We start from the raw sequence: 204,570 nt of genomic DNA, 5'->3' as shown, positions 1-204,570 counted from the left end.
TTTTACCCGTTTAAAGATTCAAGTTTTAAAGACTTTCAATTTCTTTATTCTCTCATTCTCTAAGCGGCTGCAAAACTACAACTTCTTTTTAAACTCACAAGCTTTTTTTGAAAAAAAATTTATTTTTTTAAGCTTCGTTTTAAAGTCAACCAGTCTTGCAATGAACTCCCTTTCCTTTCGGTTTGGGTGGGCAAAGATAAAATCTTTTTCCCTTATCATCCAAGCTTTTTTTTATTTATTTTTTCAGCCTTTTTCAAAGCCTATTCTTTAATAAAATCCGGTCTTTTCAGTCTTGCAATGAACTTCCCAATCCTCTCGGTTTGGGGTGGCAAAGATAACAACCTTTTTCCTTTCCATGCAAACTTTTTTTAAACTTTTTTTTCGATGCTTTCCTCTATTAATACAGCTCCGCCTTTACAGCAAAACTCTTATTATATAAAGGTTTTCTTCTCTTTTTGCTTGTGTCAGTCTGTCAGTGAACTTGTGCTTGATTGCGGGTGCAAAAGTACCACTCTTTTTTACTTTTACAAGCTTTTACATAACCTTTTTTTAATCTTTTTTTTAAGTTTTTATTAACTCACTGTTTAACTGATGTTTGCAAAGAAAAGTTTTTTGAAGGTTTTTTAGGATATTGAAAGGTTGGTGGGTTTTACAGCCAAGCTTTGGCTATTTTTTAATAACAGAATGAGTTTGGAGTGAAGATTTAAGGATCTGGTAAAAGCCTCACTTCCTCCCCCTGCTCAAAGGAGAGAGGAAAGCTACACTCAAATCCTGTAATAAACTAACGTAAAAAAGCTCACAAACACAAAACTACCCCACCCCTTAGCCCCGATTGACGCGACAGCCCCGCAGCACAGCGAAGGGCTACAGCAAAAAGCGGGTACTGACATTATAAAATAGCACTTAAGACGACCGCTACTTATAAAGAAAGTCTGCTTTTATTATTGATCACACCTCCCCTATTCTTAATAAAAGCGGGAAAAACACTTGCTTATCGCTTTTTTGCCATGAAGTTTTTAAGTCATTATATATAAGGTGTACCGGATCTACACCTTTATCTTTAATATAGTGTTGTGTTGCCGACCACGTTTGAAGGTATCCTACAAGTTGCTCTAACGTCCAGGTAAAGCGGTTAAAGAACTTTCTGCTCTCAATTTCCCGAAACGGGAATGGTATTGTAGTATAGTTTTCGTCTACATATTTGCGTTCGGCATCCCAATAGGGCCCGACAATTTCTTTATAAAAGTGCGATAATATAATATCGGTATCCAGATTTGTAGAAAAAACGCCGTATCCCATTACCGCTAAAATCCCATTTGGTTTTAATACCCGTTTAATTTCTCTATAAAAAACATCAAAATCAAACCAATGTATGGCCTGGGCAACAGTGATAAGGTCAAACTGCGAATTATTAAAACCGGTTTCTTCAGCACTCCCCTCCTTATATATAATATTAGGTAGCTGTTTTGCATTTTCTAATTGCTTTGTACTAATATCTGTGGCATATACTTCTTTAAAATAAGGAGCCAATGCCACCGCTACCTGCCCGTTTCCTGTGGCAACATCTAAGGCCATATCAAAATTTTGCACATGAGATAGTATATACTGTATCATCTCTGCCGGGTAGTGTGGACGAAATTGAGAATAAGCAGCGGACTGAGCTGAAAAATTATCTTTCATATTATATAAGTTTAAATGCAATTTTTAAAGGTACGCCCTTTTTTACTGCATCCATAATTTAATACTGCTTTGTTGTGATATTTATGGCAATAAATAGTCTATTTTAATAGGTTTGCTATCTTTGCCCAATTATAATTTATATCATGACCACACTACAAACCATTATAGAAAAAGCATGGGACGACCGCGCCCTGCTACAGGAAGAAACCACAATTAACGCCATTCGCGAAGTTATAGAACTGATAGACAACGGAAAACTGAGGGTTGCCGAGCCTATTGAAGGAGGGTGGCAGGTTAATGAATGGGTTAAAAAAGCCGTGGTGCTTTACTTCCCTATTCAAAAAATGGAAACACTTGAGGCTGGTATTTTTGAATATCATGATAAAATGCTTTTAAAACGCAATTTTGCCGAAAAAGGCATTCGTGTGGTGCCTAATGCTGTAGCACGATATGGTGCTTATATATCATCGGGCGTTATATTAATGCCGAGTTATGTAAACATTGGTGCCTATGTAGATGAAGGAACTATGGTTGACACCTGGGCTACCGTGGGCAGTTGTGCACAGATAGGTAAAAATGTACACCTTAGTGGTGGCGTAGGCATTGGCGGTGTGCTTGAACCGCTACAGGCTGCACCCGTTATTATAGAAGATGGCGCCTTTATTGGATCTCGCTGTATAGTAGTTGAAGGTGTTCGCGTTGAGACCGAAGCTGTTCTTGGAGCTAACGTATGTCTTACAGCCAGTACAAAAATAATTGATGTTACCGGAGACGAGCCTGTAGAAATGAAAGGTGTTGTACCTGCACGCAGTGTAGTTATACCGGGCAGTTATACAAAAAAATTCGCAGCAGGCGAATATCAGGTGCCATGCGCACTTATTATTGGAAAACGCAAACCTTCTACCGATCTTAAAACATCGCTTAACAACGCTTTACGCGAATATGATGTAGCGGTTTAATAAATGGATAAACCTGCCACAAAAATATCTGCCCTTGCCATTGTTTTTAACGAAGAGCATAATATAAGGGAATATCTGCACAACATGTCGTTTGCCGACGAGATCGTTGTTGTAGATTCTTTTAGTACCGATAATACTCCTAAAATTATTAGGGAGGAATTTCCGCATGTGCGTTTTTATCAAAGGGTATTTGACGATTTTTCTTCTCAGCGCAACTATACTATAGACCTGGCTTCTTATGACTGGGTCGTTTTTTTTGATGCCGACGAAAGAGTATCGCAAAAAGGTATTGCAGAGATAAGGAAAAAAATTAACAGCCAGCCGGAAGAGGTAGCTTTTTTAGTAAAGCGAACTTTTTATTATGAAGGCAAACCATTAATAAATAACAGTGTTAATACCGATAAGACCATCCGTATATTCAGGAGGTCAAAGTGCCGTTATTCTAAAAAGCTTGTACACGAAAAACTGGATATTAAAGGAGCGGTAGGTTCGTTACGATATGCAATAGATCACTATTCGTTTAAAAACAAAGAAGATTTTTTAAGCAAAAGGTTAATGTACAGCCGGCTTAAAGCCAAAGAGTTGCTGGACAAGAACATTAAACCTAACTTTTTTCACTATAAACTAAGGCCGTGGTTCAGGTTCTTTAAATATTATGTTTTAAAACTGGGCTTTCTTAACGGAAGGCGCGGTTATGAAATTGCCGATATACTTGCTCAGGACGAATACATGCGTTATGTGTATTTAGTAGAGATGCAACGCGCCGAGCCTGAAAACCTTAAACTTAAAATTTTGGTTATCCAGCAAAAAATGATAGGCGATGTTTTGGTAAGCTCTATTATTTGCAACAACCTTAAGGCAATATATAAACAATCGAGTATTGAATATCTTATCTATCCGTTTACTCAACCTGTAGTAGAAAATAACCCTAATATAGACCGGGTGATTTTGTTCGACAACAAATACCGCCAAAACAAATGGCACTTTTTACAGTTTTTAATTAAAACGCGAAAAGAAAAATATGACATTGTTATAGATGCCTATGGTATATTAGAGAGTAATCTTATAGTGGCATTCTCCGGCTCCAAACAAAAAATAGGGTTCTATAAAAGCTACACCAGTTTTTTATATACCGATACGGTAAAAGAATTAAAAATCCCGGTTAGCAATGCCGGTCTTGCAGTAGACAACCGTTTACAGCTATTAAAAGTTTTACAGCCTGATGCTAAACTTAGCAACCGCCCTATTATATATATGAGCGATGCGGAAATAGCAAACGGAAAACGTATAGTGGCTGAAAAAGGGCTTGATAAAGCCTCTAAACTTTATATGATTGGTGTATTGGGCAGTGGCAAGAATAAAACTTATCCGGCTCCATACATGGCACAACTACTGGATGTTATTGCCAAAGAAGATGTTACATTGGTATTTAATTACATACCTGCACAGGCAGAACAGGCTATCGAAATTTATAATTTATGCAAGCCGGAAACCCGTGAAAAAATAAGGATGGACATTACACCCGGAACTATAAGAGAGTTTTTATCGGTTCTGTATCACTGTGATGCGCTTATCAGCAACGAGGGCGGTGCCGTAAACATGGCAAAAGCTATTAAAATTCCAACCTTTACAATCTTTTCCACATGGATTAACAAATCGGCGTGGAACTCGTTTGATGATGGAAAAACTGTTGTATCAGTCCACCTGCATGATTTTAAACCGGAACTTTATGGCAGTAAAATGCCGAAGGAAATGAAAAAAGAAGCCATGCGATTGTATGAAGAGTTTACACCGCAACTTGTTTTACCTTCGTTAGAAAAATATCTTGAAGTAAATTAACCTGAACTTGGGTTAAATGTTTTTTATCTAAGCCTAAAAGGTTTTAGAACCATAGGTGTTCGGAAGATAATTGATGTATTTTTTTCATTTGTACAGAAAGTAAGTCCCGGAGGGACGGAATGTTTATAGCAAAGAAAAAGAGCGGTTTTTAAGCCCCAGAGAGGCGACATATTATTTTTACATGTCGCTTCTCCGAAGCTCACAGAAATCCCGTTCATTTTTCTATAAACATGTCGCTCCTACCGGAGCTGGACTGCCCCTTATTTCCGAACACCTGTATCTTTAAAAACCTTGCAGATTGGTATCTGTTATTCAATACCTGTATCAGTTCGTACAACTTTATTTTTACGGGTATATTCTCTTATTTCATTATTCTTTTTCCACATTTCAGGGTTTACGTAACCACGGGCATGGTCTAAGTGCACGCAAATAGCACTGTACCTAATTTGTTTAGCCTTTAATCCTTTATTAAAAAGCCTCTCCCCCATTTCGCGATCTTCGCCGCCATACTGCATTTGGCGGTTAAAACCATTTACTTCTATAATGTCTTTTTTTGATGCCGATGCGTTATGCCCATTCCATGTGGCTTTAGTGGGCGTAAAAAAGTTTAGTAATTTAGCTTTTAAACCACTGGCAGTAAGTTTCAAAGTACTACCTTTAAAACCATTTGCCTTTAGCCATTTTGCATCAAAACAGTTTTGTGCAGCAATATCCTCTTTTGTTATGGCTTGTGAAATATCCATCGGCAGCTTAAAATATCCGCCGGATAAAAAATATCCCTGTTGCCTGTGTTGCAAATGTGTAGCTACAAAATCGGCACGCGGAATACAGTCACCATCAGTAAAAATAAGGTAGTCAGATGCAGATGCTACAACAGCTTTATTCAGTATCTGTGTTTTTTGGAAACCGTTGTCTTCCTGCCATACATGAACCAGCGGCATATTAATTTCGGCACGCAGCCTGTCTAACAACTCTTTTGTTTTAGGCCCCGAACCATCATCGGCAATAATAATTTCAAAATCCTGTTCGGTTTGCACGCTAAAGCCCCATATAACTTTTTCAAGCCAGGCTTCGGCATTATAAGTGCTCATAATAACAGATGCTTTCATTGTACTGTCTGTAAATTATGGTTTTTTAAACTTTAATTTCTTTTTCAATGCTCTCTTTCTCCAAAACTTCCTCTGAAATTCGGAGGTCTTATCCCAAAGCGTTTTAAAAATTTCCTGCTCAGGCTTGTTGTAATATTTAGCATATTCATTGCTTATCACAGCAACCATTTCTTCTTTTGGAGTTAATTTTTTCAGGTTTTCCATACGCAGGTCAAAATTCATGTGTTCATGAAAATTCATGCGGTTAAGGTCTACCAAATAAAAATTGTACTGTCCCGGTGCAGTTTTCTTTATGAGCGTGTTGCCAGGAGAATGGTCTGTAAACTCAATCCCTTTTTCGTGCAGTATATAGCAAAAGTGGGTAAACTGCCTCAATATAATATCGTGCTCCGGAAAATCAGGAACCTCAACAAGCTCTCTAAACGTCAGGTCGGCAAATAAATGTTCGCTAATGTAGTAGCTGTCTTTAAGCCCAAAGGCGTCACGGTTTTCAAAATAAGCATAAGGCTGTGGCGTACCTATGCCTTTTTCCTGTAGCTTTATGGCATATTCATATGAACGCCTCGCTTTAGATTTCCTGAAATAGCTATATATAATGCGGTTAAGGGCATTAGGAATTTTAAACGATTTTACAATAACGTTGTTACCTTCTACCTCAAACTCTTTAATAATATTTCGGGTACCTATAACAAAATCCTTACCCTGTTCTTTAAAGTTATCAATAACAGATATGAGGCTTTGCGTTATGTTTTTAAAATCGGGATGAATGCGAAACTGCATAAAAATAATTTGAACAAAAATAAGTATTACAGGGTTGCTAATCTAAATTAATCGATATTTTTACCAAAAAAAAAGCATGAGGTCTGTTTTCCTGGAGTCGCATAACATGAAAAATCGTGCCGGTGGTTTGGGTACATTTAACTACGAACTTATTAAAGCCATAGCAAACCAGCCCACCAGTGATCTTGACATTTACCTGAACCTTAAAGATGTAAAAAAGGCACAGGAGCAGTTTGGCAACACCTTTAAATACCACCAATACAGCAGCCTGCAACGCCATGCATTTTTAAGGATCCGTAAAAAGTTTGATGTGTGGCACAGCCTCAACCAAAACACTAAAGTAGAGCCTTACAGGCAGCCCGGCAAATATATTGTTACCATACACGACGTTAACTTTATGGAAGAGCAAAGTCCTAAAGATGCCGCCCCTAACATTGCTGTGTTGAAAGAAAAGATAAAACGGGCAGATGTTATTACTTACATATCTGAATTTGCAAGACAACAAACCCATCAGTATTTTGACATCCCTAATGTACAGGAAACCGTTATTTATAATGGCAACCCCATATCTGAATTTGTAGATTATAAAAACTACACCCCAAACATACCCTTAGATAAACCTTTTTTTTACAGCATAGGCGATTTTATAGAGCGCAAGAACTTTCTTGCCTTAGTAAAAATGATGGAGGTTATGCCGGGATACAACCTTGTAATTTCGGGAGGAAACGATAAAGCTTACGGGCAGCATATAAAAGACTATATTAAGCTTAAAGGTTTAGAAAACAGTGTTTTTTTAACTGGCAAAGTGAGCGAAGAAGGCAAGCAATATTTTATGGCCAACTGCGAAGCCTTTCTATTTCCGTCGATACGCGAGGGGTTTGGCCTTCCTGCCATTGAGGCAATGAAATTTGAAAAGCCTGTTTTTTTGTCAGATAAAACATCATTACCTGAAGTGGGTGGAGACGCTGCTTTCTACTGGAATGATTTTGACCCTGAATATATGAGTAATGTGGTTACACAAAAATTAGAAGCCTTTAAAAACAACCCGGCTCCTTATCTTGAAAAGATAAAGAGCCGTGCCGATTTTTTTAGCTGGGACAAAGCCGCAGCCGAATATTTAAAACTTTATCGTTAAAAGTATTTTTCAAATTCGTGTTTGCCTCCTTTAAAAAGGTGTTTAAACCATTGCCCAAAATTTTTCTTAAGCAAAAAGGTTTTAGAAATTTCCATTTCTTTAGTTTGCGCAAAATGACGTTTTATGTCTTCCATATTTGTAACGGGCAGGTAGCCTAATTCTTTCCACTGCGTGCCGTTAAGATAAAAAACATCTTTTATCTCCTGATAGTTGTCTTTATTGGCTCTTTTCCATTTCGATAAAAACTCAGGATTAACCTCATCACGGTGCCCCCAGTTGTTTATCTTGTTCTCTAAATCGGCTTCAGAACGCGATAGTGATTCGTGAAACGTAAAAGCATCTGTATAAATAATCCTTTCGCGGGTTTGTCTTGCCTGCTTATAGTTAGGATAGTTAGTAGCAAAAAGTGCCTTGCAGGTGTTTTTTACATAGAGTATGCCTCCATCTACATATTTATAAATGTCTATATGAAAGCCCGATATTTGTACAGGATTTTTTTCAGGGTCATCTAAAAACGAATTTCGTTTTCTCAGTTCTTTTGCAAAACCGACAAAGTCTACAAAATATTCGTCGCTGTCTACCTGCACCAACCAATTACCAATACCCATTTTTAAAGACAGCATGTGTCTTTCGCGCGTGTCGTTTTGTATGGGTGTAAGAGTGGGTATGTAAAAATTATCCCTGTAAAACTCTATCTTATTTTCTGTATCAAACTCCTCTATCCATTCAAAAAAAGAAGGATCGACTTCAAATTTATTACCGGACCATGTTAAATAATTTTCATCCCCGGCTATAAAAATCCTGTCAGCCTCTTTATAAACAGGCGGAATGGAAAGCTTAAGCTTTTCATAATCATACGACAAAAGAAAACCAACATGGATTTTTCTCATAGCATTGTTTTGTTTTATGAGGCAAAGTTACTATAATTAATTTGTACACAAAGCGTTTGTACTATAGGCCTATTTTTTTGAACGCGGAACAAAAAGCAATACTATAGAGATTAGGCTCTTAAGTACTTTCCAGGCAACTTTGTGTTTTTGTATATGTAAAACCTGTTGTACCCTTTTAGAAGTAAGCAACGATATATCTATATAATCTTCTTCAAAAGCCGGAAAATACTTTTTTATACTTTCTTTTTTTTCCTTAGCAAAAACATCTGAAGCCGTTGTTGATATACCTGTAAAATCATAAACACAAATGGTTTGGTCAAGGTATTTATAAGGGATGTTCTTGTGGCAAATGGCATAGGCAAAAAATTCCCAGTCGGAAGCTATTTTAAATTCTTCGTTATAATAAAACAATTCATCAAACAACGAACGCCTTATAAAGGCTGCCTGATGATTAAGAGAACTGGAATAAAAAAACGAAAAACTAAGCTTGGCAGGATAGGTTTTTAATCTTTCTGATGTTGGACTTTTTTTAATATTGTTGCCATAATAAATGTCATAGTCCTGATTAATTTCAGTATCTGTAGCCTGCAACACCGCCTGATTAAAAAAAAGATCGCCTGAATTCATAAATATTACAAAATCACCTTTAGCTGCCTTAATACCTTTATTCATGGCATTGTAAACACCTTTATCTTTTTCGCTTACCCAATATGAAATTTTATCGGTGTACTTTTCTATAATCTCTTTGCTGCCATCATTACTTCCTCCATCAATAATTATAAACTCGAATTCAGTATAGGTTTGAGACACCACACTTTTAATGGTTTTCTCTAACCCTGCTGCATTATTATAATTTATTGTAATTACCGAAAACTTCATTTGATATTATATAAAATTTATCTTGAGAGCCTTACTACTAACCCATAGCAGCACGATAAACCTCATAGGTTTTTATCGCTGTGTCCTGCCAGGTAAACCGTTCTACATGTCTTAATCCTTTTTCTATATACTGATCTCTTACATCTTTGTTGTAAACTACCAAACTTATCTTTTCCCTTAGGTCTGCCTGATTACCTAACTCAAAAAAAATCCCTGCTTCGGCAGCAACTTCAGGAAAAGAACTGTTTTTTGTTAAAACTATTGGGCATCCGCAGGCCATAGCTTCAAGTACCGGTATTCCAAAACCCTCATATTCTGAAGGAAAAACAAAACATTTTGCATTTTTATACAACAAGGCTAACTCGCTGTCGTCTTCAAATCGCTTTTGCATAACACTATTTGTAAGATTCAGTTCTTCAAGCAATGCTAATTCATTTTTCTTAAAACTGCCACCTCCGGCACATATAAGTTTCAGGCTCGCATCAGCCTCGAACAGTTCTTTAACTGAGCGAACCAAAAATTCAAAATTTTTATAATTGTCCCTCACTCCTACAAACAAAATATAGTTTTCAGGAACATCTATACTCTTGTTAACCTGTGGCAATATAGAATTTCCGTGATAAATTACCTCTATCTTGTCCTCTTCAATTTCAGGATAGATTTTTAGGATATCATTTTTAGTGTTATGAGAAATAGCAATAATTCTCGCAGCTCTTTTCATTAGTGTCAGCTTATTTGCTGCGATTTCTGCTGCATCATTAAAATACTGCGGAAAAAGCTCATGTATCATATCATAAACCGTAAGCACAAAAGGTTTGCCTTGCAAATGTTCTAAAAAATACGCATCATAATAAGTTACTGCAAAAACGTCATAATCCTTTTTCTGCAAAGCCTTAATAGTTTTTTTATTATTCCACTTTTTAACCATTTTACGGGTGCTTATACCCAACTTAGAAAAGAGCCCGAACAAAACGTCATAACGCTTATGTTGCTCTTTATAAAGCCTGCTTACTTTTAGGTACTCGTTTTTAGAAACATATACAGGTATATTGATCTCTATTTCAGTATTTTTATCGAGTTCAGAGAACACTTCTGTATAATGGCGCGAAATACCACCATAAACCTGAGCATTGAATATTTGAGGATCTGCCAGTATTTTCATTAAGTACTTAATGTATTTAAAACCTCATCCAAATAAATTTCTGATGTCGGCGTGCAGGCGCGATAAACAATATTATACTGGCAATTTGTACCCACAGAACTAACATGTTTATTATATCTGTGAATTCCATAAACTAATTTGATTTTTTTAACAAACGGTATCCTCATACTTTACTATTTTACGCTCTCCCTACCAAAATTTATAAACGGCAAATATAGAGATTTCTATTTCAGTACCCCTATGTTGTTCTATAAGTCTTAACATTTGTAAAACTCTTTTTGTTTAAGCAGTATTTACTACTTTTATAGCATGATAAAATTTCTCGACCTGCAAAAAATAAACCTGCTTCACCAGCAGGAAATTGAGGAGCGGCTGCTGCAAACCTTTCGCAGCGGATGGTATCTTTTGGGCAATGAAGTAAAAGGTTTTGAGAAAAACCTATCGGCATATATAGGCACTAAAAATGCCATTGGCGTTGCAAACGGGCTTGATGCACTCCGACTGATATTTAAAGCCTATTTAGAGCTAGGAGTTCTACAGGCGGGCGACGAAGTTATTGTACCTGCCAATACTTACATAGCAAGTATTCTGGCTATTACAGACAATAACCTTACCCCTGTTTTTGTTGAGCCTAACATTGACAACTATAACATAGATATCGCACTGATAGAAAAAGCCATTACAATCAAAACAAAAGCGATAATGATCGTGCATTTGTATGGGCAGGCAGTATTTTCTAATCAGCTAAAGGAATTGGCTGAAAAACATAGCCTAAAAATTATTGAAGACAACGCACAGGCCATAGGAGCCGAATGGCAGGGCATTAAAACCGGAAATTTAGGCGATGCAGCAGGTTTCAGCTTTTATCCGGGCAAAAACCTTGGTGCCTTGGGAGATGCCGGAGCGGTAACCACTAACGACCATGTTTTGGCCCAAACCATTCGCGCATTGGCCAATTATGGCAGCCAGGAAAAATATGTAAATAAATATAAAGGCTTAAATTCAAGACTGGACGAAATTCAGGCGGCCGTACTTGACGTTAAGCTGAAATACCTTGACCACGAAAATGAACGCCGCAGGCAAATAGCCCGTTTTTATACAGATGCCATTAACAACCCTGAAATTATACCGTCGCAATGGCCCGATAATGACAAGCAGCACGTGTGGCATTTGTTTGTTATACGTACCAGGAACAGGGAAAAGCTACAGCAATATCTGTCTCAGAACGGTATTCAAACCCTGATACACTACCCCACACCGCCACACAGGCAGGTGGCATATAAAGAATTCAGCCATTTATCGTTCCCTGTAACACAACAAATTCACGAAGAGGTATTGAGCCTGCCCATAAGCCCGGTGCTTACGGATGAGGAAATACAAAAAGTGGTAACAACCTTAAACAATTACAAATGAACACACCCGATATAAATACCGAAGTACACAACGCTTTTGAAGCCATTAAAAACGGTGGCATTATATTGTATCCTACCGATACGGTTTGGGGCATAGGCTGCGATGCCACTAATCCTGAAGCTGTTAAAAAAATATACGCCTTAAAGCAACGCGAAGAAACCAAGAGCATGATAGTGCTCATGAACAGCGACCGCTTACTCTATAATGTTTTTAAAGAAATTCCCGATGTAGCCTTCCAGATAATGGACCTGTCTGAAAAACCTACCACTCTCATACTCGATAATCCGCGCAACGTAGCTCCAAACATTATAGCCCTGGACAAAACACTGGGCATACGTATGGTTAAAGAGCCCTTTTGCTTTAAGCTCATGGAACGCATGAAAAAGCCACTGGTTTCTACATCGGCAAACATTAGCGGGCAGCCCACACCAACTTCGTTTAAAGAAATAGACCACCATATTTTGGATGGCGTAGACTATATTGTAAATTTGCATCACGAAAAAACTGCGGCAAAGCCTTCTACTATAATAAAGATTGGCAACAACCTGCAGGTAAAAGTGATACGACCTTAATGGAAAACAAAACCATATATAAAGAAGCCCTGCAAAACCGCATTTTTGAAATTACAAAGCAGGCTGCCACTCAGTTAAACGTAAACAGCTATGTTATTGGCGGGTTTGTGCGCGATTTTTTATTGCAGCGTGATTTTAAAAAAGATATAGATATTGTAGCTGTAGGCAGCGGTATAGACCTTGCCCAAAAAGTATCGGCATTATTGCCTCATAAGCCTAAAGTTCAGGTTTTTAAAACCTATGGCACTGCCATGCTTCGCTTTGAGGACATCGATATTGAATTTGTAGGTGCCCGAAAAGAATCGTATAACAAAAACAGCCGTAACCCTATTGTAGAGAATGGCACGCTGGAAGACGACCAAAACCGTCGTGATTTTACCATAAATGCCCTGGCTCTGTCGCTATCTGCCGATAATTTTGGTGAACTGCTGGACCCTTTTAACGGGGTCGAAGATCTTAAGAACAAAATAATCCGCACGCCATTGGATCCAGATATTACTTATAGCGACGACCCGTTACGCATGATGCGTGCCATTCGTTTTGCAACCCAACTGGGTTTCACTATAGAAGAAGAATCGCTTAAAGCTATAGAACGTAATAAAGAGCGTATTAAAATTATTACCGGAGAGCGCATTGTAGATGAACTGAATAAAATTCTCTCTACACCTGTGCCATCTGTAGGGTTTAAACTATTGCACCAAACAGGTTTATTACACATAATACTGCCCGAACTTACTGCACTGCAAGGTGTTGAAGAAGTTGAGGGGCAAACGCATAAAGATAACTTTTTCCACACACTGGAAGTAGTAGATAATATTGCTCCTAATACCGACGATGTTTGGCTTCGCTGGGCCGCATTACTGCATGACATTGGAAAAGCACCCACCAAAAAATTCAGTAAAAAAGTGGGGTGGACATTCCACGGACATGAGTTTTTGGGTGGAAAAATGGTTAAAAAATTGTTTGAACGTCTGCACATGCCATTGAACCAAAAAATGAAATTTGTTTCTAAAATGGTCATGTTGAGCTCACGCCCGATTGTGCTTGCGCAGGATATTGTGACTGATTCGGCAGTGCGCCGACTGGTATTTGATGCCGGAGAGGATGTAGAAAGCCTAATGACACTTTGCGAAGCCGACATAACCACCAAAAACCCTAATAAGTTTAAAAAATACCATAACAACTTTAAGATCGTACGTCAAAAAATTGTAGAGGTTGAAGAACGCGACCATGTGCGCAATTTTCAGCCGCCAATTACAGGCGAAGAGATCATGGAAATCTTTAACCTTAAACCGGGCCGTGAAATTGGTGTACTTAAAGAGGCCATTAAAGAAGCCATACTGGAAGGCGAAATACACAACGACCACAAGGCTGCCTACGAATTTATGATGGCAAAAGCCGAAAAAATGGGATTAAAAAAAGCGATTTAAACTTGCCGTATTAACGTGGTGCTTTTTTAGTATCGCTGTTAAAGTCACGATTCTCGACACTTTCTACCTCTTCTTTTTCGTTGGCAGTGCCGCGGCTTTTGCTTACCACTTTGCCGTCATTGCGGGTAGTTTTGTCATCATTGCTGTTTACGGGCGGTGCTTTCTTTTCATCTACATCGCGGGCGCGCTGCTGCACAACCGTTTCTCCATCCTGCTTTTGTTCGAGTTCGGCTTTTAGTTTATCTTTAGATGGATCGTAATTTTTAGGCAAATTATCTCCGCTAAAGCCTTCGTTCTTATTGCTCTGTTTTTCCTGATTGCCTATTTTTTTGGCACCTAGGTCTTTAGGGTCGTCAGTTCCTGGGTTCATAGCTTATATGTTTTTATTATTTATCTGTGTGATAGTATAAAGTCATAATGCGACTGCACCAAAGCATTAACTGTTTTGTTCAGCGATGCGTCCAGCCCATAATATCCTTCCTTAAGCCCACCACTGTTAGTAAAATAATCTGCCAATGCCGATTTTACAGCCACATTGTTATCAGTGTAGATTTGGTTAACTGTAAAAGTAACATCGTAACTGTTTTGGCGGAACACCAATTGCATCGTATAGTCAATATTATGATTATAGGTTTCTCCGAGACTGCGGTAAAAAAAAGCATTGCGCTTGTATCCGGTTACGGTTGCGCTGTTCTCTGTAACGCCGGACACCTCATAACCTTTTCCCCTATCCGGATTGTTATGTACAATTTCCTGTAGCCATGCTTTTGTAAGCTCTGTCAGTTTTTCGTTAGATGTAGTAGGTATGGAGACCACAACAGGCTCAAAACCGCTTTTACTCACTTTCATTTCAGGCAGCTGAGCATTGGCTAAAACAGCAGATAAAAAACAAAGCAGGCAAAATATCTTAGACATGGTTACACATTTTTAAGGGCTTTTTCAAACTCCTCCTGTATCCTGCCATAAGATACTAAAAAGGGCTTTTTATCTATGGTAACGGTAATATCATTACCTTCTATAGCATACGATCCTTCGAAGCTGCCAATGGGAGTACTACCCTCAAAATTACCCAACTGCTCATTGCCGCTTAAACGGCCTTTATTACCAATGGCTCCTTTAATTTTGGCTATCAGTCCGGCCTTATCTCCCGGATAACTTATTGTAAATGTATTGCTCATACGATTATTATTTACTGTATATGTAAATATAATCAATGCAAAAGCTATTAGTGTTTAGCTTTTGTTAAAGGTTCTCCTGGCTTATATCCAGCCTTCTTTTACAGATTTCATTACAAGGTCTACACCGCTGTGCGTAGATGTTTTTTTCATCATATTGCGGCGGTGCGTATCGGTAGTAAATTTACTTATGTTTAAAATACCCGAAATATCGGCACTGCTTTTACCCTCTGCCAAAAGCCTGAGCACCTGTTTTTCACGCTTTGAAAAAAGTTCTTTTGCCGGTGTAAAAATAGCATTGGGCTGCACGTTTGTAAAAGATGGTTCGCCTTCCATGCCAATAAACGAAAGCATAGGAACTCCCTCCGGTTTAAGGTAGCCAATATCAGTATGTATGCCTAACGAGCGGGTAATGTTACCCTCATCATCATGTTGTAAAATAACCAATTGGTGCAACAGCCTTATGTAGTCTCCGTTTGTATTTTTTATCCTGAAATCATAACGCACCTTATATTTTGTATATTTTTCTAAGGGAAGCCCCCTGAAAAAATTGTGCAGTGTATTTTCGAAATTCAAAAAATAAGGTTGGTCTTCCGGATGTATATTGTTTAAAAAATCAATTGCGGTAATGCTTTCGTTATACCCTAATATTTTTTCTATTTCCGGACTTACATATTCAAACTCGGCATTGCCTACGTTGAAAATAAAATAGTAATAATCCCCAACCTGGAAAATACTGAGCAGTTTTTTGTGTATTTCCAATTCAAAATTAAGCACATCGACACGGGCATCCTGTGCAATTCCTTCCCATATCTTTTTAGCCTCTTTAAAAAACTGTATCTTCATTACCGAACCCTCTCAAAATTACAGATGTAACAAATATAACTATTTTTATAATCAACAGTTTATATTATAATACTGTTGTAAACCCAGCAGATTGTTACCTCACAAAAAAACGCTTGTTAACGGCATCAAAACCAATATTCCCATCAGTAAAAAGATCATCAAAAACATTGCTCTCTATTAACTGTTGTGGTGTTCCGGTTTGAACAATTCCCGGCTTCATAACCATCAGTTCATCACTCATTTGCAAGGCAAGGTCAAGATCGTGAGTAGAATACAGTATGCATTTACCTTCATCTGTTGTGAGTTTTTTTAGCAGTTGCAATAAGTTTACCTTATGCTGAAAATCGAGATGCGTAGTAGGTTCGTCTAATATGATCAATGGTGTATCTTGGGCAAGAGCCCTGGCAATAAGTACTTTTTGCAACTGCCCATCGCTAATTTCAAAATGCTTTTTTTCAGACAGATGCAGCGTTTCGGTCAGCGCTAAGGCATTTTCAATCTTAGCATGATCTTCCTGAGAAAGGTTTCCCATTCGGTTGGTATAGGGCTGTCGCCCTAACGCCACAAGTTCATAAACAGTAAGATTGCTTGGGGGCAGGCTTTCGGTTAAAACAATGCTCAGTTTCTCCGACAATTGAGCAGCCGTATAATTTTTTATACTCCTACCATCAAGTAGTACCTCTCCTGCTAACGGTTTTTCAAGTCCGGTCAGGTTTTTTAGCAGCGTACTTTTACCTATGCCGTTCGCCCCAATCAATGCCGTTAACGAGCCTTTATTCAGGCAAAAATTAATATTAGATGCTACAGTCACAGCCACTTTCCTGGCAGTATAGCCAATGCTAAGATCTTTTGCTTCGAGTATAATTTGAGCAGCTTTCATAAACGTTAATTAAAAATACCTTTTCGTTTGCTAAGCAATAATGCTATAACAACCGGAGCACCAATAATAGAGGTTATGGCATTAATGGGCAATATAAAACTGCTGCCAGGCAGTTGTGTAAAAATATCGCAAAAAAGCATCAATACAGCTCCTGTGAGCAGCGTACCTAAAAACAGAATTCCATGCCTGCTGGTTTTAAAGATCAGTTTGGCAATATGCGGCACCACCAGCCCCACAAAGGCAATAGGCCCCGCAAAGGCAGTAATACAGCCTGTAAGGAGGCTTGTTGCCATTATAATTATAAAACGTGTACGCTTAAAATTTATACCCAGGCTTTTTGCATAACGTTCGCCAAGCAGCAAAGCATCAAGGGGTTTAATGGTAAGCAGGGCAAGAGCAAGCCCTATTGCAATAACTACTGCTAACAGTATAATATTATTCCATGGCAGGTTGCCAAGGCTTCCCATAGCCCAAAAAGTATATTTTTGCAACTGTTCGGCGGTACTAAAATAGGTCAGCACCCCAACAATAGCACCGGTAAAACTGCTGAACATGAGCCCGATGATAAGAATTGCCATCGTATCGCGCACGCGTTGCGCCACTGCAAGCACAGCAAGCAATACTATAAAGCTACCTGCTGTGGCTGCCAGCACAATACCGTATGCCGATAGAAATAAACCGACCATTGCTGCGGGCAAAATACCCGAAGCAAGGATAACGAAAGCCACCCCAAGGCTTGCTCCACTGTTTAGGGCCAACACATCGGGGCCAGCAAGAGGGTTACGGAAAAGCGTTTGCATCATTAACCCGCCTATAGACAGCCCCATGCCCGCCAATAATGCCGTAATGGCTTTGGGCAACCTGTAATTTAGTATAATATACTGCCAACTGGTTTTAGATGCTTCGCCACCTGTAAGGCTTTGCGCTACATCGCTAAGTGGAATTTTAACCGCACCCAGGCTTATGTTTGCCATAAAAAGCAACACGAGGGCAATGCCCAAAGCAACAAAAAGCGTTATATGGCGGTTGGTAGTATTCAAATTATTTTAGTTTTTCGAAAAACTGAAGTTCATATCCAGGCAACAACTCCGGGTGTAGTATGCTTATAAGATCTTTTAACACCAGATCGGGGCGATTTGGTGCAAGCTCATAATACAACAGTCCGCCTGTTGCTCCCTTTTTGGTACTGAAAGAATATACCGCTTGGTTTTGAAACGATTTAAAATGCGAATAGTGCGGATTGGCATCGGCCATTTCTTTTAATGATGTAAACTGACTTGGGCCTATCCAAAAATCGGCATCCTGAGCTTTCTCTAACACTGTTTCAAAAGACAGGTTCAGGCTGCCTGTGCCCTCACTGTCAGCCCACAGGTAGTTAGCTCCTGCATCTTTTAAAAACAAGGCTGCCCAACTGCCTCCCTGTGGCATATACCATTGATTTTCATATAATGCGCCTGCCACAACTGTTGGTTTATTGTTTACTTTTTGCGCAAGCTTAAGTGCAGCGTTATAATCGTTCTCAATTTTAGCAAAGAGTTCATTGGCTTTGGCTTCTTTACAATATAAGGCTCCAAAAAATTTTATCCACTCGGCTTTGCCAAGCGGCGATTGCTCTGTCCAGTCGCCATTATAAATAACTTTAAGTCCACTTTGCTCTAAGGCAGTAAGGGTTTTATTGACACTGCTAATGCTAAATGCTACAACAGCATCCGGCGAAAGGTCTATCAGTACTTCAGTATTAAGGCTTTCGTTTTTACCCACCTCTTTTACTTTGCCTCCATCTATACGCTTGCGTGTGTTTACAGATGATATATAATCAAGTCCCGGAAAGCCAGTCAATGTATTTTCTACTCCAAGTATCTCTAAAGATGGTATGTGTGTTGTACTTGTAACTACAACACTTTTTAAAGGCACGGGTATAGTGGTAAATTGTTTAAGGCTATCGGGTATTGAAGCTCCTTCTTGCTGCATTATGTAAGTATAACTCTCTTTAGCACCGGGCCAGGGCTGGGTAATTTTTACCACACTATATCCCTGATAATTATATATTTCGAGTCCTTTGGCATATTTAACCGTATTAGTGCTTTCTTGGGCAATAGCCTTTTGGGACTGCACTTCTTTTTTACATGAAAAAAGTACAGATAACGAAACAAACAGCAGGTAATAAAGCTTCTTCATACATAAAATTAGATAGCTGCAAATGTATAAATTAAAAATTCAATATATCTTTGTGTACACCTAAGGTTGCATTTGTGCCCACAGCGCAAAGCATTAAAAGGGAACCGGGTTTAATGCCCGGGCTGTTCCCGCAACTGTAAGCTTATCTCTCTTTTAGGGAGGCTGTTGTTAACTGCACACCACTGCTCTATGAGCGGGAAGGTAAACAACAGCACGCAAGCCAGGAGACCTGCCTTAAGCCTAAACAATTAAAGAGCCTTCGGGAAAAAAGGTTCCTGCATTTATGACTGTAAAACATATTTCCCTACCGTTATTGCTCCTTACGTTCTGCAAGCTTGCAGCGCAACAGGACAGTATTGTACAACTCAAAGAAGTTGTAATATCCGATACGCAATTGCGTGATTTTTCTGTATCCCAATCGGTACAACACCTCAACGATTCTATCATTAGCCGTAATGCGGCATCGTTAACCTCACTTTTGCAATACAACACTGTTATTTATTTTAAAGAAAATGGTTTGGGCATGGTGTCATCTCCTTCATTCAGGGGAACAACATCACAACAAACAGCAGTTATATGGAACGGAATCAATATAAACTCCCAACTCAACGGGCAAACCGATTTTAATACGATCAATACACGCGATTTTACCACCATATCGGCACGTGCAGGAGGCGGAAGCGTTATGTATGGCAGTAGCGCTATTGGCGGCAGCATACACCTTGACAACGAACTGGCTTTTGGAAATATGTTTTCCAATCAGATAAGAACCGATTATGGCAGCTATAATACCTTTGGACTTAACTATAAGCTCAAGGCAGCAACCGACAGATTTAGCAGCAATGTGAGCGTGAGCCGAAACAGCAGCGACAACGATTATAAATTTCCGGGCTACGATATTTATAACGACAACGGCCAATATTACAACACCAGTATTAATGCAGCATTTGCTTATAGGCTTAACGCTAAAAACATACTGCGTTTTTACACCTATGCTTTTGATGGGCAAAGGCATTTTTCGCGCACGCTGGCAGCACCGTCCAGAAGTATGTATGATGATACAAATACCCGAAACCTACTGGAATGGACTGGCACCTATAACCGCTTTACATCCCGACTTAAAGTGGCCTACTTAAAGGAAAAATACAAATATTTTGAAGTTTATAACAGTAACACACACACTTTCGGCAAAGTAAGAACGTTTATTGGACGCTATGACGCAACATATAATTTTAGCCCGAAATTAAAACTAAACGCAATTGCAGACTATACTCAAAATAATGGCGAAGGTTCGGACATTATAAATAAAAAACGAAATATCGGTTCGGGCAGTTTGCTGTTAAGCCATCAGGCTACCAACAGGCTTCAATATGAACTGGGTTTGCGTCAGGAAGTGAGCGATGTTTATAACAGCCCATTGCTATTCTCGGCAGGTGCCAATATTGCAGTAGCAAAGTTTTATACATTAAAGTTTAACGCATCGCGCAATTTCAGGATACCTACTTTTAATGACCTTTACTGGCAAGGCAGTGGTAACCCCGACCTGAAACCCGAAAGTTCATACCAAGCCGAAGTAGGTAATGTTTTTACCCACAAAGGCGTTACATTGAGCCTTACTGCTTATTACATAAAACTAACCGATATGCTGCGTTGGGTGCCCGACGCCAGTGGTTTGTGGAGGCCGGAAAACGTGGGCAAAGCAAAAACATATGGTATGGAATCGGTATTACGATATGATAAAAAAATAGGCTACAGTCACATAAACCTTAGCGGAACATATGCTTACACCATATCTCGCGAAGACGGCAGCAATAATCAAATGATGTATGTGCCAATACATAAAGCCACCGCATCGGCAGCATACAGCTATAAGAATGTTTCGTTTTATTACCGCCACCTGTTTACCGGTGAGGTATTTTATACTACCGATGCTTCAGGAAACATAAATCCTTACAATGTATCTTCGGCCGGAGCCGAATATACCTTTAAATTCCTGAAAGGGTGCAGCGTTGGTGCACAGGTAAATAATCTTTATAATTCACAATATTTAAGTATGGCATCGCGCCCAATGCCGGGTCGCAATTATAATTTGTATCTTAACCTAAATTTTTAATACATGAAACTTAACAAATTATTATTAACGCTATTTGCAGGATCGCTGTTTTTTGTATCCTGTAGCAGCGATGATGATGCAGCTGTGGCATCAGGAGCTTATCAAACAGGCGTTATCGTTTTAAACCAGGGTAACTTTAACAGTGCCAACGCATCAGTATCTTATTTTTCAAACTCTTTTGCTGTAGAGAACGATATTTTTGCCACACTTGCCGGGCGTCCGTTGGGCGATGTTGGGCAGGATATTGGCCTTGAAGGTGATAAAGCTTATATTGTGGTAAACAACTCGCACAAAGTAGAAATTGTTAACCGTTATACTTTTGCTCCAATAGCTACATTAAACACTGGGCTTACCAACCCACGCTACATTACTTTTGCAAACGGAAAAGGCTACGTTACCTGCTGGGGAGCAGGCAATAGCGCTGCTGACGACTATATTGCGGTAATAGACCTTGCCACCAACTCGCTTACCAGCACAAGAATATCTGTAGCAGAAGGGCCTGAAAAAATTATTGAAGAGAACGGCAAACTGTATGTTACGCACAGGGGCGGCTGGAGCTCCGGCAACAGCGTGAGCGTTATTAACCTTTCAAACAATACTGTAGAGGCTAACATAACCGTGGGCGGTATACCTGATTCTTTAGAAGAAGAGAACGGCACCCTATATGTATTGTGCGAAGGATATTCTATGTATGATCCTGTAGAAACAACAGGTAGCATTACGAGAATTAATACCTCCAATAATGCAATTATTACAGTAACAGAATTTCCGGGTATTACACACCCTAAAAATCTTATTATAGAAGATGGCTCGATATACTACACCATTGGTACAGAAGTATATAAAACAAATCTTGTAAGCACTACATTGCCAACAGCATCTTTATTTAACTCAGGTGCAAATATCTTAGGCTTTGAGGTTGAAGATGATCATATTTATATTGGATCGGGAACATTTACTGCTAACGGCCAGGCTAAAGTGTACTCACTAACAGGCACGTTACAGCAAACTTTAACTATGGGTGTTGCGCCTGTAGGCTTCTATTTTAATGACTAAATCAATATCAAAACGAATAGTTACCAAAAACGCTCCGGAAACGGGGCGTTTTTATTTTTTATCAGGAACACGGTTAATTACATCAAAGACACATCCTCTTTTGGCTCTGTATGCCCACTGATGATTTTTCCATCACTCATAACAAGCTTACGGTCTGCCATATTGGCAAGCTCTTCGTTGTGGGTCACAATAACAAATGTCTGCCCCATTTCATCGCGAAGCTTGAAGAACAGTTTGTGCAGGTTTTCGGCCGATGCCGTATCGAGATTGCCCGATGGTTCATCGGCAAAAATAACGGCTGGTTTGTTTATTAGCGATCTTGCTACCGATACCCTTTGTTGCTCTCCGCCCGAAAGCTCTCCCGGCTTGTGATTGATGCGATGCGACAGCCCTAAATAATCCAATAACCTTTTGGCTTCCTGTTCGATTTCGGTTTTTGGTTTATTGGCAATATATGCAGGTATGCATACATTTTCGAGTGCAGTAAACTCGGGCATTAACTGATGGAACTGAAATATGAAACCCAACTGCTGATTCCTGAAATGCGAGAGTGCCTTGTCTTTTATATGAACAACATCCTGCCCGTTTATTACAAGCGAGGCATCAGCCATTGCATCAGGTTTATCGAGCGTACCCAATATTTGCAGCAGTGTGGTTTTTCCGGCACCTGAGGCCCCTACAACAGATACTATTTCGCCCTTGGCAATATACAGGTCTACCCCTTTTAAAACATGAAGGTCGTCATAATATTTGTGTATGTTTCTGGCTTCTATCATCGGTACGCTTTTGCACAAAGAAACAAACATTTTAAAACATAATAAACGTTTTTTGGCACAATATTTAATGTATAGTATTGTAAAGTTTAGTTAACAAAACAAACTGCTTTACCATAACAATTGATTTTGTGTACCAAATATGAAAAAGATAACCGCAATACTACTGGCCATGTTTGCAATATCGTGCCAGGGTAACGAAAAAGACCCAACGGCCGAAAGCCTGGGCAAAATTTCACAACAAGTTAAAAAAGGAGATTTAAAAATGGACAATACAAAAACAGAGACTGCCATATTTGCCGGTGGGTGCTTTTGGTGCACCGAAGCATTTTTTACCGACCTTAAAGGGGTTGAAAAAGTAGTATCGGGATACATTGGCGGGGCAACCGTAAACCCAAGCTATAAAGATGTCTGCACAGGGCAAACAGGCCATGCCGAAGCCATACAGATTACTTTTAACCCCGCAGAGGTAGCTTATGAAGACCTTTTGGAAATATTTTTTGCCACACACGACCCTACAACCCTAAACAGGCAGGGGGCCGATGTAGGCACACAATACCGCAGTGAGATATTTTACACTAGCGAAGCTCAAAAGGCGGCAGCAGAGAATTTTATTAAACTCCTAACCGACCAGAATATTTTTGAGGGCAAAAAAATCGTGACGGCTGTAACAGCTGCAAGTAAGTTCTATCCTGCCGAAGACTACCATCAGGACTATTATGCACTTAACGGTAACCAGCCTTACTGCCGTGCCGTTATTGCACCTAAAATGGATAAGCTGCAAAAAAACTATAAGTCTAAGCTAAAAGTAAAGCAGTAATTTAGTGGTCTGATCTATACACTTCGCCCCGAAATATTTCGGGGCGATTTTGTTTTTATAAAGTACACAACCTAATTCTTTACAAACACATCCTCGGGCTTTTCTAAATTGTCGAGCTTTTTAATGTATTCTTCGGGCAGCAGGCTCATGCCATATTGGTAGGAGGCATTCATCCATCCAAAGCCGCTACGGGTAATGTAGGCAAAATCAGTACCTACATTGCCATACTCAGCATAAACCTTGTGGGTAGCATTTACCACATCATACTTTTCAGGAATAGTGCCGTTGTAGTCTACTGCATTTTGCGTAATGGTCCACATCCAGCGGTACACCATTTCGCGGGCTTCATCTTCATAGCCATAATCTATAAGACCTTTCCACAACATCATCTGGTGCGGAGCCCATCCGTTAGGATAATCCCACTGTCGCTGCACATCTGCCACTGCATATTTTTCGAGCGACGCCTTGCTGCTGCCCGTAAAACCACCCTGAGCCTTGAGCTCTTTCATTAATATTGCGACCATTTTAGAGGCTTCATCTTTTGTTGCTAACCCTGCCCACAGCGGAAAGAAATTGGTAGCCGACATAAAATCTGACTGAGTGCCCGTTTTTTGGTTGTAATCAAAAAATCCCTGTGCCTTTTCGTTCCACATATATTTATGTATCAATAACTTTCGGGCTTCGGCTTTCTCATGCCAATAGGCCGCAGTGTACACTTTTCCGCTCAGTCCTTTAAAGCCATCTTTAAAATAAGTACCCACTAAAAACTCAAAGTCTTTTTCATACTTGTATAACAGTGAGTTTACATCTACACAGTTCAGGTCGGCAGCCACATTGTCCAGCCTCCAACTGGTGTCATGCCCACTTTCGCGAAGCGTGCGGTCGTGCACAAAATAACGGTCGAGTGTTGTGTCCTGAACAGTCCCGTTTTTATAAGCCTCTTCAAATTCGGCTTCGGTCATGTTGTGTTTATGTGCATAGCTTTGCAGTATCTCTTTAAAATGCCCGGGCTCTGTTTCGGGCGGAATCCCAATACCATCGGCATAATAGCGGTTAAGTCCTGTATTTTCGGTATAGCGTTTACCTCCCATCCATACGGTTTCATATTCTAAAATGGCAATCGCAAGACTTTCGGCAAGCCACTCTTTGTCTTTAGCATGCATGGCATGATATACCTCCCTTATAAAAGAAGACAGGAATGGCGGCTGTGTGCGCGTTAAATAATAAGACCTGTTGGCGTTGAGTATCTTGCCATAGTATTTTATCTGATAGCAAAAATTGTCTACCATGCCTTTAGCGAGATCTATACGTTTATCGAGTAACAGGCCAATACCTTCAAAATAGCTGTCCCAGCCATACATTTCGTTAAACCTGCCACCGGGAACCACGAAGGGCACTCCCTTGCCAGTCTCAATTTTAAGGGCTAATATTCCCGGCTTATCGTTAATCGATTTTACATATTCGCTTGTAATATCTTTCGGTAAAATTGCCACCTCAAGGTTTGGTATACGGGTTTGCACATCTTTAAAATAGGCAATGCCAACACTATCGTTGTAAGGCACATAAATGCGGTGCTGCGTGTCGTGCATTTTATCATCACCCACTATGCGGTGCAGGCCGTCTTCGTCTATCGTACGGGTAAGATCGTCCCAGAACTGGGTGCGAATGCGGCGCGAAATACGTTCGGCCGGAGGTTCCTGTATTTGCCGTAAAGATATAAGCAGATGATCATGGTCTCCGTCGTTTGCAATGGCAAGCTCCTGTAAAAGGTTGCTGATATAGTAGGTATTGCGCAAAATAACTGTGTCGCCCTTAGTGCTGGTCATAAAATAGTCTTTATTGACCGGGGCATCGTCTTTGGTAATACGTTTATCGCCATCAGTATCATAACCTGCAAGCAAATCCTGCATGGTTTTATTGATGGGAAGATCAAACACTATCTGGCTCTCTACAAATTTAGAACTGCAACTCATAACTACACATGCTGCCCCCAGTGCACAAAACACTGTTAAAGGCTTTTTGGGGTTAATGAAAAATGTAAACATGCAACTTATTTACTATTCGAAAAACCTAAATATACAACATTATGATGGTTGGCTTATTCTGTAAAGGAATACTTAACATTACATTAGCATGTTTATTCGGCTTTAAAAGAGAGTCATCAACTCCGTCGTAGTACTGTACTAGAAATTGAAAACAAAAAACCTGCAGGTTTCCCTACAGGTCTGTATATGTTCGTAAAAATATGATTGATGCTGTAAACTATCCAAACACTTCTACATTTTCTCCGTCAAAACTGGCAAACACCATGCTTGGATGCGAATCCTGATGAAATATAGTTCCGTTGGAATCTATGGCAATGGCACCTGCAAAACCGTCATAAGGTTTTAGTTCTTCAAAAGTTTTGGCAAAGGCGTTGGCAATAGGCATACCATCGGTAACACGGGTAACAATTTTTGCAGCAGTGGCGTTGCTTACTATATCTTCGCCCACACCTGTGCAGCTCACACCGCAAAAAGCATTGGCATAGTTTCCTGCCACGGTGGCACTATCGCTTATGCGCCCAACCATTTCAAAGCCTTTACCGCCTGTAGACGTAGCCACTGCAAGTTTCCCGTTTGCATCGAGTGCCACACACCCCACAGTACCTATTCCTGTTGCAGCAAGTTTCTTTTCAAACTCTGCACGCCTTTCAGGGGTTTCGGTACTAAATTCGGCAAAGCCATTTGTATGTGCAAAATGGGTTGCTCCTGCCCCACCTAAAACACGGTCGTCATAAGGCATAAGCTTTTCGGCTACCTGTATAGGGTTTTGCACGTTTTGTATATTAATAACACCGCTTAGTTTTTGCGTGGTTCCGTCCATAAGGGCAGCACTCATGCGTATCTGTCCGTCACTTTGTATTTGCGACCCTATCCCTGCATTAAACAGCGGACTGTCTTCCAGAAGCGTTACGGCATACACTACCGTTTCGGTAGCCGTATGTGTTTTTAGATACTCAAAAGACTGCTTTACAATAGTAGTTAGCGCCTCTTGCTTAGCAAGCTTGGTTTGGGCATCGGTACTGAACTCACTAAAAAAACCACCGTGTATTATTATTTTCATGATTTGTTATTATTGGCCTCACCCCCAACCCCTCTCCAAAGGAGAGGGGAGCCGGGAACGGGTATAGTTCGTATAATTATAGTAATAGTGTTTTCAAGAGTGAAGCTAGTCCCTCTCCTTTGGAGAGGGTTGGGGTGAGGCCTTAATCTATGCTATCTGCCTTTAAAGGCTCATCGGCATCTGTTTCCACCGGTGTATATAGCGGGATAGAATATTGTGAATTATGGATTTCCATAGTATGGGTGTTCAGGTCGTAAGTATCGAACATACTCATTACATGAACCGTAAGGTTGCTTATGCTTATAGGTTTGCCAAGCTCTACCTGGGTTAGGTTAGTATCAGTAATCTGCCTGCCGTCTACCAGTATTACAAGTCCGGATCCTATGGCCTCCATTTTACCGTTGCTTGTAATAAGTAGTCCGGTGTCTTCGCCCAAACCTATTCCAAGCACACGCGGGTTGCCCACAACTGCCTGAAACAAACGCCCAATACGGCCGCGCTGTACAAAATGCGTATCTATAATCACATTTTCTATAAGGCTAAGGCCGCTGGTAATTTTAACCTCGCCTTTTAGCAATGCTTCCTGGCTGCTGCCCTGATAAATCATATTATTAGAAGCCGCAGCAGCACCTGCCGAAGTACCCGCATAAATAAAATCTTCGTTCTTAAATTTATCCAGAATGATGTCGTGTAGTTTTGTACCTCCCAATATAGAAGTAAGCCTTAACTGGTCGCCTCCGGTAAACATAACCACATCTGCCGCCTGTATGCGCTCCAGTATTTCGGTATCTTTAGTTTGCTCACGCTTTTCTATATACATTAGGCCAACGTTCTTAGCATTTAAATATTCAAATGCCTTAACATATTGCGGCCCTACCTGCCTTGGTATAACAGAGGCTGTTGTTATAACTTCTATACGCGAATTTTCGCCATGCTTCGATTCGCTTATGATGCGTTTTAAGATACCTGTTTCAAAAAAATTCAGGTTATTGGCAATATTTTGGTCGTAGGATGTTTCGGTAAAACTTCCTTTGTCTACCGCACCGCCAATTATTATAAGTTTTCCCTGTACATTATTCATGTTTGCAAAAGTAATTAAATACGAAAAAAACGCAATTTACGGTTAATTATTTCTTTCCTAAACGTTACCTAACGAACTATTTATAAAATAATTACCGCAAAGATACTTTTTAATTATTTTTTTAAGTAATTTTCTAACGATGAAATACCAATTAAAAGCATTTTATCACACTTTAACAAAAAACCAAAAACACGGATTTTATTTAGCAATAACTACTAACCTTATTCCCATTTTTGACGATTTATGAAAATAGAGAAGATCCAGGCCCTGCGCGGACCCAATATTTGGAGCGTAAAAAGAAAAAAACTAATACAGATGCGCCTCGATCTTGAGGAAATGGAACAATATCCCACCAATAAAATAGACGGTTTCAGGGAGCGCATAGAGGCTTTAATGCCATCGTTATATTCGCACAGATGCAGTGAAGGTGTTCCGGGCGGATTTTTTTCGCGTATTGAAAGAGGTACGTGGATGGGACATGTTATAGAGCACATAGCCCTCGAGATACAAACTCTTGCCGGAATGGATACCGGCTTTGGCCGCACACGCGAAACCAAAACACCGGGCACTTATAATGTGGTATTTAGCTACCTTGAAGAAAATGTAGGCATTTATGCCGCCGAAGCTTCGGTGCGCATTGCAGAAGCCCTTATTGCCGGTACCGAATATGATCTTGATGCCGACATACAAAATATGCGCAAAATAAGGGAGCGGGACCGCCTTGGCCCAAGCACCGGCAGTATTGTAGAAGAGGCAGTAGCGCGCGATATTCCGTGGATACGTCTTGGCACGAACTCCCTAGTACAATTAGGGTATGGCATTAACCAAATGCGTTTTCAGGCTACCATTACCAATAAAACCAGCCATATAGCGGTAGATATTGCCTGTAATAAAGAACAAACCAAGCGCATGCTCGATGCAGCCTCTATACCTGTGGCAGGTGGCGGCATTTGCAGCGATGAAGACGGCCTAAAAGATATTATTGCTAAGATTGGCTACCCTATTGTGCTTAAACCACTGGATGGCAATCATGGTAAAGGGGCATCTATTAACGTAACAAAATATGAAGATGCAGTTTCTGGGCTTGCATTTGCACAAAAATACAGCAGCCGCGTTATTGTAGAAAAATTCATTACAGGTTTTGATTTCAGGGTTCTTGTTATTGATAATAAGGTTGTGGCTGCTGCCAAAAGGGTGCCTGCACATATAAAAGGCGATGGAGCTTTAAATATACAGCAGCTTATAGACAAGGAAAATGAAGATCCACGCAGGGGATACGGCCACGAAAACGTGCTTACCGAAATTAGCGTAGACCGTGATACTACCGACCTGCTGGACAAGAAAGGCTACACTTTAGAAACGGTTCCTGCCCAAGACGAAATTGTGTATCTAAAATCGACAGCAAACCTTAGTACCGGAGGAACATCGGTAGATGTGACGGATATGATGCACCCTGAGAACATATTTTTGGCAGAACGCATATCGCGTGTAATAGGCCTTGATGTGTGTGGTATTGATATTATGGCAGAGAACCTAACGCAGCCCCTAAAAGAAAATGGTGGGGTTATATTAGAGGTTAACGCTGCACCGGGCTTCCGTATGCACCTTGCCCCAAGCGAAGGGCTGCCGCGCAATGTAGCTGCCCCTGTTATAGATATGTTGTATCCGCCGGGTAAACCAAGCCGCATTCCTATTTTTGCCGTTACAGGTACAAACGGCAAAACCACCACTACCCGATTGCTGGCACACATTGTAAAAAACAATGGCTTTAAAGTCGGCTTTACGACGTCTGACGGAATATATGTGCAAAACCACATGCTTGAAAAAGGCGATACTACAGGGCCATTTAGTGCAGAATATATTTTGAAAGACCCAACAGTTGAATTTGCTGTGCTTGAAACAGCCCGTGGCGGCATCCTGCGCTCAGGTCTTGGGTTTAGCCGTTGCGATATTGGAGTGATTACCAACATACAGGAAGACCATCTTGGCATTAGCGATATTGAAAACCTGGACGACCTTAGTCGTGTAAAAAGGGTAATTCCGCGAAGCGTAAAAAAAGACGGCTGGGCTGTGCTTAACGGCGATGACCCTGAGTGTATAAAAATAGGTAAAGAGCTGGAATGCAACGTGGCCTATTTTAGCATGGATGAAGAAAGCGAATTTATTAAAGCCGAAGCAAAAGCAGGACGTGTTACTGCCGTATATGAAAATGGCTTTATAACCATTAAAAAAGGCGGCTGGAAAATAAGGGTAGAAAAAGCATCGCACATTCCGCTCACATTGGGTGGTAAAGCAAGGTTTATGATTGCCAACGTGCTTGCTGCTACACTAACATCATATCTATGGGGCTTTAAGACCGAAGACATCAGTCTTTCACTGCAAACCTTTATTCCGGGGGCAGCACAAACACCGGGCAGGATGAATATTTTTGAATTTAAAAAGTTTAAGGTATTGATCGACTTTGCCCACAACCCTGCCGGATATCTTGCCGTAGAAGACTACCTGCAAAACGTAGAGGCTACACAAAAAATAGGTATCATATCGGGGGTTGGAGACAGGCGCGACCAGGATATAAGAGACTGTGCAACCATTGCTGCCCGTATGTTTGACCATATCATCATCCGTAACGAAAAACACCTACGCGGTCGTACCGAAGAAGAAATAACAGGACTGCTTATAGAAGGCTTTAATAAAACGGACAGGCAGATTACCTACGAAACAATACCTAAAGAAACCGACGCTATTAAACACGCCATAGACAATGCCGAAGAAGGCAGTTATATTACTGCATTAAGCGATGTAGTGACCAACGCCATAGGAATTGTACAAAGCTACCTTGACAAAGAAAATGAGGAAAGCATCGTGTAACCAAACAACAGAGGGAGCTTTTTGCTCCCTCTTGTTTTATAATACGTTGTTATGTTTTAAGTTTCTTCTTTCTTGCAGCAGGAAACAGTACGTTATTTAAAATTAAACGGTATCCCGGTGAATTTGGATGCAGGTCTAAAACAGTGGGTGCATCGCCCACGCGGTGCTGATAATCTTCGGGGTCATGGCCTCCATAAAAGGTAAACATCCCTTTACCTTTTGTTCCGTGAATGTAACGCGCTTCTCCTGTTTGCTTTTGTTCACCCATTACCAACACATTACTTTTTACCTTATCGGCAGCAAAAGCAGTGGTTTGCCCCATAAAGCCTTTTACAAGCTGTGTATGGTTTTGACACAGCATAGACGGAATGGGATCCCATTTAGCGGAATATTCCATCAATGTAAAATAATCATTGTCGGGCAGGATGTTGCGTTTATTGGTAGTATCGATATCCGAGAATTCATACACCACAGGGTTGCGTTCCAATATAAAATCCTTAAATGCCAAAGATTTATTGTAGTCTATTTTGCTTTGGTAGTTTGGCGAACTTGCATCGCCATCGAACATGGGCTCGCAAATATCCACACCCTCGGCAGAAAGGGCAATGTCAAAACTATCGGTAGCAGAACACATAGCAAACATAAAGCCCCCTCCTACTACAAAGTTGCGTATTTTAAGGGCAACCGCCAGTTTCTCTTCAGACACCTTATTGTAGCCTAATTTTGCAGCTAGAGCCTCAGAATCTTTCTTTTGTTCAATATACCAGGGCGCATTGCGGTAAGCTCCAAAAAATTTACCATACTGACCGCTAAAATCTTCGTGATGCAGGTGCAGCCAGTCATACAACAGTAAACCATCGCTTAATACTTCTTCATCATATATAGCAGTGAACGGAATTTCGGCATAAGTTAAAACCAATGTAACGGCATCATCCCATGGCTTTTTACCGGGTGGCGTGTACACTGCTATCTTAGGTGCTTTTTCGAGCAAAACATTTTCCATGTTTTGCGAGGGGCTGCTAATCTCTTCCAGGATATTATTGGCTTCACTATCGCTCAACACTTCAAAACTGACCCCACGAATCTGGCATTCACGCCTAACATCGTTAGCATCCGGCAGTAAAAAAGAGCCGCCCCTGTAGTTAAGCAGCCAATTAGCTTTTAACCCTTTATCTAAAGCCCAATAAGTAATTCCGTATGCTTTCAGGTGATTTTGCTGGCTGGTGTCGTCCATAGGCAATAACACCATAGATGCTCTGCCCGAAAACGAAAAGACCAACAGCAATAGGAGTATATAGATTTTTTTAAACGTCATTATAAAACAAAGATTTCTTCAAAGATAACGAATAATGGGAGGAAATGGTATCGTAGAATTATAGTTATATCCAAAAATCAAGCTAACTAAAGTATAACAACCAAACTAAAATCACATTCTCAACTTCACCTGTCCGTTGTGCAGCATATACAGTTTCGCGCAGGCGCGCGCATCAGATAATGCTTCGTGGTGATTAAGTTCTATATTGTTGCGATCGCAGCAGGCCTGTAGGTTTGCAGGTTTGTAGCCTTTGGCACGGTAAATTTTAACGGTACACTCCCATCGGTCTGCAATTTCAAGCTCGTCATAATACAGGCCGTAATAACGCATGGTCTTTGCCAGCACATTTCGGTCGAAAGACTCATTGTGGGCTACTATCTTGCGGCCAAACAAACGCTTTTGTATCTCAGGAAACAAAGTATCAAATGTTGGCACATCCAAAGTTTGCACTGGCTTAATGCCATGCACCATAATGTTGCGGTACCAGTATTCGTTGTCGGGTGGTTGAATGAGTGTATGGTATTCTTCTGTAATGACACCATCCTCCACAGTAACAATACCCACCGCACAGGCACTATGGGCATAGCCTGTAGCAGTTTCGAAATCTATTGCTGTGAAGTTCATAATTGAGTATAAAGTTAAAAGTCTTAAAGTATAAAGAACAGGCCGTAATAAAAAATAATCTCCAATCTAATGAAAGGAGACTATTAATTATGAGTAAGTTACTCTCCAGCTCCGGAGAGGATTATTTTATCGAGCTAATAATATCATGTTTAGTGATGATGTGGTATTTTCCATTACCAAGGTCTACAAGTACTGCCTGATTATCTTTATTGATAAGCTTAGATATTTCGTCTACTGCAGTAGTTGCCTTTACAATAGGGTAAGGTTTGCCCATAATACTCTTAATCGGTTTATCGGCAAGGTCTTTATCTTCTACATAGCTACGGAACAGATCAGTCTCATCAAGAGACCCCACAAATCCGTCAACATCTACCACCGGTATCTGCGATATTTTATATTTACGCAGGCGGTCTATAGCGTGGCTCACCAACTCTTCTGTACGCACAGTAACCAGTGGCTTGTCTATATGGTCGTTTATAAGGTCTTCCGCCTTGGTAATGCTGTCGTCAAGGTAGCCGCGTTCGCGCATCCAGTCGTCGTTAAACATTTTACCCACATAGCGGCTGCCACTGTCATGAAACAATACTACAACCACATCTTCCGGTTTAAAATGCTCTTTTAGCTGAAGTACGCCTTTTATAGCCGCCCCAGCCGAGTTACCCACAAAAATACCTTCTTCTAAAGCAAGCTTACGGGTGTAAACGGCAGCATCTTTATCGGTCACTTTTGTAAAACCGTCAATTAAAGAGAAGTCAACATTTTTAGGCAATATGTCCTCGCCAATCCCTTCGGTTACGTACGAGTATATTTCGTTCTCATCAAAAATACCTGTTTCATGATATTTTTTAAATACCGATCCATAAGTATCTATACCCCAAATTTTCACATTAGGGTTACGCTCTTTTAAATATTTAGCCACACCGCTTATAGTTCCTCCGGTACCTACCCCAACAACAAAGTGGGTAATTTTACCTTCGGTCTGTTCCCATATTTCAGGTCCGGTTTGCTCATAATGAGCTGCGGTATTGCTAAGGTTATCATATTGGTTTACATACCACGAATTAGGAGTTTCTTCGGCAAGGCGTTTAGAAACGGAGTAATACGAACGCGGATCTGTAGGCTCTACGTCGGTAGGACAAACCACCACACGTGCACCAACGGCACGCAGTATATCCATCTTTTCCTTACTTTGCTTATCGCTAATAACGCACACAAGCTTGTAGCCTTTAACAATAGCTCCTAATGCAAGCCCCATACCTGTATTGCCCGATGTACCTTCAATGATAGTCCCGCCTGGTTTCAATCTTCCGTCAGCCTCGGCATCTTCTATCATTTTAACAGCCATACGGTCTTTTACCGAATTGCCCGGGTTAAAAGTTTCTACCTTAGCCAATACCAAAGCATCGATCTCTTTAGTAAGCTTGTTTATTTTTACCATTGGAGTGTTGCCTATGGTTTCGAGTATGTTTTTAGCGTAGTTCATTATTATATTTTATTCGCACTACCACAATTTACAACTATTTTGCAAAATGCAGCAGGGGTTTGTATTTAAGTTTTTATGAGAAGAAATTCCAGGTTATGCCAAAGCGAACCATGAAATCGCGGTATGGGTAGTTAGGTGCCGAGTAAAAATCGTAACCCGTAAAGCTGGAATTGAAATGCTCAGCCTTTAAGAATAACTGAAACTCCTGTATCTTCATATTAATAAAAAAGTCTATGAGCGGGAAGCCTCCATATTCCTTTTGATCCTGCACAAAAAATTCATTGATAAGCGGATTATAATCGTTCATATAGTATTTGGTAAAATACTGAAACGTAAACCCTGTTTGTATAAACAATGCCTTTTTAAACCAACGATCTGTAAAATAAAGCGAGTTTCGTGTTACAAGCTGTGGCACATTTAATACATTATCCGGCTGCTGAACGTTTTGATACAAAACCGTATTATCTAAACCAAGTTTCCACCATTTAAATTCTTTAGCCACTTTTACAGATAGGTAATTAATTGTATTGCCATACTGTTTTGGTGTTGTTATAAGCTGGTTGAGTGCTGTTGCAGGTGCATCGTCAGGACGCACATAGTCGTTGCTAAAATAAAGATGATCGTTTAATATGGTGTACTGTAAGGAGGCATCGAGCCATTTTGTTTTTGCAGCAAATTCAAAACTGTTTATTTTTTCGTTGTTTGTGCCCGGATTATACCAATTGTAGGCCCTATAGTCGCTTTGATATAAAACATAATTATGATCGGGCAACTTATTCATTTTTTGGTATCGTGCCGAAACACTGTTTCTTTCGTCAAATGTATAACGAGCCTTAACGTCTATATTCGTCAGAGATTGATCAGTTATAGAGTTCGATATTAGTGCCGTGCCATTCCATTTACCCTTTTGGTAAGTATAGCGTGCACCATAGGTATCTATCCTGTCGTTAATAGAGTTTGGAGTAACAATTTGGTTATCATTACCCAATATAATACTCCGGTAAAAATAGTTGTAGTTAAAATCTTCAATATAAAACTCAACTGTACCAATAGTTTCGTTAGCATAGGCAGCCCCAACCAAATTATACATACGGTTATACCTAACCTTATCGTTTACAGAAGAAGTATAGGCTGCACCAAAACGCTCGCTCACTGCTGGCTGTAAAAACTCGTAATATTTATTTTCGTAGTTAAACTGATGATGCACCACAATGCTATTGGGGTTATCTTTGCTCAACCTAAAAGTATGGTCAACAAAATAGCGGTTCCCTTTCAGTACTGATTTAGCATCGTTAAAATATACTGCAAGTCTTTCACGCTGAGTGTAAGGATCTTCTCCGCTTTCAAATAAAGAAGTATCTGTAATACCTCCATTCTCACCGTTGCTAAAATCCTGACCCGTAAAATGCAATTTTAATATATAGCGTTTATCAGTAGTATTGTAACTTCCTCCTAACCTGAAATTACCGTTACTGGAAAGCGCATTAATATATTTACCTATAGAACGCAAACCTTTATAACCTATAAAAAGATTCAGGTTTTCAGAAGTATTCATGGTTATGGAGGCATCCAGCATTTGCCCCTGCTGCATTACAGAGCGGTACATTAAATCAGTATATGGCGTTGCAACATGATAGTATTTAATATCATCGGGTTCCATATAAGCAAAATGCTTAGCCTTAAATCCTATTTTAGGAAAAGGATTGAAATCGGTCAACCCATAATCAAGTGTATTGTATGTTTGACCTTCGTTATTAAAAGCAAGAAGCCCAAAATTATCTTTGCGCAGGTAATTTACCCTATATTCTTTCTGAATGGTTAAAGATGTATCTACTATGGTTGTATCGCGCTCAAGCGTTACAATTTGATACATATCTATGCTTGCAATAGAGTCCAACACTTCTTCAGAGTCACCCTTTTTCTTATCATTGGCAGAAGCCTCGGTTTTTCCACCACGCCCTTTACCAACGCCACGAAGCTTTACCTGAGCCATAGTAATAGCCGGAATAATTAATAACAAAAACAATATACTTTTTCTCAGCATCCGTTTTAAAAAGTTTTGGGCAAAGGTACTTAATTTTTGGTAACACGTCTACCTACTACAAACAATGTATTTCGTAGTGTTTCATTATATAAGAGAACTATTATAAACTTAAAAAGTTTATAATTAGTATATACAAAAAAGGCTTTACCGTTTTGGTAAAGCCTTAAACTATGAGAATGAAAAGAGTTTATTCTACAATAATCTTTTTAGTCATTGTTTTATTATCGCTACTTATGTTAAGCATATAAATACCTTTAGAGAAGTTAGATGTATTGATGCTAAACTCCTGACCAGATACAGAACCTGATTTAGATTGATACACAATCCTACCAGACATATCTACAAGTGCTAACTGCACGTTGCTAAGCTGTTGACCAAAGTTTACATTAAGTACATCTTTAGCCGGGTTAGGCCACACTGTAACATTACCTAAAACATTTTTGTCAGCACTTAAAGCCAGATTGTTAGAACCCGATAAGATAAGTGAATATTTTTGAGCTCCGTTTACATTTCTAAGGCTACCTTTGTGAGAAACAGTAAGCGTATAATCACCAGGTTCAGCATTAAAAATTTCTATTTTTTCTAAATTATCCACAATGTTATCTCCCGTAATCGCACCTCCGCTAAGATCTGAAAGGCTATATTTCCAAGGATAATAAGTCGTACCATTACGGGTAATCCTTAAATCAAGGTCATTAACAAGAGCAGCCAAAGGGCTGTTAAGTAAACCTTCGCGCGAAGTACCTGCAGGGTCTGTCCAGCAAAGAGTAGCAGTTACAGTACCGGCAGAGGTTACTGAAAAGTTGTATGTGTATGTAGTATTATTTTGAAGAGATGACTCTAATAATAAATTTTGGTTATTAGCATTAGTTATGATGTTAACAGCAGCTTCAGAATTCATCATACCATATCCAAACCTAAAATCAGGACCTGGTGTAGAATTTGCATCTGTAGCAGAGTGGCATATCAAACCTCTTAAGGTAGCCGATCTCATATAACGGATAGCATCATTAGGATGAAGATTAGCATAATGTTGCTGTAAAAGTAAAGCACTACCTGTTATTCCCGGCGCAGCCATTGATGTACCTGAAAGGTTTTCATAGGCACTATCATTTGTGTTGTATGTAGAATATACACTGGTTCCATCAGCGGCAACATCCGGTTTGATCCTTCCGTCATCAGTTGGCCCCTGACTACTACTAACATTTATCATTAATGAAGTAGTTACCCCCGTAACAGGATGCACTGTAGCGTCAGCATTGGCAATAACAATATTATTTTTAGAAGCTGCTTCCGATGTAAGCTTGTCCAAACCAGCACCTAAACCGCCTGTATAGTTAGAAACGCCCTCATTACCTGCTGACTTCACCATAAGATAATATTCATAGGTGAATGCAAATTGGTCTAAAAGTGCAGAGTCATCATTATAACAACCAGGATACCAATTAGGAACCTGCATTGTATTGTCATCTCCAAAAATAGGCACACCATAAGAGTGGTTGGAAATCAGCATCGCATTGTCTCTTGCCTCAACTGTCATTTCAGCTAAATCAGCGCCCCAGTCATAAGAACGCAAAAGAGCAGCAGGAGCCATACCTTTAGCATTTCGCACTAAACCAGTTGCAGCTATTGTACCACCTACGTGTGTAGCATGAAAGTTAGTTCCTTCACCAGTACCACTACCATCAACAGGAGTAATCCTGCTCACACCATTGCTCACAAACTCAACATGTGTTTGTAATACTCGACCACCATCCCATATACCCGCAGTCATACCTGAACCATCTAGACTTAGCCCTAAAGCGCCTCCAGGATTTATTCTATTTGTTCTTATTGCCATCGCCTCAGAAGAGTTATCGGTAGCAATATAAAGTGGCTTATTATCTACCACATCAATCATCCTGAAATTTCTGTTATTTACAGTATATTCAATTTGCTTTTCTGGATGTTGTGACAAATAAAGAGAAACTTTTTGTTTTCTCTCACCATCTCTTTTAGCAATCTTATCGTTAAGCAATTCAACGCTTTTAGCATCCTGAACGCTTTTTATTTTATTTCTGTCCTCAGCATTCTGAGCAGCCACATTAGCCACTACAGTAAGTGCCAATATCTGAAATAGAGTAAGTTTCATTTTTATATTTAATTAACATTGTATTAAGAAAACAAATATATTGATTAAAAGCTATCATTCAAAGAAGCAACAGATTTAAATCAAAATTTAACAACTTAAATAAAAGGTAATAAAAAAACCGCCCATAAAGAGCGGTTTATATTATATAAACTTTTAATTAATTTAAAGTAAAAGTATATATGTCATCTGTTGCAAATGTAGCTGTTCTGTAAATTTCGGTTTCATTACCGTCTTCATCTACAGTATAAAGCCTAACATAGCCTTGGTTGGTACCATCGTTCATACCGTCACCTTCAGAATCATAAACAACTAATGTATACTCACCCGCCGAAAGACAGAAAGACCTTGTATCCTGAACACCAAGAACACCGTTGGTATAAGGACCAACAGGACCATCAATACCATCTACATAACTGAAATTGGAATCATAAAGTTCCCAAGTAGTTTCAGCTCCATAATTATCAGTAACTACTTCAACTCTTAAAGAGTTCTCTGTACAACGGCGTGTAGCAGTAATCTCAAGTCTTTTATCAAGAACCTCAAAAGTCCCTAAATCCTTATTACCTATAGTTCTTTGAGCAATCTCCCAGTTAGTAGAAGGAACAATACCTACTACCAATTTTTTACCATTATAATCTAAATTAACATCGGTAATGGTTACGCTAAAGGTACCTTCTAACGATCCCGCAGGTATAGTTACCGTAGCTGGAACGGTATAGTCATCCTGATCTATTGTTGTAACAGGAACCTGGTCTGTACCGGTTTCAGTATTATAAACCGACTCAGTAATTACACGAAGGCTTACAACCCTGTCTGCATTTGAAGTATGCGAAGCATATACTTTACCTTCGACAGTTGCCGTTTGCCCTTGAGTTATAACAACAGCCTCAACCTTTTCTCCTAAAGAAATATAATCCTTATTAGTAAGATTATCTCCCGCAGAATCGTCTTCACAACCTACCATAACTCCAACAAGCAATGTTAGGACAAAAAAGATCGATCCAAATCTATTTAATTTCATGCTCATGATATTTTTTACTTAATATTAGTTTTGTTCTGTAATAGCTGGGTTATTATTCATCTCAAGCTGAGGAATCTGGAATGAAAGCTCATCTTGGTTATAGCTAAATGTTTGACCTGCACGGAACAAGTGGTTAGTACCTCTAGTAATTGTAGCTCTATTACGTTTAAGCGCTAGGTAAGTTTTACCTTCACCCCAAAACTCAATACGCGTTTGCAGGTAAATAGCATCCTGTAAGGCTTGGCCTGAAAGCGGATTAGCATAGTCCTGAGCCTGAGCTGCAGTAGCATAACGCAGAGATAAAAGTTCTACCAACCTTGCTTTTGCAGCAGCCTCATCACCAGATTTAGCAGCAGCTTCTGCACTTAAAAGATACATTTCATCTACACGCATGTAAATGTAATCTGTACTAATAATATATTGTTGCTGGAATTGCCTTGCCGGATCAAAAAACTTATTAAGTGGCATTAAATAAGTATCACCAGCGGTAGTAGAAAACTGAGATTTCCTGATATCATTAGCAGGTATTTGAGCATAAAGAGCATCATCAATAACTTTGTAGTCACCAGCAGACTGGTAGCTGTAAGTATAATAGTCCATTTGCCCCCACCAGTTAATCAACTGCTGACCCATAGCTTCTGTAATATCATAACCCCACATCCAAGACGCTGTAGCCGCATCGTTAAAGCCAGAGCCTGCACCAGGATAAGCAGATTGAGCTCTAGTAGTTAAAGGAAAACCTCCGGTAGTAATAACAGCATCAGCCATTAGACGCGCATTCTGATAGTCTCCCATTGCAGCATAAGTGTAAGCCAAAAGCCCTTGCGCTACTGATTTGTTTACTTTATGCTTAGCATCACGATTATAACCATCAAGTAAAGTAATCGCAGAGTTAAGATCACCTACAATAGATTCATAAATTCTTGAAGCCGGCACTTTAGACGGTATATTAACATCACCATCAATAAAAGGCAAAATAGGCTGGTTAGCATCATACCCTCTTTGTAATAGCTGAGCTAAATAGAAATACCCATACGCCCTAAGCGCTTTAGCCTGACCTAAGGTGTAGCGGATTGTTTCATCTTCAGGAGATGCATCGTTACCTCCAACAGAAGCAATAACTTCATTGGCTGAACTAATTACCTTATAATAATATTGCCATATAATCCTGTTTTCAAGGCGTGTATAATCTGTAGTAACCAAAAGGTTAGCCGTATTATCATACCAGCCATATCCACTACCTTTTAAAGCCATATCTCCAGACACCATATCGGTCCATATATCTATACCTTTTTGGCCAAATTCAAAATGCTGAGTTGTAATACTCCTGTCATTCATCATATAACTGTAAATACCTTCCAAAGTACCAATAATAAGGTCTGGATTATCAGGAGAAAACTCTGCTATATCACGTGTAGATATTACAGATGTATCTCTTTGTGGATCTAGAAAGTCGTCACTACAACCAACACTAAGAAGAGATGCAGCTACCGTTAAATATATAAAACTTTTTTTCATTTTAATTTTTTTTTAGAATTGAACCTTAGCACCAAAGCTAAATATAGTCATTGGCATATAAATACCCGAGTTAGAGCTGGCAATCATAGTTTGAGGATTCAAACCTTTTCTTGCACTTATCATCATCAGGTTATCACCCGAAAGGTAAAGGTTAATAAGGCTAACATGTAGCTTTTCAGTAAAACGCTCAGGAATTGTATATCCAAGCCTAACGTTATTAAGCGACAGATAATCTGCCTTTGTAAGGAAACGGTTAGAAGCTGAACCAAATGTACCATCCGCACTAGTTGCGTTATTTGCAAGCCTTGGAACATTTGTTATATCTCCTGGCTGTTGCCATCTTTCCCTAATATCAGTATGGAAATTAGTAGAACCGATAAGACTACCAGTGCTCATTAACTCTGCATAACCATTATCCATAACATAACCACCTATACTGTAGCCAAACTGAGCTGTAAAATCGAAGTTTTTGTAACCCGCATTCAAACGGAAAGAACCTCTTATTTTAGGTATAGCAGATTTTCCTGTAAATTTAAGCGTTGCGTCTGAATAATTTTCAGTAGTAGTCCTGCCAACTTTTGCATTCGGATTTGCATTAGTATAAACGTTCATGTTATTAATGCGTACGTCAGCACTATCAAAAACACCGTTACCATTAATATCATCATAATACAGATTCCACATTGCTGCTCCATTAGAAGGATTCACACCTGCCCACTCGCGCAAATAATAGTCATAAATAGAATGTCCCTTAGCCCATCCGTAAGAGCCCTCTACCTGAATATCTTTAGAACCATACTCCGGATGCACAGGAACCTCTACAAGCTTATTCTTAAATATCTCACCATTAACACCTATAGACAAGCTAAGGTCTGCCGGATTAGAAGCCTTAATGATATGACCCTGCACATCAAACTCTAAACCACTGTTACGAAGCTTACCACTATTATAACGCTGAATTGAATAACCTGGATAAAGCGCCAATTGTTGATTAAAGAACAAATCTTTAGTGTCTTTAACATAATAGTCAACATTTACATCAAGACTGTTATTAAAGAATGTACTCTCCAAACCAACCTGAGATACATAAGAAGTCTCCCAAGTCAAATCCGGGTTAGCTAACTCCGCACCAGCACTAAATGAATATTCACCACTATCTGTTTGATTGATCAAAAAGTTCTGATAACCATTCATAATCCACACACCACCCTGAGTTTGTTGATTAGTTTCAGTAATACCACGATCTCCAATAACACCATAACTTGCTTTCAGTTTCAGGAAGTTAACAAATTTAGCATTAGCAAGGAAGTTTTCTTTTGAAAGAATCCAACCCAAACCAACAGAACCAAAAGTACCCCATCTGTCTTTCAGGAAAGTAGATGAACCATCACGCCTTACAGAAGCAGTAAGGTAGTATTTCTGAGCATAGTTATAATTTAACTGCGCAAAATAACTTTCAAGCGTCCATCTTCTTGTATAAGACTGAGCCCTACCAAACGGAGTGGTATACTGATAAAGATCTAAAGTATTAGGCAAAATAGCTTTTTGAGCAGCAGCACTCGAAACCTGATATTTCCAATCTGTAGACTCGTGGGCAACAAAAGCCTCTACGCTATGCTCACCAAACTCTTTTTTGAAACGAAGTAATTGCAAAAAGTTTTGGTTATTAATCTTTTGAGTACTTTTCGACAAGAAACCTTCAGACGAAAAACCACTACCATACCATTGATTTTGTCTTGAAGAATTATCAAAAGACTGATATTGACCATTGTAACGAGCCTCAAAAGTTAACCATTTTGTAAAATTAATATTAAAATTAAAGTTACCTAACAACGTAGTAGCATCATTTTGGTTAAGATCATAATGAGCATCACCAATACCATTGGTACTGTTCCACACCCTTCTAACATAAGGACTGTTACCATAATCATATCGGTTACCACCAAAAATAGGGTCAGCAACCAAGTTACCATTGGTATCACGAAGATACACATCATAAATTGTAGGAGTATTGTTTGTCAAAGCAAATATATTACCTGAACTGCCCGAATCTCCTTCATCACTTGAAGAGTTCTTATACCTACCACCTGTATAAGCTATATTACCACCAACAGTTAACCAATCCTTTGGCTTGTGCTCAAGGTTTATTCTTGTAGTATAGCGTTTGTAACCAGAGTTAACAACATAACCTTCATCATCAAGATAACCAAAAGATGTAGAATATTTAGTAGTTTCATTACCACCACTCATTTGCAGGTTAGCCTCTTTCCTTATACCAGTACCAAAAGCAGCATCTTTCCATGTTGTTGGAGTAAACCTACGGTTAACACCAGCCCTTACCTGCCCGGTTGCAGGATCTATAAGCTGATCGCCCGGAACATCCCAAATATTGTAACCATTATTGATACCAACATTACCACCATATAGGTTAGCACTTGCATAACCAGCAGGGTTAGGATTACCATTTAAAGCAGCCTGAGTTTTTAATTGACTCCACTCAATACCTATATATTCTTCTGGAGAAGTTATAGTGTTATAAGTAGGAAGCATTTGTGTATTTATACTTGTTCTAAAATCAACTGAAATAACTGATTTACCAGCCTTACCTTGCTTTGTAGTAATCAAGATAACACCATTAGCACCCCTTGAACCATAAATAGAAGTAGCAGCAGCATCTTTCAACACTGTTATACTTTCAACATCAGCCTGATTAAGAGCACTAATATCACTACTATATGGAGCACCATCCACAACGTAAAGAGGAGCCTGGTTACCATTAACAGATCCAAAACCACGAATACGGATCGTAGCATCACTACCCGGAGCACCGCTACCAGTAATAACGTTAACACCCGCTACCTCACCTCTAAGAGCCTGAGAAATATTCGTAGCAGCTTTAGCCTCTAAATTTTTAGCTTCAATTTTTGTTGCAGTACCGGTATAACCTTCTTTAGTAGCAGTACCGTAACCCACCACAATAACCTCATCAAGAAGTTTAGAATCATCTGCCAACTGCACACTTACAGTATTAGACGCACCAACTGTTACTTCCTGAGTAGCCATACCTACAAACGAGAAAACGATTTTTTGGCTTTGAGAAGCCTGAATGGCATATTTACCATCAAAATCAGTCTGAACACCACCAGCAGTCTGTCCTTTTATACTAACGGTAACTCCGGGAATTGGCATCCCCTGAGCATCCGTAACCACTCCGGAAACAGTTTTTTGCTGTGCAAAGGCAAACTGAATAAAAAACGCCATAATAAGCGTAAAAATCCAAGTAAACTTTGATTTCATATAAATTAATTTGAGTTAGTTAAGTCGCAAAGCTATTAATTTATTTTTACATAACAAACTTTTAACAATGCAATATCGAATAATCATCTGCTTTTTGCCGGTATATGTAATAAATCCACAACATATTTAATTCAATTGTTAACATATATTCAATTTAATTTAAACATAAATACATTTTGACCTTACGTCCTTTACTACAGGATGTTTGTTTTGTTAAAAGGTTGCGTACACTTTTAAAATTTTTTCAAATTTTAACATTTAACATCAAAACTTAATTTATTTACTGACATTAAAACAACCTCCGACAATTATTTTTACATTTGTAATCCTTAAGTTAAATTATGTTAACGTTAAACCACTCAGGCTTTTTGCTCGAAACCGGAACCGACGAAGCCGGCCGTGGGTGCCTTGCCGGACCTGTTACTGCCGCTGCTGTTATTTTACCCGAAGATTTCGAATTACCACTTTTAAACGACTCTAAACAGCTTTCTGAAAAGATAAGAGAACAACTTCGGCCAATTATACAGCAAAAGGCACTATGCTACCACATAGCCCACATCGAGCCCGAAATTATAGACGAAATAAACATCCTTAATGCCTCTATCAAAGCTATGCAGGATTGCATAGTGCAATTAACCCCCACTCCACAATACATTATTGTAGACGGCAACCGATTTAAGCCTGTAAGTAACATTCCGCACGCGTGCATAATAAAAGGAGACAGCAAATACCTTAGTATCGCTGCCGCATCGGTACTGGCAAAAACATACAGGGATGACTACATGAATAAAATTCATGAAGAATACCCCATGTATAACTGGAAAAAAAATAAAGGATACCCCACAAAAGAACATCGTGAGGCTATAAGAAAATATGGTATTACAAAATACCACAGAAAATCGTTCAGATTATTGCCCGACCAACTCGAAATGCAATTTGAAGCAGACCATTAAAGCACTCCTTTATATATATTGCAAAGCATTATAATCTACATGCACGATCTCTGCCTCAAAAAGCTGCGAAAAATAATATAGTATTTTTTGTTTTATCTCAGCTTCGTCAACAGCCTTACCAAGCTCAGCATGCATAGAAGTTACGGCTTTGCCACGAATACCACATGGTATTATATTATCAAAATATCCCAGATCGGCATTTACATTAAGCGCAAATCCGTGCATAGTAACCCAGCGTGATGCCCTTACACCCATAGCGCATATTTTTCGGGCAAACGGCGTGCCTACATCAAGCCACACTCCTGTTTCGCCATCGCTTCGCTCTCCTTTTAAACCATAATCAGCCATAGTAAGAATTATGGTTTCTTCAAGCAGGCGCAGGTATTTGTGTATATCGGTAAAAAAATTCTCAAGGTCAAGTATTGGATACCCTACAATTTGCCCGGGTCCATGATAGGTAATATCCCCTCCCCTGTTTACCTTATAATAAGACGCTGCTTTATCTTCAAGCTGTTTTTCACTAAGCAGAAGATTAGAAAAATCGCCACTCTTACCAAGTGTGTACACATGAGGGTGTTCTACAAACAAAAGATAATTAGGCGTCTCTTCATTTAAACCTTCCCTTCTATTTGCAATTTTCACATCAACCGTTTGCTGAAAGATCTTTTCCTGATAATCCCACACCTCTTTATAATCCTGCAAACCAAGATCGGTAAATTTAACCTGCCTGTTCATTGCTGTACACTCCTTAAAATTAGTCTACAAATTTACAAAACTTATTGGCAGGATATACATCAGCACGAACAGTCAAAACACAGCCTGAAAATACAACTATTTTTCAAACTCAACTTCCAGGCTCATACTTTTAGGATCGTCAAGATAATCAGTAAACGGATATGCAATGGTTACCTGTTTTTTATCGGAACTTATTTGTGCGTTTTTGTTCGACACTGACTTTACCTTTTTAGGAAATTTGTAATTTACCGTATAAGTAGAACCCTGAAACATAGCCGCAAACATATTAATACTGTCGTTATCGGCATCAGCGGTTTCCTGTGCACGCGAGACCTCCTTTTTAAACTTTTTACTGTTGTAGCTGTAGCTGGTTTTGGTTTTATACTTATCTGTATCGAAGGGCAATTTTTCGGCAGTTTTATTTTTATTCAGGGGGTTTGCACTGTTTAACGACTCCATAAGGTCAGTTACATCTTCTATCTTTTTAAAATCGTTCAGCAACTTAAAATTGAATTCCTTTGTTTGGGCGTCCACTACCATTTTAAGAGTAAAGTTCTCCATCTTTTTTAGACGCTCCTGTTCTTCTTTTGGCAATTTGGCAATACTGTCTTTTTTAGCGGCGAACATTTCTTTAAAAGTAATGATTGTATCCATCCTTTTATCGGTCTCTTTAGCCATTTGCTCACCTGCCAAAGCCATAAGCTGAGAGCCATCTAAATCCATGGTCATGCTGCCGCTTCCATTTTCATTTATGGTAATGTTTTCAGTAAAATTGCAAGAGCTAAGTAAAGCTGCCATAAGGCTTAGCATAAAGAGTAATCCTGTTTTCATAAAAATTGGGTTGGTATTTGTTTTAAGACGACAATATCTCACAATTGTAACAATATACCAAATTGCTTATTTGTTAATTATCATTATCTTTGCTCCCTTAAAATTATAAATAGTCATGCAACTTTCAGAACAAGAAATTATCCGCAGAGAAAAACTGGAATCGCTGAGAAACCTCAGCATTAATCCGTATCCCGCCAACCTTTTTCCGGTAGACCATACCAGCAAGCAGGTAAAGGAAAATTTTTCTGAAGGTAAGAAGGTTGTAGCAGCAGGTCGTTTAATGTCAATCCGCGTTCAGGGCAAGGCTGCCTTTGCCGAGCTTCAGGACAGCGAAGGGCGTGTACAGCTATATATAAACCGTGATGAAATTTGCCCTGGCGAAGACAAAACCCTTTATAACGAAGTATTTAAAAAACTTATAGACCTCGGCGATTTTGTTGGCATTAAAGGCGAACTTTTCACTACCCAGGTAGGCGAAAAATCAGTGCGCGTGCAGGAGCTTACTTTACTTAGCAAAACCCTCCGCCCATTGCCGATGCCTAAAACCGATGCCGAAGGTAATGTGTTCGACAGCTTTAGCGATCCTGAACTGCGTTACCGTCAGCGTTACGTAGACCTTGTGGTAAACCCGCAGGTTAAAGAGGTATTTATAAAAAGAACCAAGCTGTTCAATGCCATGCGCAGCTTTTTTAACAACAAAGGCTATTTTGAGGTAGAAACCCCTATATTACAGTCTATTCCGGGTGGGGCAAGCGCAAGGCCGTTTATTACGCACCACAACAGTTTAGACATTCCGCTATACATGCGTATTGCAAATGAGCTATACCTGAAACGCCTTATTGTAGGTGGTTTTGACGGTGTATATGAATTTTCTAAAAACTTCCGAAATGAGGGTATGGACAGGACGCACAATCCTGAGTTTACCGCTATGGAAATATATGTGTCTTACAAAGACTATAACTGGATGATGGAGTTTACCGAAAACCTTCTGGAGCATTGTGCCGTAGCAGTTAACGGAACACCTGAAGCCACTTTTGGCGAGCATAACGTTAGCTTTAAAGCTCCTTATGCCCGCGTTACAATGACCGATGCTATTAAACAATTTACAGGCTTTGACATTACCGGCAAAACCGAAGAGGAATTGTTTGAAGCTGCCAAAGGCATGGGTATTACCGTAGACGAAACCATGGGTAAAGGCAAGCTTATTGACGAGATATTTGGCGAAAAATGCGAAGGCAACTTTATACAACCTACCTTTATTACCGATTATCCTAAAGAGATGAGCCCACTGTGTAAAGAGCACCGCGATAACCCTGAACTTACGGAGCGTTTTGAACTTATGGTATGTGGCAAAGAGATTGCCAATGCCTACAGCGAGCTAAACGACCCTATAGACCAACGCGAGCGTTTTGAAGCGCAGCTTAAACTAAGCGAGCGTGGCGATGTGGAGGCTGCACAGTTTATTGACAACGACTTTTTACGCGCCCTTGAATATGGTATGCCGCCAACATCCGGTCTTGGTATTGGCATGGACAGGCTTATAATGTTCCTTACCAACAACCCAAGCATACAGGAAGTATTGTTCTTCCCACAAATGAGACCTGAGAAAAAAGGTCCTGAGCTTACAGAAGACGAAAAAGCCGTTGCCGAACTGGTTAAAACAGCAGGTCAGCTTGCCCTTGATACTCTTAAAACACAGGCTGCACTAAGCGGTAAGAAATGGGATGCCGCAATGAAAGGCTTAACTAAACACGGCCTTATAAAAGTTGTGGTTGATGGTGACAGCAAAACTGTAGAATATAAAGGATAAACCACACATAACTAAATAAAGAAACTCCCGGTTAGAATTAAAATGACCGGGAGTTTTTATTTATACTTTGCCTTAAGTTAGAAGAAAAATCCGAACGAGCCTTTTACAGCAAATTTATTGGCTCCCGGCACACCGAGGTAGCTGCCCCTCCATGCAAAATCAATTCTAAACACCTTAAATATATTACCTATTCCGGCATGATATTCCCAATACAGATCTTCAGGAGAGCGATACACAAGGTTAGAGGCATTAAGATCGATGTTTCGTTGCGACACCGTACCATAAATACCCTTAATACCAATAATTTCGCGCAGGTTAAGATCTCTAAGACCCGGTATGCGACTAAACAGCCTGCCGTTAAAATTATGCTCTAAATGCAGCGACACATATTCGTCGGCCACAAATTCATAATAATCCAAAAGGTTGTAGGTATTCTCAATAGAAAAATAGCTCTGGTTACCCGGCACTACCCCCATAAGCCCAAGGGGTACGGCACCAAATATCTTTCCTGCTTCAAAAGTGGTAAACAGCCTACCAAAACCTCCAACAATTACAGGCTGACGGTAATAGAACTGTAGTTTTTGATAATCGAAATCGCTGTCAAACAAACCTTTTACACCTTGTGAGTAGTTAAGAAAAAGACGTGCAAAATTATAGTCGGTATCCGTACGTTCAACACCATAGCCAATTGGCCTGCGCTTTGGCGTATAATCTATAAGGAAACCATATTCATATTGTTTGGTAAAACCGTTAACACCTTTGCTATGATCATTAGGATCAAGCCAGTATTCAAGACTGAAAGCCTGCGGATCGGCAGATTTTAAAGTACGGTAATTAAAACTAGTACGAAGCACAAGGTTTCTTACAGGCTCTATCTCGGCAGAAAAAGTAGTGAAGTTAATAGACGTCAGTCTGTTATTGTTACCGCTCGAAAACAACGACGACGATGCAAAACTGCGCCCCAATACATCATTAGTTGCTGTAAGGCTCACCCCTATTTGCTCAACATCGCGACGGTTACCCGCAGAAAGTATAATACGCCTGCGTTTGTCTACCATCCATTTACCGCTAATGCCATACTTAAACTTATTATCCTTAAATCCATAAGCCGTATATCCTTCTATCCTCCACGGGTCGTTTTGTCCAAAATAGGTGCGCCCCCCGGTGCGGAGCCTTATACCTTCCACATCATTATACCCAAAGGTTGAAAAGATAGGACCATAGTCAAAATGATTCATTTGATAGTAGCCACTACCCAGCGTTGCCACCAGGTCGTACATACGCCTGAATTTGGGCACGGTTTGAAGTGTATCAAGCATTTTGTAAACACCTTTTTCGTCTTTATTCAGTGACTCAAAACGGTTCTCATCCCAAAACGCATCCGACTTTTCGTATATAGACTCGTCGTTAAAATTCACATCGGCTACATAAAAATCGGCAGGTTTCTTTTTGTCAAACTCATAGTCCCTGAACAGCGTTGTACGCTTGCCATATACCCCCTTAGATTCTTCCTTTTTATTAAAGGCAAAATCAGTCATCATGTGGTCACGCTTCAGCAAAAAGACTGAGTCGTTAAGAACATCAAATTCCTGTTCTATATAAATATCCTTTACCCAGTTAATGTTAGCACTCTTACTGGCGCTCATAGCCACTTTTTTAATGGCATAGGTAGTATCGTTTACCCAAAAATTACCTTTAAACGTAAGCTCTCCTTTACGCCTGGGATAAAACACTATATTATAACACCATTTATTGTCTATATAAGAACTGTCTGCCAGCACATAGTTGTACACGTTGATGCCTGTGCGCGAAAGCGGGCTTATAAAATCCTTATCAAAAAATTTAAGGTAGTTGTTATAGATATCATAATCAGCATACAGATCTTTTATAAAGGCCAGTATTTGCTGGTTATTGCTAAATCCTGATGTTTTATTGGCACTTTTAATTTCCTTTTTGCGCTTATCCACATTATCGCCATACACTTTACTTAATGCCTCATTAATAAAAATAGGCAGATATGTCTTTCCGGTAATGTTACTGGTATCTACTTTTTCAAAAATAAACTCCATGCCTTTAAACAGCTTACTGTTTACCATGGCACTGTCTATGGTATTCAGGTCGAACTCTACTTTTTCATACTTGTCATACTCATATTGTTTAAACATGTTAAGACCGTTCTTGCGGCGGCGCTCCCATATTTTACGGAGTATGTCTATGGCAGGGTTATTTTTTTTAGAGGTTTTGCCACTGTACAACACCACCTCTTTAAGCTCGTTAGCCTCTGCCATTGTGACCTTTAAATTGTAGGCTACATTTTTATCAAGATGTACATCTTTGGGAGCAAAGCCCACAAAGGTTACTGTTATATCAGAATAGGTATTTTGAGATTCGAGATAGAATTTACCGTTTTCATCGGTAATTACCCCCTCATTAGTGCCTTTAAAATATACATTTACATAAGGTAATGGTTGGTTGGTATTATCATATACCACACCGCTAACCTTGGTTTGCGCAAAAGTAGTGACCGTAAAAACAAGCAAAGATGCTAACGCAAACAGTATTTTTCTTTTCATAAAGGCTATAAACAAAAAACTTCATCATTTAGTATGATGAAGTTTCAAATATATGGTAATAATTTGAAGATTTAAAGAGGTCTCAATTTGAAAATACAGGTTGTTTCAATATACAAAGATATAGTACAACCGGCATTTTCAAATCTTCAAATTAATATTGTTTATACATAACTTTTTTAACGGCTTTAACCACGTCGCCTGCATTAGGTAACCACTCTTTTAAAAGAGCCGGAGAGTATGGCGCAGGAGTATCGGCAGTTGTTATTCTTTGTATAGGAGCATCAAGGAAATCAAATGCTCTTTCCTGAACAATATAAGTAATTTCAGACGATATACTTCCAAAAGGCCAAGCCTCTTCAAGTATTACAAGCCTGTTTGTTTTTTTAACCGAAGCCAGGATAGTATCATGATCCAACGGACGTACCGTTCTAAGGTCGATAATTTCGCAGCTTATACCGTCTTTAGCAAGCTCTTCGGCAGCAATAAACGCTTCTTTGATAATTTTACCAAAAGATACTATAGTAACATCAGTACCTTCACGCTTAACATCGGCAACACCAAGGGGAATTGTGTATTCTCCTTCAGGCACCTCACCTTTGTCTCCATACATTTGTTCAGACTCCATGAAGATTACAGGGTCGTTATCACGGATAGCCGATTTTAGCAAACCTTTACAGTCATAAACGTTAGACGGCACAACAACTTTAAGTCCCGGTATATTAGCATACCAGTTCTCGAAAGCCTGAGAGTGTGTTGCTCCAAGCTGTCCGGCAGAAGCCGTAGGACCACGGAAAACGATAGGGCAGTTAAACTGGCCTGCACTCATCTGGCGGATTTTTGCAGCGTTGTTTATTATTTGGTCTATACCCACAAGGGCAAAGTTAAATGTCATAAATTCTACAATAGGCCTGTTGCCGTTCATGGCACTACCTACAGCTATACCTGCAAAACCAAGCTCGGCAATAGGAGTGTCAATAACCCTTTTCGGACCAAACTCATCAAGCATGCCTTTAGAGGCTTTATAGGCTCCGTTGTATTCTGCAACTTCTTCGCCCATTAAATATATAGCTTCGTCACGGCGCATTTCTTCGCTCATGGCTTCGCACACAGCTTCCCTAAATTGTATTGTTCTCATGTAATTATGTTTCGAAGTATTAAATGAATGGCAAAAATAAAAATTTTAAGTCATTATTAACGCCTTACACGTCAAATAAATCGTCTTTTGTCTCAAAACGCTAAATCATAACAATATTCTCAATTAAATTCATTTAAAGCAATTATTATTGCTGTAATTTCATTTCAACACCTAAATCACTGAAATATATACATTTTTAAATCCCCCGAACACCATTCTTCAAATACAGCACTATTAATTATCTTATTTTAGTGCAAATTCTTTCACGAAAAAAAACCAAATAAACACTACATAAACTACTAATTGTTACACAATGTTAATACGCTTACTTCTAATATTAGCTTTAATACCAAATCTCTCTTTTGCACAAACTACTACCAAAAAGACACTTGACGAAATAGTAGCCCAAAATAAAGGTAAAGTTGTTGTTTTAGATTACTGGGCAAGCTGGTGTAAACCATGCCTGAAAGAAATGCCAGCAATGCACTCATTAATGAAAAAGTATCAAAACTCGGAAATCACTTTTGTATTTATCTCTTTAGATATAGATATTGAAAAATGGAAAAAAGCTTCAGATAAAGAAGGCATTGAAAACTCTACGTATTCCTATATGTCTTCAGATATAATAAAAACAGACCTGTCAAGGTCACTATATTTATCATCTATACCACGATATGTAATTTTTGACAAGAACGGTAACCTTGCCAATGCCAATGCCCCGCGCCCCAGCACAAAAGAACTGGAGGTTGAAATCGATAAATATCTCCAAACAGAGCCTGAAAATAAAAATTAGATCTTCTTTTTCTCAAAAATGCCAAATCACAATAATATTCTCAATTAAACTCATTTAAAGCAATTATTATTACCGTAATTTTATTTTAACGATTAAAATTTTCAAAAAAGCGCATTTAATATGCATGCATAGTTTTTTATTCGGATAAATTCGTTAACTTCGCTATATCGATATCAAACCTTATATAAACTTATAATAATGAAAATATTAGTCTGCATAAGCCATGTACCGGATACTACGGCTAAAATTAACTTTACCAACGGCGATACAGAGTTCGACACCAATGGAGTACAGTTTGTAATTAACCCCAACGACGAGTTTGGCCTTACACGTGCCATTTGGTTTAAAGAGCAGGCCGGAGCAACGGTAACCGTTGTTAACGTGGGCGGCCCAGATGCGGAAGCTACCCTGCGCAAAGCCCTTGCCATTGGTGCCGATGAGGCAATTAGAGTAAACGCCACCCCTACCGATGGCTTTTTTGTTGCAAAACAACTTGCCGAAGTAGTTAAAACCGGAGGCTATGACCTTGTGATTGCCGGAAAAGAATCGTTAGACTACAACGGAGGAATGGTTCCCGGCATGCTTGCCGGACTTGCCGGATATGATTTTGTAAACGGATGTATTAAAATCGATGTAAATGGCAGCGATGTTACTGCAGTTCGCGAGATAGACGGCGGTAAAGAAACCCTTAGCACTAAATTGCCACTGGTTATTGCCGGACAAAAAGGCCTTGTGGAAGAAAAAGACCTAAGAATACCTAACATGCGCGGCATTATGCAGGCACGCACAAAAGCACTTACCATTTTAGAGCCCGTAGCTGCAAATGCAACCACTAAAGCTGTAAAGTTTGAAAAACCTGCTCCTAAGCAAGCAGTAAAACTTATTAGCCACGACAACCTTGATGAGCTTGTAAGTTTATTACATAATGAGGCTAAAGTAATTTAAAGAGTCGATTTGGTTATTTGATCATTCGGTTATCTGACCGCAACAACTTTCAAATTAACAAATCAACAAATTAACAAATTAACAAAAATCTGAAAAAATGTCAATCCTAATATACGCTGAATCAGCAGAAGGTAAATTTAAAAAAACAGCGTTTGAGCTTGCTTCATACGCAAAGAAAATAGCAGCTGAGACTGGTACAACTGTTACCGCCGTAACCATTAACGTGAGTGATACCTCAGCCCTTGCGGCTTATGGTGTAGATAAATCACTTAACGTTAATATCGATAAACTAAAATCGTTCAACGCAAAGGCTTATGCCGATGTTATTAAACAGGCAGCCGCTAAAGAATCGGCTAAGTTTGTATTGTTTTCATCGAATACAGACAGCCTTTACATTGCCCCGCTTGTAGCCGTTGGCCTTGAGGCAGGTTTCGCAAGCAATGTGGTTGGACTGCCGCAAAGCATTTCTCCGCTACAGGTAAAAAGGCATGCATTTTCTAACAAAGCGTTTACTGTAACCGAAATTACCACCGATGTTAAAGTGCTTGCCATTGGTAAAAACTCATTTGGCTTGATCGAGTCGGCTTCAAACCTTGCGCAGGAAGATTTTACACCGTCTTTAAACGACAGCGACTTTACGATTAAAGTAGAATCATCAGAAAAAGTAACCGGGAAAGTAACCATTGCCGATGCTGAAATTGTAGTATCTGGCGGTCGCGGACTTAAAGGCCCTGAAAACTGGGGAATACTGGAAGACCTTGCCGCTGCCCTTGGCGCAGCAACAGCCTGTTCTAAACCCGTATCAGACCTTGGCTGGAGGCCTCACAGTGAACACGTGGGACAAACCGGTAAACCTGTAGCCTCAAATCTTTATGTCGCCATAGGTATATCGGGAGCTATACAGCACATTGCAGGTATAAACAGCAGCAAGGTAAAACTGGTTATAAACTCTGATGCCGACGCACCTTTCTTTAAAGTAGCCGACTATGGTGTTGTGGGCGATGCATTTGAGATAGTACCGAAACTAACCGAAAAAATAAAAGCCTTTAAGGCACAGAACTCATAATTTATTTTTAAATTGTGCCCATAAAAGGGCTATCGGCTAAAGGATAGTTATATCTTTGCCCGATAGCCTTTTTTTGTATTCAGTAAACACCAACATGAGCTTAGTAAAACTAAATATTAAGGGAATTTCGTACAGCCAGACACAAAACGGAGCGTATGCCCTTATACTTAATGAAGTAGATGGCGAACGAAAATTACCTATCGTTATAGGAGCCTTTGAAGCCCAATCTATTGCCATTGCATTAGAAAAAGAAATAAAACCGCCAAGGCCACTTACCCACGACCTTTTTAAAAATTTTGCCGACCGTTTTGATATTGTTGTAAAACAGGTAATTATTCATAAACTGGTAGACGGTGTGTTTTTTTCGAGCATTATCTGCGAGCGCGACCGTATTGAAGAAATTATAGATGCCCGCACCAGCGATGCCATTGCACTTGCACTGCGTTTTAATGCTCCTATTTTTACTTACAAAAACATACTTGACAAAGCAGGTATTTACCTAAAGATTAATCCTGAACAGGGCGAAGAAGGTATTGGCAGCGATGACGATGTACTTTCTGCACCGCAAACCTTTGGTGCCGAAGCGTCAGTATCGGGCGAAGGATATTCGCAATATAACCTACAGGAGTTGCACGAACAATTGGAAAATGCTGTACAGAACGAAGACTACGAAAAGGCCGCTAAAATTAGAGACGAAATATCTAAGAGGGAGAGTTAACAAATGAAATTTCCGATATTAGCCACTATCCTGCTGGCTATTTCACTTTTTACAGGCTGCTCTAAAAAACTGGCTCCGGATGTTGCCTATGCAATGCTCAAAAAGCGTGAAATTGTCAATCAGTCACAACTTGCCGAATTGGATCCTTCTGATATTATTATACCAGGAATAGAAAAAAAGTACAAACTTTCACTAACAGATTCAGTTTCGGTATTTGGAGGAAGCCTTAATATACTCTCTAATTTCAGATTGTTTTATTTAGATACAAGGCCAAACACTACCTACAGAATAACCGTCAAAGGTTATTGCAATTGTTTTGGTTTCACTAAACAAATTTTTCAGCCGGTTATACAAATATTCAACGGTTCTGAACCGTTAAGATGGGAGCCGAACAAAGGTAGCTACGACGCAACAGACAGACTGGTATTTTTTGAATCATACATCTTTAAAAATCAAGGCGACAATACCAGATTGGTTGTGTTTTCCAATAATCAGGATATTAACAAAATCGCATATACATTTGACATATTTTTCATTAAGACACACGTAAGAAATACAACAGGTGGAGATTTCAGTGTTTTGCTCGAAGAAGTAAAATAATATTTTATTGTCAATAACTTAAGTATAAAAACAGAACGCGTTTTGTTTATAATGCTTCGTTATTTTTTACCTTGCAAATACTTTTATTCATCCGGCTTTACCGGATTGTAAAGTGTATTTTCCAATCTTCAAATTACCCAATTTTCAAATTAAATGAAACAATACTTAGATCTTGTAAAGCATGTTTTAGAAACGGGAGCGCAAAAAGGCGACCGTACAGGCACGGGTACAAAAAGCGTTTTTGGCTACCAGATGCGTTTTGACCTGAGCGAGGGTTTCCCGCTGGTTACCACAAAAAAACTGCATTTAAAATCTATTATATATGAACTGTTGTGGTTTTTAAACGGCGACACCAACATTAAATACCTTAACGACAACGGTGTAAAAATATGGGATGAGTGGGCCGATGAAAACGGCAACCTTGGCCCTGTATATGGCGCACAATGGCGCAACTGGGACAACCGCGAAATTGACCAGATAACCGAGCTGATAGACACTCTTAAAAACAACCCTAACAGCCGCCGCATGCTGGTTAGCGCATGGAATCCGCGTGTGCTGCCGGATACATCACAGTCGTTTGCCGATAATGTGGCCGATGGTAAAGTAGCACTCCCTCCCTGCCATGCCTTTTTCCAGTTTTATGTGAGCGATGGCAAATTATCGTGCCAGTTATACCAGCGCAGTGCCGATATATTTTTAGGGGTTCCGTTTAACATAGCCTCTTATGCTCTGCTAACTATGATGATAGCGCAGGTGTGCGGCTATGCACCCGGCGATTTTATACACACCTTTGGCGATGCGCACATATACAACAACCACATGGAGCAGTTGGAACTGCAACTAAGCCGCGAGCCTAAGCCTCTGCCAAAAATGATACTGAACCCCGAGGTTAAAAGCATTTTTGACTTTAAATTTGAAGATTTTACCTTGGTAGACTACGACCCGCACCCGCATATTAAAGGGGCTGTGGCGGTTTAATTCTTTTACATACAAAATACCAAATGAAAAAAATATTTTGCTATCTGTTATTGTTAACAGGCGTATGCATGCATTCGCAAAACGTAAGCTATCTGCCTGAGTGTAAAAATGCTGAATTTCAAAAAAAATGCACACGTGATAAACTTGAAACCGAAATTCGCGGATTAATTACCGAAGACATGTTTGAGAGCATGAAAACTGCTGGCAAGCAGCATTTTGTTGTACAAACAATATTTATTGTTGACGGGAATGGTAAAGTTATCCCTACTGAAACCCGTTTTTTAAGCGATATTGAAGCATTAAAAGAGCTTGTTATAAAATATATCAATGATCTTCCTTCATTCATACCCAAAGATAAATCAGAAGAAGAACCACGCGATATTCATTTCGTTACCCTTGATTTTATTCTTGACGAAAATGAGCAGGGTTATCACATTGCAGAAAAAGGCGAATTACACAAAAAGCATATAAAGCCAAATTATATAAAGTATGACGAGTATCCGGTATATCCGGGTTGCGAGGGCTTGTATGACAGTGAGCAAAAATGCATGACCACTAATATGTATAAAAAAATAATCGACAAATTCCGTATCCCCCGAAATGCGCCATACGGACAGGTAAAAATGTTAGTTGAGTTTATAATAACTAAAAACGGAGAAATAGGGATTGGAAAAATTGCAGGCGGATCAGAAGATTTCCACAAAGAAATTAAACGTGTTTTCGGAAAATTACCAAAATTAAGCCCTGCTAAAATAAGTGGCATTCCATTAGATATATACTTTAATTTACCTGTAACCGTAAACGTAAATTAATTTATTTTCGCTATCTTTAATCCTCCAAATTAAGGATATGGAAAAAAATCAACACGAATTATTTGAATATGCACGTAAAAGGGTAAAGCAAAAAAAGCGCGTTTACCTGCATTTTATATTGTTTTTTGTGAGCAGTGTTTTCCTTTTTATCATTAATAAGATTTTAAAGATAGACGAGACCGACGACTGGTATCTTTGGGCTATAACTGCCTGGGGCTTTATATTTGTACTTCATTTTATAAAAGTGTTTGTTACCGAAAGTTTTATTAATAAAACCTGGGAGCGCGAACAGATAGAAAAACTGGTTGCACGCCAGGAACGCCGCATAGACCAACTCGAAAAGAAACTGCAAAAAGAAAATTCTGCATTATAAATGACCATTACCCTTATAGCTGCCGCAGCAGAGAACAATGCCCTTGGTAAAGACAACCAAATGATTTGGCACCTGCCCGACGATTTTAAACGCTTTAAGCAACTTACCACCGGCCACTACATTATTATGGGCCGCAAAACGCTGGAAAGCATGAACGGCCCACTGCCCAACCGCACCAATGTGGTTATTACGCGTCAGCAAGATTATACTTATGAGGGCTGTATAATTGTAAACAGCCTTGACAAAGCCCTTGCTACCTGCCCTCAAAACGAAGAAGTTTTTATTATAGGCGGTGGTGAAATATACAAACAAAGCATTGATAAAGCCAATAAGATTGAACTGACCCGCGTGCTTGGCATATCACCTGAAGCTGATGCTTACTTTCCTGAAATTGACCCTGCCGAATGGAAACTCACCGAAAGTGTTTTTCATGGCAAGGATGAAAAGCATAGTTTAGAGTTTGTGTTTGAGACGTGGGTGAGGAAGAGTTAAGTATGAGCACAGACCTACACAGCATCGAAGTAAAAGACAGAAAAAGTTTTGCTCGCTTTTTAGAACTTTTACACGAAGACCTAACGAAAAACCCTACCGAGTGGGAGAATATAAAACTTACCGATTTTCTTGAAGCAATGACGCGATATACAGAAGACATTCAGGGATATTATGACAATACCAATCAGGAAATTAACGCTGATGAAGCTTCATGGAAGGTTTTTGCAGACATTTTGATGGGATCAACGATTTATGAGTAAACTTTTGACAGCAAGAGATAACTATTATAACTCCCCATTAACAAAACTATTTTTATCTTTGCTGCGTAAATTACAGTAATGTCGCAAAACGTAACTCCCTATAAAGATTCTGCGCTGGGCAAAAAAGAGCAGGTAGCCCAAATGTTTGATACCATTAGCGGTAATTATGACGGCGTAAACCGCATAATGACCTTTGGCATCGATGTTAAGTGGCGCAAAAAAGTGCTTAAACTTGTTTCAGATAAAAATCCTGATACCATTCTTGATATTGCAACAGGCACGGGCGACCTTGCCATATTAATGTCGGCCACCAATGCAAAAGAGATCATCGGTGCCGATATAAGCGAGGGCATGATGGAAGTGGGTCGGAAAAAAGTGACCGAAAAAAACCTGAACAACCGCGTTAAGCTGGTGTATGGCGACAGCGAGAAACTTCCGTTTGAAGACAATTATTTCGATGCCATCACCGTAGCCTTTGGCATCCGCAATTTTGAAACGCTTGAAAAAGGCCTTGCCGAAATTTTGCGCGTACTAAAACCGGGCGGCATTTTTGTAATACTGGAAACATCAGTACCAACAAAATTCCCATTCAAGCAGGGCTATAAGCTGCACAGCTACCTGTTGCCTATCATCGGAAAACTGTTCAGTAAAGACAGTAGTGCCTATTCTTACCTAAGCGAATCGGCCTCAGTTTTTCCTTTTGGCGAGGCATTGAACAATATTTTGCGCAAAGTTGGGTTTATAGAGGTTAAAGATATGCCGCAAACCTTTGGTGCAGCCACCATATATTCGGCATCAAAACAATAAAATGAAGAAATTTCTTATTTACATACTTTTGCTTTCCGGCCTGTGCGCCCATGCACAGTTTGGAACTAACGTTTTTGGCAGGGATCCTATTACCAATCTCGAAAACTTTGACAAACAGCGTGTTCACTGGGGCTATTTTTTAGGCTTTAACAGCTACGATTTTAAAATAGACTATAAAACCAACCCGGATGTAGACATTCATGTAAAAAGTACTACCGGCTTTAATGTAGGACTCGTGGGCAACCTGCGCCTGTTTGAATATTTAGACCTTCGTTTTGAACCGGGACTGTATTACACCCAGCGCGACCTTACCTTTACAGGCCCTGGCCTTGTAGAGCTTTCAGACAGGTTTAGGGAAGTAAGATCTACTTACATACATTTCCCGTTGCTGCTAAAATTTTCGTCTAAAAGAACGGGCAACATACGCCCATATCTTGTAGGAGGTTTGTCGCGCACGTTAAACTTTGACAGTAACGAAAAAGTAACAGACGATAATATAACCGCTCAGGTGTTCAGGATGAAAACCTGGACCAATAACTGGGAAATTGGTGCGGGTATTGATATTTACTTCGAATACTTTAAATTCTCTCCATCAATACGTGGTGTTTTTGGCCTTGATGACGAACTTATTCGCGATAATGACCCTAACAGTTCTTACACAGGCAACGTAGCTGCCATGAAAACAAGGGGTGTTTTTGTAAATTTTACATTCCACTAAATACCTGTCACTTAAAAAAAGTATATTTTGTCTCGCAAAGACGCAGAGGCGCAAAGTTGTGTTGCGGACAAAAGGTTCTACAAGCGACGTAAGTCGCAAAGCTTTGCGACTTACGTCGCTTAAAACCTTCCAATTATATTTTCCCGCTTTGCGCCTCTGCGCCTTTGCGTGAAAAAACATTTGTTAGTTTTTAAGCATTACGCCTAAACTCGCTTAAAATAATCGCTGCTGCCGTAGCCACATTCAGGCTTTCGGTTTGCTGCAGGTCTCCAAAACGCGGTATAGCAATGCGCTGTGTTGAAAGCTTTTCAATTTCTGCCGAAATTCCGTTGGCCTCATTGCCCATAACTATAATTCCGCTTTCAGGCAGAATTTCTTTATAGATATTTTTACCATCCATAAAAGTGCCAAATACAGGCAGTGAAGTCTGGCTTAAATATTCCGCAAGGTCTGTATATACCACATTTACACGGGTCAGGGAACCCATAGTAGCCTGAACCACTTTTGGGTTATATACATCTACACACTGCACAGAACACACCAAATGGCTAATACCAAACCAGTCGCACAGCCTGATTATAGTCCCCAGGTTTCCCGGATCGCGAACATCGTCCAGGGCAACAATAAGTCCGCTGGCAGGCACAGGTTTTTCGTCGGGTATAGAAAATAACGCAAGGCAGGTTTGTGGTGTGGTAAGCGCGCTTATTTTTTTTAATTCATCGGCACTAATATGGGTAACTTTACCGGATGGTACATTTTTAAAAACATCTTCGGTAGTAAACAAATGTTCTAATTCAAGGCTCGAAGAAAGCAGCTCCCCTACTACTTTTATACCCTCGGCAAAAAACATTTTGTGCTCTTTCCTGTATTTTTTTTGCTGTAAGCCCGTTATTGTTTTTATTTGGTTTTTGCTAACCATAAAAAATGTATTTTTGAATTTATATTTGGCAGTACCGTTTTGAGAAATAAAACAACAAAAATAGTATTATTTATACTATCGTTCCTGGTTTTATATTCCTGTTCTCTTGTAAAAAGGGTTCCGGATGGTAAATACCTTTTAGAGAAAAACGAAATTACCGTAAACGGGAAAGAAAAAAACGACGACGATCTTAAGGCACAAATGTACCAATTGCCCAATACCGATATTTTGGGTTACCACCTGCGCCTGCACATGTACAACCTTGCCAAACCCAATGCCGACTCTTCTTATCTTGACTGGTTAGACCGCAAACCCGGCAGGCACGAGTTCTTAACCGGGCTGTTGTCCGAAAAACAGGTGCGTCGTCTTGGCAATTCATTTTTAGTATCGGGGCTTAGCAATTTTTATAAAAAAACAGGAGAACCACCTGTTTTAGTAGACGTTAACCGTATAAAAAAATCGAGTGCACGTTTGTATGCCTACCATTATAAAAAAGGATATTTTAGGGTAAAAACCGATTACAGTATAGACACCCTGCCCGATAAACGTGCTGTGGTAAACTATAAAATAGACACCGATAAACCCTATATTGTAGATTCTATTACCCCCTACATAGAAACGCCTGTACTTGACAGCCTTTATAAAACCACGACTAAAGAAGCGGTAATAAAAAGAGGAAAGCAGTATGACGAAGCCGACTTTACTGCCGAAAGAGAACGCATTACAGCATCGTTCAGAGATCATGGTGCGTATTATTTTCAGCAAAACAATATAAGCTATGTTTTAGACACTGTTAATACAGGCTATAAAGCCAATGTAGACCTTAATATTGAAAACGAAACGGTTCGTCGTGGCGATTCAACCTTTACACGCCCGTTTAAGCTCTACAAAATAAGCCGTGTAAATATCTTTACCAAGAACCCAAGCAGTGATAGCCAGGCCATAGACAGTACTACTTATAAAGATTTCCATGTATACAGCACGGGCGAGCTAAACTACAGGCCCAAAGCCATTACCGATGCTATTTTTATTGCCCCGGGAAGCACCTATGCCGATTTCAGGCGTGTGCTAACATCCCGATACCTTAGTAACTTAAAAGTTTTTAACTACCCCACCATACAGTATGTAGAAGATACTACCGATGTTACACGCTCATCGCTCATTACAAACATTTACCTTAATCCACGCAAAAAATTCCACTTTTTTGTTACGGCCGACTTTAACCATTCCAACATTCAGGACTTTGGTATACAAGGCAGTATGGGTTTATCAATACGAAATATTTTTAGGGGTGCCGAGATACTTGAGCTTTCTACAAGGGGCAATATAGGCTCCAGCCGTGACCTTAATATACAGGACCGCACCTTTTTCAACATCCTTGAATATGGTGCCGATGTAAAGCTTAACATACCCAGGATATGGTTCCCGTTCAGGACAGAGAGTATAATCCCTAAGCGGATGATCCCGTCGACCATAGTAAGTTTTGGTATCGCCAGCCAAAAGAACATTGGACTCGACAAAGAGAATTTTACAGGTATCCTGAGCTATAACTGGACGCCCAGACGAAACAAGACCGCAAAGCTCGATCTGTTCAACATCCAATACATCCGAAATGTAAATGCCGGTGCATATTTTAATGTATATAAATCATCTTACAGGGCACTTAACAATATTGCAAGATCGTATCCTGACTTGCCATTAGGATATTTTGACGAATCTGGCAATCTGCCAGTAAATTCGGTCTTCCCTTTTGTAGACGATGTACTTAACAACCGTACCGGAGTAGACATTTCTGAAACTGATTATAATAATGTTCGCAGGCTCGAAGAACGTAGGGTAAGGCTAACAGAGAACAACCTTATTTTTGCCTCTAACTTTACCTATACCACCAGCACACGGGAAAACATAAACGACAACGGATTTTTTATTTTTAAGACCAAAGTAGAAAGTGCCGGTAATGTATTGTCATTATTATCAGGCCTCTTAAATGAAAACGACGGTGTACCAACAGGCGAAAAAACCATTTTCGATGTTAAGTATGCCCAATACATAAAAGGCGAGCTTGATTTTATTAAACACTTTGACCTTAGGCGTGGCAAAGTATTGGCTATGCGTGCCTTTTTTGGACTTGCCGTGCCTTATGGAAATGCAAGTTCTATTCCCTTTACAAGAAGCTACTTTGGTGGAGGAAGTAACGATAACCGTGGATGGCAGTCTTACCGTTTAGGACCAGGGCGCAGCGGCGGATTGAACGACTTTAACGAAGCCAACTTAAAAATGTCCTACAGCGCCGAGCTGCGTTTTAATATGTTTGGAAAATTAAACGGTGCCCTTTTTGCCGATGTGGGTAATATCTGGAACGTTTTTGACGACGAAGATGATAAAGACCTTACCTTTAACGGCCTTAAATCTTTTGAAGACCTTGCTTTGGGCACGGGTGTGGGCTTTAGGTATGACTTTAACTTTTTTGTAATACGCTTAGACGTTGGTTTTAAAACCTATAACCCGGGTCTGCCTGAAGGTACAAGATGGTTTAGGGAATACAATTTTGCCAACTCGGTTTTAAATGTTGGTATAAATTATCCGTTCTAAAATTAAAAATAGTATTTTTGTGAATAAATCTTTAAAAACAATAACTAATGGCTCACAATATTAAACCCGGTGTAGCTACCGGAGACCAGGTACAGGAAATATTTAAATATGCCAAAGAAAAAGGCTTTGCCCTTCCGGCAGTAAACGTTACCGGCAGCAACACTATAAATGGTGTTCTTGAAACTGCTGCTAAACTTAAAGCTCCGGTAATCATACAGTTCTCTAACGGAGGCGCAATATTTAATGCAGGTAAAGCCCTTAGCAATGAGGGTCAGCAAGCTGCCATACTTGGTGCAATTGCAGGAGCAAAACACATACATACACTTGCAGAAGCTTATGGAGCTACTGTAATATTACATACAGACCACTGTGCTAAAAACCTTTTACCTTGGGTAGACGGCCTTCTTGATGCCAGCGAAAAGCACTTTGCCGAAACAGGTAAATCGTTATTCAGCTCTCACATGCTTGACCTTAGCGAAGAGCCTCTTGAAGAGAACATCGAGATCTCTAAAAAATACCTTGAAAGGATGAGCAAAATGGGCATGACCCTTGAAATTGAGCTTGGTATTACAGGTGGTGAGGAAGACGGTGTTGATAACAGCCACGTAGACAGCTCTAAACTTTATACTCAGCCGGAAGAAGTAGGCCATGTATATGAAGAGCTTAGTAAAATATCTGATAAATTTACTGTAGCTGCTGCATTTGGTAACGTGCACGGCGTGTATAAACCGGGTAATGTAAAACTAACTCCAAAGATACTTAAAAACTCTCAGGAGTATGTAGAGCAAAAATTCGGTACAGGCCCTAACCCTGTTGATTTTGTTTTCCACGGCGGTTCTGGTTCTACACTTGAAGAAATAAGGGAAGCTATTTCTTATGGTGTTATCAAAATGAACATTGATACCGATTTGCAATTTGCATTTACAGAAGGTATTCGTGATTATATGACAAGCAAAATAGACTATCTTAAAACACAGATAGGCAACCCTGAAGGTCCGGAATCTCCAAACAAAAAACACTATGACCCACGCAAATGGGTTCGCGAAGGAGAAGTTACCTTTAACAAAAGGCTTGAGCAGGCATTTGCCGATCTTAATAACGTAAATACATTATAGTTTTCTGTTGTCGGTTGTTCGTTGTTGGTTTTTCCGACAACCAACAACCGATAACTATTTTTAATCTGAATATATATGGCCTGGTTTAAAAGAACAGAAAAAGGAATACAAACACCAACCGAAGATAAAAGAGATGTACCAAAAGGTTTATGGTACAAATCGCCAACCGGTAAAATTGTAGATGCAGAGGAACTTGCCAGAAATTTTTATGTAAGCCCCGAAGACGGATATCATGTAAGGATAGGCAGCAAAGAATATTTTAATATTCTTTTTGACGACAATGAGTTTACAGAATTAAACCCTAACATTACCAGTAAAGACAGCCTTAAGTTTGTTGATACCAAAAAATATGGCGACCGCCTTAAGGACGCCATGGAAAAAACAAAACTTAAAGATGCTGTTCGCACGGCTGTCGGTAAATCTAAAGGTAAAGATCTTGTAGTTGCCTGTATGGATTTTGCCTTTATTGGAGGATCTATGGGTGCTGTGGTGGGCGAAAAAATTGCCCGTGCCATAGACCACTCTATCAAAAACAATATTCCATTCCTGATGATCTCTAAATCAGGTGGCGCCAGGATGATGGAGGCTGCTTACTCGCTTATGCAGCTTGCCAAAACATCGGCTAAACTTGCGCAGCTTGCCGAGGCAGGAATACCATACATTTCGTTGAGCACCGACCCTACAACGGGCGGTACAACAGCATCTTATGCAATGCTAGGCGACGTAAATATCTCTGAACCGGGAGCTTTGATAGGTTTTGCAGGCCCAAGGGTTGTAAAAGACACTACAGGAAAAGACCTTCCGGAAGGTTTCCAAACTGCTGAGTTCTTATTAGAGCATGGTTTCCTTGACTTCATTACACCGCGTAAAGAACTTAAAGACAAAGTAAACCTTTATTTGGATTTGATATTAAATCAACCTATACGATAAAATAAAAATCCCGACCTTTTGTAAGTGTCGGGATTTTTTATTGACCAAAAACCCTATGACATCTTGGTGCTAAAATCATATAACGTCAAAGTAAGATTATTTTTTATCAGTCTAATATTTATTTGCAGATATTCATGTAAACAGGAAGATAATAATTCCACACCCGAGACAGTGTTAACTAAAAAATTAGACCCAAATACTGAAATAAAAAATAATCTGGAAAGTTTGAGAAATGGTATGATTGAGTACATAAAATTTAGCTCAGCAAAATACACTCAGAAAGATGTCGAAAAATGCATCATCTTAATTGAAAATTTCTTAGATAATATAGCTAAATCAGAAAACAAAAAGAAGGGTATGGAACTGGTTAAAACTCTTATCATACAACTGAATGACCTTAATCAGAAATGTGAAGGGACTCTGATTGAAACCGAACAGAGGGAAGAAATCAGTACAATTATTATTTTAGCCGGACATCTTAAAGGTTACAATTCGAAAGATGAAGATATAACTTACAAAATGAGAAAATGGTAAGTTTGAAATTCAGCTACTTTTTTAAAACAAAAAAACTGGAGTTCCAACAATTTAAAGATAAAGTAAACCTTTATCTGGATCTGATACTAAATCAGCCTATACGATAATTTAATATCTCCTGATATTATTACAAAAGCAGCCCCAATCCGGCTGCTTTTTTTTATGAATTGCCTGGTTGAATCCTCATATTGAATATCAAGACCCTATAAAAACAAAATCCCCACGCGCTGCGTGGGGATTTAAGTTTTGGGTGCTTGTTTAAAGCAACCGGGGGATTAGAAAATTATGCGTTTGCTGACTTTTCCTTTTACAGTGTCAACCTCTACAATAAGCACCTGCTGTTCTACCTGTAGGCTACTTACAACTGTCTCTGTTGCATTGATGCCTGACCTGGTATATAGCTGACGCCCACGTATGTCGTAGATCGTTACACTCTTCATTGTAGCTGAGCCTGTGTTGATGGCTATGCCATTGCCTTGCTTGAATACCATAACACTGTTGGCATTTAAGCTATGGTCGTCATCTCCCAATGATGGGCTGGCTGCATATACCACCTCAAACCTGCCGTTAAACGTACCGGCCTCGCTGGTAAAGGTGTAAGCCTCTTCAAGGCTGGTTACTGTACCCAGAAGGTTGTCTTTTAGGTAGATCTCCTGGCCTTCGTCAAACAGGCCGTCTTTGCGGTCTATAGCAATAGTGTACTGGCCTGCTGCCAAGGCTGTAAAGCCCATAGGAACAACATCGGTTGCTGTAAACGAACTCCTTGCCTGTATGCTAAGGTTCGTAGCTTCAGCTACAGAGTATAAGGCTACCCTGCCGCCATCGTTCAGCATCTTACCGTCATAACCATAGTCTAAGCCCATAGTGGTGTTTTCGCTGTAGGCAACAAGTGCCTGGCTAAAGCCTCCCTGGGTATCGGTAAGGTTTAACCAGTAGCGTGACATGACAGGGGCTCCGGTCCTGAAGAATGACTGCTGACCATTGGTTGGTGCTGACCTCCTCATGCTGTTGGTAAAGGTAATATGCGTAGCTGTTGGCGCTGATTTGGTTTGAACAAAGAAGCCCTGACCCTGCGATATGATCCAGCCTAAGTTATAATCCTGGCCACTGTTAGGATAGAAGCCTGACTGTCCCTGTCCTCCTGTACCGTCTGCCGACTGGCTTTGGTTGGCTGTAAAGCCTGTAAGGTTCAATGAGGCATAAGACGAAGTAGCCGAGTTGTTCTTCTTCCTCCAGAAGTATAGCGATGAGGTAGCGTCTATAACACCACTGTTGCCGTTAAAGAAGTCTACAACGCTTATTGGCGATGGGTAAGGATTACCTACTGCGGTGTAGCGGTCGCCTGCCGTAGAGGCAAGGATGCTTACATTACCGTTGTTCGGTGTACCCACAAAGCTTCCTATGTAGCTGTATGAGGTGCTGCCTGCATTATAACCCGGAACCGAAAGGTTGCCGTTTGGCATACGGATAAGGTAGCCCTTAGCCGCTGTAAAGGTAGTGGTTGGAGGAACGATCAGATATTGCTCCACTCCTGCATCAATACCATACTCATAGAAACGGCCTACCGTGGTTTGTGGTGAGAACTCTCCAAGGGTTTGTGTGCCGCTTACAGGTGAAGACCACAAAATATAGTCTAACCTGAATAATGGGTTGCTGTTTTTAACTACAATAATTTCACCGTTATTATTATTTACAGTAGCAGAGGCTCCCTGTATAAGTGCCCCGTTATTTTGAACCGTTACAGCACCATTAGTTATTAAAATATTATCTACGCTGAGCGTAGCACCGGAGTTAACAGTTAAAGAAGCTCCAGTACTAACTGTAAGATTGTGTACTGTTGCTATTGTACCTGCTGCAATAACAGGAGCATTGGCAACGTTGGCAATAGTTACATTGCTTGTAGCTGTTGGTACTAAACCGCCACACCAGTTGCCTGGGGTAGCCCAGGCTGTACTTGTAGCACCTGTCCAGGTATAGCACGGAGCTAAAACGGTAAATGTATAATCTTCAGTTTCGCCTGTTTCGGCAACACCACATGCAGATGGGTTTTGCTCCCAGTAATTAGAGCGTAACCTAAGCCTATGGTTACCCACAGCTGCCGTTGCCGGAACCGTAAAACTTCCTGTTGGACTCGACACATATCCGGCAGATGCATAAACCCTTTCTGAATCAGAGAAAAAGTAATCATCATTCCAGTCTATCCAGATATTTACACCATAAGTATTTGCCGTATTGAAGGTAGTAACAGCAAAATTAGTTACTGCACCCTGATAATTACTGGCACTTTGAGCTGTAAAGTTTCCATATCCTCCGGCAGAATAGCCGTTACCTGTATTGGTTATATTTGCAACACCTCCCGTAGTAGAAAAAGCAGTAATGCGATAGGCATTGCCACCTGTTGAAGAAGCCGCACAATACCCCGTATAGAACGATGCCTGCGCCCATGCACTGAAATCGCCACTACCGCAATCTGTCCTTACGTATAGGTAATAATTGGTATTTAATGCAACTGTAGATACAAACGAAGTTGTTGCAGTAGATGTTCCGCTACCCGTAGGTGTACCTGCCGTTGTGCTGAGCACATATTCGTAGCCTGCAGGTGTGGTGCCCTGTGCAGGTGCCGTCCAGCTAAAAGTACCCGTAGTACCCGAGAATAATGCACTCAGTGCAGTAGGAGCATAACAGGTAGGCTCGCTAACTACTGCAAAAGTATAATCCTCACCTTCGCCAAACATATCCCCAAAGTCATTGTAAATAGAACACGAATTCGGTATAGCTTCAAGATAATCTGCCAGTATCCTCATTCTGTAATTACCTATTGGTGTTCCGACCGGTACGTTTATTATTCCGCTAAAAGAACTTTCATAATCGTCTGATATAAATATTTGCTCTCCTGCGTCATTAAAATCATAATCGTTGTTCCAGTCTATCCAAACGCCAAAACCAAAAGTATCAGAAGCCGAAGCACCAAACGAAGTTGTAAAATTGACTGCACCACCCGCAGCCTGACTTATTACCTGAGAGGTATAGTTACCATATCCATTAACAGAATAAGCAGTTGCATTTGCAACGTTAGTTAAGCCTCCTGTAGTTGTAAAATTAGCAATGTAATAATCAGCATCGTTAGATGACGGTGTGCAGTAGCCCGTGTAAAAAGAAGCCGATGCCCATGTACTGTAATCTCCGCTACCACAATTAGAACGCACATATAAATAATATGTAGTATTAAGGGTAACCGTATCAGAGAAGGATGTAGTGCTTACAGCTGTGCCACTGCCTGTAGGAGTAGCATCTGTAGTACTTAAAACATATTCATAACCTACAGGCGCTGTTCCAAGCGATGGGGCAGCCCAGCTAAAAGCCCCGGTAGTACCAGAGAAAGACGCCGCCAATGCAGTAGGTACATAGCACGAAGGAGGTGTAACCACAGCAATGGTATAGTCTTCGGCCTCACCCCAAAGATCGCCAAAATCGTTATAAAAGCTACAGGCACTGTCTGGCGAGCCATCCCAATAATCTGCAAGTACGCGCACCCTATAGTTTCCAAGAGGCGTTCCGGCAGGAATAGTTATTGCTCCACTAAAGGCAGTGCCATAGGTTGACGAAACAAAAACCTGTTCGCCCGAATCGTTAAAATCAAGGTCGTTATTCCAGTCAACCCAAATTGCAAAACCAAGGGTTTCACCAGACGGCCCGAAAGATGCCGAATAGTTTACACTATCACCCGCAACCTGACTGATTACCTGAGAGGTATAATTGCCATAGCCCCCTGCCGAAGCCGTCGTAGTGTTTGCAACGTTTGTTATGCCACCTGTTGTAGTAAAATTAGCAATATAAGCAGATGTATCATTAGCTGAAGGGATACAGTATCCGTTGTAAAAAGAATAAGCAGCCCATTCGCTGTAACCATCTGTAACGCCGCAATTAGTCCTAACCCACACATAATAAGTCTGGTTAGGCGCAAGCCCGGTTACAGAAGCACTTAAAGACGTTGTTGTGTTCGTAGTAGCACCCGACACATCATTTGTTGTAGAATATGCATATTGGTAGGACACAGCCGATGAACTTGCAGAAGCTGTCCACGAAATCGTAGCCGAAGTAGCAGAGTTAGATGTTACTGTGAGCCCTGTTGGCACAAAACATGTTGGCGGAGGCGTTACATTTACAGTATAATCTTCATAACTACCATAAGTACCTACATAGCAAGGTACCAATGCACCATATTCAGGGTCGTCATGAGAGCCTATCCTTAGCCTGTGATTGCCTAAAGATGCAGTAAGCGGAACTGTAAAAGTCCCTGATAAAGTTGAAGGAACAGCCTCAGTAGATATACCGCTAAATACTTCTTCCCCTGCATCATTAAAATCATAGTCGTTATTCCAGTCTATCCATATTTTAGTATTGTAATCCAATCCATCAGTAGAAAAAGTCAGGCTAAAAGGCTGTGCAACCCCCTGACCTATATTAACTACCTGAGCGCTGTAATCGCCATAGTTGCCTGTTTCGGCTCCGGTAGTATTGTTTATTGTTCCAATGGTAACATTGGTCAATCCTGAGCCATCTACGCTTGCAGGGGCAGGTGTGCAGTAGCCCGCATAAAAAGAATAACTCGTCCATGAACTGTACGTTCCTGAACAATCAGATCGTACCCACACATAGTTTGTAGCATTTGGTGTTATTGTAACCCCCGATACAGATGTAGCCGTTACAACAGTGCCCGACGACGGAGCCGTAGACGATGTTGTTACCGCATACTGATAGCCCGTTGGAGAACCTACGGTTGGTGCAGACCAACTGATGTTTGCTGATGTTGACGATGTTATTGCCGCTGTTGTGCCAATGACAGGCCCACAAGACGGAATAGGCTCATAAGAAACAATTAACCTATAACTATTATTAACAACAAAAGCATAAGTACTATTGCAGCTATTCGCATTGCCACCCCAGGTGCGCCATGATCTTAGTTGTATATCTACGTTTCCGGTAGCATAATTAGCGAAGGTTATATTCCTCTCATAATTATATGTACCAGGTGCATCTCCTACACCTTGCGTTACGGTAGATTCTCCGGCAGATAAAGTGGGAGAATACAGTAGTGAACGCTGCTCCTCTACATAAGCATTTTGGGCATTTACCGATGTCATGCTGTAGTAAGCCTTGATACCTGATATCCAGTATCCGGCGGGTACGTTGGCCGTTAATGTTACTGGGCATAATGTTGCTGTAGATGCTGTTGGCTCTGTAGCCGTATAAAGAGTACCCGCGTTACCACCGGAGTAAGTAAGCAATTGCCCATTAGCTCCTGTAACACAAACAGTACCCGTCATATTATTAGAACCGCTGTTATTGGTTCTCATGAGCCTTAAATAATAAGTTGTAGAAGGCAATACTGCCGTTACTAATGTTGCATTTGCAGTGCCCGGTATTGTACATGCTACAGATGTGCCGCTGCAGCTACCGCTATAAATAGCCAACCCCAATACACGATTACTTGTAGCAGTAATGGTTACAATATTTTGTGTTGCCGATGTTGTAAATTTATACCATCCGTCTCTGTATGATGTACCTGTACATGTGGGTGCAGGGCCACTATCTGTAAATGTCGAAGTAACATTATAATTAGTAGTTGTACAACTGGTACCTACGGTGAGGGTTGGAGCACTTGCACAGGAATCTGTTTGGGCAAATGCACTGTTAAAGAGCGTAATGAATAACACTGCCATAAAATATGGCTGTTTAGCAAATTTAAAAAACGGGTTGGGCGGCAGATTTTTAGCATAGCCATAACACCGCAAGTGCCTTATTGTGGATAAGGCCAGAAGATAATTATCTGTCATAGCAAAGTGGTTTTATGTTTTTAAAGTTAAAAATTTTAATATACTATTAAATCAATGTTAATTTAATTAGCATATTATCATAAACACCATTTTACAAATTGTTATTTATCAATACAATTTAACATAAATATGTGTTTTTTAACAAACTGCTCAAAAAACCACCTTATATGCACGCATTGTTTTTTAACTTTTATACATAAAATCTCGTTAAAAAAAAGTTAAAAAAGTCAATTTCATCGACAATAAGTTTAAAATAATCGACAAAACACCTTTTTAAATGTTAAATAAAAGAATTTGATATTTTGTTTTAAGAAAATAATTAGGGATAGTATAGATATTAAGACAAGGAATTTTTACATTCCGCTCCTTATAGCCTCTACCGGATCGAGCTTTGCCGCAGAAATGGCAGGAAGTATACCCGATAGTAATCCAATTATTGCCGAAAGACCTGTACCAAGCAAAACATTGGCCGGGCTTAGTATAAATTCAAAATCGAGTATGCCGGAGGCAATAGTAGCACAGCCCCACACCATAATAAGCCCCACTACCCCACCAACCAGCGAAAGCAGTACAGCCTCAAACAGAAACTGCATGAGAATAAAACGGTTCTTTGCCCCTAACGATTTTTGAATTCCTATAATATTGGTACGTTCTTTTACCGAAACAAACATAATGTTGGCAATACCGAAGCCCCCCACCAGTAAAGAGAAACCGCTGATTACCCATCCAGCCACATTCATTACTCCCACAATATTATCTATAACCTCTGTAAAAGACGATAATATATCGATCATAAAATTACTTATCTCTCCCTGCTTTATCCCTCTGTAGGCACGGAGCTTTTGAGTAATCTGGGCTTTAGCCTCTTCGGGGTCGGCACCGCTAAGAGGTTTTATAATTATAATAGGAGTCATAAAACTGTTATGATCGCCATACATGCGGCGCAAAAAGTTTACAGGAAGCATTACCGATGTATCGTTACTGGGCATGCCCATAGAGGCCGACCCCTGTTTTTTAAGCACACCAATAACCGTAAATCGCTGCCCGTATATGCGCACCTTTTTTTCGAGGGCATTAGTACTGCCAAAAAGCGTTTGTGCAATTTCATAACCAAGCACCACAACGGCACTGCCCGAGTTCGATTCTGATTCATTATAAAAACGACCGTACTCTATATCTACCGACTGAATATCTAAAAATTCAAAAGATACCGGAATTACATTTACGCCCGTTGCCGATTTGTCTTCATACCTAATGATCTCGGATTTCGTGAACATCTGGAAAGCCATGGTTTGCACTGTAGGCACCGAACTTTTCAGGTATTGATATTCGTCGTAAGTAACGTTAGGGAATTGTTGCACTTTCCATCGCGGAACATCGGTCGGGCCAAACGAAAACCTTTTAAGATACATGGTGTTTTTATCTACCTTATTAAGATCCTGTTTAATTTTATGATCGAGAGAATCTACCGCTGCAAGCACTGCTATAATCGAAAAAATACCAATAGTAACCCCAAGCAGCGACAAAAACGTTCGCAGCTTGTTATTGGTAAGGGCATTCATGGCAAAAGCAAAGCTTTCTTTTAGCAGTCGAAGGTAAAGCAGCATGGCAAAAAATGTATTGACTCCTGTAAAATTGAGCATTTTTTTAAAACCCTGAAAACCATACGGCAAAAATTTTTCATTTTAATAAAATTTAGCACCTGCGGCTTTGAATGTTAACTGTACAATAACTACTTTTGCACCCTTATTAAAACACACAACAAATGAGCACTGCAAAAACCATTTCATCTGCCTTAATATCGGTATTCAGTAAAGACGGCCTTGAGCCCATTGTACAAAAATTACACGAGCATGGCGTAACCCTATATTCTACCGGAGGTACAGAGACTTTTATCAAAGATCTTGGCATTCCTGTAGTACCTGTAGAAGATGTAACTTCATACCCGTCTATACTTGGCGGCAGGGTTAAAACACTTCACCCTAAAGTATTTGGAGGCATCCTTAACCGCCAGGACCACGAGGGAGACGTACAGCAAATGACCGAGTACAACATACCGCAGATAGACCTGGTTATTGTAGACCTATATCCTTTTGAAAAAACGGTTGCATCGGGTGCTTCTGAAGCTGATATTATAGAGAAAATAGACATAGGCGGTATATCACTAATTCGTGCTGCTGCCAAAAATTTTAAAGACACAGTAATTGTAGCCTCTGTAGATGATTACGCACTGTTCCTGGAAACCATTACCAACAACAATTGCGCTACAACATTAGAAGAGCGCAGGCTGTTTGCTACTAAAGCGTTCCACACATCGTCTCACTACGATACTGCAATTTTTAACTACTTCAATACTAACGAAACTTACTATAAAGAAAGCGTTGCAAACGGACAGGTATTGCGCTATGGCGAAAACCCACATCAAAAAGGCTTTTTCTTTGGCGAGTTCGATAAAATGTTCTCTAAACTTCATGGCAAAGAGCTTTCTTACAACAACCTGCTTGATGTAGACGCTGCCGTTAACCTTATTGCCGAGTTTAAAAACGACGCCCCAACATTTGCCATACTTAAGCACAACAATGCCTGTGGTATAGCTACAAGAGAAACAGTTAAAGAAGCCTATCTTGACGCTCTTGCAGGCGACCCAACATCTGCTTTTGGCGGAGTACTTATTACCAACACTAAAATTGACAGGGCTGCTGCCGAAGAGATCACTAAACTATTCTGCGAAGTGGTTATTGCTCCTGCCTATGACGATGATGCTGTGGCAATTTTAGAAGAAAAAAAGAACCGAATTATACTTGTACAACATGACGTTGCATTGCCTGAAAAACAGGTTCGTACATGCCTTAACGGACTTCTTGTACAGGATAGAGACAATATTACCGACAATAAAGAGCACTTTAAGACCGTTACAATTACTGCCCCTACAGAGCAGGAAGTTGAAGATCTTGTATTTGCCTCTAAGGTTTGCAAGCACACAAAATCGAACACTATCGTGTTTGCAAAGAACAAGCAACTGTTAGCATCGGGCACAGGCGAAACATCGCGCGTAGATGCATTAAGGCATGCCGTAGAAAAAGCAGGTTCTTTTAACTTTAGCCTTGAAGGCGCCGTTATGGCCAGCGATGCATTTTTCCCTTTCCCGGATTGTGTTGAGCTTGCCAAAAATGCCGGAATAACTGCTGTTGTACAGCCGGGCGGATCGATAAAAGATGAGCTGAGTATTAATTATTGTAATGAAAACGGAGTGTCTATGGTATTTACAGGTACCCGTCATTTCAAACATTAATTTTATTACTTTTGTAGGCTCCTAAACAAATTATAAATAAATACATAAACCCTGATAGCCGTATGGGATTTTTTGATTTCATGACCGAGGATATTGCGATAGACCTTGGAACCGCAAATACCCTCATTATACATAATGACAAAGTTGTTATAGACAGCCCGTCTATAGTGGCGCGCGACAGAGCTTCCGGCCGTATAATTGCCGTAGGTAAAGAAGCAAACATGATGCAGGGCAAAACGCATGAAAACATAAAGACCATACGCCCGCTTAAGGACGGTGTTATTGCCGATTTTGACGCATCTGAAAAGATGATAAGCCTTTTTATTAAGAGCATACCTGCCCTTAAAAAGAAGTTGTTTACCCCTGCCCTTCGCATGGTAGTTTGTATTCCAAGCGGTATTACAGAGGTAGAGATGCGTGCTGTAAAAGAATCGTGTGAGCGCGTTAATGGCAAAGAGGTTTACCTTATACATGAGCCAATGGCCGCGGCTATAGGTATTGGCATAGACATCATGCAGCCAAAAGGTAACATGATCGTTGATATAGGTGGCGGTACTACCGAAATTGCAGTTATTGCCCTTGGCGGTATTGTTTGTGATAAATCGGTTAAAATTGCGGGAGACGTATTTACAAACGACATTGTCTATTACATGCGCACCCAGCACAACCTTTTTGTGGGTGAGGGTACTGCCGAAAAAATTAAAATTTCTATTGGTGCCGCCCTTGAAGACCTTGAAACTCCTCCTGAGGATTTATCAGTACAGGGTCGTGACCTTTTAACAGGTAAGCCAAAACAGGTAGATGTATCGTACAGGGAAATTGCAAAAGCACTCGACAAATCGATACAGCGAATAGAAGATGCGGTTATGGAAACACTATCGCAAACACCACCGGAACTTGCTGCCGATATTTACAATACAGGTATTTATCTGGCCGGCGGAGGATCGATGCTAAGGGGTCTTGATAAAAGGATTTCCCAAAAAACAGACCTCCCGGTTTATATAGCCGAAGACCCGCTAAGGGCGGTAGTAAGAGGAACGGGAATGGCCTTAAAAAACATACCAAAATACAGGAGCATACTTATAAAATAACGCTTAGTAAATGCAGCAAATAGTAAACTTTTTATTTAAAAACAGTATGTTATTACTGTTTTTGCTGCTTTTGGGCATATCGTTATCATTTACCATACAGTCGCACTCATATCACCGCAGCCGTGCCATAACATCGGCAAATGCGGTTACCGGCTATACGTATGAACAAATAAACAAGGTAGAGCAATACTTTGCCCTGAGCAAAGAGAACGAAAAGCTCGCCATGGAAAATGCGCTGCTCAAAAGTATGCTGTATAATAAAAAAGATACTGTGCTAACCGCAGTACCACCAAGCCTTGGCATGTATAAAGTTGTACAAAGCAAGGTTATTGCCAACTCTTACAGCAGGCAGGAAAACTACATTACCATTAATAATGGTGCCAACAGCGGCATTAAAGAAGATATGGGTGTAGTTAGCAGCCTTGGCGTTATTGGCTATATCGAAAAAACATCGGCAGGATATGCCACAGTAATCACCGTGCTTAACCGAAAGTTTAAGCTTGGAGCAAAAATCAAGAAAAACAATCACTTTGGCACCCTTACCTGGAACGGTAAAAGTACCGGTTTTGCCCAGCTTATAGACGTACCAAGACTTGCAACGGTAGTAAAGGGAGACACCATTGTTACAGGCAGCGAATCGACCATTTTTCCGGAAAACATTCCTATAGGAACGATCGAAAAAGTATATATAGACAAGAAAACAAATTATTACACACTCGACATCAGGCTGTTTAACGATATGACCAGTCTTGGCAATGTGTATATTATAGAAAATAAAGACCGTACCGAAATAGAGCAACTACAACAGGCTACAGTACCTACAAATGAATAGTACAGTTTTAATAAATATAGCGCGGTTTATTTTACTGCTTACCATACAGGTGGTGTTAAACAAACTCAACCTGTTTGGGTTTCTTAACCCCTACCTATATATTTTATTTATACTGCTTTATCCTGTAAATGGCAATAAAGCGGTACTGCTTGTATCATCTTTTTTTATGGGGCTGCTCATAGATATGTTTCTTGATACTGGTGGGCCTCATGCCACCGCAAGTGTAGTACTGGCCTATTTAAGACCATCGTTCTTTAAATTTGCTTTTGGTGTAAGCTACGAGTATCAAACCATAAAAATAAACGACAGGCTAACGCCAGAGCGTTTTACATTTATCCTTATATCGGTAGTAACCCACCACCTCATCTTGTTTTTGTTAGAGGTATTCAGGTTCAGCCTTATACTTACCACCTTGCTTCATACGTTATATACCACTATCTTTACACTAATAGTGTGCATAATAGCAATATATTTGGTAAAGCCGGCTAAACAATGAGAAAAATACTATTGCCCGTTATTATAGTTTCTGCAACATTGCTAATAATAGCAAGGCTTTTTTATTTGCAGATACTCGACGATTCCTACATTAAAAAGGCCGATAACAACGCCATTAAAATAAAATACGACTACCCCGAGCGTGGGTACATTTACGACCGTCATGGCAAGCTAATGGTGGCTAACCAACCGTCTTATGACATTATGGTTACCCCGCGCGAAATGAAAGACCTCGACACAGTGGCACTGTGCAACCTGCTGCACATAGACAGGGCATATTTTGAAAAGAGACTCGAAAAGGCAAACGTTTACAGTCCGCGCCTACCCTCAATATTTTTACCGCAGCTCAGTAAAAAAGAGTTTGCTGCCTTTCAGGAAAAAATACGCCGCTTTAAAGGTTTTGATATTGTTAAGCGCTCACTACGCGACTATCAGATAAATGCCGGAGCTAACGTTTTTGGCTATATACAGCAGGTAAACGATGCTATTATAAAAAGAGACCATTACTATAAAAGTGGCGACCTTATTGGCCGCCAGGGTGTAGAAGAGGTTTATGAAGATATACTTCGTGGTACTAAAGGCGTAAAATATGTACAGAAAGATCGCTTTAACCGTGAAATAGGTTCGTTTAAAGAGGGTATATATGATACTATTGCCGTTCAGGGTAAAGATATTACACTTACCATAGATGCCGAACTTCAAAAATATGGCGAAGCCCTTATGTTCGAAAAGCGCGGAGGTATCGTAGCACTTGAGCCCGAAACAGGAGAAATACTGGCATTGGTTACAGCACCCTCATATGACCCTGCGCTGCTTGTAGGCCGCGAACGCTCTAAAAATTATACGGCACTTTATAACGACTCTCTATCTAAACCGCTTTTTGACCGTGGGCTATTGGCAGAATATGCTCCGGGTTCTCCGTTCAAAATACTTACCGGGCTTATCGGGCTTCAGGAAGAAGTTATAGACGAAAACAGCACCTTTGTATGCCATCACGGATTTAGCTACGGGCGTGGGGCTTTTATGCGCTGCCACGACTCAGGAGCAAACAGGCTTCATGAAGGGATTTATAAATCGTGCAACACTTATTTTGGCAGTGCCTTTAAACTTATTATAGATAAGTATCCAAAAGCAGAATATGGCGTTAATGCATGGAGCAGCCACCTTAAAAGCTTTGGCCTTGGCGACTTTTTAGGATACGACCTGCCACCGGGTCGTAAAGGGCTTGTGCCAACTTCTAAATTTTACAAACGTTTTTACCCCAACGGAGGCTGGAGCGGCTCTACCATTATTTCTAACTCTATTGGCCAGGGCGAGGTACTCATGACGCCTATACAGCTTGCAAACATGATAGCCACAGTAGCTAACCGCGGTTACTACTACACCCCTCACGTAATTAAAAAGATAAAAGGGCAGAATATTGACAAAAAGTTTACCACTAAACACGTTACAACTATAGACAGGCAGTATTATGAGCCCGTTGTTAACGGCCTGTTTGATGTTTACAACATGGGTACAGCAAGCCGCCTGCGCGTAGAAGGCATAGAAATATGTGGTAAAACGGGTACTGCCGAGAATTTTGCCAAGATTGGCGGTGTGCGCAAACAGTTAGATGACCACTCCATATTTGTGGCATTTGCACCACGTGAAAACCCCAAAATTGCCATTGCTGTTTTTGTAGAGAACGGTTACTGGGGCGCCCGTTGGGCAGGTCCAATTGCCAGCCTTATGATAGAAAAATATCTTAAGGGCGAGGCTAAAACCCAAAAGGCCCGCGAAGAATACATAATGAAAAACGGCCTTAAAGCTACTTATGATAAATACCTTAGCGGAGAACCTTTCCTTATAAACCAGGGTCGATGAAAAACCAGAAAGTAACCAATAATATAGACTGGATAATCATATTGTTGTACACAATACTGGTTATAATGGGGTGGATGAACATCTACTCTGCATCGTTACCTAATGAGGAAACTTCTATTTTCGACCTGAGCCAGGTCTATGGAAAGCAAATATTGTTCATACTTTCCAGTATACCGCTCATCATAGTAGTACTCTCTGTAGATGCCAAGATATACGATAAATATTCGTTTATCTTTTATGGCATAGGCCTTATACTGCTTGCCGGATTGTTCGTATTGGGTTCTACCCGAAAGGGGCAAACCAATTGGTATGCCTTTGGCGGATTTAGTATGCAGCCCTCGGAGTTTGTCAAAATAGCCACATCGCTTATGCTTGCTAAGTTTTTAAGCGACGTACAGATAAACCTTAAAAATACCCAGCACCAGCTTATAGCATTTGCAATACTCGGCGTTCCCATTATACTCATCATGCTGCAGCCCGATGCCGGTAGTGCCATGATATTTTTAGCACTAACACTTGTTTTGTATCGCGAGGGGCTGCCCGGGTGGTATTTAGGCACGGGTGCAATAGCAATAATTTTGTTTATACTCGCGCTGCTCATAAAACCCGTAATATTGGTTGGGTTTGCGTTGCTTTTTATACTGGGTCAGTATTTTGTTACCCGCAGGGCTTTTCGAAATCCTATACTCTCTGCCATGGCATTGGTTGCGGTTGCAGCCTTTGTGTTCTCTGTAGACTATGTTTTTGAGAATGTTTTGGAACCCCACCAAAAAGACCGTATCAACGTGCTCTTTGGAAAAGATGTAAACATGCAGGCTGAGGGTTATAACCTAAACCAGTCGCTTATTGCCATTGGATCCGGCGGATGGCTGGGTAAAGGCTACCTTGAAGGTACACAGACCAAAGGCGGCTTTGTACCTGAGCAGCACACCGACTATATTTTTACCACCGTTGGCGAAGAATGGGGATTTGCAGGAGCCGTAACTGTAATTATTGTTTTTATTTCTTTACTGCTGCGCATTGTATATTTGGCAGAACGGCAAAAATCTAAGTTTAGCCGAACGTATGGCTACTGCGTGGCCTCTATACTCTTTATGCACTTTTTTGTGAATATAACCATGCTAATAAGGCTTTTCCCTACTGTGGGTGTACCTCTGCCCTTTTTTAGCTATGGCGGTTCGAGTTTATGGGCATTCACCATATTGCTGTTTATTTTTATAAAAATGGACGCCAATAAGGTTAATGAATGGTAATTTAAGTAGGTATTAGACTTAAGATAATAGACTTTCAATATTTCAAAGAACATATAAGTATTACAGACCTAATACGCTTTAATCACGCATTACATACGGTCCTGCCCTTGTACGATTGCTAATAAATAATCCAAAGCAGTCCCCACCCACTGTGGCTTTGAACTGCTCAGTATAAACAGTATTCATAAGAACTTCCCTAGCAACCGGCAATAAAAAATCACTGGGCAATGCAGCTATTGTCCCACAAAGCCTGTGCATATTTTTATGCAAAAATCCCTGCCTCTTTTTAGCCACAGAATTATTTACCGGTGCTTTTACATGCATAGACGAAGCTTTTACCTCAACGGGTGCAGGAGTTTCTTCTATTATAACAGACTCTGGTTCCTGCGGCAAAACAACAAGTGGCTTTGTATTGGGTTTTCCGCCAATGTAAAAACCATATTTTATACGGAGCTGTAAGTCGGTGAGTTTTTTTGGAGCAGTTGGTTTAGGTTGTGGCTTTGGCTTAAAATGATGGAACATTTTAAAAAGTATAAGAGCAAATATTGACCTTTAAACCGCAAAGATACAATTGACAAACTTGCTTTTACTGAAACAGATATTTCAGCAAACGGCTAAAAAACAAAGAGGCTGTCCAAATTATTTTGAACAGCCTCTCCGATATAATAAGAAAAATGGAGTCTTTATTTACGATTTAATATCGTCTTCTATTACCCTGTTTGCCTGAACAAATGTACGTGAGTGATATGCTTCGTTCATAGAAGATACCATAACACCACGGCTGGTAGAAGAATGTATAAATTTAATTTCGCCTTCAGGGGTAACTTCAGTTACAATACCTACGTGGTTAATCCTTCTGCGTGCCGGATTATTATCAAAAAACAAAAGGTCGCCTTTTTTAACCTCATCAAGTTTTACTTCCCTGCCATATTCGCTGGCCATAGAAGCAGAGCTGCGGGGCAGTGTAACATCAAATATCTGGAAGGTGGCATATACCATACCCGAGCAATCCATTCCGGCAGTGGTTGTACCGCCACCACGATAAGGCACACCTTCAAACTGCATAGCGTTGTTTACAATTTGCTGTGCAAAATAGTTTTCATAAGGCGTAGGCTCAAAGTCTGGGCTTGTAGGTTCGTCAACTACAACAAGTGCTTTCTTTTTTGTCTTTGGTGCTTCGGTTTTTTTAGGGCCTCCTTTAGCCTTAGCTTTTGGTTTAACAACAGGCTGACTATTGTCTACCACTACCACATCGTTGTCTAAAAAAACAACTTCTTCTTTAGCCTGCGTGGCAGAAGCTTTTTGTAAAGCCTGTGCTTTTGCAAGGGTTTCGGCCTGGCTGTTTGCCTGTTTGCCATTGTATGCGTATAGTCCCTTTTTTTGAGCTTCTTTTTTAAAAGTTACTATTTGGGCTGTCGCACTAAACGACGTTGCCAACATTAAAAACAGGGAAAGGTTCAGGAGGTTTTTCAAAACTTTTATCTTATCAAATTCTACTTCGCTTTTTACAAATATAGAGAAGATAAATTAATATTTAATTAAGATACTATGTTAAATGTTTGAATATGAGGTTCGCAGTCTTGGCGCTTGCCCCTCCACCACCAAGCTTTTCTTCCAGTAAATCGTACTGTTTCAGGAGGTTTTGCCTATAGTCGGGTGTTAATAACTTTAACAACTCCGTTGATATGTTTTTTGTGTTAAGCTCGTCCTGAATAAGCTCTTTTACCACCTCTTTGTCCATGATAAGGTTAACCAGCGAGATGTATTTCAGCGTAATTATCCGTTTAGCTATCTGGTAGGATATCCAACTTCCTTTATAGCATACAACCTCCGGAACTTTAAACAGTGCGGTCTCTAAAGTTGCCGTGCCCGATGTTACCAAAGCGGCATGGGCTATACTTAACAGATCGTAAGTTTTATTGCTAATAAAATGCACGCTGCTGTTAGTAAGAAACTGCTGGTAAAACTCATATTCCTGAGACGGTGCACCTGCAATTACAAACTGATAATCGGGAAAATCATTTACTACTGATAACATTACCGACAGCATTTTTGCAATTTCCTGCTTACGGCTACCAGGCAATAATGCTATAACCGGGCGGTTATCAAGGTTGTGGTCTTTTCTGAACTTTTCTTTATCAGCAGGAATACGGTTGTGTATCGCATCAATCAACGGATGCCCTACAAACTCAACGGCAAAGTTGTGCTTTTGCTCATAGAATTCCTTTTCAAACGGAAGAATAATGTACATTTTATCTACATCACGTTTAATGGCCTTAATGCGGTTTTCTTTCCATGCCCATATTTGCGGCGAAATGTAGTAATGCGTTTTAAAGCCTAATGGTTTAGCCCATTTGGCTATGCGCATATTAAACCCCGGATAGTCTATAAACACAATAACATCCGGCTTAAAAGCCAATATATCCTGCTTGCATAGTTTTATATTGTTAAGTATAGTCTTTAGGTTGGCTGCCACTTCGGCAAAGCCCATAAAGGCAAGGTCTCGGTAGTGCTTTACCTGCGCCCCCCCCACAGACTGCATTAGGTCGCCACCCCAAAAACGAATCTCCGCCTGCGGGTCGGCCTTATACAATTCTTTCATAAGGTTACTTCCGTGGAGGTCTCCGCTCGCCTCTCCGGCAATGATGTAGTATTTCATCTAAAAAATTGCTTTAAGGCGTAAAAATACGGTTTTTTTAGTTGGGCAGGGCTCAAATAAAAATGCCGCTACTTTCGCAGCGGCATATAATTTAATAGTTATATCCAAATTACTGTTTTGTAAAAACAACACTTCCTCCATATAAATTTGTAGTAAGCCTGTTGCCTACTTTTGTAAAAGGAGTATAAAAAACATCAGATGTTAATGTAACAATATGCTCCGATTCGGCAAAAGGTGCATACTCCGTTTCAGCTTCTCCACATTCTACAGTGTAAGTGCCATTATTTTGTTGGCGTATATCTACGGTCTGCATATTCACTATTGCTGTGGCAACATTATCTGTAAATACTATTGTAGAATTGTTTAAACACCCTGTCTCTGTCATAACATCAGTAGAAGCTGTCCCGTCGTTATTAAAATCAACGGCTTCGGGCAATGTTGCCGAAGTAAGTTTCCATGTTCCCGTAAGCGAAACATTGTCATTATCATCATCTCCGGAACATGATAATGTCACAACAACCGCAATAGTTAGTGCTGCAATTTTTTTCATAATGCTTTTTAGTGATTGGTTTTATTGTATTTGTATATTTTTCGCTTATTTATCCATCTCCCAACTGTTGAGCGTTTGCATGGCATGATGCGCAGTAAGGTCAAACTGAACAGGCACTACCGATACATACCCGTTTGCCAGTGCCCATTCATCGGTATCTTCGCCATTATCAAGGTTTATAAATTTTCCCGTAAGCCAGTAATAATCGCGCCCCATTGGCGTGGTGCGTTTATCAAACTTTTCCTGCCACATGGCTTTGGCCTGGCGGCAAACTTTTATTCCTTTAATTTCCTTTTCAGGCAGTTTTGGTATATTCACATTTAATATTACACCTTCAGGCAGGCCATGGTCTATAACCTGCTGCGTGATTTTTTTAATGTAGGCTTTGGCAGGTTCAAAATCGGCATTCCAATTATAATCCAGTAAAGAAAAGCCAATGGCAGGTATTCCTTCAATTCCGGCTTCTACCGCAGCACTCATGGTTCCGCTGTAAATAACATTTATAGATGAGTTAGAACCGTGGTTTACACCACTAACGCACAGGTCAGGCTTGCGGTGCAGTATTTCGTTCACAGCAAACTTAACACAGTCTACCGGGGTACCGCTGCAACTGTACTCCGTTTCGATATCCGGGTCAATATCGATCTTATTAATATATAATGTATTGTTAATGGTAATAGCATGGCCTGTGGCACTCTGTGGGCTGTCCGGAGCTACAACCACCACATCGCCAAGCTGTTTCATTACTTCGATCAAAGCGCGTATTCCCGGGGCGGTAACGCCGTCGTCGTTAGTTACCAGTATAAGGGGTTTTTTCTTAGTCATTGCAGTAAAATAAAAAATAAGTATTGTATATTTACGTTTGCTAAAATACGCATTTTAGATGTGCCTTAACAAAAGATGATGGTTTGATGAACTTTGGCACGCTTTTTTATGTGTAAAACTTATTAATACAACCAAATGAATGCCTTTATAAGTTATATGAAAAGAAATTATAAAATTCTTGCGATCGTTGTCCTGTTGGCCGGCGCGCTGTTTAGCTTTACCCTGTTACCAAAAAAGGAGAGCGACCCGGAGAAAGATAAAGTGCTGATGGAACTGCTAACTTATGTAATTCAGCGGGCTCATTACAGTGCACACCCTATAGACGATGAATTTAGCAAAGGAGTTTATAAAGACTATCTTGAAGCTTTAGACCCGTCTAAACGCTTTTTTACGCAAGCCGACATTAATGAGTTTGCCAAATATGAAACCCAACTGGACGACCAGATAAACAGGCGCGACCTCAGCTTTTTTGACCTTACCTACAACAGGTTGCAGGAGCGCATGAAAGAAAGCGAAGGCTTTTATAAAGACATCCTTTCTAAACCTTTTGATTTTACAAAAGATGAAACTTTTAATGTAGATTATGAAAAGCAGCCGTATGTAAAAGACGATGCCGAACTTAGAACACGTTGGGAAAAACAGCTTAAACTATCGGTACTTTCTTCTATTACAGACAAGCAAAAACTACAGGAAGCCCCCCCTACAGATAAGGTAAAAGCAAAAGAAGGCAGTAATGAAGTACAAACAGAATCTATTGCCAAGGTAAGCGATAAAAAAACCGATGAGACGAAAAAATCGTTCACTGAGCTTGAAAAAGAGTCGCGCGAAAGCAACCTCAAATCGCTTAACGAGTATTTTGATTTTGTAGACGATCTTAAACGCGAGGAGTGGTTTACCATTTACCTTAACGCTATTTGCGAGCGTTTTGACCCGCATACGTTCTACTTTGCCCCTGACGATAAGGAGAAATTCGACACCAGCATGAGAGGATCTCTTGAGGGTATTGGCGCAAGGCTGCAAAAAAAGAATGACCTTGTAGAAATATCCGAACTTATTCCGGGTGGTCCGGCATGGAGAGGCAAAGACCTTGAACAGGGCGACCTTATCATGAAAGTGGGCCAAGGCAAAGAAGAGCCGGTAGACATTGCAGGTATGAGGCTTGACGATGTGGTTAAAAAAATTAAAGGCCCTAAAGGAACTGAGGTGCGCCTTACCGTTAAAAAAGTAGACGGAAGCACTAAGGTTATAGCTATTGTTCGTGAGGTTGTAGAGATCGAGGAAACCTATGCCAAATCGAGTATTGTTAATAAGAATGGCAAACTGTATGGCGTTATTAACCTGCCAAAATTCTACATAGATTTTGAAAATCAGGACAATCGCGATGCTGCCAAAGACGTTGCTGCCGAAGTTCAAAAACTCAAAGAACAGGGCGTTCAGGGTATTATTATGGACTTAAGAGATAACGGTGGAGGATCGCTTAAAACCGTGGTAGACATCAGTGGTTTATTTATTACCAAAGGCCCTGTGGTACAGGTACGTTCTTATGCTGAGGAGGGCGGACAGAAAAAAGAGGTTATAGAACAGCTTTCTGACAACGACCCTAAAGTGCAGTGGGATGGCCCGCTTGTAGTGCTTATAAACAACTTCTCGGCTTCGGCTTCAGAAATCTTTGCAGCAGCTATTCAGGACTATAACCGTGGCGTAATTATGGGCAGTAAGCAAAGTTATGGTAAAGGTACTGTTCAAAACATTATAGACCTTAACCGCTTTGTAAGAAACAACAGCTTTGGCGACCTTGGTGCCGTTAAAACTACAACGCAGAAATTTTACCGTATAAACGGTGGTTCTACTCAGCGTGCAGGGGTAGCCAGTGATATTGTGATGCCTGATAAATATTCTTATATAGAAATTGGCGAACGCGATGCTGATAATGCATTGCCTTATGATAAAATTCCATCGGCTCCATACAAGCCGCTAAAAAATAATTTTACCGATGTTATTGCAAAAAGTAAAGCGAGGATGGCAGCCAACACCGAGTTCAAGCTTCTTGATGAAAGCGCAAAATGGATAAGTGCTAAAAAAGATGAAAACACTTATAGCCTTAACTTAGAAAAGTTTAAAGCTGAACTTGCCAAAAGCGAGGCAATGGCTAAAAAGTTCAAAGTACTTAATGACTATAAGAACACGCTTAAATTTGATGCGTTGCCACACGAAAAGGAGATCTTTAAGAAAGACCCTGCTTTGGCCGAGAAAAAACAACGCTGGTATGAAAATCTTAGCAAGGACGTATATGTAGAAGAAGCCCTTAATGTGCTGGACGACATGCAGCCTAAAGGAGCCAAAGCAGCAGCTACGGTTACCAAAAGAGATAAAATGATAAAAACACGATAAGCGCACACATGGATAAAACCGGAAAATCGCTTACGGGCTTGGCGCTCCAAAAGTTTAAAAAAAACTTTTGGGGCGTTTTAAGTTTAGGCTTTATCGCACTACTGCTTTTTGTAGCCATATTTGCCTATGTGCTTGCGCCAGATAAAACACAAAATGCCAATTGGGGCGATCTTGCTATACATTCCAAACCTCCCGGCTTTACAGTTACCATGTTGCATTTTCCGGCAGAAGGTAAAGAATCGTCAGGCATTAGCAAATATTTTGTGGGCGACGCCAATCCGCAGCAAAAAGTACCCGTACTTAAATACCGGTTCGCAAAAGACAGCCTTACCTATTTTGAATATACTGATGAACCATCGCTGGCAGTAAGCAAAACCATTCCGCTTTCTGTCTTTAAGACTACTGACAAGACCACTATCGAAAAGGACTACATATCCCAGCAAAAGTTTATACTGGGCACCGACAGTCAGGGACGCGATCTATTGAGCAGGCTTATAATAGGCTCACGTGTAAGTATAGCTATTGGTTTTGTTGCTGTATTTATCTCGCTGGTGGTAGGTATATTCTTTGGAGCTATTGCAGGCTATTATGGTGGCAAGGTAGATGCATTTGTAATGTGGCTGGTAAACATTATCTGGAGCATCCCCACCCTACTGCTGGTTATAGCCATTACACTCGCATTAGGAAAAGGCTTTTGGCAGGTATTTGTAGCTGTAGGACTAACCATGTGGGTAGAAGTTGCCCGTGTGGTGCGCGGCCAGGTAATGAGCATTAAACAAATGCAGTTTGTAACAGCGGCAAGAGCATTGGGCTATAATAACCGACGTATAATTTTTAACCATATACTGCCAAACAGTATGGCTCCGGTTATTGTAATATCGGCAGCAAACTTTGCATCGGCCATACTTGTAGAGAGCGGCCTTAGCTTTCTTGGCCTTGGTGCGCAGCCACCGGTGCCCAGTTGGGGCGGCATGATAAAAGACCACTATAATTACATTATTTTAGGTAAACCTTACCTTGCCTTGGCACCCGGCATTGCCATGCTGCTGCTCGTTTTAGCCTTTATGATGGTAGGCAATGCACTGAGGGATGCGCTGGATGTGAAGAGTGAGTAAAGGAAAAAGAGCAATTGTTTTTAAATAAACATCTGTAAGTAAAGTACTGCTTTTATTAACACCACCTTAACCACCTGCAAATATTTCTATACGGAATGGTTTTTGTATATTTAATGACCGAAGAAAGAAAACCATGCAAACAGAGATAAATAAAGTGGAGCTGCGCAATTTGCGCATTGAAGATTATAAAGAACTGCGCCTTACCATGCAGCATGCCTACAAAGAGGTAGACATGGACATGGATGAGCCCTATTGGGGCGAGCAGGATATAAAAAGGCTGCTTAAAATTTTTCCGGAAGGACAATTGGTAGTACTGGTAGACGGCAAAGTGGTGGGCTCTGCCCTATCGCTCATTGTAGATTACAAAAAGGCTACCGCAAACCATACTTACGAAAAAATCACAGGCAACTATACTTTTAGTACACACGATTATGATGCCGAAGTATTGTATGGCATTGATGTTTTTATAGACCCGGCCTACCGTGGGCTTCGCCTTGGACGCCGCTTATATGACGCACGTAAAGAATTGTGCGAACAGCTTAATCTTAAGAGCATAATATTTGCAGGCCGAATGCCTAATTATAACGAACACTCTGAAGATACTACCCCAAAAGAATATATTGAAAAAGTAAGGTTGAAAGAAATTCATGACCCCGTTATGGCCTTTCAGCTAAGCAACGATTTTCACGTTATAAAGGTAATGCGCAATTATCTGGAGGGCGATAAAGACTCTCAGGACTATGCCGTGCTCATGGAGTGGAACAATATTTATTACGACAAAAGTCCGTCGCTTATTAATACCCGTAAAAGCATTATACGCCTTGGGCTGGTACAGTGGCAAATGCGCCCTCTGGCAAATGTGGAGGCGTTATTTGAACAGGCCGAATTTTTTATAGATGCGGTTTCGGGTTACGGGAGCGATTTCGCTTTGTTCCCTGAGCTGTTCGTAGCACCGCTAATGGCCGATTTCAATCACCTCAGCGAGGCCGATGCCATACGCGAAATTGCACGCTATTGCGAACCTATACGCAAGCGTTTTCAGGAAATGGCCATTTCATACAACATAAATATTATTACAGGCAGCATGCCCATGGTAGAAGACGGCAACCTCTATAATGTGGGCTTTTTGTGCAAACGCGACGGTACGTTTGAAATGTACACCAAAATACACATTACACCAAATGAAGTGAGCTATTGGGGTATGGTTGGCGGCAGCGAAATAAAAACATTTGACACTGACTGCGGCAAAATTGGGATCATGATATGCTATGATGTTGAGTTTCCGGAACTGTCGCGCATTATGGCGGATGAAGGTATGGAAATACTGTTCGTTCCTTTCCTTACAGACACACAAAACGGCTATACCCGTGTAAAACACTGTGCACAGGCACGCGCCATAGAAAACGAATGTTATGTTGCCATTGCGGGTTGTGTGGGTAACCTGCCCGGTGTGAACAACATGGATATACAGTATGCTCAAACGGCAGTGTTTACACCAAGCGATTTTTCGTTTCCGAGCAATGGTATTAAGGCAGAGGCTACACCAAATACAGAAATGACCATTATTGTAGACGTAGACCTTGACCTGCTTAAAGAACTACACGAATTTGGCAGTGTGCGTATTCTAAAAGACCGCCGCCAGGACCTTTATCGTATAAAAAGACTGCCCGGAGCAGCTAAGGGCGAACCAAAAAGCGAAAGCCTTGACCAGATAAATATGGAAAATGTGGAGGAACCCAAGATTACAAAATCAGCTCCTGCGCGTACCAAGCGCAATACGGCCACGCCACGCACTGCTACACCAAGGTCAGGTACACAATCACGCACACCTGCTGCTGCCAAAACAGGCACTGAAATTAAAACGGTAAAAAAACAGGTTAAGGGATAATTAAGTATCAATATGCAAATCTCAATTTTGGGTTGCGGATGGCTTGGACTGCCATTGGCAAAAGCATTTATTACTCAGGGGGTATCCGTAAAAGGATCGATAACATCTCCAGAGAAACTATCCACTCTTAAACAGGTGGGTATTGAACCATATTTAATTAACCTTAGTCCCGAAGCACCTGCAAACCTCAACGATTTTTTGAGCGGTAGCGGCGTACTTATCATCAGCATACCTCCTAAACTTCGTTCGGGTCACGGAGAAAGTTATACAGATAAAATAGAGGGCATTATTCCGCAAATAGAAAAAAGCAGCATTGGCAAGGTACTCTTTGTAAGTTCAACCTCAGTATATGCAGATGATAACACTGTAGTGACTGAGGATACACTTCCAAACCCGGAAACAGAAAGTGGCAGGCAAATACTTGAAGCGGAACAAATATTGTCGGGCAATACCGGATTCAAAACAACTGTATTGCGCTTTGCCGGATTGATAGGTCCTGACAGACACCCTATAAAACAACTTGCAGGAAAACAAAACCTTGCAAACCCCTTAGCCCCGGTAAACCTAATTCATCAGGATGACTGTATTGGCATCATCCTAAAAATTATTGAGAAAAATATTTGGGGAGAGAACTTTAATGCGGCATATCCCCTGCATCCTGTAAGAGAGTTGTACTACACACAAAAAGCAGTAGAATTTGGACTACCTGCCCCTACATTTAATTCTGAAAATGCTTCTGTTGGAAAAACAATACTGTCAGATAAGCTAATAAAAGCTTTGAATTATAAATTTTCGACAGGTATTTAGTATGCCTAAATATAACCCTGCGCTCTTGCCTCTTCTATAAGCTCCTGATCGTTTCCTTCAACCCCAAGCACGTTTTTTATATTATTCTTGCGGCTTTCGATCTCTTTATAGGTTAAAGGTATATAACTTGTAATATTCCTGTCTTCGACACCACGGGCAAGAAAACGCATAATTTTTACATCAACCTCTTCCAGCACCATGCCTTTCTGAATCATGTTGCTGTATTTTGTAATTAAGCTGCTGTAAAAAGTTTCTCCTTTCAGCACGTTAGCAAAAGCCTGCATGAGCTCATCAGTATCGCAATCGCTTTTATTAATAAATCCTTGGGGCTTAACAGTATTTATTATGCTGAATACAATATCGAGTTCCCTGTGCATTGTCATCATAATAATCTTGCAGCCAGGCATATTTTCTCTTATAAGTAATGCAATATCTTTTCCCGAAAATAATTTTTCCTCGGGCAATGCGGGTATACTGTAATCTATAATTGCGAGATCAAAATGTTCATTAGAGTGCTGCTGTACAGCAAGCTGTGCAGAGCGGCAGTCGACAGCCTTGACAAAATCAAGGCGTTCATGCTGGGATTCCAAATTGCGGAACATAAAATTATAACCTTCCAAAACAATAGGATGGTCATCTATCCCCAGCACTTTAAGGGGTTTGGTAAGCATGTGATATTTTTGGGAATTACAAATTTATATCTTAATTATTTATTTAGGATATAAATTTGTAATTTGTTTATAAAAAATATTGCTTTTAAACAAAAACTCCCAGCCATACAACGGTATAGCCGGGAGTTTTATGAAATAATAATCAGTTTATTACCAAATTTTAACACGGTCATCTGGCGCAACATACAATGCATCGCCCGGCTTGATCCCGAAAGCCTGATAAAAGGCATCTACATTTTGAAGCGGTACATAAGCCCTGTAAATACCCGGCGAGTGCGGATCGGTTTTTACCTGGTTCTTGATTGCCTCATCGCGGGTTTTTGTACGCCAAATGGTACCCCACGATATAAAGAAACGCTGCTCCGGTGTATAGCCGTCTATAAGCCCGGGATTGCCTTTTTCTTTAAGATAAAGCTGTAAACCGTCATAAGCTGCATTTACGCCACCAAGGTCGCCAATATTTTCACCCAGCGTAAACTTACCATCTACATAAATGCCCGGCAGTGGCTGCAAAGCACTGTACTGATTGGCAAGTGCATCGCCAAGGCCTGTAAACTGCTCAAGGTCTTTATCGCCCCACCAGTTAACAAGATTACCCTCAGCATTATATCGTGCACCGGAATCGTCAAAGCCATGCGATATTTCATGCCCTATAACAGCACCAATACCACCATAGTTAACAGCCTCATCGGCCTTGTAATCATAAAACGGTGGTTGCAATATACCAGCGGGGAATACAATTTCGTTATACGACGGGTTAAAATAGGCATTTACAATTTGTGGCGCCATGCCCCACTCGGTTTTGTCTACCGGTTTACCAAGCTTTTCGATGTCTTTTTTGTGGCTCCAACGCGCAATTTCCTGCATGTTAGAGAAAAAGCTTCCACCCTGCGCAGGATTTTTAACTGTAAGGGCACTATAGTCTTCCCATTTATCAGGGTAGCCAATTTTTACACTAAGCTTATTAAGTTTATCAACAGCACTTTGTTTGGTGCTTTTAGCCATCCATGGTAGGTTGTTGATACGGTTTTCGTAAGCACGCATTACATTTTTGATCATACTTTCGGCCTTAGCTTTTGCTTCTGCAGGGAATTTTTTCTCTACATAAAGTTTACCAAGAGTTTCGCCAATAGTACCGTTAACGGTTTGCAATGCATTTTTGTCGCGTTTCTCTTCCTTAAGGGCACCACGCAGTGTTTTACTGTAAAACTCCCAGTTAGCTGTTTCAAGGTTTGTAGAAAGCATAGAAGACGACCTCCTTAGAAGCGACCATTTAAGGTAAGCTTTCCAACTGTTAACATCGTTCTTTTTAAAGATATCCTGTAATGCCGTAAAATATTTTGGCTGTGTTACAATTACCTGTGCAGGGTTTTTAATACCAATGCCGTTAAAGTAAGCACTCCAGTTAATGGCCGGAGTTATTTTTTGCAACTCGGCAACCGTCATTGGGTTGTAGCTTTTACGGTCGTCTCGGCTTTCTACACGATCCATCATTGGCTGTGCAAAAGCTGTTTCAAGGGCAAGTATTTTTTTAGCTGTCTCAGTAGCATTTTTACCTTCATAACCTATAAAGCCAAGCATTTTAGCTACATGCGCTACATATTTATCGCGTTTCTCTTTAGAGTCGGCATCTTCAGATATATAATAATCCCTGTCCGGCAGGCCAAGGCGCGCCACAGTTAGGTAAACAGAGTTCTTGTTGCTGTCTTTAGCATCGGCACCAATATAAGTACCAAAAAAGCCTAAACCTCCAAGCGGCTCCATTTCTATAATAAGGGCTTCAAGCTCTTTTACATTTTTAACCGCATCGATCTTTTTAAGCAGAGGCTTTAAAGGGGCAATACCGGCTTTGTTACGTGCCACTGTATCCATAATGGTGTTGTAAAGGCTGGCAGCTTTTCCCTGGTCTGTAGCAGGAGATAAACTTTTATTTGCCGCTGCCTCTTTTAGTATGGCAAGTGCATCGTTATTGGTACGCTCGCGAAGTTCATCAAAACTTCCCCAACGGGTCTTATCGCCCGGAATTTCGGTATTGTCTAACCATTTACCGTTTACATACCTAAAGAAATCCTGTCCCGGGGTAACAGACTTATCCATATAGTCGGTATTAATACCGTGCTTTTCCTGTTTTGCAGGTGTGGTTTGTGCATTTATAACACCGCTTAGCAAAAGAGCTGCTGCGGCATATTTTGCGCTGTTGTTTACTTTCATTGTTTCGGTTTAAAACTTAAAAATACAAATATACTGTTAGGAATTACAATTATAATTCCAAAAGCTGTTAAATATAGATATAAAGCAGTTTTTACCTGATAAAAACGCAACACAAGCCCCTATTATAAGTTGTTGTTTTGTAGTTTTGTAAAAAAATATCCGATGTCGTTTTTTAAAAGATACAGGCTTTTTATTATTGTATTTGCTACTCTTTCTGTCATAATACTTGCATTATTTTATACTGCGCTGACACCTCAAAAAACCTTAAAGATATACAGCCCCACAGATGTAAACCCAGAACTGGCCGACAGCACCGTGCAGGCCATAGCACACCATCATAAAATTGCGCCTTTTGCATTTACTAACCAAAACGGAAAGATCATTACTCGAAAAGACTATGAAGGTAAAATTTATGTAGCCGATTTCTTTTTTACAACCTGCCAGACCATTTGTCCTAAAATGACAAAAAACATGGCATGGCTGCAGGAGCAGGTAAAGAACATGCCTAATGTAATGCTGCTTTCACATTCTGTTACCCCGGATATTGACACTGTACCTGTATTAAGGGCTTATGCCGATGAACAGGGAGCCATAGATGGCAAGTGGAATTTGGTTACAGGAAATAAAAAAGATATTTATTACATAGCCCGAAAATCATACCTGGCGGTTAAGACAACAGAATCATCTGAATTATATGATATGGTTCATACTGAGAATTTTATCCTGGTTGACACTAAAGGCCGCATTCGTGGTTTTTATGACGGCACAAACCTTAACAAAGAAACCGACCCCGGCGTTAAAAACGTACAACAACTGCTTGAAGACATTAAGTGGCTTAGCGAAAACGAATAATTTTTGCTGCATTTTTTCTTTTCCCAATTGTTTCCAGATTCAGGCAATAATCTTGTATTATAATTTTAAAACAGGATATTATGAAAACTACAATTGGATACACTAAAACTTTTGTTTTAGCTACAGCATCGCTTTTATGCTTTGCCTGCAATGCACAAAAACGCAACATTACTTTAGCCGAACTGCCTGCCACCGCACAAGCTTTTATTAAAGCTAATTTCCCTAATCAGGCCACGAGCTATATTATAGAAGAAAAAGAAATTACACACACCGAATATAAAGTACTTTTTACCGGAGGCACAGAAGCAGAATTTGACGGTAAGGGCAACTGGGAAGAACTTGATGCCAATAAAGGCACATTGCCTGCATCGGTACTGCCAAAGGCAATTGCGGCTTATGTAACCCAAAACTACAAAGGCTTATCTGTAGAAAAACTTGAAAAAGAGCGTTGGGGCTATAAGCTTGAGTTTACAAACGACCTTGAACTGGAATTTGACACGAATGGCAAATTTTTAAGGATAGATGATTAAATTAAAAACAGTTCTCAGTCACAGTTTTCAGCTCAGTAAACTGTGACTGTAAACTATTTTCTTCTGCTGCGTCGCCAGTCCCATGGTGGGGTGGGCTCTTTATCTGCCCAAAGGCCTACGTGCTTTGTGCGCGCGGTTTCTTCATAAGCCGTAAACTCATCTCGGTGAGAATAGCTTTTATAATGCCATGCCAAACCAGCCTTTACAAGAGCCTCGTTTACGTTAAGACCGTTTTCTGTAACTACAGTACCTATAAGCCTCCCATAACGGTCGCGCTTTTTATCGCAGCTCACAGTAACGGTTTGCCCAAAACACAGGTCTGAGGCATATTGCTTGGCGTTATTACCAAACGGCTGCGATTTCTCGGGACAGTCAATATCTGCCAAACGTACTTTTTCAGCCTGACCATCACACAGTATCTCAAAAGTATCTCCGTCTTTTATACCCACTACTTTGCCCGTAAACTCAGTAACATCACGCAGCTCTTTAGTGCGCTTAGAGCTTTTAGATTTAGCCTTTTCGGCAGGAGCTTCAACAGGATATTTACGTGGTGGCGGAGCAGTATCTTTTACATTATAATTGTAAAAAACGGTAAGGGCAAGAGCAACAATAAGGGTAACAATGCCATATTTAGGCTTGCTGTTTTTTTGCCTTGCCATTAATTATTTCTTAATTTTTCGGTTTGCTGATATATCTCGGCCAATATTGCCTCGTCTTCCGGAGTAAACGCTACATTGCGGCGCGACATCATTACACGGGCGGTTTCAAAAGCTTTTTTAACATCATAGGTTACCATACCTGCTGCACCACCCCATGAAAAACTCGGCACAAAATTGCGGGGAAAACCACTGCCAAAAATATTGGCACAAACCCCCACCACAGTACCTGTATTAAACATGGTATTGATGCCACTTTTACTGTGATCTCCCATCATCAGGCCACAAAATTGCAGGCCTGTTTTCACGAAACTCCCTTTTTCGTAGTCCCAAAGCTTAACCTCATCATAGTTGTTCTTAAGGTTAGAGTTGTTGGTATCGGCACCAAGGTTGCACCATTCACCCAAAACCGAATTACCTAAAAACCCGTCGTGCCCTTTATTAGAATAGCCAAACAATACAGAATTGCTTACTTCTCCGCCTATCCTGCACTCAGGCCCCACGGTAGTGGCTCCATATACCTTGGCTGCCATTTTTACAACGGCACCTTCACACAACGCAAAAGGTCCACGAATAATAGAACCCTCCATGATCTCGGTGTTCTTACCTATATATATAGGGCCGGTCGAAGCGTTAAGGGTAACAAACTCCAGTTTAGCACCTTCTTCAATAAAAATATTCTCAGGAGCAATGGTGTTTACACTGGCAGGTATGCGCTGCGAGGTACGCCCTTCAGTAATCAGGTCAAAATCTTCGCGCAGGGCAGCATCATTCTTTTTAAAAATGTCCCAAACACGCTCAATTTTAAGACCTTCTTCTGTATATTCTATAATATCATATTCATCAAAATCTACTTCTTCCTGAGTATCGGTGGTATAAAAAGCAACCACCTCTTCTCCGCTAAAAATGGCCTGGTTGGGTTCTAATGCGCTAACCATTTCAGCAAGCACCTCGTTGGGTAAATAAGCAGCGTTTATCATTACATTCTCTTCCATTTCTACCATCGGAAATTTATCCATAAGATACTCCTCTGTAATAGTTGTAGTGGTATAGCCCAAGTATTTTTCCCATTTTTCGCGAATGGTAAGTATTCCAATACGGATATCGGCAACAGGGCGGGTAAAGGTAAACGGCAGCAGGGCATTGCGCACCGGGCCATCAAAAAGAATGTAGTTCATTTTTTTATGAGTTACAAAGTTACAAAGTGCCAAAGTTAGTAAAAAGGGGCTTAGTTTCTGAGGGGCTTAGAAACTTAGAGAACAAATACTTTATAATCCTGGAAAACTAAGTATCTAAGAAACTAAGCCCCTCAAAAACTAAGCATAAAAAAAGCCCTCCGTTTCCGGAAGGCTTTGTATGGTAATAAAAACAACAAATATTATTTGTTGAATTTAGCATATTTAGTTTTGAACTTGTCGATACGACCAGCAGTATCGATAAGTTTAGATTTACCAGTATAGAAAGGGTGAGAAGTTCTTGAGATCTCCATTTTCACTACCGGATATTCAACTCCTTCGTGTACAATTGTTTCTCTAGTGTCAGCAGTAGATTTAGTGATAAAAACCTCGTCGTTAGACATGTCTTTAAAAGCAACTAATCTGTAATTTTCAGGGTGAATACCTTTTTTCATTTTGATAAATTTTTATTGTTTGGCTGCAATCCCGTTTTGCGGCTTCCGATAGCGGAAGGTATAAACGCCTCACAGCTTTTTGTTTATAAACTTTTAATTCAGGGTGCAAAAGTACACATATTTTTTAAATATCAAACACTTAAACACTGTTTTTTAAATACAATTGCACGTAACACTTTTTTAATAACAGGTAACAACTGATTTTAGTATATTTGTAGATTAAAAATCATCCTTAATGAAAGAAAGTGTTTCCCCTGTAAAATCGGCCCTTACATACGGGGGCGTGTTTGGCTTTATCATGATTTTACAGCTTGTGGTGCTGTACTCTGTACAAATAGATCCATTAAAATATGGCTGGGTGGGCATAATCATCAACTTTTGTAACTTTATAGTTTTCCCGTTTGCCTTTATCATCCTTGGATGCCTGGCCTATAGAAGGCTTAATGGCGGATATTTATCTGTATCGCAATGTTTAAAGAACGGACTAATAATAACCCTTACCGGGGCAATACTGTACAGCATATTCTATACTGTATTTGTTAACGCTGTTCCCGGATATATAGAAAATGCCATAGCACAAACCCGCGCAGTAAAACTGCAAAATGAACCTGGCATTGCCCCAAAAAAACTGGCTTCTTTTTTAAACGACAGCCGTAGCGGAATGCAACCCGGCATTACGGTTCCTATGGTTATGATCGTGTACACATTTATAGGAATGATAGGGTCTTTTATTGTAGGCTCATTTTTAAGAAGAGAAAAACCCGCCGCTGCCTAATATGAATTTATCGATAGTTATACCGCTTCTTAACGAAGAAGAATCGCTTACCGAACTGCACAGCTGGATCGAAAAGGTTATGCTGCAAAATAACTTTAGCTATGAGGTTATTTTTATAGATGATGGAAGCACCGATACATCGTGGGATATTATTGAGCGTCTTGCTACTCAAAACCCTAATGTAAAGGGCATACGCTTTTTAAAAAACTACGGCAAATCTCAGGCATTGCACGCAGGTTTTGCGCGTGCCGAGGGCGATGTGATCATTACTATGGACGCCGACCTGCAGGACAGCCCCGAAGAAATACCGGATCTTTATGCTATGGTTACAACAGGTGGTTTTGATATGGTTTCGGGCTGGAAGAAAAAACGTTACGACTCGGTAGTATTTAAAAACCTGCCGTCTAAACTGTTTAACTGGGCCGCAAGAAAAACATCGGGCGTTTATCTGCACGATTTTAACTGCGGGCTTAAATCATACAAAAAAGAAGTTGTAAAAACAGTAGAAGTTTCGGGCGAAATGCACCGCTACATACCTGTGCTGGCCAAGAACGCAGGTTTTAATAAAATTGGCGAAAAGGTAGTACAGCACCAGGCACGCAAATATGGCAGCACTAAATTTGGCATAGAGCGTTTTATAAACGGATTTCTAGATCTTATAACCATTTGGTTCCTGTCACGCTTTGGCAAAAGACCTATGCATTTTTTTGGTGCACTGGGTGTGCTCATGTTTTTTATTGGAGTACTCTCTGCCGGATATATAGGCATTAACAAACTATATAAACTGGCAATGCACGAAAAGGCAATTCTAGTAACCGATAACCCTTGGTTTTACATTGCCCTCACAACAATGATAATAGGTTCTCAACTATTTTTAGCCGGATTTTTGGGCGAAATAATTCTGCGCACAAAAAACAACGAAGAACGTTATAAAATCAGTAAATCTTTATAATTTTAACACCAATCACACATTATAAAATAAAGTATGGAAATCGAAAAGACAATACTGGACAAAGTAAACGTATGGCTTAGTCCCGTTTTTGATGCCGAAACGCAAACTGCCATTAAAGACATGATAGCTTCGTCTCCAAAAGAACTGGAAGACAGCTTTTATAAAAACCTTGAATTTGGCACAGGCGGAATGAGAGGCATTATGGGCCCGGGCACAAACCGCATCAATAAATACACACTGGGCAAAGCCACACAGGGTCTTTCTGATTATTTAAAAGAGCAGTTTCCCGGAGAAGAAATTAAAATAGCTATTGCTTATGACTGCCGTAACAACAGCGACACGCTTGCAAAAGTGGTTGCCGATGTTTTCTCTGCTAACGGAATTAAAGCATATGTTTTCTCTGAATTACGTCCAACACCTGAGCTTTCTTTTGCGGTTAAATACCTAAAATGTCAGGCAGGTATTGTTCTTACAGCATCTCATAACCCACCTGAGTACAACGGCTATAAAGTGTACTGGCAGGATGGCGGTCAGTTAGTGCCACCACATGACAAAGCTGTTATAAAAGTTATTGAGGCTTTAGAATATGACCATGTAAAATTTGAGGCTAACGACAGTCTTATAGAATATATTGGTGCAGAAATTGATGCCGAGTTTATAAAATCGTCATTGATAAATGCGTCGTTCAACACACCATCTGAAGCTAAGGAAAAACTTAAAGTGGTGTACACACCGCTTCACGGAACATCGGTTAAGCTAATACCGGACCTTTTGGAAGATGCAGGCTACAGTAATGTAAACATTGTTGCAGAGCAGGCTGTGCCAAACGGAAACTTCCCTACGGTAAAATCACCAAACCCTGAAGAACCGGAAGCTTTGACCATGGCTATTGCATTAGCAGACCAAACCGATGCTGATATTGTTATTGGTACCGACCCTGATGCTGACAGGCTTGGCGTGGCTGTGCGCAATGGCAATGGCATTATGACGCTACTTAACGGCAACCAGACAATGGTGCTTATGACCGAGTTTTTGCTTAACGAATGGAAAAAACAAGGTAAAATAGACGGCAAACAGTTTATTGGCTCTACCATTGTTTCTACCCCAATGATGCAGGAACTAGCCACTGCCTATGGCATTGAGTGCAAAGTAGGCCTAACGGGCTTTAAGTGGATCGCTAAAATGATAGTTGATTTCCCGGAGCAGGAATTTATTGGTGGTGGCGAAGAAAGCTTTGGCTACATGGTAGGCAGTGCCGTGCGCGATAAAGACGCTGTAACTTCGGCATTATTATTGTGTGAAATTGCTGCACAGGCAAAAGCTAATGCAAGCTCATTATATCAGGAACTTTTAAAGCTGTATGTAAAATACGGTTTCTATAAAGAGCACCTTATTTCTTTAACCAAAAAAGGTAAAGACGGTGCAGCCGAGATAAAGCAAATGATGATAGACCTTCGCGAAAACCCTCTTAAAGAAATTAATGGTCAGCGCGTGGTTATGGTAGAAGATTACCAATCGTCTGTTGCTACAAACCTGCTAACTGAAGAGAAAGAAGAAATAGACATGCCAAAATCTGACGTGTTGATCTACTACCTTGAAGACGGCAGCAAAATATGTGCACGCCCAAGCGGCACTGAGCCTAAAATTAAGTTTTACTTTAGTGTAAACGAACCACTGGACGATGTTGCCAACTTTAAAACGGTTGAAGCGGCACTCGACCAAAAAATTAAGAATATTATTGCCGAAATGGCGCTTAACTAATGGATGAGAATTTAAAAAAGTTAATTCCATACACTACAAAATACAAAACCAATATCATTTGGAACGTAACGTTTAACGTGCTTTATGCGTTGTTCGGAACGTTAGGGATGGTATTGGTTTTCCCTGTTTTAGACGTGCTTTTTGGAGATGGCGAAAAAGTTTCACAACTGCCAACCTACCACGGAATTACAGAAATTGGCAACTATGCCAAACAAACACTGTTTTATTATGTTACCAAGCTAAACGGTACTAAAGGCGCAAGCTACTCGCTTATGCTAACCATATCGCTGGTAATTATTACGTTTTTATTTAAAAACCTGTTTAACTTCCTGGGGCTTCAACACCTCATGAAATTAAAAACAGGTGTTTTGCGCGACCTTCGCGATAAAATGTACAGCAAGATCGTAGAACTGCCTGTATCTTACTATTCTGAAAAAAGAAAAGGAGATGTAATGGCACGCATGTTGGGCGATGTAAACGAGGTGCAAAACTCGTTTTTTGTAATGCTTGAGCTTATTGTTAAAGAGCCGCTAACCATCATTTTTTCGCTTATAGCAATGTTTAACATTAGCTGGAAATTAACGCTGTTCGTTTTTATATTTATCCCTCTTTCGGGGCTGCTTATTTCTAAAATAGGTAAGTCGCTAAAAGGGCAGTCTATAAGGGCGCAACAGGAAAATGGTTTCCTTATTTCTATTGTGGAAGAAACGCTTAGCGGACTAAAAGTGGTCAAAGCCTTTAACTCTGAAGCTTATTTTAAAAACATCTTTACCGGCTCTACATCGCGCCTGTACACCTTGACCAATAAAATAGGCAAGAAAAACAACCTTGCCTCTCCCCTCTCAGAATTTTTGGGCATTGTGGTTATATCTGTATTATTGTTCTATGGCGGCATCCTTGTACTGGAAGACGGCTCTTTAAAAGGTTCACTGTTTATAGCATACATTGGCTTGGCATACAACATACTTACACCTGCAAAGGCCATATCTAAAGCTGCCTATCAGGTAAAGAACGGTACCGCTGCGGCAGAGCGCGTTTTTGAAGTACTTGAAACCCCTAATGCAATAGCCGACACAAAAACATCTGTGAGCGTTACCGAATTTAAAAATGGTATCTCGGTAAAAAATGTAACTTTTGCTTATGAGGATCAGGAAGTACTTAAAGATTTCTCGCTCGAAATACCTAAAGGGCAAACCATAGCCCTTGTTGGGCAGTCAGGTTCTGGCAAAAGTACTATTGCAAACCTGTTGCTCCGTTTCTATGACATTTCTAAAGGCAGCATTACCATAGACGGCACAGAGCTGAAAGACATAAAACTGCATGACATGCGCGAACTGTTTGGCCTTGTAACGCAGGACAGCATTATGTTTAACGGCACTGTTGCAGACAATATTCGTATTGGTAAAATAAACGCTACTGACGAGGAAATTTATAATGCGCTTAAAATTGCCAATGCGCTTGAGTTTGTAGAAACCCTGCCTCAGGGGATCGAAACCAATATTGGCGACTCGGGCAGCAAGCTGTCGGGCGGACAAAGGCAGCGTCTTAGCATTGCGCGTGCAGTGCTTAAAAACCCTCCGGTTATGATACTGGATGAGGCTACCTCTGCCCTTGACACCGAAAGCGAAAGACTCGTACAGCAGGCATTAGACAACATGATGAAAAACCGCACATCGGTAGTAATTGCACACAGGCTAAGCACCATACAAAAAGCCGATAAAATTGTGGTAATGCAAAAAGGCCGCATTGTAGAGCATGGCACACACGATGAGCTTATTGCCCTTAACGGCACTTATAATAAGTTGGTAATGATGCAGAGCTTTGAATAAGTTTATTTGTCTATTTGATGATTTGGTAATTTGAAAATTCTCAAACCTACTTCTGACATCAGACTTTCGACTTTATAAACTTTTGACTTAAAGAAACTTTAAGACTAAATAATGGTTAAGGATAGCTGCATTTTTTGCAGCTATTTTTTTATACCGTATCTTTAAACTTAAATTTTCTAATACATGCCCATTCAAGCTATTATATACGACCTTGATAACACTATTTTTCCGGTAAGTGCCATTGGCGATAAACTATTTGGCCCGGTGTTTAACCTCATTGCTGAGAGCGGACAACACAACGATAGCCTCGAAGCCATTAAAAAAGCAATTATGCGAACTCCTTTTCGCATTGTGGCAGCACGCAATAATTTTAGCGACGAACTTACTCAAAAAGCTATAGAACTACAGGAAACCCTTACGTTTGATGAAGCCATTGATACATTTGACGATTATCCGGAGATACATACCATTGATGCCGAAAGATTTTTGGTTACTACAGGTTTTCGCAATATGCAGCTAAGCAAGATAAACCAGCTTGGGATTGAACACGACTTTAAAGAAGTGCACGTGGTAAACCCCGTTGAAAGCAGTAAGAAAGAGGTTTTTGCGGGTATATTAGAACGGTATGATTACAAGCCTACAGAGGTGCTTGTAGTAGGCGACGACCCGGAGAGCGAAATAAAAGCAGCTAAAGATCTTGGCATTGCTACAGTATTGTATGACAAGAATAATATAGCCGATGCCCGTGAGGCCGACCATAAAATTGAACATTTTAAAGACCTGAAAACCATTATTAAAAGCTACCGTTAATTATGTATGTACATACTGACGATATAACCATCCCACCGCAGGATACTATTGTATGGAAGTATCTGGACCTGTCTAAGTTTTTAGACCTACTGCTGTGCAGGCAGATGTTCATGTCGCGTTCGGATAAATTTGAAGACCAATATGAGGGCACTTTCAGCGAGCCTACTTTTGAGGAAATTAAGCGTATATCTCAAAACAATCCTGACTTTTTGGATTACTATAAATCACAGCGCAAAAATGTAGTGATAAGCAGCTGGCATATTAACGAATATGAAAGCTATGCCATGTGGCAGATATTTACAAAGAACAATGAGGGCCTTGCCATACAAAGCACTATAGGAAGAATGCAGCAGGCTTTATATCCTGAAAACCGCTACGAACAGCACATTGGTGAAGTTCGTTATATTGACTACAAGAAAGAATATATTCCGTTTGACAATAACTTTTTCCCATTCCTCTTTAAACGCAAAAGCTTTCAGTATGAGCGCGAGGTGCGCATAGTAAGCGACCTTAGTAAGCACAACCTGACTATAAACGAAGGGGTAAAAACCAACGTAGACATTAACCAGCTTATAGAGCGCATTTACATACACCCTAAATCAGAGAACTGGTACAAAAATTTGGTAATACAGCTAATGCAACAGCTTGGCTTTGATTTTCAGATCGAAAAATCAGATTTGGAAAGTGATATTTTGATTTAGGTAGAGACGTTGCAATGCAACGTCTAAAAAGTCCAAAACGTTGCGATGAAAGGTCTAATGACTATTGACTCTGCAAAACTGAGGTGTGTTAGACGTTGCATTACAACGTCTCTACGGGGCTACCGGTTCATAGGTAACGGTCCATTCAGGCTTCATCAAATCGATGTAATGGTAATGCACCTTATCATTTTTATCAAAAGCACCATTTTTATTGATGTCTTCTATCGTTCTAAAATACAGGCGGTTTAAATCGTCAATAACGCTCCAGTCTACGAGTTCCTGTACATCTTCAGACAACTTCCTGAAACCTTTACCGCTAATATCGCTAATATATAACGACTTAATATCATTACTGTCCAGCTTTCCATCCTGATTGGTATCAGCATCGGTAAGTGTATATACAAGAATTTGCTTTTTTGTTTTTTCAAAAACCGTATTGAGATAGGTCGCTGTCTGTATCTGTATTTTTTTATCTGTCAGCGGATAAAGCGCTGTAGAATCTACATGCTGAAATTTAAGATTCTCGAAATAGCCCGTAATTTCAAAACGATTGTAATTAGATATGGCATAGCTTACATTGCCATTAGTGCGGCTGGAGCCATAACTGCGGTTAGTATCATCATATACCCTTATATCGCCCACAGGATGTATAAGATATTTTGTACCCTCCATGTGTACCGGAAGATCGGCCACTTTTATCTGCGAAGAATCCGTCGCTTTAGGCTGAGGCTGTGCAGCTTCACGCGGTTTTTCATAAATTACCTTCGGCTTGGGCTTCTCATCTTTACAGCTCATAAAAAGAACAGTTGTAAAGATCAAGGTTATAATGGAGGCTATTTTCATTGTTGTGTTATGATGACTCTACCAAAAATAAGCAAAAAGTTTCAAATATTTATATTCTTGCCATAAGCTTAAGACTAAACACACGGCTTGTAAGGTAGTTAGGAATACCATACTGGCTTTTTGTATATACATCGCGTACCCATGTATTGGTAATGGAGTTTTGGTTATCGAACAGGTTGAATATCTCTAAACCAAGGCTAAGCTCTTTAAAAGGCTGAAGCCATTTTGCTTTTGGAACAGCAATCTTGGCATCGGCACGGTTAACAAAAACATACGAAAAACCGGCATCGGCACGACGATAATCGTTCAGGCGCGACTGGTATGCATACGGATTTGCATAGGAAGGAGACCCGCCCGGCAAGCCTGTATTATACACCAGATTGAGATACATTTTAAGATTGGGAATGTTAGGCACATAATCCTGAAAAAGTATGGCTGCCTTAAGCCTTTGGTCTGTTGGGCGTGCTATATATCCCCTATCGTTAAGGTTTTCTTCTGTTTTCATGTAACCAATACTTACCCACGATTCAGTTCCGGGAACAAACTCTCCATTCATCCTCAAATCCAAACCATAGGCATAGGCAGTAGCGTCATTATTCGCCCGATAACGAATACGCACATTCTCTAAAGTATAGGTATTTACATTATCCATCTTTTTATAATATGCCTCGCTTATCAGTTTAAACGGCCTGTCCCAAAGTTTAAAGCTGTAATCGTTACCTGCCACTATATGTATAGACTGTTGTGCCTTTACATTAGAGCGCACCATACCTACAGAATCTCTAAGCTCCCTGTAAAACGGCGGTTGGTGGTACATACCTCCCGACAGGCGGAAAAGCATATCCATTTCCCATTTAGGTTTTATAGCAAACTGCACTCGTGGGCTAACAGTTACCTGGCTCTTGCCATTGCCTGCCCTGGTGTCTACCTGCCACTGGTGGGCGCGTGCACCTGCGTTTAAATATACTTCGCTATTACCCCAATTGGTACGGTGGCTCCACTGCACATAGCCCGACAGTCTGTTTATGGTAACAAAATTGGTTTGCCTCACATTTTGATAAGGCACCAACTCTCCTGTAAAAGGATTATAAGGCTGGTCGTTTCTAATATCTACCACAGGAGGGCGGATAGAAAATCCTGCCGAATCGATAACTTCCCATTCTACAAGACGGTCCCGAATATCCTCTCGGGTATATTTTGCCCCCCACTCTACCTGGCTTTTGCCTAGTTTATGGTAGCCTTTAACCTCTGCATTAGCAATAAGGGCATCGAGGTTGTTACGGGCATGGTTAAGCTGAGAGCCCACTGCACGGGCAAACTGTATATCGCCAAAAGTTTCAGAGCCTATATTTGTGTCTACATCACCAAGGGCATACTGTGCCAGGATATCGAAATATTCCTGCTCCTGAGTATGATACACCGACCCTATAAATTTAAGGCTGAAGGTATCTGAAACAATATATTTAGAAGTAAAAGCACCAAAGAAAGTTTGGTACTCATCTTTTTCCTGTCCGTCATAAATTATCTGCAGGGCAATAGGATTGTCTATGGTACCAAAATTGGTTTGCCTTGTTAATGGCTGGTAATGATATTTGTTTTGAGACACATTACCCAAAAAGCTAAGCTCCCACTTTTTATTAGGATTAAAGTTTATAAGAGCCTGTATATCGGCAAAGGTTGGTTTAAAGTTCGTCTCGGTTTCCTGGCTGTTTACCAACAGGCTGTTATCGCGATAGCGCGCACCCACAATACCGCTCCACCTTTTATCTTTGCTCGCACTTTCTACAGTAAGGCTTCCGCCCAAAAAGCTGGCTTCTAAAGCAGCACCAAATTCTTTTGGGGTGCGGTAGGTAATATCCAGTACAGAAGACATTTTATCGCCATACTTAGCCTGGAAACCTCCGGCAGAGAAATCTACATTCTCCACCATGGCGGTATTGGTAAAGCTCAAACCTTCCTGCTGGCCTGAGCGGATAAGGAATGGGCGGTAAATTTCTATGTCGTTAACATATACAAGGTTTTCATCAAAGTTACCACCACGAACGTTGTATCCTGTGCTGAGCTCATTATTGCTGTTTACACCTGCAAACGATTTTAAGATATTTTCGACACCTGCATTAGGCCCTACCATAGCACGTATAATCTCCGGCTGAACCACAACAATACCTTCTACATTTTTGCGGCCTTTATTATCTATAACTACCTCGGGCATATTAATAACCCCGGGCGTAAAGGCAAAATTAAACTCAAGGCTTTCGCCCGGTGCCATATCGCGCAGGTTTACATACAGCCCCTGAAAGCTAATGTGAGAAAACCATACGGTTACTTCTTCCATAACAGGTACTTCGAGCGCATACACTCCGTTTTTATCGGATGTTGTTTCTTTGCGTCCCTTACTGCTGTCATAATAAACAGAGACGCCTTCCAGTGGCTGGCGTTTTTCGTCGAGGGCCACACCATAAATAAAAGGCAATCTTTGCGCAAAAGCGGTACAGCTTAATAATAAAATGAGTAAGGTTATAAGCTTATTTATTGTTTTCAACAGAGGTTGTATTTTGTGTTCGGAAAAAATGTGTTTCAAAGGTAGTACTATTTCCTACATTATCAGTCACCGTAATTTTTAAATCGTTGCGCCCTTCGCTCACTACTCCGTCGCTAAAGTTGTGGTATATAAGGCGCGTTTTATAGTCATAATGCATTAGTATCCATTTGCCGTTAAGCCAGGCATCATAAGTTGCAATACCGCTAAGGTCGTCGCTAATTTTAAAACTTATCCTGTCGTAAGCTGTTAGCCACTTCCCCTCTGCAAAGCTTGGACTGTATATTTTTGGAGGGGTAACATCCTGTGCAAGCTTATAATTGCCCAACAGCTTTACTTTGGCAGTAAGCCTGCCGTCTTCTATATAGCTGTCGTTATAGTTTATACGCTTATTGGTAAACCCTGCAATAAATGTTTTTTGAAGCTGGTCTTTTGGAATCCCATTTACATCAAACGAAACTGTTACGGCAGTGTGTACCGGAACCGTAGGATTGTGTAGGTGCAGCACAGAATCTTTTACATCAAAATCCATGTAAAAATCTTCGTAAAATGCATTGGCCGGAATAAAGACCGATACATTGTTCTTGCTGTAATTATTGTCGTTTGCCGCCTTTACAAAATAAGGTGTTACATGCTTTGGCGGGTTTACCACCGATGGCTTATCTGAATATTGTATCGTGCCGTTAACAATGGCATTGTTGCCATGAAAATCGTAAATCTCTATCCTGAAATTCTGTAATGTATCGGGCGTCACATTATACTGCCCGTTGCGGCTGTTATGTTTAAGCAGCGAAAGGGGGTATGGCGTTCTTACAAACAGTTTTTGGTAGCGCTGCCCCGTGCTGTAATAACGCTGATAGTCTATAAAATTGTTTATGTAGCGCGATTCATCAAACGCAAAAGAACTAAAGGCATAGCTAAAATGCGGGCTGCCGTTAAAAAATGTCTCGGCCTTATAAATGCCATTGTTGCCCATGCTTCCGGTAGACTTATCGGTTGCGCTAATGCCAAACCCTATTTTACCTTTTGCATAGACCCTATCGGCAATATAAGTACCATCGGGCTGAAGCTTTAGATTAATGATCGTCGGTGTCCTGCTTTCGTTCACTACGGCATCATCGCTTAAAGGATACACCATTATTCCATGAATTGTTGGCGGTTTGGTGTCCTTCATTTTTTTGTTGAGCCCAAACAATAACGGATTAATGATCATCTCGGTCTTGGTATCGCGATATTCAAAATGCAGGTGTGGGCCGCCTGAGCCACCCGAATTACCCGAAAGCGCAATAAGCTCGCCCTGGGTAACCGTAATTTCTCCCGGCTTAGGAAACATTTCTATTTCAAAAGATTTCTTTTCATATTGTTTCGCCCTAACATAAGCTTCTATTTTAGGTGCGTAGGCACTCAGGTGTCCATAAAGTGTGGTAAAACCGTTAGGATGATCTATATATAAAGCCGTACCATAGCCATAGCTCGATACTTTTATGCGCGACACATATCCGGCAGCAGCGGCATATACAGGCAATCCTTCCTTTTGGTTGGTCCTGAAATCCAGCCCTGCATGAAAGTGATTGGTGCGCAGTTCGCCAAAGGTTCCGGAGGGATGAATAGGAATATCCATGGGGCTACGAAAATAGTCCTGCGGATAAGGGTTTTGAGCCCACAGTGTTACACTGAATAAAACGAACAGAATACAAAATCTCATTGGGCTAAAATATAAAAAAGCGCAAAAATAACCGTACGGTTTAGCTTAAACTTATAACTATTTACGCCGCAAATTATTACGCCTTTACGAAAAAAAATGAACATTTTTTCGTGTTGCTCTTGTTTCTCATTAAAGTAATATTAACTTTGTACAATGATGTAATGAATTTAGCTGTGCATGGGCGAAATATCCAAAATAGTTGATTCTATTGATGGTAAGCTTATTAAGCTTGCCCAAAAAATGCAGGGCCTCAAACAGGCTAACGGCAGGCTTGAGGATGAACTGTTGCAAAGGCAATCGCTTATTAGCAGGCAGCAGGAAGAGATAGAGATGCTTAAACAGCAAAACGAATCTTTAAGGATGGCTAATTCATTACTGGGCAGTGACGACAATAAGAGAGAAACGAAACTCAGGATAAATTCATTGATTCGAGATATTGATCATTGCATAGCACAACTTTCTGATTAGGGAGGCAATGGACGAAAAACTGAAAATAAAAATATCAATAGCAGACAGGGTGTACCCTTTAACGGTAAATCCTTCGCAGGAAGAAGGCTTAAGGAGTGCTTCCAAGAAAATTGATGCCATGATAAAGCAGTTTGAAGAAAACTATGCAGTGAGAGATAAGCAGGATGTGCTTGCCATGTGTGCACTACAGTTTGCAGCACAGGTGGAGCAAAAACAACTGGACAAATCGGCTGATGCCGAAGAGACCATAGAAAGACTGCTGGAAATGGATAGTAAACTGGGTGACCTTCTTACATAAAAATACGTTCTTAACATACAAACGATACTGCCTACATTAGTACTTTTTTGATAAACTCAACGCCAATTCTTTAAATGGGTGAATCGCCGCTACTAAAGCAAGCTGCCTCGAGCAGATCCTTGAACAGCGGGTTAGCCTTAAACTTGTCTTTAAAGAGTTTATACAATTATACACTGATGTAGGCTTTTTTTATATATACAAATAACACGATATGGATACAACACTTTTTATATTTATTGGCATTATTGCCGGCCTTGCCATTGGTTTTGGCATTGCAAAGACATTTGAAAAGAAAAAAGCCTCGGGCGTGCTGGAAGATGCAAAAAGGGCACTTGAAGACGCAAAAAAAGAAGCAGGAATTATACTTAAAACTGCCACTACAGAGGGAGAGAACCTTAAAAAAGATAAAGAGCTAAGAGCTAAAGAAAAATTTCTTGAACTTAAAGCCGAGCATGAACAGGTAATATTGGGCAAAGACAAAAAAATTGCCGAGGTAGAAAAACGTACCCGCGATAAAGAGAGCCAGGTGTCTAATGAGCTTGCCAAGACCAAAAAGCTAAACGACGAACTTGAAGCCAAGACTACCGATTATACAACCCGCATAGAGCATTTAGACAAAAAACAGCAGGAAATAGACCGCCTGCACAAAAGCCAGGTAGAGCAGCTTGAGGTTATATCCGGCCTGTCTGCCGATGACGCTAAAAACCAGCTCATAGAAAGCCTTAAGGCTGAGGCCAAAACAAGCGCTATGAGCCACATACAGGAAACTATAGAAGAAGCCAAGCTTACTGCGCAGCAGGAGGCTAAAAAGATAATTATCGGTACTATACAGCGTGTGGGTACAGAGGAAGCGGTAGAAAACTGTGTATCGGTATTCAACATAGAATCTGACGATGTAAAAGGGCGTATAATTGGCCGTGAAGGGCGTAACATCCGAGCAATTGAGGCCGCTACAGGTGTAGAGATCATTGTAGACGACACTCCGGAGGCTATCATCCTTAGCTGTTTTGACCCTGTGCGCAGGGAGGTGGCACGACTGTCGCTACACAAACTGGTTACAGATGGCCGTATTCACCCGGCACGTATTGAAGAGGTGGTTGCAAAAACCACCAAACAAATTGAAGACGAAATTATAGAAGTAGGTAAGCGTACTGTTATAGACCTTGGTATACATGGCCTGCATCCTGAGCTTATAAAAATTGTGGGAAGGATGAAATACCGTTCTTCTTACGGGCAAAACCTGTTGCAGCACAGCCGCGAGGTATCTAAACTTTGTGGTATTATGGCTGCCGAACTTGGCCTTAACGTTAAACTTGCCAAACGTGCCGGACTACTGCACGATATAGGTAAAGTGCCGGATGCAGAGAGCGACCTTCCGCACGCTTTACTTGGTATGCAATGGGCTGAAAAATATGGAGAGAAAGAAGAAGTTTGTAACGCCATTGGTGCTCACCACGACGAAATTGAAATGAAATCGCTGCTATCGCCAATCGTACAGGTGTGTGACGCTATTAGTGGCGCAAGACCGGGTGCAAGGAGACAGGTACTTGATTCTTATATACAGCGTCTTAAAGACCTTGAAGACATTGCCTACGGTTTTCAGGGCGTTAAAAGTGCCTATGCCATACAGGCAGGCCGTGAGCTTCGTGTAATTGTAGAAAGTGAAAAAGTGAGCGACGATATGGCTTCTAACCTTTCGTTTGAAATATCGCACAAAATACAAACCGAAATGACTTACCCGGGACAGGTAAAAATTACCGTTATCAGGGAAACAAGGGCAGTTAATATTGCAAAATAAAGACGCTCAAAGTCTTAGAATATATAGATTATAAAGAGAGCTGCCGTGAGGTGGCTCTTTTTTTGTGGGTGTTATTAATATATTTTTTAAATTAGTTGTAGTTACGTGTCTAAAAAAGGAAGACAATCTCTTTATACTGATCTATTTTATCAAAATTTATAATTTCTAAAATAATTAAGCTGTGAGAAATACATTATATTATTTTTTAAAGACATCTCTAACAATAATCTTTATAATACTTGGGCTGGAATTACTACGAAGACTTTTTTTTGACAATGTAGATATAGGCTATTTTTCAATTCCGTTAGCCGTTATTCTTTTTGTATTTTTCTTGGTGAAATTTTCAAGACGAATAAAGGTCAGAAAATAATTATTCTCTACAAAAATCCTTCCTACCGAATAAATCCATATCTATACAAATTCATCAAGAATGGAATATGACATATAAAAAACCCACTCTTTCGAGTGGGCAAAAAATATTCGGGGGCAAAAATCTTTAACTTTTGGGCATTAAAACAGTGTCGACAACATGTATAACGCCATTACTTTGATTAACATCAGTAATAGTAATCTTGGCTTTACCGCCCTTTTCATCTATCACCCAAACATCTTTACCATCCATTTTAAACCAAAGTTTACCGCCCTGCACTGTAGTAACCTCTGCTTTACCTCCACCCTTTTTAATGGCAGCCATTACATCGGCAGCACTCCATTTTCCGGCCACCACATGATAGGTTAGTATCGTTGTAAGTTTCTTTTTATTCTCGGGCTTAACAAGTGTTTCAACCGTCCCTTTAGGCAGTTTATCAAAGGCTTCATTTGTTGGTGCAAAAACAGTAAAAGGACCTTTACCCTGAAGGGTTTCAACAAGCCCTGCCGCTTTAACAGCAGCAACAAGCGTTGTATGGTCTTTAGAGTTCATGGCGTTCTCTATAATGTTTTTATTAGGATACATGGCTGCACCACCTACCATTTTAGTTTTTTGTGCAAATGAAGCAGATCCTGTTAACATGGTAAAAGCTATAACAGCTACTGATAAAATTTTTGAAGTTTTCATGGTTTGTTCTTTTATGTTTATAAAGACAGATACGCTATAAAACAAATCATGGTTTTTTTAACAGGATATTTTTTAGAAAAGATTAACTTTCTATCTCAGCCAAAAATCAAATCTATAAAAAAACCCACTCTTTCGAGTGGGTTTCGTATTTATTAAGCCTGACCTGCAGGGCCAAAGCTTAGCGGAATTTGCGGTTGCTCCGTATCGGTTATAGTACCGTGAGCACTTTCAAAGCGGTGGATGTTCTCGCCTAATGCCTTAAATAGCCTTTTGGCATGTTGTGGCGTTAGTACAATGCGCGATTTTACCTTTGCTTTGGGTATCCCCGGCATAATGGCTACAAAATCTACAACAAATTCTGATGCTGAATGGTTTATTATAGCGAGGTTGCTATAAGTACCTTCGGCAGTTTTTTCGTCCAGTTCAATGTTTATTTGACCCGGTTGTTGTTTTTGATCGCTCATTACTATTAATAGTTAAATTCCTCTTTCGGAGTTAATAACTCATTATACTCTTCATCTTTAGAACCTACAACAATGTTATCGTAGTCTCTCATACCTGTACCTGCAGGTATTCTGTGACCAACAATTACATTTTCTTTAAGTCCTTCAAGACCGTCTACCTTACCGGCTACTGCTGCCTCATTAAGAACTTTTGTAGTTTCCTGGAACGATGCTGCAGAGATGAACGATTTGGTTTGAAGCGAAGCTCTTGTAATACCCTGTAGTACCGGAGTCGCCGTAGCCGGAACCACGTCTCTTGCCGATACCTGAGTTTTGTCGTTACGCTTAAGCAGAGAGTTTTCGTCTCTTAGCTCGCGCGGTGTAACGATCTGACCCGGTTTAAGGTTATCAGAATCTCCTGCATCTTCTACCACTTTCATTCCGTAAAGCTTGTCGTTCTCATAGATAAAGTCAGACGTGTGTATCAGTTGATCTTCAAGGAACAGGGTATCACCCGGATCCTGAACCTGTACTTTACGCATCATCTGGCGTACAACAACTTCAAAGTGTTTATCGTTGATTTTCACACCCTGAAGACGGTAAACCTCCTGGATCTCGTTTACAAGATACTGCTGTACTGCAGATGGCCCCTGTATCCTAAGGATATCTTCCGGAGTTATAGCACCGTCAGATAGTGGCATACCCGCTTTAACGTAGTCGTTTTCCTGAACAAGGATCTGGTTAGAAAGTTTCACAAGATACTTTTTAATCTCACCAAATTTAGATTCGATCACGATCTCACGGTTACCCCTCTTGATCTTACCGAACGATACCACACCGTCTATTTCAGATACTACAGCCGGGTTACTTGGGTTACGTGCTTCAAGAAGCTCAGTAATCCTTGGTAAACCTCCGGTAATATCACCAGCTTTAGACGAGCGCCTTGGTATTTTCACAAGGATCTTACCAGCTTTAATTTTCTCACCGTTATCTACCATAAGGTGGGCACCCACAGGTAGGTTGTAAGAACGTATCAACTCACCATCCTTACCATAGATAAGTAGTGTTGGAATAAGTTTTTTGTTCCTTGCTTCAGAAATTACTTTTTCCTGAAAACCTGTTTGCTCATCGATCTCAACCATGAACGATTGTCCCTGTTCGATATCTTCATAAGCTACTTTACCGGTAAACTCAGAAATAATAACACCATTATAAGGGTCCCATTTACAAATAAGGGCTCCTTTTTCTACAACATCGCCATCTTTTACAAAAATGCTCGAACCATAAGGTATGTTGTGTGTATTTAATACGATACCTGTGTTAGGGTCTACAAGTTTAAGCTCAGTAGAACGCGATACAACAATATCAGTTTCGTTACCTTCAGTATCTTCACCAACTACAGTTTTAAGATCTTCAATTTCAAGACGACCTGCAAAACGTGTAACGATGCTAGATTCTTCAGACATACCACCCGCAACACCACCAACGTGGAATGTACGTAGTGTAAGCTGAGTACCCGGCTCACCAATAGATTGTGCAGCAATTACACCAACAGCTTCACCTTTTTGAGTCATCTGGCCTGTTGCAAGGCTACGTCCGTAACATTTTGCACAGATACCTTTTTTAGCCTCACAGGTTAGCGGAGAGCGCACTTCTACCCTTTCAATAGGAGCAGCGCTTATAGCTCTAACTTCAGCTTCTTTAATTTCGTCACCACCACGAACAAGTACTTCGTTTGTAAGTGGGTTAACAACATCCTGAAGCGCCACACGACCAAGAATCCTTTCGCCAAGCGTTTCAACGATCTCTTCGTTATTTTTAAGTGCCGTAACCTCAATACCACGAAGTGTACCACAGTCTACAGAGTTTACAATAACATCCTGAGATACGTCTACAAGCCTCCTTGTAAGGTAACCGGCATCGGCCGTTTTAAGAGCCGTATCCGCAAGACCTTTACGGGCACCGTGCGTAGAGATAAAGTATTCAAGGATCGAAAGGCCTTCCTTAAAGTTAGAAAGGATTGGGTTTTCGATAATCTCACCACCACCGGCAGTAGATTTTTTAGGCTTGGCCATCAAACCACGCATACCTGTCAACTGACGAATCTGCTCTTTAGAACCCCTCGCCCCAGAGTCAAGCATCATGTACACCGAGTTAAAGCCCTGTTGGTCTTCGCGGATGTTTTTCATGGCAAGCTCAGTAAGCATGGCGTTGGTAGAAGTCCAAACGTCAATTACCTGGTTGTAACGCTCGTTGTTGGTAATAAGACCCATGTTATAGCTCGCAGAGATCTCTTCAACTTTAGAGTTTGCGTCATCTATAAGCTCCTGTTTCCTTGCAGGGATAATAATATCACCTAAGCTGAATGACAAACCACCCCTAAAGGCAAATTTGTAACCCATATCTTTCATATTGTCAAGGAACGCAGCAGTTGTAGGTACATTGGTAACACTTAAAATTTTACCAATAATATCCCTTAACGATTTTTTGGTAAGTACCTCGTTTATATAACCCGCAGCTTCAGGAACTACTTCGTTAAACAATACCCTACCGGCTGTTGTCTGGATAATTTTCCAAACAAGCTCGCCATTTTCATTAAAGTCTTTAGCACGGATCTTAACGCGAGCGTTAAGTTCCAGCCTGCCCTCATTAAGAGCAATATTTACTTCTTCGGCAGAATAGAACACAAGGTCTTGGCCAAGAATTTTTAAAGTATCAGTACTTAAACGCTCTTTGGTCATGTAATACAGACCAAGAACCATGTCCTGAGAAGGTACAGTTACCGGAGCACCGTTGGCAGGGTTAAGGATATTGTGCGATGCAAGCATTAACAGCTGTGCCTCAAGAATAGCCTCTGGCCCTAACGGAAGGTGTACCGCCATCTGGTCACCATCAAAGTCGGCATTAAACGCCGTACATACCAATGGGTGAAGCTGGATTGCTTTACCTTCGATAAGTTTTGGCTGGAATGCCTGTATACCAAGTCTGTGAAGAGTTGGGGCCCTGTTTAAAAGTACCGGGTGTCCTTTAATTACATTTTCAAGGATATCCCAAACTACAGGTTCTTTTTTATCAATTATTTTCTTAGCCGATTTAACCGTTTTTACAATACCACGCTCTATCAGTTTACGGATAACGAATGGTTTGTAAAGTTCTGCAGCCATATCTTTAGGAAGACCACACTCAAACAGTTTCATCTCAGGTCCAACAACAATTACCGAACGTGCAGAATAGTCAACACGTTTACCAAGTAGGTTTTGACGGAAACGTCCCTGTTTACCTTTTAATGAATCAGATAGTGATTTAAGCGGCCTGTTAGATTCTGTTTTAACAGCAGAAGCTTTTCTTGTGTTATCGAAAAGTGAATCTACAGATTCCTGTAGCATACGCTTTTCGTTACGAAGGATCACTTCAGGAGCTTTGATCTCCATTAGCCTTTTCAGACGGTTGTTACGGATGATAACCCTACGGTAAAGGTCGTTAAGGTCAGACGTAGCAAAACGGCCACCGTCAAGCGGCACAAGCGGACGAAGTTCTGGCGGTATAACCGGAATAACTTTAAGGATCATCCACTCTGGGCGGTTTTCCCTGTTAAAGTTAGATTCACGGAAAGACTCTACAACCTGTAGCCTTTTAAGGGCTTCAGTTTTACGTTGTTTAGAAGTTTCGTTGTTGGCACTGTGGCGCAGTTGGTAAGAAAGCTCATCAAGATCTATTCTTGCAAGCAAATCCATAATACACTCCGCACCCATCTTGGCAATAAACTTATTAGGGTCTGTATCGTCAAGATATTGGTTTTCCTGCGGAAGTGAATCCAGTATGTTTAAATATTCTTCTTCGGTTAAAAAGTCTAACCTGTTCAGGCTGTCGCCGTCCGGCCCTTTAGCAATACCCGCCTGTATAACCACATACCTTTCGTAGTATATGATCATATCCAGCTTTTTAGAAGGCAAACCAAGGATATAACCTATTTTATTAGGAAGTGAACGGAAATACCATATATGTGCAATAGGCACCACAAGGTTGATGTGGCCCACCCTATCACGACGCACTTTTTTCTCGGTAACTTCAACACCGCATCGGTCACAAACGATACCTTTATAACGAATCCTTTTATATTTACCACAAGCACATTCAAAATCCTTTACAGGACCAAAAATACGCTCGCAAAAAAGGCCGTCCCTTTCTGGTTTGTGGGTACGATAGTTAATGGTTTCCGGTTTTAAAACCTCACCCCTCGACTCTGCAAGTATAGACTCCGGCGAAGCAAGGCCTATAGATATCTTGTCGAATCTTTTAACGGTATTTTTATCTTTTAATCTTGTCATGATATGTATCTACCAATTATTAAAAAAGTATGTAAAGGGAACGGCAAAAACCGCTCCCTTTTTTTTTGGAAAATTATTCTTCTAATCTGATGTCTAATCCAAGACCTTTAAGTTCATGCATCAATACATTGAACGATTCCGGTAATCCTGGCTCCGGCATGGTTTCACCCTTAACGATAGCTTCGTAAGTTTTAGCCCTGCCTATTACGTCATCCGATTTAACGGTAAGTATCTCCCTAAGCGTGCTCGACGCACCATAAGCCTCAAGAGCCCAAACCTCCATCTCCCCGAAACGCTGACCACCAAACTGTGCTTTACCTCCAAGAGGCTGCTGCGTGATAAGCGAGTACGGACCAATAGAACGCGCGTGCATTTTATCATCAACCATGTGGCCCAGTTTAAGCATGTAGATTACACCTACGGTTGCCGGCTGGTGGAAACGCTCTCCTGTACCACCATCATATAGATACGTGTGGCCAAAGCGAGGGATTCCTGCTTCATCTGTTAATGCATTGATCTGGTCTAACGATGCACCGTCAAAAATAGGCGTTGCAAATTTGCGGCCTAAGTTCATACCTGCCCATCCAAGTACCGTTTCATATATCTGCCCGATGTTCATACGCGATGGTACACCAAGCGGGTTAAGCACGATATCTACAGGAGTACCGTCTTCAAGGAAAGGCATATCTTCATGACGAACGATCCTGGCAACAATACCTTTGTTACCGTGACGACCCGCCATTTTATCTCCCACTTTAAGCTTACGTTTTTTAGCAATGTAAACTTTAGCAAGTTTTAAGATTCCAGACGGAAGCTCATCTCCTACTGTAATGGTAAATTTCTCTCTCCTTAAAGCCCCCTGAAGGTCGTTAAGCTTAATTTTATAGTTGTGGATAAGGTCGTTAACCATAGCATTGGTCTCATCATCTGTAGTCCACTGCCCTTTAGTTAAGTGAGCAAAATCCTCAACAGCATAAAGCATTTTCTGGGTATATTTCTTGCCTTTTGGCAGTACTTCCTCACCAAGATCGTTCATTACACCCTGAGATGTTTTGCCGTTAACCACGTTAAACAACTTGTCAATAAGCCTGTCTTTAAGCTCTACGAACTTAACTTCAAACTCGCCTTCAAGTTTAGTCAAATCATCCTTATCTTTAGTACGTTTGCGTTTATCCTTAACGGCACGCGCAAACAGTTTCTTATCAAGAACCACACCATGAAGTGACGGAGACGCTTTTAATGAAGCATCTTTAACGTCGCCAGCCTTATCGCCAAAGATGGCGCGAAGAAGTTTTTCCTCCGGTGTTGGGTCGCTCTCTCCTTTTGGAGTGATCTTACCAATAAGGATATCGCCAGGTTTAACCTCGGCACCAATCCTGATCATACCGTTCTCATCAAGGTCTTTAGTAGCCTCTTCAGAAACGTTTGGTATATCGTTGGTAAGTTCTTCGTTACCCAATTTGGTATCCCTAACCTCAAGTGAATAATCATCCACGTGGATTGAAGTAAAGATATCATCACGAACCACTTTTTCAGAGATTACGATAGCATCCTCAAAGTTGTATCCTTTCCATGGCATGAACGCCACTTTAAGGTTACGTCCAAGAGCAAGCTCACCGTTTTGGGTAGCATAACCTTCACAAAGTACCTGTCCTTTAACAACCCTGTCACCTTTTCTAACAATTGGCTTAAGGTTTATACTTGTACTTTGGTTGGTCTTCCTGAACTTAATAAGCTGGTATGTTTTCTCGTCCGGATCAAAGCTTACGCTTCTCTCACGATCGGTCCTATCATATTTAATTGTAACCTGATTAGCATCTACATACTCAACAGTACCACTGCCTTCGGCATTGATAAGTACCCTTGAGTCTGAAGCTACCTGGCGCTCCAATCCTGTACCCACAATTGGGGCTTCCGGACGTAAAAGAGGAACTGCCTGGCGCATCATGTTAGATCCCATCAGCGCACGGTTCGCATCATCGTGCTCAAGGAACGGAATAAGCGATGCCGATATAGATGCAATTTGGTTAGGGGCAACGTCAGTATAGTGTACCGCTGTTGGCTCTAACACAGGGAAGTCACCCTCCTCACGGGCAATAACTTTCTCAGCAGTTATCACACCGTTGTCATCCATTTCAATATTCGCCTGGGCAATAAGTTTGCCTTCCTCCTCTTCTGCACTTAAATAAACAGGCTCGCTTACAAGATCTACTTTACCCTCAGTAACTTTGCGGTAAGGTGTCTCAATAAAGCCCATTCCGTTTACTTTAGCATAAACACCAAGCGAAGAGATCAAACCAATGTTCGGTCCTTCAGGCGTTTCAATTGGACATAAACGGCCATAGTGCGTGTAGTGAACGTCTCGAACCTCGAAACCTGCCCTTTCACGGCTAAGACCACCTGGTCCAAGTGCAGAAAGCCTACGCTTGTGCGTAATCTCGGCAAGAGGGTTGGTCTGGTCCATGAACTGTGAAAGCTGGTTAGTACCAAAGAACGAGTTGATAACCGACGACAATGTTTTGGCATTGATAAGGTCGATAGGTGTAAACACCTCGTTATCCCTAACATTCATACGCTCACGGATAGTTCTAGCCATACGTGCCAAACCTACACCAAACTGAGCCGATAACTGCTCACCTACTGTACGCACACGACGGTTAGAAAGGTGGTCAATATCATCAATCTCAGCTTTAGAGTTTATAAGCTCTATAAGGTATTTAACTATAGTAATGATATCCTCTTTGGTAAGCACCTGCTTATCCATAGGGATGTCAAGATTAAGTTTTTTGTTCATCCTGTAACGGCCAACGTCTCCAAGGTTGTAACGCTGGTCTGAGAAGAACAGTTTATCTATAATGCCACGAGCCGTTTCCTCATCAGGTGGTTCTGCATTACGCAGCTGACGGTAAATGTGCTCTACAGCTTCTTTTTCAGAGTTTGTAGGGTCTTTCTGGAGCGTATTATGGATAATAGCATAGTCAGCCTGGTTGTTATCCTCTTTATGAAGCAGTATCGATTTTACATTAGCCTCAATAATCTCCTCAACATTATCTTTGTCGATAAGAGTATCCCTGTCTAATATAATTTCGTTACGCTCAATAGATACTACCTCGCCTGTATCCTCATCCACAAAATCCTCGTGCCATGTGTTTAACACACGTGCAGCAAGTCTCCTGCCTATATATTTTTTTAAGCTTGTTTTAGAAACTTTAATTTCTTCCGCAAGGTCAAATATTTCAAGGATGTCTTTATCCCTTTCGAAACCAATGGCACGGAAAAGGGTTGTAACAGGAAGTTTCTTTTTCCTGTCAATGTAAGCATACATAACACTGTTAATGTCTGTAGCGAATTCTATCCATGAACCTTTAAAAGGTATTACCCTTGCAGAGTATAGTTTTGTTCCGTTTGCGTGGAACGACTGGCCAAAGAATACACCGGGAGACCTGTGAAGCTGAGAAACAACTACACGCTCTGCGCCGTTGATAACAAAGGTGCCGCTTGGTGTCATATAAGGTATAGTACCTAAATAAACATCCTGTACAATTGTTTCAAAATCCTCATGTTCAGGGTCTGTACAATATAGCTTTAAACGCGCTTTTAGCGGCACGCTATAAGTTAAGCCCCTGTCTATACACTCTTCAATTGAATAACGTGGCGGGTCAACAAAGTAATCAAGGAACTCCAGTACGAACTGATTTCTTGTATCAGTGATCGGAAAGTTTTCCATGAAGGTGTTATAAAGACCTTCGTTGCCTCTTTCATCCGATTTTGTTTCAAGCTGGAAAAAATCCCTGAACGATTTTACCTGAATATCCAGGAAGTCCGGGTAGCTTGGGATGTTTTTTGTTGAGGCAAAATTTAATCTTTCAGTCTGATTTGTTATCATCAATGGACAAAATTTTGATTAAAATAAAATATATTGGGTCGTATAAAAAGTTATTATACGAAAAATGGTTTAGGCCTTTGAGAGTTCTTCCCAAGGCCTAAACCTGAATTTTTAAACTTATGTAAGCTTATTTAAGCTCAACAACAGCTCCAGCCTCTTCTAATGATTTTTTAAGACCTTCAGCCTCATCTTTAGAAACACCTTCTTTTACATTTGCAGGAGCACCGTCTACAAGATCTTTAGCTTCTTTAAGACCTAGGCCAGTAAGTTCTTTAACCGCTTTCACAACAGCAAGTTTAGAAGCACCAGCATCTTTAAGAACTACAGTAAATTCAGTTTGCTCAGCAGCAGCAGGAGCATCAGAAGCAGGACCAGCTACAGCAACTGCAGCAGCAGCAGCAGGCTCAATACCATACTCTTCTTTTAATATTGCAGCAAGCTCGTTTACTTCTTTAACTGTTAGGTTAACCAGTTGCTCTGCGAATTGTTTCAAATCTGCCATTTTTTCTATCGTTTTAAATAGTTTGTAATATATAATTTATTAAGTGCGTTCGTCGCGTATTATCCGGATTATTTCTCAGATAATGTTTTAAGGATGCCAGCAATTTTGCCACCGCCTGATTTAAGGGCAGAAACAACATTTTTAGCAGGAGACTGAAGTAGACCAACGATTTCGCCGATAACTTCGTCTTTAGATTTAAGAGATACAAGTGCATCAAGCTGATTGTCTCCGATAAATACCGCTTCGTGAATGTAAGCCCCTTTTAATACAGGCTTATCAGACCTTTTACGGAATTCTTTGATAATTTTAGCCGGTGCATTACCGTTATCAGCTATAAGAATAGAAGTGTTGCCTTTTAGTATGGTTGGTAATTCACCATAGTTATTAGACGTGCCTTCCATAGCTTTTTCAAGCAATGTGTTTTTAACAACCTCAAGCTTGATACCTGCTTTAAAGCAAGCCCTTCTTAAGTCTGAAGTAACTGAAGCATTTAGTCCTGAAATATCAGCAACGTAAACTACGTTTGCCTCGGCTAACTGAGCAGTTAAATCTTCAATAACTCTTGATTTTTCTTCTTTAGTCATAATAAAAAATTTTTAACTACCAATTATACCGCTTTAGTATCTAAAGGTATAGCAGGGCTCATAGTACTAGAGATGTGGATACTCTTAATATATGTACCTTTAGCTGCAGTTGGTTTTAATTTAATCAATGTTTGAATAATTTCGTGCGCGTTCTCAGTTATCTTGTCAGCATCAAAAGAGATCCTTCCTATACCTGCATGAACAATACCGGTTTTATCAACTTTAAAGTCAATTTTACCAGCTTTAACTTCTGCAACGGCTTTAGCCACGTCCATAGTTACAGTTCCTGTTTTAGGGTTTGGCATTAAGCCACGAGGACCTAATATTCTACCTAACGGACCTAATTTACCCATAACGCTTGGCACAGTGATGATAACATCAACATCCGTCCATCCGTCTTTAATTTTTTGAAGGTAATCATCTAAACCTACATGGTCTGCACCAGCAGCTTTAGCTTCAGCTTCTTTATCCGGAGTTACAAGAGCAAGAACCCTTACATCTTTACCTGTTCCGTGAGGAAGTGTTACAACACCCCTTACCATTTGGTTTGCTTTTCTTGGATCTACACCAAGACGCACCGCGATATCAACAGACTCGTCAAATTTTGCAGAAGCAACTGTTTTAATCAATGCAGAAGCATCTTTTAATGAATACAGTTTGTTCTTTTCAATCTTTGCAGCAGCCTCTTTCTGTTTTTTTGTCAATTTTGCCATTTCTTCTTGTTCTTTTTACGATTAAAAAGGAGCTGTTCCTGATACGGTTATACCCATAGATCTTGCAGTACCTGCAACCATGCTCATTGCTTTTTCAATTGTAAAAGCATTAAGGTCTGGCATTTTGTCCTCTGCAATAGCCCTGATCTGATCCCAGGTAACACTTGCAACTTTTTTACGGTTAGGTTCGCCAGAACCTCCTTTTAGCTTAGCAGCATCCAGTAACTGAATAGCAGCCGGTGGCGTTTTAACAACAAACTCGAAAGATTTGTCTTTATACACAGTAATTTGTACTGGTAATACTTTGCCGGGTTTATCCTGAGTTCTAGCATTAAATTGCTTACAAAACTCCATGATGTTAACACCAGCAGCCCCCAAAGCAGGTCCAACCGGTGGCGACGGATTCGCAGCACCTCCCTTAACTTGTAGTTTAACTACTTTACTAATTTCTTTAGCCATTTCTTTAAAAGATTTAGCACATCTTCAATTGGAAGCGAATGATGTGATTTATAATAAGTGTAACAAAAATTATACTTTTTCTACCTGCGTAAAACTCAATTCAAGTGGTGTTTTCCTTCCAAAAATTTTCACCATAACCTCAAGTTTACGTTTATCTTCGTTTACTTTCTCTACACTGCCATTAAAACCATTAAACGGTCCGTCTATAACTTTAATAGTCTCTCCTACTGTAAACGGTATCGACGAATTATCTGCCTTAACAGAAAGTTCGTCTACTTTGCCCAGCATACGGTTAACTTCAGATAATCTTAAAGGAACAGCATCGCCGCCTTTAGTTTCTCCAAGAAAACCAATAACACCGGTTATCGATTTAATAATATGTGGTATTTCGCCTGTTAAGTTAGCTTCTACCATTACATAGCCCGGAAAATAAACCCTGTCTTTGCTGATCTTTTTTCCGTCACGCACAGTTACCACCTTCTCAGTTGGCACAAGCACCTGAGAAACATAGTCTGCCATGCCATGTTTAGCTATCTCGGTTTCTATATAGTTTTTAACTTTATTTTCCTGACCGCTTACCGCCCTAACCACATACCATTTTTTGACATTGTTATCAGTCATCTCAATAAAATTAGTTTTTTAAGAAAGCATATAGTTTAGCAACAAGAACCTCAAAGCCCCTGTCTATACCAAAGGTAACTATAGCAAAAATCATCGAGAAAACAGCCACAACAATGGTAAGACGCTGCACCTCTGCCCACTCTGGCCATGTTACGTTATCTTTCAGCTCTGTAAACGCCTCAGATATATAATTGGTAATTTTCATCTTATATCTTTTTATTTGCACGGGCGGAGGGATTCGAACCCCCATCAACGGTTTTGGAGACCGCTATTCTGCCCTTGAACTACGCCCGTTTATTTAAAAGCCAGCCGATAAATACAAACCGGCCGGCTTTTATGTATTCAATAATTATAGTATCTCAGTAACCTGACCAGCACCTACTGTACGACCACCCTCACGGATAGCGAAACGTAGACCTACGCTAAGAGCGATTGGGCTAAGTAGTTGCACTTCGATTGTAAGGTTATCACCTGGCATTACCATCTCTACACCTTCTGGAAGAGTAATAGTACCTGTTACGTCAGTTGTACGAACGTAGAACTGAGGACGGTAGTTATTGTGGAATGGAGTGTGACGACCACCTTCTTCTTTTTTAAGGATATAAACCTCAGCTTTGAAGTGAGCGTGTGGCTTAACAGATCCTGGCTTGATAATAACCATACCACGACGGATATCAGCTTTATCAATACCACGAAGTAGAAGACCTACGTTATCACCAGCTTCACCACGGTCAAGGATTTTACGGAACATCTCAACACCTGTAATAGTAGATGTAAGTTTCTCAGCACCCATACCAATGATTTCAACTGCATCACCTGTATTAGCAACACCTGTTTCAATACGACCTGTAGCAACAGTACCACGGCCAGTAATTGTAAACACATCTTCTACAGGCATAAGGAATGGTTTCTCAACATCACGAACAGGAAGCTCGATCCACTCATCAACAGCAGCCATAAGGTTCATTACAGTTTCAACCCATTTTGGCTCACCGTTAAGTGCACCAAGAGCAGAACCCTGGATTACAGGACCATTATCACCATCATACTGATAGAAAGAAAGTAGATCACGGATTTCCATTTCAACTAGCTCAAGAAGCTCAGCATCATCAACCATGTCAACTTTATTCATAAATACAACCATTCTTGGAACACCAACCTGGCGACCTAGAAGGATGTGCTCACGAGTTTGCGGCATAGGACCATCTGTAGCAGCAACCACAAGGATAGCACCGTCCATCTGAGCAGCACCAGTAACCATGTTTTTAACGTAGTCAGCGTGACCAGGACAGTCAACGTGAGCATAGTGACGGTTAGCAGTAGCATACTCTACGTGAGAAGTATTAATAGTAATACCCCTTTCTTTTTCTTCAGGAGCGTTATCAATTTGGTCAAATGATTTTGCTTCAGAAAGACCTGCATCAGCCAATACTTTAGTAATAGCAGCAGTCAAAGTTGTTTTACCGTGGTCAACGTGCCCAATTGTACCTATATTAAGGTGCGGCTTCGACCTATCAAAAGTTTCCTTTGCCATGATTTAATAATTTAATCTTAGTTTATAATTAGTGTTCAAATTCATCTAAACTTTGAGCCAATGACGGGAATTGAACCCGTGACCTCTTCCTTACCAAGGAAGCACTCTACCCCTGAGCTACACCGGCCTCTTTAATTATTTTAAATTTTGAATTATTTTATCTTAAATTCAGCACCCGCATCATTCAAAATTCAAAACCCATCATTCAAAACAATTTTGTGGGGAGAGAAGGATTCGAACCTTCGAAGGTTTCCCAACGGATTTACAGTCCGTCCTCGTTGGCCGCTTGAGTATCTCCCCGAACCTTTACTTTTCAGTTGTTTTCAAAAAACGTTTTCACCACAATAACACAGCTACTTACTGAACTTCAATTTATTAACCTTTAAAAGGCTAAAACTTATTTTTTTGAGCCGATAGAGGGACTCGAACCCACGACCTGCTGATTACAAATCAGCTGCTCTAGCCAGCTGAGCTACACCGGCAACTCAATAAAAAAGTCCGCTATTTCTAACGGACTGCAAATGTATATAATTTATTTACTAATCAAAAATATTTCTAACTTTTTTTTCTAATTATGAATGCGCTCTGATTTTCTGTTTTCTCTTCATTAATAACCTCTCCATCGAATCTGCCGCAAGCTCTACCGCTTCCTCAAATGTTTTACACTGCTTTTTCACTATAAACTCGTCTCCCGGAACCGTCACTTTAACCTCCGCTATCTTATTTTCTTTTCCACTCGTATTATCCAGCTTAAAAAAAACATCCGAACTAACAACCCTGTCATAGTACTTTTCCAGTTTATCAAGCCTTAACTGAACAAACCCAACGAGCTTAGTGTCAACATTAAAGTTAACTGCATGAACATTCACTTTCATAATTAAAACATTTTAAATTAAACATCTCAAGAGCCATGACCACGCGGATGCGCATCGTTGTACACTTTTTTTAACTCGGCAAGACTGCTGTGGGTATATATTTGTGTAGAAGATAAACTGGCGTGCCCTAACAACTCTTTAACTGAATTCAAATCGGCCCCGTTGTTTAAAAGGTGCGTTGCAAACGTGTGGCGCAACACATGCGGACTGCGTTTTACCTTAGCGGAGACAACACTAAAGTAACAATTAATTAACCTATACACAAACGATTCACTAACTTTTTTACCCGAATCATTTAAAATTAACAAATCGCCACTTTCCTCTCCCTGCACCTGCCTTCGCTGCACTATATATTGCATAATCAAATCGGCAGTACAACCCAGCACCGGAAGAATACGCTCCTTATTGCGCTTGCCAAGCACTTTAAGCGTTTTGTTGGCAGGATCATAACTGTTTAATTTTAAAGAAATAAGTTCTGCCCTACGCATACCCGTAGTGTAAAGCAGTTCTATTATAAGCCTGTTCCTTATACCTGAAAAATCATCAGGAAAAGCATTAAAATCTATTACATCCGAAAGCTCTTTTTCAGAAAAAGGAACCTGAACCTTAGTTTCCGTCTTTAAAGACCTGTGTTTTTGCAGCGGACTTACAGTGATTTGCTTTGATTTAAGTAAAAACCTGTAAAAAGCTTTAAGCGAAGACACCTTGCGATTGACCGATTTATTAGCAATACCTGCCTCAACCAAACTAACTACCCAGCTGCGCACCTGACTGTAAACTACATTTTCAAGCACAGCACCGTCGTCTGCACCCTGAATAAATTGCTCAAAAGCCGAAACATCGTCAAGATATGCCCGCACCGTAAGCAAAGAATAATTTTTTTCGCTTAGCAAATAATCCTTAAAAGCCTGTTTATTTTGCACCATAAAAAAACCGTTAACAGCAAAATTAAACTTTTACTGCTAACGGTTTATATTTAAAGCTCCGAAAAATTACTATTAACTCTCGGCAGCGTCGCGAAGACCCTGAATATAGCTTGCTTTTTGTATTTGAGCCCTACGAACAACTGATGGTTTTATGAAAGCCTGACGGCTTCTTAGCTGACGTACAACACCAGTCTTATCAAATTTACGTTTGTAACGCTTAAGCGCTCTATCGATATTTTCTCCGTCTTTAATTGGTATAATCAACATAATATAACACCTCCTCTCGTTAAGGCTGCAAACTTATAACTATTTTACAAACCCACAAAATTAAAACTGCTTTTTATTTTACCGACCATATTGTATAGCCATGCGGCGGAGCCTCCACCTGCACCCATTTACCCGATTGCGTTGTAGGCTCCCAGGAAGAATTACCTGTGTAGTCTTTAATAACGGTACTAACCCAATTGGTTTCAACCCATCGTTGTTGCCATGAATCGCTATTATTTATATATATCAAAATACCCGGAGATCCGTTTCGTTTAGCTACATATTCATCATTATCCGCATAAAGGTAAGTAGTACCTCCTGTAGCTTTATTATTATGTATCCATATAAGATTATTAAGTTTATTTTTATCCAGCCATTCTTCATAGTCCCTATAAAAAACGCACGGATAACCTTCATGAGTCAAAATATAAGCATAAGCTAATAATTTATTATTATATATCTCATTGGTATCATGGTTAGACACAAAGGTAACCGCACGGTAAGGATTTCTCTTTAATAACATATCACCGTTAAGCTGCGTAAGATCATTATTATTAAGAGCATCCCGCATTTTATAGTAGCAGGCAAAATCAAAAGCGCTTGCCTCCGCACTATTAACCCAGGTTTCTAATACACCTGCATTTCCATCCCAGTTTTCGCCAACTGTAAAACCACCCACTGCGTCTTTAAAATTTTTAACTACCCAGGGTTCAAACCCTTTAACATAATCAAACCTCCAACCATCAAACCCCATAGTATTCTTGTAGTATTTTGCTATAGAATTGGCATTATTATAAAGCCAGTCCTGCACATATACCTTATCATGGCAAAGATCAGGAAAGCCCCCGAAGCTGCCTGCGTCGGATGAGTGAACATTGTTAGGATGAAAATCGTTATACGATCGCGCAAACATGCCTGATGCCGGCTGAAAGTTTGTATAAGTATTACTATTAGCATAAGGATTATATTCCGAGGCTCCACCGCTACTGTGGTTTACCACTATATCGGCAATCACACTAAGGTCGTTAGTATGGGCTGTACTTATAAGCGACTGTAATTCTGCAAGCGACCCAAAACGGGTTTCTACAGAACCCATTTGGTTATAGCTTCCAAAATCAAAATAGTCAAAAGGATCATATCCCATAGAATAACCGCCACTTTGCCCTTTTGTTGCCGGAGGAAGCCAAACAGCATCTATACCTGCCGACGCCCACGAAGGCACTTTAGCCGAAATAGTATTCCACCAGTTACCCCCACCGGGCACATCCCAATAAAAAGCCTGCATCATTACTTTTGTTCCCGTTGATCTTGCTGCATCTTGATTTTTTATTGCTCCCACATTCTCAACAGTAGGTTCTTTAGATACCGTATCGGCATCATTGCTGCATCCCCACAAAAACATTGCAGAGAAAGCGGTAATAAATATACATTTCATAAATAAAAGGTTTGGTTTTTACCTAAATTACAAAATGAAGCTTTAAAAATTAAAAAATTATCATCTATACACAAACTACATCGTTGTAGTGTTGATAAATAAAACTAAAAAGGCTTTCTGTATTACAGAAAGCCCTTAAAGGAGTTAGTTAGTTTTTAAATATTAGTCTTTCAGCAAATTACGTGATATTACCAGCTTCTGTATTTCGGTAGTTCCTTCACCTATCGTACATAACTTAGAGTCACGATAAAATTTCTCTACAGGAAAATCTTTAGTGTAACCATATCCGCCATGTATTTGTACTGCCTCGTTAGCAACACGCACGCAAACTTCGGAGGCATACATTTTTGCCATAGCCCCTGCTTTGGTTACTGGCTTATGGTTGTTTTTTAAATAGGCTGCCTTATGCAAAAGCAGTTCCGACGCCTCAATCTCGGTAGCCATATCGGCAAGTTTAAACGCTATGCCCTGAAAATTACTGATAGGCTGACCAAACTGATAGCGCTCTTTACTGTATTTAAGAGCAGCCTCATAAGCCCCTTTAGCAATACCCAACGACAAAGCTCCTATAGATATGCGTCCGCCATCAAGCACTTTCATAGCCTGTACAAACCCCTCGCCTACTTCGCCAAGGCGGTTGGCATCGGGCACGCGGCAGTTATCAAACACCAGTTCGGCGGTTTCGCTGGCACGCATACCAAGCTTGTTCTCCTTTTTACCACTGCTAAAACCCGACATGCCTTTTTCAAACACAAAAGCAGTCATGCCTTTAGAGTCACCTTTTTCTCCGGTGCGCACTATCACCACAGCCACATCGCCCGATTTGGCATGCGTAATAAAATTCTTTGCACCGTTAACCACCCAGTGATCGCCGTCTTTAACCGCAGTTGTATTCATACCTCCGGCATCGCTGCCTGTATTATGCTCGGTTAAACCCCAGGCACCTATATGTTCGGCTGTAGCCAGTTTAGGCAGCCATTTCTTTTTTTGCTCTTCGTTGCCAAACGTAAGGATGTGGTTAGTACAAAGCGAATTGTGTGCTGCTACCGAAAGCCCTATCGAAGGGTCTACCTTACTTATTTCATCAACAACAGTAATATATTCATGATAGCCCAGGCCACTGCCGCCATATTCTTCGGGAACCAAAACCCCCATATAGCCCATTTGCCCAAGCTGTTTAAAAAGTTCTACCGGAAAATGCTGCGATTCGTCCCACTCCATAATATTAGGACGGATGTGAAGTTCTGCAAACTCCCTGATCGACTGTGCAATCATGGCCTGCGTTTCATTTTGATCAAAATTCATTTTATCAGCTTATTTTTTAGTATTCCAAATATAAGCTAATTATTTTTGATTTATCAATAAAAATATCATTAATTTTTGACAATTCATCAAAATTAGCAATTTTACCCTTCATGCTGCGCTGGGTAATGATGGCTTTAGCAATATCTTTATTAAAATACGGGAAGCGTGAAAGTTGCTGTAACGACGCGGTATTAACATTAATGGTTGCTACCTGTGGGTTCTCTCCAGCCTTAAAGCCTTTCTTAAGCCCGGCAATAGCTTCCGGGGAAAATTCTTTAAAATCTTCCATCTGGTCCATACTTACAAAAGCACCAAGATCGGAACGGCGTAGCAATATTTTTTTAGCAAATGCCGGGCCTATGCCATAAACTTCGATCAAGTCTTCTTCGAGAGCCGTATTAATGTCTAATAATGGTTTCGAAATTTTCTTTTCTGCGAACGTTTTTACCTTAGTATCGAACGACGTTTTATTTGATGTCAACACAGACCCGTTGCTCGCAACCTGTTCGCCATATTTTTTATTTACCCAGTCGGGAAATTTAAAATAAGGAGAAATTTTATTTAAAAGACTGTCCGAAACCTTTGTTACCGTTTTAAAATCGGCAACGGTATTTATCCATTTACCGCTATCCCTGTAAGCATGCAATCGGTCTATTTCTTCTACAGACATACCCAGCGTGTACCCTTTATGATCGGTAATAAAATTAGGATTAAATGGATATATGATAAACTTCTTCTGCCCCTTTTTAGCCTTAAGCCCGTCTATTTTTGTTTGCAGTGCAAGCCATTCTTTTTCTTCCGCTGTCTTGTCTGTACGGGTCTTAAAATTGGTATTGCTTATAAAATAGTACCCAACCTGAACAGCAATTATAACTACGCACAGGGCTATTATGCCTTTGCGCTGGTCTTTTGTCAGGGAGTAATAAAAGTGCATTTTTATTAGCTTAAAGATCGAAAACAGAACTGCGCTTGGTATACACCATATCTTTTAGCTTTAACCAAAATGCTAATGTAAGATATACGCCAAACCATAACCCAATAGTTACAAACGTTATGTATATAAAAAACAAGCGCACGTTTGTGGCACGCATGCCAAGCTTATCTGCAAAGCGTGAGGCTACCTCAAAGCCATGCTTTTCAAAAAAATGCCTTATGTTTGTTATGAGTGACATTACAATTTTTGTTTCAGGTTTAAAGTTTAAAGTTCTTACTCCTGCGTACCACTTTACGACTTTTGACTTTACGACTCCGTATCAAATATACTACTTTTTTAGCAGTTGCAAGCCCAAACCGCATTGCAGGCATCGTTTATGATTGCAGTATTCGTTTTTGAGCTGCAGGAGCGACTGGCTGTCATAGGCCGAGGAAACATCCATTTTAAAATACCTGAATTTATCTATTATGCTGTTGCTTTCAGCCTCAAGCTGCTGCATTAGTACAATAAGTTCTTCGCTGTTGTCTTTGCCAATACTTTTGGCATAGGCAAACTTAAACGGGATAACTGTATTGATGATTAGCAGGTCTATAAACGAATGGGACAAAGGCTTACGTTTTTGCGGGCTAACTTTATCAAACTGATAATGGGTGTGCCAGTAGTTTGAGGCCTGCACATTAAAAACTTCGTAAAGTTGGGGTAATGTTTTGGCGGCAATAATTTTTGAGAAAAGGCTATGATCGTTATTATAAAGTTGTGCCAGTTGCGAAAGACGGATGGTTGGAAAATTATCCGGCCGATGCCTGAAAAACTCTACCCTATTGATATGCACAGGCTGCAATTGATGCTTATGGCTCATGTATGCAAAAAGCCCTTTCAGCCCCTGTGCATAAATATCTTCAAACGTGTCGTTTAAAAGCCCGGCACGCCCCAGTAGTAATGCCTCAATATTCTCAGGCTCAAAAATCTCTTTGCGCACCACACTGAAAGGCAGAGATTTTGCCATTTCAAAAAATACATCGCCGTTGGTATTAAGTCCGAAGTTTTTAGCAAGAAAACAAAACAACACGGCTTCCCAATCGTTGTAGGTTTCTTTTGCCAATTCTATAATAGGCAAAGACTTACGCTCAAGTCGTTCAAAAAACAAACGTTCTTTCCAGTTGTTTACTACAAAGACATTAATATTAGAAAGTTCTTTTTCGCAATTGATCCAGGTCTTTGCAGAAGCCAGTTCGTTATAGCCCGCCAGCAATTTAAAATCTACATAATGCTTAAGTTCCAGCACAGGTATCTCACTGCCATTTTTGCGAAGCACCTCCGTATCATGATCCCAAACCACATGTAAAATTACATTATCATAATTGGTATCTGTTTCATGGCTGTGCAAATACCAATCTGACGATCTAATGTGTATTTCTACATTACCTGCCCATTTTTGGCCGCCAATAATTATTTGTGCGTTAAAAAAATCAGGCCCTGCAAGCTGAAGATACTGCCCACTATTTACAATTTGTAATGGTTCTCCATGCACAGTGGTTAAACCCTGTAGGTTAAACTTTTTAAACTGCCACACATAATGCAGGAAATCTTCTTTCATAGCCAGTGTATTGAAATAAATACTTAACCTGGCTAAAATAGGTAGTGGTAACGATTGTTTTTTGAGGGTTTCCTTATTTATACCATATCTCGCAAAAAGTTCTTTTTTGGTCTTTCCTTCGAACTACAACCAATAAACTACAAACCGTAATTTACTTCAACTCCTTTTTATCTACCTTAAATTCGGTAATCTGACTGCCAAGCAGTCCGTCAGCAGTTACACCCTCTGCCACAACCCTGAATTTAGAATTGATATCCGATGTGTAAAACTCAACCTCTGCCCTACCGTTACTATCAGTAATAACATCAGGTTTCCATAACAGTGTATTCCTGAAATCATCGGCAATATCTGCAAACTCGCCATCATAAACCGGGTTATAAAATTCTTTTATTGGATAATAGCCTTTAAGACGTGTTATATTAAACTTAGCCAGCAATTCTTCCTCTGTATATTTAGGATATCGATAGGGCCCCATAAGCATATCGGTAAACGGGTCTTTATAAATCTCGCCCTCCACCGGTTTGCGTCCATTTATAGGATGATTACGGCAGTTCAAAACATTGAGTTGGCAAACATAATCGTTAGGAGCAGCAAGGCTATCCAGTTTCCCTATATATTTATCCGAAAAACGGCGCGGCTTTTTAACCCTTGCCGTTAGTACAACTTCTTTAAGCTGGGTTATATTACGCGCTGCCTTAAAACGTTCTTCGCGCTGCGGTGTCTTTTTTATCTCTAACTCCATTTGCGGGAAGTCAAACTGCTTTTGTTGCAGCAAAGTGTTTATTTTTTCCTCTGCCATATTACTGATCGGCCTGATGCTGATGTTTTGTTTGTCCTGAAGCAACCTGAAATATACATACCCCCTGTTTTTACTTTGTAGGTATTCGGGAGCTATCATGTAATTACCTTTCTCATCAACCTCAAGCATCGATTTTTCAGAATCTTCATCGGCGGTATAACTTATCACATACTGCACACCCAAAAGTTTCTCTAATTTTTCTTTTCGGGCAATAATAGTCCCTGTCAATGAATCAGACACAAAAGGCTTCTCTTTACTATTTTGACTCATAAGGTTATCGGCATTCCATTCATATGCTCGCCATCCCTGAGTGAGCATCAGCAGATCTAAAGCTTTGCTTCGGTTTGTATTTGCGGGGTCAAAATAATATTTCGGATTGTAAACCCTACCTCTTAGCTGGGTAGAAAGCTGGTAATAAGTCGAAATATTTTCGCAATTTTTAAGGTCGGTATAAATATCGTCACAAACGCTAACACCTAAGTGAGATACTACAGGTTTGCCTCTATCATCCGTAGCTAAAAGTTTAAGGGTTACCTTTTCTTTATTACCAAAGTCTACTTTAGAGAGTGTTGTTGTTAAGTGTATCTTTTTGTTACTGTTTACATATACCAAACGCTCAGCCACCGGTTCTAAATTGGCATTAAAAAGTGTGACTTCGGCAATACCCTGTTGCAAACTGTCGGTTTTTATTTTTATAAGCCTTTCCTGTTTAAGCTCAAATTCAGCCATACTGTTTATAACACCGCGCGACTGCATCCTGAAATACATTTTTTGTGTAGGCAGGCTTTTACTTTGCGATACTTTAAAGGCCAACAAATTATCTTTCTCGTAAAGCAACTGAATCGTTTGCCCTACAGATTGAACTTTTGGCAAAGCATATATTTTGTTGTAGCCGTCTAACCTAACGAAATAATCCCTCCCAGCCTCCGGAGTTACATAAAAACTGCCCATACCAGCATGAAAAGTCGTTAAACCCGGCATAGCCTTGGTGCCGTTATACAATGTGCCTTTTACATCAACAGGTTTGCCATGACTGTCTACAGCCTTAAAAGCCACTTTACACGAAATACCTGCTACTAAGTGCCCACCTTCGGGCAGTAATTGAAAATCAATGCTGTCGGGTTTTACAGCAGCTGGTTCTATTATTTTCTCCCGGCCTTCTAAAGCAAAAATATTTTGGATCACCTCTATCTTTTTAACCGATCTGATAAACGTATCATCTACATTAACCGAACGGCCTGTCTGCGCCACAAGAACATACGCTCCAGGTTGCAAAGTATCATTTATATAAATATGCCCATTTGTAAAACCATTAACAACTGCGTATTTTTCCTGCCATACTACTTTTTTCTCCGGCAGCAGCATCAGGCTAACGTATAAAGTTTTTGCCGACTGCGATGGTGTCAGGTACTGCGCATTGAGTACCGTGCCTTTAAACCAAAGATCTTCGGCAGTTTCATAAATATTTTTATTAGTCTGAATGTAAACCTCCTCCTGTACATGGTTTTTAGAAAGGCTCTCTATATTTCCTGATAATGCAACAGGAAATACAGCTGACTCCTGCGCAGTTGCATTACCTGATCCAATTAAAACCAGCATCCATAAAGCTAAAGAAATGGAGTAGTGTAAAAAACTCATATTTAAAAGTTTACCTTAAAAATATCAAATATTTCAATACTTACGACATCGTTTTACAATTTTGGTATAAATAAAAAAAAGCATACCCGTTATCGATATGCTCTCAAATATTATTCACTAAAAATTAATCACCTCAATACAACATCCTTTACTACGTCGCGCCCAAGCTCTTCATTAATCATCTTTACGATCTTCTGGCGGCCGTAGCTCAGCTCTTCACGCAGCACTGCCGATGTTAACTGCACATACAAAACACCACCTTTCAGCATAATCTCACCCGTATAATTGTTTACCCCCGGCCCCATAAGGTTTTTCCAGGCATCGCGCACACTAATGCCATCCATGCCCTTTTGCAGGTTATTTACCTGCATAAATTCTTTAAGTACATCGCTAATAGGGCTATTATCGTTCAGTCGTTTTGCCATTATTTAACTGTAAAAGGTTCCGGTTTTTTATAATGATATTCTATACCGTGCTGGTTTTTTACTACAAGCTCCTCATCGGTCAGTTCAAGTAGCTCTTCCTGCCATTTGGCATAGGTGGTAGTATAATCCATATAGACTTTGTTGTCCTTTTCGGAGATCGATATTTTCTCCGAACCGTCGTTTACTTTATATGTGCCATCAAACTGTGGCATAACTTTTTTACGGAAACCCTCTTTGCCTTTAACCTCAAAATAGTCTATAGTTGGGTTCACTGTATAATCTTTCTCGCTTCCGTCAGGCATAATAACCGATTCAATTTCCCAGTAACCGTTAATTTTTGAGATATCGTCAGCCGAAGCCTTCTTAGCACAGGACAGCAGAGTAAGAGAAGCCACCACGGCCACTACAAGTTTTTTCATATCATAAAATTGAACCACAAATTTAGGCATTAAAAGCATTTTAAAAATAATTACGGTTTAAACATTTTTGTATATTTAAACATTATCATTATTCATATGAAAACCAAAGTTTTACCCATATTATTGTGTACACTTTTTTTATGCTGTTCAAAATCTGACGACAGTACTGTAAACATTCCGGGCGAGGCTATGTACTTCCCTCCTATTGGTACTTCTGAATGGGAGACTACAGATATAAACACCCTCAATTGGAATCCAGACCAAATACAGCCATTGCTTAATTTTCTGGAGGAAAAAAATAGTCGGGCGTTTATGATATTGGTAAACGGGCGTATTGTAATGGAAGAATATTTTAACGGCCACACCGCATCTACCCCTTGGTATTGGGCCAGCGCAGGCAAAACACTTACAGCTACCGTTAGCGGCATTGCAGAGCAGGAGGGCTTTATAAACATAAACAACAAAGTGTCCGACTATCTTGGCACAGGCTGGACAAGTGCACCCACTGCCAAAGAAAACCTTATTACCTGTAAACACCTGCTAAGCATGACATCAGGACTTAATGATGCGCAGGGCGACGATGTATCTGCCGCTAACCTTCAATACACAGCCGATGCCGGAACACGCTGGGCATACCATAATGTATATGTTAAAATGCAGGATGTAATTGCACAGGCCACCAACCAATCTTGGGAGGCTTACTTTAATGCAAAACTCAAAAATAAAATTGGCATGACCGGCGCATGGCTGGAAAGTGGCGAAGACCTGAGCGTTTACTGGAGTACTACCCGCAGCATGGCGCGTTTTGGCCTGATGATACTCAACAAAGGCAAGTGGGAAAATCAAGAAATACTAAACGAGGAGTACTTTACCGATATGGTAAACACTTCTCAAAATATTAATGAAGCCTACGGATATTTATGGTGGCTAAACGGTAAAAACAGCTACCACATGCCTACTGTACAAGCCACATTTGAGGGGGAGCTCATACCTACAGGACCTGACGATATGTTTATGGCACTTGGAAAGAATGACCAAAAAATATATGTTATTCCATCCCGAAAAATGGTAATAATACGAATGGGCGAAGCCGCCGATGATGTAAACTTTGCTTTGTCAGGTTTTGACGAAGACCTGTGGGAAAAGATAAGTGTATTGATTAATTAATGGTATAGCGCAGATTTAAGCTCATTCTGTAAGATGATGTTTCAAGCGGATATAGGGCGTCTTTAAAAAAGTCCCTTGGTGTATCAACCCTAAACTCTATGCCATACTTATTATTTAATGTATAGCCCAGTCCAAAATTAAAAAACATATCCTTTCCAGGCTTAGTTTCATATAACTGCCCTGTGTATGGATCTGAAGAGGTTCCAGAATAATAATGTCTCTCAAAACTTCCTGACGGCAATCCTGTAACAACAGCCGCATCAGCATACAGTTTATTATTAGAGTTAAGCATGTAATTGTAGCGTGCACCCGCATACACGTTAATAATGTTAACATCTATAATATAGCTCGTTTTAACATAGCTTTCGCCCTCTCGCCATTCGCGCACAAAGTCGGTGCTCATGCGTTCATAATCGGCTTTCACAAAAAAAGAGAATTTTCTTGAAGGAATCGTAATAGCAACTTCGCCACCAAAACCAAAACCTGCCTCTGTATTGGTATTATCACTAATCGGTGGGTTAGTATTGTCAAGCTTCATGCCCGAATAATTTACGCCTGCAAACACCGTAAATTCTAACTTCACACTACGGTCTTTTTTAGCACCATATGTTTTTAGCTGACCGCCTTTACACTGGTTATATTCTGTAAATAACTTTTCCAATGAAGACTGGCTGTAGCGCACTTTACTAAAATCTTTAGTATCCTGACCGTTACAGTTTACATCGGTTAACAGTTGTTGCTGGTAGAACCTGCTTATGGCTACCTCATTTTCGGGAGTATAGTATTTTTTATAAACAAGCTGGGTTAATGGTACATTTTTGCTGTCTACCTTGTAAAAAAACAGTTTACCACCGGGTGAATAATAAGAATACAATGAGGCATCGCCCTCTAAAAGCACATTGACAAAAATAGTTTTAGAAGCCCACTCTGGATTCCTGACTTTACTTACCTCATTTGCCTTGATAGTCGAAATTTCCAGATCAACCGTAACTTTTTGATACTTAAAATCACCATCGACACCATACTCCATAATGTCATTGTATTTAAAATCTTCAAAATTTCCTTCAGGCGAATTACCGAATTTTAAAGTGGAAGGCTCGGCAAAATTTCCATAAGAAAAATAGCCTTCTGTTTTTTGTCCCGATGCATCAATATAATATCCTTGCTGAATATCCTGAGCATAAGCAATCACACTGCAAAACAACAGTGTAAAAAAAGTAATGGTTTTCATTAAAAGGTGTGGTTAGTTATTTGTATTGGTTGTTAATGACTTTTATTTAAAAAAAGAATCTACAAATTCATATTTATTAAATACCTGCAGGTCTTCAATACCTTCGCCTACGCCTATGTATTTAACAGGTATTTTAAACTGGTCTGATATGCCTATAACAACACCGCCTTTAGCAGTACCGTCAAGCTTTGTAACAGCAAGACAGGTAACCTCAGTAGCAGCGGTAAATTGTTTGGCCTGTTCAAAAGCATTTTGCCCTGTAGAGCCGTCAAGCACCAAAAGTACATCGTGCGGGGCATCATCAACCACCTTTTGCATTACCCTTTTTACCTTGGTTAACTCGTTCATAAGGTTTATCTTATTGTGCAAACGCCCGGCAGTATCTATAATAACCACATCTGCGTTTTGACTTACGGCACTTTGCAATGTATCAAACGCTACAGATGCAGGATCGCTGCCCATTTGCTGTCTCACAATAGGCACTCCTACCCTGTCTGCCCATACCTGAAGCTGGTCTATAGCCGCTGCCCTAAAAGTATCGGCTGCACCAAGAACCACATTTTTTCCGGCTTTTTTAAACTGATAGGCAAGCTTGCCAATAGTAGTGGTCTTACCCACACCATTAACACCTACTACCATAATTACATACGGTTTTTTATTGGCCGGAATTTCAAAATCTGTAGCTTCACCCGAATGGGTTTCAGACAGTAACCCCGCAATTTCTTCGCGCAATATCTGGTTAAGTTCATCAGTCCCCACATATTTATCGCGGGCCACACGCTCTTCAATGCGCCCTATTACTTTAAGGGTTGTATCTACCCCAACGTCAGAAGCCACCAAAACCTCCTCAAGGTTATCAAGCACTTCATCATCTACGGTAGATTTACCTGCAACGGCTTTAGTAAGCTTAGAAAAAAAAGAGGTCTTTGTTTTTTCCAGCCCTTTATCAAGCGTTTCTTTCTTTTCAGAAGAAAATATTTTTTTAAAGAAGTTCATAAGTATATAAAGAGTAGTCTTTGTTTTTGCGGGGTAAAGATAAAAAATAAAAAAGCTACTTTCTAAAATCGAAAGTAGCTTTTCTATATATGGTTAATGGATTTATTATTTCTTTTTAAGAAATGCATCCACTTCTTCAGGAGCCATAACGCTCTCAACAAAAGTATAAGCACCTGTTTTAGGAGACTTTACCATTTTGATAGCTTTAGTTAACCTCTTTGAAGCTGTTTGTAACGATGCTACGGTTTTCTTTGCCATGACTTATTAATTATTTAATTTCTTTATGTACTGTTACCTTTTTAAGGATAGGATTGAATTTTTTGATCTCTAACCTGTCTGGTGTATTTTTTTTGTTTTTGGTAGTGATGTACCTTGAAGTACCCGGAACACCTGAAGCTTTATGCTCAGTGCACTCTAAAATTACCTGGATTCTGTTGCCTTTCTTTGCCATCGTGCTTATATATTTATTGAGGTGTAACCGGGATTATTTTATAAACCCGTTAGCTTTGGCCTCTTTTAAAACCGCGGCTATACCATTTTTATTAATAGTTTTGATAGTAGAAGCTGCTACTCTAAGTGTGATCCACCTGTCTTCTTCAGGAAGATAAAAACGCTTCTTAACTAAATTTACGCTAAACTTACGTTTAGTTTTGTTCATCGCGTGGGAAACGTTATTTCCAACCATCGCTTTTTTACCGGTAAGGGCACAAACTCTTGACATTATTTCTTAGCTTTTTATATCGTTATTCAAATTCAGGGTGCAAAGAAACAAAAAATAAAAATACTACGCAAACACAATCAGTTAGTTTTTTAAAATTTCCTGATAAATCATTTCCAGTGCTTTACCCGCTGCCCGTTCTATCACTTTTTCGCGCGGTTGGCCAAAGTCAAATTTCTCACTATACACACCCGTTGGAGTAGCTACTCCTATATATACTGTACCCACTCCGGCATCAGCCTCACCTTTTGCAGGCCCGGCATTACCGGTGGTAGCCACCGCATAATCAGACCCAAAAACTTTTTGCGCGCCAAGAGCCATAGCCTCTGCAACAGCAGCACTAACCACACTATGCTCATCTATACTACTTTGCGGCACTCCTAAAATCGCAACTTTAGATGCAGTAGCATAAGTTACTGCGCTCCCTTTAAAATATACCGAAGACCCCGGCACACTGGTTAAGGTCTGCGCTATCCTGCCACCCGTACAGCTTTCGGCGGCTGCAAGGGTTAAACTTTTTTGAGTAAGCAATTTTCCTAAAACCACTTCAATGGTTTCATCCTCGTCAAAACCTACAATTATATCTCCAATAATATCTTTAAGTTTTGCGGTTTCAGCTTCAAGGGTATCACGAAGCAAAACCTCATCTGCACCCTGAGTGCTTAAACGCAAACGCACCTTTCCCGGCGACGGCAGATAGGCCAACTTTACAAAAGCAGGAAGGTTGTTCTCCCAATCTTCTATACGTTCAGCAACAATACTTTCGCCCTGCCCGTAAGTTAAAATGGTTTTATGCAGTATATAAGGCCTTTCAAATTCTTTTACAAGACGTGGCACAACCTCATTATCTATAAGATATTTCATTTCATAAGGCACACCCGGCAACGATATAAACACCGTATTGCCTTTGTGCAGCCACATACCCGGAGCCGTACCTACTGCATTGCGCAACACTGTACTTTTAGACGGCACTAGTGCCTGATCTTTATTGATTTGCGAGGCAGGCCTCTTTAAGGCTTTTTCTATTAACTCAATTACATGAGCTTCTACTTCTTCATTACGCACCAAATGATCGTCAAAATATTCGCATAACGTCATTTTGGTAACATCGTCTTTAGTAGGACCAAGACCACCGGTAATTATAACTACCTCTACCCTATTTTGCAAAGCCGCAAGCGTGTTTAAAATATGATGCCTGTCATCGCTAATCGAAAGCATTTCATGAACATGCACACCTATTTTATCTAACGCCTTTGCAATATAGCCTGAATTGGTATCTACGATCTGTCCAATAAGTATTTCATCGCCAACAGTAATAACAGCCGCTTTCATACTTAAAGGTTATAATCTTTTTTAAGCTCTTTTATAGTAAGCTCTACAAGTTCCCGCAGATTCTTTACCACGTCTTTAATCTCTTTTTTCTTGCCTTTAGCCTTGCTCCAGTTTTCTATGGCAACTACATCTTCATAGGCAAGATCCATACCCAGCAAATCGAGGGTAGGTTTAATTTTGTGCGCTGCACTATATACCTTATTATGATCTTTTTCTTTAAGACCTTCTCTCAGGTTTTTAACTTCCGCAGGGACTTCCTCTAAAAAAAGCATCACAATTTGCTTTGCAAAAGCCGCATCACTGTCGGAAATTGCATATACTTTGGCTAAGTTGTAATTAAGTGCCATTATTTTACCTGTACCTTAAATAATTTCTTCCCTTCCAAAATTCCTTCTAATACATCGCCCGGAAGCACTTTGGCAACACCTTGTGGTGTACCGGTAAATATAACATCGCCTGTTTTTAGCGTAAAATACTTAGAGGCTTCGGCTACCAGTTCATCAATTTTCCAGATCATAAAATCGGCGCTGCTCTTTTGGGCAGTTTCACCATTTTTTACGAGTTCAAATCCTATATTTTCAAGTGAGGCGAATTCAGTTTTAGAAACAAAATCACCCAATACTGCCGAACCATCAAATGCCTTGGCTTTCTCCCAGGACAATCCCTGTTTTATAAGACTCTGTTGCAAATCGCGTGCAGTAAAATCGATACCCACAGTAATTTCGTCATAATACTTATGGGCAAATTTAACATCGATGTATTTACCCACTTTGTTAATTTTTACCACAAGCTCTATCTCATAATGAATATCATCACTAAACTCGGGTATGACAAACGGAAACTGCTTTTGCAACAGTGCCGTGTCCGGCTTCATAAAAATTACCGGTTCGGCCGGTCTCTCGTTATTAAGCTCTGCTATATGTTCTACATAATTGCGCCCTATACAAATAATCTTCATAAGCCACTATAAATAGTTACACTAATTTGTTGTTCAGTTTTCTAAGTTTTATAGCTGTAAGCACTTTTTTGGTGTACAGCGGAAAATCGGCATTTTGTATCCAGCCATAATAGCCTGGCTCCTGCTCCAGCACCTTTTCTACTTTTACGCCTTTATGTTTACCAAAAGTAAATATCTCTTCGCCATTATCATCAAGAGCTATAAACCCTGCAAAATCTACCGCTTTTTTACGGGTGGTAAATTCCGACAGGACTTTCATATCGTTCTCAAGATCGTCATACCTGTCAAGCTGCGATTTTAAAATCTCATAGGTAGCATTGGTATCGGCAGCAGCAGTATGTGCGTTTTCCAACACCTGACCGCAATAAAACTTGTAGGCGGCACTAAGGGTACGTTCTTCTTTTTTATGAAAAATAGTCTGTACATCTACCGATACGCGGTTTTTCATATCAAAATCTACCCCGGCACGCAACAATTCTTCGGCCAGCAAAGGTATATCAAACCTATCGGAATTATATCCGGCAAGATCTGAATCTTTAATCATATTATATATTTGAGCCGACAGTTGTTTAAACGTAGGCTCACTAGCCACTTTCTCGTCGGTAATACCATGAAAAGCTATGGTTTGCGGCGGTATAGGTCTTTCGGGGTTTACCAGCCAGGTCCTGCTTTCTTTGTTCCCGTTAGGATATACCTTAAGTACCGCTATTTCTACAATACGGTCTTTGGTAATATCGGTTCCGGTGGTTTCCAGGTCAAAAAAACAGATAGGCCTGTGCAGTTTAAGTTCCATAAATTAAATTTGTATATATACAAATATAGGATGAGAATATTTTATAAAGAAGATTTTGTTGTGCTATTTACAGGCAAAAAAGCAAACTTTATCGGGCTGTGTCAGTTACACTCCCACACTACCCCCGATGCCGGATAGCGTTTTTGCTTATAATCAAAATGCCACCACTCGCTTTCATAAGGCGAAAACCCTACTCGGATCATTACAGTTCTCAACAGTTTTCGGTTACGCTTAGCCTCTTTACTAAGCCCCTGTGCATTGTAGTGCGAAATTTCAGAAAAATCATCAAACACCCCACCCATATCGAGCAGGTTGCCGTTTTCGTCAGCAAGCGACAGGTCTACCGCTGCACCACGGTTATGATTAGAGCCTTTAGTAGGCCGAGCTACATATTCGGGATTATTGACAATTCTAAACATCTTGTGCTGTATGCTTATGGGACGATAGCAGTCGTAAATTACAATTTTATAACCTTTGTCCTTAAAAATTTCGTTAGCTTCCTCCAACGCCTGCGCCACTTCCGGACGTAAAAAGCACCGCGCACAGGGATACACTTTTTGATGCATAAAGTTAGCCGTATCGGCATAGGCCATTTTATTGATGATGCTAAGCGAGTCGAAGTTTATCTCGCTCCAAACAGAGTCTTTAGGATTATCATAGCTTTTAGACACACTAAATACATTAGAAGAATCTGCGCCAATCGCAGAACTCAGGAGAACGATCAGGCTAATATAAAATATATAGTGGAGTAATTTCATGCTTGGGGTAAATAACAAATATAAGCATAAAAAAACAGCTCCTTGCGGAGCTGCCTGTTAGTAATATATTTTTTTAGAAACCACTGTATCATCTTCGAGTTTCACATTTACAATAAGTATGCGCGAATGCAAAACATCGGTTACTGTAGTACTGAGTGCATTTACATTTTTAGTATCCGATAGCAACCTGCCTGCCATATCATAAACCTTAACCTCTTTTATAGCCTGCCCTACAGATTCTACCTGCAAGGCATCGTTGTTTTTGTAGGCAAATACGGTTTGCGCTTTTGCTGTTTGTTTTGGAGAAGACATTAAACCACTGGTATTAAGACGGATAATATTATTTTTACCAACACCATTGTAGCTACTAAAACTACCCGAAAAAATTATACTATTGCCCTGAAAAGCAATATTTCCGAATCCAGACCCTGAAATAAAAGTGTTATCTATCGTGCCATCATTATTGAACCTCGCAAAACTTACATTTTGTGTTGGTTGTAAATAAGTTGTAGAAAGCTGATAAAATTTACCATCAGGAGCAGTTAAGATTTGATATACAAATGTTGATGAAGTATAATAATCAACATCAACCAAGATAGTGTTTAGAGTTCCGTTCGCGTTAAAACGAACAAGCCTTTGACGATAGCCAGACTGACCGTCTCCATATCCAGCCACAATTATTTTACCATCTGCTTCAACTGCAAAACTATCAAGCCAAAACATAGTCGCACGCGGTACATGGTTAAAAGTCGCATCTTCATTACCATTATAGTCAATTTTATACAAAATTGAAGAAGCACCAGTTGTTCCCACTAAAACTCTTTGCTCTTGTGGCAAATGCAATAAATACACCTGCGGATTATCGTTCCCAAATAAACTACTATCAAAGTCATTATCTACACTTCCATTAGCGTTCAATCTAACTACACCCCCTATAGAAATATTACCATACCTGTTAAAAGGTCCTCCAACAATTATTTTACCATCCGGCAATACTACTACCGCAGATATACGACTTAATTCAGGTCTTGAGTCATGACTAAATTGTTGAGCAGTAAAAGTTGCATCTATGCTACCATCAGAGTTAAGGCGTTTTATTCGCCCATCATATTCCACAAGTACTTTCCCGCCAGGATATAAACTTACAACCTTACCTAAGTCTTCAATGTTTTGATCTGGGGCAAACCCTGGATCAAGAGTACCATCTTCATTTAAACGGGCAATATTATTCCTCAATACTCCGTTGTATGACTGAAAAGTCCCCGAAATTATAATCTTATTATCATCTTGTACCAAAGCACCAACACCACCATCTGCTCCAGTAACTGCACCAGCACCCGTATAAAAAGTATCATCGCTTGATCCATCAATATTTAAACGGGCAAGCCCATTATCTAACACACCATTTAACTTTACATAATTACCATTAACATAAATTTTACCACTTTGAGATACTCCTCTTATCGCACAGGTTAATTCACCTGTATTCGGCACATTAAAATCTACATCATGGCTACCATCACTATTAAGCCTTTTTAATTTAGCTCCTATTTGTATATATAACTTACCACTATTATAAGATCTTAAATCTGTAAAGTAAACATTTTGCAAATCATCTGGAATCTGGAACGTATCATCTTGGCTCCCATCAACATTATATCTTGAAATTATGCTTCCATTTTCTCCTGTATAACAAACTACAAATTTTCCATCTTCCTGCAAAACCAAATATGGATTATTGAGATATTGAGAAAGATTAACAACTAAGCTAGTATCCTGAGATCCGTCGGAATTATACCTTATTACAGCTGCTGCGGAATTATTAAAACTTTCTAAATAAAAAAGTCCAGCAACTAGAACTTTACCATCAGACTGAACTGCAATACCCGAAATCAAAGTATTATTTACAGAATCAATATCAAAATTAATATCGACTATACCATCTGTGTTTAACCGCACAAGTTTATGTCTGTAATAATCAATGTAATATACAAGTAATATTTTCCCATCAGGCAATAAAACAGGATTTAAAACACCTCTATTTGACACTAAATTAGTTGCGTTGAATGTATCGTCGAAAGATCCATCTTCATTTAACCTCGCAATACCATTACAAGCAAAACCATTATAACTAGTAAAAGCTCCTACAATAAACAATTTACCATCAGGCAATCTTAGAATATTATTTACTACTCCATTTGTACCTGTGCCTGAATTAAATGTACCATCAAACGTTTCATCGTTATTAAGCCTAATAATATTATGTACTGTATTACCTAGATATTGAGAAAAAAGACCAACTATAATCACTTTACCGTCAGATTGCTCTATGATTTCATTAACTCTACCTGACAGTCTGTTACTCCATCCTAAATCATCAGGATTAAAAGTCATATCTACACTCCCATCCTGTTGTGCAAAGCAAATAGTAATCGAAAACAGCATTAGCAGAGACACTAATGCATAAGTAATTTTATTTTTCATTGTTTTATTATTGGTGTCGCAATACTACAAAAAAAGCCCCATTAAAAAATGAGGCTTTTATCAGATTGAAAATATTTTCTGTCAATAATCCCTTTATCAAAAGTTATTAAAAACTGTTAGTAATATATTTTTTTAGAAACCACAGTGTCATCTGCAAGAGTTACATTTACGATAAGTATGTGCGAATGCAATGTATCGGCCACCGTAGTACTGAGTGCATTTACATTTTTAGTATCTGAAATCAGCCTTCCTACCATATCATAAACCTTAATTTCTTTTATATTTTGCCCAACAGATTCTACCTGCAATGCATCATTACTTTTATACGCAAATACGTTTTGTGTTTTTGCTGTTTGTTGTGGTGTTGAAAGGCTACCACTGGTGCTAATTCTTGCAATGCGGTTGCGGCCTGTACCGTTGTATGCATAAAATTCACCTGCAATAACAAGCTTACCGTTTGCCTGCACAAACAAATCACGTATATTAACACTTATCTGACCTCCACCAATTGTGCCTGTTCCTGAATTAAAAGTAGCGTCAAAACTACCATCGCTGTTTATCCTGTTGAAAGTTTCTGACAATATACTATTTTCTCTGCTCCATCCTCCTGTTACGATTATTTTATTGTCATTCTGAACTATAATCTTATTGACAGGCATGTACTGAGTAGAAGTTCCGCTTGGGTAATTAAATTCGTCATCTACTGAGCCATCAGGATTTAGTCTTACAAATCTGGTACCTGATGGATTGAGATAATTTCCTGCAACCAATATTTTGCCATCGGGCATTAAAAACATATCCGTAACAAATCTTATAAATCCGCTTAAAACAGGAGTAAAAGTATCATCCTGTGTACCATTAGCATTCAACCTGATTATACTATTAAACGAAGGATTGTCTTCAGTTATACCACGTGCAAAAATAATTTTACCATCATTCTGCACCAATATTTTATTAACCCCGAAATAACCCGTTATTACATTAAAAGCAGTATCAATGCTGCCATTATTATTAAGCCTAAAAATATTACGTTCATAACTTAAATTAGTACCATTATAGGAACTAATTAAATCACCCCCCACGAGTAGTTTACCATCGGGTTGCATTGCAAAACTATAAAAATCAAAATTAAATTCACGGGGAAGTCCAGTACCCGCATTAAAAGTGGTATCAAGACTGCCATCAGCATGAAGCCGAGCCAAAGTATTTGCTGTAACACCATTATAAGTAGCAAATGTGCCTGCAATAATTATCTTACCATCGGGTTGGAGTACTATCCTATTAATACTTAACGGCAATGTATTAATATTATAACCTGTACCTACAATATTATAACCTGCCCCAACGCCCCCAACGTTAAAGGTTGTATCCAATTCACCGTCTTCTGTAAGTCTGGCTATCCCTCCCACACTTATTCCGTTATAATGGGTAAAACTTCCCCCTATTAATATTTTCCCATCTCCCTGCTGTACAGCTGCATAAATTGCATCATCAGCACCTGTGCCATATCCCACACTAAAAGTTTCATCTATAGTTCCATTAGTATTTAGCCTTACAATATTATTTCTGCTAACTCCGCTGTAAGAAAGAAATTCACCTGTAACTACAACTTTTCCATCAGGTTGTAGTGCTGTTTTTAAATAGGCGCCCAAATATGCACTTGCCGCAGCAAAAGTTTCATCAAATGTTCCATCTGCATTTAGCCTCGCTACATTAAATATACCAACACCTGTTATATCAATAATACCAGAGATAATCATTTTATTATCTTCCTGCTTTATCATTGTCCTCATATTTGTATTAGGTCCAAGGGTACTGAAAAATGTATCGTCTACTCCTCCGTTATAATTAAATTTTGCAACACCTATTTTTGAGACACCATTAACCTGTCTAAAACGTCCCGAAGCCACTATCCCATCCGGGTGTAGAACTATATCATAAACTTCATTGTTTGGCCCCTGTCCTGCTAACACAAAAGAATTGTCTATAGTGCCATTTTCATCAAGCCTTATTATATTCTTATTTTGTCCGTTATTATAGGTAAATAACCCACCAACAACTATCTTATTATCAGACTGTAGAGAAATAGCATTTACCGATACATTAACTATTGTAAGATCTGGAATAAAAGATGTATCGACTGCTCCAGCTTCGTTCAGCCTGATAATTCCTGCGCTACCGAAACTCCCTCCTAATAATATCTTATTATCTGGTAAAATTTTAATTGTTTTTATTACATAATTTGACTCTATTAATGGGACAAATGAAGTATCAAGGCTACCATCAGCATTCAGTCTTGCCAGCTTATTTATTGCTATGTCATTATAATGTGCAAAATCGCCTGCTATATATATCTTTCCGTCTGGTTGTACCGCAATGAGATTTACAAGACCATCCGCACCTTCGTGAACCTGAAAATCAGCATCAAGAGATTGATCAGAATTTAAACGAGCAAGCCTTACGGCGCTTACTCCTTTATAATGAGTAAAATGCCCACCTATGAGTACCTTACCATCGTGCTGTACAGCAACACACCTTATCGAAGTATTAGTACCGTTGAAATAACCTGTATCTTCAGGGTTAAAAGTAGGGTCGTTAGCGCCATCCTGCGCAAACGTTATATTTAAAAAAGTAAAAAAAAGGAAGAATGCAAAAAAAGTAATTTTATTTTTCATTGTTTTATTATTGGTTGGCACAATAGTACAAAAAAGCCCCATTAAAAAATGAGGCTTTTATCAGATTGAAAATATTTTTTCTTAATAATCCCTATTCACATCAAACGCTTCAAGATATTCAGCTACGCGTTTAACGAAGGAGCCTCCCAGTGCACCGTCTACCACACGGTGGTCGTAGCTATGCGACAGGAACATTTTTTGGCGTATGCCTATAAAGTCGCCTTCAGGAGTTTCTATAACAGCAGGTACTTTGCGTATGGCACCCAGTGCTAAAATACCCACCTGCGGCTGGTTGATTATTGGCGTACCAAACACACTGCCAAAAGTACCCACGTTAGTAACCGTATAGGTACCACCCTGTGTGTCGTCCGGTTTAAGCTTACCAGCCTTTGCCCGGTTGCCTAGGTCGTTTACAGCCTTAGCCATACCTACAAGGTTTAGCTGGTCGGCATTTTTTATTACGGGAACAATAAGGTTACCGTTAGGAAGGGCCGCCGCCATGCCCAGGTTGATGTTTTTCTTTTTAATAATGTATTCGCCATCCACGCTGATGTTCATCATCGGGAAGTCTTTTAGTGCCTTTGCAACCGCCTCCATAAATATTGGTGTAAAGGTTAGTTTTTCACCCTCCCTTTTTTCAAAAGCACCTTTTACTTTATCGCGCCACTTAACAATATTGGTAACATCTACCTCTATAAACGACTGCACGTGTGCCGATGTTTGTACACTCTGCACCATATAGCCCGATATAAGCTTGCGCATACGGTCCATTTCTACGATCTCGTCCTGGCCGTTTACAGAAACAGGGGCGGCTTTAGAAATTTCAGGTTTCAGGTTTAAAGTTTCAGGTTTAGCTACAATTTGCGGTTGGGTGTTTGTTATTTGAATATTGTTACTTGAAGTTTTTCTTTGGGCAACATACTCCAATATATCATTTTTAGTAACACGACCATCTTTACCTGTGCCGTTTATGCCTTCAAGTTCAGCAACAGATACGCCTTCTTCTTTGGCTATATTTTTTACTAACGGTGAGTAGAATTTATCAGACCCCGAAAAATCCTGCGGAACAGCAACAGCTTCTTTAGCCGCTTCAAAAGTCTTTTCAATTGCGGCAACACTTTCGTTTGCAACAGCAGTTTCTTCGCTTGGCGCATCTACCACCACACCGCCTTCGGTTTCTATATAGGCAATAACCTGGCCTACCTGAACCACATCGTTTACATTAAAAAGCACTTCAGAAAGCCTGCCTGAAACCTCGCTCGGCACTTCCGAATCTACTTTATCTGTAGCAATTTCCAGTACAGCTTCATCGGCCGCAATGTGATCACCCACTTTTTTAAGCCAGTTAGTAATGGTTGCCTCAGCAACGCTCTCGCCCATTTTGGGCAGCCTAAGTTCAAATTTTGCCATATTTATAACCTAAAGGTAAATTTGGTTTTTATACTTGCGAAAATAATAAAAAAATTAGCCAAATAAAGATTTTAAAATAATTTTAAACCCAAATTAGGCATAAACCTCAATCTGTATTACTTCTCCCCTGTCGTTACTACTGTTACTTCCTAAAATAAAGCTACCACCAGATGGTTTTATTTTATAGGTAAACCCGCCATCCCTATGCTTTTCCATGAAGTTTATCATTTCTTTAAAAGAGATCAGGACACTATCGAAGATAACCTCAGTATTACTGTTCTGTAAAAATACACCATCTGTTGCAACAGACGTTACCCGAACCACATTTTTCTGCAGCTGATTTTCTAACGTTTCACGCAATTGTTCGTTATCCGAAATGAGCACATACTGCTGCGGTATATGTATAGCCCCCTTTTTATTTTTCTTGGCCAGCATAAAAAATTTTGCGCCAATGCGCATAAATACATCAAAAACAGGCGAAGCCCTGAAATGTTTTTTATAAAAAAATTTCATAGCCTCTCTAAAGCGGTTCATGTAAGCACCATCTTTAACCGTGCTCTCTCCTTTATAATGTATTACGCTGGTATCAGGAAAATAGTAATTATGCCTGCCTTTTTGCATCACGGTGTACGACAGGTCAAAATCATCGCTGTACATAAAGCAGTCTTCATCAAAGCCTCCCGCCTCAAGATACAGTTCACGCTCCATTATCATAAAAGCACCTACAAGTACTTCTACAATTCCGGTTTGGTTCTCTTTTAAATGCTGGGCATAATATTTATTGAAGATGCTTATTCCAGGAAAAAGCTTATACAATCCGGCAATTTTAGTAGTTGCCACCCACGGTGTAGGAACTCCACGCTTGCTTTCGGGTAAAAAACAACCACGACCGTCTACCAGTTTTGCACCAACTATTCCTGCATTTTTTTGGTTTTGAATAAACTGCAATGCTTTTACGAAAGTGTCTTCTGCAACAACAGTGTCAGGATTAAGAATACAGACATATTTTCCCTTTGCCGCAGCCACTCCTATATTATTGCCCTTAGGGAAACCCGAGTTTTCTTTATTCTCTATAAGCGTAACATCCGGAAAACGCTGCTTCATCATGGCACAGCTATCATCGGGAGAGTTATTATCCACCACAATAACCTCTGCATCAATCCCTTTAATAGCCTGTTGCACACTAAGCACACAAAGCTCTAAAAAATAACGTACGTTATAATTAAGTATTATTACCGATAACTGCATGGGGCAAAGATACTAATTTGACCGATTACCTTAGTTAAGCTATATTATCCATCTTTTTGAGTTCTGCAATTACCTCTTCATGTGGCCGCACATTGCCTTTAATGCTTTGCTCAATACTTTCATCGATCAATTGTTTTACCAAATTTGGCAATTCGTCCCAAAAGTCACCAGATATATTTTGAGGTGTGTTTTTTTCTTCTTCATTTTTCATCAGTATAAAGATAACAATTCCAAAAACTAAAAAAGCACCCTTTTTCAAGGGTGCTTTTACCAACTAACTCAATCACTCAATCATTATAAAATCTCAATCACTCTCTTAGCAGGCTTTTCTGCTTCTTCTTTTTTAGGCAGCGTAATATTTAATATGCCATCTGTATAAGCTGCGTTTATACTCTCTTCACTAATATTTTCAGGCAGTGTAAAAGCTCTTTTAAATGAAGTTTGCGTAAACTCTTTGCGGGTATATTTACCTTCCTGTTCTTCCGTTTTCTCTGCTTCTGCCTTATACGATATAGTAAGCAAACCGTTATCTACTTCAATATTAAAATCTTCTTTTTTGAGACCCGGAGCAACTAATGCTACATTAAAAAAGCCTTCAGACTCTTTTACATTTACTGGCGGCACAGTTTTATGTGCATATTGTGTACCTCCAAGAATATCTTTAAAAAATTGATCCATCACCAGATAACCATTGCTGTAATTGCGTTTTACTAAGTTCATGTTCTTTATATTTTTTATGTTATAAATCTTTTTGATTTGCTTAGTTATAGTCAAGTTTTATTCCACAACGAAAATCAATGCCAAAATGGCGCTTTTAATGACTTTTTGTCTTGTTATCGCTTTTAAAAATTGAAAAAATGGCGCAAATAACCCTCTATAATGTCTTTACACACACCCCTTATTTAAAACCTAACAACTTAATTTTGAATAGAACAAATAAAAATCGATTACCAACTTAAGACTATTAAAAATGGAAACAGGAAAAAACCCGATCGTATGGACAGAGATCTATGTAAGTGATCTTGACCGCGCACAAAAATTTTATGAAACCGTATTAAACATCAACCTCACCCCTATGCCCATGCCAGAAGGTATGGATATCCCGAAAGACAGCGACGACTATTTTGAAATGATTATGTTTCCCGGAGACATGCAGGGACCGGGCAGCAGCGGTGCTATAGTAAAATCGAATATGTTTAAACCCGGAGCAGGCGGAACACTCGTTTACTTTTGGTGCGAGGACTGCGAAACAGAATTAGGAAGAGTTGAAGCAGCGGGCGGAATTGTAGTTGCCCCAAAAATGTCTATAGGCGAACACGGATTTTGCGGCATAGCCCAGGACACCGAAGGAAACCCGATAGGCTTTCACTCACTTAAGTAGCACTTTCGCTTTTAAAAACACCTTAACCTGCATCTTAATCCACCATTTAAGATGCAGGTTTTTATTTAAATACATTTAGATGATTATTTCCAAAAACGTTGAGTATGGTGAAATTGATAAAACACACAACAGGTTTTTAACCCAAACATTATATTTTTCACATCAACACATTGCAGAAAAATTATTTTACATTACTTTTAAACCTTATAATACTATTTTCAATCTAACCTCATATACTTAAAAAAATAAAACTATGAAAAAAATGCTTTTGGCAACTGCCCTACTATTAGGACTTGCTGTAAACGCTCAGACTAAAGAAAAGAAATTAGCTGAAAAACCTGTTATTGCTACAGAACAAAAACTTGTATCGATAACTCCAGAGCAAAGGGCTGAGGCAAAACTTAAAAGGCTAACTACAGATTTAGATCTTACAGAAAAACAACAAAAAGAATTAAAGCCCACTTTAATTACTATTGAAACCCAAAAACAGGCTAACCTTGAAGAGAACAGAGCAAACAAAAAAGCAGGCAAAAAACTAACCGAGGAGCAAAAAGACCAGCGCAAAATAAAAGCCCTTGAGCAAAAGATGATGCTTGATAAGGAACTTAAAAAAATACTTACAGCTGATCAGACAAAAAAATATGACCTGCTTAAAGAAGAAAAAAAAGATAATCTAAAAAATAAAAAAGCAGAGATGACTCCTTCTCAAAAATAATTTAATGTTAAAACTTTGTGATGTTTTACATTTTAATTAGATTTGAGTTTTAAACATAAATTGCTTATTATGAAAAAAATAATTGCCTTTTCACTTATCGCCATAGGTTTTAGCTTTACAGCCAATGCGCAAAAAAAAGTAGTTGCCCCATCGGCTACGGTAGCTCAAACGCCTACTGCCCCGACTAAAGCATCCGAAGAAGCCGCTACTAAAGATGTAGCAACGCTAAGCAAAGTGGTAACACTTACAGAAGCCGAAAAGAAAACCTACTTTGGCCTGTTTGAATACAAGCACCGCGCTTTGAGTGTTAACCCAAGCGAAGAAGCTAAAAAATCTATTTACAACAGCATCGAAATGAAACTTAGAGCCGGACTTAGCCCTGCTCAAATGGCGAAACTTGACGCTAACAAAAAAACACTTCACACACTTACTCACTAAGAGTAACGACCTTAGAATAACCAAAAAAAGCGACCAAAATTGGTCGCTTTTTTTAATGCTTTATAGATAATTAAGCCTCCGTGTTCAGCATCTGCCAAAGCTTATCCTTAAGCTCCATAAGACCCTGTTGCGCTACAGACGATATCATTAAATACGGAATGTTTTTAAACGCAACATCAAGGTTAGCTTTCATTTCTTCTTTAAGCTCATCATCGAGCATATCGCATTTAGATATAACTATAACACGTTCTTTATCCAATATCTCAGGATTGTAGCGCCTTAACTCATCTAATAAAATCTCATATTCTTTTTCAATATCGGCAGCATCAGCAGGTATTAAAAATATCAATATAGAGTTACGTTCTATATGCCTCAAAAAATAATGCCCAAGTCCTTTACCTTCGGCAGCCCCTTCAATAATACCCGGAATATCAGCTATTACAAAAGACTGGTAATCTCTGTAAGACACTATACCTAAATTAGGCTTTAGCGTTGTAAACGGATAATCTGCAATTTTTGGCTTAGCCGAGGTCAGTACCGAAAGCAATGTCGACTTACCAGCATTAGGGAAACCTACCAGCCCAACATCGGCAAGAACTTTAAGTTCCAGCAACACATCGCGCTCTTCTACCGGCATACCCGGCTGAGAGTAGCGTGGCGTTTGGTTGGTTGCACTTCTAAAATGCCAGTTTCCAAGTCCGCCTTTACCTCCTTTTACTAATATTTGTTTTTGCCCGTGCTCTGTAATCTCAAAAAGCACCTCATCGGTTTCCTGGTCTTTTACAACCGTTCCTAACGGCACTTCAATATATTTATCCTCACCGTCGGCACCGGTACTGCGTGCACTACCGCCATCGCCTCCGTGCCCGGCTTTAATGTGTCGTGCAAATTTTAAATGAAACAACGTCCACAACCCTTTATTACCCACAAGATACACGTGGCCGCCACGACCGCCATCGCCACCATCAGGGCCTCCTTTTTCAATAAATTTTTCCCTGTGCAGGTGCGTAGATCCCTTCCCTCCTTTTCCGGAAGACACATATATCTTTACATAATCTACAAAATTCCCTTCTGTCATTTTTTTAGTTTAAAATTTGAAAGTCAAAAGTTTGAAAGTTGTGGTGCTTTCAGCCTGCAAAGGTACATTTTTTTATCAATTCCTATAATTTAAAACAGCCTGCAACTCCTGATAAGTTGTATATATCATTTAATTACGGCATCAAAAATTTAAAACAGGTACTTTTAAACTTTAATTCATATCATGAACATACTGTACAACAACAGCAAGTGCACCGCCTTTATTATTTTTTTGTTTGCCATAGCCAACTGCCTTGCACAATCTAAACCTGAAAGAATATTGCTTGCAACGTCTAAAACAGACCATACCCTTAGCCTGGTAGACGCATCAACACTCAAGATAATTAAAAAACTTCCGGTAGGACCTAACCCACATGAAGTTGTAGTTTCGGCCGATGGTACAACCGCTTACGTTTCCAACCCCGGCAACAGCGACCTGCATGAAATAAATGTTATAGACGTGCAAAACCAAAAAACTTTGCCCAATATAGACACTGCGCCTTTTTTAGGCCCGCACGGCATGGTACTACAAAATAACAAATTGTGGTTTACAGCTCAGGGCTCAAAATCAGTGGCTCGATATGACACCCAAACCCATAAATTTGATCTCGCAATAGGAACAGGTCAGGACGTTACACACCTTTTGCATGTAACCCCGAATGGCAAAAAATTTTACACAACGAATGTAGAATCCGGCACTGTAAGTATTTTCGAGAACATGCTTGTAGAACCCACTATTCCTCCAACAGGAGTGCTTCCACCCACAGCAAAGCCGCATTTAGACTGGACACACACCTTAATTACAGCAGGCCAGGGTGTTGAAGGCTTTGATGTTTTGCCCAACGAAAAAGAATTGTGGGCTGTTGACCCCAAAGGAAACATATATATTATTGATACTGAAGCCAAACAAATTACACTAACTATCAAAACAGGTATTTTAGGGTTACACCGCATTGCATTTACTCCCGACGGTAAAACGGCAGCAACCGTTAGTGTGCGTACCGGCGACCTCTTATTTTTTGATGTAAAAAGCCGAAAAGAAATTAAACGTATACAAACCGGGCAGGGTGCTGCCATGTTGATGGACGCTGTAGACAACCGTCTGTTTATTTCGTGCTCACCTAACGATTATATTGCGATAATAGACCTGAAAAGCATGGAAGTTAGTGGAAAATTAGAGGTTGGCGGCAGACCGGATGGATTGGAATTTGCAGTAACTGAATGAGTTTTTTGTAACTTTACAGACTAAAGTTTACATTGCTCAAAACTAATTACAAAGTTGGTCATTATGAAAATCATCCCTTTAAAAGAAGGCATTTTTACCGTTACCCCTACCAAAGAGTTTACACAGATTACTTTAGAGGAACTGGATACTGCCGACAAGGGATTGCTGAAAATGGCAATCTGCCCATTTTTAATAATCCTGCCTGATGATGTTGTACTGATTGACGCAGGGCTTGGGTGGACTGAAAATGGCAAACCTGTGATTGTACAGCTCATTGAAGAAGCAGGCTATAAGGCTACAGATGTGACTAAGGTTTTACTCTCCCACCTGCATAAAGACCATATAGACGGGTTGGGATATTTTGACAACAATGTGTTTGTACAAAACTTTCCGGAAGCTGAGATCCATCTTCAGCAAAATGAACTACACTATGCCCTGAACCAAATTGAGAGCCACTCTTTTAATCAGGAAATTTTAGAAGAAGTAGCCAATTTGCCTAACCTTGTGTTTATGCAAGACAAGCAGAGTACAATTGGCAATTACATTAGCTATGAGGTTACGGGTGGGCACACGCCCTTTCATCAGGCATTTTGGATAAAGCATGAAGACATTACGGCATTTTATGGTGCCGACGACCTGCCACAGCGTGTTTACCTAAAATTCCACATTGCCTACAAATCAGACTATGACGGAAAAACCGCTATGGAAAACCGCCAAAAATGGGAACTACAGGCCAAAGAAGAACACTGGACGGTATTGTTCTACCATGATATTAAACAGAATGCAAAGGTATTTTAGTGACTCTTAGACAGATAACTATTTAAAAATTAAAGATGGAATACCGATTCCTATGGCAATTCCATAAATTAAATCAGCCCATATAAACCTCAAGACATTGAACACATATATGAGTCCAATGATAGGAAAGGATATTATTGCCAGCAGGTTACCTTTTTTAATTTTTTCTTTGGCCTGATCATATACATTATTAGCGTCCTGATTAGAAGGCACTGCATGCATACCTATTGATACGCCAAGCCAAATAAGAAAGTACGAAAGCGGATGAGCCAAATCAAAATATTTTATGGGCATATATGCAGGAAGGCATATAAGCAGGCACAATAAGGTATTAACAAAAAAAGGACCCATCGAAATTAAAAAGGTTGTTGTAAAATTGCTGCTGTTTTCATGAACTACATAACCCGCAGGATTGCCTACCCTAAAATAGCATGCATCAAATACCGCTACTTTTCTTAGCCTGCAAAAAAACATATGTGCAAATTCGTGCACTATGATTCCCGGAAATGTCACAATAGAAATTACTTCACCTGGTATATAAAAAAACATAATTATTTAATTTTTAGCCCAACCATTGGGAAATTGTTTTGTAAACTCTTTTGAATCAATGATATTTCGGGTAGCAATACGATATTCTACCCTATTATAATACTCTTTCATTTCAGCACTTGTACTGTCTATAGCCTTGGCCTTATCAAGATATTTAAGCGCATTGAGCCTTGCCGATTCATCTTTTTTATCGGCATATATGCAAGCATATGCAGAAGCCACCGCAGTATTGGATACTGCAGAAATAGAATCATTTTCATAATTTTTTCTGGTAGCTTCTAAAAACCCAGTATAATTACGGGCATTAAAAGTAGCCCCTATCTCAGCCTGTAGGATGAGTTTCTCAATGCCATAATCATCCGGAAGATTACCGCTGCATTTTTTAAATTCCTTTAAAGCCTCGATATTTTTATCCTTTGATAAAAGATCAATACCCCCGTAATATGCTGCTAAAAGATTAAGATCTTCAACCTCCGGAACTTTATTGGCAGCACTGTTCATTTGTTTATGGGCACTATTATAATCGCCAATATTTGCAAACTGAAATGAATCCTGAATATCATTATAAGCCTGATAATATTTCCAGTTCCATGCGAACGAAAAACAAACAAGAAGCAATACGGCTGCAAAAAAAGCTTTAACCCATACAGGAAATGCTTTATTCTTTAATTTTTTCTCACATTCAGCACAAATTGGGTAGACAGATATTTTCTTTATTTCTTCATCTCCAAAATCCTTGTCACAAAATGAACACGCAGTAGGATCGAAATCTTTTATAACAGACTTACCATCTAACATATCCGGTTGAGGGAAGGTGGTATCCATACACCTCGAACAAAAGACATTACCATCTACCTTTACGGTATCATTCAAAGGTTTGGTTTCAAAACATTTGCTACACTCAGCTGTTCTCATAAAACTACCTATACTTTGTTAAGCTGCTAAACAAAACACATCGTTTAACATAAATTTTAGTTAATATTTCAAAAATATAAAATAGAAATTAGTAAACAATAGCTAAATCAAAAAATTATGCATAATTATTTAAAAGCAAAATCGCCAGCAAAAGCCAGCGATTTTAGTTTTTATTATTTGCTTGAGTAGGTTATTCCAAAGTCCGTATTAGTCTGTACATTTTTTGCTTCTTCTACATTTATCCTTTTTATCTCAATTTTCTGATCATAACCCACTGCTGCCGAATAGAACAACTTTAGCTTGGCAGGCAGCTTTTTACCTATGGCATCCTGTTTTGCAGTGCTTTCCTTTAAATACTTTCCATATTCATTGATGTATTTATCTCCCACCGTAAAATCACTCATTGCTTTAGCATAAGCCTGCGCTTTATTTTCTTCTAAGCTTTTCAATTCATCGGCATCTTTACTTAAGCTTTCAATATCGCCTCCAAAAAGTTCTTTTAAGTCTTTAGAATTTGCCACGAACTGGTCTAATATCTCCGCATTAGATGCTGTAGTAGCTTTAGAAACAGTAAAAAGCAAATAATCTCCGGGAACAATATTTTCTATTTTATAATTACCCTGTACATCGGTAGTAGCTTCATAAGTTGCAGGCTCAGCACCTTTATTTAAGTTATAAAGCTTAATTTCGGCTCCGGCGTCCGGTTTGTTGCCAACATAATCATTATACTTGTAATAAACATTCCCTGATGTCGACCCCGGATCTTTTTTACAGGCCGTAAAAAACGCTGTAGCAGCGAAAAGCAATACTAATTTTTTCATGTGGTGTTTTATTGATTATTCACCACAAAAATATCAAAACACTCAATCAAAAAATCAACGTTTACCTTTAATCAAACATTTTTGAGAATATAAACTTATTAAAGCTTTTCTGATTAACTTTAGTTAATTATCGAATATAAACACTCCGAATTCAATCAAAAACAACAGTGAGGTTTACCTTATTTTTTTAACAAAATTGCTTTAACGCTATTCTTTCAGCCTGCTCACGCGCACCTTATCTATCTTAACTCCATCCATATCCAATACTTCAAGCTCATACAGGTGCCATATCAGCTTTTCGCCTTCTTTGGGTATATAGCTAAGCTCAGTCATTATAAGGCCGCTCACAGTAGTAACCTCATAATCAGTAGTAAGTTCATCAAGATCGAAATACGTTAAGAAATCGTGTAACGGATAATGTCCGTCTACCAACCACGAACCGTCTTCATTGGCTACAAGCTTAAACTCGTCTTCATAAAAGTCGGAAGCATCGCCCACTAAAGCCTCAAGAATATCGTTCAGGGTAATAATTCCCTGAAAAACACCATACTCATCGGTTACCAACGCATAATGCACTTTTGTTTTTTTGAATATTTCAAGTGCTTTGTAGGCCGATGTATGTTCTATAAGATATACGGGCTCTACAACAATATCCTTAAAATTAAAATTGTCGTTATCGTAGTTAGCAAAAATATCTTTTAGTTGCACTACACCAATAACATCGTCAAGACTGTTACCTTCGCACACAGGATAAACCGAATGCAACTCTTCGAGCATGGTTTGTTTAATACTGTCTTTAGTGAAAGAAGTAGACAAATACGTTACCGATTTACGGTGTGTCATTAACGAGTTTACTTTCCTGTCGCCAATATGGAAAACGCGCTCCATAATGTCGTGTTCAATTTCCTGAACCTCTCCCCCTTCGGTGCCTTCTTTAATAATGGCTTTAATTTCCTCTTCGGTTACTTTTCCATCTGCTGTTGGGCGGATGCGGAACACATTCAGCACAAAATCAGTAGATGTTGTTAAAAGCCATATAAATGGTGCTGTTACTATAGAAATAAACTTCATGGGCAGGGCCACCATTTTTGCAATAGCTTCAGGATAGTTAAGCCCTATCCTTTTAGGCAGCAGTTCTCCCAGCACGAGCGAAAAAAACGTTAGTATAACTACTACTATACCTACCGACAGGTTTGCCGAATAAGGCTTCAGGGCATCAAATCCATCAAGAAAAAGTTTTACGTCGTCGGTCACTTTATCACCAGAATAAATACCGGTTAAAATACCTATAAGCGTAATACCTATTTGTACGGTAGAAAGGAATTTGTTTGGCGAATTGGCAAGATCCAGCGCCGCCTGTGCACTTGGATTGCCTTTTTTTGCAGCGGTTTCAAGGCGGCTTTTACGGGCAGATATAAGCGCAATCTCGCTCATGGAGAAAACGCCGTTTAAAATGATAAGGAAAAATATTATGGCTATTTCCAAAGTTGGGGTTTTTAGTTAGAGCGTATCGATTACAGAACTTAATCGATGTGTAATTTCGGCTATTTCGCCTATTCCGTTTACCGGATGGTATTTGCCCTGTGCTTTATAATACTCAATAAGCGGGGCTGTTTTTTCGTTATATTCCTGGTAGCGGTTACGAATAAGGTTTTCGTCCTGGTCATCAACCCTACCGCTTGTCTTACCTCTTTCAAGCAGGCGTTGTACAAGTACTTCATCGTCAGCTTCAAGAGCAATGGTAGCCGTTACGCCCCAGCCTTTAGTCGCTAAAAAAGCATCAAGCGCATCGGCCTGTGCTGTTGTACGTGGAAAACCGTCAAACAAGAAACCTGCGGTATCGGGGTGTTTACCCACCTCATCTTCAAGCATTTTAATAGTTACTTCATCCGGAACTAAATCGCCTTTATCAATATAGGTTTTGGCAAGCTGCCCTAACTCGGTATTATTTTTAAGGTTAAATCGGAAAAGATCGCCGGTAGAAATATGCGTCAGATTGTATTTTGTTTTTAAAAATTCAGCCTGAGTTCCTTTCCCTGCTCCGGGTTTTCCAAAAAGTACAATATTTTTCATTGTTGTGTATAAAAGGTATAGTTTATTTTTATTTAAGCTGGTATATTTCAGGCAGGTTGCGTCCCAGTCCGTCATAGTCCAAGCCGTAACCCACTATAAATTTATTGGGTATTTCAAACCCTACATAATCCAGCGGTATATTTTTGGTGTAAGCTTCGGGCTTAAAAAACAGCGTGGCGATTTTTAGCTGCTTTACGTTTTTATTTTCAAAAAGTTGTATCAATGCCTCTATGGTGTGGCCTGTATCTACAATATCTTCAATTAAAACAACGCTTCTGCCCTCAAGGTTTTGGCTAAGCCCTAAAAGTTGCTTTACCTCCCCGGTAGTGCTTGTCCCTTCATAAGAAGACATTTTTACAAAATTAATCTCGCAGTCTTTGGTGTAATGCTTTGCAAAGTCTGAAAGCACCATAAAAGACCCGTTAAGTACCCCTACAAACACGGGGACCTCCCCTTCCAGGTCTTCCTCGGCCTCTTTGGCCATGCGTTTCACAACGGCATCAATTTCTGTTGCAGTTATAAAAGGCACAAATTGTTTGTCATGAAGCTGTATCACGATAGAAATAGAATATAATCTGCAAATATACTAATTCAGCAACAGCCAGTTAACGCATTAAGTTTATTTTGTAATAATTTTATTAATGTTAAATAATATCTAATATTCAAGCCATTACCCTATCAAAGCTTCAACAAATAACTAATTTAGACTCATAATTATTTATTTGCAACTATACATACATGAAAAATACAGCTACTATACTTGCCCTTACAGGCCTTATAATGATTATCGGCTGCAAAAAACAGCAGGTTAGCAAAGAAGAAAAACAGGAGGCTAAAGCCGAAGGCAGCACAACCGTGCAAACAGCTATTGGACCTTTGGAGTTGCCTGCACCCTTTGCCACCGAAAGCGTTACCAAGAACAGTAAAATGGTGGACTGGGAAAATAACATCCCTAAAGCCCCGGCTGGATTTACCGTTACGAAATTTGCAGGAGATTTGGACAACCCACGAAATACTTACATAGCGCCCAATGGAGATATTTTTGTAGCCGAAAGCGGCACCGTACACAGTGCTGATCGTATTACACTGTTTCGAGATAAAGATAAAGACGGCACTTTTGAGACCCGTGTGGTTTTTGCCGAAAAACTAAAACAACCTTACGGCATGCTGGTTCTTAAAAACAGCTTTTATGTTGCCAATACCGATGGGCTGTACCAATATCCCTACAAAGAAGGTGACCTAAAGCTTACGGGAACAGGCAAAAAAATAGTAGAACTTCCGGCAGGGGGTTACAACAACCACTGGACGCGCAACCTGATTGCCAATGCCGATGGCAGCAAAATATACATATCGGTAGGTTCTGGCAGTAATGTGGGCGAGAACGGTATGGAGTATGAAGTGCGCAGAGCCGATATACTGGAAGTAAACCCCGACGGTACAGGCGAGATTATCTATGCCGCAGGGATTCGCAACCCCGTGGGCATGGACTGGAACCCTGTTAATAAAGAACTTTGGACAGCCGTTAACGAACGCGACGAACTGGGCGACGGTCTGGTGCCCGACTATGTTACAAGCGTTAAAAAAGGAGCCTTTTATGGCTGGCCATATGCTTACTTTGGCCCTATCGAAGACCCACGCATGAAAGGAAAGGCACCCGAACTTGTGGCTAAAACTATCGTACCCGATGTATCGGTTGGGGCACACACGGCATCATTAGGTATTGCGTTTTATACCGGTAACACCTTTCCTGATAAATATAAAAACGGGGCGTTTGTAGGGCAGCACGGCTCGTGGAACCGCAGTGTGCTGAGCGGATATAAAGTGCTTTTTGTTCCGTTTAAAGATGGCAAACCCAGTGGTCAACCCGAAGATTTCCTTACCGGGTTTATTGCAGATGAGGAAAAAGCCAAAGTATATGGCCGCCCTGTAGATGTAACGGTAATGAACGATGGGTCACTACTGGTCAACGACGATGCCGGAAATACATTGTGGAAAGTGACACCGAATAAATAGCAATCTCAGCGGTGCCGTGTACCTATAACAATAGTCCTCTCCCCCAGCCCCTCTCCCAAGGAGAGGGGAGCCAACGGACGGGTACAGTACGGCAATAATTTACATTTGTACAGTATAAAAACATCTGAGTGTAGCTGCTCCCTCCCCTTCGGGGAGGGCTGGGGAGGGGAAAACATTACGATGATTTTCGTACAGAAAATATCAAAATAACTCAAAATCCTGCGGTACATTTACTGTCAGGATTTTTTAATGTTAGCCAACCACATGACTATAAAACCATTTATCTTTTTATTGATACTTATATCTGTAGGGAAATCTTTTGGGCAGGATACTATAAAAAACATCATCAAAGATAGCATTCACTATGACTTTGTGGATCGTGTATCCGGTATAAAAATAACTACTGAACTCCAGCCCGTAACCATAAGCAACTACCATATAAATGACAGCCTCCTAAATGCTCCTGCAAGCATTGGCATACTTACCCAACAGCAAATACAACGCAATAACAATGCTGACATATCACCCATACTAAACACGCTTCCGGGAGTATTCATGCAATCAGGGGCTATTAATACCAACCGTATTTCCATTCGGGGTATTGGCGCACACACGCAGTATGGCACCAATAAGATCAGGGCTTTTTATGGTAGTATCCCGCTTACATCGGGTGACAGCGAAACCACTATTGAAGACATCGACCTGCAAATGATAGATAATATAGAGGTTATAAAAGGGCCTTTATCGAGCCTGTATGGTGCGGGGCTTGGCGGGGCAATACTTATAAATCCGGCGCATGCCGTTACAGACGGAAGCCGTGCTATGGTAAGCACCACCATAGGCTCCTACGGGTTGGTTAAAAACACCGTAAACTATGGGCTAAATACCAAAAAAAGCAGCCTGAACCTTAGCTACCACAAACTGGAAACCGACGGCTACCGCGCTAACAGCCACTATAACCGCGAGGGTGTTACACTTGCTGGGGAACTCTTCCGTGCCGAAAAAAGCAAGCTGACGTATTTTGGGAATTACACCTATATGAAAGCCTACATACCCAGCTCTGTCAACAAAGCAACTTTTGAAAACAACCCACAGGCAGCTGCACCCACCTGGGCAGCCGCCAAAGGCTATGAGCAGTATGACTCTTATTTAGGTGGACTGGCTTATGACTGGCAGGTAGTCGATTGGCTAAAAAACTCTACATCAATATTCATAAACGCAAAAGACAGCTACGAGCCGCGCCCGTTTGACATCCTTGCACAGGATAATACAGCCTATGGGGCGCGTACGCAGTTTTTTGGAGACTTCAGCATCGGCAAAATGAAATCGAACTTTATTGCCGGGCTTGAATATTTTAAAGACGGATTTAGCGGCGGCACTTTTACCAATCTTTACGAAGACAACAATGGCAACGGCACACTACAGGGCAGCAGGCTAACCACCAGCGAACAGGACCGTAATTTTATAAACGCCTTTGCACAGCTTAGGGTTCAGCTTTCAAAAAAGTTTGAAGTACAGGGCGGGGTTAATTACAACAAAACAAAATTTGATTTAAACAATACTTTTCCTGTTGAAACACAGTCAGACGAAAGCTATAGCCATAACGGGATATGGTCGCCCCAACTATCATTTCTTTATAAGCCTTCCCCGTTGCAAACCCTTTACGCATCGGTTAGCCGTGGGTTTTCCCTCCCATCGGTAGAAGAAACGCTGACTGCCGATGGCACTATAAATTCTGAAATCAAACCGGAGAATGGTTATAACTTTGAAGTGGGCGGTAAATTCTATCTTGCCGATAAAAACCTGTATGCCGAAATTTCAGCCTATCATATGCAGATAAAAGACCTGCTTGTGGCACAACGCGTGGGCGACGACCAATATGTAGGCATCAACGCCGGCGAAACACTCCATCAGGGTATAGAAGCATCTGTAAACTACAATTGGCAGGTAACCGAAAAATTTGCTATACAGCCTTATGCAGCCGCATCTGTCGGGAATTATGAGTTTAAAGAGTTTATTAATAACGATATTGATTATAGCGGTAATCGACTTACAGGCGTTCCCAACAACAAAATTAATAGTGGGATAACGATAACTATACCGCATGGGCTGTATTTTAGTGCCGATTATTATTATACCTCCCGAACCCCAATAGATGATGCCAACACGGTTTATAGCGACAGCTACAGCCTGATCAACACAAAATTGGGTTGGAAACAGGAACTCTTTAAAGGATTTACAACACAGCTATCGGCAGGGATTAATAATGTTACCAATACTCATTATGCTTCGATGGTGCTAACCAACGCCACAGGAGTCAACGGAGCGGCACCACGCTATTATTATCCGGGCCTACCCACAAATTATTATACAAATATTGCAGTAAGCTACCTTTTTTAAGAGGGTGTGTCACAAAATGTCACGCAGTGTGTCACGCTTTATCACACTACATCATAGGCTTTTACTCATTTGAATGGTTAATTTTATCCTCACGAACTATTTAACAGTAAAAAAACAAAAGCTATGAAACGATTATTACTATTTATGCTTTGCCTTACAACAGGGTTGGGTGCATTTGCACAGGCTCCTGTTATAGAAGGCGACGTAATGCTTTGCCCTGACACGAACGGCACAGCACGCATTACAAACGATGCTACCTACTCATCTTATCAGTGGTATGGCAAATACTGGTTTTTGCCAGGTGATTTTGAACCTATAGAAGGAGCTACATTAGCAGAGTTTACTTATGATTGGTACACCTACGACCAAATGCAGCTTAAAGTAGTTGTTACCGAAGGTAACGAAACTTTTGAATCGAATGTTATACAGATAGACAGCTACGCATGGGCTTCGTTACTTGTAAGCACTACTACAAGTGGCAATGTAACCCAGGGCGAGTATCCGGTATACCTGCTCTGCGAAGGCGGGTCTATTACCAACACAGTACTTGAACCTTATACTATAGTACAATGGTACAGAGATGGCGAGCCTATTGAAGGTGCAACGGATGTATCGTACACTATTACTGAACCGGGAGAGTATCATGTAGTAGCTGCTCCGGCCGTTTGTCCAAACAGCACAAGTACTTCATTACACACCATTGTACAGGCGAATCCTGACTGTGAGAGCGTAAGCATAGTTCCTGTTATTAATGGCTCAAATTTAATGATGTGCCCCGATACTACTGAGCAGGCATTTATAGCTGATGGCCTTGTTACTTACGACAGCTACCAATGGTATTATAAATACTGGTTCTTATCAGACGACTATGCACCTATCGAAGGCGCTACTGACAGCACTTTTATGTATGACTGGTATACTTACGATCAGGCTCTTTTAAAACTTGTGGTTACTCTTGACGGTCAAACCTACGAATCAAACTCAATACAGATTGACAGTTATAACTGGGTATCGTTAAGCTTTACAATGGATTTTAACGAGGGAGTAACCCCTGATGATGCAACACAAACCTATTTGCTTTGTCCTGATGGTGCAATTACCTGTACATTGCCGGAGCTTTTCTCTGAAAACATTCAGTGGTTCAGGGATGGCGAGCCAATTGAAGGTGCCAACCAAAGGGTTTATGTAATTACTGAAGAAGGAAGTTATTATGTTGAGGCATCTCCAAACATTTGTCCTTTCAGCAGCAATTCAACAATAGGCACTCCGGTTCCGGTGGGCACAAACACAGAGTGTACAACAGGATTGGATAATGTAAATTCAAAATTTGTTACACTATATCCAAACCCAGCAAACACATCACTTAATGTAGACCTTAGCCAGATCAGTGGATTTGAAAACTACACTATTTATGATGTTACAGGTAAAAAACTGCTTGACGGCAACATTGAAAGTTCTTTAACTACTATTAATATTGCCGGCCTTAGCGCAGGAAGCTATATTATAAAACTAAATGGCAGCGTTGGCCAAGCCTCTAAAATGTTTATTAAACAATAAACAACACAACCACAATTTTAGAGTTAGGAGAACGGGGCATTGTGCCCCGTTTCTTGTTTTTGTATATTTATGTCAATATTAGTATATTTTAGCCTAAATATTTTGTCACGCAAAGGCGCGAAGACGCAAAGCTGTATCCATATTGTTGGCTGCTTTGGGCAACTGTAAGTCGCAAAGCTTTGCGACTTACAGTCGCTTGGATTACTTCTTAAATTTTCTTCTTTGCGCCCCTGCACCTTTGCGTGAAAATAAATATAATAAGAAATAGTTTTAACCATTACCCTGAATATAGAATGGGAAGCAATTTTAAACAACTCGTTGCCAATAGTACCGCACATCGACCAGTGCGCGATATGTTGAGCGGTATGGTAATAAACAATAAAGACCTGCTGCACGAACTAATGGCAATGGCTCTTGACACAACAAATAAAAATCACCATAAAGCCTGCTGGTCATTGGAACTAGTAATGGAAACGCATATAGTGTGGCTAAGTGATTATCTTGATGTTTTTTGCAAAAGGCTTTCAACTTTAAAGCATGAGGGAGCCCTTAGGTCAGTCTCTAAAATTTGTCTTTTTGCAGTACAGTATGATAAAAAAAGCAAAGGATTTCTAAGCCCGAAAAATTTAGAGTTAATTATTGAAAGTTGTTTTGACTGGCTTATAGACCCTAAAGGAAAAGTAGCAACCAAAGCTTATACTATGAGAGCGTTATACATCTGTGGTGAAAACAACGATTGGATATACCCTGAACTGCAACGCATTTTACAGGAAGATGCAGCTAAACACACTGCGGCATATAAAGCAGCAGCAAAAGAGGTGTTACACAGAATATCTAAAATTTAAATTTTAGTACTTACAATACAGGGTTATAGCCTCATCAACCATAAACAGGAATATCCAAAATAATTTTGAAAGCAAAATACTACAACTTAAAAAAACGATAACGTTATAGTAATTACAAAGAATATTATATTTTACACAAAATTAACAACTAGTTTTAGTAAAACCGATATTTAATTTCTCAACAAATAACAAATAGTGTAGTTATTTCGCAAAAATTCAATTCGATATTTATATAATTAATATTATAACTAACTTAGTATTATATTTATAAACCATTTCGCCTGCACAAAGCAGCAGTTTTTTTTGATACTATAAACGGTTTAGAAGACGGAGGGGAACGGCTTTTAATTCCATTCAAATAAAGACCTGTTAAAAGCACTTAAAGGGATGTAAATGCAAAACGAGCAACTTTCTTCTTTTGTAAAAGCCTGCACATTTTAAATATGCAGGCTTTTTAATTATTATGCTTTTTTGGCTTCCTCTTCCTCAAAATCAAATTTCTTTAACTCCGGGGTACTAAAAAACGTAACGGCAATTACACCAAGAGTAATGCAGCCACCTGTTACCACAGCTCTTACCGTGCCCAGCCAGTGTGCCATGACACCACTTTCAAAATCGCCCAACTCGTTAGACGAGCTTATAAACATTGTATTTACTGCTGCTACCCTGCCCCGCATGTGATCGGGCGTTACAAGCTGCAATATGGTGCTCCTTACCACTACGCTAACGGCATCGCACATGCCCGAGAGTAACAGCATACAAAAAGAGAGTATAAAGCTTGTAGACAACCCAAACACAATAATTGCTAAAGCATAGCCTGTTACCGCAACAAACAATTTTTTACCCGGATTGGTTTTAAGCGGCATAAAAGCCAAGAGTCCAAGTGTGACAAGTGCCCCCATGCCGGGTGCCGACCTTAGCAGCCCGAAGCCTACTTCATCGGTATGTAAAATTTCCACCTGAAATACGGGGAGCAATGCCACGGCACCTCCAAACAAAACAGAGAACATATCTAACAACTGCGCCCCTAATAATGCAGGTGTGCGCACTACAAACTTTATGCCCTGTGTAAGGCTTTGCAGCACGGGTTCCTTTTCTTTTTTAAGTATGGGCTTGGTTTTTATATAAAGTATAGGTATCAGCAACAGCACCTGTATGAGCACTACCAGGAACATACCTGCAATTACACCATCAAAGGCTATCATAACCCCTGCCGCTAATGGCCCCATCACACTCCCGGTTTGTGCAGCCATACTGCTCCAGCTTGTTCCATTGGCATACAGCTTTCGCGGAACCACAAGTCCAAACAACGAAAACAACGATGGCCCCATAAAGGAGCGAATAATACCGCCACAGAATACTAAAAAGTAAATAATATACCGGATGGTATCTACGCTCAGCATGCTCAGCGAAAAAGGCGTGGTTAGTGTAAACAGGCTCGACCCCAACACAATGTAAGACACTATACAGAGCAATACCATTTTGCGTTTTTCATACAGGTCTACAAAATGCCCTGCAAACAAAGAAAATCCTATGGCCGGAATTACTTCAGAAAGCCCTACAAAGCCCAATGCGAGTTTGTCGCGCGTAAGATGGTATATCCAGTAAAATATAATGGTAACCTGCATGTTTAGAGTAAAAAGCAACCCGAAACGCACGCATAGGTAGGCTAAAAATTCGTTATATTTTAATACGGGGTTCTTTTCAAAAAAGCCAGATGGTAAGGGCTCGTTGTTAGTATCCTGCTCCAAAATTTATCAGGTTAAGTATTTGATGTACAAAACTACAACATAAACAGTTTACCGAACATTAGAAATGATGAATTGAATTGATGAAGGGGAATTAGGTATTAGGTACTAGGTACTAGGTCTTGGGATCCAGACGCATAATGCCTAATACCCAACACTTAGTACCCAACACCTAAAAAACCTTACGTATATATCGCTACAGTTTCCTGCTGTAATTTTTGAGGCGTTCCGGTTTCCATATAACGTTTAAAGCCCATAATATCATTCCTGACCAGCTTCTCAAATAATGGGTTTAGCAGCCTTGCCCCTTCTTCAATAGCTCCTCCGGCAGGCGCGTGATATGAAAATGATACATGCAACAATGTCCCTAATTCTCCGGCATCTTTAAATTCTACTTTACCGGCATTCCATATAGACGATCCTGTAACCGACCTCCAACCAATAAAGCGGTGTGGTTCTTCAGCCACTATTTCAGACCTCCAGCTTAATGTGCTGTTCAACCCCGGCACTTTAACGTTCCATTCAGACAGCGTATCGCTTAAAACCGTTACCCCTTCCAAATGCTCCATAAACAAAGGCAGGTTGCCCAAATGCCTCCAAAAATTGTACACTTCATTTACAGGCCTGTTCACTATCAGTCTTGCATGAACGTTTATATTATGGTTTTTGGCTCTTTCAGGTTTTAAAGCCCTATCTTCATTGTTATCTATAAATCCCTTAACCCCTTTATATATCATAAAACCGGCAGCAGCAATTTCGGGCAACGATTTTTTTTCTTTTTTAAGGGCATCATAAAGCAGGTATGCCCCCCCAAGTACAGAGATCGCACATTCTACATTACCTATGGCTTTATCGGTTTTTATAACGCTTAAGTTGGGTGGCTGTTCCATAATTTTAAGAGTGTTGTATTATCTAAAAATACTAAACATTAATTGAGTAATAATTCTGTTTAACACTCTGTTAGCTAAAAACAAACATTACTGTTCTATTTATAAAAACAAGAGGCTGTCTCAAAACAAAAAAATGCTTTTGAGACAGCCTTCCAACACAAATATTACTAATATAAATACGGATTATGGTCTTGGCGGCGCAGCCGGAGTTACCGTTGTGCCTGGTGTAGTGGTAGCCGGATTAGTGGTTGTTGGGGTTGTAGTGCCGGGAGTGGTAGTAGCTCCGGGGGCTGTAGTTGTATTAGATGGCATTCTGGTAGAGGTAGGTGGCACAGGGCTTGCCGGGGTTGTTGGCGGCGGTGTAGCTGTTGTACTTGGGGTTACCCCATTAGACGGAGTTGTAGTTCCGGGCATTGTAGATGAGGGCGACGTTGTTGCAGGGCTAACAGTATTTTGTCTGTTAGTTGTTGTGCTCCTCGTTGTTGATGTTCCTGCCGGAGTGGTAACACGGGTATTACTGTTAGTAGTACGTGAACGGCTTGTTCGGGTAGTATCGGTCTGTGCCTGGGTTGCCAGGCCAAATGCCAGCACTGCCCCAAGCGTAAAAATTAACTTTTTCATCTTATTGCTTTTTTGTGGTTATAGCATAAAATTACGCAGGGCTTATTACTTAACCCTCTAATTTTATTTTAATTAACCTTACTTTAAGCCTGTTTTAGCAGCCTTTACTAAATACTGTTAAAGGCTCTTACAGTCTGCCCCACATACTATTTATCTTAAGAGTGAAAAATGTCCTTTAAAATCGTCCCCATTATTTCTTGTTACTAAAAACCAATAATCACCAGAAGGAAGTTCATGTCCATTAAAAGTACCATCCCAATATTCTTTATTATTAAGCTGCTTAATCAGCTTTCCATAACGATCAAATATAGAAACTTTAAAAGTTGAATATAAATGCGAAAATTTAATTGCCCAGACATCATTTACACCATCTCCATTTGGAGTAAAATATTTAGGGTACGTAAGCAAGAAGACATCCTTAGTTGTAATACCGCAATCGTTCTTATCCCGAACATAAACTTTATAGACTCCGGAGGAAAGATTAGTAAATAGATTACTTTTCTGATAATTTATTCCATCTAATGAATATACATAATCTCCCAAACCTTCAGTCTTTATTTCTATTATATTATTTGGTTCGGCAAAATCTTCAATTAAAACGTCCAATATTGTGGCTGCGTTAGACAACACAACATTAATTTTCTTTTCGGCAGAACATATTATATTTCCATAATCTTTTGTTACAGTTACAGTATAATTTCCTGGCTTATCAACCACTGTAGTATTTGTCCTATCACCATTAGACCATAAATAGCTGCTAAAACCATTACCCGCACTTAAAGTTACATTTGTATTTTCGCACAAAATGATCGTTTCAAATACTGGTGTAATGTCTGGAGACTGTAAAAATATAAAAGAAACTGTAGCAATACTAAAGCAATTATTCGGAGATAAGACAGCTACATAAATTACAGTACTGTTTGCTACTTCATAATTATTGTAATTAGATATTTGGTTTAAAAGACTAAAATTTTGAGCCTCTGTAATTGAGCTAAAATAATAAAATGTATAGTTAGCAAAGTTCGCAATCAGATGTTGATTGTAGCTCTGTAAGTTTATAATTTCCTTACCATTATTTTCGACATCACATAAATAGGCCGTGTAATCATTTACAATAGGAGGTTGAATATAATCTGAATTAAAATATACAGTAGCTGTCTGAGTAATGCAATTATTATGTTTTTTAGCCAAAATATTAAACACATAATCTCCTGATAAATTATAAATACTATTATTTTCAGACCATGTCAATCCATCGTCAAAACTGTAAAGATCAGCTGGAATGTCAATCGTTAGACTCCCGTATGTATCGCAACCTGCATTTTTTATTTCATAATTTGGTGTAATATTATTAAAATTCACCAATTCTACAACCATTGAATATGATTCACAATCAATTCCATTCCTGACTTTTAAAGCGTAATATCCCTCTCTAAGATTATTAAATAAAGGGTTTGATTGCCATGTTCTGCCATCATCTATACTGTATTCCAAAGCCTGAGTTGTAATATTTATACTCCCGTTATTTGAACAGGATGGATTAACATCTATATGGTTAATTGTAACGTCAAGTACATAATCGCGTATAACGATTACATTTGGCCTTGAAGTACATCCTTCACTGTTTTTTATAACAATATAATAATATTCCGGAGATAGATTTACGGTATTATCAGTTGTCCACGTAACACCATTATCATAACTATATTCTAAGGCCGGAGTCACCACTGTGACATATCCCGACACTCCGCAATCAGGCTGAACAACTACCACTTCAGGCATTGGTAAATAATCTCTTACAATATAAACAGCTTTTGACAGAGAAATACAACCAAGATCATTTTTTACCATCACATTATAGACTCTCTCTTCCAAATTAGTAAATATTGGATTTGAAGACCATGTTATTCCTCCATCTATGCTGTAGTATTGCATTCCAGGTGTCAGGATGGTAATAGTACCTTCGTTTCCACAACCGGCACCTGTTGATGTTACATCTGGCTCAGGGAAAAAAAATGGACGCATTACAACAGTAGTAAATCCCAAAATACAGCCTATCAAACTTTTTATTTTTACTTTATATTCAAAATTATAGTTTGGTGGCAAATCGCTCAAAGTATTATTGGTTGTCCATGTTATTCCGTTATCAAAACTGTACTCCAAAGCAGGTGTAGTCACTGTTATAGATCCATTAGTATTGCAGCCCGGCTGAATTACATTAAGCTCAAAACCAACAATAGGCGGAAATGTTAACACCACCCTTCTGGCACCAGAAATACAGCCATTCTTTTTGATTATCAATAATATCCTGTCAGCAGCAGTATAATTACCTTGGGAAGGATTTGAAGACCATGTGACGCCATTATCAAAACTATATTCATCGGCGACCGTAGTAATAGTTACTGTTGTCCTACCCGGAAAACATGGCGACTGATCTATGGAATATTCAGGAAAGTCCAATACTTTGTCTATATTATAAAAAGGACTTATTTTACACGAACCAGCATTATCAACCTTAACCTGATAATTTGCTAAATTGCTGTCATTAAAATCAACATGTAAAGCTGCATCAGTAGCTCCTGCAATTGCAATACCATCTCTGTACCATTGATAAATATTCCCTGAACCTGAAACAGTCTCTGCAGTTAATGTTAAGGTATTATCGCAAAAGCTACCAGTACTGTTTATTTTTACACCTAAATCAGATACTGAATTTAATACCACATTATCAAAATAGAAATAGGGAAAACAAGAAGAGTAGTCATATTCTTTAACGTAACTATCCGGCAGTACATCTGGCGGTCCTAACATAATAGAATTTAAATCCTCTAATGGTGTAAATATAACAGATAACTGAGTCCAGTTTTTAGATGGCAGATATGTTACAGTTCCTAAAGATCTCCAGCCCGAGGGCAGATCATAAGTATCTTCAAAAGCTCTATCACAAACCCTTTTTCCATACAGAGTTATATCAATTCGTCCGGCGTTCAAATTTCCATTATTGCAAACCTGTCCTCTATTAGGGTCTGTAGACAATATTCTTCCTGAGGTAGAGGAAGCAATATCAAAATTAAGCTGATATGTTGTACCTGCACGCAGGGTTGCCGTTGTACAAGCTGCTATAAATTCTTTATAATCCTGTGATACCAATATACCGGCAACGCCATTTCCGTTGAGGGGTGGCAAAGGGTAAATCCCGGCATCTGTAGCAGAAAGGGGTACAAATCCGCAACTGTTAATATAATCCGTAGAAGCATCATTAGGTAAAAACCATCCGGTTGCTGCATTGAAAAGAGCAAAATCGTTTGGGCAAAAATTCATTTGCTCAAAATCATGATTATTTAAAAGACTTGTTACAGAATTACTGCCGCAGGCACAGTCTTCATCATTTAAATCAATTTTGCCATCTCCATCGTCATCGATGCCATTATTACATATCTCCTGTCCAAAAACTGTGACAGACAATAGAATGCAGAACAAAACATATTTAAAGCGATACAAAATGAACATTTTATTGTTAGTGTGGTGATAATCGCAAATATAAAACAATAATCATTCAACAACTGGAATAGTTAAATATTATACTTTTTAGTAACAAATCTGTATTTAAATTTTGTCAATCAATAATAACACACTCCTAATTTCTCTAACATTATCATCTAACAATTTTGTATTTCGCCGTTTTTTATTAAATGCTTATTTTTACCCCTGCACAAACACACGACAAATGGAATTTTTAAATACGCGCGAATTTGCGCAGCAGCTTGATGCTAAAGATAAACTGGCAAAATACAGAGACGAATTTTTGTTTCCGCATGTAAACGGCAAACAGGTAATTTATTTTACAGGAAATTCGCTTGGCTTACAACCTAAACGTACCAAAGCCTATGTAGACGAGGTTATGGACGACTGGGCCAAGCTTGCCGTAGAAGGTCATTTTTATGCCAATAAACCATGGTGGGATTATCAGGAACGATTTGCAGCACCACTCAGTAAAATTGTAGGGGCATTGCCAACAGAAGTTACCGTAATGAACACCCTTACTGTAAACCTGCACCTGCTAATGGTTAGCTTTTATCAGCCAACAGAAAAAAGGTTTAAAATTATTTGCGAAGAAAAAGCTTTTCCGAGCGATCAGTACATGATAAAAAGCCAGGTAAAGTTTCATGGCTACAACCCTGACGAAGCTATTGTAGAAATTAAACGCAGGCCAGGCGAACACAATATACGCCTTGAAGATATACTTGCTACCATAAATGAGGTGGGCGATGGGCTGGCACTATTGCTTATTGGGGGAGTAAACTATTATACAGGTCAGATTTTCGACATGAAAACCATTACCAAAGCAGCTCAGGATAAGGGTGCTTATGTGGGCTGGGACCTTGCCCATGCTGCAGGGAACATTAATCTGGAACTGCATGAATGGAACGTAGATTTTGCGGCTTGGTGCAGTTATAAATACATGAACTCGGGTCCGGGCAACGCATCGGGTGTGTTTGTACACGAAATGCACCACAACGACCCCGATTTGCCTCGTTTTGCAGGATGGTGGGGCCATAATAAAGAGCGCCGTTTTTTAATGGAGCCTAATTTTGATCCGGTTCGCGGTGCTGAAGGATGGCAAATCAGTAACCTTCCGGTACTGTCACTTGCTCCTTACCTGGCATCGGTTGAGATGTTTGACGAAGTGGGCATGCCAGCGCTGATACAGAAAAGAGATTCTATTACATCTTATCTGGAGTTTATACTGCATGAAATTGACCGTGAGGTAAACGGCCATTTCGAAATAATAACCCCTGCTGAACCAAGCGAAAGAGCCTGTCAGTTATCAGTATTTTTGCATGGCGAGGGCCGTTCTCTATTTGACTACCTAATGAAAAACGGTGTAATAGTAGACTGGCGTGAACCCAATGTTATACGCCTGGCCCCGGTGCCGCTGTATTGCTCTTATGAAGACATGTATGAATTTGGGCAAATCCTGAAAACAGGAATTTTATCACATAAAAAATAACGGTGACAACCATCATTTTTCTCACTATTTTTGCTAAAAAACAATGCCATGTCTATAGAGGTTAAGGATATTACTAAAAGTTACGGAAAACAAAAAGCGCTCGATGCTGTTTCGTTTTCTATACAACCGGGAGAAATTGTAGGTTTCCTGGGGCCTAACGGTGCCGGAAAATCGACGCTCATGAAAATCCTTACCACCTACATAGATGCCGATGGTGGGCAGGCCATTGTAAACGGTAGCGACGTTAGCACAGATCAGAAAGCGGTGCAAAGATCGGTAGGATATTTACCTGAACATAATCCACTCTACCTTGACCTGTATGTGCGCGAATACCTTTCGTTTAATGCAGATGTTTATAAGGTAAATAAATCGCGTATCGAAGAGGTAATACAGCTAACAGGACTAACACCCGAAGCCCACAAAAAGATCAGTGCATTATCTAAAGGATACCGCCAGCGTGTAGGGCTCGCAGCAGCATTGCTTCACGATCCCGAAGTTTTGATCTTAGACGAACCTACTACAGGATTGGACCCGAACCAGCTTGTAGAGATACGCGACCTGATTCGCAACATAGGCAAAAACAAAACCGTGTTTTTGTCTACACACATCATGCAGGAAGTAGAAGCTATCTGCGGCCGTGTTATTATTATAAACCATGGCAAGATCGTGGCAGACAACAAACTGGGCACACTTGTTGATGACAATAATAAGGAAGAACAGATAATTGAAGTTGAATTTGATGCACCGGTCAATGCCGAATTGCTGGAAGGTATTCCATCAATAATATCCTACACCAATACTCAGGGGAATGTATGGGAACTGATCTTTGCAACAGAACATGACATGCGCCCTTTGCTATTTGATTTTGCTACCGAAAACGGACTTAAAACATTACAGCTGACACTTAAAAGCAAGAACCTGGAAACTGTATTTAGAGAAATGACTAAAAAGAAATAAATGCGGTATATTATCGTGGTGGACTACTGAAGAGGATAAAACTCCGGTTGAAGCAGGTGCGGAAACAAGCAGTAACACTACACAAAACAACTAATTATGTGCGGAGTACAATTACAATGGTGGGTAGATGCCTTTGAAAAAGAGGAAACAGATATACCTACTACATGTCAAAATAACAACAGTAGCTGTTAGCAGCTTTTACTCATAAACCACCTGCCCTGTATAAATGCGGTTTACCGCTACAACAGGAGGGTGGTTTTTTAATACCAAATTACCTGTACTGTACAGCGTTCCCGTTACTTCCTGCTGTACGTTTGCAATAATATCGTTAGTGCTGCGATGAAAAACCTGTAGCTTTTGCACCGTCAGGCCACTTCCCTCAAACCGGGCATCTCCGGCATAAAAGTTTACCGTTAGGTTATCTGTACTTCCGTTAATAACATAATAGCAAAACTGATTATCCTGCACCGTAAGATTCTGACAATTAACACTTAGCTCAAACGTACCTGATGCCGTTTCACTTAAAATGCCCGACATTAAAGAAAGTGACGTAAACTCCAATACTCCTTTAGACTTTACAGCAAACTGTGTTTCCGAATATATACTCTCCAAATGCGGCGTGGTTACATGCACTGTAGTACTCTTATAATCGCGCACCCAATTGCAGTTATTGTCATTCTTAAGCAGCAGTTCGCCATTACTGACAGTTACCGAAATATATTCTTTTATATTCTTACCTGTTTCTATGGTTACTTTTTGTTCGTCTCCCTGTTCAATTATTAGTTCTATCCCCACGCCAACCTTTATAGAGGTAAAATCAGCTACAGGCACATCATAAGCAACAACGGCTCCCATATTTTTAAAACACTCGGGCATCAGGTCGCTGTTGCAGGCCGAAAACACCTGAAACAACACAACAACTAATAAAATGCGAAGTTTAAAATTCATAATTTATTAAAGCCTTACTCCTAAACCAAATTCCATAACCTCTGCCTTTGCACCATGTGTTTTTAAACCCAGTGAGCCAAATACGTTTTTACTTATGTAGTATTTCATTCCAACACGCTGGTATAATCTTCCGGTAGCATTAAAAGGTGAATAGACATAATAACCAACCTGACCCTCTAATGACATTTTATTTACATACAGTTCATATCCGCCAAAAAGGCCAACCTTTTTATAATCGGCACTGCCATCTATTTTCTCTTCCGGATAGGCTATAGACATATAATGTATATATTCTTTAAGATATTTGGGCCAAAAAATATCTGCTCCCAACTGTAACCCACTTTTGCGGCTAATGCGTTTATCTATATAACCACTCAACGCAAAATAAGGATACTGTTTGGTTCCAATAACATCGCTTTGGTTTACACCGCCTCTAAACACTATATTGTAATGGAGTGGCTGTTTATAAACCGAATCACTTTTAATAAGATTGTATGTGTGATCTTCTTTGCTTTCAAATGTATAATTAAGCCCCACATTTACAGCAAATGTATTGGTACTTGTGTTAGGCGACTTCATACTGGCATTGCTGTGGTGTATAAAAATAAGCCCTGCCTGCAATCCTAACCCGTGCCATAAATTTTGGCGGTTATAATTGAGCATAAAATAGGTTGAGGGCATTACATGCATACCGTAAGCATAATTTCTAAAATTGGTTTGCTTATCATATGGGTTAGTATTATAAGCCACACCCTGCCCCAGCCTGAACACGAGCTGACGGTTGAGAAAATAAAAATTATAATGCCCATAGAGACCATACATTTCGCCAAGAACTTCGTTTTTCATGTCCTGATAATGCAATGAAACACCATAATCAGGAAAACCGTAAGCCTGTTCCCACTCGTGTTTGCCAAAAGTCTTGCAGTTGAAACTTATTACAACACCATTGGGGTGATCGGTAATTAAATGCTGAATAGATTTGCGGTGCGGAATTATATTGCCGTAAAAATAATTGGCGTCTACAGTGTAACCGCCTTCAGGGTTTTCCTGGGCAATAGCTATAACCGAAAAAAATAGTAATAGGTAACTAAACGGCCTCATTGTAAGGATTGAAGCACAAATATATATTATTCTTACTTTTCTTTTGATAACATTGCGGTAAGCTTTGATAAAATATAGGTTAATTATAATAATGCCAAGCAACATCTTAAAACATAAAGCCAAATACTATAAATTTGGCTTTTCGTTTCCCAAAGAAAATTATGAGGCTATTGTATTATATTCTGTATCGTACAACCGATATGCAAAGCATGTTGGACAAACCGGCATTGGCATTTATTTTTTTCCAATATCTCTTTTTTGTAGCAATCCCTCAAGTGTTTTGGAATGATCTTTATGAAAAAGGTATAATTGAGATAAAATATGACTACAATGGCTTGAACACTACACATAAAATTGCATGTTTTTTCACACCCATTATCCTGTTGATCTATTTTAATTACATGTACTTATTTAAAGAAAGTGCTACACATAAAATTCTTCTTAAGTATAATGGGAAATATAAATTTATAGAGCAACACCCCACATTATCCTATTTTATATTCCTTTTAATTATACCTGCTCTGATTTTTTCTTTACTAATACTATTTTCCAAAAAATAGTATTAGACAATAAGCACAGTAGAGCCTTAAGTCTTTACTGTGCTTATAAAAGTTAATAAGTTAAAAAACTTCCTTCGCAATTGCCTTAATATTATCGGGCTTGCCCATGCTGTAATAGTGTAATACCGGTATTCCTGCCGCTACAAGTTCCTTGCTTTGGGCGGTGCACCACTCTATTCCTATCTGCCTTACGGCGTCATTATCTTTGGCGCGAACCACCTCCATGATAAGGTCGTCCGGAATGTCTACCTTAAAACGGTGCGGAATTAAATTGAGCTGTTTTTTGGTAGCAATAGGTTTTAATCCCGGTATAATGGGCACTGTTATACCCTCTTTGCGGCATTTAGCCACAAAGTCAAAAAACTTCTGGTTGTCAAAAAATAACTGGGTAACAATATATTCGGCACCATTCTTTATTTTTTGTTTCAGGAAATAAATATCGCTGTCAAAACTTGGGGCTTCCATGTGCTTTTCAGGATAGCCCGCCACACCAATACAAAAATTTGTAGCCGATGTGTTTTGAAGGTCGTCATCTAGATAGATACCTTTATTCAGGTTGGCTATTTGTGTAACCAGCTCTGTAGCATATTGGTTTCCTTCTTTCTCGGGTTTAAAATATATTTCATTCTTAACGGCATCACCCCTAAGGGCAACCACATTCTGTATGCCTAAAAAGTCGAGGTCTATTAAAAAGTTCTCAGTATCTTCTTTAGTAAAACCGCCACACAAAATATGCGGTATGGCATCTACCTGATACTTGTTTTGTATTGCCGAACATATACCCACAGTGCCCGGGCGCTTTTTAACTACCTTTTTTTCAAGCAGGCCGCTTGGCAGTTCTTTATACATGTATTCTTCCCTATGGTAGGTAACATCTATAAACGGAGGGTTAAACTCCATAAGCGGATCTATGCTGTCAAAAATCGATTGTATGTTTTGCCCCTTAAGCGGAGGCAGTATTTCAAAGGTAAACTGAGTTTTGCCGTTGGCATTCTCTATATGTTCGGTTACTTTCATGTCAGCCCCCTAACCCCCAAAGGGGGAATTCCTACCAGGGGTCAATAGGTTTAAAATCTTTTACAATATATTACCACATTCCCCCTTTGGGGGTTAGGGGCTTTAATCCGCAATATTAGGGTTAAGCCATTTTTGTGCTGTTGCTACAGGTATGTTGCGGCGTTTGGCATAATCAATAACCTGATCGCCTTTAATTTTTCCAAGCCCAAAATACTTACTCTGCGGATTAGCAAAATAATATCCTGATACCGATGATGCCGGCCACATGGCAAGGCTTTCGGTTAGCTTTACGCCTATTTTGTTTTCTACATCAAGCAATTGCCAGATGGTGTTTTTCTCCAAATGGTCTGGGCATGCAGGGTAGCCCGGAGCAGGCCTTATACCCTGATATTTTTCTTTAATAAGTTCGTCGTTACTCAAATGCTCATCGGTGGCGTAGCCCCAAATTTCCTTACGTATCTTTTCGTGCAGGTATTCCGCAAAAGCCTCCGCAAGACGGTCACCCAGTGCCTTAGCCATAATAGAGTTGTAATCGTCGTGCTCTTTTTCAAATTCAGCAGCCTTTTCATCAACCCCAAAGCCTGTTGTAACAGCAAAAGCTCCCATATAATCAGTATAGCCTGCTTCTTTAGGGGCAATAAAATCGGCAAGCGCAATATTAGGTGCGCCTTTGGTTTTTTGCGACTGTTGGCGTAACGTTAAGAAAGCAGCCAGCTTTTTACCCTCATCGTCATACAGTTCTATATCATCGTCGTTAACCTGGGTTGCCGGAAAAATTCCATACACACCACGTGCTTCAAACCAGTTTTCGTCAAGAATCTGCCTAAGCATTTTTTGGGCATCGGCAAATAAAGCCGTGGCCTGCTCCCCTACTACCTCATCGGTTAAAATTGCAGGATACTTGCCATGCAAATCCCAAGTTTGGAAAAAAGGTGTCCAGTCTATAAACGGCTCCAACTCTTTAACATCAGGATATATCGTGTCTACACCAATAAAATTAGGTTTTACAGGTGTATAGGCTGCCCAGTCTAACTGTAGTTTATTGCGGCGCGCATCTTCTATACTTAAAAAATCTTTATCGCGAGAGCGGTTCAGGTAACCTTCGCGCAGGGCATCATACTCTGCACGGATCGTTTTAGAATATTCTTTTTTAGTATTTACATTCAGTAGGTTACCCGCTACGGTAACTGCTCGGCTGGCATCATTAACATGTACTACGGTTTCGCGGTATTGCGGTGCAATTTTTACGGCCGTATGCGCACGCGATGTAGTTGCACCGCCTATCATTATCGGGATGCTGATGTTTAGCTTATCCATCTCTTTGGCAAGATATACCATTTCGTCTAACGACGGTGTAATGAGACCACTAAGACCAATAATATCTACATTTTCCTTAACAGCAGTCTCTATAATTTTTTCAGGCGGAACCATAACCCCAAGGTCTATTATCTCAAAGTTATTGCACCCAAGCACAACAGCTACTATATTCTTACCTATATCATGAACGTCGCCTTTTACCGTTGCCATCAACACTTTTCCTGCCGATGAACCTTTGCCTTTATCTTCCTCTATGTAAGGGAGTAAGTATGCCACCGCTTTTTTCATAACCCTTGCCGACTTAACAACCTGTGGCAAAAACATTTTACCGCTGCCAAAAAGGTCGCCCACCACATTCATGCCAGCCATAAGGTTAATTTCTATAATCTCAATGGGTTTTGCGGCGGCAAGGCGGGCTTCTTCAACATCCTGGTCTATAAACTCGTCCAAACCTTTTACAAGTGCGTGGGTTAAACGCTCCTGAACCGGTAGGCTTCGCCATTCCTGCGCCTGTTTTTCGGTAACTTTTGTATCGCCTTTAATGTTCTCGGCAAATGCTAAAAGACGTTCAGTAGCATCATCACGACGGTCTAAAAGCACGTCTTCTACATGCTCTAAAAGTTCCTTATTTATATCATCATAAACCTCGATCATTTCGGGGTTTACAATACCCATATCCATACCGTTTTGTATGGCATGGTATAAAAATGCCGAGTGCATGGCTTCCCTCACACGGTCGTTACCTCTAAACGAGAACGACACGTTACTAACCCCACCGCTCACATGGGCATGCGGGAGGTTTGTGCGAATCCACTTTGTGGCACGGAAAAAATCCATCGCATTTTGGCGGTGTTCCTCCATACCTGTTGCTACCGGAAATATATTAGGGTCAAAAATTATATCCTCCGGCGGAAAGTTTACAACACTTACCAGTATATCATAACTGCGCTTGCAAATTTCTATACGCCTTTCGTAGGTATCGGCCTGACCAACTTCGTCAAACGCCATCACAATTACAGCGGCACCGTAACGTTTTATTTTTTTGGCATGGGCAATAAAATTAGCTTCGCCTTCTTTAAGGCTTATACTGTTTACCACACTCTTGCCTTGTACAACCTTTAGTCCGGCCTCAATAATTTCCCATTTAGAGCTGTCTATCATTACCGGCACACGTGCAATATCGGGTTCAGATGCTATAAGGTTCAGGAATTTGGTCATGGCATACACGCCATCCAGCATCCCCTCGTCCATATTAATATCGATTATCTGTGCACCGCCCTCTACCTGCGCACGGGCGATATCCAGTGCCTCCTCGTATTTTTCTTCCTTAATTAAGCGAAGAAATTTACGCGAACCCGTTACATTAGTACGTTCACCAACATTTACAAAGTTACTTTCGGGGGTAACTATAAGGGGCTCTAATCCCGATAACTTTAAATATCTCTCTTCACCAGCCATTATACAGTAGTCTCGATTTTACGGGGTTGATAGGCCGAAGCAGCTTCAGCTATAAGCTTAATGTGTTGCGGAGTCGTCCCACAGCATCCACCTATTATATTGATAAGGTTATCGTCAAGGTATTCTTTTATAAGCACCTGCATTTCTTCGGGTGTCTGGTCATATTCGCCAAAGGCGTTAGGCAATCCTGCATTAGGATGTGCCGAAATGTTCATGCTTGTATTGTGCGCAAGCCTTTTAAGGTAGGGCTTAAGTTGGTCGGCACCCAAGGCACAGTTAAAACCTACACTCAACAAAGGAATGTGCGATATAGATATAAGGAACGCCTCTACCGTTTGACCACTCAGGGTTCGTCCGGAAGCATCAGTAATAGTTCCGCTCACCATAATAGGAATAGCGATACCTAACTCATCTTTAACCTCTTCTATAGCAAAAAGGGCAGCTTTGGCGTTAAGGGTATCAAAAATGGTTTCTACTAAAAGTATATCCGCACCTCCGTCAATCAGTGCTTTTACCTGCTCTTTATAAGCAACAAGTAAATCATCAAACGTAACGGCACGGTATCCCGGGTCGTTAACGTCAGGGCTCATGCTGGCAGTACGGTTTGTAGGGCCTATAGAGCCTGCCACAAAACGAGGTTTATTGGGGTTGGCAGCCGTAAATTCGTCAGCAACCTCGCGTGCTATTTTAGCCGACTCATAGTTTAGCTCATACACCAGATCTTCAAGATGATAATCGGCCATACCTATTGTAGTTCCACTAAAAGTATTGGTCTCAACAATATCGGCACCAGCCTCAAAATACTGGCGGTGCACCTCTTTAATAGCCTGTGGCTGGGTAATGGAAAGCAAATCGTTATTGCCTTTAAGCGGGTGTGGGAAATCTTTAAAACGCTCTCCGCGAAAATCCTCTTCCGAAAAGTTGTAACGCTGCAGCATAGTACCCATTGCTCCGTCGAGCACGAGTATGCGTTTATTGAGCGCATCGTATATTTTAGACATCTTTTTAAGCCTTAATGTTATAAAGTTGAAAGTTTAAGAGTTGCATATGGCAACGTTCAGCTTCCTTAAAAAATATGTCATCAAAAAATTGGGGAGGGAAATATGTGTAAATATTTCTTGAGTTATCTATCTGCGCTTGTGCGAAGTAGAATTTAGCACCTTCTTTAAGATAAAGGGTTGCTAAGGCTTCATTGGGTCTATTCCCTCTGCCTTTCGTGATAACATATCATGTTGTAAAAGAACACTGCAAAACTATGTAATAAATAGTTAGCATGCAAATAATTGTTTTTGGTGGTAGAAATACAGTAGATTTATGCAATTAAAGATTTGAGATCTCGTTGCCATGATTCATTGTACTTAGCTCGCAATAACCGTCTCTGGGGTACAGTGCGGGAAAGACATATCTAATTCTTTCTTCACGTTGCGTCATAGCAAAGCACGAAGCAATCTGACAATTAAAAAATATCCCCACACTTATAGAACAATACTTAATATACTAAAGTCTTCTGCTTTCCAGCTACCTCAATAATAGCATCATACAGTGCATTAGCAGCAGCATTTTTATCGCCTGCAACGGGATTTATAAATTTATAGGCAAGCCCACGGCTTTCTGCTAAAAACTTAATGCCTTTTTCAAAACTTTCGGGTAAAAAAGGCAGACTGCTGTTTATAGATACTATACTAAAACCATTCTTTATAAGCTCCGGATATTCGGCAGCCAGGGCGGCACTTGGTGTGGCATCTACTGCTATAAGGTTATGGAGGTTGTTGTACACTGCATATTCTATAATATCTTCCAGTTTAAAAGGTATAGCGAAAGTTATAAAGTTAGCCTCCCATGCATAGCCCGCTCCTTCTTTTTCAAAAAAGGCAACAGTACTATTGGTTATTACGGGAAACCGCAGCTCCGGCACATTAGGTGATGCATTGTTAATGCTGCTTTTTACAACCTTGTTTATTAGTGCGCTCCCGGTATTACCTATACCAAAAAGCACGATATTTACTATATTGGGCATATTGATCTCTTTTAAAAATTAATAAAGAAACTGCCTTTGTTGCCGAGACAAAGGCAGCTCTCTAAACAAACAAAAAACAACTTAAAAACATTTTCTCTACTATAAAGGTTCATAACTTTATAGGTTTATGATTCGTGCCAGATTTTGAATTTTACACTTACAAGGTTTTACAAACCTTGCAGGACATTCAACTCAATTTAGCGCCACATATTCTTTGTAAAGGTTAAGGTTTACAGGGGTGTTGTTAACCAGTGTATCATATAGCGGGCTACGAAACTGCACCTCCTTCATCCATCTTTGTAACGTTTCCAATGGTGCGCTGGCTGCTGGCTTTAGTATAATCTCTATACTCTCAAATGCAGGTTTTACCCTACCCAGCACTCCCTGAACGGTCTCAGAAGTCAGGCTTCCGGTAATTTCTATTTGTAACGATTTTAATGTTATGCCCAGTTCTGCCGCAACAACCTGACCAAGCGCATTAATGCAGCCTGCAAACCCTGCCAGTATATATTCATACGGGTTAGGCACTGCCGCCTGCACAGACGGTACGTTTTGGTTTATCCTTAAATCTGCATTAAGGGTTTTTACTACAAACTGACTGTTGTTGCCTGTGTAGCCTAATACGTTGATAGCTTGTGTTTTCATAATGGGTGCATTTTTTTGGTTGATGACTAATTAAAGCTTCGGGGTAACAAAAAAGGCCTTTTTAGTATGTTACCAAAAAGACCTTTGTATCTAAAAACTATAACTAAAGATTACATTGCCTGTTTTGGTAACGGTGTATACAGCACCTGCATCCATGATGAACAGATGTACTGCGAACGTTTAATGATATAGACAAACAATGTATTCATAGTTTAATTTTTAAAATGCCGTATAGTATTGTAACAAAAAAGCCCCTGCTTTATTGCAGGGGCCTTGATATTTATATTTTGATAAAACTTATCATTATACAATAGCTGCCCCTGCGGAAGGTTTCCACATCGAAAGGTAACATTGTGAGATGACAAATTTCATGACTTTACTTTTTTTTCGTTTAGCGAATATCTAAACTATTTTTTATTTATCCAAATTTTATTCAGAAAATATTTTACTACAACCTCAAATTACAGCATCTACACCTATATCATTCAAAAGTTAGCAATACCCTTAACTAACTCAACTAACCTGCTTTTTGCAAAAACCGCAGCATGGTATGATAGCCATCCTGAAAAACAGGCGCCAATATTTCTGATAGCTGCTCCCACTCCTTTAAATAGGCATCATGCCCATGTGTTGACCTGATCTCGCTATAATATACCTCATTACCGTTTTGCCTCAGGAACTCAAATGTATTGCGTGTTTCATATGCTGTAAAAAGCAGATCGGTATCTATAGCTATAAGGTGTATTGCAGCAGTTATATTTTTAGCAACAGCCTCAAAACTTTGGTGTTTGGTAATATCTACTGTGGCAAGCAATTGATTAAACAACCTGAAAGAAGGCAGTACAAAACCACTGTCTAAATCGCGCACACCATTTTTTAAGTAGCTCAGGGGCTTCCAATCGGCTGCCACCGGAATAAGGTTACTTACACTATTAGGCCTCAAGGCAGCCATTTCCCAGGCAATGCCACCTCCAAGATCTACCCCTATTATACTGTGCAGATGGTATATTTCGAGTTCTTCCAACCCCTGCCAGAAAATTTGCGCAACATCGGCAGCCGTAAAATCTTTGTAATTATATATAATACTCTCATCATTATCAAATTCGTTGCCCGGAATATTAAAAGCCAGTGCCGTAAAAAAGTAGTTGGTATCTATAACCCTGTCTTCACCAATTACATATTTCCACCAGCCATCAGGCCCACTGATGTTTGAGTTTGATGTTATGCTATGATTAACTAAAACCACAGGAGCTGTACCCAGCACCGGACCAAAAAACTGATAGCTAAGCACCACATCAGTAAGCGTTTTACCATTGGCCAAATGCCATTGCGGTATAATTATTTTGTATAGGTTTTTCATAATTAAGGCTTATTTTTTATTGACAGAAACATTGCTAAATAAAAAAGCCCTTTTGGCAGTTTACCAAAAGGGCTTTACAGTTTTGAACTATAAACTAAAGATTTATCTTTTTCGCTTTTGGTAACAGGGCATTGCTGTGCATTTGCACACCATACAACACAGTACCATTTTATTTAAAGCGATTTTTTTCATTTTTTACTTTCATTTAACCCCTCCCGATAAAGGAGGGGTAACAACGAACACTAATTATATTTAATTAAAAAGCCTCCCGTTTTGCGGAAGGCTTTTTGTATATGCTTTAAACTTTAAAACTATGCAATAGAGCTATCCGCGGAGGTATCCGGCATCATACAGCACATATTGCAAATAATAAAATTCATTTTGTTTCTATTTTCTGTTTAGCAAACTTCTTAACTATTTTTTAATCTACCAAATAAAATTTAAAAAATTAACATCGTGCATTTAAAAAAGCTACTATAGTCCACTTCCTTATGAAGAAAAGTACTCTCATTAAAAAAACTTCATCACTTTATTTTATTCCAATAAGGTTTTATACCTTTGCACCGAAATAATTGGAGGAGAGATTTGTACTGATTGCAACCTCAATAAAAAATGCTAAAGCAGGGCTTCCCTCCTTTATCTGCATCAAAAACTCTTTCTCCTACTAAATTAATAGACTATATATTATGGCATATTTATTTACGTCAGAATCAGTAAGTGAAGGGCATCCTGATAAAATTGCTGACCAGATTTCAGATGCACTGATCGATAACTTTTTGGCTTTTGACCCAGAATCTAAAGTTGCATGCGAAACTTTAGTAACTACCGGACAGGTAATACTTGCCGGAGAAGTAAAATCAACAACCTATCTTGATGTGCAGTCTATTGCCCGCGAGGTTATCCGCAAAATAGGCTACACAAAGAGCGAATATATGTTCGAGGCTAATTCTTGTGGTGTGCTTAGTGCTATACACGAGCAATCTCAGGACATCAATCAGGGTGTAGACCGTCAAAACAAAGAAGACCAGGGTGCAGGCGACCAGGGTATGATGTTTGGCTATGCAACCAACGAGACTGAAGATTACATGCCTCTTGCGCTTAACCTTAGCCATAAACTGCTACAGGAACTTGCAGCCCTTAGACGCGAAAATAACGAAATTACATACCTTCGTCCTGATGCTAAAAGCCAGGTAACGCTTGAGTATGACGATAACAACAAGCCTGTGCGCATTGATGCTATTGTGGTTTCTACACAGCACGACGACTTTGATACAGAGCCTGTTATGCTTGCAAAAATCAAAGAAGATATTATAAACATACTGGTGCCGCGTGTGGTTAAAAACAACCCTGCTTATGCCCACCTGTTTAACAGCGATATACAATATCATATAAACCCTACGGGTAAATTTGTTATTGGTGGCCCTCATGGCGATACAGGTCTTACAGGCCGTAAAATTATTGTAGACACTTATGGTGGTAAGGGTGCCCACGGTGGTGGTGCTTTTTCTGGTAAAGACCCAAGTAAAGTAGACCGCAGTGCTGCCTATGCTACCCGCCATATTGCTAAAAACCTTGTTGCCGCAGGTGTTGCCGACGAAATTTTAGTACAGGTTTCTTATGCAATTGGTGTTGCAAAGCCAATGGGTATATACATAAACACTTATGGCACAGGTAAAGTAAACCTTACTGATGGCGAAATTGCCAAAAAAGTAGAGGGAATATTTGACATGCGCCCGTATTTTATAGAGCAGCGTCTTAAACTGCGTAACCCTATTTACAGCGAAACAGCTGCTTACGGACATATGGGTCGCACACCTGAAACAGTAACCAAAACTTTTACTGCTCCTAACGGGGAAACAAAAACGGTAGAAGTTGAACTGTTTACATGGGAAAAACTTGATTATACAGATAAAGTAAAAGAGGCTTTCGGGCTTTAATACTTTATTCTGCCATACAAAAAAGGGAGGATACTTTTTAAAGTATCCTCCCTTTTTCCATTTAAATGTATTTTATATCCTGTACATAACCGTAAGCAATAAATATCTTGGCTGTACCCTATAGCGCGACGTACGGGTACTAAATTGGTTAAAACTGTCATCGTTAAGCGAAGATGTATTAAATAGGTTGGTTCCGCCTACTTTAAACTCCCATTTGCTGTCCGGAACACGATACATTACAGCAGCGTTTAAAAAGTCATACTCGTTGTCAGACGTTTTTACATCATTATAATAATGGTTGTAGGTATAATCTGCCGTAAGGGTAAAATCTTTCAGGAATAAATAATCCATTCGCACAAAGGGGCTGTGGGTGTAAAATTTATTACTGGCATAAGAATTTAAATTCAGTGTATAGCCAACTTCTACATTAGGCAACTGCTTATAGTTAGTACTAAAGCTTGCCGTATAATTTTGTGTAAACTGCTCGTTGACCTGCATTATGGCATTATCTATAGTAACTGCCTGTCCCGGATTTGTAGCAGGATCAAACCTAAAATTATTAAACCTGCTCCATGACATGGCTACATTTAAAGATGCTTTATAATAGCGGGCAAAACTACGGGTATAGCCTGCCGCACCCGACACAACCTCATCGGCAAAATTAGAGTTCTCTACCGTGCCTACCTGATTGATACCGCTAAATGCCGAAAGGTTTTTAATAGCGTCCATGCGATGGCTGTAGTTTATCGCTGCAAATATCTGGGTAAAATTGAACATGTTGTATTTAAAGTAGTTCAGATTATGGGTTTGATACAACGCATTCTCTAAATTGCGATTGCCTCGTAACAAGGAGTTATAATTGTTTAGCACCAAACCCTGAGCAAACTTAGCCACATCGGTAAACTCGGTAGTCATGTTGTAGGTATATTGAAGCCTTTCTGATTTTTTTATCTGATAAACAGCATATACATCGGGTAGCAACCTATAAAAATCCTGATTAACTTTTGTACCTAACTGCTCATTAAATGATGTATAGCTGTGCAGGCTCACCCCCGGATTAACGGTAAATTTACCGGCAATAAATTTATAATGCAGCCCTAAAAACACATCGTTAAAACTATAATTTACGCTATTCTTAGTATTGCTGTCAAGATCATCCTCTACTCCATTATCAAGCACCTGAAATACCGATGAGTCGAATCCCTGATAAGAATAGGTATTTCCTACAGTAACATTAATATTGCTTTTTGCGGTAAGCATGTAATAATAGTCGCCTTTAACATCCAGCTTATTAGTAGTTACAAAGCGCTTTTGATTGATGTCATATCTGCTTGCAGGCTGCAACCCTAAACCAAGCCCCGTGCCCGCATCCGGAAATGGATTATTAGCCAGATTGGCATTATAGAAAGGGTCTTCGTCCTGATACAAATGCTGCATTTCTAAGGCAAAAACATTTTTATCATTTAGTGTATAATACAAATTCAGGTTTTGATTGAACGAAAAAGGCTGCTGCTTTTTCTGTGTATAAATATCCTGGCTTTGGCTTGTTTCCGGCATTACGGTAGAGAACAAAGCATTTTCTTCGGTTTGCTTCGATGTCTTTAAAAAGGCATCATAGTCTGCCTGAAAGTTTTTGTTAGGTTTATAGGTGCCGCTAAGCTTAAGCAATGCAAAATCACTGCGCTGCAACGATCTGTCTTCTGTTTGCTGGGTCGTTTGCGGTTCTCCTGTAACAGGATCCAATATCTGGTTCCTGCTGTAGGTTTCAAGCTCGTTGCGGTTAGAATTAAATATACCAAAACCACTAAGGGTTAGTGTTTCCATAGGGTTATAGCTAAAGTTTGCCGCTCCAAATTTAGTCTCTATGCTTTTTGCCCTGTTGTTTCGCAGCAATGACAAACCCAAATCGTTAGAACCCACATTAAAGTTAGTACCGCCTTTTTTCATCATGTTCCTAAACCCTCCGGTCATTTTAAAATAGTCCTGCATGGTTAAGGGTAATTCTCCGGTATTATTAATGTTGCCAATAACATTGAGGCTGTATTTGGGGCTGTAGTAAAACAGTTTAGGATTAGTAATGTATCGCTCTCCCTCTCCTATGCTTACCCCGGCAGAGACATCTCCAAACCAAAAGTTTTTCTTACCCTTTTTAAGTTTAATGTTCATGGCTATATTTTCCTCATTATTCTCGAGGCCTTTTAACTGCCCTACCTCATTATAATTGCGCAATATCTCAATTTTATCTACGGCATCTGCCGGAATGTTCTTTACTCCCAGCTTTGTGTCTCCATCAAAAAAGTCCTTATCTTCTACGGTTAGCTTACCCACAGTCTTACCTTCTACTTTAACCCCACCTTCAGAGTCTACTTCCATTCCGGGCAGTTTTTTAAGTACATCCTCAAGCTTGCGTTCTGTTCCGGTTGTAAATGAATCTGAGTTATACACAATGGTATCTCCCTTAATGGTAACCGGCATTTCGTGAACTATTTCAAGCTCTTTAAGATCTACTCCGGCTTTAAGCACAATGTTTTTAACCATGTTAGATGTTCCCATTGTAAGCGGTTCTTCTAATGGGGTGTAGCCTATATAGCTTGCCTTTAAAGTATAGGCCACGTTAGCTTTCAACGCCAGTTGATAACGCCCTGTATCATCCGTTATAGCATAAGACTCCATAGCGTTCGTGGCTTTATTAACGGCCATAATATTAGCCATTTCAAGAGCCATTCCTGTAGAGTCTTTTATTGTACCTTCCAGGCGTACATTTTGGGCATAAGAAAACAGGGACACTGTAAGCAACAGCATCAGGTATAGTTTTTTCATTTAAGAAATTTTTATTTTTGAATTACAACATCTATAAGTATCATAGCGTTTACAAAACCTTCTTTAAAAGGCGATTTTGTAGTACCCGTATGCCACTCTTTATTTATAAACCTGGACCATGAAAGCACTTGCATATCGGTATGTGTAAAACTAATGCGCGGAGCCATAGTTGCCATACTTTTTAGCTTGCCCTCGTATTTCGTATTAATGATCTCTACACCAACACAAATGCCGTTTTCAGAAAAAACTATATCAAGCTCCTCAACCGGAATTTCGAGTTTATAGGTTTTATTCTCTGGCTCAACCCTAACATCTTTTAAATAAATTTGTTTACCTGGGCAACGCCGCACCGCATCATACTCATAAAACTTTATGTTATAGGTAGCCAGATAATCATATTCTTTTGCCTTTGTAAGGCCCAAAATAACATTTTTAAGCTTGCCTGTCCTGCCATACGGATTTTTTATATAGGCCGAAAACTCATGTCCAAAAGGTATGCTGCTGCGCACCCTTGCCCTCCTGTCTAAACCCAGTCGTTTTGTACCGGTATATCGGGTAACATCTCCGTTAACTACAACATCATCTAATTGAGCTGTTGCCGGATTTAGCGTTATTATAGGTTTTTCTATATCTATATCGGCAGTAGGCACAACCTTGTCAGCATAGCCAATACTGCTAAAAGTAAGGGTTTGCTCATGCGTTATATCTATTTCAAAAATACCCTCATCATCGCAGGCAACTCCTTTACCGTTTTTAAAAAGAACATTGGTATAAGGCACAGGCTCGCGTTTAAGGCTGTCTATAACAATACCCTTTATTATCTGACTATGACAAACAATGCCTAAAAAAAGCAACAGTGCACAATAGAGTTTTTTCATACATACAAAAACGAAAAAACCTACAAATTAGTTTATTCGTATCGTAGGTCCGGCACCACCTCCCTGTTGGTACATCTCCTGCATCTCCTGCATTTTTTTCATCACTATTTCATCATACTCCACTTGGGTAACCTTTTTCCCTTTCGACGGAATCTTTACTTCAGTCTTTTCTTTGGAGTTAATTACTACCTTACTGCAAAGCACAGTAGTTTTTCCGTTACTCACTTCCAGTATCAATCCCGGCAAGCCCCAGTAATTTTCAGGCCCCTGGCTAACAGGTATATCTGGCGTGTACCAAGCTGTAATTGTTACCTGCTTTGGCATTTCCATTTGTTCTAAAAAGTTTGTACGTTTTTCGTTCCCTTCTTTTTTAGCTTTTTCCAGTTTTTCGGCTGCTGCTTTTTGTTCTTCAGGGCTTTTAGGTTTAAAATTCCTGAAATCCGATTTGCTTGCATCGACAACAGCAGTAGCTTTATAGCAGGTATAATCGCCTATTTTTTTTGTTTCATTTTCCATTTTCCAGGCAAGCTTAGGCAGGCTGTCATCTATAAGGAACTCTTTACCAAAAACTTCCTTTTCCTGCAAAAAGCGTTTTGTTTTTACATTTTTATACTGCTTGCCGCCACCGCCCATAAAGCTGGCCATTATGCGCATCCCGCCATTATCCTGTCCCGGTGCATCCAGTTTTTCTTCTTCAAGATAGGTAGATGATGTTTTATCAAAAGTCAGTATATATGTCCTTTCAAGAGCCTGCTTCATGCGGTCTTGTATCATTTTTTTCATCTCAGGAGTTATTTCAGGCCTTCCCGGGCCGCCCATCCCAGAAATATCGGGGGTTGCAGTTTTGGATTCATACACGGCCATTCCCTGAAAACTTTGTGCCGATGCCACTGTGCCCACAAGAGCTATTAATAAATAAGCAAGATGTTTCATAATTTTATAGTGGTTTTATTGTTTTAGACGACTAAAATGCCTTTTAGTTACACTGGTTTGTATATTTAACAGCTAAAATATTATATTATTACAACTGCTTTAAACAAATATAGGTAAACAGGACTATTTTTACCCTGAATAATTGTATAGCAAACCCCAATTTAGCAAAAAACGTAATTTTTATTACATTTACACCTTATGAAAAAAATTGCGCTGTTACTGTTCTTTATGGGCTGTATTTTGACCCATGCACAGGAAATTGGCATGCCTGTAAAGTTTTTGAGCAATACAAAAACCAAACCTCAGCGCTATATTGGTACTGATGCCTTTGGTTGGGAATACACTATTGCCGATAACGAGTTCAGGAAAACAGGCGAAGGCAAAACCTTGAAATACAAAAATGTTGCCCTGGGCGAAATTTATCGTGCCGACTTGCAAAACCCTTTACAGATCGTGTTGTTTTACCGCAGGTTTAATACGGTAGTGCTTTTGGACAACCAGCTTAATGAAACAGCCGTTATAAACTTCAGCGCATTGCCTGTAAAGCTTATTGCCGAGGCTGTAGGACTGGCCTCGCAAAACCGCCTGTGGCTGTATGATGTTACTACCCAGCAAATAGGGCTTTATGACCCGCTTCGCAATAACTTTAGGGCTTTGACACCACCTTTTAACGATGGTATGAAATATTACCAAAGCGATTACAATTATTTTTACTGGATAGACAACACAGGCAAATGTTTTGAACTGAATCTTTTTGGCAAAGTTCGCTCCCTGGGTAGTGTCCCTGATTTTGATGCTGCACAACTACTATCGCCCACACTTATATTATACTCCCTTGATAACAGCCTGTATTTGTATGACCTAAGCTCGCAAACCGCAAAGCATATAGATATTACCGAAAAAAGCTTTGTGAGTTTTTATTATGCCTCCCAAATTTTATCTATTTTTACAGAGAGCGAAATAATAAAATACAATATAAACCTTAACTAATGCATATAGCTGTTGCAGGCAACATTGGCGCCGGAAAAACTACACTTACAGGGCTGCTGGCCAAACATTTTAAATGGGAACCCCATTATGAAGATGTGGTAGACAACCCGTATCTTGACGATTTTTACCACCAAATGGAACGCTGGTCTTTTAACCTGCAAATTTACTTTTTAAACAGCCGCTTTAGTCAGATATTGCAGTTTCGCGAAAGCGGTAAAAAAATAATACAGGACCGCACCATATATGAAGATGCACATATTTTTGCTCCTAACCTTCATGCTATGGGGCTTATGGCAAACCGCGATTATGAAAACTACAAATCGCTTTTTGATCTTATGGAAGGTTTTGTAGGTGCGCCCGACTTACTTATATACCTGCGCAGTTCTATACCTAACCTTGTAGGGCATATACACAAACGCGGACGCGATTATGAGAATTCAATATCTATAGATTACCTAAGCCGCCTTAACGAACGCTATGAGGCATGGATACAGGGCTACGACAAAGGCAGGCTGCTGATTATTGATGTAGATAAAATTAACTTTGTAGATAACCCCGAAGATCTTGGAGATATTATAAACCGCATTGATGCAGAATTAAACGGGCTATTTTAGTAGAGACACAATGCATTGCGTCTTATAAAGTAAGCATAATACGAGAGATAGATTAATAGGAGACACAATGCTTTGTGCAGATATGTAATCTGAGACACAAAGCATTGTGTCTCTACTTTTATAATGCTTTTATTTGTGCGTCTACCTCGGCGCGGGTGCCTTTAAACACTTTTTCCTCGGTAACAATTTCACCATTGTCACCCTTAACAGATATTGTTACAGTAGCAGTAACATTGCCTTTGCCATCTACAACTTTATGCACCGTAGATGATTTTTCTTCTGTAGAAGTTACAATAACAGGATCCTGCTCTGTAACAGCATCTTCTTCCTGAGTTTTGCTATTACAGCTTAGCATGGCAATTGCCATAAGTATAAACAACGCCACCATAAACCAGTTTACCGATCTTTTTTGAGAGCCGTAACCGGCGCGCAAAAGCAGCAGCCTTTTTAGGCCCAGTGCAGCAAATCCGCAAACAAACAATACTAAAAAAACTGCTATATATATTCTTGCCATTATTATATAATTTAAATTACAGCAGGTAAACCTATTAGTAAATATAAACAAAAAAGCAACATCCTAATAATTGGGATGTTGCTTAAATATGCTCTGGAGCAACTGTAATTATATTGTAAACAGTTCTTCCGGTTTATCTTCAAGAGCTTCAAAGCGTGCCGTACACTCTTCTATAAGAGCATTAGCTTTTGCTGCATCGCCCCAGCCTTTTACTTCTACAGTTTTGTTTTCAAGATCTTTATACACCTGAAAAAAGTGCTCAACCTCTTTAATAAAGTGAACGTTCAGGTCGCTAAGATCGTTCATTTTACATGCAATTGGGTCAGATACCGGCACGCATATAATTTTTTCGTCCTCACCTTTATCATCAGCCATGTAAAAAACACCAATTGGTTTAACCTCTACAACACAGCCGGGGAAAGATGGCTCTGTAAACCAAACCAACACGTCCAGCGGATCTCCATCAAGAGCAAGCGTTTCAGGGATAAAACCATAATCGGCAGGGTACATCATAGAAGAATAAAGCATCCTGTCAAAACGTATCCTTTTTAATTTAAAATCATACTCATATTTATTCCTGCTACCTCTTGGTATCTCTATAAGAACATCAAATGTTTTTTTTGCTGAAGACATTGTAACTCGTTTTTTGTTATGGTGCAAAAATAATATAAAATTTACAGCAAGCAAATGTTAAAAGCTTAAATCATAACCATAATAATTAGTTTACAATTACACAAACAGGCAAACCTGAACTATAAACCTTACATAATTGCTAACAGCAGATAATAACTGCTATCGTGCCACATAAAACATCTGCATATTTTTTTGTATTTTAGTAACTATACCATCGTAAAAGTTTCATCAAAACAGACTTAAGTGAGAAGGATTACCGACATACTCAACCTTCGCGAAGGCGAAGATGACAGGGAAAAAACACTGGAAAGCGTAAAAAAGAACATCTCTTTTAAAGGAGCCAACCTCTGGATACTGGCCTGTGCCATAATTGTGGCATCGGTAGGGTTAAATGTAAACTCAACTGCCGTTATTATAGGTGCTATGCTTATTTCGCCACTCATGGGCCCCATAGTGGGTGCCGGGTTTGCACTTGGCATTTATGATTTTACCCTACTGAAAAAATCACTCAAAAATTTGCTGAACGCAACTGTTGTAAGCCTTACAGTATCTACCATTTATTTTGCGGTTAGCCCTTTTAAAGAAGTACAGTCAGAACTATTGGCGCGCACTGCCCCAAACATTTATGATATTCTTATTGCATTTTTTGGCGGTATTGTAGGTGCCATTGCCGTTACCCGCACCGAAAAAGGCAACCCTATTCCGGGCGTAGCCATAGCTACTGCTTTAATGCCTCCATTGTGTACAGCAGGCTATGGGCTTGCCACCGGGCAATGGCAGTTTTTTCTGGGTGCATTTTACCTCTATTCTATTAACTGTGTTTTTATAGGCATAGCCACCTTTGCTATAATCAAATATTTAAAATACCCGCCTACCAAACAGGTAAACGAGCGCCAACAACGCCAGGTGCGCATTAGCATTACAGTACTAATTACTGCCATGCTGCTTCCCAGTGCCTATCTTGCCTATTCGCTATACACAGAGCAGCAGTTTAAAAAAAACAGCGACCTTTTTATAGAAAACGAATTTACAAATAAAGGCTATACTGTTATTTACAAAAAAACCAGCTTTACACCCCGAAGCAAAAAAATAGAGCTCGCTTTTTTATCTAAGCGGTTTGAAACATCAGAACTGCAACAGCTTACTGCCGCCCTTAATAAAAACAGCTATCTTAAAGGAACCGATTTAATTATAAGGCAGGACAGCACCGACAGGTTTAATGCTTTAAAAGGCGATATACTAAAACAAATAAAAAGCAACGAAAACGAGCTCAACGAAAAAGATGTGCGCATAATGCAGCTCGAAAAAGAACTGGCCAAAAATAAATTTGACAATAAAGGGCTTTTAAGTGAGGCCACTGCAATTTTCCCGCAAATAATATCACTTTCGGCGGCAAATGTGCAAATGATAAACAAACAGGACAGCATTAGCAATGTAACAGCTGTGATATATAAAACATCCCAAAGCCTTAAAAAAGAAGATGCCGAACGATTAAACAACTGGCTTGCACAAAGGCTGCAGTCTAAAAATATAAAAACCTTTGAGGTAGAAGAGAAAAAATAAGGTTATGCCTTGTTATGCTTCTTATTATACATGCTTAGTAATGTAAAACCACAAATACCCGAAAGTATAGAGGCTACCAAAATGGCAAACTTGGCCTCGGTTTGAAACTCAGGTTTATTAAAAGACAGCAACGCAATAAAAATAGACATGGTAAACCCAATGCCGCCCAGCATGCCAAGCCCCAGCACGTGCCACCAATTGGTATGTGCGGGCAGTTTAGATATTTTAGCTTTTACAGAAAGGAACGACATTATAAAAATTCCTAACGGCTTGCCTAAAAACAAGCCCAACACGATACCTAAGCCTAATGTTCCTGCAAGCCCTTCTACCATTCCGCTTTCAAAAGTAATGTTGGTATTGGCAAGTGCAAATATAGGCATTATTACAAAGTTTACAGGCGTTGTAAGCAGGTGCTCCAGTTTTTCGAGCGGAGATTCTTCTTCCGTTTCGTTAGTAGGCAGTGTTATGGCAGTGAGCACTCCGGCAATGGTAGCGTGTATGCCGCTATGGTGAATAAAATACCACATTACTGCACCGGGCAACACATAGGCAAGTATATTTTTTACGCCAAGCCTGTTAAGCAATATCTGAAAAGCAAAAATGCCACCGGCATAGCCCAAATAATTAAAGTGCAGCTCTGTCGAATAAAATATGGCTATTACCAGTATAGCAAGTAAATCGTCTACAATGGCAAGCGCGGCTAAAAATATCTTTAATCCCGAAGGAACCTTACTGCCTAAAAGCGATAAAATACCCAAGGCAAAAGCAATATCGGTAGCCATGGGTATGCCCCACCCTGCACCATATTCGGCACTGCCTCTGTTAAAAATAGTATATATTATTGCCGGGACTATAACACCGCCAATAGCAGCCAAAACAGGGAGCGTGGCTTGCTGAACCGACGATAGCTCTCCTTCGGCAACCTCACGCTTTATTTCTAAGCCTACTAAAAGGAAAAATATAGCCATAAGCCCGTCGTTTATCCATGTAAGCATGGAGTAATGAAGGTGTATACTGCCTGTTTCAAAACCAAGGTTTGTATTAAGCAAATTTGTAAAGCCATCGGCTAAGCCTGTATTGGCAATGGTTAACGATATAGCTACACAAATAAGGAGTAATATTCCTCCGGCCGATGATGAGCTGAAAAAGCGGGGAAATATTTTAAGGTTGATTAGTTTTGCCATAGTTGCAAAAATAATCACATCCCAAATTTTGGGCAAGAAAATTCGGTAATATCGGTTAGCATGGCGAGCAACAACTCAAATATGTATCATTATGATGCTGTAAGATTATCAAAATGATAGGCTTTAAATAAACAAAAGAACGCATATCATTAAAAATCAAGCAGTTAAAAACAAACAACTATAGAGGTACGTCGTTTGATGGTTATGAGTAAAAAATCTCAATTCAAATGAAAACTTCAGAAACAGACGCCCGATGTAAAACAAAAATTACACAATTAAGAAAATTAGCAAAAGTAAGGTCTAATATTACCTCTATACAACTTCTATTTGTAGCTTTTGCATTTGTTGTCGCTTTTGGCGCAGTAATGAAAATCGTTAGCTGCTGATTTACAAGATAATTAAAATTATTATCTGTACTCGTTTAAACTTTTCAAAATAAAGAAAAAGTTTAAACGAGTATTTTATATACCTTACATTTGCAAAAACAAATCTATTTTGAATAAGATACTTGTTATTGACGACGAAGAAAAACTACGTGGATTGCTTGCCCGCATTTTAAAGCTGGAAGGTTTTGAGTTGTATCAGGCAGCCGATTGCAAATCGGGTTTAAAGCTATTGGACCAGCAGGCCATTGATGTAGTGCTGTGCGATGTTAAACTGCCAGACGGCAGCGGTGTAGACCTTACCCTGAAAATAAAACAGGCGCACCCCGATGTAGAAGTTATATTGCTAACAGCTTACGGTAATATACCCGATGGCGTACAGGCTATAAAAAACGGGGCTTTTGATTATATTACAAAAGGGGATGATAACAACAAGATCATACCGCTTATTCATCGTGCTATAGAAAAAAGGAGCCTCGAAAAACGCGTTGATGCCCTTGAGGCGCAACTGGAACAAAAATACTCGTTTGAGGGTATTACAGGAAACTCTAAAAGTATAGCCGATGCCGTTAGCCTTGCCCAAAAGGTTGCACCAACAGACACCACTGTACTTTTAAACGGAGAAACCGGCACAGGTAAAGAGGTTTTTGCCAATGCCATACACCAAAACAGTAACCGAAAAAATAAAAACTTTGTTGCCATAAACTGCTCTGCCTTTAGTCACGACCTGTTGGAAAGCGAAATGTTTGGTCATATGGCAGGTGCCTTTACAGGCGCCCTTAAAGATAAAAAAGGACTTTTTGAGGAGGCAGACCACGGCACTATTTTTTTAGATGAACTGGGCGAACTGCCTACTGATTTGCAGGCAAAACTACTCCGTGTTTTAGAGAGTGGCGAATTTATAAAAGTGGGCAACAGCAAACTTACCAAGGTAAACGTGCGGGTTATTGCGGCCACAAACCGCGACCTTAAAAAAGAAATCGAGGCAGGCCGCTTTAGAGAAGACCTCTATTACAGGCTTTCTACTTTTACCATTACTTTACCGCCACTGCGCGAAAGGGCAAAAGATATAGAGCCGCTCTCATTATATTTCTTAAAGATATTCAGCAACAAGACCAATAAAAAAATAAACGGCATATCTAAAGAGGCACTGCATATTTTAAAATTCCATAACTGGCCGGGCAATATCCGCGAACTTAAAAATGTATTGGAGCGCAGTGTGATACTCGAAAGTTCAGACATCCTTACCCCGCAAAGCCTTCCACAGGATTTGTATGCTAATGCTATGGCATCGGCAGGTCAGGGAGAGAAAACACTGTCCGCTTTTTCTATGGCATCGGCAGAGAAAATACACATACAAAAAGTGCTTAACTACACCGGGGGCAACAAAGCAGAAACAGCACGCCTGCTAAGCATTGGCATTGCTACACTATACCGCAAATTAGACGAGTATAATATACATTGAACCATGTTTGCCCTTTATTTAAACCTACAAGGTTAGAAAAACCTTGCAGGTTAGCAATCTCTCTGTCACTTCTAAAATCCTGCAAGGTCTTTAAGACCTTATAGGTGTCAATTATTTGCAATATAATCTGAACCCATTTATCATTTTGAGATACCAACCCTATCATTCTGATAGGGTTTTTTATTGCCAAAAATTGGCACACACCCTTAACTTGCTATTATACACAACAATATAAATAGCACAGAAATACAGGCACAGGGTTTGGCTATAGTAGGTCAAACCACAAAATTTTTTCAAAATGAGAAAACATTTTAAAACTGCCGCCACGCAGGCTACACAGTTTGCAGAGATTACCAAAAGATGTATAAAAAGCGGTCATATACTGAGGGCAAAAAAATGCCTCGATGTTGCCGAACTGCTTTTTACCACAGGCAGTAACGAAACCAGAAATGCCATAGGCAACATTTATGTAAACTCGGTTTCAACCTTTATGGAACTGCACAATTGTACAGTATCTAAACTGTTTCCGCCAACGCTTAAAAAAGAATATGTAGCACAGGTAAATGCCTCAGGTGTTTAAATCTTTCAATTTTCAAATCTTTCAATCTAAAAATAATGACAGCACTATTTATTGTAGCCCTTATAGTATTTGCATACATGTGCTACGTACTTATAAAACCGGAAAAATTCTAATCAATGAACAGCGAAATTTTAGGCATAATTGTAATGTATGGTCTGGTACTGCTTTTAGCGATACCCCTTGGCCGATACATAAGCAAAATATTTAAGTATGAAAACACCCGGATCGACAAGGTGTTTAACCCACTCGACAAACTCTTTTTTAAAATAGGCGGCATTAACCCGAATAAGGAAATGACATGGAAACAGCA

General features: G+C 39.9%; 177 protein-coding genes, 4 tRNA genes, 1 other RNA gene, 1 pseudogene and 2 riboswitches (1 of these 185 running past the window's edge). Of the genes and pseudogenes, 71 read left to right on the top strand and 112 right to left on the bottom strand.

The features are described from left to right. A partial coding sequence (locus GR160_RS19425) for a hypothetical protein (RefSeq protein ID WP_237421213.1) occupies nucleotides 1–271 on the top strand: 271 nt, incomplete at its 5' end. 677 nt (nucleotides 272–948) lie between these two features. Here GR160_RS19425 and GR160_RS11890 read toward each other — a convergent pair. Then, nucleotides 949–1,680 (bottom strand): class I SAM-dependent methyltransferase, encoded by a 732-nt coding sequence (locus tag GR160_RS11890; RefSeq protein ID WP_160750081.1) that lies wholly within the window; start codon nucleotides 1,678–1,680, stop codon nucleotides 949–951. 143 nt (nucleotides 1,681–1,823) lie between these two features. Between GR160_RS11890 and GR160_RS11885 the strand changes: the two genes are divergently transcribed. Beyond that, nucleotides 1,824–2,639, top strand: coding sequence for a 2,3,4,5-tetrahydropyridine-2,6-dicarboxylate N-succinyltransferase (locus GR160_RS11885; RefSeq protein WP_160750080.1), 816 nt, complete (start codon nucleotides 1,824–1,826; stop codon nucleotides 2,637–2,639). Nucleotides 2,640–2,642: 3 nt separating this feature from the next. Then, nucleotides 2,643–4,478, top strand: a complete 1,836-nt coding sequence (locus GR160_RS11880; RefSeq protein WP_160750079.1) for a glycosyltransferase — start codon at nucleotides 2,643–2,645, stop codon at nucleotides 4,476–4,478. A 308-nt stretch (nucleotides 4,479–4,786) separates the two neighbouring features. Here GR160_RS11880 and GR160_RS11875 read toward each other — a convergent pair whose 3' ends face one another. Together GR160_RS11875 and GR160_RS11870 are read right to left on the bottom strand one after the other, a co-directional pair. Further along, nucleotides 4,787–5,587 carry a glycosyltransferase family 2 protein gene (locus GR160_RS11875; RefSeq protein ID WP_160750078.1) on the bottom strand — a complete coding sequence of 267 codons (801 nt, stop codon included), beginning with the start codon at nucleotides 5,585–5,587 and terminating at the stop codon, nucleotides 4,787–4,789. A 15-nt stretch (nucleotides 5,588–5,602) separates the two neighbouring features. Further along, nucleotides 5,603–6,367 carry a Kdo domain containing protein gene (locus tag GR160_RS11870; RefSeq protein WP_160750077.1) on the bottom strand — a complete coding sequence of 255 codons (765 nt, stop codon included), beginning with the start codon at nucleotides 6,365–6,367 and terminating at the stop codon, nucleotides 5,603–5,605. A gap of 76 nt (nucleotides 6,368–6,443) precedes the next feature. Here GR160_RS11870 and GR160_RS11865 point away from each other — a divergent pair, with 76 nt between their 5' ends. Beyond that, nucleotides 6,444–7,502 (top strand): glycosyltransferase family 1 protein, encoded by a 1,059-nt coding sequence (locus GR160_RS11865; protein WP_160750076.1) that lies wholly within the window; start codon nucleotides 6,444–6,446, stop codon nucleotides 7,500–7,502. Here the strand turns inward: GR160_RS11865 and GR160_RS11860 are convergent. From GR160_RS11860 to GR160_RS11850, 3 genes are all read right to left on the bottom strand, one after another. Continuing rightward, on the bottom strand, nucleotides 7,499–8,392 hold the full coding sequence (locus tag GR160_RS11860; RefSeq protein WP_160750075.1) for a hypothetical protein: 894 nt from the start codon (nucleotides 8,390–8,392) through the stop codon (nucleotides 7,499–7,501). The genes GR160_RS11865 and GR160_RS11860 overlap by 4 nt on opposite strands. Nucleotides 8,393–8,461: 69 nt before the next feature. Continuing rightward, entirely contained in the window at nucleotides 8,462–9,271 is an 810-nt protein-coding gene (locus GR160_RS11855) for a glycosyltransferase family 2 protein (RefSeq protein ID WP_160750074.1), read from the bottom strand. A gap of 37 nt (nucleotides 9,272–9,308) precedes the next feature. Further along, the gene (locus GR160_RS11850) at nucleotides 9,309–10,433 is read right to left on the bottom strand and encodes a glycosyltransferase family 1 protein (protein WP_160750073.1); all 1,125 of its coding nucleotides are present in this window, start codon (nucleotides 10,431–10,433) and stop codon (nucleotides 9,309–9,311) included. Nucleotides 10,434–10,742: 309 nt separating this feature from the next. Here GR160_RS11850 and GR160_RS11845 point away from each other — a divergent pair, with 309 nt between their 5' ends. From GR160_RS11845 to GR160_RS11835, 3 genes are read left to right on the top strand one after another with little or no spacing between them, the layout of a single operon-like run. Continuing rightward, the gene (locus GR160_RS11845) at nucleotides 10,743–11,846 is read left to right on the top strand and encodes a DegT/DnrJ/EryC1/StrS aminotransferase family protein (RefSeq protein ID WP_160750072.1); all 1,104 of its coding nucleotides are present in this window, start codon (nucleotides 10,743–10,745) and stop codon (nucleotides 11,844–11,846) included. Then, complete coding sequence (locus GR160_RS11840; protein WP_160750071.1) at nucleotides 11,843–12,418, top strand: L-threonylcarbamoyladenylate synthase; 576 nt, start codon at nucleotides 11,843–11,845, stop codon at nucleotides 12,416–12,418. The genes GR160_RS11845 and GR160_RS11840 overlap by 4 nt, the downstream gene beginning before the upstream one ends. Then, nucleotides 12,418–13,848, top strand: a complete 1,431-nt coding sequence (locus tag GR160_RS11835; protein ID WP_160750070.1) for a CCA tRNA nucleotidyltransferase — start codon at nucleotides 12,418–12,420, stop codon at nucleotides 13,846–13,848. Before GR160_RS11840 ends, GR160_RS11835 begins: the two co-directional genes overlap by 1 nt. A gap of 10 nt (nucleotides 13,849–13,858) precedes the next feature. On the opposite strand, the gene GR160_RS11830 is transcribed toward GR160_RS11835, so the two are convergent. The 7 genes from GR160_RS11830 to GR160_RS11800 form a co-directional block, all read right to left on the bottom strand. Continuing rightward, on the bottom strand, nucleotides 13,859–14,218 hold the full coding sequence (locus tag GR160_RS11830) for a hypothetical protein (protein WP_160750069.1): 360 nt from the start codon (nucleotides 14,216–14,218) through the stop codon (nucleotides 13,859–13,861). Between the two features lie 20 nt (nucleotides 14,219–14,238). Beyond that, nucleotides 14,239–14,763: a hypothetical protein gene (locus GR160_RS11825; protein ID WP_160750068.1), complete on the bottom strand. Its 525-nt coding sequence runs from the start codon at nucleotides 14,761–14,763 to the stop codon at nucleotides 14,239–14,241. Nucleotides 14,764–14,765: 2 nt separating this feature from the next. Further along, entirely contained in the window at nucleotides 14,766–15,026 is a 261-nt protein-coding gene (locus GR160_RS11820; protein ID WP_160750067.1) for a hypothetical protein, read from the bottom strand. Between the two features lie 81 nt (nucleotides 15,027–15,107). Continuing rightward, complete coding sequence (locus GR160_RS11815; protein WP_160750066.1) at nucleotides 15,108–15,869, bottom strand: LuxR C-terminal-related transcriptional regulator; 762 nt, start codon at nucleotides 15,867–15,869, stop codon at nucleotides 15,108–15,110. A 94-nt stretch (nucleotides 15,870–15,963) separates the two neighbouring features. Further along, nucleotides 15,964–16,749, bottom strand: coding sequence for an ABC transporter ATP-binding protein (locus GR160_RS11810; protein WP_160750065.1), 786 nt, complete (start codon nucleotides 16,747–16,749; stop codon nucleotides 15,964–15,966). Between the two features lie 5 nt (nucleotides 16,750–16,754). Further along, complete coding sequence (locus GR160_RS11805; protein WP_255478517.1) at nucleotides 16,755–17,789, bottom strand: iron ABC transporter permease; 1,035 nt, start codon at nucleotides 17,787–17,789, stop codon at nucleotides 16,755–16,757. Nucleotide 17,790: 1 nt separating this feature from the next. Further along, nucleotides 17,791–18,927 carry an ABC transporter substrate-binding protein gene (locus tag GR160_RS11800; RefSeq protein ID WP_160750064.1) on the bottom strand — a complete coding sequence of 379 codons (1,137 nt, stop codon included), beginning with the start codon at nucleotides 18,925–18,927 and terminating at the stop codon, nucleotides 17,791–17,793. A gap of 46 nt (nucleotides 18,928–18,973) precedes the next feature. Further along, a riboswitch (cobalamin riboswitch) is annotated at nucleotides 18,974–19,179 on the top strand. 31 nt (nucleotides 19,180–19,210) lie between these two features. Here GR160_RS11800 and GR160_RS11795 point away from each other — a divergent pair. Together GR160_RS11795 and GR160_RS11790 are read left to right on the top strand one after the other, a co-directional pair. Further along, nucleotides 19,211–21,040: a TonB-dependent siderophore receptor gene (locus GR160_RS11795; protein WP_160750063.1), complete on the top strand. Its 1,830-nt coding sequence runs from the start codon at nucleotides 19,211–19,213 to the stop codon at nucleotides 21,038–21,040. A 3-nt stretch (nucleotides 21,041–21,043) separates the two neighbouring features. Next, the gene (locus GR160_RS11790; RefSeq protein ID WP_160750062.1) at nucleotides 21,044–22,096 is read left to right on the top strand and encodes a YncE family protein; all 1,053 of its coding nucleotides are present in this window, start codon (nucleotides 21,044–21,046) and stop codon (nucleotides 22,094–22,096) included. Nucleotides 22,097–22,173: 77 nt separating this feature from the next. Here GR160_RS11790 and GR160_RS11785 read toward each other — a convergent pair whose 3' ends face one another. Beyond that, nucleotides 22,174–22,872, bottom strand: a complete 699-nt coding sequence (locus GR160_RS11785) for an ABC transporter ATP-binding protein (protein ID WP_160750061.1) — start codon at nucleotides 22,870–22,872, stop codon at nucleotides 22,174–22,176. 139 nt (nucleotides 22,873–23,011) lie between these two features. On the opposite strand from GR160_RS11785, the gene msrA reads away from it, so the two are divergent. Further along, nucleotides 23,012–23,689, top strand: coding sequence for a peptide-methionine (S)-S-oxide reductase MsrA (msrA, locus tag GR160_RS11780; protein ID WP_202390769.1), 678 nt, complete (start codon nucleotides 23,012–23,014; stop codon nucleotides 23,687–23,689). Nucleotides 23,690–23,760: 71 nt separating this feature from the next. Here msrA and GR160_RS11775 read toward each other — a convergent pair whose 3' ends face one another. The 3 genes from GR160_RS11775 to GR160_RS11765 all read right to left on the bottom strand — a co-directional run bounded on the left by GR160_RS11775 (nucleotide 23,761) and on the right by GR160_RS11765 (nucleotide 27,875). Then, entirely contained in the window at nucleotides 23,761–25,734 is a 1,974-nt protein-coding gene (locus GR160_RS11775) for a trehalase family glycosidase (RefSeq protein ID WP_160750060.1), read from the bottom strand. Nucleotides 25,735–25,951: 217 nt separating this feature from the next. Beyond that, nucleotides 25,952–26,794 (bottom strand): isoaspartyl peptidase/L-asparaginase, encoded by an 843-nt coding sequence (locus GR160_RS11770; protein WP_160750059.1) that lies wholly within the window; start codon nucleotides 26,792–26,794, stop codon nucleotides 25,952–25,954. Nucleotides 26,795–26,936: 142 nt separating this feature from the next. Then, on the bottom strand, nucleotides 26,937–27,875 hold the full coding sequence (locus tag GR160_RS11765; RefSeq protein ID WP_160750058.1) for a cyanophycinase: 939 nt from the start codon (nucleotides 27,873–27,875) through the stop codon (nucleotides 26,937–26,939). Nucleotides 27,876–28,118: 243 nt separating this feature from the next. On the opposite strand from GR160_RS11765, the gene cphA reads away from it, so the two are divergent. After that, nucleotides 28,119–30,743, top strand: coding sequence for a cyanophycin synthetase (cphA, locus tag GR160_RS11760; protein ID WP_160750057.1), 2,625 nt, complete (start codon nucleotides 28,119–28,121; stop codon nucleotides 30,741–30,743). A 49-nt stretch (nucleotides 30,744–30,792) separates the two neighbouring features. Here cphA and GR160_RS11755 read toward each other — a convergent pair whose 3' ends face one another. The 8 genes from GR160_RS11755 to GR160_RS11720 form a co-directional block, all read right to left on the bottom strand. Then, a complete protein-coding gene (locus tag GR160_RS11755) occupies nucleotides 30,793–32,058 on the bottom strand; it encodes an asparagine synthetase B (protein ID WP_160750056.1) in 1,266 nt (421 codons plus the stop codon). Nucleotides 32,059–32,169: 111 nt separating this feature from the next. Beyond that, nucleotides 32,170–32,682 (bottom strand): 3'-5' exonuclease, encoded by a 513-nt coding sequence (locus GR160_RS11750; protein WP_160750055.1) that lies wholly within the window; start codon nucleotides 32,680–32,682, stop codon nucleotides 32,170–32,172. A gap of 121 nt (nucleotides 32,683–32,803) precedes the next feature. Next, a complete protein-coding gene (locus tag GR160_RS11745; RefSeq protein ID WP_160750054.1) occupies nucleotides 32,804–34,165 on the bottom strand; it encodes a pyridoxal-phosphate dependent enzyme in 1,362 nt (453 codons plus the stop codon). 73 nt (nucleotides 34,166–34,238) lie between these two features. Next, a complete protein-coding gene (locus GR160_RS11740; RefSeq protein ID WP_160750053.1) occupies nucleotides 34,239–36,209 on the bottom strand; it encodes a putative porin in 1,971 nt (656 codons plus the stop codon). 187 nt (nucleotides 36,210–36,396) lie between these two features. Next, nucleotides 36,397–38,340, bottom strand: a complete 1,944-nt coding sequence (locus GR160_RS11735) for a S8 family serine peptidase (RefSeq protein WP_160750052.1) — start codon at nucleotides 38,338–38,340, stop codon at nucleotides 36,397–36,399. Nucleotides 38,341–38,497: 157 nt separating this feature from the next. Beyond that, on the bottom strand, nucleotides 38,498–39,361 hold the full coding sequence (locus tag GR160_RS11730; RefSeq protein WP_160750051.1) for a DUF1735 domain-containing protein: 864 nt from the start codon (nucleotides 39,359–39,361) through the stop codon (nucleotides 38,498–38,500). A 24-nt stretch (nucleotides 39,362–39,385) separates the two neighbouring features. After that, on the bottom strand, nucleotides 39,386–40,879 hold the full coding sequence (locus GR160_RS11725) for a RagB/SusD family nutrient uptake outer membrane protein (RefSeq protein WP_160750050.1): 1,494 nt from the start codon (nucleotides 40,877–40,879) through the stop codon (nucleotides 39,386–39,388). Nucleotides 40,880–40,891: 12 nt separating this feature from the next. Then, nucleotides 40,892–44,176: a SusC/RagA family TonB-linked outer membrane protein gene (locus GR160_RS11720; RefSeq protein ID WP_160750049.1), complete on the bottom strand. Its 3,285-nt coding sequence runs from the start codon at nucleotides 44,174–44,176 to the stop codon at nucleotides 40,892–40,894. Between the two features lie 341 nt (nucleotides 44,177–44,517). On the opposite strand from GR160_RS11720, the gene GR160_RS11715 reads away from it, so the two are divergent. After that, the gene (locus tag GR160_RS11715) at nucleotides 44,518–45,129 is read left to right on the top strand and encodes a ribonuclease HII (RefSeq protein ID WP_160750048.1); all 612 of its coding nucleotides are present in this window, start codon (nucleotides 44,518–44,520) and stop codon (nucleotides 45,127–45,129) included. Nucleotides 45,130–45,138: 9 nt separating this feature from the next. Here the strand turns inward: GR160_RS11715 and lipB are convergent, their stop codons facing one another. After that, nucleotides 45,139–45,864, bottom strand: a complete 726-nt coding sequence (gene lipB, locus GR160_RS11710; protein ID WP_160750047.1) for a lipoyl(octanoyl) transferase LipB — start codon at nucleotides 45,862–45,864, stop codon at nucleotides 45,139–45,141. A 96-nt stretch (nucleotides 45,865–45,960) separates the two neighbouring features. Further along, on the bottom strand, nucleotides 45,961–46,695 hold the full coding sequence (locus tag GR160_RS11705; RefSeq protein WP_160750046.1) for a hypothetical protein: 735 nt from the start codon (nucleotides 46,693–46,695) through the stop codon (nucleotides 45,961–45,963). A gap of 115 nt (nucleotides 46,696–46,810) precedes the next feature. Here GR160_RS11705 and lysS point away from each other — a divergent pair, with 115 nt between their 5' ends. Beyond that, nucleotides 46,811–48,505 (top strand): lysine--tRNA ligase, encoded by a 1,695-nt coding sequence (lysS, locus tag GR160_RS11700; RefSeq protein ID WP_160750045.1) that lies wholly within the window; start codon nucleotides 46,811–46,813, stop codon nucleotides 48,503–48,505. A gap of 77 nt (nucleotides 48,506–48,582) precedes the next feature. Here lysS and GR160_RS11695 read toward each other — a convergent pair whose 3' ends face one another. Continuing rightward, nucleotides 48,583–51,078: a DUF5686 and carboxypeptidase-like regulatory domain-containing protein gene (locus GR160_RS11695; protein ID WP_160750044.1), complete on the bottom strand. Its 2,496-nt coding sequence runs from the start codon at nucleotides 51,076–51,078 to the stop codon at nucleotides 48,583–48,585. A 151-nt stretch (nucleotides 51,079–51,229) separates the two neighbouring features. Next, nucleotides 51,230–52,216: pseudogene (locus GR160_RS11690) on the bottom strand (pyruvate dehydrogenase complex E1 component subunit beta); the annotation flags it as partial. A gap of 310 nt (nucleotides 52,217–52,526) precedes the next feature. On the opposite strand from GR160_RS11690, the gene GR160_RS11685 reads away from it, so the two are divergent. The 12 genes from GR160_RS11685 (at nucleotide 52,527) to GR160_RS11630 (ending at nucleotide 60,775) form a co-directional block, all read left to right on the top strand. Further along, nucleotides 52,527–53,006: a TlpA disulfide reductase family protein gene (locus tag GR160_RS11685; protein ID WP_160750042.1), complete on the top strand. Its 480-nt coding sequence runs from the start codon at nucleotides 52,527–52,529 to the stop codon at nucleotides 53,004–53,006. Between the two features lie 198 nt (nucleotides 53,007–53,204). Next, nucleotides 53,205–53,951: an electron transfer flavoprotein subunit beta/FixA family protein gene (locus tag GR160_RS11680; protein ID WP_160750041.1), complete on the top strand. Its 747-nt coding sequence runs from the start codon at nucleotides 53,205–53,207 to the stop codon at nucleotides 53,949–53,951. Between the two features lie 97 nt (nucleotides 53,952–54,048). Then, nucleotides 54,049–55,017, top strand: a complete 969-nt coding sequence (locus tag GR160_RS11675; protein WP_160750040.1) for an electron transfer flavoprotein subunit alpha/FixB family protein — start codon at nucleotides 54,049–54,051, stop codon at nucleotides 55,015–55,017. Nucleotides 55,018–55,111: 94 nt separating this feature from the next. Next, a complete protein-coding gene (locus tag GR160_RS11670) occupies nucleotides 55,112–55,735 on the top strand; it encodes a bifunctional nuclease family protein (RefSeq protein WP_160750039.1) in 624 nt (207 codons plus the stop codon). Nucleotides 55,736–55,738: 3 nt separating this feature from the next. After that, entirely contained in the window at nucleotides 55,739–56,335 is a 597-nt protein-coding gene (locus tag GR160_RS11665; RefSeq protein ID WP_160750038.1) for a hypothetical protein, read from the top strand. A 153-nt stretch (nucleotides 56,336–56,488) separates the two neighbouring features. Further along, nucleotides 56,489–57,313, top strand: a complete 825-nt coding sequence (locus GR160_RS11660; protein WP_160750037.1) for a thymidylate synthase — start codon at nucleotides 56,489–56,491, stop codon at nucleotides 57,311–57,313. A gap of 23 nt (nucleotides 57,314–57,336) precedes the next feature. Further along, entirely contained in the window at nucleotides 57,337–58,125 is a 789-nt protein-coding gene (locus GR160_RS11655) for a hypothetical protein (RefSeq protein WP_160750036.1), read from the top strand. Between the two features lie 37 nt (nucleotides 58,126–58,162). Then, nucleotides 58,163–58,498: a 2TM domain-containing protein gene (locus GR160_RS11650; protein WP_160750035.1), complete on the top strand. Its 336-nt coding sequence runs from the start codon at nucleotides 58,163–58,165 to the stop codon at nucleotides 58,496–58,498. Further along, a complete protein-coding gene (locus GR160_RS11645) occupies nucleotides 58,499–58,990 on the top strand; it encodes a dihydrofolate reductase (protein WP_160750034.1) in 492 nt (163 codons plus the stop codon). It begins immediately after the preceding gene. A 2-nt stretch (nucleotides 58,991–58,992) separates the two neighbouring features. Further along, nucleotides 58,993–59,250 carry a hypothetical protein gene (locus GR160_RS11640; RefSeq protein ID WP_160750033.1) on the top strand — a complete coding sequence of 86 codons (258 nt, stop codon included), beginning with the start codon at nucleotides 58,993–58,995 and terminating at the stop codon, nucleotides 59,248–59,250. Nucleotides 59,251–59,328: 78 nt separating this feature from the next. Then, entirely contained in the window at nucleotides 59,329–60,057 is a 729-nt protein-coding gene (gene ubiE, locus GR160_RS11635) for a bifunctional demethylmenaquinone methyltransferase/2-methoxy-6-polyprenyl-1,4-benzoquinol methylase UbiE (RefSeq protein WP_160750032.1), read from the top strand. Between the two features lies 1 nt (nucleotide 60,058). Beyond that, the gene (locus tag GR160_RS11630; protein ID WP_160750031.1) at nucleotides 60,059–60,775 is read left to right on the top strand and encodes a porin family protein; all 717 of its coding nucleotides are present in this window, start codon (nucleotides 60,059–60,061) and stop codon (nucleotides 60,773–60,775) included. A 190-nt stretch (nucleotides 60,776–60,965) separates the two neighbouring features. Here the strand turns inward: GR160_RS11630 and GR160_RS11625 are convergent, their stop codons facing one another. Further along, a complete protein-coding gene (locus GR160_RS11625; RefSeq protein WP_160750030.1) occupies nucleotides 60,966–61,694 on the bottom strand; it encodes an RNA methyltransferase in 729 nt (242 codons plus the stop codon). Between the two features lie 39 nt (nucleotides 61,695–61,733). On the opposite strand from GR160_RS11625, the gene GR160_RS11620 reads away from it, so the two are divergent. The 4 genes from GR160_RS11620 to GR160_RS11605 all read left to right on the top strand — a co-directional run bounded on the left by GR160_RS11620 (nucleotide 61,734) and on the right by GR160_RS11605 (nucleotide 66,865). Next, complete coding sequence (locus GR160_RS11620) at nucleotides 61,734–64,286, top strand: BamA/TamA family outer membrane protein (protein WP_160750029.1); 2,553 nt, start codon at nucleotides 61,734–61,736, stop codon at nucleotides 64,284–64,286. Nucleotides 64,287–64,333: 47 nt separating this feature from the next. Next, entirely contained in the window at nucleotides 64,334–65,401 is a 1,068-nt protein-coding gene (gene fbaA, locus GR160_RS11615; RefSeq protein WP_160750028.1) for a class II fructose-bisphosphate aldolase, read from the top strand. A 75-nt stretch (nucleotides 65,402–65,476) separates the two neighbouring features. After that, nucleotides 65,477–66,331 (top strand): acetyl-CoA carboxylase, carboxyltransferase subunit beta, encoded by an 855-nt coding sequence (gene accD, locus GR160_RS11610; RefSeq protein ID WP_160750027.1) that lies wholly within the window; start codon nucleotides 65,477–65,479, stop codon nucleotides 66,329–66,331. Between the two features lie 171 nt (nucleotides 66,332–66,502). Next, nucleotides 66,503–66,865, top strand: a complete 363-nt coding sequence (locus GR160_RS11605) for a hypothetical protein (protein ID WP_160750026.1) — start codon at nucleotides 66,503–66,505, stop codon at nucleotides 66,863–66,865. Nucleotides 66,866–67,140: 275 nt separating this feature from the next. Here GR160_RS11605 and GR160_RS11600 read toward each other — a convergent pair whose 3' ends face one another. Together GR160_RS11600 and GR160_RS11595 are read right to left on the bottom strand one after the other, a co-directional pair. After that, nucleotides 67,141–72,588 (bottom strand): GEVED domain-containing protein, encoded by a 5,448-nt coding sequence (locus tag GR160_RS11600; RefSeq protein ID WP_160750025.1) that lies wholly within the window; start codon nucleotides 72,586–72,588, stop codon nucleotides 67,141–67,143. A gap of 467 nt (nucleotides 72,589–73,055) precedes the next feature. After that, a complete protein-coding gene (locus tag GR160_RS11595) occupies nucleotides 73,056–74,309 on the bottom strand; it encodes an ABC transporter permease (protein ID WP_160750100.1) in 1,254 nt (417 codons plus the stop codon). A 158-nt stretch (nucleotides 74,310–74,467) separates the two neighbouring features. Here GR160_RS11595 and purH point away from each other — a divergent pair, with 158 nt between their 5' ends. From purH to rodA, 6 genes are all read left to right on the top strand, one after another. Then, nucleotides 74,468–75,994: a bifunctional phosphoribosylaminoimidazolecarboxamide formyltransferase/IMP cyclohydrolase gene (gene purH / locus GR160_RS11590; RefSeq protein WP_160750024.1), complete on the top strand. Its 1,527-nt coding sequence runs from the start codon at nucleotides 74,468–74,470 to the stop codon at nucleotides 75,992–75,994. Between the two features lie 62 nt (nucleotides 75,995–76,056). Next, nucleotides 76,057–77,085: a rod shape-determining protein gene (locus GR160_RS11585; protein ID WP_160750023.1), complete on the top strand. Its 1,029-nt coding sequence runs from the start codon at nucleotides 76,057–76,059 to the stop codon at nucleotides 77,083–77,085. Between the two features lie 10 nt (nucleotides 77,086–77,095). Further along, the gene (gene mreC / locus GR160_RS11580; protein WP_160750022.1) at nucleotides 77,096–77,917 is read left to right on the top strand and encodes a rod shape-determining protein MreC; all 822 of its coding nucleotides are present in this window, start codon (nucleotides 77,096–77,098) and stop codon (nucleotides 77,915–77,917) included. Then, nucleotides 77,910–78,413: a rod shape-determining protein MreD gene (locus GR160_RS11575; protein ID WP_160750021.1), complete on the top strand. Its 504-nt coding sequence runs from the start codon at nucleotides 77,910–77,912 to the stop codon at nucleotides 78,411–78,413. The genes mreC and GR160_RS11575 overlap by 8 nt, the downstream gene beginning before the upstream one ends. Continuing rightward, complete coding sequence (gene mrdA, locus GR160_RS11570; protein ID WP_160750020.1) at nucleotides 78,410–80,275, top strand: penicillin-binding protein 2; 1,866 nt, start codon at nucleotides 78,410–78,412, stop codon at nucleotides 80,273–80,275. Before GR160_RS11575 ends, mrdA begins: the two co-directional genes overlap by 4 nt. Beyond that, a complete protein-coding gene (rodA, locus tag GR160_RS11565; RefSeq protein WP_160750019.1) occupies nucleotides 80,272–81,528 on the top strand; it encodes a rod shape-determining protein RodA in 1,257 nt (418 codons plus the stop codon). The genes mrdA and rodA overlap by 4 nt, the downstream gene beginning before the upstream one ends. A gap of 78 nt (nucleotides 81,529–81,606) precedes the next feature. Here rodA and GR160_RS11560 read toward each other — a convergent pair whose 3' ends face one another. From GR160_RS11560 to surE, 5 genes are all read right to left on the bottom strand, one after another. Continuing rightward, on the bottom strand, nucleotides 81,607–82,050 hold the full coding sequence (locus tag GR160_RS11560) for a hypothetical protein (RefSeq protein ID WP_160750018.1): 444 nt from the start codon (nucleotides 82,048–82,050) through the stop codon (nucleotides 81,607–81,609). A 165-nt stretch (nucleotides 82,051–82,215) separates the two neighbouring features. Then, nucleotides 82,216–83,001 (bottom strand): C40 family peptidase, encoded by a 786-nt coding sequence (locus GR160_RS11555; RefSeq protein WP_160750017.1) that lies wholly within the window; start codon nucleotides 82,999–83,001, stop codon nucleotides 82,216–82,218. A 73-nt stretch (nucleotides 83,002–83,074) separates the two neighbouring features. Next, a complete protein-coding gene (gene lpxB, locus GR160_RS11550; protein WP_160750016.1) occupies nucleotides 83,075–84,187 on the bottom strand; it encodes a lipid-A-disaccharide synthase in 1,113 nt (370 codons plus the stop codon). 109 nt (nucleotides 84,188–84,296) lie between these two features. Continuing rightward, nucleotides 84,297–84,737: a lipocalin family protein gene (locus GR160_RS11545; RefSeq protein ID WP_160750015.1), complete on the bottom strand. Its 441-nt coding sequence runs from the start codon at nucleotides 84,735–84,737 to the stop codon at nucleotides 84,297–84,299. 45 nt (nucleotides 84,738–84,782) lie between these two features. After that, nucleotides 84,783–85,562, bottom strand: coding sequence for a 5'/3'-nucleotidase SurE (gene surE / locus GR160_RS11540; RefSeq protein WP_160750014.1), 780 nt, complete (start codon nucleotides 85,560–85,562; stop codon nucleotides 84,783–84,785). A gap of 135 nt (nucleotides 85,563–85,697) precedes the next feature. Between surE and GR160_RS11535 the strand changes: the two genes are divergently transcribed. The 4 genes from GR160_RS11535 (at nucleotide 85,698) to GR160_RS11520 (ending at nucleotide 91,763) form a co-directional block, all read left to right on the top strand. Further along, nucleotides 85,698–87,953 (top strand): carboxy terminal-processing peptidase, encoded by a 2,256-nt coding sequence (locus GR160_RS11535; protein ID WP_160750013.1) that lies wholly within the window; start codon nucleotides 85,698–85,700, stop codon nucleotides 87,951–87,953. Between the two features lie 8 nt (nucleotides 87,954–87,961). After that, on the top strand, nucleotides 87,962–89,068 hold the full coding sequence (locus GR160_RS11530; protein ID WP_160750012.1) for an ABC transporter permease: 1,107 nt from the start codon (nucleotides 87,962–87,964) through the stop codon (nucleotides 89,066–89,068). A 133-nt stretch (nucleotides 89,069–89,201) separates the two neighbouring features. Next, nucleotides 89,202–90,956 carry a bifunctional GNAT family N-acetyltransferase/carbon-nitrogen hydrolase family protein gene (locus GR160_RS11525; protein WP_160750011.1) on the top strand — a complete coding sequence of 585 codons (1,755 nt, stop codon included), beginning with the start codon at nucleotides 89,202–89,204 and terminating at the stop codon, nucleotides 90,954–90,956. Between the two features lie 12 nt (nucleotides 90,957–90,968). Then, nucleotides 90,969–91,763: an SDR family oxidoreductase gene (locus GR160_RS11520; protein ID WP_160750010.1), complete on the top strand. Its 795-nt coding sequence runs from the start codon at nucleotides 90,969–90,971 to the stop codon at nucleotides 91,761–91,763. 5 nt (nucleotides 91,764–91,768) lie between these two features. Here the strand turns inward: GR160_RS11520 and GR160_RS11515 are convergent, their stop codons facing one another. Continuing rightward, nucleotides 91,769–92,434, bottom strand: a complete 666-nt coding sequence (locus GR160_RS11515; RefSeq protein WP_160750009.1) for a response regulator — start codon at nucleotides 92,432–92,434, stop codon at nucleotides 91,769–91,771. A gap of 150 nt (nucleotides 92,435–92,584) precedes the next feature. Beyond that, the gene (locus GR160_RS11510; RefSeq protein WP_160750008.1) at nucleotides 92,585–94,645 is read right to left on the bottom strand and encodes a M13 family metallopeptidase; all 2,061 of its coding nucleotides are present in this window, start codon (nucleotides 94,643–94,645) and stop codon (nucleotides 92,585–92,587) included. A gap of 162 nt (nucleotides 94,646–94,807) precedes the next feature. On the opposite strand from GR160_RS11510, the gene GR160_RS11505 reads away from it, so the two are divergent. Next, the gene (locus GR160_RS11505) at nucleotides 94,808–95,497 is read left to right on the top strand and encodes an SCO family protein (protein WP_160750007.1); all 690 of its coding nucleotides are present in this window, start codon (nucleotides 94,808–94,810) and stop codon (nucleotides 95,495–95,497) included. Nucleotides 95,498–95,577: 80 nt separating this feature from the next. After that, nucleotides 95,578–96,027 (top strand): PepSY-like domain-containing protein, encoded by a 450-nt coding sequence (locus GR160_RS11500; protein WP_202390768.1) that lies wholly within the window; start codon nucleotides 95,578–95,580, stop codon nucleotides 96,025–96,027. A 53-nt stretch (nucleotides 96,028–96,080) separates the two neighbouring features. On the opposite strand, the gene GR160_RS11495 is transcribed toward GR160_RS11500, so the two are convergent. The 3 genes from GR160_RS11495 to GR160_RS11485 form a co-directional block, all read right to left on the bottom strand. Next, nucleotides 96,081–96,686, bottom strand: coding sequence for a thermonuclease family protein (locus GR160_RS11495; protein ID WP_160750006.1), 606 nt, complete (start codon nucleotides 96,684–96,686; stop codon nucleotides 96,081–96,083). Continuing rightward, entirely contained in the window at nucleotides 96,686–97,861 is a 1,176-nt protein-coding gene (locus GR160_RS11490; RefSeq protein ID WP_160750005.1) for a GlmU family protein, read from the bottom strand. The genes GR160_RS11495 and GR160_RS11490 overlap by 1 nt, the downstream gene beginning before the upstream one ends. A 200-nt stretch (nucleotides 97,862–98,061) precedes the next feature. Then, on the bottom strand, nucleotides 98,062–98,313 hold the full coding sequence (locus GR160_RS11485) for a type B 50S ribosomal protein L31 (protein WP_160750004.1): 252 nt from the start codon (nucleotides 98,311–98,313) through the stop codon (nucleotides 98,062–98,064). A gap of 235 nt (nucleotides 98,314–98,548) precedes the next feature. Between GR160_RS11485 and GR160_RS11480 the strand changes: the two genes are divergently transcribed. The 6 genes from GR160_RS11480 (at nucleotide 98,549) to GR160_RS11455 (ending at nucleotide 105,141) form a co-directional block, all read left to right on the top strand. After that, entirely contained in the window at nucleotides 98,549–99,088 is a 540-nt protein-coding gene (locus tag GR160_RS11480; RefSeq protein WP_160750003.1) for a DUF4199 domain-containing protein, read from the top strand. Between the two features lies 1 nt (nucleotide 99,089). Beyond that, nucleotides 99,090–100,040, top strand: a complete 951-nt coding sequence (locus GR160_RS11475; RefSeq protein WP_160750002.1) for a glycosyltransferase family 2 protein — start codon at nucleotides 99,090–99,092, stop codon at nucleotides 100,038–100,040. A gap of 33 nt (nucleotides 100,041–100,073) precedes the next feature. Continuing rightward, nucleotides 100,074–101,801 carry a phospho-sugar mutase gene (locus GR160_RS11470; RefSeq protein ID WP_160750001.1) on the top strand — a complete coding sequence of 576 codons (1,728 nt, stop codon included), beginning with the start codon at nucleotides 100,074–100,076 and terminating at the stop codon, nucleotides 101,799–101,801. After that, on the top strand, nucleotides 101,801–103,630 hold the full coding sequence (locus GR160_RS11465) for an ABC transporter ATP-binding protein (RefSeq protein ID WP_160750000.1): 1,830 nt from the start codon (nucleotides 101,801–101,803) through the stop codon (nucleotides 103,628–103,630). The genes GR160_RS11470 and GR160_RS11465 overlap by 1 nt, the downstream gene beginning before the upstream one ends. Before the next feature lie 183 nt (nucleotides 103,631–103,813). Further along, nucleotides 103,814–104,440: an HAD family hydrolase gene (locus tag GR160_RS11460; protein WP_160749999.1), complete on the top strand. Its 627-nt coding sequence runs from the start codon at nucleotides 103,814–103,816 to the stop codon at nucleotides 104,438–104,440. Between the two features lie 2 nt (nucleotides 104,441–104,442). Beyond that, nucleotides 104,443–105,141: a hypothetical protein gene (locus GR160_RS11455; RefSeq protein WP_160749998.1), complete on the top strand. Its 699-nt coding sequence runs from the start codon at nucleotides 104,443–104,445 to the stop codon at nucleotides 105,139–105,141. Between the two features lie 111 nt (nucleotides 105,142–105,252). Here GR160_RS11455 and GR160_RS11450 read toward each other — a convergent pair whose 3' ends face one another. Genes GR160_RS11450 through GR160_RS11440 form a run of 3 tightly spaced genes read right to left on the bottom strand, consistent with a single transcriptional unit; the run spans nucleotide 105,253 to nucleotide 110,228 of the window. Continuing rightward, complete coding sequence (locus GR160_RS11450; RefSeq protein ID WP_160749997.1) at nucleotides 105,253–105,984, bottom strand: hypothetical protein; 732 nt, start codon at nucleotides 105,982–105,984, stop codon at nucleotides 105,253–105,255. Nucleotides 105,985–106,033: 49 nt separating this feature from the next. Then, entirely contained in the window at nucleotides 106,034–108,526 is a 2,493-nt protein-coding gene (locus GR160_RS11445; RefSeq protein WP_160749996.1) for a TonB-dependent siderophore receptor, read from the bottom strand. Continuing rightward, complete coding sequence (locus tag GR160_RS11440; protein WP_160749995.1) at nucleotides 108,510–110,228, bottom strand: M23 family metallopeptidase; 1,719 nt, start codon at nucleotides 110,226–110,228, stop codon at nucleotides 108,510–108,512. The genes GR160_RS11445 and GR160_RS11440 overlap by 17 nt, the downstream gene beginning before the upstream one ends. Nucleotides 110,229–110,405: 177 nt before the next feature. Here GR160_RS11440 and GR160_RS11435 point away from each other — a divergent pair, with 177 nt between their 5' ends. The 4 genes from GR160_RS11435 (at nucleotide 110,406) to rny (ending at nucleotide 112,792) form a co-directional block, all read left to right on the top strand. Further along, the gene (locus tag GR160_RS11435; RefSeq protein ID WP_160749994.1) at nucleotides 110,406–110,696 is read left to right on the top strand and encodes a hypothetical protein; all 291 of its coding nucleotides are present in this window, start codon (nucleotides 110,406–110,408) and stop codon (nucleotides 110,694–110,696) included. A 7-nt stretch (nucleotides 110,697–110,703) separates the two neighbouring features. After that, nucleotides 110,704–110,994 (top strand): cell division protein ZapA, encoded by a 291-nt coding sequence (locus tag GR160_RS11430; RefSeq protein WP_160749993.1) that lies wholly within the window; start codon nucleotides 110,704–110,706, stop codon nucleotides 110,992–110,994. 54 nt (nucleotides 110,995–111,048) lie between these two features. Further along, nucleotides 111,049–111,154: non-coding RNA, 6S RNA (gene ssrS, locus GR160_RS11425), on the top strand. 51 nt (nucleotides 111,155–111,205) lie between these two features. Continuing rightward, a complete protein-coding gene (rny, locus tag GR160_RS11420; protein WP_160749992.1) occupies nucleotides 111,206–112,792 on the top strand; it encodes a ribonuclease Y in 1,587 nt (528 codons plus the stop codon). A 496-nt stretch (nucleotides 112,793–113,288) separates the two neighbouring features. On the opposite strand, the gene GR160_RS11415 is transcribed toward rny, so the two are convergent. The 26 genes from GR160_RS11415 to GR160_RS11290 all read right to left on the bottom strand — a co-directional run bounded on the left by GR160_RS11415 (nucleotide 113,289) and on the right by GR160_RS11290 (nucleotide 137,539). Further along, nucleotides 113,289–113,849, bottom strand: a complete 561-nt coding sequence (locus tag GR160_RS11415; protein WP_160749991.1) for a fasciclin domain-containing protein — start codon at nucleotides 113,847–113,849, stop codon at nucleotides 113,289–113,291. A gap of 152 nt (nucleotides 113,850–114,001) precedes the next feature. Then, a complete protein-coding gene (locus tag GR160_RS11410; RefSeq protein WP_160749990.1) occupies nucleotides 114,002–114,313 on the bottom strand; it encodes a DUF3467 domain-containing protein in 312 nt (103 codons plus the stop codon). 5 nt (nucleotides 114,314–114,318) lie between these two features. Further along, nucleotides 114,319–118,620: a DNA-directed RNA polymerase subunit beta' gene (rpoC, locus tag GR160_RS11405; protein WP_160749989.1), complete on the bottom strand. Its 4,302-nt coding sequence runs from the start codon at nucleotides 118,618–118,620 to the stop codon at nucleotides 114,319–114,321. Nucleotides 118,621–118,693: 73 nt separating this feature from the next. Further along, nucleotides 118,694–122,506 carry a DNA-directed RNA polymerase subunit beta gene (gene rpoB / locus GR160_RS11400; protein ID WP_160749988.1) on the bottom strand — a complete coding sequence of 1,271 codons (3,813 nt, stop codon included), beginning with the start codon at nucleotides 122,504–122,506 and terminating at the stop codon, nucleotides 118,694–118,696. Nucleotides 122,507–122,633: 127 nt separating this feature from the next. Further along, nucleotides 122,634–123,008, bottom strand: a complete 375-nt coding sequence (gene rplL, locus GR160_RS11395) for a 50S ribosomal protein L7/L12 (RefSeq protein ID WP_160749987.1) — start codon at nucleotides 123,006–123,008, stop codon at nucleotides 122,634–122,636. Nucleotides 123,009–123,076: 68 nt separating this feature from the next. Beyond that, the gene (gene rplJ, locus GR160_RS11390; protein ID WP_160749986.1) at nucleotides 123,077–123,592 is read right to left on the bottom strand and encodes a 50S ribosomal protein L10; all 516 of its coding nucleotides are present in this window, start codon (nucleotides 123,590–123,592) and stop codon (nucleotides 123,077–123,079) included. A gap of 23 nt (nucleotides 123,593–123,615) precedes the next feature. Continuing rightward, entirely contained in the window at nucleotides 123,616–124,305 is a 690-nt protein-coding gene (gene rplA / locus GR160_RS11385; protein WP_160749985.1) for a 50S ribosomal protein L1, read from the bottom strand. A gap of 21 nt (nucleotides 124,306–124,326) precedes the next feature. Beyond that, nucleotides 124,327–124,764, bottom strand: coding sequence for a 50S ribosomal protein L11 (gene rplK / locus GR160_RS11380; RefSeq protein WP_160749984.1), 438 nt, complete (start codon nucleotides 124,762–124,764; stop codon nucleotides 124,327–124,329). A 69-nt stretch (nucleotides 124,765–124,833) separates the two neighbouring features. Further along, complete coding sequence (nusG, locus tag GR160_RS11375; RefSeq protein WP_160749983.1) at nucleotides 124,834–125,385, bottom strand: transcription termination/antitermination protein NusG; 552 nt, start codon at nucleotides 125,383–125,385, stop codon at nucleotides 124,834–124,836. Nucleotides 125,386–125,395: 10 nt separating this feature from the next. Beyond that, entirely contained in the window at nucleotides 125,396–125,590 is a 195-nt protein-coding gene (secE, locus tag GR160_RS11370; protein WP_237421212.1) for a preprotein translocase subunit SecE, read from the bottom strand. 18 nt (nucleotides 125,591–125,608) lie between these two features. Continuing rightward, nucleotides 125,609–125,679 (bottom strand) — tRNA-Trp (locus GR160_RS11365). Nucleotides 125,680–125,734: 55 nt separating this feature from the next. Further along, nucleotides 125,735–126,919 (bottom strand): elongation factor Tu, encoded by a 1,185-nt coding sequence (gene tuf, locus GR160_RS11360; RefSeq protein ID WP_160749981.1) that lies wholly within the window; start codon nucleotides 126,917–126,919, stop codon nucleotides 125,735–125,737. Between the two features lie 55 nt (nucleotides 126,920–126,974). Next, nucleotides 126,975–127,046 (bottom strand) — tRNA-Thr (locus GR160_RS11355). Nucleotides 127,047–127,138: 92 nt separating this feature from the next. Beyond that, nucleotides 127,139–127,219 (bottom strand) — tRNA-Tyr (locus GR160_RS11350). A 108-nt stretch (nucleotides 127,220–127,327) separates the two neighbouring features. Continuing rightward, nucleotides 127,328–127,401, bottom strand: a tRNA-Thr gene (locus GR160_RS11345). Nucleotides 127,402–127,491: 90 nt separating this feature from the next. Continuing rightward, complete coding sequence (gene hpf, locus GR160_RS11340; protein WP_160749980.1) at nucleotides 127,492–127,794, bottom strand: ribosome hibernation-promoting factor, HPF/YfiA family; 303 nt, start codon at nucleotides 127,792–127,794, stop codon at nucleotides 127,492–127,494. Nucleotides 127,795–127,820: 26 nt separating this feature from the next. Further along, nucleotides 127,821–128,720, bottom strand: a complete 900-nt coding sequence (locus GR160_RS11335) for a tyrosine-type recombinase/integrase (protein ID WP_160749979.1) — start codon at nucleotides 128,718–128,720, stop codon at nucleotides 127,821–127,823. A 72-nt stretch (nucleotides 128,721–128,792) separates the two neighbouring features. After that, entirely contained in the window at nucleotides 128,793–128,987 is a 195-nt protein-coding gene (rpsU, locus tag GR160_RS11330) for a 30S ribosomal protein S21 (RefSeq protein WP_160749978.1), read from the bottom strand. Nucleotides 128,988–129,060: 73 nt separating this feature from the next. Next, a complete protein-coding gene (locus GR160_RS11325) occupies nucleotides 129,061–130,422 on the bottom strand; it encodes an alpha-amylase (RefSeq protein WP_160749977.1) in 1,362 nt (453 codons plus the stop codon). 162 nt (nucleotides 130,423–130,584) lie between these two features. Then, entirely contained in the window at nucleotides 130,585–131,727 is a 1,143-nt protein-coding gene (locus GR160_RS11320; protein ID WP_160749976.1) for an acyl-CoA dehydrogenase family protein, read from the bottom strand. A gap of 16 nt (nucleotides 131,728–131,743) precedes the next feature. Then, nucleotides 131,744–132,661 (bottom strand): helix-hairpin-helix domain-containing protein, encoded by a 918-nt coding sequence (locus GR160_RS11315; RefSeq protein WP_160749975.1) that lies wholly within the window; start codon nucleotides 132,659–132,661, stop codon nucleotides 131,744–131,746. A 10-nt stretch (nucleotides 132,662–132,671) separates the two neighbouring features. Next, complete coding sequence (locus GR160_RS11310) at nucleotides 132,672–132,899, bottom strand: PspC domain-containing protein (protein WP_160749974.1); 228 nt, start codon at nucleotides 132,897–132,899, stop codon at nucleotides 132,672–132,674. Between the two features lie 90 nt (nucleotides 132,900–132,989). Further along, complete coding sequence (locus tag GR160_RS11305; RefSeq protein WP_160749973.1) at nucleotides 132,990–134,258, bottom strand: DUF2851 family protein; 1,269 nt, start codon at nucleotides 134,256–134,258, stop codon at nucleotides 132,990–132,992. A 151-nt stretch (nucleotides 134,259–134,409) separates the two neighbouring features. Next, nucleotides 134,410–136,695, bottom strand: a complete 2,286-nt coding sequence (locus GR160_RS11300; RefSeq protein ID WP_160749972.1) for a hypothetical protein — start codon at nucleotides 136,693–136,695, stop codon at nucleotides 134,410–134,412. 128 nt (nucleotides 136,696–136,823) lie between these two features. Continuing rightward, nucleotides 136,824–137,120, bottom strand: a complete 297-nt coding sequence (locus GR160_RS11295; protein ID WP_160749971.1) for a DUF721 domain-containing protein — start codon at nucleotides 137,118–137,120, stop codon at nucleotides 136,824–136,826. Continuing rightward, nucleotides 137,120–137,539, bottom strand: coding sequence for a lipocalin family protein (locus GR160_RS11290; RefSeq protein WP_160749970.1), 420 nt, complete (start codon nucleotides 137,537–137,539; stop codon nucleotides 137,120–137,122). Before GR160_RS11290 ends, GR160_RS11295 begins: the two co-directional genes overlap by 1 nt. Before the next feature lie 96 nt (nucleotides 137,540–137,635). On the opposite strand from GR160_RS11290, the gene GR160_RS11285 reads away from it, so the two are divergent. Next, nucleotides 137,636–138,706 (top strand): serine hydrolase, encoded by a 1,071-nt coding sequence (locus GR160_RS11285; protein WP_160749969.1) that lies wholly within the window; start codon nucleotides 137,636–137,638, stop codon nucleotides 138,704–138,706. On the opposite strand, the gene GR160_RS11280 is transcribed toward GR160_RS11285, so the two are convergent. The 16 genes from GR160_RS11280 to GR160_RS11205 form a co-directional block, all read right to left on the bottom strand. Beyond that, nucleotides 138,699–139,937 carry a hypothetical protein gene (locus GR160_RS11280; RefSeq protein WP_160749968.1) on the bottom strand — a complete coding sequence of 413 codons (1,239 nt, stop codon included), beginning with the start codon at nucleotides 139,935–139,937 and terminating at the stop codon, nucleotides 138,699–138,701. The two genes, GR160_RS11285 and GR160_RS11280, sit on opposite strands and share 8 nt — an antisense overlap. A 42-nt stretch (nucleotides 139,938–139,979) precedes the next feature. Next, a complete protein-coding gene (ftsY, locus tag GR160_RS11275) occupies nucleotides 139,980–140,933 on the bottom strand; it encodes a signal recognition particle-docking protein FtsY (RefSeq protein WP_160749967.1) in 954 nt (317 codons plus the stop codon). A gap of 105 nt (nucleotides 140,934–141,038) precedes the next feature. Then, complete coding sequence (locus tag GR160_RS11270) at nucleotides 141,039–141,191, bottom strand: DUF4295 domain-containing protein (RefSeq protein ID WP_160749966.1); 153 nt, start codon at nucleotides 141,189–141,191, stop codon at nucleotides 141,039–141,041. A gap of 10 nt (nucleotides 141,192–141,201) precedes the next feature. Continuing rightward, nucleotides 141,202–141,384 (bottom strand): 50S ribosomal protein L33, encoded by a 183-nt coding sequence (gene rpmG / locus GR160_RS11265; protein WP_045968086.1) that lies wholly within the window; start codon nucleotides 141,382–141,384, stop codon nucleotides 141,202–141,204. 33 nt (nucleotides 141,385–141,417) lie between these two features. After that, on the bottom strand, nucleotides 141,418–141,654 hold the full coding sequence (gene rpmB, locus GR160_RS11260) for a 50S ribosomal protein L28 (RefSeq protein ID WP_054409746.1): 237 nt from the start codon (nucleotides 141,652–141,654) through the stop codon (nucleotides 141,418–141,420). 81 nt (nucleotides 141,655–141,735) lie between these two features. Next, nucleotides 141,736–142,983: a CinA family nicotinamide mononucleotide deamidase-related protein gene (locus GR160_RS11255; protein WP_160749965.1), complete on the bottom strand. Its 1,248-nt coding sequence runs from the start codon at nucleotides 142,981–142,983 to the stop codon at nucleotides 141,736–141,738. Nucleotides 142,984–142,985: 2 nt separating this feature from the next. Continuing rightward, entirely contained in the window at nucleotides 142,986–143,330 is a 345-nt protein-coding gene (locus GR160_RS11250; protein ID WP_160749964.1) for an Hpt domain-containing protein, read from the bottom strand. Beyond that, nucleotides 143,330–143,941, bottom strand: a complete 612-nt coding sequence (locus GR160_RS11245) for a fumarylacetoacetate hydrolase family protein (RefSeq protein WP_160749963.1) — start codon at nucleotides 143,939–143,941, stop codon at nucleotides 143,330–143,332. The genes GR160_RS11250 and GR160_RS11245 overlap by 1 nt, the downstream gene beginning before the upstream one ends. A 16-nt stretch (nucleotides 143,942–143,957) precedes the next feature. Next, a complete protein-coding gene (locus GR160_RS11240) occupies nucleotides 143,958–144,734 on the bottom strand; it encodes a 3'-5' exonuclease (RefSeq protein WP_160749962.1) in 777 nt (258 codons plus the stop codon). A gap of 101 nt (nucleotides 144,735–144,835) precedes the next feature. Then, nucleotides 144,836–145,492: a M15 family metallopeptidase gene (locus GR160_RS11235; protein WP_160749961.1), complete on the bottom strand. Its 657-nt coding sequence runs from the start codon at nucleotides 145,490–145,492 to the stop codon at nucleotides 144,836–144,838. 57 nt (nucleotides 145,493–145,549) lie between these two features. Then, complete coding sequence (locus GR160_RS11230; protein WP_160749960.1) at nucleotides 145,550–147,976, bottom strand: delta-60 repeat domain-containing protein; 2,427 nt, start codon at nucleotides 147,974–147,976, stop codon at nucleotides 145,550–145,552. A 116-nt stretch (nucleotides 147,977–148,092) separates the two neighbouring features. Beyond that, on the bottom strand, nucleotides 148,093–150,651 hold the full coding sequence (locus GR160_RS11225; RefSeq protein WP_160749959.1) for a delta-60 repeat domain-containing protein: 2,559 nt from the start codon (nucleotides 150,649–150,651) through the stop codon (nucleotides 148,093–148,095). Nucleotides 150,652–150,732: 81 nt separating this feature from the next. Then, entirely contained in the window at nucleotides 150,733–152,061 is a 1,329-nt protein-coding gene (locus GR160_RS11220; RefSeq protein WP_160749958.1) for a dihydrolipoamide acetyltransferase family protein, read from the bottom strand. A gap of 93 nt (nucleotides 152,062–152,154) precedes the next feature. Beyond that, nucleotides 152,155–153,309, bottom strand: coding sequence for a glycosyltransferase family 2 protein (locus tag GR160_RS11215; protein ID WP_160749957.1), 1,155 nt, complete (start codon nucleotides 153,307–153,309; stop codon nucleotides 152,155–152,157). Nucleotides 153,310–153,343: 34 nt separating this feature from the next. After that, on the bottom strand, nucleotides 153,344–153,520 hold the full coding sequence (locus tag GR160_RS11210; protein WP_160749956.1) for a hypothetical protein: 177 nt from the start codon (nucleotides 153,518–153,520) through the stop codon (nucleotides 153,344–153,346). Between the two features lie 83 nt (nucleotides 153,521–153,603). Further along, nucleotides 153,604–154,029, bottom strand: coding sequence for an Hsp20/alpha crystallin family protein (locus GR160_RS11205; protein WP_160749955.1), 426 nt, complete (start codon nucleotides 154,027–154,029; stop codon nucleotides 153,604–153,606). Between the two features lie 250 nt (nucleotides 154,030–154,279). Between GR160_RS11205 and GR160_RS11200 the strand changes: the two genes are divergently transcribed. The 3 genes from GR160_RS11200 to GR160_RS11190 all read left to right on the top strand — a co-directional run bounded on the left by GR160_RS11200 (nucleotide 154,280) and on the right by GR160_RS11190 (nucleotide 155,843). Continuing rightward, entirely contained in the window at nucleotides 154,280–154,690 is a 411-nt protein-coding gene (locus GR160_RS11200; protein WP_160749954.1) for a VOC family protein, read from the top strand. A 253-nt stretch (nucleotides 154,691–154,943) separates the two neighbouring features. Beyond that, nucleotides 154,944–155,405: a hypothetical protein gene (locus GR160_RS11195; RefSeq protein ID WP_160749953.1), complete on the top strand. Its 462-nt coding sequence runs from the start codon at nucleotides 154,944–154,946 to the stop codon at nucleotides 155,403–155,405. Between the two features lie 69 nt (nucleotides 155,406–155,474). Next, nucleotides 155,475–155,843 (top strand): hypothetical protein, encoded by a 369-nt coding sequence (locus GR160_RS11190; RefSeq protein ID WP_160749952.1) that lies wholly within the window; start codon nucleotides 155,475–155,477, stop codon nucleotides 155,841–155,843. A gap of 70 nt (nucleotides 155,844–155,913) precedes the next feature. On the opposite strand, the gene obgE is transcribed toward GR160_RS11190, so the two are convergent. Then, a complete protein-coding gene (gene obgE / locus GR160_RS11185) occupies nucleotides 155,914–156,921 on the bottom strand; it encodes a GTPase ObgE (protein WP_160749951.1) in 1,008 nt (335 codons plus the stop codon). A 183-nt stretch (nucleotides 156,922–157,104) separates the two neighbouring features. Here obgE and GR160_RS11180 point away from each other — a divergent pair, with 183 nt between their 5' ends. Then, nucleotides 157,105–158,145 carry a YncE family protein gene (locus GR160_RS11180; protein WP_160749950.1) on the top strand — a complete coding sequence of 347 codons (1,041 nt, stop codon included), beginning with the start codon at nucleotides 157,105–157,107 and terminating at the stop codon, nucleotides 158,143–158,145. A gap of 63 nt (nucleotides 158,146–158,208) precedes the next feature. Beyond that, nucleotides 158,209–158,943 (top strand): MBL fold metallo-hydrolase, encoded by a 735-nt coding sequence (locus GR160_RS11175; protein ID WP_160749949.1) that lies wholly within the window; start codon nucleotides 158,209–158,211, stop codon nucleotides 158,941–158,943. 18 nt (nucleotides 158,944–158,961) lie between these two features. On the opposite strand, the gene GR160_RS11170 is transcribed toward GR160_RS11175, so the two are convergent. From GR160_RS11170 to hpt, 6 genes are all read right to left on the bottom strand, one after another. Then, on the bottom strand, nucleotides 158,962–159,492 hold the full coding sequence (locus GR160_RS11170) for a metalloprotease family protein (RefSeq protein WP_160749948.1): 531 nt from the start codon (nucleotides 159,490–159,492) through the stop codon (nucleotides 158,962–158,964). A 6-nt stretch (nucleotides 159,493–159,498) separates the two neighbouring features. Beyond that, a complete protein-coding gene (locus GR160_RS11165) occupies nucleotides 159,499–160,407 on the bottom strand; it encodes a hypothetical protein (protein ID WP_160749947.1) in 909 nt (302 codons plus the stop codon). Between the two features lie 173 nt (nucleotides 160,408–160,580). Beyond that, entirely contained in the window at nucleotides 160,581–161,228 is a 648-nt protein-coding gene (locus GR160_RS11160) for a carboxypeptidase-like regulatory domain-containing protein (protein WP_160749946.1), read from the bottom strand. 207 nt (nucleotides 161,229–161,435) lie between these two features. Beyond that, on the bottom strand, nucleotides 161,436–162,713 hold the full coding sequence (locus tag GR160_RS11155; protein WP_160749945.1) for a hemolysin family protein: 1,278 nt from the start codon (nucleotides 162,711–162,713) through the stop codon (nucleotides 161,436–161,438). A 15-nt stretch (nucleotides 162,714–162,728) separates the two neighbouring features. Further along, complete coding sequence (locus tag GR160_RS11150) at nucleotides 162,729–163,301, bottom strand: adenylate kinase (protein WP_160749944.1); 573 nt, start codon at nucleotides 163,299–163,301, stop codon at nucleotides 162,729–162,731. Between the two features lie 28 nt (nucleotides 163,302–163,329). Continuing rightward, complete coding sequence (gene hpt / locus GR160_RS11145; protein WP_160749943.1) at nucleotides 163,330–163,857, bottom strand: hypoxanthine phosphoribosyltransferase; 528 nt, start codon at nucleotides 163,855–163,857, stop codon at nucleotides 163,330–163,332. 182 nt (nucleotides 163,858–164,039) lie between these two features. Between hpt and GR160_RS11140 the strand changes: the two genes are divergently transcribed. From GR160_RS11140 to GR160_RS11125, 4 genes are all read left to right on the top strand, one after another. Next, nucleotides 164,040–165,314: a sorbosone dehydrogenase family protein gene (locus tag GR160_RS11140; protein WP_160749942.1), complete on the top strand. Its 1,275-nt coding sequence runs from the start codon at nucleotides 164,040–164,042 to the stop codon at nucleotides 165,312–165,314. A gap of 264 nt (nucleotides 165,315–165,578) precedes the next feature. Continuing rightward, entirely contained in the window at nucleotides 165,579–167,714 is a 2,136-nt protein-coding gene (locus GR160_RS11135) for a TonB-dependent receptor (protein ID WP_160749941.1), read from the top strand. Nucleotides 167,715–167,837: 123 nt separating this feature from the next. Continuing rightward, entirely contained in the window at nucleotides 167,838–169,271 is a 1,434-nt protein-coding gene (locus GR160_RS11130; RefSeq protein WP_160749940.1) for a T9SS type A sorting domain-containing protein, read from the top strand. 293 nt (nucleotides 169,272–169,564) lie between these two features. Beyond that, on the top strand, nucleotides 169,565–170,116 hold the full coding sequence (locus GR160_RS11125) for a hypothetical protein (protein WP_160749939.1): 552 nt from the start codon (nucleotides 169,565–169,567) through the stop codon (nucleotides 170,114–170,116). A 461-nt stretch (nucleotides 170,117–170,577) separates the two neighbouring features. Here the strand turns inward: GR160_RS11125 and GR160_RS11120 are convergent, their stop codons facing one another. The 4 genes from GR160_RS11120 to GR160_RS11105 all read right to left on the bottom strand — a co-directional run bounded on the left by GR160_RS11120 (nucleotide 170,578) and on the right by GR160_RS11105 (nucleotide 176,876). Further along, complete coding sequence (locus tag GR160_RS11120) at nucleotides 170,578–171,867, bottom strand: MFS transporter (RefSeq protein ID WP_202390767.1); 1,290 nt, start codon at nucleotides 171,865–171,867, stop codon at nucleotides 170,578–170,580. A gap of 179 nt (nucleotides 171,868–172,046) precedes the next feature. Then, complete coding sequence (locus tag GR160_RS11115; protein WP_160749938.1) at nucleotides 172,047–172,754, bottom strand: SRPBCC family protein; 708 nt, start codon at nucleotides 172,752–172,754, stop codon at nucleotides 172,047–172,049. A 183-nt stretch (nucleotides 172,755–172,937) separates the two neighbouring features. Continuing rightward, nucleotides 172,938–173,375: a hypothetical protein gene (locus GR160_RS11110; RefSeq protein ID WP_160749937.1), complete on the bottom strand. Its 438-nt coding sequence runs from the start codon at nucleotides 173,373–173,375 to the stop codon at nucleotides 172,938–172,940. Nucleotides 173,376–173,525: 150 nt separating this feature from the next. Beyond that, nucleotides 173,526–176,876, bottom strand: a complete 3,351-nt coding sequence (locus GR160_RS11105; protein ID WP_160749936.1) for a T9SS type B sorting domain-containing protein — start codon at nucleotides 176,874–176,876, stop codon at nucleotides 173,526–173,528. 226 nt (nucleotides 176,877–177,102) lie between these two features. Here GR160_RS11105 and kynU point away from each other — a divergent pair, with 226 nt between their 5' ends. Further along, nucleotides 177,103–178,386 (top strand): kynureninase, encoded by a 1,284-nt coding sequence (gene kynU / locus GR160_RS11100; RefSeq protein ID WP_160749935.1) that lies wholly within the window; start codon nucleotides 177,103–177,105, stop codon nucleotides 178,384–178,386. Nucleotides 178,387–178,434: 48 nt separating this feature from the next. Then, nucleotides 178,435–179,343, top strand: coding sequence for a gliding motility-associated ABC transporter ATP-binding subunit GldA (gene gldA, locus GR160_RS11095; RefSeq protein WP_160749934.1), 909 nt, complete (start codon nucleotides 178,435–178,437; stop codon nucleotides 179,341–179,343). Between the two features lie 198 nt (nucleotides 179,344–179,541). Here gldA and GR160_RS11090 read toward each other — a convergent pair whose 3' ends face one another. The 8 genes from GR160_RS11090 to GR160_RS11055 all read right to left on the bottom strand — a co-directional run bounded on the left by GR160_RS11090 (nucleotide 179,542) and on the right by GR160_RS11055 (nucleotide 189,766). Continuing rightward, nucleotides 179,542–180,291: a head GIN domain-containing protein gene (locus tag GR160_RS11090; RefSeq protein ID WP_160749933.1), complete on the bottom strand. Its 750-nt coding sequence runs from the start codon at nucleotides 180,289–180,291 to the stop codon at nucleotides 179,542–179,544. A gap of 6 nt (nucleotides 180,292–180,297) precedes the next feature. After that, nucleotides 180,298–181,392, bottom strand: a complete 1,095-nt coding sequence (locus GR160_RS11085; RefSeq protein ID WP_160749932.1) for an acyloxyacyl hydrolase — start codon at nucleotides 181,390–181,392, stop codon at nucleotides 180,298–180,300. Between the two features lie 620 nt (nucleotides 181,393–182,012). Then, the gene (gene metF, locus GR160_RS11080; RefSeq protein ID WP_160749931.1) at nucleotides 182,013–182,969 is read right to left on the bottom strand and encodes a methylenetetrahydrofolate reductase [NAD(P)H]; all 957 of its coding nucleotides are present in this window, start codon (nucleotides 182,967–182,969) and stop codon (nucleotides 182,013–182,015) included. A 102-nt stretch (nucleotides 182,970–183,071) separates the two neighbouring features. Next, entirely contained in the window at nucleotides 183,072–185,744 is a 2,673-nt protein-coding gene (gene metH / locus GR160_RS11075; RefSeq protein ID WP_160749930.1) for a methionine synthase, read from the bottom strand. Next, on the bottom strand, nucleotides 185,744–186,745 hold the full coding sequence (locus tag GR160_RS11070; RefSeq protein WP_160749929.1) for a homocysteine S-methyltransferase family protein: 1,002 nt from the start codon (nucleotides 186,743–186,745) through the stop codon (nucleotides 185,744–185,746). Before GR160_RS11070 ends, metH begins: the two co-directional genes overlap by 1 nt. 119 nt (nucleotides 186,746–186,864) lie before the next feature. Continuing rightward, a riboswitch (SAM riboswitch) is annotated at nucleotides 186,865–186,970 on the bottom strand. Between the two features lie 263 nt (nucleotides 186,971–187,233). After that, nucleotides 187,234–187,761, bottom strand: a complete 528-nt coding sequence (locus GR160_RS11065) for a hypothetical protein (protein WP_160749928.1) — start codon at nucleotides 187,759–187,761, stop codon at nucleotides 187,234–187,236. A 192-nt stretch (nucleotides 187,762–187,953) separates the two neighbouring features. Beyond that, nucleotides 187,954–188,406 (bottom strand): OsmC family protein, encoded by a 453-nt coding sequence (locus tag GR160_RS11060; protein ID WP_160749927.1) that lies wholly within the window; start codon nucleotides 188,404–188,406, stop codon nucleotides 187,954–187,956. A 517-nt stretch (nucleotides 188,407–188,923) separates the two neighbouring features. Next, nucleotides 188,924–189,766, bottom strand: a complete 843-nt coding sequence (locus GR160_RS11055) for an alpha/beta fold hydrolase (RefSeq protein ID WP_160749926.1) — start codon at nucleotides 189,764–189,766, stop codon at nucleotides 188,924–188,926. A 686-nt stretch (nucleotides 189,767–190,452) separates the two neighbouring features. Here GR160_RS11055 and metK point away from each other — a divergent pair. Further along, complete coding sequence (gene metK / locus GR160_RS11050; protein WP_160749925.1) at nucleotides 190,453–191,703, top strand: methionine adenosyltransferase; 1,251 nt, start codon at nucleotides 190,453–190,455, stop codon at nucleotides 191,701–191,703. 72 nt (nucleotides 191,704–191,775) lie between these two features. Here the strand turns inward: metK and GR160_RS11045 are convergent, their stop codons facing one another. From GR160_RS11045 to GR160_RS11035, 3 genes are read right to left on the bottom strand one after another with little or no spacing between them, the layout of a single operon-like run. Beyond that, nucleotides 191,776–194,523: a TonB-dependent receptor gene (locus GR160_RS11045; RefSeq protein WP_160749924.1), complete on the bottom strand. Its 2,748-nt coding sequence runs from the start codon at nucleotides 194,521–194,523 to the stop codon at nucleotides 191,776–191,778. Nucleotides 194,524–194,534: 11 nt separating this feature from the next. Continuing rightward, nucleotides 194,535–195,401 carry a carboxypeptidase-like regulatory domain-containing protein gene (locus GR160_RS11040; protein WP_160749923.1) on the bottom strand — a complete coding sequence of 289 codons (867 nt, stop codon included), beginning with the start codon at nucleotides 195,399–195,401 and terminating at the stop codon, nucleotides 194,535–194,537. A 27-nt stretch (nucleotides 195,402–195,428) separates the two neighbouring features. Continuing rightward, entirely contained in the window at nucleotides 195,429–196,334 is a 906-nt protein-coding gene (locus GR160_RS11035) for a GLPGLI family protein (RefSeq protein WP_160749922.1), read from the bottom strand. 198 nt (nucleotides 196,335–196,532) lie between these two features. Between GR160_RS11035 and GR160_RS11030 the strand changes: the two genes are divergently transcribed. Together GR160_RS11030 and GR160_RS11025 are read left to right on the top strand one after the other, a co-directional pair. Next, nucleotides 196,533–197,324 (top strand): hypothetical protein, encoded by a 792-nt coding sequence (locus GR160_RS11030; protein WP_160749921.1) that lies wholly within the window; start codon nucleotides 196,533–196,535, stop codon nucleotides 197,322–197,324. Beyond that, complete coding sequence (locus GR160_RS11025) at nucleotides 197,324–197,938, top strand: deoxynucleoside kinase (protein ID WP_160749920.1); 615 nt, start codon at nucleotides 197,324–197,326, stop codon at nucleotides 197,936–197,938. Before GR160_RS11030 ends, GR160_RS11025 begins: the two co-directional genes overlap by 1 nt. Nucleotides 197,939–198,056: 118 nt before the next feature. Here GR160_RS11025 and GR160_RS11020 read toward each other — a convergent pair whose 3' ends face one another. Both GR160_RS11020 and GR160_RS11015 read right to left on the bottom strand, forming a co-directional pair. Further along, complete coding sequence (locus GR160_RS11020; protein WP_160749919.1) at nucleotides 198,057–198,452, bottom strand: hypothetical protein; 396 nt, start codon at nucleotides 198,450–198,452, stop codon at nucleotides 198,057–198,059. 108 nt (nucleotides 198,453–198,560) lie between these two features. Then, nucleotides 198,561–199,085 carry an inorganic diphosphatase gene (locus GR160_RS11015; protein WP_160749918.1) on the bottom strand — a complete coding sequence of 175 codons (525 nt, stop codon included), beginning with the start codon at nucleotides 199,083–199,085 and terminating at the stop codon, nucleotides 198,561–198,563. Nucleotides 199,086–199,328: 243 nt separating this feature from the next. Here GR160_RS11015 and GR160_RS11010 point away from each other — a divergent pair, with 243 nt between their 5' ends. Next, nucleotides 199,329–200,648 (top strand): TIGR00341 family protein, encoded by a 1,320-nt coding sequence (locus tag GR160_RS11010; RefSeq protein WP_370519214.1) that lies wholly within the window; start codon nucleotides 199,329–199,331, stop codon nucleotides 200,646–200,648. A 2-nt stretch (nucleotides 200,649–200,650) separates the two neighbouring features. Here the strand turns inward: GR160_RS11010 and nhaA are convergent, their stop codons facing one another. Further along, nucleotides 200,651–201,832: a Na+/H+ antiporter NhaA gene (nhaA, locus tag GR160_RS11005; RefSeq protein WP_160749917.1), complete on the bottom strand. Its 1,182-nt coding sequence runs from the start codon at nucleotides 201,830–201,832 to the stop codon at nucleotides 200,651–200,653. Nucleotides 201,833–202,324: 492 nt separating this feature from the next. Here nhaA and GR160_RS11000 point away from each other — a divergent pair, with 492 nt between their 5' ends. From GR160_RS11000 to kdpA, 4 genes are all read left to right on the top strand, one after another. After that, nucleotides 202,325–203,680: a sigma-54-dependent transcriptional regulator gene (locus tag GR160_RS11000; RefSeq protein ID WP_370519216.1), complete on the top strand. Its 1,356-nt coding sequence runs from the start codon at nucleotides 202,325–202,327 to the stop codon at nucleotides 203,678–203,680. A 298-nt stretch (nucleotides 203,681–203,978) separates the two neighbouring features. Beyond that, nucleotides 203,979–204,260 carry a hypothetical protein gene (locus GR160_RS10995; protein ID WP_160749915.1) on the top strand — a complete coding sequence of 94 codons (282 nt, stop codon included), beginning with the start codon at nucleotides 203,979–203,981 and terminating at the stop codon, nucleotides 204,258–204,260. A 35-nt stretch (nucleotides 204,261–204,295) separates the two neighbouring features. Beyond that, nucleotides 204,296–204,373, top strand: a complete 78-nt coding sequence (locus GR160_RS10990) for a potassium-transporting ATPase subunit F (RefSeq protein ID WP_202390771.1) — start codon at nucleotides 204,296–204,298, stop codon at nucleotides 204,371–204,373. Between the two features lie 3 nt (nucleotides 204,374–204,376). Then, nucleotides 204,377–204,570: the beginning of a potassium-transporting ATPase subunit KdpA gene (gene kdpA, locus GR160_RS10985; RefSeq protein WP_160749914.1), read on the top strand. The gene runs 1,507 nt beyond the window's last position; the window shows 194 of its 1,701 coding nt (coding positions 1–194); it begins with the start codon at nucleotides 204,377–204,379; its stop codon lies off the right edge, out of view.

This window comes from Flavobacterium sp. Sd200, from assembly GCF_009826935.1.
Classification (GTDB): Bacteria; Bacteroidota; Bacteroidia; order Flavobacteriales; family Flavobacteriaceae; genus Flavobacterium.
This window is presented reverse-complemented; position numbering and strand designations above follow the sequence as displayed.

Excerpts from the sequence above, each read along its gene's own strand:
- GR160_RS11180 (WP_160749950.1), top strand. The coding sequence starts at position 157,105 with ATGAACATACTGTACAACAACAGCAAGTGCACCGCCTTTATTATTTTT.
- fbaA (WP_160750028.1), top strand. The coding sequence starts at position 64,334 with ATGGCTCACAATATTAAACCCGGTGTAGCTACCGGAGACCAGGTACAG.
- GR160_RS11645 (WP_160750034.1), top strand. The coding sequence starts at position 58,499 with ATGACCATTACCCTTATAGCTGCCGCAGCAGAGAACAATGCCCTTGGT.
- GR160_RS11560 (WP_160750018.1), bottom strand. The coding sequence starts at position 82,050 with ATGTTCCATCATTTTAAGCCAAAGCCACAACCTAAACCAACTGCTCCA.
- GR160_RS11315 (WP_160749975.1), bottom strand. The coding sequence starts at position 132,661 with ATGCACTTTTATTACTCCCTGACAAAAGACCAGCGCAAAGGCATAATA.
- GR160_RS11410 (WP_160749990.1), bottom strand. The coding sequence starts at position 114,313 with ATGAGCGATCAAAAACAACAACCGGGTCAAATAAACATTGAACTGGAC.
- GR160_RS11070 (WP_160749929.1), bottom strand. The coding sequence starts at position 186,745 with ATGTCTAAAATATACGATGCGCTCAATAAACGCATACTCGTGCTCGAC.
- lpxB (WP_160750016.1), bottom strand. The coding sequence starts at position 84,187 with ATGAAATACTACATCATTGCCGGAGAGGCGAGCGGAGACCTCCACGGA.
- GR160_RS11295 (WP_160749971.1), bottom strand. The coding sequence starts at position 137,120 with ATGGCAAAACGACTGAACGATAATAGCCCTATTAGCGATGTACTTAAA.
- GR160_RS11230 (WP_160749960.1), bottom strand. The coding sequence starts at position 147,976 with ATGAAAAATAAAATTACTTATGCATTAGTGTCTCTGCTAATGCTGTTT.
- GR160_RS11130 (WP_160749940.1), top strand. The coding sequence starts at position 167,838 with ATGAAACGATTATTACTATTTATGCTTTGCCTTACAACAGGGTTGGGT.
- GR160_RS11735 (WP_160750052.1), bottom strand. The coding sequence starts at position 38,340 with ATGAAACTTACTCTATTTCAGATATTGGCACTTACTGTAGTGGCTAAT.
- GR160_RS11165 (WP_160749947.1), bottom strand. The coding sequence starts at position 160,407 with ATGAGAACAGCTGAGTGTAGCAAATGTTTTGAAACCAAACCTTTGAAT.
- secE (WP_237421212.1), bottom strand. The coding sequence starts at position 125,590 with ATGAAAATTACCAATTATATATCTGAGGCGTTTACAGAGCTGAAAGAT.
- GR160_RS11255 (WP_160749965.1), bottom strand. The coding sequence starts at position 142,983 with ATGAAAGCGGCTGTTATTACTGTTGGCGATGAAATACTTATTGGACAG.
- GR160_RS11065 (WP_160749928.1), bottom strand. The coding sequence starts at position 187,761 with ATGCCCAATATAGTAAATATCGTGCTTTTTGGTATAGGTAATACCGGG.
- GR160_RS11160 (WP_160749946.1), bottom strand. The coding sequence starts at position 161,228 with ATGAAAAAATTAGTATTGCTTTTCGCTGCTACAGCGTTTTTTACGGCC.
- GR160_RS11670 (WP_160750039.1), top strand. The coding sequence starts at position 55,112 with ATGAGCTTAGTAAAACTAAATATTAAGGGAATTTCGTACAGCCAGACA.
- GR160_RS11520 (WP_160750010.1), top strand. The coding sequence starts at position 90,969 with ATGCAAATCTCAATTTTGGGTTGCGGATGGCTTGGACTGCCATTGGCA.
- GR160_RS11755 (WP_160750056.1), bottom strand. The coding sequence starts at position 32,058 with ATGACGTTTAAAAAAATCTATATACTCCTATTGCTGTTGGTCTTTTCG.
- GR160_RS11740 (WP_160750053.1), bottom strand. The coding sequence starts at position 36,209 with ATGCTGAGAAAAAGTATATTGTTTTTGTTATTAATTATTCCGGCTATT.
- GR160_RS11725 (WP_160750050.1), bottom strand. The coding sequence starts at position 40,879 with ATGAAAAAAAGTTTTATATATTTAACGGTAGCTGCATCTCTTCTTAGT.
- GR160_RS11505 (WP_160750007.1), top strand. The coding sequence starts at position 94,808 with ATGTCGTTTTTTAAAAGATACAGGCTTTTTATTATTGTATTTGCTACT.
- GR160_RS11585 (WP_160750023.1), top strand. The coding sequence starts at position 76,057 with ATGGGATTTTTTGATTTCATGACCGAGGATATTGCGATAGACCTTGGA.
- GR160_RS11465 (WP_160750000.1), top strand. The coding sequence starts at position 101,801 with ATGGATGAGAATTTAAAAAAGTTAATTCCATACACTACAAAATACAAA.
- GR160_RS11785 (WP_160750061.1), bottom strand. The coding sequence starts at position 22,872 with ATGATAGAAGCCAGAAACATACACAAATATTATGACGACCTTCATGTT.
- GR160_RS11135 (WP_160749941.1), top strand. The coding sequence starts at position 165,579 with ATGACTATAAAACCATTTATCTTTTTATTGATACTTATATCTGTAGGG.
- GR160_RS11880 (WP_160750079.1), top strand. The coding sequence starts at position 2,643 with ATGGATAAACCTGCCACAAAAATATCTGCCCTTGCCATTGTTTTTAAC.
- metH (WP_160749930.1), bottom strand. The coding sequence starts at position 185,744 with ATGGCTGGTGAAGAGAGATATTTAAAGTTATCGGGATTAGAGCCCCTT.
- GR160_RS11890 (WP_160750081.1), bottom strand. The coding sequence starts at position 1,680 with ATGAAAGATAATTTTTCAGCTCAGTCCGCTGCTTATTCTCAATTTCGT.
- GR160_RS11250 (WP_160749964.1), bottom strand. The coding sequence starts at position 143,330 with ATGGCACTTAATTACAACTTAGCCAAAGTATATGCAATTTCCGACAGT.
- GR160_RS11110 (WP_160749937.1), bottom strand. The coding sequence starts at position 173,375 with ATGAAAAAGTTAATTTTTACGCTTGGGGCAGTGCTGGCATTTGGCCTG.
- GR160_RS11205 (WP_160749955.1), bottom strand. The coding sequence starts at position 154,029 with ATGAACTTAGTAAAACGCAATTACAGCAATGGTTATCTGGTGATGGAT.
- GR160_RS11190 (WP_160749952.1), top strand. The coding sequence starts at position 155,475 with ATGAAAAAAATAATTGCCTTTTCACTTATCGCCATAGGTTTTAGCTTT.
- GR160_RS11245 (WP_160749963.1), bottom strand. The coding sequence starts at position 143,941 with ATGAAGATTATTTGTATAGGGCGCAATTATGTAGAACATATAGCAGAG.
- GR160_RS11655 (WP_160750036.1), top strand. The coding sequence starts at position 57,337 with ATGAAAAAAATATTTTGCTATCTGTTATTGTTAACAGGCGTATGCATG.
- obgE (WP_160749951.1), bottom strand. The coding sequence starts at position 156,921 with ATGACAGAAGGGAATTTTGTAGATTATGTAAAGATATATGTGTCTTCC.
- GR160_RS11455 (WP_160749998.1), top strand. The coding sequence starts at position 104,443 with ATGTATGTACATACTGACGATATAACCATCCCACCGCAGGATACTATT.
- GR160_RS10995 (WP_160749915.1), top strand. The coding sequence starts at position 203,979 with ATGAGAAAACATTTTAAAACTGCCGCCACGCAGGCTACACAGTTTGCA.
- rpsU (WP_160749978.1), bottom strand. The coding sequence starts at position 128,987 with ATGTTGATTATACCAATTAAAGACGGAGAAAATATCGATAGAGCGCTT.
- GR160_RS11575 (WP_160750021.1), top strand. The coding sequence starts at position 77,910 with ATGAATAGTACAGTTTTAATAAATATAGCGCGGTTTATTTTACTGCTT.
- surE (WP_160750014.1), bottom strand. The coding sequence starts at position 85,562 with ATGACTAAGAAAAAACCCCTTATACTGGTAACTAACGACGACGGCGTT.
- rplK (WP_160749984.1), bottom strand. The coding sequence starts at position 124,764 with ATGGCTAAAGAAATTAGTAAAGTAGTTAAACTACAAGTTAAGGGAGGT.
- GR160_RS11115 (WP_160749938.1), bottom strand. The coding sequence starts at position 172,754 with ATGGAACAGCCACCCAACTTAAGCGTTATAAAAACCGATAAAGCCATA.
- GR160_RS11485 (WP_160750004.1), bottom strand. The coding sequence starts at position 98,313 with ATGAAAAAAGGTATTCACCCTGAAAATTACAGATTAGTTGCTTTTAAA.
- GR160_RS11800 (WP_160750064.1), bottom strand. The coding sequence starts at position 18,927 with ATGAAGAAGCTTTATTACCTGCTGTTTGTTTCGTTATCTGTACTTTTT.
- GR160_RS11525 (WP_160750011.1), top strand. The coding sequence starts at position 89,202 with ATGCAAACAGAGATAAATAAAGTGGAGCTGCGCAATTTGCGCATTGAA.
- GR160_RS11415 (WP_160749991.1), bottom strand. The coding sequence starts at position 113,849 with ATGAAAACTTCAAAAATTTTATCAGTAGCTGTTATAGCTTTTACCATG.
- GR160_RS11790 (WP_160750062.1), top strand. The coding sequence starts at position 21,044 with ATGAAACTTAACAAATTATTATTAACGCTATTTGCAGGATCGCTGTTT.
- GR160_RS11795 (WP_160750063.1), top strand. The coding sequence starts at position 19,211 with ATGACTGTAAAACATATTTCCCTACCGTTATTGCTCCTTACGTTCTGC.
- GR160_RS11335 (WP_160749979.1), bottom strand. The coding sequence starts at position 128,720 with ATGGTGCAAAATAAACAGGCTTTTAAGGATTATTTGCTAAGCGAAAAA.
- GR160_RS11270 (WP_160749966.1), bottom strand. The coding sequence starts at position 141,191 with ATGGCAAAGAAAACCGTAGCATCGTTACAAACAGCTTCAAAGAGGTTA.
- tuf (WP_160749981.1), bottom strand. The coding sequence starts at position 126,919 with ATGGCAAAGGAAACTTTTGATAGGTCGAAGCCGCACCTTAATATAGGT.
- GR160_RS11810 (WP_160750065.1), bottom strand. The coding sequence starts at position 16,749 with ATGAAAGCTGCTCAAATTATACTCGAAGCAAAAGATCTTAGCATTGGC.
- GR160_RS11020 (WP_160749919.1), bottom strand. The coding sequence starts at position 198,452 with ATGGCAAGAATATATATAGCAGTTTTTTTAGTATTGTTTGTTTGCGGA.
- GR160_RS11845 (WP_160750072.1), top strand. The coding sequence starts at position 10,743 with ATGATAAAATTTCTCGACCTGCAAAAAATAAACCTGCTTCACCAGCAG.
- GR160_RS11150 (WP_160749944.1), bottom strand. The coding sequence starts at position 163,301 with ATGAAAAATATTGTACTTTTTGGAAAACCCGGAGCAGGGAAAGGAACT.
- GR160_RS11765 (WP_160750058.1), bottom strand. The coding sequence starts at position 27,875 with ATGAATAATGTACAGGGAAAACTTATAATAATTGGCGGTGCGGTAGAC.
- GR160_RS11665 (WP_160750038.1), top strand. The coding sequence starts at position 55,739 with ATGAAATTTCCGATATTAGCCACTATCCTGCTGGCTATTTCACTTTTT.
- gldA (WP_160749934.1), top strand. The coding sequence starts at position 178,435 with ATGTCTATAGAGGTTAAGGATATTACTAAAAGTTACGGAAAACAAAAA.
- GR160_RS11835 (WP_160750070.1), top strand. The coding sequence starts at position 12,418 with ATGGAAAACAAAACCATATATAAAGAAGCCCTGCAAAACCGCATTTTT.
- GR160_RS11595 (WP_160750100.1), bottom strand. The coding sequence starts at position 74,309 with ATGCTGCTTTACCTTCGACTGCTAAAAGAAAGCTTTGCTTTTGCCATG.
- purH (WP_160750024.1), top strand. The coding sequence starts at position 74,468 with ATGAGCACTGCAAAAACCATTTCATCTGCCTTAATATCGGTATTCAGT.
- GR160_RS11325 (WP_160749977.1), bottom strand. The coding sequence starts at position 130,422 with ATGAAATGTATATTTATTACCGCTTTCTCTGCAATGTTTTTGTGGGGA.
- GR160_RS11030 (WP_160749921.1), top strand. The coding sequence starts at position 196,533 with ATGAAAAAAATTGCGCTGTTACTGTTCTTTATGGGCTGTATTTTGACC.
- GR160_RS11640 (WP_160750033.1), top strand. The coding sequence starts at position 58,993 with ATGAGCACAGACCTACACAGCATCGAAGTAAAAGACAGAAAAAGTTTT.
- GR160_RS11045 (WP_160749924.1), bottom strand. The coding sequence starts at position 194,523 with ATGAAAAAACTATACCTGATGCTGTTGCTTACAGTGTCCCTGTTTTCT.
- GR160_RS11705 (WP_160750046.1), bottom strand. The coding sequence starts at position 46,695 with ATGAAAACAGGATTACTCTTTATGCTAAGCCTTATGGCAGCTTTACTT.
- metK (WP_160749925.1), top strand. The coding sequence starts at position 190,453 with ATGGCATATTTATTTACGTCAGAATCAGTAAGTGAAGGGCATCCTGAT.
- GR160_RS11825 (WP_160750068.1), bottom strand. The coding sequence starts at position 14,763 with ATGTCTAAGATATTTTGCCTGCTTTGTTTTTTATCTGCTGTTTTAGCC.
- hpf (WP_160749980.1), bottom strand. The coding sequence starts at position 127,794 with ATGAAAGTGAATGTTCATGCAGTTAACTTTAATGTTGACACTAAGCTC.
- rpmG (WP_045968086.1), bottom strand. The coding sequence starts at position 141,384 with ATGGCAAAGAAAGGCAACAGAATCCAGGTAATTTTAGAGTGCACTGAG.
- accD (WP_160750027.1), top strand. The coding sequence starts at position 65,477 with ATGGCCTGGTTTAAAAGAACAGAAAAAGGAATACAAACACCAACCGAA.
- GR160_RS11435 (WP_160749994.1), top strand. The coding sequence starts at position 110,406 with ATGGGCGAAATATCCAAAATAGTTGATTCTATTGATGGTAAGCTTATT.
- GR160_RS11650 (WP_160750035.1), top strand. The coding sequence starts at position 58,163 with ATGGAAAAAAATCAACACGAATTATTTGAATATGCACGTAAAAGGGTA.
- GR160_RS11220 (WP_160749958.1), bottom strand. The coding sequence starts at position 152,061 with ATGGCAAAATTTGAACTTAGGCTGCCCAAAATGGGCGAGAGCGTTGCT.
- rplA (WP_160749985.1), bottom strand. The coding sequence starts at position 124,305 with ATGGCAAAATTGACAAAAAAACAGAAAGAGGCTGCTGCAAAGATTGAA.
- GR160_RS11840 (WP_160750071.1), top strand. The coding sequence starts at position 11,843 with ATGAACACACCCGATATAAATACCGAAGTACACAACGCTTTTGAAGCC.
- cphA (WP_160750057.1), top strand. The coding sequence starts at position 28,119 with ATGAAAATAGAGAAGATCCAGGCCCTGCGCGGACCCAATATTTGGAGC.
- nhaA (WP_160749917.1), bottom strand. The coding sequence starts at position 201,832 with ATGGCAAAACTAATCAACCTTAAAATATTTCCCCGCTTTTTCAGCTCA.
- GR160_RS11440 (WP_160749995.1), bottom strand. The coding sequence starts at position 110,228 with ATGAGATTTTGTATTCTGTTCGTTTTATTCAGTGTAACACTGTGGGCT.
- rpoB (WP_160749988.1), bottom strand. The coding sequence starts at position 122,506 with ATGATAACAAATCAGACTGAAAGATTAAATTTTGCCTCAACAAAAAAC.
- GR160_RS11195 (WP_160749953.1), top strand. The coding sequence starts at position 154,944 with ATGAAAAAAATGCTTTTGGCAACTGCCCTACTATTAGGACTTGCTGTA.
- GR160_RS11500 (WP_202390768.1), top strand. The coding sequence starts at position 95,578 with ATGAAAACTACAATTGGATACACTAAAACTTTTGTTTTAGCTACAGCA.
- GR160_RS11530 (WP_160750012.1), top strand. The coding sequence starts at position 87,962 with ATGGATAAAACCGGAAAATCGCTTACGGGCTTGGCGCTCCAAAAGTTT.
- mrdA (WP_160750020.1), top strand. The coding sequence starts at position 78,410 with ATGAGAAAAATACTATTGCCCGTTATTATAGTTTCTGCAACATTGCTA.
- GR160_RS11865 (WP_160750076.1), top strand. The coding sequence starts at position 6,444 with ATGAGGTCTGTTTTCCTGGAGTCGCATAACATGAAAAATCGTGCCGGT.
- GR160_RS11235 (WP_160749961.1), bottom strand. The coding sequence starts at position 145,492 with ATGAAATTACTCCACTATATATTTTATATTAGCCTGATCGTTCTCCTG.
- GR160_RS11730 (WP_160750051.1), bottom strand. The coding sequence starts at position 39,361 with ATGAAATTAAATAGATTTGGATCGATCTTTTTTGTCCTAACATTGCTT.
- GR160_RS11855 (WP_160750074.1), bottom strand. The coding sequence starts at position 9,271 with ATGAAGTTTTCGGTAATTACAATAAATTATAATAATGCAGCAGGGTTA.
- GR160_RS11750 (WP_160750055.1), bottom strand. The coding sequence starts at position 32,682 with ATGAACTTCACAGCAATAGATTTCGAAACTGCTACAGGCTATGCCCAT.
- GR160_RS11040 (WP_160749923.1), bottom strand. The coding sequence starts at position 195,401 with ATGAAAAAACTCTATTGTGCACTGTTGCTTTTTTTAGGCATTGTTTGT.
- ftsY (WP_160749967.1), bottom strand. The coding sequence starts at position 140,933 with ATGAACTTCTTTAAAAAAATATTTTCTTCTGAAAAGAAAGAAACGCTT.
- GR160_RS11830 (WP_160750069.1), bottom strand. The coding sequence starts at position 14,218 with ATGAACCCAGGAACTGACGACCCTAAAGACCTAGGTGCCAAAAAAATA.
- GR160_RS11770 (WP_160750059.1), bottom strand. The coding sequence starts at position 26,794 with ATGAAAATAATAATACACGGTGGTTTTTTTAGTGAGTTCAGTACCGAT.
- GR160_RS11125 (WP_160749939.1), top strand. The coding sequence starts at position 169,565 with ATGGGAAGCAATTTTAAACAACTCGTTGCCAATAGTACCGCACATCGA.
- GR160_RS11510 (WP_160750008.1), bottom strand. The coding sequence starts at position 94,645 with ATGAAAGTAAACAACAGCGCAAAATATGCCGCAGCAGCTCTTTTGCTA.
- rny (WP_160749992.1), top strand. The coding sequence starts at position 111,206 with ATGGATACAACACTTTTTATATTTATTGGCATTATTGCCGGCCTTGCC.
- GR160_RS11320 (WP_160749976.1), bottom strand. The coding sequence starts at position 131,727 with ATGAATTTTGATCAAAATGAAACGCAGGCCATGATTGCACAGTCGATC.
- GR160_RS11225 (WP_160749959.1), bottom strand. The coding sequence starts at position 150,651 with ATGAAAAATAAAATTACTTTTTTTGCATTCTTCCTTTTTTTTACTTTT.
- GR160_RS11675 (WP_160750040.1), top strand. The coding sequence starts at position 54,049 with ATGTCAATCCTAATATACGCTGAATCAGCAGAAGGTAAATTTAAAAAA.
- GR160_RS11035 (WP_160749922.1), bottom strand. The coding sequence starts at position 196,334 with ATGAAACATCTTGCTTATTTATTAATAGCTCTTGTGGGCACAGTGGCA.
- GR160_RS11200 (WP_160749954.1), top strand. The coding sequence starts at position 154,280 with ATGGAAACAGGAAAAAACCCGATCGTATGGACAGAGATCTATGTAAGT.
- GR160_RS11290 (WP_160749970.1), bottom strand. The coding sequence starts at position 137,539 with ATGAAAAAACTTGTAGTGGCCGTGGTGGCTTCTCTTACTCTGCTGTCC.
- GR160_RS11685 (WP_160750042.1), top strand. The coding sequence starts at position 52,527 with ATGTTAATACGCTTACTTCTAATATTAGCTTTAATACCAAATCTCTCT.
- GR160_RS11460 (WP_160749999.1), top strand. The coding sequence starts at position 103,814 with ATGCCCATTCAAGCTATTATATACGACCTTGATAACACTATTTTTCCG.
- GR160_RS11545 (WP_160750015.1), bottom strand. The coding sequence starts at position 84,737 with ATGAAAAAAATTGCAGCACTAACTATTGCGGTTGTTGTGACATTATCA.
- GR160_RS11285 (WP_160749969.1), top strand. The coding sequence starts at position 137,636 with ATGAAAACCAAAGTTTTACCCATATTATTGTGTACACTTTTTTTATGC.
- GR160_RS11660 (WP_160750037.1), top strand. The coding sequence starts at position 56,489 with ATGAAACAATACTTAGATCTTGTAAAGCATGTTTTAGAAACGGGAGCG.
- GR160_RS11450 (WP_160749997.1), bottom strand. The coding sequence starts at position 105,984 with ATGAAAATAGCCTCCATTATAACCTTGATCTTTACAACTGTTCTTTTT.
- GR160_RS11775 (WP_160750060.1), bottom strand. The coding sequence starts at position 25,734 with ATGTTTACATTTTTCATTAACCCCAAAAAGCCTTTAACAGTGTTTTGT.
- GR160_RS11240 (WP_160749962.1), bottom strand. The coding sequence starts at position 144,734 with ATGGAACTTAAACTGCACAGGCCTATCTGTTTTTTTGACCTGGAAACC.
- GR160_RS11055 (WP_160749926.1), bottom strand. The coding sequence starts at position 189,766 with ATGAAAAACCTATACAAAATAATTATACCGCAATGGCATTTGGCCAAT.
- GR160_RS11310 (WP_160749974.1), bottom strand. The coding sequence starts at position 132,899 with ATGTCACTCATAACAAACATAAGGCATTTTTTTGAAAAGCATGGCTTT.
- GR160_RS11515 (WP_160750009.1), bottom strand. The coding sequence starts at position 92,434 with ATGCTTACCAAACCCCTTAAAGTGCTGGGGATAGATGACCATCCTATT.
- GR160_RS11430 (WP_160749993.1), top strand. The coding sequence starts at position 110,704 with ATGGACGAAAAACTGAAAATAAAAATATCAATAGCAGACAGGGTGTAC.
- rpmB (WP_054409746.1), bottom strand. The coding sequence starts at position 141,654 with ATGTCAAGAGTTTGTGCCCTTACCGGTAAAAAAGCGATGGTTGGAAAT.
- msrA (WP_202390769.1), top strand. The coding sequence starts at position 23,012 with ATGAAAAAGATAACCGCAATACTACTGGCCATGTTTGCAATATCGTGC.
- GR160_RS11860 (WP_160750075.1), bottom strand. The coding sequence starts at position 8,392 with ATGAGAAAAATCCATGTTGGTTTTCTTTTGTCGTATGATTATGAAAAG.
- GR160_RS11870 (WP_160750077.1), bottom strand. The coding sequence starts at position 6,367 with ATGCAGTTTCGCATTCATCCCGATTTTAAAAACATAACGCAAAGCCTC.
- rplL (WP_160749987.1), bottom strand. The coding sequence starts at position 123,008 with ATGGCAGATTTGAAACAATTCGCAGAGCAACTGGTTAACCTAACAGTT.
- mreC (WP_160750022.1), top strand. The coding sequence starts at position 77,096 with ATGCAGCAAATAGTAAACTTTTTATTTAAAAACAGTATGTTATTACTG.
- GR160_RS11470 (WP_160750001.1), top strand. The coding sequence starts at position 100,074 with ATGGAAATCGAAAAGACAATACTGGACAAAGTAAACGTATGGCTTAGT.
- GR160_RS11715 (WP_160750048.1), top strand. The coding sequence starts at position 44,518 with ATGTTAACGTTAAACCACTCAGGCTTTTTGCTCGAAACCGGAACCGAC.
- GR160_RS11745 (WP_160750054.1), bottom strand. The coding sequence starts at position 34,165 with ATGAACTACGCTAAAAACATACTCGAAACCATAGGCAACACTCCAATG.
- lipB (WP_160750047.1), bottom strand. The coding sequence starts at position 45,864 with ATGAACAGGCAGGTTAAATTTACCGATCTTGGTTTGCAGGATTATAAA.
- ubiE (WP_160750032.1), top strand. The coding sequence starts at position 59,329 with ATGTCGCAAAACGTAACTCCCTATAAAGATTCTGCGCTGGGCAAAAAA.
- GR160_RS11175 (WP_160749949.1), top strand. The coding sequence starts at position 158,209 with ATGAAAATCATCCCTTTAAAAGAAGGCATTTTTACCGTTACCCCTACC.
- GR160_RS11815 (WP_160750066.1), bottom strand. The coding sequence starts at position 15,869 with ATGAAGATACAGTTTTTTAAAGAGGCTAAAAAGATATGGGAAGGAATT.
- GR160_RS11680 (WP_160750041.1), top strand. The coding sequence starts at position 53,205 with ATGAAAATATTAGTCTGCATAAGCCATGTACCGGATACTACGGCTAAA.
- lysS (WP_160750045.1), top strand. The coding sequence starts at position 46,811 with ATGCAACTTTCAGAACAAGAAATTATCCGCAGAGAAAAACTGGAATCG.
- GR160_RS11025 (WP_160749920.1), top strand. The coding sequence starts at position 197,324 with ATGCATATAGCTGTTGCAGGCAACATTGGCGCCGGAAAAACTACACTT.
- GR160_RS11600 (WP_160750025.1), bottom strand. The coding sequence starts at position 72,588 with ATGGCAGTGTTATTCATTACGCTCTTTAACAGTGCATTTGCCCAAACA.
- GR160_RS11495 (WP_160750006.1), bottom strand. The coding sequence starts at position 96,686 with ATGGCAAGGCAAAAAAACAGCAAGCCTAAATATGGCATTGTTACCCTT.
- GR160_RS11280 (WP_160749968.1), bottom strand. The coding sequence starts at position 139,937 with ATGAAAACCATTACTTTTTTTACACTGTTGTTTTGCAGTGTGATTGCT.
- GR160_RS11060 (WP_160749927.1), bottom strand. The coding sequence starts at position 188,406 with ATGAAAACACAAGCTATCAACGTATTAGGCTACACAGGCAACAACAGT.
- GR160_RS11720 (WP_160750049.1), bottom strand. The coding sequence starts at position 44,176 with ATGAAATCAAAGTTTACTTGGATTTTTACGCTTATTATGGCGTTTTTT.
- rplJ (WP_160749986.1), bottom strand. The coding sequence starts at position 123,592 with ATGACTAAAGAAGAAAAATCAAGAGTTATTGAAGATTTAACTGCTCAG.
- GR160_RS11140 (WP_160749942.1), top strand. The coding sequence starts at position 164,040 with ATGAAAAATACAGCTACTATACTTGCCCTTACAGGCCTTATAATGATT.
- GR160_RS11850 (WP_160750073.1), bottom strand. The coding sequence starts at position 10,433 with ATGAAAATACTGGCAGATCCTCAAATATTCAATGCTCAGGTTTATGGT.
- rpoC (WP_160749989.1), bottom strand. The coding sequence starts at position 118,620 with ATGACAAGATTAAAAGATAAAAATACCGTTAAAAGATTCGACAAGATA.
- rodA (WP_160750019.1), top strand. The coding sequence starts at position 80,272 with ATGAAAAACCAGAAAGTAACCAATAATATAGACTGGATAATCATATTG.
- GR160_RS11480 (WP_160750003.1), top strand. The coding sequence starts at position 98,549 with ATGAAAGAAAGTGTTTCCCCTGTAAAATCGGCCCTTACATACGGGGGC.
- GR160_RS11300 (WP_160749972.1), bottom strand. The coding sequence starts at position 136,695 with ATGAGTTTTTTACACTACTCCATTTCTTTAGCTTTATGGATGCTGGTT.
- nusG (WP_160749983.1), bottom strand. The coding sequence starts at position 125,385 with ATGACTGATAACAATGTCAAAAAATGGTATGTGGTTAGGGCGGTAAGC.
- GR160_RS11015 (WP_160749918.1), bottom strand. The coding sequence starts at position 199,085 with ATGTCTTCAGCAAAAAAAACATTTGATGTTCTTATAGAGATACCAAGA.
- GR160_RS11695 (WP_160750044.1), bottom strand. The coding sequence starts at position 51,078 with ATGAAAAGAAAAATACTGTTTGCGTTAGCATCTTTGCTTGTTTTTACG.
- GR160_RS11535 (WP_160750013.1), top strand. The coding sequence starts at position 85,698 with ATGAATGCCTTTATAAGTTATATGAAAAGAAATTATAAAATTCTTGCG.
- GR160_RS11210 (WP_160749956.1), bottom strand. The coding sequence starts at position 153,520 with ATGAAAAATGAAGAAGAAAAAAACACACCTCAAAATATATCTGGTGAC.
- kynU (WP_160749935.1), top strand. The coding sequence starts at position 177,103 with ATGGAATTTTTAAATACGCGCGAATTTGCGCAGCAGCTTGATGCTAAA.
- GR160_RS11625 (WP_160750030.1), bottom strand. The coding sequence starts at position 61,694 with ATGGTTAGCAAAAACCAAATAAAAACAATAACGGGCTTACAGCAAAAA.
- metF (WP_160749931.1), bottom strand. The coding sequence starts at position 182,969 with ATGAAAGTAACCGAACATATAGAGAATGCCAACGGCAAAACTCAGTTT.
- GR160_RS10990 (WP_202390771.1), top strand. The coding sequence starts at position 204,296 with ATGACAGCACTATTTATTGTAGCCCTTATAGTATTTGCATACATGTGC.
- GR160_RS11085 (WP_160749932.1), bottom strand. The coding sequence starts at position 181,392 with ATGAGGCCGTTTAGTTACCTATTACTATTTTTTTCGGTTATAGCTATT.
- GR160_RS11490 (WP_160750005.1), bottom strand. The coding sequence starts at position 97,861 with ATGAACTACATTCTTTTTGATGGCCCGGTGCGCAATGCCCTGCTGCCG.
- GR160_RS11305 (WP_160749973.1), bottom strand. The coding sequence starts at position 134,258 with ATGAAAGAAGATTTCCTGCATTATGTGTGGCAGTTTAAAAAGTTTAAC.
- GR160_RS11215 (WP_160749957.1), bottom strand. The coding sequence starts at position 153,309 with ATGCAGTTATCGGTAATAATACTTAATTATAACGTACGTTATTTTTTA.
- GR160_RS11885 (WP_160750080.1), top strand. The coding sequence starts at position 1,824 with ATGACCACACTACAAACCATTATAGAAAAAGCATGGGACGACCGCGCC.
- GR160_RS11875 (WP_160750078.1), bottom strand. The coding sequence starts at position 5,587 with ATGAAAGCATCTGTTATTATGAGCACTTATAATGCCGAAGCCTGGCTT.
- GR160_RS11475 (WP_160750002.1), top strand. The coding sequence starts at position 99,090 with ATGAATTTATCGATAGTTATACCGCTTCTTAACGAAGAAGAATCGCTT.
- GR160_RS11820 (WP_160750067.1), bottom strand. The coding sequence starts at position 15,026 with ATGAGCAATACATTTACAATAAGTTATCCGGGAGATAAGGCCGGACTG.
- GR160_RS11630 (WP_160750031.1), top strand. The coding sequence starts at position 60,059 with ATGAAGAAATTTCTTATTTACATACTTTTGCTTTCCGGCCTGTGCGCC.
- GR160_RS11090 (WP_160749933.1), bottom strand. The coding sequence starts at position 180,291 with ATGAATTTTAAACTTCGCATTTTATTAGTTGTTGTGTTGTTTCAGGTG.
- GR160_RS11170 (WP_160749948.1), bottom strand. The coding sequence starts at position 159,492 with ATGTTTTTTTATATACCAGGTGAAGTAATTTCTATTGTGACATTTCCG.